Source organism: Neisseria leonii (assembly GCF_028776105.2).
GTDB classification, from domain to species: domain Bacteria; phylum Pseudomonadota; class Gammaproteobacteria; order Burkholderiales; family Neisseriaceae; genus Neisseria; species Neisseria leonii.
Window position 1 is genome coordinate 1,659,389 of sequence record NZ_CP145606.1, and the last position, 226,190, is coordinate 1,885,578.

The following is a 226,190-nucleotide window of genomic DNA, read 5'->3' on the forward strand; positions in this document are numbered from 1 at the left end:
GTATGCCCTTTGACGTTAAGCCCTTGCGGTGTAAGCGTTGGAGGGTCGCAGAGAATCGGTGGCTGCGACTGTTTATTAAAAACACAGCACTCTGCTAACACGAAAGTGGACGTATAGGGTGTGACGCCTGCCCGGTGCTGGAAGGTTAATTGAAGATGTGAGAGCATCGGATCGAAGCCCCAGTAAACGGCGGCCGTAACTATAACGGTCCTAAGGTAGCGAAATTCCTTGTCGGGTAAGTTCCGACCCGCACGAATGGCGTAACGATGGCCACACTGTCTCCTCCCGAGACTCAGCGAAGTTGAAATGGTTGTGAAGATGCAATCTCCCCGCTGCTAGACGGAAAGACCCCGTGAACCTTTACTGTAGCTTTGCATTGGACTTTGAAGTCACTTGTGTAGGATAGGTGGGAGGCTTTGAAGCAGAGACGCCAGTTTCTGTGGAGCCGTCCTTGAAATACCACCCTGGTGGCTTTGAGGTTCTAACCCAGGTCCGTGATCCGGATCGGGGACCGTGCATGGTAGGCAGTTTGACTGGGGCGGTCTCCTCCCAAAGCGTAACGGAGGAGTTCGAAGGTTACCTAGGTCCGGTCGGAAATCGGACTGATAGTGCAATGGCAAAAGGTAGCTTAACTGCGAGACCGACAAGTCGAGCAGGTGCGAAAGCAGGACATAGTGATCCGGTGGTTCTGAATGGAAGGGCCATCGCTCAACGGATAAAAGGTACTCCGGGGATAACAGGCTGATTCCGCCCAAGAGTCCATATCGACGGCGGAGTTTGGCACCTCGATGTCGGCTCATCACATCCTGGGGCTGTAGTCGGTCCCAAGGGTATGGCTGTTCGCCATTTAAAGTGGTACGTGAGCTGGGTTTAAAACGTCGTGAGACAGTTTGGTCCCTATCTGCAGTGGGCGTTGGAAGTTTGACGGGGGCTGCTCCTAGTACGAGAGGACCGGAGTGGACGAACCTCTGGTGTACCGGTTGTGACGCCAGTCGCATCGCCGGGTAGCTAAGTTCGGAAGAGATAAGCGCTGAAAGCATCTAAGCGCGAAACTCGCCTGAAGATGAGACTTCCCTGAGGGTTTAACCCTCCTGAAGGGTCGTTGTAGACCACAACGTTGATAGGTCGGGTGTGGAAGCGCGGCAACGCGTGCAGCTAACCGATACTAATTGCCCGTGAGGCTTGACTCTATCATTTGAAGCACTTTGATGCTCAAAGATTAAGCTTACTGATGAAATACTTCATCACCAGTTGATTAAACAATAAATAAACGCAACAGCGTAACGGCTTTCCGGTTTGTACAGTTTATGTCTGGCGGCCATAGCGGTTTGGTCCCACGCCTTCCCATCCCGAACAGGACCGTGAAACGAACCAGCGCCGATGATAGTGTGGATGCCCATGTGAAAGTAGGTCACCGCCAGACACCAATTCAGAACCCCTGCACAATGTGCGGGGGTTTGCTTTTATGTGCTGATTTATGGCAGCTTGGGCGGATAAGGGGGGCGGATACGGGTATCCGGCCTGCGCTGTTCAGACGGCCTGAGGTAGGTGGGTAGGGTGGGGATTAGGGTAAGGCCGGTCAGGGCTGAAACAGAAAACGACCGTAACAGCGGAGCCAGGCCTTTGCTGTTTCGCTATGCGGGGTGTGGCGGGTTACTTCCGTCCAGAACTGTGCTGTAAAAATAAAAATGAAAAGAGGGAGCAACAGAATTCAGACGGCCTACCAAGTCAGATAAAACATTGATTTGGCCAGAATAATAATGATCAATACCTGACACAATACCGCGATGCGGATAGCGCGACTAGGCGTGGGCCTATGTGCCGTTGCATATTTTACGGACGGCAGGCAAACAGGAAATGTAGGAAGACCGGTTCTGCCAGCAAGATTTTCAGCGTCAGTTACATGTTGCACGGTGCGGCAGTCGGTGCGGCGAATGCCGACAGATAGCGCATAACTGGCATGCAGATGCCCGATACAAACAGTGCGGCTACGGTAAGCGGTATGACGCGTGTGGCCTGTTTGGAGAGTACCGATTCGGTTTCACGACGGGTCGGCGAAGGCAGGCGGCTCTCAATACCAAGGCTTCAAAAATGATACCGCTTGCAAAAGCAATGGTACAGAGCAGATGGAGTATATGAATCCGGGCATAAGCAGACATGAACATACCTTTAATTTTTTTAACGGCATAGCGGGCGGTTTGCGTTTATTCTGGCTTTTCGTGCGCATTGCATCCTGTAAAGGGACAAGCGTAACGCATCCGGCTGTTTTTTTCAATGATTCAGAAAGGAAATAGATAATGAAAAACGTATTTGCAAGAACACTGACACTTTTAGCTATTGCTGCTTCACTGACTGCGTGTAACAGCATGACGACTACCCAGCGCAATGCTGCCACAGGTGCGGTTATCGGCGGCGTTGCGGGTAACCTGATCGGTGGCGACACCGGTGCCACTTTGGGTGGTGCGGCTCTGGGCGGCGTGATCGGCAGCCAAGTGAAATAAGTCCGTGCGTATGGTAAAATTTTGCGGCCTTGCAACTGGCGGCAAATAAAAAAGGCCGTCTGAAAAGGCGGCTTTTTCCATGCAGGTGCAGCTGACAAAACTGCCTGATCATTTTTTGGAGTTTTCCTATGTCTTATTCTGCCTGTCCGCAATGCTGCTCTGAACTGACTTATCACGATGGTATCCAGCTGGTCTGTCCCGAATGCGGCCATGAATGGCAGGAAGGACAAACGGCGGCCGATGAAGATGCGGTGGTGGTGAAAGATGCCAACGGTACGCCGCTGGCCGACGGCGATACAGTGGTCTTGATCAAGGATTTAAAAGTCAAAGGCTCGTCGATGGTGATTAAGCAGGGTACCAAAGTGAAAGGTATCCGCTTGCAGGAGGGTGATCACAACTTATCCTGCAAAATTGACGGCACGCCGATGAATCTGAAATCGGAATTTGTCAAAAAAGCATGATTATTGGTGGCTACTGACTGATAGGCAAAGCAGTTGGCTAGCTATTTTTGATGTATGCGTTTACGGAAAGTCTATTTGTATAGAGCTTATATCCTAAAAAACTAATTGATTAACTTGTAAATTTTCGTTAAATTTTACTTATCCATATGGCATATGGATGATTAATTCATTTAGCAGAATAAAATGCGTAAAAAGCAAAACCTGCACATTGCCTGCTGTAATGAAGCAAGGCTTTAAATAAAGAAATGGCTAGGTTCGCCTAGCCATTTTTTAAATTTGGGGAGATGACTGATGGATAAAAAAGAATTTATGGCGAAAGTGGATCATTTGGATTTTCAGTGGATTATCAGAAAAATTACTCAGAAAGATCCAAATATAGCCTGAGTGTGGAGCAAGGAGGGGGCGGAAGATGCAATCAGACAATATAAGAATTTCATGTATTTACTTTTTAAATATCATGATGAGGCGACTGTTAAGCTGGTTCCTTCGATAGAGGTGGATGAAATATGGCATCACCATATTCTCGATACGCGCGCATACTTGAATGACTGCATGAATATTTATGGATATTTTATGCATCATTTTCCTTATTTTGGTATGCGGGGTGAGGAAGGTCGCAAAGATCTGTATTAAAGCTTTTCCGAAACCCAAGATATTTATTTTGCAGAATTTGGAGAATATATGTATGAAGTTGATTTCTAATTACTGCGGAGAAACCCGTCTGTCGATCAGTTTCTTTATCGACAGAATCACGCCCGCCGCGCTGTATTTTCTGCCCATAGGTATGATGGCGGCAGGTGCGGACAAACTGCAATTGAGCCGCTATTCCTTGTTTTATTCGCTGTTTGCCTCGTTTTCCGCCCTGCCGCTGGGGTTTATGACGGCGGTCCGCTATTTTTCGGCAGGCGGCAATCCGCTGACTTTCGGTTCGGGGCTGCTGGTTACGGGGGCGGCCTCGCTTGCGGCGGTGGCGGGATATGTCTGCTATTTTGCGTTTGCGGTTTATGTCGAAGGATTGTATGAATATCAATCCTTATTTTTTTTGTTTGCCGCCGCGATCCCGATAACGGCGGTTTATTATGCGGTCAGTGCCTATAATGAAGGGCGCAGGCAGGTGGCGCTGAATAATTTTTGTGCGGCGGCGGCCGTACCGCTGTTGCTGCTGGTTTATTTTTCCGTTTCCGGCCTGTTGGGTTGGGAGGCGGCCGTTGCCTTTGCCGTGGCGTTTTTGGCCGTACGCTGTGCGATGCTCGGGGTAATTTGGTCGGGACGGCCGCCGTCGGCAGCGGCAGACAGAAAACACGCGCGCGAAATTTTCGATTACGGCCTGTATATTACAGCTTTGTTTTTTATCCAGAAATTTGTGATAACGGTTTTACTGAGCTTTTTGAAATACAGTCCTGCGCAAGTGGCGGCGTTCCAAATCATCACCGGTTATGCCATGCTGCTGTCGCTGGCGGCCAATGCGGTTTTTACCCATGCCTTTATTGCTTTGGCCGGGCAGCGTGCTGCGGAAATCGGCGGTATTTTGGCGGTTGCCTGCCTGAACGGTGCGGTTGTGCTGCTGATTGCGTTGGGGCTGCCGCTACTGGGCATGAAGGCCGGTTGGCTGGATGTTCTGGATCGCGATGTTCTGACGCTGTTGCGCGGCAATATGGGGCCGGTTCTGGTTTATACCGCGTTGGAAGCATTGATGATGGCGGGTATCACGCTGGCCAGGGGGCTGGGGGACAAATATCGGACGCAGTCGGCCTGGTGCGCGGGCGTGGTTCTGTATTTTCTGTTTGACCGCCGGGGTATCGGCATCGAATCCTGTCTGTATGCGTTTATCTGCGGCAGCGTTTTGTCTGTGGCGGTTGCGCTGCGGCAGTGTCAAAAACGCTTGGGCGGTATGGCATCAAAACATGGCCGGATTGCCGGTTAGGATTTGATGATCGGTATGCTTTTTAAACTTCCTTAAACTTCGGTTTTCTGAAATACGCGGTATTTCAGACGGCCTGATCAATGATGAAATTTCGATATGAATGATACTGCTTCCCAACCTGTCATCGCCGCCATCGCCACCGCTGCCGGGCGCGGCGGAGTGGGTGTGATCCGTCTGTCGGGCAAAAATCTGCTGCCCTTGGCGCAGCGCATCAGCGGCGGCAAAACACCCGTGCCGCGCACGGCCGTGTACACCGATTTTGTCGATGAAAACGGGCAGCCGATCGACAACGGCCTGCTGCTGTATTTTGCCGCGCCCGCCAGCTTTACAGGAGAGGACGTGATTGAGTTGCAGGGACACGGCGGGCCGGTGGTGATGCAGATGCTGCTTTCGCGCTGTCTGGAACTGGGCGCGCGGCCGGCAGAGCCGGGCGAGTTTACCAAACGCGCGTTTCTCAACAATAAATTGGATCTGGCGCAGGCCGAGAGTGTGGCCGATCTGATTGACGCGTCCAGCCGGTCGGCCGCGCGCATGGCCGTGCGCTCGCTCAAGGGCGCGTTTTCGCAGCATATTCATGCGCTGGTGGACGACCTGATTACGCTGCGTATGCTGGTGGAGGCCACGCTGGATTTTCCCGAAGAGGACATCGATTTTCTCGAAGCGGCCGATGCGCGCGGCAAGCTGGCCGGTCTGCAAGGCCGTCTGAAAACCGTATTGCAGAGTGCCGAGCAGGGCGCGTTGCTGCGCGAGGGCATGAGCGTGGTGCTGGCGGGTGCGCCGAATGTCGGCAAATCGAGCCTGCTCAATGCACTGGCGGGCGACGAAGTGGCGATTGTGACCGATATTGCGGGTACGACGCGCGATACCGTCCGTGAACAGATTACGCTTGACGGCGTGCCCGTGCATATTATCGACACCGCCGGTCTGCGCGACACCGACGATGTGGTGGAGCAAATCGGCATCGAACGCAGCCGCAGGGCGGTGCGCGAAGCCGATGTAGCCCTGATTCTGATAGATCCGTCCGACGGCCTCAACGCCAAGACTCAGGCGGTTTTGGCCGATTTGCCGCCGACGCTGAAAAAAATCGAAATCCGCAACAAAATCGATTTGACGGGCGAAACGGCCGGCGTGTTTTCAGACGGCCTCACGCCGCAAAGCGGTGCAGACTGTTTAATCAAGTTGTCCGCCAAAACCGGTTCGGGACTGGATTTGCTCAAACAGGCACTGTTGAAAGAAGTCGGCTGGCAGGGCGAGAGCGAAGGGCTGTTCCTTGCCCGCAGCCGCCACCTGGCCGCACTGAAAACGGCCGGGGCCGAGCTGGAACTGGCCGCGCTGTGCGGCAGCCGGCAAATCGAATTGCTGGCCGAGCATTTGCGGCTGGCGCAGAACGCGTGCAGCGAAATCACCGGCGAATTTACCGCCGACGATTTATTGGGCGTGATTTTTTCGCGCTTCTGCATCGGCAAATAGCCGCTTCCCGACATCGCGCACGTTGGTTGGACAAACACGTCAGGCCGTCTGAAAAGCATTTCCGCCCTTTTCAGACGGCATTTTTGCCCCTTGCACCGCGCGTTGCGCCGTTTGTTTTCCGCCTTAAAGCAGGGTAAACTTCCGCCTATTGAAAAATCCTATGGTAACGCTATGAATGCTGCATTTAAGGTTAAATCCGCCCGTTTGGACGCGCTGGCGTTTTTAGTGGAAAACGGAGATGCCGGCTGCCTGGACAGTACCTTGGCCGAATCCGCCCAGCGTTATCGGGCCATGCAGCTGCCGCTGCTGCTGGATATGCAGGCGTTTGCCCAGCCGCAGGATACCGACCTGGCCGCGCTCTTGGCAGTATTCGCGCGCCACGGCCTGACCGTGTGTGCGCTGCGCCACGAAAACGAGGCGTGGGCGCAGGCCGCAGCGGAAAACGGGCTGGCATTCAGTATCCCCAATAAAGCGGGTTACGGCGACATTCCCGAACCGGCTGAGACTGTGCCGGTGCCGACCACCGTCATCAACCGCCCCACCGTTTTCGTGTCCACATCCATCCGCACCGGCCAGCAGGTGTATGCCGAAGGTGCCGATCTGATTGTTACCGGCGTGGTCAGCGAGGGGGCGGAAATCATTGCCGACGGCAATATCCATGTTTATGCACCGATGCGCGGCCGCGCGCTGGCCGGTGCGGACGGCCGCAGGGACGCGCGCATCTTTATCCACTCCATGCAGGCCGAGCTGGTATCCGTGGCCGGCATTTACCGCAACTTCGAGCAGGATCTGCCCGGGCATCTGCACAAGAAGCCGGTGCAGGTTTATTTGCAGGATGACCGGCTGGTCATCAGTGCGATTGAAGACTGACTGTCGGAAAGGCCGTCTGAAAACTGACTGCTTTCAGGCCGCCTGGTAAAACGGAAGCGGCCGTTTGATGCCGCCGTGTCATGTAAAAACAACAGTTTGACAAGAAAAGGAGACCGTTGTGTCTAAAATTATCGTTGTAACTTCCGGCAAGGGCGGTGTGGGCAAGACCACTACTTCCGCCAGCATTGCTTCCGGGCTGGCCCTGCGCGGCCACAAAACCGCCGTTATCGATTTCGATATCGGCCTGCGCAACCTGGATCTGATTATGGGCTGCGAGCGGCGCGTGGTGTACGACCTGATCAATGTGATTCAGGGCGAAGCCACGCTGAATCAGGCATTGATTAAAGACAAACACTGCGACAATCTGTTTATCCTGCCCGCTTCGCAAACCCGCGACAAAGACGCGCTGACCCGCGAAGGCGTGGAAAAAGTGCTGGACGAATTAACCGGTGAGATGGGTTTTGAGTTTGTGATTTGCGATTCGCCCGCCGGTATCGAACAGGGCGCGCTGATGGCACTGTATTTTGCCGACGAAGCGATTGTTACCACCAACCCCGAAGTATCCAGCGTACGCGATTCCGACCGCATCGTCGGCATTTTGCAGAGCAAATCGCGCAAAGCCGAAAAAGGCGAAACCGTCAAAGAGCATCTGCTGATTACCCGCTATTCGCCCGAGCGTGTGGAAAAAGAGGAAATGCTGTCGGTGCAGGATATTCAGGATATTCTGCGTATTCCGCTCATCGGCGTGATTCCCGAATCGCAAAATGTGTTGCAGGCTTCCAATGCGGGCGAGCCGGTGATTCACCAAAACGGTGTGGCCGCCGCCGAAGCCTATAAAGACGTGATTGCGCGCCTGCTGGGCGAAAACCGTGAAATGCGTTTTCTGAGTGCCGAGAAAAAAGGCTTCTTCCAACGTTTGTTCGGAGGTTGATATGTCTTTAATCAACATGCTGTTCGGCAAGAAGCAGAAAACGGCGGGTGTGGCGCGCGACCGCCTGCAGATTATCATCGCGCAGGAGCGCGTGAAGGCGCAGGCACCCGACTATTTGCCGACGCTGCAAAAAGAACTGTTGGAAGTGCTGTCGAAATATGTGCGTGTGTCGCTCGACGACATACGGATTTCACAGGAAAAACAGGACGGTGTGGATGTGCTGGAACTGAATATCACGCTGCCGGAGCAGAAAAAGGTCTGAGCCATGACCCTGACCGAATTACGCTATATTGTGGCCGTGGCGCAAGAGCGGCATTTCGGGCGGGCGGCACTGCGGTGCAGCGTCAGCCAGCCGACGCTGTCGATTGCCATCAAAAAACTGGAAGAAGAGCTGGGTGTGCTGCTGTTCGAGCGCGGCAGCAGCGAAGTGATGATGACCGAAGCGGGCGGACGGATTGTCGCCCAGGCCCGCCGTGTATTGGAAGAGGCCGACTTAATCCGCCATCTGGCGGGCGAAGAGCAAAACGAGTTGGCGGGCGCGCTCAAACTCGGGCTGATTTTTACCGTTGCCCCTTATCTGCTGCCCAAGCTGATTTTATCGCTGCGCGGCATTGCGCCGAATATGCCGCTGATGCTGGAAGAAAATTACACGGCATCGTTGGTGGAGCAGATCAAGTGCGGCGATTTGGATGTGGTCGTTGCGGCCGAGCCGTTCAGTGAACCGGGGCTGGTCTGCGAGCCGCTGTATCGGGAGCCGTTTTTTGTGATTGTGCCGAAGGGGCATCCGTTTGAAGCGTGCGATACGGTCAGCCGCCAAGATGTGGCCCGGGAGCAGGTACTGCTGCTGACCGAAGGCAACTGTATGCGCGACAATGTTTTGGACAGTTGCAGCGAGTTGGCCGCGCGCCAGAAAATATCCGGCTTGACCAATACCTTGCAGGGCAGCTCCATCAATACGATCCGTCATATGGTGGCCAGCGGTTTGGGCATCAGCATTCTGCCGGCCACCGCGCTGACGGAAAACGACCATATGCTGTTCAGCATTATACCGTTCGACCGGCCGCCGCAGCGTACGATTGTGCTGGTGCACCGGCGCAATTTCACACGCCCGAAGGCACTTGCGGCCATCAGGCAGGCCGTGCGGACTGCGCAACTGTCCGGGGTGGAATGGATAGGGTGAGGCACACTCTGTATCGGGCTGTCTATCAAGCGGCTGCGCGGATTCTGTTTGCATAGAGAGTTTGCCGCTGTTGCCGTGCCGGTTTTGGCGTGGCGTGCAAAAGCAGTATCAAAAGATACTGTGCGGTTTTATTAGGCTCTTTTGAGTCTGAAAGATATCAGGCCGTCTGAAAACGCATTATCAAGCGTTTTCAGACGGCCTTTTTTGCCGGCATCAGGTATCAGCCGTTTCGACGTTCCGCTATATCGGCGGCGGCAGTAAACAGCACGTCGGTGGACGAATTGAGCGCGGTTTCGCACGAATCCTGAACCACGCCGATAATCAGGCCGACGGCCACCATCTGCATGGCCACATCATTGCTGATGCCGAACAGGCTGCATGCCAGCGGAATCAGCAGCAGCGATCCGCCTGCCACGCCCGATGCACCGCAGGCACTGACAGTAGCCACCAGGCTCAGCAGCAGGGCGGTAAAGAAATCGACCGGAATGCCCTGTGTATATACGGCAGCCAGCGTCAGAACGGTGATGGTAATCGCCGCACCGGCCATATTGATGGTGGCGCCCAGCGGAATCGATACCGAATATGTGTCTTCATTCAGGCCGAGTTTTTTACACAGAGCCATATTGACCGGAATATTGGCGGCGGAAGAGCGGGTAAAGAACGCCGTGATACCGCTTTCGCGCAGGCAGGTCAGCACCAGCGGATACGGATTTTGGCGGATTTTGAACCACACAATCAGCGGATTGACCACCAGAGCGATAAACAGCATACAGCCCACCAGTACGACAAGCAGTCGGAAATAGTCGCCCAACGCACCGAAGCCCGTTTCCGCGATGGTGGCGGCAACCAGACCGAAAATGCCCAGCGGCGCAAAGCGGATGACCCATTTGACAATCGATGAGACGGCCTCAGCTGCATCGGCAACCAATGCGCGGGTGCTGTCGGCTGCATGGCGCAGGGCGAAACCGAACAGCAGCGCCCAAGCCAGAATGCCGATGTAGTTGGCATTGGCCAGCGCGTTAATCGGGTTGGCCACCAGATTCATCAGCAGTTTCTTCAACACCTCGACAATGCCGGAGGGCGGGGCGAGATTGGCCGTGTTGCTGACCAGTGCCACTTGGGTGGGAAAGAGCAGTGCCGCCGCCACGGCAATGGCCGCCGCGCTGAACGTGCCGAACAGATACAGTACCAAAACCGGCTTGATTCGGGTTTGCCCCCCCCCCTTGCGGTGCTGGGTGATGGCAGCCGTTACCAACACAAACACCAAAACCGGTGCAACCGCTTTGAGTGCGCCGACAAACATATCGCCCAAAATGCCGAAGGCCAGGCCGGCTTTCGGCGAAACGGCCGCCACGAGAATGCCGAGTATCAGACCGATAATAATCTGTTGAACCAGGCTGAACCGATTGACGGCAGCCCAAAAGGGATGGCTCTGTTTCATACAGTGCTCCTGAAAAAAGAACAGGGTTAATGGAAAATTACATTTTAAGAGAAAGTTTTGCTTTTGGATAGCGGGCGGTAACGGTTCAGACGGCCTGGCCGTCTGCGGGAACAGTATGTAAAACGCGATAAAAAATGTCGGTAGTGGTAAGTAGTTGGTGCTAAAATCGCAAATTTATCCATATCTTGCGACAGAATCCCGCTTATGATGAAACACAAAGTGATGGTGTGGGTGCTGGCTGCCCTGGCCGGCTTGCCGACCGCCGCGTGGGCTCAGACGGAGCAGACGGCGGGAGATGCCGCCCCGTCCGTCCGTCCGGAAATCAGGGAGCCTAAATATCCTGTTGAAATCCAAACGGATAACGGGCAGTTGAAAAAGATGCTGGAAGAGCATCTGCCGCTGATTACCGAGCAGCGTCAGGAGGATTTGGACGAAGAGCAAATCGCCTTTTTGGCCGAGCAGGCGCCCGAACATATCAAAACCATGGTGCGTACCAAGGGGTATTTTTCTGCCGCTTCTTCCGTCGGGCGGACGGGCAACCGTTTTGCCGTCCGTCTCGACCCCGGCCCGCAAACCAAAATCGACAATGTCGGCGTGGCGATTGCCGGTGATGTGTTGCAGGACGAGAATTTGGGCGACTATTACCGTGCCGCGATGGATAACTGGGTGCTGCCCGTGGGGGAGGGGTTTGACCAGTCTCTGTGGAACAGCAGTAAAAGTGCCGTGCTGTCGGCCGTCAAACGCAAAAAATATCCGCTGGCGGTGCTCAGTCATTCCCAAGCCACCATCAATCCCAACAACCATACGGCCGATATTGCCGTCAGCGTGGACAGCCGCCAGCCGATTTATTTCGGCGAACTGGACATCAGCGGCGTGAAGCGTTATCCCGAGCGTGTGGTGCGCGGCATGGCGCGTTTCGAGCCGGGCGATCCGTATGATTTGGACAAACTGCTGGACTACCAGCAGTCGCTGGAACAGGACAGCCACTATTCCGGTGCTTCGGTGCAGGCCGATTTCGACAATCTGACGGACAACCGGGTGCCGGTGAAAGTGAACGTAACCGAGGTGATGCGCCAGCGTTTGGAGCTGGGTGTGCGCTACGATTCGGAATACGGGCCGGGCGGGCGCATCGGTTACGATTATTACGATTTGTTCGGCAAGGGCTATGTCGGCTCGGTGGTGGCCGATGCCGACCGTTACGAAACCAGCCTGTCGCTGGGTATCAGCCAGCCGCGCCGCAGCAACGGCACTTATTGGACGACCAGCCTCGGCTATAAGCGCAGTACGGTGCGCAGCCTGCAAACCGGCACCGTCAACAGCGGTATTTGGTATGTGCGCGACCGCAACGGCATCGAGTCGCGGTTGGGTGTGGAATACATTTCCGAGAATACCCGCCTGCCCGATATGAAGCTGGATTTGGGCAATTCCTATGCCACCATGCTGACCGCATCGTGGAAACGCCAGAATATAGAAACCCAGCAGCGGCCGCAAAACGGCTATTATCTGGACGGCAAAATCGGTTCGACCGTCGGATCGCTGCTGTCCTCTTCCGCCATGCAGCGGATCACCGGACGCGCAGGCTATTATTTCACGCCGGAAGACAAGCAGCTGGGGACGCTTGTAGCGCGCGGCCAATTCGGCTATGTGCGTACCGGCGACAAATACCAGATTCCGTCCACGCTGCTGTTCCGTACCGGCGGCGCTACATCGGTGCGCGGTTATGAATTGGACAGTATCGGTTTGGCCGAGCGTTTCGACGGATCGGTTTTCCCCGACCGTGCGATGGCGGTCGCCAGCATCGAATACCAATATCCGGTAACGCGCAATTTTTCGGCTGCCGTTTTTCACGACACGGGCGCGGTTTCCGGCAGTTTCAAAGATTTGACGTTCAAACACGGTACCGGTCTGGGCGTACGCTGGTTCAGCCCGGTGGCACCGTTCTCGTTCGACATCGCCTACGGGCATAACGACAAAAAAATCCGCTGGCACATCAGTTTGGGCACCCGTTTCTAAGTCTGTCCGCCGCAAGCGGCAAACCGTTAAACCGACACAGTATCTGAAAAACCGACGATGAGTACGATTGTAGAACCAAGCACTGTTTCAGACGGCCTGCCGCCGCGCAGGGAACCGCCGAAAAAGTCAGGACGGTGGTGGAAAATCCCGCTGGCCTTGGCCGTCCCGGCCGCGCTGGCCCTGACAGGTGCTGCCGTATGGCTGGCGGCCACGGAGTCCGGCCTGCGTTTCGGGCTTTACCGCCTGCCGCAAATCGCGGGCGTACAGATTCAGAGCGAAACCCTCAGCGGCACCTTGTGGGACGGTTTCGACGGGCGCAATTGGACGGTAAAAACGCCGACGGCGGATTTGGAAATCAGCCGCATCGGCCTGCAATGGCAGCCGGGCGCATTGCGTAACCGCCTGCTGCATATCAACCGTATCACGCTGGGCGACATTCATATCGCCGCCACCCGCCCGTCCCCGCCGAAAGAAACGCCGCCGTCGGTTTTGCCGCAAAGCATCGATTTGCCGCTGGCCGTGCAGATTGACAGTTTGGCTGTGGGCAAAATTACCAGCGGCAGTAAAGACAATGTGCTGGTGTCGATGGCGGAGGCCGCATACCGCTACGACCGCACCGACCACCGCCTGACTTTGGGCGCACTGCAAACGCCGTGGGGAGTCAACCGGGGCGAAATGGTATTGAACACCGTTTCCCCCTTTGCCCTGAACGGCAAAATCACCGGCGACGGCGTGTTGTCGGATACGCCGGTCAAGGGCGAAGCCGGTTTGTCGGGCAGTTTGGAACGGGCGGTGCTGGCCGCCGATTTGGCCGGCGGTAACATCAGGCTGAATGTGGCGGCCGAAGTCAGCCCGTTTGCCGAGGCGGTGGCGGATAAGGTTGCATCGGCGAAAATCACCGGCCGCAATCTCAATCCGGCCGATTTTCTGCCCGATTTGCCGCAGGCCGATTTGGATTTTGATGCCTCTCTGATGCCGTCTGAAAAGCAGGGCATGGCTCTGGAAGGCTTGATTGAGCTGGAAAACCGCGCGGCCGCACCGGCCGACCGGCAGGCGATACCCGTACGCCGCTTCAGCGGCCGCTTCGGCCTGGACGAGGCGGGTGTGCTGGCATTCCGCGATACGGAGCTGCGGCTGTTGGGCAAAGGCCGCATATCGTTGAGCGGACAAACCGATACGGCCGCCCAAACCCTGAGCCTCGATACCGGACTGTCTGATGTGTCGGCTGCGGATGTGATCGGACGACAGTTTGACGACACGCTCAACGGCAAGTTGCAGCTGCGCGGCACATACAGCGAGCCGCAGCTTTTATGGCTGCTCGACAGCCGCCGTGCCGAAATCGGCGGCGAGGCGCTGGTGGCAACGGATACGGCAAACGGCCAGCGCACGGTCAGACTGGCCAATGCGCACATCCGACCGCAAAACGGCGGCGAAATGACGCTGGCGGGCGAGTTGGAGCTCTTCAACCGCCGGGCATTGAAACTGGATATTGTCAGCAGGCAGTTCAATCCGGCCAAACTGTATCCCGATTTTCCCCTCGGCAATGTGAACGGCGAAATCGCCCTGAACGGCGAGCTGGCAGACCTGACACTCTCGGGCAAAATGAAATTTGCCGAAAGCACGCTCTCGGGCGTGCCTTTGCGCGGCAGTGCCGATGTATTGTACGAGAAACAGCATTTGGCACGCGCCGTGAGCGACATTCTGCTGGGGCGCAACCAAATCCGCACCGGCGGCAGTTTCGGCAAAAGCGGCGACAAACTCAATATCCATATCGCAGCCCCCGAATTGGACAAGTTCGGTTTCGGTTTGGGCGGTTCTCTGAATGCACAGGGCTATCTGGCGGGCGAACCCGACAAACTCGATGCCGATCTGACAGGCAGTGTGCGCAATCTGCGCGCGGGCAGTGCGGTACAGGTGCAGCAGCTGGATTTCAACCTGATCGGTTCGCCCGATTACAGCCGTCCGCTCCATATCCGCGCCGAAGGCCGTTCGATTATCCTGCCCGGCGAAGGTTCGCCCACCCGTATCGATCAGCTTGATGCCGATATCCGGGGTACGGGCTTGCGCCACACCATACGCGTGCAGGGCAATATGCAGGCCGGCGGCAAGCCGTACCGTCTCAATGCGGCGGCCGAAGGCGGGTTGGAGCGGCAGAATAATCACTGGAAAGGCACGGTGCGCACACTGGATATGGGCGGGGCGTTCAGTCTGACGCTGCAAAATCCGATGCAGTTGGAGGCCGGTGCCCGGCGTGTCGCCATGAGTGCGTCCCGATGGGCGGCTATGGGCGGCAGCCTGAATCTGGAACGTTTTGTCTGGGACGCAAAAGACGGTTTGAGCACCAAAGGTTCGGCCAATAATCTGCACATGGCGCAGCTGCACAATTTCTACGAGCCGCCGGTAAAACACGATTTGGTATTGGCGGGCGACTGGGATTTGTCGTACAGCAGCAATATGCGCGGGTATGCCAACATCCGCCGCCAAAGCGGCGACATTGTCTTTTCCGAGCGCAACCAGTCGCTCGGCTTGGCCGATTTGGCGCTGAACACACGTTTTCAGAACGGCGGCATCGAAGGCCGTCTGAACGGTACGACGCGTTACGGCAGTATCGACGGCAATGTGCTGATTCATCAGCAGTTCGGCGGCGACATCGCGCGCGCGCCGGTCAGCGGCAATATCCGCCTGAATGCGCCCGATTTGGCGGTGTTCCGCAGCTTTATGCCCATCGGCCAGACCCTGCGCGGCCGTTTGCAGGGCAGTGCCGCCATCAGCGGCCGTGTGGGCGACCCGCAGTTCAACGGCACGCTCAACGGCGATAACCTGTATTACACCAACCGCGAACTGGGGCTGATTCTGGACAACGGCAGCCTGCGCTCGCGTCTGGCCGGCCGCCGCTGGATTATCGATGCTCTGCGCTTCCAACGCGGCGGAACCGTTACGCTCAGCGGCGATGTCAATCTGGCGGGCAGCAGGCCCGATGTCAATGTCGCCGCCCTGTTCGACCGTTACGAAGCACTCGACCGGCCCGACCGGAAGCTCACGCTCAGCGGTGATGCCAAACTGATTTATACCGAGAAAACCGGTGTCGCGCTGACGGGCAGCCTGAAAGCCGACGAAGGGCGTTTCGGCTTCCAGCGTTCCGGTATGCCGGCGTTGGGCGACGATGTGGTGGTTTTGGGCGAACCGCCGAAAGAGAAAAGTGCGCCCACGCCGATCAGCCTGAATCTGATACTCGATTTGAACGACCGCTTCTATTTCAGCGGCGAAGGTTTGGACGTGACGTTGGGCGGCAAGCTGACGCTTACTGCGCGGCCGGGCGAAGATGTTCAGGGCGTGGGTACGGTCAATATTGTCAAAGGCCGCTATAAGGCTTACGGACAGGATTTGAACATTGAAAAAGGCACGATTTCCTTTGTCGGCCCGCTCAATAATCCGAACCTGAATATCCGCGCCACCCGCAACCTTTCGCCGGTGGGGGCGGGCGTAGAAGTGCTGGGCAATCTGGAAAATCCGCGCATTACGCTGGTCGCCAACGAGCCGATGAGTGAGAAAGACAAACTTTCGTGGCTGATTCTCAACCGCGCCAGCTCGGGCAGCGACGGGGACGAAGCGGCTTTGGCTGCCGCCGCCGGTGCCTGGCTGGCGGGCAGCATCAACGACCGCATCGGCCTGGTGGACAATTTCGGCTTTACCAGCCAGCGGACGCGCAATGCCCAGACAGGCGAGCTGAACCCGGCCGAACAGGTGCTGACAGTGGGCAAGCAATTGACCAACGAGCTGTATCTGGGCTACGAATACGGCATCAACAGTGCCAGCCAGTCGGTGAAGCTGATTTACCGGCTGACCCGTTCGATTCAGGCCATTGCCCGTGTCGGTTCCGAATCGTGGGGCGGCGAGCTGAAATATGTGATCCGTTTCGATTAACGGAAAAAGGCCGTCTGAAAACGTATGCTGCCGTTTCAGACGGCCTTCTGCCCATTTGACAGAGAGCGCGAAATGATACAGACCTTGTCCAACCGTTTTTATTCCCTGTTTGCTTCGGTATTTTTCCTGTTTGCCGGATTCGGCCTGTTTTTGAACTCGGCCGGTGTGAAGCTGGCGCAGATGGGGGTCAACAATATTGCCATCGGCGCGCTCAATGCCGCTTTCTTTTTCGGTGCGGCGATGAGTGCCGTATTGGCGCACCGCATTGTGTCGAATGTCGGCCATATCCGCAGTTTCAGCGTATTCGGTGCGGTCTTCGCCATGGCCGCGCTGGCGCACCTGATGACCGAATACCTGCCCGTTTGGGGCATTCTGCGCGTTTTGCTGGGCTTTTGCTATTTCAGTATGCTGATGGTGGTGGAAAGCTGGTTTGCCGAACAGAGTGCGCAGGAGAAGCGGGCGAAAGTGCTGGCGGTGTACAATTTGGTTTACTACTCGGCCTTTACCCTCGGCCTGCTGCTGCTGAGCCTGAATTTGGGCAGCGACAATATTTTTCTCTTGGGGACGCTGCTGGTGATGGGGGCGATGCTGCCGGTATCGCTCACGCGCATGAAAGCGCCCGAAATCCCGCCGCGTCAGAAAATCAATGTGCCGCGCGTTTTGGCGATTGCGCCGCTGGCTTTTGTGACCAGTTTTCTCGGCGGTATGCTGGTAAACGGCCTGTTCACGATGGCATCGGTGTTTCTGCTGCATCAGAGCTTTTCTGTACAGCAGATTTCCGCCTTTCTGACTACGGCGATGGTGGGGGGCTTTCTGGTGCAGTTGCCGCTGGCCAAACTGTCCGATAAATACGGCCGCCGGAATGCCATCTTGGGCTGCGCCCTGTTGTCGGCTGCGGCGGCTGCGGTGATGCTGGTGTTGATGGCGGCGGGGTATGCCGCGCCGGCGGTGCATTATACGGCCGCATTCGTATTCGGCTGCGGCCTGTTTACGCTGTATGCCCTGAGCATTGCCCGCGCCAACGACCGTCTGCCCAATAATATGAATACGGTCGAAGTCAGCCGCAGCCTGCTGTTCTGTTACGGTTTGGGTTCGCTGACCGCGCCGGTGGTGCTGGGCGTGGTGTTGCAGTTTGCGCCGGATTACGGTTTTTACGGCTATTATCTGCTGCTGTGCGCGCTGTTGGCCGTTTTTGCTTACAGTCAGCCCGCCGTGCCGGAAGAGGAGCGCAGCGTGTTTGTGAATATGCCGGGCACTTCCGCGGTGATGGCGGCCGAGCTGGATCCGCGCAACGAGGCTGAAAACCGCGATTTCGATGTCGCTTTGGCCGAGGAGCATGTGCGTAATCTGGCCGGGCAGGCCGGACCGCCGGAAACGGAAGAAAAATAAGCGGAGGGCAGATTCAGGCCGGACAATCGTCCGGCTTTTGTATTTCCGCCGTTTCCGAAACACGGATTTCAGACGGCCTTGCCCCTGCGGCGGCATCGGCAGTTGCTTTTTGACGGCCTGAAACATATAATAATAATTGTTATCGTTTATATCGAAATGTTAAGAGTCGGCCGTACGGTTCCGGAACGGCCGTCTGAAATGGGGAAATATCATGAAGATCAAACCTGCCGCTTATGCCGTTGCGCTGGCATTGGCCGCACCGGCCGCGCTGGCGCAAGACGCGGCTGCCGCTGCCGAGTTGGATACCGTTACCGTAACCGCCGGCCGCCATACGCAAAAACTCGATCAGGCCGCGCCGAATGTGGCGGTGGTGTCGCGCCAGACGCTGAATCAGGCTGCCGCCGCGAATCTGGACGATGTGTTTTTATACGAAGCGGGTGTGGACGTGCCTTCCGACCAAACGCGGCGCGGCCATGCGGGCGTGAACATACGCGGTATCGACGGCAACCGCATTCTGATGATGGTGGACGGTGTGCGCCTGCCCGAATCGTATGCGGGCGGCGGCAGTAACGGCGCGGTATCCGGCCGCGATCTGGTCGAGCCGGACACGCTCAAACAGGCGGATATCGTCAAAGGGCCGTATTCCGCGCTTTACGGCAGCGACGCTTTGGGCGGGGTGGTCAATCTGTCCGCCTATGCGCCGCGCGATTTTGTCGATGCCGAAAAGCCCTATCATTTCGGCCTGAAATACGGCTACCGCAGCCGCGACAACAGCCACGGCGTAACGGCTTCGGCGGCGGGCTATACGGAGCATGCCGAAGGTCTGCTGATGTTGACCCGCCGCAAAGGGCGTGAAACCGAAAATCTCGGCCGCACCGATACCCGCGACGGCACCCGTACCAAAAACAACCCGCAGGACAACCGCAGCTACAATATTCTGGCCAAAGGCAGCGCGGGCAATGAAAACCACCGCATCGAAGCCGTCTTCGAGCAGTTTTACCGCAAAAACGATACCGACCTGCTCAACACGCTGGGCAGCAGCACGGTTCAGCGCGGTCCGAGACGGATAACGACTGAGCAGACACGGGCCGAAGCCCATGACTCCGCCCGCCGCCGCCGCATCGGGCTGGGGTACCGTTACACGGGCGAAGGCCGTCTGAAAGAGGCCGAAATCGCACTGTACCGCCAGCAGCTGGATGCGCAGGACGATACGGTCAGTACCGGTTCGGAAACGGAAAACGGCCGCTCTGAGGGCAGCAAAACCCGCTATGCCGATTACGGGTTCAACCAAACCGCCGGCGGCATCAACGCCCGTGCTGTGGCGGATTTCGAGACCGGCAGCCTGAAACACACTGTGGTGGCAGGGGCGGAAGCCAGACAGGTTGCCACAGAGCGGATGCGCGACAGCCTGACGGTCAAGGCCGACGGCTCGACCGACAAAATGGATGCAGGCAGCCTGTACCCCAACAAAACCTTCCCCGACAGCAAGCGGCGCACATTCAGCATTTACATGCAGGACAGCATCACATTCGGCGGCAGCGGCTTGGTGCTGACCCCTGCGCTGCGTTACGAATCCGAAAGGCTCAAACCGAAAATCGATCAGGCCTATCTGAATGCCGAACCCGCCAGCCTGCCGCAGGATTTCCGCGACAGCGCGGTAACGCCCAGCCTGCGTTTGAGCTGGCCGATGGGGGCGGCGTTCACCGGTTTTGCCACCTATTCGCAGGGCTTCCGCACACCGCCTTTCGATTCGGCCACCATGTCGTTTTCCAACACCCGCCACGGTTACAAAATCGTACCGAACGCAGGCCTCAAATCCGAGCGTTCCAACAGCTTCGAGCTGGGGCTGAAATATAAAGGGGCAGACGGCAGGGTGCAGCTGACAGCCTTCCACAACCGTTACCGCGACTTTATCAACCGCCGCTTTATCGGCAGGGAAAACCGCCTGATGGTCTTCCGTTTCGAAAATCTGGACAAAGTGCAGACCTACGGCATCGAAGCCGCCGCTGCATACCGCTTGGGCGGCGCATGGCAGCTGAACGGCAGCATCGCGTGGATGCGCGGCAAAGACGGTGCGGGCAAGGCACTGGATACCGCCTATCCGCTCAACGGCGTGGCCGGCGTGGATTATGTGCAGGAAAAATGGGGCGCGGGAACCAAACTGCGCTGGGCGGCCAAGCAGAAACGCGTCAGCGATGCACGCAATTTCAAAACGCCGGGCTACGGCGTGTGGGATGCGGGCGCATGGTATAAACCGGCGAAAAACGTCGAACTGGGCGTGAACGTGTACAACCTCGGCAACAAAAAATACTGGCAGCACGCCGATGTGGCCGGTATGGCCGACTCGCCCGTGATGGATCTGTACAGCATGAGCGGCCGCAATGTGGCGGCGACGGTGCAGATTAAGTTTTAACGAAACCGTTTTCAGACGGCCTGTTGCGGCATAAAGCCCGTCAAGGCCGTCTGAAAAGCCGGTTGTGAAAGGAAAACGGCAATGAATCTCTGGCAGCGGTATCAGGAAAACAAGGCACACAGGCAGGGGATGTATTTCCCCCGCGAAGGAGCGGCCGACTTGGGGGTGAGCGAAGGCGCACTGATGACGGACGCGCCGGAAACGGTTTATCTCGGCGGCAAAGAGGCGGTGCGCGATATTGTGCTGCGGCTGCACACTTTGGGACGGGTGCAGTGTGTGGTGCGCAACAGCGTGTGCGTACATGAAAAGCAGGGTGTCTATGAAAATGTGAGCATTTCGCCTGCTTCGGGCATTGCCATCAATATCGGGGGTATCGACCTGCGTATTTTTGCTGCACGCTGGCATCATGTGTTGGCGGTTACGTCGCACGAAGGCGGCAGGGTCGGCCGTTCGGTGCAGTTTTACGATGAATTCGGTACCGCTATTCAGAAAGTATTTATGAAAGAAGACGGCCGCGAATCCGAATGGCAGGCATTGATTGAGGCTTTTCAGACGGCCTCCCGGCCTGAATTCCTCGGCGGAGAGCGGCCGCCTGTCGAACCTGCTGCGGTTTTGTCTCCCGATAGGGAAGCGGCCTTTCGGGAACGCTGGTCGGAATTGAAAGACGTACATCACTTCGGCGGTCTGCTGGAAACTTTCGGCCTGGACCGTCAAGCCGCCTACCGCCATGCCCCCGCAGGCAGCACCCGCCTGTTGGATCAGGGTGCTTGGCAGCAGGTGTTGGAGCAGGCGAAAGAACAAGGCCTGGAAATCATGATTTTTTCCGGCAATCGGGGCATTGTTCAGATTCAGACCGGCCGGGTACACAATATCGTGCGGGCGCGCGGTTATCTGAATGTGCTCGACGGCAGAGAAGAAGGTTTCAGCCTGCATCTGAAAGACGACGAAATCGCCGAAACCTGGGTGGTGCGCCGCCCGATACGCGACGGATTCGTCACCTGTGTGGAAGGCTTCGACCGCCGCCGCAAAACCGTGATTCAGATTTTCGGCAGACGGCAGGAGGGCGAACCTGAATCGGCCGTGTGGCGCGGCATCACCGACGGCCTGTTGCAGACGGCCTGACGGCCGTCTGTATGGGCGGCGGATTCAGACGGCTGAGGTGTCAGACAAAAAAGCAGCGGCATGTTCCGCTGCTTTTTTACGCGTGAAACTATGCCGTCTGCCCGGGATGGAGCAGGCGGTACTGCACGCGGATATAGGCATCGAGTACCGCCTGCTGGATTTCCAGACGTTTGGGCAGCGGCGATGCAAAGCGCACGACGATATGGTAAACCTTGTCGTCGTGCGGCACGCGGCTGACGCGCGGCACGGCGGCCGGTGTGATAAACATGGTCTGCACCTGAACGGCTTCGAAATATTCCGTCATCTGCGCAATATACGGATCGCAGGCGCGGTGCAGCACGTCTTCCAAAACGGGAATAATCTGATCCGAATCCAGATGGATCGGCACAGGAATATCCAAAGTGTGCACCACATACGCGCCCAAAGTATTGTCGCGCGACACCGGAGCCGAGAGCAGCAGACTGTTGGGAAACGAGATGGTTTTGCCGGACAGCTGGCCGATTAAGTCGTGCGGGCCGATCTGCATCATCAGCGTATTGAACAGATTAATATCGACCACGCGGCCGCGCATCTGATTAACCGTGATGTAGTCGCCCACCGAATATTGCCGCGTGGTAAAGCGCAGCAGGCTGCCCAGCAGGCACATAATCAGTTCTTTGGTCGCCAGCACGGTGGCGGCGGCCAAAGCGACCATCGACAGGGCGAAAGTCTGGATTTGCGCCGCCCACACGGCAAACAGGCCGAAAATAAACAGCAGCAGACCCACATTGCGGCTGCCCACCAGCACCCGCCGTTTGCCCTCGATGTCCAGATCGGGGTGGCGGCGGAAATACAGCTGCACCGCCAGCTCGCGCAGCAGCCAGATGGCGGGCAGCAACAGCAGCGAGGCAGCAATGTCGGTGCGCAGCGGCGGGTTGAGAAAAAATTGCTGGATAGTCTGCCACATCATCGGGAGGCTGCCGGAGCATCAACGGGAATGGTCGGGATAAGGGGCATTCAGACGGCATCAGGCCGTCTGAATGACGCAGAGCGGTTTTGCAGTGCCGCATCCGGCAGTATGCAGGTCTGTATGGTCATGGGGCCGTCTGAAAACGGCTTACAGCCGCTTGACGGCTTTGTCGGCAATATCGGTGCGGTACTGCATACCGTCGAAATGGATATGCGACAGGGCGGCGTAGGCGCGGGTTTTGGCTTCGGCAACGCCTTGTCCCAGCCCCACCACGCACAGCACGCGGCCGCCGGCGGTCAGAATCCGGCCGCTTTCGTCGGCGGCAGTGCCCGCGTGGAAAACTTTGCCCACACTGTCGGCCGCTTCGATACCGGTAATGACATCGCCTTTTTTCGGGCTGTCGGGATAGTTTTGCGCCGCCAGCACCACGCCCACGGCCGTTTCTTCTTTCCAGCGGGCTTCGACGCTGTCGAGCCTGCGCGCCAAAGCGGCGGCCACCAGTTCGGCCAAATCGCTGTCCAAGCGGCTCATGACCGGCTGGGTTTCAGGGTCGCCGAAGCGGCAGTTGAATTCAATCGTGCGGGGCGCGCCTGCGGCATCAATCATCAGGCCGGCGTATAAAAAGCCGGTAAATTCGTTGCCGTCGGCCTTCATGCCGCGCACCGTGGGCAGAATGATTTCGTCCATCACGCGGCGGTAAACGGCGGGGGTAACCACCGGCGCGGGGCTGTACGCACCCATGCCGCCCGTGTTGGGGCCTTGGTCGTTGTCGAGCAGGCGTTTGTGGTCCTGGCTGGTGGCCATTGGCAGTACGTTGTCGCCGTCCACCATCACGATAAAGCTGGCTTCTTCGCCTTGCAGAAAATCTTCAATCACCACGCGCGCACCGGCGTTGCCCATTTTGTTGCCCAGCAGCATATCGTCGACGGCGGCGTGCGCTTCGGCCGCCGTTTGCGCGACAATCACGCCTTTTCCTGCCGCCAGACCGTCGGCCTTAATCACAATCGGCGCGCCTTTGGCATCGATATAGGCGTGTGCGGCTTCGGCGTTGTCGAACGTTTGGTATTGTGCGGTGGGAATGCCGTGGCGTGCCATAAAGGCTTTGGCGAAATCTTTCGAGCTTTCCAATTGCGCGGCGGCGCGGGTGGGGCCGAAAACGGCCAGTCCGGCAGCGCGGAAGTCGTCCACAATACCGGCGGCCAGCGGTGCTTCGGGGCCGACGACGGTAAAGGCAATTTCTTCTCGGCGGCAGAACGCAATCAGGTCTTCATGGGCGGTGAGGGCGAGATTGTGCAGTTTGGGTTCTTGGGCGGTACCGGCATTGCCGGGGGCGACGAATACGGCGGACACTTGGGGCGACTGTGCCAGTTTCCAGGCCAGCGCGTGTTCGCGGCCGCCGCTGCCGATCAGCAGTAATTTCATGTCGTTTTCCTTTGTGAATGGTAAAACGGGCGGGTGTCGTGAGACGGTATCCGTCCCGATGCCCGTTTGGCCGGTGTCGGGGTTTTGCCGGATGAGTGGCAATCCGCCCGTATGTGCAGAACGTAGGTCGGATTGTCCAATCCGACATGGCGGCCGGGTTTGGCCGCCTGTTTTGTCCGTTGTGGCTCTGTAAATCTAACTCTGCAAACCCGCTTCGCTCGTTTTAGCTTCGCAGAAACGGTGCGGTGCACCGTTTTCAGACGGCCTGTCAGGCGGTGCGTTCGATTTTCGCGCCCACGCCGCCGAGTTTTTTTTCGATAAATTCGTAGCCGCGGTCGAGGTGGTAGATGTGTTCGACCACGGTTTCACCTTCGGCTACCAGCCCGGCCATCACCAGGCTGGCCGAAGCGCGCAGGTCGGTGGCCATCACGGTGGCACCGGAGAGTTTGGCCACGCCTTTGACAATCGCGGTGTTGCCTTCGGTGGAAATATCCGCGCCCATGCGGTTCAGTTCGGGCACGTGCATAAAGCGGTTTTCAAAAATGGTTTCCACCACGCGGCCGGTGCCTTCGGCCACGGCGTTCATCGCCATAAACTGTGCCTGCATATCGGTGGGAAAACCGGGGTGGACGACGGTGCGGATATCGACGGCTTTGGGGCGTTGCTGCATATCGATGGCAATCCAGTCGTCGCCCGCCTCGATGATGGCGCCGGCTTCGACCAGTTTGTCCAACACCACTTCCATGGTTTTCGGCGCGGCGTTGCGCAAAACGACTTTGCCGCCGGTCATCGCCACGGCGCAGAGGAAGGTGCCGGCTTCGATGCGGTCGGGAACGACCGAATGCGAACAGCCGTGCAGTTCGGCCACGCCTTCCACCGTCATGGTGGACGTGCCGATGCCGCTGATTTTCGCGCCCATTTTGACCAGACATTCGGCCAGATCGACGACTTCCGGCTCGATGGCGCAGTTTTCCAAAACAGTGGTTCCCTCGGCCAGCGTGGCGGCCATCAGCAGGTTTTCCGTACCGCCCACGGTTACCACGTCCATCACCACGCGCGCGCCTTTCAGACGGCCTTTGGCTTTCACATAGCCGTGTTCGATGGTGATTTCGGCACCCATGGTTTCCAGCCCTTTCAGATGCTGGTCGACGGGGCGCGAACCGATGGCGCAGCCGCCCGGCAGGCTGACTTGGGCTTCGCCGAAACGTGCCAGCGTGGGACCGAGTACCAGAATTGAGGCGCGCATGGTTTTGACCAGCTCGTAGGGGGCGACGGTGTTGTTGACTGTGCCGCCGTTGATTTCAAATTCGGAAATATTGTCGGTCAGCACGCGTGCGCCCATGCCCTGCAACAGTTTTTGGGTGGTTTTCACATCGGCCAGCATCGGCACGTTTTTCAGGCGCAGTGTGCCGGACGTGAGCAGGCCGGCGCACATCAGCGGCAGGGCGGCGTTTTTCGCGCCCGATATGGTGATTTCGCCGTTGAGCGGGCCGTTGGCGGAAATTTTCAGTTTGTCCATGAAAGAAACTTTCGGTAACGGGATGCGGGTCAGGCTTTGGCCGCCCATTCGGCCGGCGTGGCCGCCGTGCTGATGGAGAGGGCGTGCAGTTCGTTGGAGGCCAGTTTTTCGGCCAGTCCGTCTTTAATCAGGCGGTGGCGCGCGAGACGGGCTTTGCCTTCAAAGGCAGACGAAACAATGACGGCGAAAAAGTGGTGGCCGTCGCCTTCGACTTCGAGGTGTTCGCAGGGAACCACCGCTTCGATCAGGGCGCGGACGTGTTCGGGAGTCAGCATGGCAGTGTCCTTTGGCTCTCGGGCCGTCTGAAACGGGGCAGGGCTTCTGCGCGGCGGAAACGGGTGCGTGAAGCGGATTTTGTACCGTTCGGGGACGCGTGTTGCTGCGGAACGGGAAACGGCTGCGGTGCGTTTCAGACGGCCTTGCGGCATGGTCGGAATAAACGCGCATTATAAACGTTTTTTGTCCGTAATGGCGCGGCGGCGGTGCCGATGGGTTATAATTGTTTTTCATTGACGACCGACAGGCGCGGGTGCGCCGCAGCGAGACTTCATGATTCGTTTCGAACAAGTTTCCAAAATTTATCCCGGCGGTTTTGCCGCCGTGAAAAAACTCAGTTTCCGCATCGAAAAAGGCGAGATGATTTTTGTCGCCGGCCATTCGGGGGCGGGCAAATCCACGGTGCTCAAGCTGATTGCGGGCATGACCAAGCCCACCGAGGGCAAAGTGTGGCTGAACAGTCAGGATTTGGGGCAGTTGTCCGACAATCAGTTGGGCTATCTGCGCCAGCACATCGGGATTGTGTTTCAAGACCATAAAATCCTGTTCGACCGCAGTGTGCTGGAAAATGTACTGCTGCCGCTGCGCATTATCGGCTACGATGCCAGACAGGCCGACAGGCGGGCGCGGATTGCCATTGAGAAAGTGGGTTTGAAAGGGCGCGAAAACGCCGATCCGGTGACGCTCTCGGGCGGCGAGCAGCAGCGGCTGTGCATCGCCCGCGCGGTAGTGCACCAGCCCAGCCTGCTGATTGCCGACGAGCCTTCGGCCAATCTCGACCGCGCCTATGCGCTGGATATTATGGAATTGTTCAAAACGTTTCACGAAGCGGGGACGACGGTGATTGTGGCCGCGCACGATGAAACCCTGATGGCCGATTACGGCCACCGTATTTTACGTTTGCAGGAAGGCAGGTTTGCCGCATGAATGCTTATCTGAGATTGCATTTGGACGCGGCGAAAAATGCCGTCCGCCATTGGCTGCGCCAGCCGGTGGCCGCACTGCTGATTCTGGCGATGCTCGCGGTGGCGATGATGCTGCCGCTGGCACTGTATCTGGGGGTGCAGAGCAGTCAGGCGGTATTGGGGCGGCTCAATGAGTCGCCGCAGATGACGCTGTATATGGAAAGCAGTGCCGACGAGGTGGACGGCCGCGCCGTGGCCGCACTGTTGGAGGCGGACGGCCGCATTGCCGCGCAGCGGTTTGTCGGCAAGGCCGAGGGCTTGGCGGAATTGCAGCAGAGTATGGACGGACAGGATTGGGTATCGGTTTTGGACGATAATCCGCTGCCCGATGTGTTTGTCGTCAGCCCCAAGGATAATCTTGCGCCCGATGAAATGCAGGCGTTGCAGGTGCATCTGGCACAGCTGCCGATGGTGGAAAGTGTCAGGCTGGATACCGAATGGATGCAGACGCTGTACCAAATCAATGATTTGGTGAAAAAGATATTGTGGTTTCTCGCCCTGACTTTGAGTATGGCCTTTGTGCTGGTGGCGCACAATACGATCCGTTTGCAGATTTTGAGCCGCAAAGAAGAAATCGAAATTACCAAGCTGCTGGGTGCGCCCGCATCGTTTATCCGCCGCCCTTTTCTCTATCAGGCCGCGTGGCAGAGTCTGGCCGCGGCGGGGGTAAGCCTGCTGCTGTGCGGCTGGCTGGTGCGCGCCACACGCCCTTTGGTGGCGCAGATTTTCCAGCCCTACGGCCTCAATCTCCAATGGCGTTTTTTCACGTTCGGCGAGACGGTGCTGGTGTTGCTGGTGGTGGCCGGGCTGGGCATCGGCGGCGCATGGCTGGCCGCGCAGCAGCATTTGTTGAGTTTTAAGGCGAAGAAGTAAATCAAAGGCCGTCTGAAACGGCGCGCAAGCGTTTCAGACGGCCTGTTTGACCGGAAAGGCACAAACCTATGCAGAACCCGAACCATTTGTGCTGGCTGGATATGGAAATGACCGGCCTGAACCCCGAGACCGACCGCATCATTGAAGTGGCGGTGGTGATCACCGATGCCGATCTGAACGTTGTGGCACAGTCGGAAGTATTCGCGATTCATCAGAGCGATGCCGTGCTGGACGCGATGGATGAATGGTGCACCGCCACCCACGGGCGCACCGGCCTGACCGAACGCGTACGCCGGTCGTCCTATACCGAAGCCGAAGTCGAGCAGAAACTGCTGGATTTCCTTGCCCTCTGGCTGCCGCCGCAGGCCAGCCCGCTGTGCGGCAACAGCGTCCATCAGGACCGCCGTTTTATGGTGAAATATATGCCGCGTCTGGCCGACTATTTCCACTACCGCAATCTTGATGTGTCCACGCTGAAAGAATTGGCGCGCCGCTGGCATCCGGCTGTGGCAAAAAGCGTGGCCAAACGCGGTGCGCATCAGGCATTGGACGATATTCTCGAAAGCATCGAAGAATTGCGCCACTACCGCGAACATTTCCTGAAACTGCCTGAGCATAGCTGAACCGTCATGAACCCGGCCAAACCCGATATCCGCCGTGCCAATGCCTGCCCGCCCTGTCCTGCCGGTGCGTCGGCGGCCGACCGCTGCATTTATTGGCTGGGGGTGGGTTTAGGTTCGGGGCTGCCTGCACGTGCGCCGGGCACATGGGGCAGTTTGGGCGGACTGCTGGCCGCCCTGCCGCTGGTGCTGTGGGGGTTTTGGCCGTTGCTGGCCGCCACCGTTGCCGCCTGCGCCGTCGGCAGCTATATCTGCGGGCGCACCGCCGAGCTGATGCGCCGGCATGACGACCCGCATATCGTCTGGGACGAATGGGCCGGACAATGGATCGCCCTGTTGCCCGCCGCTTATCTGTACAGCGTCCGCGCCGAACAGACAGTGGGTTTGATACTTGCGGCCTTTGTACTTTTCCGCCTGTTCGATGTGCTCAAACCGCCGCCGATCCGCTGGGCAGACCGGCACGTCAGCGGCGGTTTCGGTATTCTGCTGGACGATATTCTGGCCGGGTTGATGAGTGTGGGCGTCATCGGGCTGTACCTGCTGTTCGGCGGATAAATATCGACAGCCGCAGGGTTACGGATCCAAGGCCGTCTGAATATTCAGACGGCCTTTTTGATTTTGATAACGGGGCTGTCGTGATTGTCGGGTCGGCAGTCAAACCGAATCCGCGGGCAGTTACGAGATGCGGAAGCCAGCGGGTTGTGCCGTCTGTGAAGCAGAGGGACAGGTGTGGTGTTTCAAAAGGTGGTTTTACTGGACAATGTGTCGATACTGTCGGCCATGCCGGTCAATCTTTTTCATCTTTATCTCTGGTTGGGTGCGGCGGATTCGGGGTGCGGTTCGCCGCATCGGCAGTGCGCCGATTCTTCGAGAATGCGCCGCCATTTCTGCCGTACAGGTTGGTCGAGCAGACAGTGTCCTTTCCGCAAAAACGGGTAGGCGTTTGCTGCCCCAATGATGTGATGTACACCGTTACCCGGTTACGGGAAAGCTTGGCGGAGCCGCATGGGCAGCAGACGGTTATCGAATTGGTTTGGCAGCGGCAGTCGTGCGCGGCGGGCAAGCTGTTATGTTTTTCTATCCGGCCGCCTGTATGATCTTCCCAAACCGCCTGCCGCGCAACATGGGGCGGGAATGGTTCTGATCAGCCGTCGCGGGTGCGTTGCAGATGTGTTTGGGCGATCAATGCTTTCAGACGGCATCAGGCATTAGACGGAAATATGCCGTTCCGCCGACAGGTTGATCGGTATGGCCGGAGGCCAAGGGCATAGTGATACGGCGAAACCGTTTGACGGCGGCCAAAGCGTGTCGGGTATGGATAACCGGCACGCTTTTTATTTTGTCAGATTGTCCCACTCTTTCATCAGCCGTTTGACCGACACGGGATAGGGTGTTTTCAATTCCTGTGCGAACAGCGACACGCGCAGTTCTTCCAGCTGCCATGAAAATGCGGCCAGGCCGTCTGAAACGGGCAGGTTTTGCCGGGTCAGGCTGTCGGTTTTTTCCGCCAGCATTGTTTCCAATGCCTGAATATCGGCTTCGCGCGCCGCGTCGCGGGCGGGGTTGCCGCTGTATTTTTCCATGCGCAGGGTCATGGCTTTGAGGTACACGCTCAGGCGCGGCCATTGCGGCCACGGGGTGCGCGCGGCGAAACCGGCCGATAACAGGTTTTGCATACGCCCGCGCAGCAGGGGGGCGAGCGGGTGGCGGCCGTTGGCGAGTTTGCCGTTCAGTTCGGTGTAGGCGGCGGCTGTTTCCTGTATATAGCGGCTGACGGCTTCTTTAACGGCGGGCAGGCGGCTGCGGGCGCGTTTGATTTGTTCTTTAAACGCTTTTTCGCTGCGCGGCAGTTCGTCGTCGCCGATAAAGGCGCGGTCGCACACGGCGGCGGTCAAGTCGTCGCGCAGGGTGTCGGCGGGAATGTGTTTGAGCAGCATGGCCGCCTGGGTGAAGCCTTGGATGCCTTTGTTTAAATCTTTCATATGCTCTTTAAGCTGCAAGGCCATCAGGGCAATCACGCCTTGGCGGTGTGCATCAGCAGCGGCCTCGGGTGTATCGAACAGGCGCAGGGCGATACTGCCGTTTTTTTCTTTTTTCAGCCCCAAAAAGCCGGTGAGCTGCTGTTTGCCGCGGGCGAATTTGATGGATTCGGGCAGCGTGCCGATGTCCCACGCGGTCAGATTGTCGCGCTCGAATTCTTGGGTGTTGTCGCGGAAGGTAACGGCCGCAGCCTGTCCCAGCTCGCGCTGCAGTTGTGCCAAGTCGCGCCCCATGCCCAGTTCCTGCCCGCCGTCGTCTGCCACGCGCAGGTTGAAATAGCAGTGTTCGGGCAGTTTGAACGCCGCCCAGCCGTCTGAGTCGATTTGTCCGAGCAGGCGCATATCGCCCGCGCTTTTGGCGATAAAGTGTGCCAGCTGCGGAATGATGGGGGCCTGGCGGTCGGGTTCGCTTTCGAGAAAACGGGTAACAAATTCGGGTACGGGCACGCACACGCGGCGGATTTGTTTGGGCAGGGCTTTAATCAGCAGCTGGATTTTTTCGCGCAGCATACCGGGTACCAGCCATTCCAGCGCGGGGGCGGACAGGCGGTTGAGTACGGTAAGCGGCACAGTGAGAGTAACGCCGTCGAGCGGGTGGTGCGGCTCGAAGCGGTAGCTCAGTTTGAACTTGCCGTCGGCGGTTTTGTAGAACGGCGGGAACTGCTCTTCGGTAATGTGCGCGGCGGCGTGCTGCATCAGGTCGTCGCGGGTCAGGAACAGCAGGCGCGGGTTGTCGCGTTCGGCGGTTTTGAGCCAGCTTTGGAAGGTGCGGATATCGGCCAGCGGTTTGGCGTTTTCAGACGGCCGTTTGGTAGTAGGTGTAGGCCGGATACTCGTATCCGACAAGGTGTTTGATGAAGCTGGTTTGTCGGATTCAAGAATCCGACCTACATTTTCAGACGGCATATAAAATTCGGGCAGACTTTGATGATAAAAATCAAACAAAGCCTCTTCGTCTACCAGCACGTCCTGCCGCCGCGATTTGTGTTCCAACTCGCCGACTTCTTGAATCAGTTTTTGATTGTGGACGAAAAAATCCGCTTTCAAATCGCATTCCTGCGCTACCAGTGCGCTGCGGATAAAGATTTCGCGCGCTTCTTCGGGCGCGATGCGGCCGTAGGCGACGGGGCGGCGCGGCAGCACGGTCAGGCCGTAAAGCGTGACCCGTTCGGCGGCCACCACTTCGCCGCGCTTCTGCTCCCAATGCGGCTCGAAGTAATGGTAGCGCACCAAATGCGGTGCTTCCTGCTCGATCCATTCGGGTTGGATTTCCGCCACATCGCGCGCGTACAGCCGCGTGGTTTCCACCAATTCCGCCGCCATCACCCATTTAGGCTTGGATTTGAACAAAGCGGAAGTCGGAAACAGATGAAAGTGCGCCCCGCGTGCGCCGGTGTAGTCGCGGCCGTCGGGCGACTTCATACCGACGTTGGCGATTAAGCCCGTGAGCAGCGCGCGGTGGATTTGTTCGTAGCCCGCTTCTTTGGCGGCGCGGATTCGGCTGCGGTGTGCTTTTTTATCCAACTGTTTCTGTTTGAGTTTGGCGGACAAATCTTGGTCGCCTTGGTTTTCAGACGGCCTTAACTGCGCCTGTTCGGGCGGCCGTCTGAATACCTGCTCTTTGCTGGTCAAACCCATTTCAATGGCGATTTCGGCCAATTGGCGGTGCAGCTCGCGCCATTCGCGCATCCGCAGGTGCGATAAGAAATATTGGTGGCACCACTGCACCAACTGTTTGTTCGACAAGCCTTTATCGCGCTCGCGCTGGAAGCTGTCCCAAATATTCAGATAGGCCAGAAAGTCGGACTGCTTGTCGGTAAACCGCTCATGCGCCTTGGCAGCCGCTTCGCGCGCTTCGAGCGGCCGCTCGCGCGGGTCTTGAATGGAGAGGGCGGAAGCAATCACCAAGATTTCCGCCATACAGTCGTGCTTTTTCGCCGCCAACAAAATGCGCGCGATTTTCGGATCAATGGGCAACCGCGCCATTTGCTCGCCGAGTTTGGTTAGGCGGTAGCGGGGTTTGACGGGTGTTTTCAGGCTGCCTGAAAGATTTTCAGACGGCATATTCGTATGGCTTTTCATGTTTTGCATAACGGATTCGTAGGTCGGGCATTTATGCTATCCTAAATTTAGCCTTGAACGTTTTCCAGCATTTGAGTTTTTTCAGCAGAGTTTCGAATTTTGATAGAGGGAGTTTGCAAGCTACTTTTTACGTGTCATTTTTTGACTTGGTATTTAGATTCAATTTCGTGCCATCGGGGGATGGAAAGAGTTTTACCATAATGTTTTTTATAAGATTCTAAAAACTGACGTTTCCATGATGCAGCATTGTGTCGAGTGGCGGGGTTCTGATACACAGTTTCTTCGATGGCGGATATAAAATCTTCTAGACAGTCAAACATAGGGATATTCCCTTTTTTGACACTGTACCAGACACCTGGTCTTATTTTATGTACGATTCCTTTCTTCACTTGCAGATTAATCGGCCAGCCGTCCATTCTACGAGTAATTTGCCACACTTTCTTTAACCATAAATCTTTAATGGTAACCGTACCGTTTTCGATATTCATATCATAACCAAATATCAGATAATCTACATCCAACATATAGGGTTTTCGGATAATTTCATCCGAATACATTTTAAAGTCGGCAATATCAAAACCAGGGCTGGCATTTCGGTTAAATGCCTTTACTTCCAATAAATTATACTTATGATCTTTTTTATTAAGGAAAAAATCAGGCGGCATTTGTGTATTGGTGGAAACATCAAACTCAATTTCTCTTGCTTCCAGCCATCCGCCAAGCCATTCTTGAATAATATTGCCAACCACATCTTTTTGTTTGACAACAATATCTACATCGCCCAAAAAGAACCTGATTTGCCCATTTAGTTTTAAAATCTGGTCGTCAGTAATCAGTTTGTTAAAGATTTGTTCCGATGTAAGACGCATATATCTATCTCCTTATTTTTAAATAACATGTAATAGTTTTTCCGATACAGCTTCAATAACGGGGACAACAACAGTATTTCCCAATAAGTCAAAACCGTCTTTTTTGGAAACATCAAATAAATAATCATCGGGATAGCCGAATAACCTCAACCCCTCCCTTATGGTAAGTGTACGCAAGCCATCGTTATCAACAACGAAAAGATGTTCCATATCCATTGCAACCAAGGTCGGGGCAATGTCTTCTGGGTCTAAAATTTTATTGATTTCAAACGATTTTTTTCCTGTGACAATATTGTATCCCTTGGGCAAGGTTTCATCTTTTACACGTAATCCACCAATTTTTTGCTTGGGATGCTCAAAAGACAGATAGCCTTTTTCGGTCAGGCTGCTTAAAAGGGTTTGCAGTTCAGGATGAGGATAAAAGGTGGCAATTTGATTTTTCGTCAAAGGCATCCCATCCATCCATTCGATACCGATTTCCCCTGCCCATTTCTTTTTCCGTCTTTCCTTTAATAGGCAGTTCAACAATGCTTTTTCGTCATCCGAAACTGGACCTTTCAATTCTATGTCCCAGCTATGGATATTGTTTGCCCCGCCGCGCTTGTCTTTTACGGATTTTCCATACAGCTTTTTTACGGGATATTTAGCCAGTATTTTCTTGATAAAAGGGCTGTTTTGAGTCGGCAGTCCCGTTTCCAAAATATTTTTCAACTTGATGTCGGACTTTCGGAAAAAGGAAAAATCAGGTTGGGTTTTCAGGCTGCCTGCTAAATAAATCCGTTTTCGATTTTGCGGAACGCCGAAGTCTTTTGCATTCAGTACTTTCCATGAAACATGGTAGCCCAGTGCATTTAAGGTTTCCAAAATCACAGAAAGAGTTCTGCCGATTGGTTGCTTCGGGTCTTGTCTGTCGTGGGTTACTAACCCTTCGACATTTTCCAAAATAAACCCTTTTGGTTTTTTCGCTTCCAAAATCCGTGCCACATCAAAAAATAGTGTGCCTCTAGTATCTTCAAAGCCAAGCCTTTTTCCAGCAAACGAAAATGCCTGACATGGGAAACCTGCCAGCAAAACGTCAAATTCGGGAATATCGTCTGCGTGGATTGCTGTAATGTCGCCGTGTTGAATTTCATCAGGGTAATTCTGTTTTAAGACGGTTAGGGCGGCAGGTTTGATTTCGGATGTGAAAACACACTCCGCAGAAAGTCCTTGTTTCAGGCAGGCGGCTTCAAAGCCTTTCCTGATTCCGCTCATTCCGGAAAATAAATCAATGAATTTAATATGTTGCATTTTCTTGTAAAATATTCGATAGACAGAAAAATTATTGCACCACTTGAAATATTTCAAATTGCAATCGGTAAATATGACGACCATTATTTTATCGTTTTCAGACGGCCTCCTCCACGGCCCCCAGTTCCAATAACACCTGAAACCCGTCGTTGATATACCGCTGGTCGGGTGCTTCGAGAAACGGGAACGCCGCCACATCGCCCAGGTTCAGCGCGGCCATGCGCAGGATGACGGCGGCGAGGTTGCTGCGGACGATTTCGGGGTCGGTAAAGGCGGGGCGTTGGTTGAAATCGTCTTCCGAATACAGCCGCACCGCCACGCCCGCCGAGACGCGGCCGCAGCGTCCCGCGCGTTGGTTGGCGGCGGCCTGCGAGATTTTTTCAACGTGCAGCTGTTCGACTTTGGCGCGGGCGGAATAGCGTTTGACCCGTGCCAGTCCTGTATCGATGACATATTTGATGCCCGGCACGGTAAGCGAGGTTTCGGCGACGTTGGTGGCCAGTACGATGCGCCGTTTGCTGCCCGATGGGTGGAAAATTTTGTGCTGTTCGGCGTTGGAGAGGCGGGCGAACAGCGGCAGAATGTCGTCGTGGCGGCGCAGCGGCGATTTGCGCAGGGCTTCGGCGGCTTCGCGGATTTCGCGTTCGCCGGGCAGGAACACGAGAATATCGCCGCTGCCCAATTGCGCCAGCTCGTCGGCGGCATCGACGATGGCATCGGCGATTTCGATTTCCGCTTCGTCTTCGTCTGCCGCGTGCAGCGGCCGGTAAAGGATTTCGACGGGATAGGTGCGCCCGCTCACTTCCAGCACGGGGGCGTTGTTGAAGTGTTTGGAAAAACGCTCGGCATCGATGGTGGCCGAGGTAATGATGATTTTTAAATCGGGGCGGCGCGGCAGCAGTTGTTTCAGGTAGCCCAGCAGAAAATCGATGTTCAGGCTGCGTTCGTGCGCTTCGTCGATGATGATGGTGTCGTAGGCGGTGAGGAAACGGTCGGTCTGCGTTTCGGCCAGCAGAATGCCGTCTGTCATCAGCTTCACATAGGCATCGCGCGAGGTGTTGTCGTTGAAGCGCACTTTGTAGCCGACCACGCTGCCGATTTCCGACTGCAATTCTTCGGCGATCCGTTCGGCAACGGAACGCGCGGCCAGACGGCGTGGCTGGGTGTGGCCGATTAAGCCCGCCGCGCCGCGCCCCAGTTCCAGACAGATTTTCGGCAGCTGCGTGGTTTTGCCCGAACCGGTTTCGCCGCAGATGATGGTTACCTGATGGTTTTGAACGGCGGTTTTGATGTCGTCCCGCCGCGCGTGTACCGGCAGCGTGCCGTCGTATTGCGGGCGGGGCAGGGCGGACAGGCGTTTGCGGTAAATATCGTGTGATTTTTGGTATTTTGCCTGCACGGCTGCCAAACCGCCGAATTTTTTGGGATGGTGAAAGGCGTTTTGCAGGAAATGGCGGTCGCGGGCGAGGGTTTGGGCAAGGTCGGGGTGCGGCATGGCGTGTCAGACATTCGATAAAGGCGGAATTATAGCAAATGGCGTTGAAATCGTTTTGTCATCTGACTGCGCTATGCTGGGGGCTTCTTGTCAAACGGATACAGGACGGATTCATGATGACGGCAAATTTGGCTTGGCGGATGGTGTTGTGGGGCGGACTGCTGTGGCCGGCGGCTGCGGCAGCTTCGGAGGCGGTACTGCCGTATGCCGAGTTGGCGCAGCGGGCGGGTGTCAGTATTTACCACGGCGGTTACGGTTCTTCGGCGGTCGGCGATCCGGCCGATCCGCAGCGTTTTTTCGCCCTGACCGACCGCGGCCCCAATGCCGACGGAGCGGAAAAAGGCAGCAAAATTTTCGCCGTACCGGATTATGCGCCGGTTATCGGCCATTTTGAAATCGGTGCGGGCGGGCGTGTGCGCCTGTTGGAAAAAATCGTTCTGAAACGCCCGGACGGCAAGCTGCTGACGGGGCTGCCGAATCCCGAAGGTTATGGTGCGACGGGTGAGCAGGCCGTCGATTTGCAGGGCCGCCGCTTACCGGAAGACCGCTACGGCCTGGACGGCGAAGGTTTGGCCGTCGCACCCGACGGTTCGTTTTGGGTATCGGACGAGTACGGGCCGCATATTGTGCATTTTTCGCGCTCGGGCGTGGAGTTGGAGCGCATCAGCCCGAAGGGTGTGCGTTCAGACGGCCGCAAACTGCCTGCCGTGCTGGCCAAGCGGCGGCCGAACAGGGGTATGGAGGGGTTGGATTTGATGCCCGACGGCAAAACGCTGGTGGGCGTGATGCAGTCCACGCTGAATAATCCGAGCCGTAAAGAAGCCGTCAATCAAACGCTGACCCGCATCGTAATCTTCGATTCGGACACCGGCCGCACCCGCCAATATCTTTACCGCCAAAACGGCAAAGGTTTTTCCAATTCGGAAGTTCGTGCCATTGACAACCACCGCCTGCTGATTAACGAGCGGGACGGGAAGTTTGCCGGAGACGGCGCGGCACAGAAGCATGTGTATCTGGTCGATTTGCGCGGCGCAACCGATGTTTCCGATGCTGCCGACGGTCCGAACGGCCTGCTGGTGAACGGCAAAACGCTGGAACAGTCGTCATGGGAAGAGCTGGCGGCGGCGGGAATCCGTCCGGTAGAGAAAAAATTGCTGGTCGATTTGGTGCAGGCAGTCGGTTATCCGCACGACAAATTCGAGGGTATGTGGCTGTTGGCGCGCAACCGTCTGGCCGTTGTCAATGACGACGATTTCGGTATCGATTCAGACGGCCGCGGAGGTATCCGCAGTAAAAAACTGCCCGACGGCCGAACCGACCGCAGTACGCTGTATGTCGTACCGCTCCGGCTGCCCGAATAGGCCGTCTGAAAACGTCCGCAGCGCAGAAAATGTGCAAAACGCTTGACAGGCAGAATCGGCAGGTGTATAGTCCGATTTCCTGACGCGGGGTGGAGCAGCATGGTAGCTCGTCGGGCTCATAACCCGAAGGTCGTAGGTTCGAATCCTGCCCCCGCAACCACATACCGAAAAGCCCTTGAAGAATTCAAGGGCTTTTCTTTTTTGTTGCGGAATCGGATCAGCGGTGCCGGTTGCCGGTATTAAACCGTTTCGGCGTATCGGTCATGATGCCGTATGCGCCGAGGGCTTCGGCTTTCCGGTAATCCGCCCAAGTATTGATACCGAATAAAATCACTTTTTGCGGCGCATGGCGGTTAAAACAGTCCATTTCGTGTGCCGACCAAGTCAGGATGGCATCGCTTGCGCCTTCGCCCAAGGTGAATTTTTCTACCACTTTCACTTTTCTGTTTAATTCAAATCCGTGCCAGTATTCCCGGTCGAAATCTTCGCTGCCGCAGTCCTCTCCCGCCAGTGCTGCCTGAGCCAGTGCGGCTCTGGTTTGACTGCGGTCGGCAAAGGTCGGGTAGTGTCCGATGCTTTGGATAAATTTAGGTTCGGTGGAATAAAAGCGCACCCTGTCTTTTGCGCCCGTCCGTTCTATCACGCCGGTCAGAGCCTGTGCAAAGACGGCCGGATCGGCATCGGGTGATTTCAGGTCGATCAGGAACGGGGTTTGCGGGTAACGTTTTAATACTTCTTCCAAAGTGGGGATGGGCAGTCGGCGGTTGCGGTAAGGATAGCGGCCGTTTGCCTGAAACCGGAAGCCCGCATTCAGTTTTGCCAGTTGTGCTGCCGTATAGTCCGAGATTCGGCCTTCGGCATCGGTGTTGGCCGACAGATTGATCGGACGGTACAGGACGGGTATGTTGTCCTTTGACAGCTGCACGGTAATCCAAATCATGTCGGCACGGTTTTTCAGAGCTTGGCCGATGGCGGAAACGGTATTTTCCGGCGCGTCTGCGGCACCCGCGCGGTGCGCGATGATTTTGGGGGCGGCGAATGCGGCGTTGGCCGCAAGTATCAGACAGATGGCGGTCAAGGGTTTCATGTTGTGTGCCCGGAGCGGGTTGGACGGGAAGATTTTATGGCAGATAGGTGGCAGATTTGTGACGGCGAGGCGTCGGAGGCCGGTGATGCAGGATAAGCTGTTTGGGACAGCCGCTTGACCGATGTTGCGGGCGGAGGGGGCGGTTTTTCGGTTGGCCAAGTATCGGCTGTCTGCCGGTGGGGCTTTGGTCGGACAGCAAGATTTGACTTACACATCTTAACGGTTTCGGTTAGAATTGAAACGGTTGCCGGATAAAGCTGCCGGCTGTGTTGGTTCGGTGTGGCCGTCTTTTTGCTTATCCGGCCAAGATTTTTCTGTAAGCGGTCGGTATATTCAGATAATGGCAGACGTTTTCCGTTTTTCTTTCAACATTGCCGCATGGCGTGCGGTGAGCGGCAGGATGGCCGGTGAAGACCAGTGGGCGCGCTGGGCGGCCGGTGCGCTTGCGGCCTCAGATGTGCCGCCTTACCGCCCGGCTGCGGAATTTTTACCGCCGCTCAAACGGCGGCGGCTGAATTTTCTGGCCAAGCTGATGTGCGAGGCAGTGTGGCCGCTGCACGGGCAGTTTGGCGGTCTGCCCATGGTTTATGCTTCTCATGACGGGGAAATCAACCGCAGTTTCGAGTTGTGGCTGTCGCTGTGGCGGGAGCAGGCGGTGTCGCCGACATCTTTCGGTTTGTCGGTACACAATGCACTGCCCGGCCAGTGGTCGATGCTGGTAGGGGATAAGGGCGAGCATACGGCCTTGGCGGTGGGCAGCGACGGTTTGGAAACCGCTTTGGCAGAGTGCTGTGCGCTGCTGAATGAGGGAAAGCCCCGTGTGCTGCTGGTTTTGGCCGATGAGCCGTTGGACGGCGCGTATGCGGTGGCGGCCGAGCGCGCGCCGTTTCCGTATGTGCTGGCCATGGTGTTGGAACGCGGCTGCGCTTATCAGCTGGCGTGCCTGCCGGATTCAGACGGCATCGATGCGCCTTATTGGGGTGCGCTGGATTGGATCCGCTTTATGCTGACCGGTGAACCGCAGTATGAACGCCGTTACCGCGGCCGTGTTTGGCGGTGGTGCAAAGGTTCGGAACATCATGGATAGAATCCGCCGTTTTTTGGGCACTTTGTTCGGTTTCGTGCTGTTCGGCGTGGCCGGCCTGCTGTTCAGGCTGATGCTGCTGCCTTATACGCGCCGGGCTGCGGTGCTGACGGTCGGGGAACATCTGGCGGCGCGGCGGCTGGTCGGGCGGGTATGGCGTTTTTTTGTGCGTTATCTGGAATGGTCGGGCGTGCTGTCCGTCCGTTTCCACGGTGCGGAACGCCTGGGGCGGCCGGGTCAGCTGGTTTTGAGCAACCATCCGTCGCTTCTGGATGTGGTACTGCTCATCAGCCGTGTGCCGCAGCTCAACTGTATCGTCAAAAAAGACTTGCTGGATAATCCGGTGATGAAGTCGCCGATTATTGCGGCCGGCTTTATTCCCAATACCGAGTCCGAGGCGATGCTCAATCAAGTGGATACGGTTTTGAAAGGCGGCGAGAGCCTGCTTGTTTTTCCCGAAGGAACGCGTACCGGCTGGGACGGTGTGGTCAGAATGCACCGGGGGGCGGTTTCGATGGGTCTGAGGAGTGCGGCGGTGATGACGCCGGTGGTGATTAAAATGACACCGCCGAACTTCAAAAAAGGCCAGCCGTGGTACCGCATACCGGCGCGGAAAATCCATTATGAAATTACTGTGGGCGAGGACATCGACCCCCGGGCGTGGCTGGCGCAAAAGCCGCTGCCGATTGCCGCCCGCAGGCTGAACGACTATTTGCAACAATACTTTACGGAGAAAACGCAATGAGCGATTTGAACCAGCGCATCAAGCAGATGATTATCGATTCACTGGGTTTGGAAGACATCGGCAGCGGCGATATTGCAGACGGTGCCCCGCTGTTCGGCGACGACGGCCTGGGTTTGGACTCGGTGGACGCGCTCGAACTGGGTTTGGCGGTGCAGAAGACATTCGGTATCCAGCTGGACGGCGAAAAAGAGCAGCTGCGCGACCATTTTGCCAGCGTGCAGACTTTGGCCGACTTTATCCGCAGCCGCCAAAACGCATAAAGGAGTAGGGCAGATGACCGAACAGGAAATCCGACAAGTTTTGACCGGCGCGCTGGTCGAACTGTTTGAAATCGACCCGCAGCGCATCAGCGGCGGCACAGACCTTTATCAGGATCTGGAAATCGACAGTATTGATGCCATCGATCTGATCGACTATATCAAGCGGGAAACCGGCCGCAAATTGAAGGCAGACGATTTCCGCAACGTGCGCACGGTTGACGACATCGTTCAGGCCGTCTTAAAAATCGATGCCGCGTAAACCGGCATACCGCCGTCCTGCCGGGAGCGGCGGTGCGTAATACCGGCACGCTGCTGCTGGCGGTAACGGGAGCGGCTTACCCGATTGTCTGGTATTTCGGGCGGGAATACGGCGTTTTCCCGTGGCTGGCCGTGCTGATGTGCGGCCTGTGGCTGCTGCGAGCCGTGCAGGCGCGGGGCGTGCAGCGTCGGGTTGCCTGCTCGGCAGCAGCTTTTTTTGCCGCTGCCGTGTTTTGGGGGCGCCCCGGTTCGATGTACTGGTATCCGGTTGCCGTCAGCCTGCTGATGTTGGCGGTGTTCGGATCCAGCCTGTTTGCCGGCCGGACCGTGATCGAACGGTTGGCACGCCTCCGGTATCCCGACCTGCCGGAAAAAGGCGTGCGCCATACGCGGCGGGTAACGCAGATTTGGTGTGTGTTTTTCGTGTTTAACGCTGCGGTTGCCGCATGGCTGGCACTCAGCGGCCGCTATGACTGGTGGGCGGCCTATACCGGTGCCGTATCTTACGGCCTGATGGGGCTGCTGTTCGGCGGGGAATGGCTGTACCGGAAGGCGGTATTGAAACTGTGAGGCCGTCTGAAACGGCTTGCCGCTGAGGCATGTTCAGACGGCCTGCCGTGATACAATCTGCACGGCATCGGTTGGCGGACAGGCGGAAAAAAGAGGGCGGACGGCGTGAAGAAAGTTTTACTGGTTTATTATTCGCAAACCGGCCAGTTGGCGGGTTTGGCGCACCGTTTTGCCGAACCGCTGCGGCAGAGCGGCAGCGTCCGTCTGGATTGTGTCGGTTTGCGGCCGCAAAAACCGTATCCGTTTCCGTGGCCGTTTTGGCGTTTTTTCGATACCTTCCCCGAAACCGTCCATTTGCGGCCGGAGGCGCTGGCAGAACCGGAGATTCCCGACGGAGATTATGATGTGGTCGTGATTGCCTACACCGTGTGGTTTCTGTCGCCTGCCCGGCCGGTCAGTGCTTTTTTGCAGCGCGCTGAAACCCGCAGGCTGCTGCACGGCAAGCCGGTCATCACGCTGATCGGCTGCCGCAATATGTGGCTGGCCGCGCAGGAAAAAATGAAAACTTTGCTGGCGCAAAACGGCGCGCACTTAATCGGCAATATCGTTAAAACCGATGCCTGCGGCCGTGCGGCCAGTTTTATTACCACACCGGCGTGGCTGCTGACGGGCGACAGGCAGTATTTCCGCAGCCTGCCCGCCGCGGGCATCGCGCCTGAAGAAATCGCGGACGGTGCGCGTTTCGGCGCGAAACTGCGCGACGTACTGGCAGCGGGGCAGCCTTTGGACGAAACCCTTTTCCGCAGCATGGGTGCGGCCAAGGTGGACGAAAAGCTGATTTTCAGCGAACAGGCGGCCGCCCGCAGTTTTTATCTGTGGGGCAGGCTGCTGATGGCGGCGGGACGGGTGTCGCCGCTGCTGCGCCGTATCCTGCTGGCGGTTTATATCGTTTTCCTGATCGGCATGATTCTGACGGTGGTGCCGGTCAGCGCGGCAGTCAAACGTCTGCTGCGGCCGTGGCTGATCGGCTGGCTGGAAAAGCAGAAACGGTATTACGGGCAGCCTTCCGGCGAATGATGCCGTCTGCAAGCAAATGAATCGGTAAAGTATGAATCCACAGCACACATTGAGCGAAGTCTATATCAACCGGGCAGCTGCCTTTCTGCCCAACCGGGCGGTGGGCAACGACGAAATGGAGGCCGTTTTGGGTTTGGCGGGCGGGCTGCCTTCGCGCGTACGCAAAATGATTCTGCGTTCCAACGCCATCGAAACGCGCCATTACGCCATCGACCCCGAAACGCGCCAAGCCACGCACAGTTGTGCCGAACTGGCGGCCGAGGCGGTCCGGCTGCTGTTTGCGCAGGGAACCGATCCGGCCGAAATCGGCAGTTTGGCCTGTGCCACGTCGTATCCCGACCAGACCATGCCCGGCCACGGCGTGATGGTGCACGGTCTGCTGCCGGAAACGGGTGCCTGCGAAGTCGTCAGTGCGGCGGGCGTGTGCGTGGCGGGTATGGCGGCGATGAAGCATGCTTATCAGGCCGTGCGCACGGGGGAACACCGGCATGCCGTGGCCGTTGCGGCCGAAGCGGCTTCCGCCGTGATGCGCGGCGAAGTGTTTCAGAGCGAAACCGACGGCCGCAAATTGGCCGGTGCCAAGCCCGAAATCGCTTTTGAAAAGGATTTCCTGCGCTGGATGCTGTCGGACGGTGCCGGTGCGGTGCATGTGAGCAGCCGCCCGAACGGTCGGGGCATCAGTCTGAAAATCCACTGGATCGAACTGTTGTCCTATGCCCACGAGATGCCTGCCTGTATGTATGCCGGTGCCGAGATTTCAGACGGCCTGCTGCGCGGCTGGAAAACCTTCGACAGCGATTATTGCCGCCGCAACAGCCTGATGGCGGTCAAGCAGGACGTGAAGCTGCTCAATGAAAACATTGTGCCGTACACGGTGGAAAAACCGCTGGCGCGGATTATGGCCAAACACAAACTGCGAGCGGAAGAGATCGACTGGTTCCTGCCGCACTATTCGTCGGGCTTTTTCCGCGACAAACTGGCTGTCGGGCTGTCCAATGCCGGCCTGCCCGTCGGGCAGGAAAAATGGTTTACCAACCTGGCCGCCAAGGGCAATACCGATTCGGCCTCGATTTATATTATTCTGGAAGAATTTATGCGCAGGTCCGACTTGCGGGCGGGGCAGAAAATCCTGTGCTACATTCCCGAAAGCGGGCGGTTTTCCACCTGTTTCATGCTTTTGGAAGCCGTAGAGGCCGTCTGAAAATGGAAGTGGACGATATTCCGCAGGACAACAGCAAATCCTACCACGGGCAGCGCAAAATCATTTATGCGACACGCGGCGGGCGTTACGAAGCGGCTGCCAGCAGCGGTTGGGACGAAGAGTCTTACGCGACAGAGATGGCGGTGGACGGGCTGGCCGAACAGGCGCGTGCAGCACGGGCGGCCGTCGCCGGCGGGGCGTATTCGCCGCTGTATTACCATATGCTGCGTTTCCGCCACGACACCGGCAGCCTGGCAGCGGCGGCCGGTGTATGGAAATGGCAGCTGCGCCGCCACCTGCGTCCCGCAGTATTTGCCCGACTGCCGGAAAAAACCTTGAAAAAATATGCAGATGCGCTGCAAATCAGTGTGGACGAACTCAAAACGTCCGATGCCGGTTTGCCCTTCGGCGGATAAGGCCGTCTGAAACGGCCGCCGCCTGCCGCCGGACGCTCCGATACCTGAAACCATATGAACGATTTTCCCCACCGGCACAGCGCCCATTGCGAAAGCGGCGTGATGTCCGCACTGCTGAACCGACACGGCCATGCCGTGAACGAAGCTCTGGTCTTCGGCCTCGCGCGCGGACTGTCTTTTGTGTATATGCCGCTGATCAAACTCGGCGGTATGCCGCTGGTGTCATACCGCACCGCGCCGCGCAGCATCATCAAAAACACCTGCAAAACACTCGGGTTGAAGCTCGATATGCAGACCTTTTCCGACGAATCGGCGGGGCAGGCGGCATTGGACCGCGCTTTGGCGCAGGGGCAGCTGGTCGGTTTGCAGACATCGGTGTTCTGGCTGCCTTATTTCCCGCCCGCCATGCGTTTCCATTTCAATGCACACAACCTGCTGGTGTACGCCAGAGAGGGCGGCGACTACCTCATCAGCGACCCGGTATTTGAAACCGTGCAGCGCTGTGCGACGGCGGATCTGCAGCGGGCGCGTTTTGCCAAAGGCGCGCTGGCGGCCAAGGGCATGATGTACACGCTGGCGGGCAACCGGCCGTCTGAAAGCGTTGCCGCCGAACTGCCTGCGCTGATCCGCACCGCCGTCCGCAAGAATGCCGCCCATATGCTCGCGCCGCTGTTTTTTGTGGGCGTGCGGGGGATGCGCACCGTGGCGGCGAAGATTGAGCAGCTGCCCCGACGGCAATCCGCCGCCTATCAGAAACAATTTCTCGGCCATCTGGTGCGTATGCAGGAAGAAATCGGTACGGGCGGGGCGGGCTTCCGCTATCTGTATGCCTATTTCCTCGAACAGGCCGCCGGATACTGCCGCGATCCGCGTTTTCAGACGGCCTCCGAAGACATGACCGCCATCGGCGACCAATGGCGGACTTTTGCCGCCATGTGCGTGAAACAGTGCAAAAAGCCGTCTGAAAACGGCTGTCAAGAGCTTGGTGCACGGTTGCGCGCCATTGCCGATCAGGAAGCCGCCCTGTGGCGGCGTTTGAAGGCCGTCTGAAACCATGATTGAAATCCAAGCTCTGAGCCACCGCTACCCCGCTGCCGCCGACGATGCGCTGCACGGCGTTTCGCTCGACATCGGCGCGGGCGAATGCTGGGGGCTGCTCGGCCCCAACGGTGCGGGCAAAACCACCCTGATGTCGCTGTTGGCCGGTTTGCAGGAAGTACAGCGCGGCCGGATTCTGTTCGACGGCTGCCCCATCGGCGGCCTGAGCCGCACGGCGCGGCAGAAAATCGGACTCGTGCCGCAGGATTTCGCGTTTTATCCGCAGCTGAGCGTGTGGGGCAACCTGCTGTTTTTCGCCGCACTGTATAAGATGCGCGACAAAGGCCGTCTGAACAGCCTGTTGGCGCAGGCCGGACTGACCGCTTACCGGCGCACCGCCGCCAAACACCTCTCCGGCGGCCTGAAACGCCGTCTGAATTTCGCCATCGGCCTGATTAATGCGCCGGAGCTGCTGTTTTTGGACGAAATCACCGTCGGCATCGATCCGCAGTCGCGCCGCTTTATTCTCGACAGCGTTCAGGCACTGACCGGGCAGGGCGTAACCGTGGTGTACACCTCGCACTACCTGCCCGAAATCGAACAGCTCTGCGGCAAAATCGCCCTGCTCAACCGGGGGCGTTTGGTTTACCGGGGCAGTTTGGACGGGCTGTTGGCCGGACAGGCGCAGCGTGTGCGCTTCATCACCGATCCCGTGCTGCCGCCCGAAGTGCTGGCGGATTTGCAGGCCGCTCCCGCAGACGGGCGCGGTATGATGGAGACCGCACGCGCGGCGGGCGAAGTGTATGCCTGTCTGCAAAACAGCGGTGCGCGTATCCGCTATTTCCAGCAGGGGCAGGCTTCGTTGGAGGCTTTCTATCTGGATTTTCTGCGCAGGGAGGCCGCATGATTGCCGCATCGCTGGTGAAGGAAATCAAACTGCTGGGGCGGGATCTGCACGGTTTGGCGGTGCTGTTTGTGATGCCCGTTGCCTTTATGCTGATTATGTCGCTGGCGTTGAGCCGCGATGCAGACCCGCAACACGGCAGCCGCATTGCGCTGGTGGGGGCGGAAGACAGTATCAATGCCGCATTTGCCGCCGCCCTGCGCCGGGAGCAGATGGAAATCAGCCTGATGCCGTCTGAACGATGGCGGGAGGCGCAGGCGGGCTTGCGCGAAAAACGTTATCAAATCGTACTGCACAATCCGAATGTACCGGACAGTGCGTTGGCCGACAGCCTGCCGCTGGCGGTGTATGTCCCGCCCGATACCGATCCCGCCTGGCTGGCGGCGGTAAAGGGCGTGCTGCGCCGCCACTATACCGAAACGCGGCTGAACGCCTATTTCGACGGCGGCAGCGGCCTGAGCATTGCCGACAGCCGTCTGCCTGCACGGGTGCGCGACGATATTCAGCAAAAAATCTATGCGGAAAATACCGCACAGTCCGAAGCCGTTGCCGCTTTTTTGCGGCAGACCGGGTTCCAGGAGCATTACCTGAGTGCGGCGGGCGGTGCGGTACCCAAACCCAATGCCGTGCAGCACAGCGTACCGGCCTGGCTGATTTTCGGCATGTTTTTCATCATGATTCCGCTGTCGAACGTGATGGCCTTGGAGCGGCAGACCAATACCATTACCCGCCTGCGGCTGGCGCGTGCCGGTGCGGCCGGGCTGGCGGCGGCCAAGCTGATACCGTATTTCCTGATTAACCAGCTCCAATTTGCCGGTATGCTGCTGATCGGCCGCTTCCTGCTGCCCGCCGTCGGCGTGCCGGCACTGGTGCTCAACGGCGGCTGGCTGCCGTATGCGGTGCTGTCTGCCGCCGTGAGTGCCGCCGCACTGGGCTACGCGCTTTTGGTCAGCGTGGCGGCGAAATCCACCGAACAGGCGGTTGTGCTGGGCGGCGGCGGCCTGATTCTGATGGCGGGCATCGGCGGGATTATGGTTCCCGCCCATGTGATGCCCGAATTCATGCAGCAGGCGGCCAGGCTCTCGCCGATGGCGTGGGGGCTGAAAGCCTTTCAGGAGCTGCTGCTCAACCGCAGCGGTTTGAGCGGTATCGTGCCTTATCTGCAATTATTGGCGGGTTTTGCCGCCGCCGCCCTGCTGCTGGCGGTGTGGCTGTACCGCAGGCAGCTGCAGACACAGGTACGGTTTTAAGCCGCAGATTCGGGGCCGTCTGAAACGGCAAAACGCAGATTCAGACGGCCTGATACAGGAAAACCCGATGTCTTATATGTTTACGCTTGCGCCGGGCGCATTGGAAGCCGAATTGAAAAAACTGATTTTGGAGACGGCGGATAAGGCCGATGAAATCGATGCGGCCGCTTGGGACGACGACGCGCCCCTGTTCGGCAGCGGCAGCCCCGTCGGCTTGGACTCGCTGGACGCACTTCAGATTGCCGTGGCCTTGCAGCAGCATTTCCGAGTGCGGCTCCACGGCGACCGCATGGTGAGACAGCACATGATGACGGTACGCGGTCTGGCCGCCTTTGTGCGCGCGGAGCACGGCGCATGACCTACCTTTGCGGCTGGGCGGCCACCAGCGCGCTCAATCCGCAGGGCGGCCGTGCGCCCGAACAGCCCGAAACCGTCGGCTTCACCTTTCTGAATCAGGCGTGTCGGGCCGGATACTACCGCGCGTTCGGCGAAACCGCCCTGAGCCGCCGCGCCGTGGCCGCGCTGGCCGTGCAGCACCTGAACCGTGCCGCCCGTGCGGCGGGGTGGCCGTCTGAAAGCTGGCATGATGCGGCGGTGTTTATCGGTTCCAGCTCTTATCTGATGTCGGCGTATGAAAACGGACAGACCGGCGGCGGGGACGGCGGGCACAGCCTGCTGCATCTGGCCCGCGACTTGCAGGCACACAGCGGCAATGCCCGCATTTTCAGCATGGCCACCGCCTGCACCTCTTCCGCCCACGCCCTGATTCAGGCGCACAACCATCTGGCCGCCGCCGCAAACCGGCGCGTCTTCGTGCTGGGTTTTGAAAACTTCAACCGCCTGACCCTGCTCCATTTTCACAGCCTGAACCTGTTGGCCGGACATTACCGGCCCTTCGGTTCAGACGGCCTGATTTTGGGCGAGGGCATGGCGGCACTGGCCCTGTCGGCCGAAAAACCGGCTGGTTCCGCCCTGCGTCTGGCAGCCTGCGCCGCCAATACCGGCAGCAGTCCGGTGCAGAGCGACAGTGGCGCGCAGGAAGCGTTGATGCGGCAGGTTTTGGCTGCCGCTGAGACCGATACCGTTTGTGCCGTCAAAACCCACGGTGTCGGTACGGCCGACAGTGATACGGCCGAGAGGCAGGCCCTGCACCGCATATTCGGCACGCTGCCGCCCCTGCTGGCGTACAAACCGCAAACCGGCCACACGCTCGGTGCGGCCGCCGCGCTGGAAACCGTCCTGCTGGCCGAAACGCTGCAACGGGGCGGAGGCAGAGACCACACGGGGCGGCACAGGCGGTTTTCAGACGGCCTGTATTTGAGCAACCATTTCGGCTTCGGCGGCAGCAACACGGCGGCGGTATGGCAATGGACACGGTAAACCGCAGCATCATCATCACTGCCGCTGCCCGTTTCGGTGCCGATTTGGCGGCGGACGGCAAAGCACTCAAACAGGCTTTGCACCGGCAAAGCGGCCTCGATGCCCGCCGCCTCAGTGGCCTGAGTCTGACAGCTGCCCTCTGCTGCCTGCAACTGCGGCAGACGGCCGGGCCTGTCGGAGACTGTGCGGTTTACGCGGCCGCACCGTTTGCGTCGCCGCCGCTGTTCGACAAAATGGCCGACAATGTATTGAACTGCGGTACGGCCATGCCGCTGGATTTTATTGCCAACCTGCACAACGCACCGGCATTTTATGCCGCACAGGTACTCGGCAGCCGCGGTGCCTCGCTGCTGCTGGCGGCCGACAACCGTCCCGAATCGTGGCCGCAAATCCTGTATCTGGCTGCCGACAGTCTGTCTGCGGAAGGCCGGATTGCGGTGGGCTGGTGTTACGAACCGCCTGCCGGCGGCGGCCGCTCCGACAGCATATGGCTGCTGCTGGAAGAGGCCGCAACGGCCGGGCAGCCGGGCTTTTCCGCCGCCTGCGGCTGTCCGGCCGCCGTACCGGATACGGGCGGCTACTGGCAGGGTGTGGCCGACTGGCTGCACGGCCTGCCGATTGCTGTACCGCGTCCTTCCCGCTGAAAAAAGGAAATACCATGACCGCCGCCCGCCGCCTGTATACGGTTTTGATGGTTTTGCTGTTGGCATTTGTGGTTTACAGCACCACGGCCGCATCAGCATGGCTGCAAACCGATTTTTCCGCCCTGCTGCCGCAGGAGGCGCGCCCCGACGTGCTGTTGCAGGCGGCAGACAATGCGGTGGCGGAACAGGCCGACGGGCAGGTCGTGCTGCTGGCGGGCAGTACCGATGCGGAACAGGCTTTTCAGACGGCCGCCGATATTGCCGGACTGTGGCGGCAAAGCAGGGTGTTTTCCGCCGTAGACAGCACGTTTGCCCCTGACTTGGCGGCAGCGGGGGAGGAAGTCCGCCGCTTGGGTCTGGCCGTATTGCCGCCGCAGCAGCGGCAGATGCTGTTCGAGGAACCGGAGCGTTATTTCCGGGAGCGCGCCGAAGCGGCGGTCAATCCGTTCGCCGCACCTTCCGCGCTGCCGCTGTCGCAGGACTGGCTGGGTTTCGGCCGTTTTGTGTCCGACCGCGCCCGGCCGCAGAGCCGTTTGCGCTGGCATACCGACAACGGAATGTTGTTCAGTGAAGACGGGGCGGGCAAAACGTGGGTTTGGCTGCGCGGACGGCTGCCGGCGGGCGGCAGTCATGCCGGCCTGCCGCCGCTGTTGCAGCAGAGCCGGGCGTTGGCCGCCCGCAGCGGCGTGGCGGTTCTGGCGGCGGGCGGCGCGGTGTTTGCCGCCGAATCGAAAGCGGCCGCCGAGCGTGAAAGCAGGCTGATGGGGACGGCGGGGCTGCTGTTTACGTTTGCGCTGCTGCTGTGGATATTCCGCAGTGCGCGGGTGTTTTGGCTGGCATTGCCGCTGACGGCGGGGCTGCTGGCCGGACTGGCGGCGGTTCTGCTGGTGTTCGGCAGCGTGCATATTCTGACGATTGTGATCGGTACCAGCCTGGCCGGTATGCTGGTCGATTTTCCGCTGCACTGGCTGGCTCCCTCTATATTCGGCACGGCCGCGCGCCGTGATGCGCATTCAGACGGCCTGAATTGGCAGCCCGTATCCGCCATGCGGCAGGTGCTGCCCGCTTTTGCCGTCAGCCTGCTGATTACGGCGGCGGGGTATGCGTTTTTATGGTTGACGCCCCTGCCGGTTTTGCGACAGACGGCGGTATTTTCGGGTTTCGCGCTGCTGGGCGCGTTTGGGGCGACGGTATGGTGGCTGCCGCCGCTGTTTGCCCGCTACCGTCCGGCCGGTGTGCCGTTTGCCCGGTGGTCGGCGCGGCTGTACGGTGCGGCCTTACGTCTGCAAAACCGTCTGGGCCGCACGGGCTGGCGGGTGGCCGACGCACTCTTTTTGCTGGGCGGGTTGTGGCGCAGCGACTGGCATGACGACATCCGCCAGTGGGTGAATCTGCCGCAGCCGCTGTTGGCGGAGGCGCAGCAGGCCGGAGCGTTGGCCGGTTTCGATTTCGGCGGCCGTTATCTGGTGGTGGAAGCCGGCAGTGAAGATGCGCTGCTGCGGAAAAATGCCGAAGTCGGCCGGGCGCTGCACATACCGGCGGTACAGCAGAAACTGGCCGGTATTCAGTCGTTGGACCAATGGCTGATGCCGGTTTCCGAACAGCAGAAACTGCAAAACCGCCTGCGCGAACTGGCCAAACTGCCGGAAAGCTGGCAGCCGCTGCGCGATCTCGGCGTACCCGGCCAGACGGTGCGTCAGGCTTTGAACAGTGCCGCCGCCGCACCGGCCGTTACGCTTTCAGACGGCCTTAAACCCGCTTTGGCCGAGGCATGGCGGCCGCTGTATCTGGGCGAGCCCGAACCCGGCCGTTTTGCTTCGGTTATCCGTCTGAACGGTGTGAGCGACGCGGCTGTCGTTCAGACGGCCGTCAAGGGGATGGACGGGGTATACTGGGCCGACAAGCGCAGCCGTTTGAACAGCCTGTTCCGCGAAACCCGCAATCAGGCAGCGTGGCTGAAACTGGCTTCTTACGGCCTGGCACTCTTGCTGCTGTGGCGGCTGTTCGGCATCAGGCGCGGCAGTATGGTGCTGGCCGTACCGCTGACCGCAGCCGTTGCGACGGTGGCCGTATTGGGGTGGGCGGGCATTCCCGTCAGCCTGTTTGCCATGTTCGGCCTGCTGCTGGTGTCAGCCGTCGGTACCGATTATGCCGTGTACGCCGCCGCATCGGGGCACAGCATTCCCGCCCGTTTCGGCGGCCTGCTGCCTGCCGCGCTGACCACCGGTTTCGCGTTCGCACTGCTCGGCCTGAGCAGCACTCCCGCTGTCGCCGCTTTCGGCATCACCGTTGCGGCGGGTACGCTGATTAACCTGTGGCTGGCCGTTTGGCTGCTGAACAGAAGCGGTTCGGCATGACACGTCCGGCGAGCATGCGGCCAAACGGATTCTGCCGCAGTAAGGCGGGCGGCGTTTGCCGGTATTGTGATTCCAACCAACCTGATGTGAAGAAATACTATGTCTTGTTTGCATTCGTTCGATGTGGCCGTTATCGGTGCGGGGCCGGCCGGTTCGGTGGCCGCCGCGCTGCTCAACCGGAAAGGTTTCCGGGTGTGCGTGCTGGAACAGCAGCATTTTCCGCGTTTCGTCATCGGCGAGAGCCTGCTGCCGCACTGTATGGAAATGATCGAAGAAGCGGGTTTTTTGGCTGCGGTACAGGCCGAACCGTCTTTCCAGCTGAAAAACGGCGCGGCGTTCACGTGGGGCAGCCGCTATACTTATTTTGATTTCACCGATAAGTTTTCAGACGGCCCCGGTACCACTTTTCAGGTACGCCGTGCCGTTTTCGACAAGATTCTGATAGACGAGGCGGCCAGACAGGGTGTCGAGGTGCGTTTCGGCCACAGCGTGACCGCGTTTGAAGACAGCGGAGACGGGGCGGTACTGGGCGTGGAAACGGACGGCGGCAGTACGTACCGCCTGCATGCCCGCTTTGTATTGGATGCCAGCGGTTACGGCCGTGTCCTGCCGCGCCTGCTGGATTTGGAAACCCCGTCCGACCTGCCGCCGCGTATCGCCCATTTCACCCATATCCGGGACAATATTACCAGCCCGAAATTCGACCGCGATAAAATCCTGATTACGACACACCCGCAGCACCGCGATGTGTGGCTGTGGACGATTCCGTTCGGCGACAACCATTGTTCCATCGGCGTGGTCGGTACGCCCGACAAACTGGCGGGCGATGCCGAAACCGTGCTGAAAAAAACCGCATCGGAATGTCCGATGCTGGCCGAGGTGCTGGCGGATGCGGTGTGGGAGAACGATATTCCGTTCCGCAGCATCGGCGGCTATTCGGCCAATGTGAAAACCCTGTACGGCCGGCATTTTGCCCTGCTGGGCAATGCTTCCGAATTTCTCGACCCGGTGTTTTCTTCGGGCGTTACCATTGCCATGCATTCGGCCAAACTGGCGGCCGGCCTGCTGGCCCGGCAGCTCAGCGGCGGCGCGGCCGACTGGCAGGCCGAGTTTGCCGTGCCGCTGATGCGGGGGGTGGATACGTTCCGCACTTATGTAACGGGCTGGTATGATACCCGTTTCCAAGATGTGATTTACGCGCCCGGCCGCAGTCCCGACATCAGCCGCATGATTTCGTCGATTCTGGCGGGTTATGCGTGGGATACGGCCAACCCGTTTGTGGAAAAACACGCGCAGCGTCTGGCCGCGCTGGCGGCTCTGGTGGGCAGGCAGCAGCCGGCCTGACCGCCGCCGTATTTCAGACGGCCTGCCAAGCCGCACAGGCCGTCTGAAAAAAAGGATGATTGATGGGAAAACAACTGTTGCCTGCCGCCCTGTGCCTGCTGGCGGCCTGTGCCGTTCTGCCGCAGAAGCGGGAAGTGCCGCCGCTGGCGCGCAGCGGCTGGTTCCAACTGACGCAGTACCGTGGGGCAGAAACGGCCGTGCAGAGCCTGTTGGCGGTGGAACCGGGTGCGGAGGGCGTGCGTTTTGTACAGACCGATGCTTTGGGCGTGCCGCAGACACGGCAGATTTTCGGGCGGCGGGGCTGGCGCAACGACGGTTTTGTGATGCCCGATGCCGGGGCGCGCCGCCTGTTTACTGCACTGCTGCCGCTGCTGGCGGCCGACGGTGCGGCCGTTTTTCCCCAGTGGCGGCGGCAGGCGGACGGTGCGGCTGCCTGCTATTACGACGGAGCCGTGCTGTTATGGTGCAGCCGGCCGGCCGACGGCGGCTGGCGGATTGATGCGGGGGACGGAGTCGGATGGCTGGTCCGCCCCTTGGAGGAATGAGGTTGGAACGTCAGAATGTTTATTTGTCCGCGCCTGCATTGGTCAGCGCATTGGGCGACGGTGCGGCGCAGCACGCGGCGGCACTGTTCGACTGCCCGCCTGCACAGAGCCCGCTGGCGGTTTCCGGTCAGTGGGTGGCGGGGAAACCGTATTTTTTCGGTGCCGTAGGCGGGGCGTTGCGGGCGTTTCCGCCGTCGCTTGACGCATCGTTCCACAGCCGGAACAACCGCCTGCTGTGGCACGCGCTGGCACAAATCGAGCCGCAGATTGAAACGGTCAGGGAGCGGTTCGGCAGCCACCGTGTCGCGGTTGTGATGGGCACTTCGACCAGCGGTGCCGATGAAAATGCCGACTTGTTCCGCCATGCTGCCGCAGGCGGCGCATGGCACGGGAAGCCGTTCCACTACCGCCAGCAGCTGATGGCCGCGCCGGCGGAGTTTGTGGCGGAGGTGTATGGTTTGAGCGGCCTGCGCTATACCGTATCCACGGCCTGCACGTCCGGTGCGCGCGCCCTGATCAGTGCCGCCCGCCTGCTGCGTGCGGGATTGTGCGATGCGGTGGTGTGCGGCGGGGCGGATACGCTGTCTTATCTGACGATTAACGGTTTTGCCGCACTCGAAGTGTTGTCGCCCGACTTGGCGCGGCCGTTTGACCGCCGCCGCAACGGCATCAATATCGGCGAAGCGGCCGCAGCGTTTGTGATGACGCGCGAGGCCCTGTTTTCAGACGGCCTGCCGCTGCTGGGGTGCGGTGCGAGCAGTGATGCCTACCATATGTCTTCGCCGCACCCGGAAGGCGAGGGGGCGGCCGCCGCATTTGAAGCGGCATTGGCCGGTGCGGGTTTGGCGGCCGGTGCTGTCGGCTGGATTAATCTGCACGGTACCGGAACGCTGCAAAACGATGCCATGGAAAGTCTGGCCGTCCACCGCGTTTTCGGCAGCGGGGTCTGCTGCACGTCCACCAAGCCGCTGACCGGACACACATTGGGCGCGGCCGGTGCATTGGAGGCTGCCTTGTTGTGGCTGGCGGTCAGCCGCCGCTTCAATCCGCAAGGCCGTCTGCCGCCGCAGTTCGGTACTGTCGATTACGATGCGGCACTGCCGCCTGTCCGGCTGACCGACGGGGACAGCCGTTGGCCGGACGGCCGCCGTATCGGTGCGAGTGCCTCGTTTGCCTTCGGCGGCAGCAATGCGGTGTTGGTCATCGGCGAAAACGCGGACGGAGGACAGTGATGACAGAGTGCAACAAGAAGCCGGTCTGCCCCATCGAAACGGTGGCACCGCTGCTGCCGCACAGCGGCCGCATGGTACTGCTGGACAGAATTACGGCTTACGGCGATGACTTTCTGGAAGCGGAGGCCGAAATCCGGCCGGACCATATCCTGTTGGAACAGGGGGTTCTGCCCTGCCTGTCGGGCGCGGAAATTATGGCGCAGGGCATTGCGGCGCTGGCGGGCTGCCGGGCCGTCAATGCGGGGGAACCCGTACGCCTGGGTTTTTTGCTGGGCAGCCGGAAACTCAATGTTTTTGCCGACGTGCTGCCGGTGGGCAGCCGTCTGAAAATCGAAGTGCGCGCTTCCACGCAGGACGGCAGCGGTTTCGGCGTGTTCGACTGCCGCCTGCTGTGCGTTTCTGTTCCGCCGTCGTGGACGGGCAGGCTGCCGCCGGACGGCGTGGTGTTGGCGGCCGCGCTGAATGTTTACAGCCCGAAGGCAGATTCAGACGGCCTGTCCGGCGGGCAGTGAGCGGACGGAAGCCGGAACAGTCAGAAAAAAGGAAAATTATGCAGAAAACGGTTTTGATTACCGGATCGAGCCGGGGCATCGGCAAGGCGGTGGCATTGGATTTGGCCGCCGCAGGCTACGATATTGCGGTTCATTGCCGCAGCCGCCGTGAAGAGGCGGAGGCCGTGGCCGCTGCCGTGCGCAGTATGGGGCGTGCCGCACGGGTGCTGCAATTCGATATTGCCGACAGGGAAGCCTGCCGCCGCGTACTGACGGCCGATATGGACGCTTACGGCGCGTATTACGGAGTGGTGCTGAATGCGGGGCTGACCCGCGACAATGCTTTCCCTGCTTTTGAAGACGACGATTGGGATCAGGTCATCCGTACCAATCTGGACGGATTTTACAATGTGCTGCACCCTGTTGTGATGCCGATGATCCGCCGCCGCCAAAGCGGGCGGATTGTGTGCATGGCATCGGTGTCCGGGCTGACCGGCAACCGCGGGCAGGTCAATTACAGCGCGTCCAAGGCCGGTGTCATCGGTGCGGCCAAAGCACTGGCGGTCGAGCTGGCCAAGCGCAAGATTACCGTCAACTGCGTCGCCCCCGGACTGATTGACACCGATATTGTCGATGAACATGTGCCGGTGGAAGAAATCCTGAAAGCCGTGCCGGTGCAGCGTATGGGGCGGCCGGAAGAAGTGGCGCATGCGGTACGCTTTCTGATGGACGAGCGGGCCGCCTACATCACGCGGCAGGTGATTGCGGTAAACGGAGGTTTGTGTTGAGACGGGTCGTCATAACGGGAGTCGGAGCCGTGAGCGCGTTCGGCCGCAGCTGGGCAGACATTCAGGCCTGCTTCCGGCGGGGGCGGAATGCCGTGCAGTATATGGATTGGGCGGATCGGTTTCCCGATCTGGAAGCGCGGCTGGGCGCGCCCGTTGCCGGTTACCGGCCGCCCGAACATTGGACGCGCAAACAGCTGCGCAGCATGGGGCGCGGCGCACAGATGACGGTCGATGCGGCCGAGCAGGCGTTGGCCGATGCCGGACTGCTGGGCGACGGGCGGATTCGGGACGGCCGCATGGGCGTGGCGGCGGGGTCATCGACCGGCAGCACCAAAGATGTCGGCACGCTGGGCGATTTGGTGCTGCACGGCAATACGCGCAATTTCAATGCCAACACCTATGTGCGCATGATGCCGCATACGGTGGCGGCCAATATCGGTATTTTTTTCGGCCTGACCGGCCGCATCATTCCGACTTCCAGTGCCTGCTCTTCCGGCAGTCAGGGCATCGGCTATGCTTATGAAGCCGTGAAATACGGTTTGATAGACAGTATGCTGGCCGGCGGCGGCGAAGAGTTCTGCCCGTCCGAAGTGTATGTGTTCGACAGTCTGTATGCGGCCAGCCGCCGCAATGCAGAACCGCAGCATACGCCCCGCCCTTACGATGTGCGGCGCGACGGCTTGGTCATCGGCGAGGGCGCGTGTATGCTGGTGCTGGAATCATTGGAACACGCACAGGCGCGAGGTGCGGACATTTATGCGGAGATTGTCGGCTACGGTGCCAACAGCGACGGCAGCCACATTACCCAGCCGCAGCAGCACACCATGCGCCGCTGTATGGAACTGGCTTTGGAAGATGCCGGACTGCGCCCCGATCAGATCGGCTATGTGAACGGACACGGTACGGCCACCGAAAAAGGCGATATTGCCGAAACGCAGGCAACAGCGGATTTGTTCGGCTTTGTACCGATGAGTTCGCAGAAAAGCTATCTGGGGCATACGCTGGGCGCCTGCGGTGCGCTGGAATCCTGGTTTTCGGTCGAAATGATGCGCAGCGGCTGGTTTGCTCCCACGCTCAATTTGGACGAACCCGATCCGCGCTGCGGCGGAGTCGATTATATCTGCGGCGAAGGCCGTCATCTGACCGCCGATTATGTGATGAACAATAATTTCGCATTCGGCGGTGTCAATACCTCTCTGATTTTCAAACGCTGGACGGGGGTATAGTTTGGACGGTGCGGCGATCGCGGGCGGCGGGGCGGAACATAAGGGCGCGGTATGCCGGCTGGCCGGTCCTGATTGGGCGGTACATTATGATGCGGCACGGTTGCGGCCGCAGGACCGTGCCAGGCTGCTGCGTGCGCCGCAGCTGGCCGGGCGTGCCGACTGGCGGGTCAGCCGTGCCTTGCTCGACGGGGCGGACAACCCCGCTTCCCTGTCGCACAGTTGCGGCTATGCCGCTGTTTTGGACGCGCCTTTTTCAGGCGGCATCGATATTGAATACCGCCGCCCGCGCGACTTTGCCGCTTTGCTCGAATGGGTAGGGAGTGAGTGGGAGCGGGATTGGTGGCGGCAGAGCCGTCGGCCCGCGCATGATTTTTACCGCTTGTGGACGGTAAAGGAAGCATTGCTCAAAGCTGTGGGCGGTGAATTTCCGGCCGATATGCCCGAGGTCGGAATCGGTACGGGGGCGGACGGGGGCATTCATTTGCGCGCGCCGTCCGGCCGGTGGCACGGGGCAACGGCCGAGATCGGGATATGCAGCGTCAGTGCTGTGTGGGCGGCAGACGGGCAGCCGCCCGTGTGGCGGCGGTTCGGCAGTCTGGCCGCCCTGCCTTGCCGTCTGACCGAATATCGGGCACCGCAGGCCGTCTGAATATCGAATACAGCGGCAAAGCAGGTTGCGTTTTAGCTCCGCAGAAATTTGCTGTGCTTGTTTGCGCCCCGCAGAAAACGCATTTTGTTCGTTTTAGTTCCGCAAAAAAACACTTTATTCGTTTAGCTCTGCGAAAACGCAGGACTTCGTTTTTGCTTTGCAGAAAACTCACAAGGTTCGTTTTTGCTTCGCAGAAACGGTGCTGCGCACCGTTTTCAGACGGCCTTTTTTGTTATAATCGCCGCTGTTTATCCCTTTTGTTCAACAAGGAATCTTCCGATGGCAGACTTCAACCAAATTCTCGATGCCGGCGATGTGGACGGCGGCATCATCAATGTCGTAATCGAAATCCCCGCCGGTTCCAACCACAAAATCGAATGGGACCGCAAACTGGGCGCCATGAAGCTCGACCGCGTCGAACCGCTGATTTTCGCCAAACCCACCAACTACGGCTTTATCCCGCAAACGCTCGATGAAGACGGCGACGAATTGGACGCGCTGGTTATCACCGATACCCCGCTGCCCACCGGCATTTACATGGAAGGCCGGGTGATCGGCGTGATGAAATTTGTCGATGACGGCGAAGTGGACGACAAAATCGTCGTCGTACCGGCCGATGACCGCAATAACGGCAATGCCTACAACAGCTTGGACGATCTGCCGCCGCAGCTCATCAAGCAGATTGAATTCCACTTCAACCACTACAAAGCCCTGAAAAAACCGGGTTCCACCAAAGTGGAACACTGGGGCGGCATTGAAGAGGCCAAAGCCGTAATCCGCGAATCGCAGGCGCGCTGGAAAGCGCAGTAATTCAAGCAGCAGACAGGCCGTTTCAGACGGCCTTTTTGCTGTGTGCCGCAATACGGCGGATCCGCTTGACGGCGGCCGAAACGGGATACTGTCGGCGGTTCAGATAATGCAGAATGCGCCTGCCGACAGACCGTTTTACCGCCGTCGGCTTCATTCGCCCGCCACTTTCCTTTACAATGCAGCCGTCAATCCACCGCATAAAAGGAATCGTCATGACCCGTATGGTTCACTGTATCAAGCTGGGCAAGGAAGCCCCCGGCATGAAATTCGCCCCGCTGCCCAATGCGTTGGGCAAACGGATTTTCGACAATGTGTCGCAGGAAGCGTGGGACGCGTGGACGCGCCACCAAACCATGCTGATCAACGAAAACCGCCTGAGCCTGGCCGATCCGCGCGCGCGCGAGTATCTGGCGCAGCAGATGGAAAACTACTTTTTCGGCGACGGTGCCGATCAGGTTCAGGGCTACACCCCCGCTTAACCGCTGCCCGCCTTGCTCCGCCGTTTGGCGCATATCCGGATATCTTCGACCGTATGCACCGAACGGCGGTTTTTTGCTGCACGGAGGCCGTCTGAATCCGATGGTGCCGCCAACCGACAGCTGCGTAGGTCGGATACTTGTATCCGACATTTCAGACATTTCAGTTGCCTATCCGTGTCGGATACAAGTATCCGACCTACGGGCTTCGTTCAAGCTCCGCAGAAACTCACTATTGTCGTTTTTGCTCCGCCGCAGCGGTGCTGCGCACCGTTTTAGCTCCGCAGAAACCCGCTTCGCTCGTTTTCAGACGGCCTCGGGTACGGTGGGCTATAATCGGCTTTTTTGTGACAACGAGCAACAGGGGGCAGACGGTGTGGCATATCGTGGTAATCGGCTATATTTTTGTTACGCTGATGTTTTCGCTGGCACAGCCGGGGTTGGCCAGAATGCTGATTTATCTGGTGTTTCTCACGGTTCTGCCGACGCTGTTTCTGTTTTGGGCGGCATTCATCCGCGCGCGCAACCGCCGGTTGAAGCGGCAGTATGACGACCGCCCGTCCGGCGGTTAGCGGCTTGCCGTTGGTACAGAATTCCTTGTGGTGGGCGGGGTTTGCCGGTATGGCCTGGCGGGGGCGGGTGGCGCAGTATCAAAATCTGCATATTGGTAAAAGGCTTATGACTGATAAAATCATTTAAAAAATGGCTGATTTTAAATTGAATCCTGAGTCCTAAACTTGTCACATTCGTGTCATTTACCCTCGCTAGACTGAGCGAATATGAATTGTCATATTGGGTAGGTGGAAGATTAGTATGAAAATACTGTCAATTCTTTTTGCTCATTTGGTTGTGCGAGTATGGCCGGTTGTTTTTCTTCTTGATGGTTTAATTACCTTTTTTGTTTGGCGATATACAAAGGAAAGTCCACTTCTTGTATCTGTTTGTATACTCATACCTATTTCGATATTTGCTTTCTCTATCCGGAGGCTATGCCGGAAAACCATCGTGCGATATGGCGAACGTGCAAATGCCATTATGGAAACAGTTTCTGAGGTTACCAATCCCCTGATCCGTGCGGAGAATGACCGAACCTTCCGTTATGTGTTTTCATTTGTTGATGCATCTGGACAAAGACATACCAAATTTTTTCTGAAGTCTGGCGATAGCCCAACGGCTGTTGAAGAGGATGGAGTGCCCACTTATCCTAAAGAAAAGTTTGTCCGTTATCCCAAACTCGGTGAAAAGTTTGAAGTCTTATACTTAAAGGGATTAGAAAAACACCCAATAATCTTAAATACAGGTAATAGTGAATTTGTTCGCCATATCCAAGAGGAACATCGGCAAAATATTATCCGGCAATTAAGCGAGCGTGTGAGTAACACGAAAATCCTTGCAGATGCGGATCCCCATAATCCGGAACGGCAAAGGCTTTATCAGCAGGCGCAACAGGATTTATACAATTACCAGCAATTTGGCACTGAGCCTATGCTTGTAGAGTCATTTTCAAGAGGGTTGGTATTTAAATCAAATCCATAGTCCTAAACCTGTCACAATCATGCCATTTACTTTCGCTAGACTGAGCCGCCAAGCTGAGCCAAGTTAAGGAGTAATTTTTTGCTGAATATAAAACTTTTTCTATTAAGAACGTATTATTTTTATTTTATATTTGCGTTGGTTTGTACATTAATGCTGGTGTTTCTGCCGCCGTTGTTTCTTCCAGAGTTATTTGTATCTAAATTTGTATCTAATCTGGTATCTTATGTCAGCATTAGTCTTGAAAAGCATAAAGCTGTCTATGATTTTTTCGGTATAAAGTCTGTCCGTGACTTTTTTAGAGCGTTTGAAATTATTCTTTTTGCACTGAATTTACTGGCAATATTCATTTCCTTTGGTCTTTATAATTTTCGGGTTCGCCGAAGTAACCAGCTGATTTACAAACGTGGTGTGCTTGGTAAAGGAAAAATTACCAAAATCCTCAAAGGTCTTAGTAGTGAGGATACCGCATCATATCAATTCCACTATGTGATTTTGCAGGCAGACGGCAAACCGTATCATTCCTTTTTTCGGGTGGTTGAAGGATATACTCTTGATACCCAAAGGGGTAATTTAACGTATCCGACCAGACAGTTTGTCCGTTATCCAAATGTTGGTGAAGAATTTGAGGTGAAATATATTCCGGCTAATCCTAAGTATTTTGTGATTTTAAATACGGGAGACAGTGAATTTGCCCGTCATATCCGAGTGGAATATCAAAGAGAATTTATTCAGCAACTGGAATCCCGCATCAGTCGTACCAAATATCTCTTAGATGCCGACCCCCACAATCCGGAACGACAAAAAATTTATCAACAAGCACAACAGGATTTAAATAATTATCAACAATTTGGTACAGAGCCTATGCTCACAGAATCCCCGACAGGAGAAATTGTATTTAAATTGAACCCATAGTCCTAAACCTGTCACAGTCATGTCATTTCCCCTCGCTAGACTTCCTGACTATGAATAGTCATATTAGGCGGATGTATGTTTATTAATAGAAAAAGTAATCACCATTGGATATTGTTGCTTGCTTTATACTTTTTTGCTTTTATTTTTCCTTTGTATTTTTACTATGGAGGAAAATGGCATAACAGTAACTTTGAGGCTATAGGGGGATTGGTACTGGGTATCTTTTTATGGTTGCTATTATTCTGTGTTGTTATTAGGCGAATGCGTAAGCACCAAAAAATACGTTTTCTGTATCAATCGCTTGCAAAACAAGGTCAAAAAGTAAATGCCAGGATTATTGGGAACCATACTCAGCAATCTTCAAAAGGTGCTGTTGTTGATTTGGTGGTGGAATTTGAGAATTTAGCCGGGACTACTGTCCAAACCACAATGAGCTGTATGGATCTCCGTCCTCAAGAGCGACGATACGAAGTAGGGAAAACGCTGATTTTATATTTAAACCGTCAAAGTGGAGAACATTGTCCATTTGCTATTGATGGTGGAGAATTGAACTATAACAAAACAGTAGATATTGTTTTTTTAATCATTGCGATAAGTTATAGCATTACGGCATTTATTATCTCTCATCACCTCTATAGCCAAGGCGATGGCATACGTTGGTTAAGCTTTTTTCATCCTTGGGTATTCTCACCGATGATTGGAATTATCATATATGCGTTTTTGGGAAAAATAGGGCAAGGTTTTTTTAGGGAGCTGAACCAAGAAGAGAAAAATCGTTTGTTGCTGTATGGGCTAAAAACACGGGGTGAAATTATACGGTTTGACATAACGGGCGAGTCCTTGAATGATCAACCTACTATGCTGATTGGATTTAAATATCAGGATAATCAAGGGCATACCCATCAGATAGAACGAAAGCAAACGGTATTTATACATGAGTTATCGGAATGGAAAAAGGGGGATGTGGTTGATTTGCTGTATTTACCGGACCGGCCGGCTATCGTGGATAGGGTGTGAAAAGAGCATTAATATGAAAACCTTATCCATTCTTTTTCCCCGCATCATCATACGAAAGTGGACGCTCGCTTTTTTTATCAATTTTTCTTGTTTATCGGTTTTTAGCCCATACATTCGTCCGGACGATATAAACAACAGAGGCCGTCTGAACGGCCGATACACCGAATCAGGAAGACGACCATGCGCAGAATCAAACAGATTTACCGTACTGACAGCCGCCATTGGGTAGGCGACGGATTTTGGGTGCAGCCCCTGTTTTCGCATATGGGCGAAGATCGCGGCACCGATCCTTTTTTGATGCTCGATTATGCCGCGCCCCATGAGTTTGCGCCGAATGAAACCCGTCCGCCGCGCGGTGTCGGCGCACATCCGCACAAAGGCTTTGAAACCGTTACCATCGCCTATCACGGCGAAGTGGCGCACCGCGATTCGGCCGGTGGCGGGGGCGTGATCCGCGAAGGCGATGTGCAGTGGATGACGGCGGGGCGCGGCATTGTCCACGAAGAATTTCATTCCGAAGCATTCAGCCGCCGCGGCGGGCTGTTTGAAATGGTGCAGTTGTGGGTCAACCTGCCTGCTGCGTCTAAACATACGCCGCCGCGTTACCAGCATTTGGCCAAAGAGCAGATTCCCACCGTGCCGCTGGCCGACGGTGCCGGACACCTGCGCCTGATTGCGGGCGAATATGGCGGCGTGAGCGGTGCGGCTGAAACTTTTACGCCGATTAATGTGTGGGATGTGCAGATCCATGCGGGACAGACGGCCGATCTGGCGGTTCCGTCCGGCCACCGGCTCTTGATGGTGGTGCTGCGCGGACAGGTGCGGTTTTCCGAAGCGGATACGGCAGAAGCGGGACAGCTGGCCGTTTTTGAAGACGGCGGCGATACCGTTTCCATTCACGCGGGCAGCGGGGATGTCAAAATCCTGCTGCTTTCCGGCGAGCCGATAAACGAAGCGGTGGCCGCTTACGGCCCGTTTGTGATGAATACGTCCGAAGAAATCCGTCAGGCACTGAACGATTTCAAACACGGGCGTTTCGGCAGCATCGATGCACATCAGGCCGTCTGAAAGCTAACCGTAGGTCGGATACCGGTATCCGACCTACGTCTACGCCAACGGCACAGTCGGATTCAGACGGCCTGAGCAACGTGGCGGGTGGCAGAGACCGCCCAATCCGGTATAGTCGGTTTGGCGGACGGTATGTCCGCCCGTTTTCCGGCATAAACGACAAAGGAGCCAAACATGACCGAAGCGGAACACGACAATGACACCGGCGTTACGCCGGCTGCCGGGATGGAAGCCGAAGAGCGCGAGCTGGTGATTGAAAATTCGGTGGACGATTTGGTAACGTATGCCGACCGGCCGCTCAGCGACCGGGAAATTGAAGCGGAACGTCTGCATCTGCACGACATCAAGCCGCAGTCCGAAGATATTTGAGGTTTCCGTAGACAGGCCGTCTGAATGGTTGAACAGCTATTTCAGACGGCCTCTGTTTTGCGCGCCGTCAGCGCATCCGCCCGCCTGCGGCCTGCGTCAGTCGGGCGGCGGGACGTGGCAGGCCGCCCGGCAGCACATGCACCGAACTGCGCGGCAGAGCAGGGGTTTTGGCGATGTCGGCACTACCGGCCGGTGTTTGTGCCGGCATATCGGGAATGCGCACGGTTTTGTCGGGCGCGGGAATGATGCTGGCCGGTTTCATCGGATTTAATTGGAACAGTAAAAGGGTTTGACAATCCAGCAGGGGTGTCCTTATATTGTTCAATATATGAATCAAATGTTTAATATATAGAAAAAGTTCTGTAAAAGGGAGGCCGCCGGACGGCCGCTTTTGCGTGATACCGCCTGCGGCAGATGCTGCGGGTACAGGCGGATTGGGAGGCCGTATGAAAACCATCGAACAACTGCTGCAACACCCCGATGTCGGATCTGCTGCATCGGCAGACAGTATCCGGGTCGGCAATCCGGCAACGGGCGAGACGCTGGCGTTTGTGAAACAGACGGGAGCGGCGGAGCTGGCGGAGCGGATTGCACGCGCCGCCGCCGCCCAGCGCGAATGGGCGGCGCAAACGGCTTTGGCGCGCGCGGATATTTTATGGCGCTGGTACGGGCTGATACGGGAAAACAAAGAAAATCTGGCGCGGCTGATGACGATGGAGCAGGGTAAAAGCCTGACCGAATCGCGCGGCGAAATCGATTATGCCGCTTCGTTTGTCCGTTGGTTTGCCGAGCAGGCACGCCGCATCGACGGCGATATTCTGACCGGCGTGAAGCCCGGCCAGAAACTGATGGTCATCCGGCAGCCCATCGGCGTTGCGGCGGCCATCACACCGTGGAATTTCCCGGCCGCCATGATTACCCGCAAGGCCGCCCCGGCACTGGCGGCCGGTTGTGCGATGCTGGTCAAGCCTGCCGCGCTGACCCCGCTTTCTGCGTATGCCCTGGCGGTTTTGGCTGATGAGGCGGGCGTGCCGCAGGATTTGTTTGCCGTCGTGAGCGGCAGTGCGGCAGAAATCGGCGGGGTGTTCGCGCAAAACGAAACCGTGCGCAAAATCAGTTTTACCGGCTCCACCGAGGTGGGTGCGAAAATTTTTGCCGACAGCGGCGCGCAAATCAAAAAACTCAGTTTGGAATTGGGCGGCAATGCGCCGTTTATTGTGTTTGACGATGCCGATTTGGATAAGGCGGTGGCCGGTTTGCTGGCGAGCAAATTCCGCAACAGCGGCCAGACCTGTGTCTGTACCAACCGCGCCTATGTGCAGTCGGGCATTTATGACGAATTTTGCCGCAGGCTGGCCGGTGCGGCGGGCGGCCTGAAACTGGGCAACGGTTTGGCAGACGGTGTCCATCAAGGGCCGCTGATTGAAGAGAATGCCGTGCGCAAAGTGGAGGAACACATTGCCGATGCCCTGTCCAAAGGCGCGGTCTGCCTGACGGGCGGCAAACGCAGCACATTGGGCGGCACGTTTTTCGAGCCGACGGTTTTGAGCGGCGTAACGGCAGAAATGCGGGTGGCGCGGGAAGAAACGTTCGGTCCGCTGTGTCCGGTGTTCCGTTTTAAAACGGAAGCGGAGGTGCTGGCGGCCGCCAACGATACGGAATTCGGCTTGGCGGCCTACTGCTTTACCGGCGATGCCGCCCGCCAGTGGCGGATGGGCGAAGCATTGGAATACGGCATGGTCGGCATCAATACCGGCCTGATCAGCAACGAAGTCGCACCGTTCGGCGGCATCAAAATGAGCGGCCTGGGGCGCGAGGGCAGTAAATACGGTATCGACGAATATCTGGAATTGAAGTATCTGTGTCTGGATTTCGGCTGAATCGGCACGTTCGGGCCGTCTGAATCCGTTCCCGTAGGTCGGATACTTGTATCCGGCACGGATCGGCAAATGAAATGCCGGATACCGGTATCCGACCTACTATTTTGGTGTTTCACGCTTCACCATCATCAAATCAAAAAGCAGGCCGTCTGAAACCGATCTTTTCAGACGGCCTTTGGGTTTTTATTGCGTTTCTGAATGCTGAATACCCGTGCGGATAACCATGTGGGGCGGCCGGTGTGCCACACCGTTTAACCGATGCGTTTGAACGGCGGCAGGCAGGCGAGCATCTGGCGGCCGTAGTTTTGGGTTTGGACGCGGTTGTCGAGTATGGTGACGCGGCCGTAGTCGCTTTCGGTGCGGATCAGGCGGCCGACGGCCTGTACCAGCTTGATGCTGGCTTCGGGTACGGTGATTTCGATAAACGGATTGCCGCCGCGCTGTTCGATCCAACGGTTTTGGGTTTTTTCGACCGGATTGTCGGGCATGGAAAACGGCAGTTTGGCGATAATGACCTGCACGCAGGCCAATCCCGGCAAGTCCAGCCCTTCGGCGAAGCTGTCCAGCCCGAAAATGATGCTGGCGCGGCCGTCTGAAACGGCTTGATGGTGTCTTTCCAGCAGTACGGCTTTGGGCAGTTCGCCCTGCACCAACAGCAGCGGCAGGTGGCTTTCGGGCAGGCGCAGGGCGACTTCCTGCATCTGTTTGCGCGAGGAAAACAGCACCAGCGTACCGACGGCTTCATCGGGCGCAATCAGCTTGGGCAGCCACTCGGCCACGGCGGCGGTGTGGGCGGCGGGGTCTTTGGGGCTGGCGGCCACGGGCGGCAGATACAGCTCGCCCTGTGCCGCAAAATCGAACGGGCTTTGCAGGGCGAGGGTGGTGGTTTCGGGCAGCCAGTGCAGGCCGGTTTGGCGCAGGATCAGATTGAAACTGCCCAGCGATTGCAGGGTGGCGGAGGTGAGCAGCGCACCGGCGGCGCGCCGCCATAATTGGTTGGCCAGATAAGACGCGCTGCTGATGGGGCTGGCGTGGAAAATATAGTCGTTTTTGTCGTCGAGACGGCGGCTGATCCATTTGGCCAGCGGTGCTTCGCCTTCGGGCGGCACGGTGGCGATCAAATCCCATGTGGCGGAAATCTGCTCGATGCGCGCGCGGAACATGCCCAGTTCGCTGCTGAGGCGGTCGATTTGCGCGCTGTTCTGGTCTTTGTCGCGCCGTGCGGCCGAGAGGGCGTCGTTCAGGCTGTTGGCGTGTTTGTAGAGGCTGCGCGCGGCAACGGCGGTATTGGAAACGGCGGTTTCCAGATGTTCGGGGATTTTGCCGTCCTGCCACAGCCAGACGGATTCGCCGTGTTCGGAAGGCCTCAATTCGGCGGCTTCGGACAGGTGGAACTGCCATTCGTGCAGGCTTTCGAGCAGGGCGGCGGCCGCTTCGTCGGCCAGATTGGCCAAATCCGCTTTGTCGGTCAGCGCGGCGATTTTGCCGGTCAGGGCGGGCAGTTTTTCCAGAATCCATGCGGCCTGATTCCACGAATGCTCGGCGGCAAAGCGGCTCAGGGCTTTTTTGGGCAGGTGGTGCGCCTCGTCGATACAGTAGAAACTGTTTTCGGGCGCGGGCAGAATCACGCCGCCGCCCATGGCGGCATCGACCAGCAGCAAATCGTGGTTGGCGACGACGACATCCACCGTTTCCAGCGTGTCGCGTGCCAGATAAAACGGGCATTCGGCACGGTTGGGGCAGGCGGCTTTCAGGCAGCCGTAGTTGTCGTTATTGACTTTCTGCCACACGGCATCGTCGATTTTTTCCGGCCAAGTGTCGCGGTCGCCGTTGAAGCGGCGGGCGGCAAACGCATCGGCGATGTCGCGCAGACTTTGCAGCTCTTCGGGCTTGGGTTTGCTGTCCCACAGCACGGCGGGGGCATCGAAACCGGCCAGCGTTTGCTGGGCGTTGTTTTGCGTCAGCTGGTAGAGTTTGTAGGGACACAGATAGCGGCCGCGCCCTTTGGCCAGAGCGAACGTGAGTTCCAGCCCGCTTTTTTCCACCACAAACGGCAGGTCGCGGTCGACCAGCTGCTCCTGCAATGCCACCGTCGCGCTGGAAACAATCAGCTTTTTGCCGCGCGTTTGTGCCATGATGCCGCCCGCCAGCAGGTAGGCCAGACTTTTGCCCACGCCGGTGGGCCCTTCCACCACGACAATGCTTTCACCTTCGCGTTTGGGTGCATCTTCGCCCTCGGTGCGGGTTTGCGTGCGCGAAAACGCGTTGGCCACGGCCGCAATCATCTCGCGCTGGGCGGCGCGCGGGCGGAACTGCGGCAGGTTTTGCGCAATGGCGCGGTAGTGGTCGCGGATGGCGTTTTTTTCTAAGTCGGTGAGCATAAAGGCCGTCTGAAAAGGAGTGCGGCGGGAAACGGGTTATTTTAGCATTGTTCGGTGTGTTGCTGTTTCGGGCAGACAGATGCAGCGTTGTATTGGGCAGTGTGGTTGGATAGGTTTGGCGGTTGCGTTTTTTTATACCGCATGGTGTCGGCGGAGCGGGCAGGGCAAAGGAGGTGTCGGATTCGGGAATCCGGCATACGGCAGATTGTTGCGGTGCTGCAACTGAAATACTGCAGGGCAGAATGAAATAATGGTTGGAAAATCATGATATTTGAACCGGCAAACAGGCCGTCTGAAACCTTTCCGCAGGTTTTCAGACGGCCTGTCGTGTTTTTTGGCTTGCTGTTGATGCTCCGTAACCGTGTTTTGCCTTCGGGCGGCTGTATATCCGAGCATCACGGAATGATGCCGGCAATACCGAATAGATAATGGCGGCGGCACCGCCGGTCAGCCCGCCGGTTTATGGCTTTTTGTGCGGGCAGGGTGTCGGATTCGGGAATCCGGCCTGCGCAGGTATCAGGCCGTCTGAATAGGCAGGCGGCGGTGTGGGTTGGAATCTGTCTCCGGTTTTGTGTTGCAAGCCCTTGGATTTGGGCAGAGAGATGGTGGTGATGTAGGCCGGATTCTCGCAGATGTAGGTCGGATACTTGTATCCGACAGTCAAAAAATCGGGTAATGGTTGGGGTGCTGCTTGGATTGGGTAAACAGAAATGTGCTCCACTCGTTTTAGCTGTGCAGAAATAGTGATCCACACTATTTTTAGCTTCGCAGAAACCACGTTTTCAGACGGCCTTGGATTGGGATTATTTCAGCAGGTTTTTCAGTGCGAGCCGCACGCCTTCGCCGACTTCGGTGCCGGGGGCGATGCCTTTGACGGCGGTGCGCGCTTCGCGTTCGTTGTAGCCCAAGGCCAGCAGGGTGCTGATGATGTCGTCGGTTTCATCGGCAGGCTGCGGGGCAGACAGGGTGTCGGATGGGGCGGCTGCGAGTTTGCCGCGCAGTTCGAGAATCATGCGCTCGGCGGTTTTTTTACCGATGCCGGGGGCGGAGGAGAGGCGTTTGATGTCTTCCTGTGCCACGGCTTGTGCCAGTTCTTCCGCGCTCATGGCCGATAAGATGCCCAGCGCGGTTTTTGCGCCGATGCCGCCTACTTTGACCAATTGGCGGAATGTGGCGCGTTCGGCCGCCGTGGCAAAGCCGAACAGCAGGTGTGCATCTTCGCGTACCACCAGTTGCGTATAGATTTTTACGGTTTCGCCCAAGGGCGGCAGTTGGTAGAAAGTCTGCATGGAAACGTCGACTTCGTAGCCTACGCCGTTGATGTCGATGACGATTTGCGGCGGCTGTTTTTCGATGAGTTTTCCGGTGAGACGGCTGATCATGGGGATTGTCCTGATAAAAAAGCGATTGTACAAAACAAAACGGCCTGTGTGTCAGGTGTTTCCCGATACACAGGCCGTCTGAAAACGGTGAGCAGCACCGTTTCTGCGCAGCTAAAACAGGCGCTCAGATGGCGGTTTGGGCTTTGGTGTCCGTATCGTTTTGACGGCCCGGCACGATTTGTTCCACGCGCACGTTGGCCGTACCCCGGTTGATGAAGCCCAGTTTCTGTGCGGCGGCTTTGGAGACATCGACCACGCGGCCGGCGTGGAAAGGGCCGCGGTCGTTGATGCGGACAATCACGCTTTTGCCGTTGGCCAGATTGGTAACACGCGCATAGCTCGGAATGGGCAGTGTGCGGTGGGCGGCGGTCATCATATTCATGTCGAATTTTTCGCCGCTGGACGTTTTTTTGCCGTGGAATCCGGGGCCGTACCAAGAGGCGCGGCCGGTTTCGCTGAAGCTTTCTACTGTTTTGCTCGGGTAGTAGCGCTTGCCCGCGACTTTATAGCTGAGATTGGCACTGCGGTGCAGCGGTTCTGCTTTGACGGAAGCGGCATCGGCTGCGCGGCCGGAGGCGTGTGCGGCAGGCGTCAGGAGCGCGGCGGAAGCGAGGGCCAGGGCGCTCAGGGCGCCGGCCAGGCGAGCAGGGTAGCAGTTGGCTTGGTTCAAAACGGGTTCCAATTCTTGAGTTAATCTTGTTGTGCCGGGTCTGTTTTTATTCTGATACGGCTGTGCTGCCTGATGCAGCAGTCGGTTGCTTGCCGGAAAACGGGTTGCGGCGTTTTTCAGACGGCCTCAACTGCCGCCGGCAAAATCGTGTTGCCGCCATGCTTCAAACAGCATCACGGCAACGGTATTGGACAAATTCATGCTGCGGCTACCCGGCTTCATCGGCAGACGCAGTTTTTGTGCCTCGGGCAGGCTGTCGAGTATTTCGGGCGGCAGGCCGCGCGTTTCGGGGCCGAACAAAAATACATCGCCTGCTTCAAAGGCGGTGCGGTCGGGGCGGCTGCGGCCTTTGGTCGTCAGGGCGAAAATGCGCCGGCCGGACAGGGCGTTCAGACAACTGTCAAAATGTTCGTGTACCGTTACGCTGGCAAATTCGTGATAGTCTAGGCCGGCGCGCTTCATTTTGGCCGAATCGAGCGGGAAGCCGAGCGGTTTGACCAGGTGCAGGTCGGCACCGGTATTGGCGCACAGGCGGATAATATTGCCCGTATTCGGCGGGATTTCCGGCTGGTACAGCACAACAGTAAACATAAAAATCAGCCACTTAAACCGCGACATGATGCGGATAAATTCGGCAGCCGTCAAGATTTTTGCATTCCGGCCTGTGCCAGTACCCAGCCGGAAATTTCGGCAGCCCCCGCCTGCCTTAGCGTCCGCGCCAGTTCGAAAATCGTGCTGCCGCTGGTGAAAACATCATCGATTATCAGGATTTTACGGTTTTTAACGTTGGGTTCGGCACGAAAGATGCCGTGCACGTTTTTCCGGCGTTCGGCGTAGGGCAGTGTGCTCTGCGGCGGGGCAGGCCGTCTGAAAACCGCTCCGTGCGGCAGCAGCGGTAGGGAAAAGCGGCGGGAAACGGCTTCGGCGAGCAGGTCGCACTGGTTAAACCCGCGTTCGATGCGCCGCGTGCGGCTCAGCGGCATGGCCAAAACCGCATCGGGCGGCGAAGCGGCTAGGTGTGCGGGCGGGCAGGCCAGCATCATGCCGCACAGTGCGGCGGCCAGATCGATTTTTCCCAAATGCTTGTATTGGTGCAAAATACCTGCCAGCGGCGGTTCGTAGAAAAACGAGGCGTGCAGGTGTGCCAGCGGCGGCGGTTTTTTCTGACAGCTGCCGCAGGGCGTGCTGCCATTGCCGCGTCCGCCGCATTGCGGGCAGAATTGCGCCGCCGGGCGCGCCAGATGGCGCAGGTCGGCCAGGCAGGCGGTGCAGACGGCGCAGCCTGCGCGGGAATCGTGGCATAATAAACAGTTTCGGGCAGCGGCAAAGCGTTGGGGGAAGGAAGCGGAAAACATGGCACACTCCGGCAAAAAACTTTATCTGATACACGGTTGGGCGGCGAACCGCCATATTTTCGACGGCTGGTCGGCGCATTTTCCCGCCGACTGGCAGATTACCGCCCTCAACCTGCCCGGCCACGGCGGTGCGCCGTTTGACGGTGTATTCGACGTGGCGGCGGCGGCCGACGGTTTGGCCGCGCAGATGGACGACGGCGCGCTGGTGTTGGGCTGGTCGCTCGGCGGTTTGGCCGCGCTGTTTCTGGCGGCGCGCCACCCGCGGAAAGTGCGCGGCCTGTGTCTGTGCGCGAGTTTCGCCAAGTTTCTCGCCGCCGAAGATTATCCCGAGGGCTTGGCACCGACATCATTGGTGAAAATGGCCGACTGCTTCGAGCAAGACTATCACAAATATATGCAGCAGTTTGTGCAGATGCAGTTTCTGTATGCCAAAGAGCGGCAGGCGGCCGTGATGGCGCAACTGTTTCCCGCCCTGACAGCCGACGGCGCGCCCGCTGCTTTGCGTGCGGCTTTGGACGGTGCGGCACACGCCGATGCGCGCGGCCTGCTGGCGGACATTTGCGTGCCGGTTCTGCTGGTGTACGGCGGCAAAGACCGGATTACCCCTGTGCGGTTGGGGGAATACCTGCAACGGCATCTGCCCGATGCGCGGCTGGAAATCATCGGGCAGGCGGCACATGCGCCGTTTCTCAGCCATGCAGACGGATTTGCCGCGCTGCTGGCCGGTTTTGCCCAGACCCGCGTGTGGCCGCAGGCCGTCTGAAAACGGGTGTAAACCGCATGGCCGCACAGTTTTGAACGGTTGCCCCCCATCCGAACCATGATTTTCAGACGGCCTGCCGTTTCCGCCACACATTTTCCCGCAATCACTCGGACAGGCTGATGATGCAGCAAGACAAATGGACCATCCACCGCTATCTGGCCGAACAGGCCGATGCGCGCCTCGACTGGCTCAAACGCGAGCCGGAACAGATTTTTCTGGCCGGTGCCGACGGCGATTGCAGCCGCCGCCTGCTGGCCGCGCGTTATCCCCATGCCCGTTTCAGCGAATTTGATGCCCGCGCCGACTATCTGGCCGAAGCGGCCGCCTCCCGGCAGGGCGGTTGGCTGGCGCGTTTGGGCGGGCGGCGCAAAACCGTGCAGTACTGTCAGGCGGCCGACACACCGCTGCCCGCCGCCGGTGCAGATATGCTGTGGTCCAACCTCGGCCTGATAACGGCGCGGGAAGCCGTGCCGGTATTCGGGTGCTGGGCCGATGCGCTGAAAACCGACGGTCTGCTGTTTTTCACCCATTTCGGTGCCGACAGCCTGAGCGGCCTGCGCACGTTTTGGGCGGAACACGGTATCCGCACCGATGCGCCGCTGTTGCGGGATATGCACGATTTGGGCGATATGCTGTTCCACAACGGTTTTTACGACCCCGTGATGGACACGGCACGGCTGGTATTGGACTACCGCGATGCCGGTGTAATGTACCGCGATATGCAGGCCGTCGGCCTGTGGCAGGCGTTGAACCTGTCGGACGGGCAGGCCGCGCTCGACCTGCTGCGCCCCCGTTTTTCAGACGGCCTGAGCATCACGCTGGAAACCGTGTTCGGCCATGCCCTCAAACGGCCGCAGCTGGCCGAGGGCGAACAGGCCGTGCAGTTTGTCCGGCAGTAAAGAAAGGTAAGGACTGATTTTATTTGTGCTTTTGTGATGTTGGGTTAAACGGCCGCGAAGGCGGCTTCCCAAGCTGCCCGGAAAGCTGAATCCGCCGCGTGCGGCCGCGGCTGCTTTGCAAATGTAAAAAAGCGTGATTGCTGTGTGGTGTAGTGCTGTGTTATTTCTGAAAAAAGCAGTAGAAACATGCAGTAAAACAACAACAACGGAAAAATATCACGAAAGGAAGTCTTCCATGGATCTGAATACCATCAAGCAAGTGCAGAGCAAACAGTCTTATCCCAGTGTTACCATTACCCTGCCGACTTACCGCACCTCGCCCGATAACGATAAAGACGTTATCCGCCTGAAAAATCTGGTCGGCGAAGCCGTCGGCCGGCTGGAAAACGAATTCGGCAAGCGCGAAACCGCCGATATTGTCGAAGCCGTCAACCGTTTGGCCGATTCGGTCGATAACGAGCAGAACTTGGACGGCCTGGTGATTTTCGCCAGTGCCGAATATGCTGAAATGTTCCGCCTGCCGTTCCGCGTACCGGAGCGCGTAACCATTGCCGACAACTTCCTCACCCGCGACTTGGTTTTCGCCCTGAACCGCAGCCCGCTGTACCTGCTGACCGTTTTGAGCGAACACGGCACGCGCCTGTTTGTCGGACAGAAGGAAAATCTGGACGAAATCGAAGCCTACGGCTTCCCGTTCAGCATTGAAAATGCGGCGGCCGATGCAGGCCCGAGCCAGGACATCAGCCATGTGCGCGACCAGATGGTTACCGACAAAATGCGCGAAGTCGGTCAGGCATTGGCCGAGGCGCAGGCACAGATTCCCGCCCCGCTGGCAGTGTTGGGCGTAGACCGCAATATCGGCCATTTCAAGGACGGTGCGGCGGCGGTGGCCGATAAGGTGATGCTGTATATTCACGGCGGCCACAACAGCGACAATGCGCACGAACTGGGTCAGACCGTTTGGCCGCAAGTTAAAGAAGCATTGGCCGCAGAGCGTTTGAAAGTGTTTGACGAGCTGGGCAATGCCAAAGGCAACCAGCTGTTTGCCGGCGGCCTGAACGAAGTGTGGCAGGCGGCGGTGGACGGGCGTACCGAGCTGCTGGTGGTGGAAGAAGACCTGCACATTGCTGCCGAAGTCAGCGGAGACGGCCGCAAGCTGACGGAAACTGCCGATGCCCAAGGCGAATGCGCTTATGACGATATTGTCGATGAAATCATCGAAAAAGTACTGGCAGCTGGCGGACGGGTGAAATTTGTCGATAACGGCAGCTTAGCCGAACACGCCGAGCGCGGGCTGGCCGCCGTAACCCGCTATTGACCGCCCGCCCCGTTGCCGGACAGTATGCAGGCCGTCTGTTTTCAGACGGCCTTTTTCCTTATAATCCCGTACGTTGGAACCATCGGATTGGAGAATGGCGATGAAACATGCTCTGACCCGCCGCGTGTCGGCGGTTTTGGCCCTGCTGGTGCTGGCTGCCTGCGGTACGGCGGGGAAAGAGCCCGCCCCGCAGGCATCTGTCCCCGCACCCAAGCCTAAGCCGCAGGCGGTTATCGGTATTGCGCTGGGCGGCGGCGCGTCCAAAGGTTTTGCCCATATCGGTATTTTGAAAGTGTTGCAGCAGAACCGTATCCCCGTGCGGGTGGTGACCGGCACGTCAGCCGGTTCGATTGTCGGCAGCCTGTATGCTTCGGGTATGTCGCCCGACCGTTTGGAGTTGGAAGCGGAAATTCTGGGGAAAACCGATTTGGTGGATTTGACGCTTTCCACCAGCGGCTTTATCCGCGGCCAAAAACTGGAAGACTACATCAACCGCAAAGTCGGTCAGCGCAGCATCCAGCAGTTTCCGCTGAAATTTGCGGCGGTGGCGACGGATTTTTCCAGCGGGAAAGCGGTGGCGTTCAACTACGGTAATGCCGGTCAGGCGGTGCGTGCGTCGGCGGCGATTCCGAATGTGTTCCAGCCGGCCGTCATCGGCGGGCGGCGCTATGTGGACGGCGGGCTGGCACAGCCTGTCCCTGTGAGTGCGGCGCGGGCGCAGGGGGCGAATTTTGTGATTGCGGTGGATATTTCCGCCCGCCCCAGCAGCAATGCGGCCGAAGGCTTTTTCTCTTATCTGGACCAGACGCTGAATATTATGAGTACGGGCGCGCTGCAAAGCGAGCTGGCCAAAGCCGATGTGGTCATCAGGCCTGCGGTGTTGGAGTTGGGCGCGGTGGGCGGTTTCGACCAGAAGCAGCGGGCGATCCGTTTGGGCGAAGAAGCCGCGCGTGCGGCTTTGCCCGAAATCCGGCGCAAATTGGCGGCCTACCGTTATTGAGAAGGCCGTCTGAATAGGGGATACGCGGGTTTCGGCTGTGCCGGACCCGCGTTGCTGTTTTAGGGTTCGGCAGCCGGATACGCGCGGCAGACGGCATACCGGATTCAGACGGCCTGCTGCTGCGGGCTGCCGTGTGCAGGGGCGGCAGGCGGAGTCAGCAGGCCGCGTTGCCCACCCGCATATGGCGGTTGTGGAATGCCCCCAATGTGCCGCGATGGCCGATGCTGACGATGATGCTGTCGGGCAGGCGGCGGATTAAGGAGTAGAGCGCGGCTTCGGTGTCTTCGTCGAGCGCGGCGGTGGCTTCGTCCAGCAGAACCATGTGCGGACGCATCAGCAGAATGCGTACAAACGCCACACGTTGCAGTTCGCCGGGCGAAAGCAGATTCTGCCAGTCTTCGTTGTCGTCCAGCCTGTCGGCCAGATGGCTCAGACGGCAGTCGCGCAGGGCGGTTTCCAGTCCGGGGTGGAAGGGGTCGATGTCGGGATAGCACACGGCTTCGCGCAGGCTGCCCTGAGGGGTGTACGGTCGTTGCGGCACAAACAGGATATGCCGCGCTTCGGGGCGGCGGATCAGGCCGCTGCTGCCGAACGGCCACAGCCCGGCCAGCGTGCGCAGCAGGGAGGTTTTGCCGCAGCCGCTGGGGCCTTGAATCAGGAGTGCGTCGCCACGGCGGGCTTGGAGGTTCAGCCCGTCCAGCAGCGGTGTGCCGTCGTGGCGGTACAGGGTAACGTTTTCCAGCGTGAGGCCGTCTGAACGGCCGTCTACCGACGGCTGCTGCCGCAGCGGGTCGGGGCGGGTGTTGGTCAAGAAACCGTCCAGGCGTTCCAGACGGGCGCGGTAGGCGGTGAACTGTTCGTAAAAATTGCGGAAAAACGATAAGGCGCGCTGCAAGCGGTTGAATGCCTGAACGGTTTGGTGCATATCGCCGATTTTAATCTGTCCGGCAAAAAAGCGCGGTGCCTGCAACATCAGCGGTAAAAGCTGCACGCCCTGTGTCAGCAGATCGTTGAAGCCGTTGAGCGCGACGCTTTGGCGGGCAATCTGCCAGCGGTTGCGGATAATGGCGGCAAAACGCTCGGACAGCTGCTGTTTTTCGCGCCATTCGCCGTTGTAAAACGCCACGCTCTCGGCATGGTCGCGCACGCGGATTAAGGAATAGCGGTAATCGCCGTTGAGCTTTTCGTTGTCGTAATGGTAGCGGATCAGCGGTTTGCCGATCCACATGGCCGCAGCGGTGGACAGCAGCACGAAAATGAACACGAAAAACACCATGCCGCGCGGAATCTCCACGCCGAACAGGTTCAAAATCCCCGACAGCCCCCACAGCACAATGGTAAATTCGACGGCCGAAATCACCGAGTTGAGCATTCCGCGCACAAATTCGATGGTCGAGGCGATAAATTCCTGCGCGTCCTGCTGGATGCGCTGGTCGATATTGTCGGGTGCGTGGCGGCGCATTTGCAGGCGGTAGTAGTTTTTGTCGGCCAGCCAGCGCTCGGTCAGCACGGCATTGAGTTTTTCCGACCATTTAATTGCCAGCGCCTGATCGAGAAAATCGTTGATGATGCCGTTGAGCGTGCGCATCAGCACCACGCCCGCATTAATCAGGGCGAAAAACCAGAACGCTTCGGCTTTCACGTCTTGCAGTGCGCTGTATAAGCCGTTGTAGAAAAACGTATTTAAGACATTTAAACGGATTTCGGTCAGCAGAAGCAGTATCATCAGCACAACGGCCGACGCAGTTTTGATGCCGCTCTTTTTGTCGAGGCAGGGGCGCAGAATATGCCAAAACTGCCGGCCGAAGCGGGTTTTCCCCGCCAAAAAAACCATCAGTACCGAGGCAGCCAGTACGCCGCCCAAGGTTTGAACCAGCCACAGCGGGCTGTCATTGAGTTCGATTTGCCATTTTTCCATAATTGATTCGATAAAATGCGCCCGAGGCCGTCTGAATGGCGGGCAGGCTGTTTTCGTTGCGCAGCCATCGTGCCGTGCACGATTTGAGCTCCGCAGAAACTCTGTTTTAGCTTCGCAGAAACTCGTTTCACTCGTTTTAGCTGCGCAGAAACGGTGCTGCGCACCGTTTTCAGACGGCCTTCGGGCGGGTTGGGCATCACATCGGTCCGGCTGTGGGCGGATAAGCCGCACCGGCCGCCGGGATTCCGAGTGTGATGGTGTAGCTAAATTACTCCGCCGGCGAAAAAATTTGTGTCTTTTCGGTAATTTTTCTTTGGTTTGTGATTATAATACGCCTGATTGATGAAATTGAAGACAATTATCAAATTAATTTTCTTTTAAGCCGATAGATAAATTGACCGAAGAGAGAAATTTTATGAAAAAGCAAAAGCATCAAATTGCACTGCTGCCCCTGCTGCTGGTTCAGGCTTGGGCTTATGCGGATACTGTTCCTGAGGCTGCCGAGCAGACGCAAATCGATACGGTGGTGGTAAAAGGCCGGGCGGCAAAGTCGTTTTCCGTGGCCAGCGACGGCGATTTGCGCGACCGTGTCAATCTGGGGCTGTTGGGCAGGGCCAATGCGTTTACCGCGCCGGTTACCGTGGTGAACTACGATGAAAAAGCCCTCAACAATACCGAAGCGCGCACGCTGGTGGATGCGGTGGCGAAAAACGATGCGTCCGTGTGGCAGTTCGGCGGGGAGAGCAATACGCTGACCGGCCTGTATTTCCGCGGCTACCAGCTGGACGCGCGCCAGTTTAGCGTAAACGGTCTGGCCGGTATGTACGGCACGCAGGGTACATCGGGCGTTCAGGTCGGATCGGCGCAGCTGATTAAAGGCGCGTCTACTGCCGTTACCGGCATGGATCCCGAAGGTGCGGTTTCCGGCGCGCTCAATATCGAAACCAAAAAAGCCGCCGATGCGGGCAACCGCAAAATCGGTGCAGCCTGGTTCAGCGACAGCCGCGTTCAGGGTACGTTCGATTTGGGACAGCGTTTCGGCGCGGACAAAGCGGTGGGCGTGCGTGTGAACGGCAAGCTGCGCAACGGCGACACGCCGCGCGGGGGTTACAGCGAAGACAGTAAGGAATTTGCGCTGAATACCGATTGGCGCGGCGAGTCGCTGCGTGTGGCTTTCGATTCCGTTTATGCCAAACGCAAAGCATCAGGCGGCCGTGCGCGTATGCAGGATATTCAAAATGCAGACGGCCGTCTGTTTGATGCACCCGACGGTAAAACCAATCTGCTGCCCGCGTGGAACCGTCAGACCACTGTCGGCCAAACCAATATGCTGACTTTTGAATGGGACGCGTTCGACAGCGCGCAGATTACGGGCGGTATCGGTTACAACAAAGCGCGCTACTACGGCACGCTGATTTCGCCGACAATCTGCCGCAATGCTTCGGCACTCTGCGCGTCGGCACAGCAGTACACAACCGGCACGGCGCGCCTGACCGACCAATATTTCCGCACGCTGAGCATGAATCTGACGGCGAGGGGCGAGGTGGAAACCGGGCCGGTCAGCCACAATTGGAGTGCCGCATTCGACCGCATCAAGCGCAAACGCACCACATGGCAGGGGGCGCGGACGGGCAGCAGCAATGTAACCGTTTACCCTGCGCAGGGCGACATTGCCGGACAGCTGGCGGCCTTTACCGACAACTACCCGCGCGAGCGTGCCGCCGCACCCAGTCTTGACGCCGCCATTACCGTCAATAGCTTGGCACTGTCGGATACCTTGGGCTTTGCCGATAACCGCTACCGTCTGACCTTGGGCGGCCGATTCCAGGCGGTGGAATATACCGACCGCAGAGAAAATGCACGCGGCAAGGCTTCCCGTTTCAGCCCGATGGCGATGGCGGCATGGGTGCCGAACCCCGGTTTTGTGGTGTACGGCAACTATATGGAAGATTTGGAACCGGCCGATATTGCGACCGACGATGCAGGCAATACCACGATGGCCAAACCGCGCGTCAGCCGCCAGTTTGAAGTGGGCGTGCGCAAAAACTGGGGCAATGTCGTTACCACGCTGAACGCCTTCCAGATCAAACGCCCCGGCTATTGGCGCGGTGCACGCAACAACAGAGGCCTGACCTACGGCAGCAATTCCGATTTTGCCCGTTCCGGCAGACAGGCGGGCGATGTGCAGGGCATGGAGCGCAACCGCGGCGTGGAGTTTAACGCTTACGCCAACCTGCTCGGCCAAACCCTGCGTCCCAACCTCGGCATCATGTATCTGCAATCGCGGGTGAAAAATTACCCCGATTCGCGCGATATGCTGGCCAACGGTGTGCAGGTGGCCAATCCGAATGTGGTGGCGAAAGCCGGTATCGAATGGGATACCCCGTTTGCCAAAGGGCTGACGCTCAGCGGCAGCGTCCGCCACTTCGGCAAGTCCTACCAGCGCACCGACAAGGCGTATGCGTTCCCGTCCTATACGCTGGTGGATGCAGGTGCGCGCTATACCGCGCGTTTGGGCGGTAAAAACGCCCTGACCGTCAGCGGCGCAGTGGAAAACCTGTTCAATAAAAACTACTGGCAGGTACAGCGCGGCCTGTACGACCGCAGCTTTGCCGTAGTCGGTATGCCGCGTACTTTCTGGCTCAAAGCCGAATTGGATTTCTAAGGGCCGGCAGTACGGATAAGGCCGTCTGAACAGCGCGGAATGTGCTTTTCAGACGGCCTTTGGCATGGCTTTTTTGTGGTGTACGGCCTGATTTCGGGTCAAAACGCCGCCTGTGCCTGCGGCGTATGCCGGAACGGGCAAAGCCGGTGCGGCTGAACCGTTTCCCGATGGGCGGCACACAGCGGCAGGGCGGCCAAAAGAGGACTGTGGGGGCAGGCATGGCGGGATGCCTTTGATGCTAACGGACGGTAAATCAAGGAGTCCGAACCGGACTGATGCCGGTAACCATGCCTGTGAATCCAGGATATTGTGCAGTTTTGCCCAGCTTCTTCGAGTCTGTAATGATCAGTCTGTATATCGTCAGGCCGTCTGAAAATAGGCCGGATAAGGTTATGGGGCAGTACGGGAAAAAGGCCGTCTGAAAGGGGACAGTGTTTTCAGACGGCCTCGGGGCGGCGAAAGGGTAGGTTATTCTTCGTCTTCTGCTTTGCTGCCGCGACGGGCGAACTGGATACCGAGCTGTTTGAGCTTGCGGTAAAGATGGGTGCGCTCCAAGCCCACTTTCTGCGCCACGCGGCTCATGTTCTGCCCTTCCTGCGCGATGTGGTATTCAAAATAACGCCGTTCCAGCTCTTCGCGCAGCTCGCGCAGCGGCATATCGAAATTGAAACCGGCGGCGGGTGCGGGCGGTGTCTGCGGCGCGAGACGGTTCAGCGCGGCCTGTACGGCCTCTTCGCCGACTTCGCTGTTTTCGGCGGTCAGCACCAGACTTTTGACCGTGTCGCGCAACTGGTCGAAATTGCCCGGCCAGCCGTACCGGCCGAGCAGGACCAGAGCCTCGGGACTGAATTTGACCACCGCGATTTTTTGCGTTTCGGCCAGATCGGCGGCAATTTTATTGACGAGAAACGCAATATCCTCAGACTGGCTGCGCAGCGGCGGAATGGTAACGGTCAGGCCGGCCGTCAGCCTGCCGTCCTGATCCGAACGGCCGGGCAATGCTTCGGGCGCGCTGCTGGCACAGATGATGCGCACGTTTTGCCGTTCGGACTGAGTCATCAGAAAGCCGATGCCCTGCCGGATGTTTTTGCTGTATTGGGCGGTGTCGCCCAGATAGAGAATGCCGCCGGACGCTTTTTGCAGCAGTTCGACCGGCGTATCGACAATGTGTTCGGTGCGGCCGGGTTCGACCCACGGTGTGCCGTTTTTGTGGAAATAGCGTGCTACCGTTTCAAAGGGCGAGCCGGTTTCTCCGACGAGCAGGACGGATCCGCTTTCTTTGACGGCGGCTTTCAGGCGGCGGTTCAGTTCCTGAATGGCGGGGCTGTTGCCCAGTTTGTCCAGCTGCAATCCGGCGGCGGCCTGCATTTCTCCGTATTTGAGCGCGCGGTCCACGGCTTTGATGAGTGTTTCGTAGCTGATGGGTTTGGCCAGAAAATCCATCGCTCCGATTTTGGTGGCCTCCATGGCCGTATTGATGTCGGCATGGCCGCTCATCATCACGACGGGCATATTCAGCTGGCCGTTTTTCGCCCACTCTTTGAGCAGGGTGATACCGTCGCAGTCGGGCATCCAGATGTCGAGCAAAACCATGGCCGGACGGGTTTGGTTGCGCAGACGGCGTGCCTCTTCCGCATTTTCGGCAACGGCAACGGTGTAGCCCTCGTCTTGGAGAATGTCGGAGATGTTTTCGCGGATGCCGATGGCATCGTCTACAATCAAGATGTCGCTGCTTCTCATGCGGGTTCCATTGATAAAGGCAGGCTGATGCGGACACAGGCACCGCCGCTGCTCTGATTGGCCAGACGGATTTTCCCGCCGTGCTCGTCGATAATTTTGCGTACCACCGGCAGCCCCAGGCCCGTACCGCCTGCTTTGTCGGTTACATACGGCTCGAAAGCGTGCAGCAGCATTTCCTTGCTGAAACTGCGGCCGTTGTTGCACACGCTGAGCAGGACTTCGCGGCCGTTTTCGGCGGTTTCCACTTCGACGGCGGGCGTTTCGGCGGCCTCGGCGGCCTCGGCGGCATTTTTCAGCAGGTTGTGCAGTACTTGGCGCATGGCACCGCCGTCGGCCGATATGAATACGGGTATATTACTGAAATTGGTGCGGAATGTACACGGACTGCCCTCGTAGAGCACCAGCACTTCGGCAATCAGTGTGTTCAGGTCGAGGGTTTCTGTTTTGTGTGCCGGTGCGCGCGCGTAATTGCGGAAAGCCTCGACCATGTCTTTCATGGCGGCCACCTGTTTGACGATGGTGTCGGTGGAGCGGGTGAGGATTTGCGCGTCTTCGGGTGCGAGCTTGTCTTTCAGTTTCCATGCCATGCGCTCGGCCGACAGCTGTATCGGCGTGAGCGGGTTGCGGATTTCGTGTGCCAGACGTTTGGCCACTTCGCCCCATGCGGCTTCTTTTTGTGCGTAAACCAGGGCGGTGATGTCGTCGAATACCACAACGGTTCCCTGACTGTCGGGCAGGAAGGTGGCTTTGCCCAGCAGGATATGCGCTTCGCCGGAGCCGGTGTAGGCCGTCTGAACGGCCTGGCCGGTTTCGGTGGAAGGCAGGACGGCGGCCAGCAGTTCGGCCACCGGCGCGTACCGGGGCGACTCATCCGGCCAGTCGCGCCAGTTGCGGCCGGCCAGGGTGTCCAAGCTCAGTCCGAGGATGTCGTCTGCGCGGTGGTTGCGGGTTTTCAGACGGCCTGCGGTGTCCAGCGTCATCACACCGGCGGTTACGCTTTCCAATACGGTTTCCAGATAGCGGCGGGCGGTTTCCTGCTGCCGGCGGTTGTCTGCTTCGGCTGCCCGGGCGATGCTCAATTGTTCGGTCATGTGGTTGAACAGTTTGGTCAGCCGGCCCAGCTCGTCGTTGCGGTAGATCGGGCGTTTCTGGCTGAAATCGCCCTGTGCCACGGCACGCGCGCCTTCGGCCAGCGATAGAATCGGTTCGATAAAGCGGCGGGCGAAATACAGCGCCACCACCAAGGCCAGCATCACGGCCAGCAGCGAAGCCACCAGCAGCGTAATGAGAAAGAAAGTTTGCAGTCCCTGCTTGGCATAACTCAGTTCGGCATATTTGCTGCGTGCCGCCTCGATAAGCTCGGCATCGCGCGCCACATTGGCGGGAATGGCCTGCCGGAAAAACAGCGCGTCCGGGCTGCCGCTGCGGGCGGGCAGAATCAGCCAGCCCTGGGCGAACAGCGTGCCGTTTACGCTTTCCACCGAGCGTACGGAACCGGACTGCTCCAATAATTGCCGCTGTTCGTTTTCCAGCGGCGGCAGGGGCAGGTTTTGCGGGTTGCGCAGGTTTTCCGCTGTCCGATCGTCTGCCAGCGGATATACCGCCAATTGTTCGAAATTGCTGCCGATGCGGCTGTTTTGTACGGTCATCCGCGCATCTTGTGCCAGCGCGCCCGCGCTGATGAGTTCCACTTGCAGTGCGGTGGCGCGGCGCACACTGTTGTCCAAAGCCAGATTCAGCGCGGATTTGCTCAAATTCAGGCTGCTGTCGAGTGCTTGGGCGGTATCGTTGCCGAACCATGAATTGATGCTGTGCGAGATAAATTGTGCGGATACGCCGAACAGAAAAACCGCAGGCAGCAGAGCCACCAGTGTAAACATCGCGGCCAGCCGCCGGGCGATTTGCGAACCGAGCATATTGTGGCGGCTGTCGCGGCGCAGCAGAACCGTATAGCGCACCACCACAATCAGCAAGATCAGCATCAACAGGCCGCAGGCGGTCACAATCCACCAGTAATACGGTGCAAACAGCCCGTCGTTGCCCGCAGCGGAAATCAGCATAAAGAAGCCGAACACGGCGGCGGCACTTAAAACGGCTAACAGGAGGCGCATGATTCAGTTCCCGCTGATGTTCAGGGCTTTCCAGCCGGAATCCAACTGCCAGTTCTGCGCTGTGATGCTGTTGATTTGGAACGGTTTGGGCAGTTGGGCCGTGCTGAGTGACAGGCGGACTTCGGCTTTGATCCGCCGTGTTTCATAGCCGGAGAGTGTGTCCGGCGGCAGGACGCGCCAGTTGGCAATCGCGCCGATGCCGCGCAGGGCGGTATCCAGGCTGTTGTAGTCGCTGGAAAAAGTGCCGACGGTCACGCGGTAGCGGTTGGTCAGCGGGTGGTAGCTCAAACGGTAGGCCACGCTGTAATCACTGCCGACCAGCTGCCCCAGGCGGAAACGGTAGGCAGGCAGGGTGGGGCGGCTGAGGCGGTAGTCCAATGTAAAGTGCAGCGGCACGCCCTGACGCAGCGCGGTTTGCAGGCTTTCGGGCAGGGCGGTTTGGAAGCGGCTGCCGACATCCATTTGGCCGGACGGGGTAACGGTGCCGGCCGCACGCACGACGGTAATGCTTTCTGCCGCCGCCATATGCGGCAGAAAGACGAGCGGCAGGACGGCCAAAACAGCCGCCGCCGTTTTAGTTTTTGCGGATAAGTGCGTAATAAAAGCCATCTTGGTTCGCATTCGGCAGCAGGGTGTGTGATTCGGTACATTCGGCATCGGCATGGCGGGCAAGGAATTTTTGCAGCTGGCCGTGGTTTTCTTCGTGGAAAATCGAGCAGGTCGCCAGCAGCATTCTGCCGCCGCTTTTCAGTACGCTCCACAGGCTGTCGAGCATGGCTTCCTGCTGGCGGGCGGTTTTGGCCGCATCGTTAGGGCGGCGCAGCCATTTGATGTCGGGATTGCGCTTGACCGTACCCGATGCGGTGCAGGGAACGTCGGCCAGTACGGCATCAAACGGTTCTCCGTCGTACCATGCCGCCGTATCCTGCGCATCGGCACAGTGCAGCTCGGCGCGGTCGGACACATTCAGCCGGTTCAGATTGTCGTGTACGCGCGCCAGCCGTGCGGCATCGATATCCAACGCAACGACATGACAATCGGCCGTTTCGAGCAGATGGCCGGTTTTGCCGCCGGGCGCGGCACAGGCATCGAGAATGCGTTCGCCGGCCTGCGGCGCGATGAGGGCGGCGGCCTGCTGCGCGCCGAAATCCTGAACTGAAACGAGGCCGTCTGAAAAACCGGGAATTTGGGCAACGGGCAGTGCCTGTTCCAGCTTCACCGCATCATCGCCGAGCTTTTCCGCCGCGATGCCGTTTTGCGCCAAGAGCGTCAGATAATCGTCGGCACTACTGCGGCGGCGGTTGATGCGCAGCGTCAGCGGCGGGCGGCCGTTGGCGGCGGCAACGATATTGTGCCAGTGTTTGGGATAGGCCTGCGCCAGATAGTCGAGCCACCATTGGGGGAAATTGTGGCGGGCGGCATCGTGGCGCAGCTGGGCATTGAGTTTGTCTTTTTCGCGCAGAAAACGGCGCAAAACGGCATTGGCAAAGGCGCGGAATTGGCCGCGCCCGATGCGGCCGGCCGCCTGTACGGCTTCGTTTACTACGGCATGCGGCGCATTGCGGGTATGGTTGAGCTGGTAGAGGGCGACCAGCAGCAGGCTTTCCAAATCACGCTGCCCGATGGGTTTGGTCAGCAGCCTGCCCAACATGGCGCGCAGACTGCCCAGATAACGCAGCGTGCCGTAGGCCAAATCCTGCAATGTGCCGTTTTCCTGCGCACTCAAATCGGGGTGGTGCGCACGGATCTGCACCAATATATCTTGCAGATTGCGGCCGTCCGATACGGCGGCAACGGCATCGGCGGCCAGCTGCTGGGCGCGGGCCATACTCATAAGCAGCTTCCTTGTGCGGGGGCGTGCCCGGCGGCAAAAGCGGCCGCACTCATTTTTTTGCTGCCGGCCGGTTGCAGTTCGGTGATGCGGACGGCACCCTGCCCGCAGGCGACGGTCAGGCCGTCTGAACCGGCGGTCAGGATTTCGCCGGGGCGGCCCCTGCCCGCCGTTTCCTGTGCGCGCCAGATTTTCAGCGGCTTGCCCTGCCACTCCGTCCACGCGCCGGGAACAGGGTTGAAGGCGCGGATTTTGCGCGCCACTGCGGCGGCGGATTCCTGCCAGTCGATGCGTGCTTCGGCTTTGCTGAGTTTTTCGGCGTATGTGATGCCGTTTTCGGGCTGGGGGGTGCTGTTCAGACGGCCTTCGGCGGCCAAACGGTGCAGATCGGCGACAATGGCGCGCGCGCCGATGGCGGCCAGCGCGTCATGCACGTCGGCGGCCGTATCGTGCGGCGCGATGGGGCAGCGGTGTTCGCTGACGATATTGCCGGTGTCCAAACCCGCGTCCATCTGCATGATGCACACGCCGGTTTCGTCATCGCCCGCTTCGATGGCGCGCTGAATCGGCGCGGCACCGCGCCAGCGCGGCAGCAGTGAGGCATGGATATTGAGGCAGCCGTGAACGGGCGCGTCCAGCACGTCCTGCGGCAGAATCAGGCCGTAGGCGGCCACCACCATCACATCGGCCTGCACACTCTGAATCAGCGCCAGTGCTTCACTGTTGCCGCGCAGTTTGGCCGGCTGCTCGACACGCAAACCCAGCTTCAAGGCCGTCTGTTTGACGGGGGACGGCTGCAACTGCATACCGCGTCCTTTGGGGCGGTCGGGCTGGGTGAGTACCAGCGGGATACGGAAACCCGCTGCCGCCAGTGCTTCGAGAGACTGGGCGGCAAATTCGGGCGTACCGGCAAAAATCAGGTTCATGGTATCTTCCGCTATCGGGCGCAGGCCGTCTGAAACCGGTATGCACGGTTTTCAGACGGCCTGCGGCTTTATGACTGCTTCTGGCGTTTTTTCAGTTTGGTTTTGATGCGGCTCTGTTTGAGCGGCGAGAGATGCTCGACAAACACCTTGCCCATCAGATGATCCAGCTCGTGCTGGATGCAGATGGCGAGCAGGCCGTCGGCTTCCAGCGTGAAGGCTTCGCCGTTTTCGTCCAACGCTTCGACGGTTACCCGCTCGGCGCGGGTAACGGTGTCGTAAATGCCCGGCACCGACAGACAGCCTTCTTCGTATGTGGTTTGGCCGTCTTTGTGTGTGATGACGGGGTTGATGAATACGCGCGGCTCGCTTTTGTCTTCGCTCAAATCCATGACCACCACGCGCTCGTGTACGTCCACCTGCGTGGCGGCCAGGCCGATGCCGCGCGCCTCGTACATGGTTTCGAACATATCGGCCACCAGTGTACGGATGCGGCTGTCGATTTCGGCCACCGGTGCGGCCACGGTGTGCAGCCGTTCGTCGGGATACTGTAAGATACTTAATAATGCCATTGTGCTATTCTCTGTGGTAAAACGGCGCGGGTGTCGCGTGTGTGCCGATGGGATTATACCGCGCTTGGGCGGGCAGGGGAATTGATGGCAGACCCGCCCCGCTTCAAGGCAGGCCGTCTGAAAAAGGAAGTGTTATGCAGCAGGAAGAACGTGATGCGTGGTTGTGTCTGGCTTTGTTGCCGCAGGTTGGGGCGGATACGTTCGCACGTCTGCTGGCACATTTCGGTTCGGCACGTTCGGCATGGCGCGCAGGGATTGGCGAAGCGGAAATCTGCCTGCCGCGCAGCGCGGCGCGCGAAGCCTGGCGCAACCGCCGCGCCGAAGCCGAAGCTGCGGCCGAAGCGGCACTGGCTTGGGTGCGCGAAACCGAAAACGCCCGCCTGCTGCTCTCTTGCGACCCCGATTTTCCGCTCATGCTCCACGAAGGCATCACCCCGCCTCCGCTGCTGTTTGTCCGCGGCAATGTAGCGATGCTGCACCGCCCCGCGCTGGCGGTAGTCGGCAGCCGCCATGCCACGCCGCAGGCTCTGCGTATCGCGCGCGACTTTTCGCAGGCTTTGTCGGCAGCGGGGATAGTAGTGGTTTCGGGCATGGCTTCCGGCATCGACACCGCCGCCCATCAGGGCGCGCTGGCGGGCGGCGGCGGAACCGCAGCCGTGTGGGGGACGGGCATCGACCGCGTTTACCCCGCCGCCAACCGCAGTCTGGCACACGATATTGCCGCATCGGGCGTGATTGTGTCGGAATTTCCGCTCGGCGCGCGGCCGCTGGCCGGGCATTTCCCGCGCCGCAACCGCATCATCGCCGCCTTGGCGCAGGCGGTACTGGTGGTGGAGGCGGCCGTCGAATCCGGTTCGCTGATTACTGCGCGGCTGGCCGCCGAAATGGGCCGAGAAGTGCTGGCCGTGCCGGGTTCCATCGACAACCCGCACAGCAAAGGCTGCCACAAGCTGATTAAAGACGGCGCAAAATTGACCGAATGTCTGGAAGATATTCTGATAGAGTGTCCGGGGCTATTGCAAACCGCCCGATCTTCGGCATATGCTATAAAAAATAACGCGCCGCCCGATGGCGGCGGGGCAGAGCGGCCGCAGGCCGTTTTTCAGACGGCCGGAAGCGGCGGCGACGGGGACGGGCTGCTGGACGCGATGGGCTTTGATTCGGTACACCCAGACAGTCTGGCCGAGCGTCTCAACCGCCCCGCAGCCGATGTTTATGCCGGATTGCTGGAATTGGAGTTGGCCGGCAGGGTGGCGGCGGCGGGCGGCGGCCGTTACCAGCGTACCGGCTGACTGTGTGACAGATGAACGGGTTGTCGCCGGTTCGGCCGTTTCCGTCCGGCCGATGCCCGCAGCACAAGGGAAAACTGTGGTATGGCAGAATTGATTGCCTTTTTAATCGAACATTTTCATGATTTTGATGCCTGCCCGCCGGAGCAGGATTTGGGCGAACTGTTGGAAGAAGAAGGGTTCGGCGAACAGGAAATCGGCCAGTTGCTGATGCTGGTGCAAGTGTTGAAAGAAGAATCGGTATGGCAGAGCGAGGCCCCCGGCGGCGGTTCGATGCGGGTTTACTGGCCGGAAGAGGCGGATTGGCTGCCCAACGACGTGCGCGGCCTGCTGCATTTTCTCCATCAGGCCGGTGCTCTGAACGATGTCCAGCGCGAGTTTGTGATTCACGCGCTGATGAATCTGCCCGCCGAAGAGTTGAGTGCGGATCTGACCAAGGTCATCACGCTTTTGGTCTTGTGGGCGCAAAAAGCCGAGCTGCCCGTTTTGGTGGGCGACGATTTAATGATGGCGCTGCACGGCAGGGCCGTCATGCAGTAAAAAACGGCAGGCCTTTTTCAGACGGCCTCTGTCGGCGGCAAAGGCCGTCTGAAAACCGTATGGTAATTGACGAATCGGATTAGGGAACGATAATGGCGAAGAATCTGTTGGTGGTGGAGTCCCCCTCCAAAGCCAAAACCCTGAAAAAATATCTGGGCGGCGATTTTGAAATCCTCGCCTCCTACGGCCATGTGCGCGACTTGGTACCCAAAAGCGGTGCCGTGGATCCCGACAACGGCTTTGCCATGAAATACCAATTGGTAACGCGCAACAGCAAACACGTCGATGCCATCGTTGCCGCCGCCAAAGAAGCGGAAAACATCTATCTGGCAACCGACCCGGACCGCGAAGGCGAAGCCATTTCGTGGCATCTTTTGGAAATCCTCAAATCCAAACGCGGCCTGAAAAACATCAATCCGCAGCGCGTGGTGTTCCACGAAATCACCAAAAACGCCGTTCTGGAAGCCGTTGCCAACCCGCGCGGCATCGAGCAGGACTTGGTCGATGCCCAACAGGCGCGCCGCGCGCTCGACTATCTGGTCGGCTTCAACCTGTCGCCGCTGCTGTGGAAAAAAATCCGCCGAGGATTGAGCGCGGGGCGCGTGCAAAGTCCCGCCCTGCGCCTGATTTGCGAACGCGAAAACGAAATCCGCGCCTTTGAAACGCAGGAATACTGGACCGTACATCTGGACAGCCACAAATCGCGCAGCAAATTCACCGCCAAACTGGTGCAGTATCGCGGCGAAAAGCTGGAACAGTTCGCCCTGCCCGACGAAGCCGCACAGGCCGAAGTTGTGGCCGCCCTGAAAGACCGCGACGCGCTGGTCGGCGGCATCGAAAAGAAAAAGCGCAGCCGCAACCCCGCCGCCCCGTTCACCACCTCCACCATGCAGCAGGACGCTGTCCGCAAACTGGGCATGACCACCGACCGCACCATGCGCACCGCCCAACAGCTCTACGAAGGCATCGATGTCGGCCAAGGCGCAGTCGGCCTGATTACCTATATGCGTACCGACAGCGTCACCCTGTCGAACGAAGCCCTGACCGAAATCCGCCACTACATCGAAAACAAAATCGGCAGAGAATACCTGCCCGCTTCGGCCAAGCAGTACAAAACCAAATCGAAAAACGCCCAAGAGGCGCACGAAGCGATACGCCCGACATCGGTTTACCGCACGCCCGACAGCGTGAAACCGTTTTTGAGTGCCGACCAGTTCAAGCTCTACCAAATGATCTGGCAGCGCACCGTGGCCTGCCAGATGGCGGCGGCCAAATTCGACCAGACCACCGTCGACATCCATGTCGGCGAAGGCGTGTTCCGCGTCAGCGGCCAAGTGCAGACGTTTGCCGGTTTTTTAAGCGTTTACGAAGAAAGCACCGATGATGCAGACGGCGATGATGAAAACAAAAAACTGCCCGAACTCAAAAGCGGCGAAAAACTGCCGGTGGACGACCTTTACGGCGAACAGCATTTCACCAGCCCGCCGCCGCGCTTCAACGAAGCCACGCTGGTTAAAGCATTGGAAGAATACGGCATCGGCCGCCCGTCCACCTACGCCAGCATTATTTCCACCCTAAAAGAGCGCGAATACGTTACCCTCGAACAAAAACGCTTTATGCCCACCGACACTGGCGAAATCGTCAATAAATTCCTGACCGAACACTTCGCCCAATATGTCGATTACCATTTCACCGCCAAACTCGAAGACCGCTTGGACGAAATTGCCGGCGGCAAACGCCGCTGGGTGCCCGTCATGGATCAATTCTGGCAGGGCTTCCATAAACAGATTGAAGAAAAAGAAGGCATCGAACGCGCCAAACTGACCACCGAATCGCTGGACGAAACCTGTCCGCAATGCGGCAGCCACCAACTGCAAATCAAATTCGGCCGCAACGGCCGCTTCATTGCCTGCGCGGGCTATCCCGAATGCGGCTATACCCGCAACACGAACGAAACCGCCGAAGAAGCCGCCGAACGGCAGGCCAAAGAAGCGGCCGAGCAGGCCGAACTGGACGGGCGCGAATGCCCCAAATGCGGCGGCCGTCTGGTATACAAACACAGCCGTACCGGCAGCAAATTCATCGGCTGCGCCAACTATCCCAAGTGCAAACACGTCGAACCGCTGGAAAAACCCAAAGACACCGGCGTCGAATGTCCCCAGTGCAGAAAAGGGCATCTGGTCGAGCGCAAATCGCGCTACGGCAAACTGTTTTACAGCTGTGCCACCTACCCCGACTGCAACTACGCCACTTGGAACCCGCCCCTGTCCGAAACCTGCCCCAAATGCCAATGGCCGGTTTTAACCGTCAAAACCACCAAACGCTGGGGTGTGGAAAAAGTCTGCCCGCAAAAAGAATGCGGCTGGAAAGAGCAGATTGAGCCGCCTGCGCCGAAGGAGTAGAGCGGATTGGAAAAGGCCGTCTGAAAACCGATATTTTGCGGTTTTCAGACGGCCTTTTCTAATATTTTCAGGTTTACCAGGCGCAAATTTTTACTTCATTGTTTGCCCAGCAGGCCCGCTGAGTTCTAGAGCGTTTAACATCGCCCCAATAGGAACTGTTTCCCCAAAGAGTGAATCCTCTGACTTCTGCGACACTCGGAGAAATGATGGAAACACTTACCATAGCCGTATCGCCGAATAAATTCCCTCTCTTATTGATGTTTTCTAATGTGAAAGAGCCATTTTTTCCTGCAGAGAAGTTACAAGTACCTTTGAATAAAATTTCGCCAGCGCTTTCAATCAGGCATTGGGCAGGTTTGGCTTGTGCCGAGAAAGAGGCGGCCAATAACAGAATTGCAAAAATAGTTTTCATAAAATACCTACTTGATTAATCAACACTTCGGAATGGATGCCGCTTTGAAAACACTGTCCCAACCGTTGCGGGTGGCGACTTGTATGCGGTTGCCGCCAAGTGCTGTGATATGGGTAACGACATCCCAGTCTTGGGCAACCAACAGAATTTTTCCTTTGCCGGAAAAATCATTGCCGATTGTTTTGTTGGCGCAGGCAACGACCAGGCGGTAACCGTCGCTGTTGGTGTTTGACATTACTTTGGTTCTTTTACCGCTGGGTGTTTCGAATGTGCTGGCGGTGAAGCGGTTGTTGCCGGCAAAAGCAGTGGCGCAAACCGCAAGGGTGGCCAAGGCGATGAGGGATTTTTTCATGGGATTTCCTTAATTTGTTTGCGTTTTGTTTAAATAGGTAAAGCGTGTAAAAATTTTAAGCAAAATAAATTTGCTTAACCAGCGAGCAAAAATTTAAAATCTATTCCCGAAGTTCAAGAAACCGGATGGAAAGTTCAATTATGGAAACTCATGAGAAAATCCGCCTGATGCGCGAATTGAATAAGTGGTCGCAAGAAGATATGGCGGAGAAGCTGGCGATGTCGGCGGGCGGGTATGCGAAAATCGAGCGTGGTGAAACGCAGTTGAGCCTGCCGCGTTTGGAGCAGTTGGCCGCGGTTTTCAAGGTGGATATGTGGGATTTGCTGAAATCGGGCAACGGCGGATTGGTTTTGCAGATTAACGAGGGCGACAGTGGTGGCGATATTGCCCTTTGTGCTTCGGGCGATATGGCGGGCAGGCTGGATTTGCTGAAACAGGAGTTGAAGCACTGCCGTGAGATGCTGGCGCAGAAGGATCGTGAAATTGATTTGCTGAGGCGCTTGCTGGAGCAGTAAGGTATTTGGATAAGGCCGTCTGAAAATCGGGAAATGCCGATTTTCAGACGGCCTTAATATATGGCAGGTGCGAAGGAGTTTAACAAATTTTGTCGGGTATTTTTGTGTGCCGGTGCACGGGATTGCCGTTAGGTGTATCAGGGGCGGTATTGCGGGGGAACGCCGTTGGGCAGCAGCTGCCACACGTAGCCGGTGTGTTTCATTTTGCCCGCCGTGCGGCCGGCTTCGTCGCCGTAGCCCCAGAAGTAGTCCACGCGTACGGCACCGCGTATGGCGGAGCCGGTGTCCTGTGCTATCATCAGTCGGTTGAGGCCGTAGCGGGTTTCGGGGTGGGTGGTGGCGACGAATATCGGCGCGCCCAAGGTGATGTAGCGGCGGTCGACGGCACCGCTGTAACCGCCGGTCAGCGGTACGCCCAAGGCGCCGATGGGACCGTCGTTGTTGTCTTCCAGGATACGGAAGAAGACGTAGCTGGGGTTTTGGCCCAGGATTTCGGCCATGCGCTGCGGGTTTTGCCGGATATAGGCTTTGATGCCCTGCATGGTGGTTTGGGCAAGGGGCAGGTAGCCTTTGTCGGCCATGTAGCGGCCGATGGAGGTGTAGGGATAGTCGTTTTTGTCGGCGTAGCCCAGGCGGATATAGCGGCCGTCGGGCGTCTGGATGCGGCCGGAGCCCTGCACCTGCATGAAGAAGAGTTCGACGGGGTCGTCGGCATAGCCCAATATCGGGGCTTTGTTGTCCAATGCGCCGCCGTTGATTTCGTTGCGGGTGTGGTAGGGAACGAAGCGGCTGCCGGCAATGCGGCCTTTGAGTGCGCTGCTGCGTTCGTTCAGCGGGAAGGAGGAGAGGTCGGCGGTCAGGTTGCCGACGGGGCTGATTTGGCCGCTGTTGGTGCCGGTCTGCTGTATGCGGACGGTGGTTTTGCTGCCGCGCAGGTGGGCGGGCAGCGGTACGCTGACGAAGTCGGCGGGTATGCCGTAAACGGGAAAGCGCGCTTGGGCGGTGGGGCGGGTGTCGCCGCGCATGACGGGTTCGTAATAGCCGGTTACCGTGCCGTCGAGGCGGTTGTTGCCGCTGACCTGCCACGGGGTAAAGTAACGCTCGAAGAATTGTCGTGCGGCGGCAGGGGTGCGCGGGGTTTGCGCGGCCTGTGTGCAGACGTTCTGCCATTCGGTCTGGTTTTTCAGGCGGCTGCAACTGTTGAGAAAGGATTTCAGGCTTTCGGCAAACTGCTGCTGCGGCCATTGCGGCAGGGCGGAGAAATCGACGCTTTTATAGCTTGCACTGCTGCCTGAGGGGGCAATCACGGTGCCTGCGGGTATGCGTTCGCCTGCGGGGAGCGGTACACCGGCGGAAACGGACGGGGTGCCGTCCGGCTGGATCGGTTTGGTTGTACAGGCGGCCAGAACGGCAGCGGCAAGGGCGGACAGTGTGTGGCGCAGGAGGGCGGTTCGGGTCATAAAGGGTTCCGTATCTGGGGGTGAGGCCGTCTGAAAGCTGCATATGGACGCAGCGGCTGCTGCGGTATCGGCAGATTTCAGACGGCCTGAATCGACATCAGGGGCGAATATAACAGAATGCGCCCGCCCTTTGCAGCGGCCTAACCTGATCTAACGTTCCCGTTTGAGCGGCACGGGCTGCCTGTTTACTCTGCTTGCGCCTTTGTGCGTTGCCGGTATCGGGCCGACTATGCGCCGCCGATGCGGCCTGTATGAATGTCTGTCGGATCCAAGAATCCGACCTGCGTCAATCTGCCGGTGCCGTCAGCCCGAATATCAGTCGGATTCGGCATCCGGGCTGCTTCAATCCGTGCAGCCGAAAGATTTCCGGCGCGGTTCCGGTTCAGACGACGTTTTGCGGCTGCCCGCGCACAAAGGCGTTGATGTTGTCGGTCAGGATTTCAAACAGCCGCTGCACGGCTTCGCGGCTGGCCCATGCGATATGCGGGGTAACAATCAGATTGGGCAGGCGGGCATTGAGCAGCGGGTTGCCGTTCACGGGCGGTTCTTCGCCGAGTACGTCAAAACCCGCGCCGCCCAGCGTGCCGTATTTGAGGGCGGCCAGCAGGGCTTTTTCGTCCACCAGTCCGCCGCGGCTGCAATTGATTAATACCGCGCCGGGTTTCATGGCCTGCAATTCGGCCTCGCCGATTAAATGGCGGGTCTCTTCATTGAGCGGACAGTGCAGCGACAGGACGTCGGCAGAAGAGACGGCTTCGGCAAACGGCACATAGCCCGTCCGCACGGCGGCAGCGTGTTTGTGTTCGGCAAAAACCACATTCATTTTGAATGCGCGCGCGTATTGCGCCAGCATCGATCCGATATTGCCGCGGCCGAAAACGGCCAGCGTTTTGCTGTTCAAATCGCGCATCGGCGCGCCGAAATGGCAGAAAAACGGCGACTGCTGCCACAAGCCCGCTGCGACATCGCGCTGGTAGGCAGGCAGGTTGCGCATTAGCGCCATCATCAGCATAAAGGCGTGTTCGGCCACTGATTCGTTGCCGTAGGCGCGCACGTTGCATACGGTGATGCCTGCCCGCGCGGCCGCTTCGGTATCGACGTTGTTGTAACCCGTGGCGGCCACCGCAATCATTTTGAGCTGCGGATTGGCGGCCATCAGTCCGGCATCTATCACGACTTTGTTGGTAATCACAATATCGGCGGTTTTCAGACGGCCTGCCGTTTCGTGCGGCTGCGTGTTGGGGTATTCGGTCAGGCGGTGGGGAAAGTCGAAGGCAAACGGGGCGCGGTGCAGCGAATCGCGGTCGAGCGCGACGATGTGGATTTCTGGATTCATGGCGGTTCTTTTCCTGATGGCGGAAAGTCGGATAAGCGGGCGCGCCGCGCGGAAAACAGGCTGCATCATAACCGATTTGCCGTTTGTGCAAAACCGGCGCAGCTGATAAAGTAAACCCGTTTTGCCATATGGAGAAATGCAATGAGTCTGAACAGCCTGCCCGTTTTGGAAACCGCGCTGAACCACCGTTCGATCCGCCGTTTCACCGAAGAACCGGTTTCGCCCGAGATGCTGGCCGCCGTTTTGGAAGCCGGACGCGCTTCATCCACTTCGAGCTATCTGCAAAACGCGAGCATTATCCGCGTGAGCGACCGCGAAATCTGCCGTGAAATCCGCGCCATCTGTGCGGGAGAAGGCGGGGCGGGTCATGCCTATGTCGAGCACTGCGCCGAATTTCTGGTGTTCTGCATGGACGCGGCGCGCCACAAAGCCCTCGCGCCCGAAGCGCAAACCGATTGGGCGGAAGTCTTGCTGATCGGCGCGGTGGACGCGGCGATTCTGGCACAAAGCGTGGTGCTGGCGGCCGAATCGCTGGGCTTGGGCGCGGTATATATCGGCAGCGTGCGCAACGACATTGCCAAGTTGGGTGCGCTGCTGGGCACGCCCGAACACGTTGTCCCGCTGTTCGGCCTGTGCTTAGGCCACCCCGACCAAGACCCGCTGCCGCGCCCTCGTCTGCCGCTGGATACGCTGGTATCGGAAAACCGCTATCAGGCCGCCGCGCCCGAAGTGCTGGAACACTATAACGAAGAAGTGAAAACCTATTACCGCGAACGCAGCGGCAAGGATTTGGATTGGGCACAGCAGGTACGCAACACCCTGTGCCGCCCCGTGCGCCCGTTTATGCTGGACTATTTGAACCGGCAGGGCTTTATCAAACGCTAAACCGCGAGCAGAAAGGAAACGAACGATATGGGCTTGATCATTGAAGATTTGGCGGAAGGCCAAGGCGCACCGGCCGAAAAAGGCAGGGAAATCACCGTGCATTACACCGGTTGGCTGGCCGACGGCACAAAATTCGATTCCAGCCGTGACCGCCGCCAGCCGCTCACCATCACTCTGGGCGTAGGGCAGGTGATTGCCGGTTGGGACAAGGGTTTCGACGGCATGAAAGAAGGCGGCAAGCGCAAGCTGACCATTCCGCCCGAAATGGGCTACGGCGCGCGCGGCGCAGGCGGCGTAATTCCGCCTGATGCCACCCTGATATTTGAAGTGGAACTGCTGAAAGTCCACGGATAAACGTATCCATTCTATTCAGAGTCCGGCCGCCGCCGGACTTTTTGCTGCGCCGCTACCGGCAAAAGATACTGTATTTTTTGTAAAGTGCAATCCGGTTAATTTTTGTAAAACGCAAATAACTCTGCATACTGACAAGCAGCAGAGTTGATAGAGTATATTTAACCGACTCAGACGGCAGGTGTAAATCTGCCGTCTGTTATTTTATGCTTGTGCCGTTCGGGGTCGAACGGTGTATTGTTCTGGATGCAGGCGCAGGCAAATTTCAAAATCCTGCACATCATCAGAACATCAATCTGTTTTGGAGGTTTTCTTTCTTTAGATTTTCTGCTCAAACCAAGGCCGTCTGAAAACGGTGTGCAGCACCGTTTCTGCGAAGCTAAAACGCAGTTTCTGCGAAGCTAAAATCGTGCACGGTACGACTTCTGCGCAGCGGAAACGGCAGGAAACGCAACATGCGGCCAAACGCACCAAACGGCTGCCGTGTTAAGATTCGCCGATGAACGGAATACGGCAAAACGGCGGCGCGGCCGAAACCGGCACATGGAGCGTTTATCTGCTGCTGTGCACCAACAGCGCACTTTACTGCGGCATCAGCAATGCGCCCGCGCGGCGGTTTGCCGCCCACTTATCCGGCAAAGGTGCGCGGTTTACCCGTATGCACAAGCCGCTGGCGATGCGTCTGGCCGCTTCGAACCTTTCCCGTTCGGCCGCCGCGCGTATGGAGGCGCACATCAAAACCTGGCCGAGAACGCGCAAAGAAACCTTGTGGCACAGCCTGCCCGATTTTCCCGTCGGCACCGGCCAGCCTGCTTCATGACCTTGGTCCGCACCGCAGGCCGTCTGAAAACGGCGCGGTGTACCGTTTCTGAGAAGCTAAAACGAGTGCAGCGGGTTTCTGCGCAGCTAAAACGAACCCTGTGCGTTTCTGCGGAGCTAACTGGAGTTTGAAGTTAACAAGACATGATGACAATAGAAGAGATTATCAAAGCCTACCAAGTCATCAACCCCGACTGCCCCAGCCAGATACAGGCTTGGCAGTTTGGCATAATGCCGGATGAACTGGCTCAATTAGTCGTAACAGGTCAAAAAACAGCAACTGCGTCAGCTTATGATGCGTATCTAATTCATGATGAACCGCTACCAAGCGTTACCAACAATCCATATAGCGTGGTTCTCAATAGTCAAAATGAGCCTGTCTGTATCATCAAGACGACCAAGGTAACCATTTTGCCCTTTAAGGAGGTATCGGCAGACCATGCCTACAAGGAGGGTGAGGGCAACCGCAGCCTGGCCTATTGGCGTCAGATTCATTGGAAGGTTTTTAGTCAGTGGTTGGCAGCAGACGGTGCGGCCTTTACCGAAGATAGTTTGGTCGTCTGTGAAGAATTTGGGGTGGTCTATTACCCAAAGAAAATCTAAGATGAAATTAGCCCTACTGGGGACACACCAAAACGAGCGCAGCGGGTTTCTGCGAAGCTAAAACGGGCACAGCGGGTTTTTCAGACACAGCGGGTTTCAGACGGCCTAAATGCTTTTCTGCTAAAATCCGCCCACGATAAAAACAGACAGCGCCCCATGAATATTTTTTACGAAGAATCCGGCCGGTTCAAAGTAGCATCGGTGGTCCAGAAAAACGATGCCACCTACCAAGTGGACACCCCGCACGGCAAACGCACCAAAGTCAAAGCCAACAATGTGTTTGCCGAGTTCGACGGCGATGCGGCCGCTTTTTTGGCCGAAGCCGAAGCCCAAGCGGCCGAAATCGACACCGATTTATTATGGGAGGTGTGCGGCGGAGACGAATTTGATGCCGCTTTCATTGCCGAAGAGTATTTCGGCCGCCCTCCGGCCAAAAACGAACTGGCCGCCGTACTCATCGCGCTGTATGCCGCGCCGATGTATTTCTACAAAAAAGGCAAAGGCATTTTCAAAGCCGCCCCCGAAGAAACGCTCAAACAGGCCCTGGCCGCACTGGCACGCAAGCAGGAGCAGGAAGCACAAATCGAAGCATGGGCCGCCGAGCTGGCAGAAGGCCGCCTGCCTGCCGAAGTGGCCGCCGATCTGAAAACCATTCTGCACGCGCCCGACAAGCAGGCCTTAACCTACAAAGCCTTTACCAAAGCGGCCGATGCCAAAAAATGCACACTCTACGATTTGGCGCGCCAAACCGGCGGCGTGGCCTCGCTGCCGCAATATCTGCAAGACGGTTTCGAGCTGAAAAATTACCCGCACGGCGCGTATCAGGCCGATATTGACCTGCCTGAACTGCCCGAGCTGCCTCTGGCCGAGGGTGTGCGCGCTTTTTCGGTGGACGACGAATCGACCAACGAAGTCGATGACGCCCTCTCCGTGCAGCACCTGCCCGACGGCACGGTGCGCGTGGGTATCCACATCGCCGTGCCTGCCTTGGCCGTTCAGGCGGGCAGCCCCGTCGAGCAGGCCGTTTCCCGCCGCCAGAGTACGGCCTACTTCCCCGGCGGCAAAATCACCATGCTGCCGGACAATTGGATTGCCGCGTTCAGTTTGGACGAAGGCGCGGCGCGCCCTGCCGCCAGTATTTATTTCAATGTCGATGCCGAATGGCGGGCGACGTTTGCCGGACAGCGCATTGAGCGCGTGATGATCGACAACAATCTGCGTATCCAGCAGATCGAGCCGCTGTTCAACCGCGAAACCGGTTTGGACGGCAGCGGCGCGGAAACCTTTCCCCACCGGCACGATATGGCGTGGCTCTACCGTTTCGCCTGCGCCCTGCAACAGCAGCGCGGCAAATACGAGCCGGAGCGTGCGCCGCAATACGATTACGGCATCGAACTGGGCGAAAACGGCGAAGTATCGGTCAGCGTGCGCGAGCGCGGTTCGCCGATCGATACCGTGGTCAGCGAAATGATGATTCTGGCCAACAGCACTTGGGCACAGATGCTGCATGAAAACGGCCTGCCCGGCCTGTTCCGCGTGCAGCCCGCCTTGGGCAAGGTGCGCATGAGCACCCAATCCGAACCGCATATCGGCATGGGCGTGCAGCATTACGGCTGGTTTACCTCGCCGCTGCGCCGTGCCGCCGACTGTATCAACCAGAAACAGTTAATCAGCCTGATGGACGAAACCGCCGCCCCGCGCTTTGAAACGGGCGATTCCATGCTGTTTGCCGCGCTGCGCGATTTCGAGGCCGCCTATGCCGCCTACAACGATTTCCAGCGCGAAATGGAAGCCTATTGGAGCTTGGTCTATATGCAGCAGCAGGATTGGAAAGAAGCCGAGGCCGTACTGCTGAAAGACGATCTGGTACGCATCAGCGGCCTGCCGCTGGTAACCCGCGCCGCCGGTATCCCGTTCGACACACTGCCGCGCACCAAAATCCTGCTGTCGGTCAGCGGTTTGGATACAGAAAAACGGTTTGTCGGCCTGAATTACCTGAAAACCCTGGCACCGCAAACGCCCGCCGTTTGACCGTACTTTCCCTGAGGCCGTCTGAAATGCCGGTACACTGTTTCTTCTCGTTTTGCAGAAGCAGCGTAGCGGCTTTTTTCTGCTTCTTCAAACCGCCTTTTCCGGCAGCTTTGTTCACCGGCAGCAGCCTGCTGCGCTTTGTTTCGGTTTCGCAAAAGCCCGCATGTAAGCGGCTTTTGCTGGCAAAAACTGCGTTTTAGCTTCACAGAAACAGCGCAGCCGTATTTCAGACGGCCTTGGTACGGCGGGCTTTCCTTACCGGTAAATCTTCGCACCCTGACGCACAAATTCTACCGCTTTTTCCTGCAATCCCTGCTGTGCTGCGGCATAGTCGCGTACTTCCTGCGTGATTTTCATCGAGCAGAATTTGGGGCCGCACATCGAGCAGAAATGGGCGGTTTTCGCTCCTTCGGCGGGCAGGGTGGCATCGTGGTAGCTTTCGGCGCGTTCGGGGTCGAGACCGAGGCGGAACTGGTCGCGCCAGCGGAACTCGAAACGCGCTTTGGACAAGGCGTTGTCGCGCAGTTGCGCGCCCGGCCAGCCTTTGGCCAAGTCGGCGGCGTGGGCGGCCAGTTTGTAGGTGATGATGCCGGTGCGCACGTCTTCTTTGTCGGGCAGACCCAAATGCTCTTTCGGGGTCACATAACAGAGCATGGCCGTGCCGTACCAGCCGATATTGGCCGCGCCGATGCCCGAAGTGATGTGGTCGTAGCCGGGTGCGATGTCGGTCACCAACGGGCCGAGGGTGTAAAACGGGGCTTCAAAACAGCGTTTCAACTCTTCGTCCATATTGGCGCGCACGCGTTGCAGCGGCACGTGGCCGGGGCCTTCAATCATCACCTGCACATCGTGCTGCCATGCTTTGGCGGTCAGCTCGCCCAAGGTGTGCAGTTCGCCGAACTGTGCTTCGTCGTTGGCATCGGCGACACAGCCCGGACGCAGCCCGTCGCCCAAACTGAACGACACATCATAGGCTTTCATGATTTCGCATATTTCGTCGAAATGTGTGTACAAGAAGTTTTCCCGATGATGCGCCAGACACCATTTGGCCATAATCGAACCGCCGCGCGACACAATGCCGGTCAGACGGCCTGCGGTGAGCGGCACATAGTGCAGCAAAACGCCCGCGTGAATCGTGAAATAGTCCACGCCCTGCTCGGCCTGTTCGATTAAGGTGTCGCGGAACAAATCCCACGTCAAATCTTCGGCAATGCCGCCCGTTTTTTCCAAAGCCTGATAAACCGGCACGGTGCCGATGGGTACGGGCGCGTTGCGGATAATCCATTCGCGCGTTTCGTGAATGTGCGCGCCGGTGGACAAATCCATCACCGTATCCGCACCCCAGCGCAGCGACCACACCATCTTTTCCACTTCTTCGGTCAGGCTGGACGTTACCGCCGAGTTGCCCAGATTGCCGTTGATTTTGACGCGGAAATTGCGCCCGATAATCATCGGCTCCAACTCGGGGTGGTTGATGTTGGCGGGGATAATCGCACGTCCGGCGGCGATTTCGCGGCGCACAAATTCGGGCGTGATGTCGTCGGGGCCGGCGGGCAGGTTTGCGCCGAAAGCCTCGCCCGCGTGCTGTTTGATGAGTTTGGCGTATTCGGGCCGTCTGAAAATCTCGTCCATCTTCATGCGCTCGCGCAGGGCGACAAATTCCATTTCGGGCGTGATGATGCCCCGGCGGGCATAGTGCATCTGGGTAACGTTGCGGCCGGTTTTGGCGCGGCGCGGCCTGGTGATTTGGTTGAAACGCAGATGGGCGGTTTTCGGGTCGTGCGCACGTTCGCGGCCGTATTCGCTCGACAGGGCGGGCAGGATTTCGCTGTCGCCGCGTTCGGCGATCCACGTCTGACGGATCGGCGGCAGGCCGCGCTTCAAGTCGATGTCGGCAGACGGGTCGCCGTATGCGCCGCTCGTGTCGTAAACGGGAATGGGCGGGTTCGGCTCGCGGCCGCGGTCGGTTATGGTGTCGTCCTGACTGATTTCGCGCAGGGGGACGCGTATATCGGGGCGGCTGCCCGTCAGATAGATTTTGCGCGAATTGGGATAAGCAAAGCGGATACCCAAATCTTGGGACAGCGCGTCCAGTTGCGCCGCTTCGCGGCCGGTGGTTTTGGCAGCCATGAAAAATGCTCCTGTTTCTCGTTTATAGGGAAAACAGGAGCGGCCGGTATATTTTCAGACGGCCTGCCAAACCGGCACAGGCCGTCTGAAAACGGTATGACGCTGAACACTCCCCACGCAGGTATTGTCCTGATCGGGTGTTGAGGGTCTTTCTCAGCCGCGCCGGTCAAAGCGCAGCACCCCTGTTTCACTGCGCCGATTAAAGCATAAAAAGGCAGAAAGTGTAAACAGGCAGCAAAAGGCCGTCTGAACGGGCTTTTCCCGTTTCAGACGGCCTGATTGCGTACAGAGGCGGACAGATACTGCGCACCGAGCCGCATTATCCGATGCGGCGCGCCAATGCTTCGGCTTTGCCCACATACAGCGCGGGGGTCAGCGCGGCCAGCTGCTGTTTGGCTTCGTCGGGAATGGCCAAATCGTTGATAAAGAGTTTCAGCACTTCGGGCGAAATGCCGTCCTTGCCGCGTGTGAGGTCTTTCAGTTTTTCATACGGGTTTTCCACACCGTAGCGGCGCATCACGGTCTGAATCGGCTCGGCCAGAAGTTCCCAAGTGGCGTCCAAATCGGCGGCCAGCGCGGCGGGGTTGGCTTCCAGTTTGTCCAGGCCGCGCAGGTGCGCCGTCCAACCCAAGACGGTATAGCCCGCAGCCACGCCCATATTGCGCAGGACGGTGCTGTCGGTCAGATCGCGCTGCCAGCGCGAAACGGGCAGTTTCTCGGCCAAAAAGGCCAATACGGCGTTGGCCATGCCCAGATTGCCTTCGGAGTTTTCAAAATCGATGGGGTTGACTTTGTGCGGCATGGTGGAACTGCCCACTTCGCCAGCTTTGACTTTCTGCTTGAAATAGCCCAGCGAAATATAGCCCCAGACATCGCGGTTGAAATCGATCAGAATGGTGTTGATGCGCGAAAGCGTTTGGAACAGCTCGGCCATATAGTCGTGCGGCTCGATCTGAATTGTGTAGGGATTGAAGGTCAGCCCCAGCGAATGTTCGACAAATTTTTGGCAGTGCGCTTCCCAATCGACATCGGGATAGGCGGCCATGTGGGCGTTGTAGTTGCCCACCGCGCCGTTGATTTTGCCCAAGAACTGCTGTGCGGCCAGTTGGCCGGTCTGGCGTTGCAGACGGTACACCACGTTGGCGATTTCCTTGCCCAGAGTGGTCGGCGTGGCCGGTTGGCCGTGGGTGCGGCTCATCATCGGCACGGCGGCCAAATCATGCGCCATGCCGGTTAATTTGGCCGAGATTTCGGCCAGCTTGGGCAGCAGCACGGTTTCGCGCGCTTCTTTGAGCATCAGGGCGTGCGACAGATTGTTGATGTCTTCGGAGGTACAGGCAAAGTGGATAAATTCGCTGACCGCCAGCACTTCGGGCACACCGGCGAAACGTTCTTTGAGCCAGTATTCGACGGCTTTCACATCGTGGTTGGTCGTCGCTTCGATGGCTTTGACTGCGGCGGCATCGTCTAAGGAAAAACCGGCAATCACTTCATCGATTTCCGCCAGCGTAAAATCGCTGAACGGCGGCACTTCGGCAATTTTCGGCTCGGCAGCCAGTGCTTTGAGCCATTCGAGTTCCACTTTTACGCGCGCCTTCATCAGGCCGTATTCGGAAAAAATCGGGCGCAATGCTTCAACGGCCCGGCCGTAGCGGCCGTCCAGCGGCGAGAGTGCGGCAATCGGATTGATCATGTTTCGGCTTCCTGTGTCGACAGTCATAAACGGCGGCCATTATACACCAAGCTGCCGTGCAGATACGCAAAGAGGCCGTCTGAAAAACGGTTTGACACGCGCTTTTCAGACGGCCTTAAACAAGCATCATGCTTATTTGCTGGCAGCGGCTTCTTCCACTTTCTGAGCCGCCTCTTTGGCCGCGTTCACTGCATCGCCGGCTGCATCTTTTGCCGCGTCGGCTGCATCTTTCGCTGCATCGGCAGCACCTTTGGCGGCATCTTCGGCACCGCTGCTGACAGAATCCACAGCAGAAGCCGCCGCTTCTTTGGCACCTTCAACCGCACCGGCAACGGCGGAAGCCGCCGCACCTGCTGCATCGGCCGCATCGGAAGCCACAGCTTGGGCAGCTTCTTTGGTTTCTTGTTTCGCTTCTTGCGAGCAGGCAGCCAAAGCCAATGCCATTGCCGCAGCAATCCAGATATTTTTCATCGTTCTTCCTTTCGGTTACAAAAAAACGGCAGCATACTGCCGAATGTGCGATTATAACGCAAAATATCCGTCTTCCGATATGCTGCATACGGCAGCGGTCGTTTTTCAACCCGAAATGCTTGACACTGCCCGAAAGCGCGTTATAATACACGCTTTCGGGTCGTTAGCTCAGCCGGTAGAGCAGCGGACTTTTAATCCGTTGGTCGAAGGTTCGAATCCTTCACGACCCACCAGCATTTTGAAAACCCCAAGCCTAGGCTTGGGGTTTTTCTTTGGCCGTCCAAACAGCGGCGGAACGCAAAGCAGGATACTCCTGCATATAAATCAAACAGATGGCGATTGCACCCGGCTGAACAAGGCCGTCCGAAAACCGTCCCCCAATGTTCAGACGGCCTCAAAACCGGATACACCGCTGCTCAGGCCGCCAGCAGCCCCTGCCCGAAAAAGCCGCCTTTTTCCACCCCCGGCAGGATAAAGAAATAACCGCCGCCGAACGGGCTGATGTATTCTTCCAGCGGCTCGAAATCCAGCAGTTTCTGCACAAAAATAAAACCGTCGGCCAAATTGGCCTGATAACAGATAAACATCAGCCCGACATCGAGCTGGCCGCTTTTGGCCAAACCGCGCGAGTAGTTGAACGGTCGTCTGAACAGCAGGTGTTTGCGCATGAATTGCGGCGAACGCGGATTGGCCATACGGATATGGCTGTCATCCGGAATGGTGCCGCTTTCGGGGTGATCGGCATAATCGGGCGTATCATGCTCTTTTTTTCTGCCTAAAGGGGCACCGCTGTATTTATTGCGCCCGAAAATGGCTTCCTGTTCCTGTAGCGGCGTTCTGTCCCAAAACTCTACAAACTGACGGATCAGGCGCACGGCCTGATAGCTGCCGTTTTTGGTCCATGCCGGTTCGTCCAGACTGTTTTCCGCCACGCCCGTCCACAAAACACGTTTGGCCGTATCGGGATCGGCAACATCGGGATTGGCAGTGCCGTCGCGGAAGCCGAACAGGTTGCGTGCGGCCGCACCCGGCGCGCTTTTGGGCAGAAAGCCCTCCATGCTCCAACGGGGAACCAGCAGGCGGGCAGTGTGTTTGATAATGTCGCGCAGGGCGTTTTGGCAGGTTTCGGGCGAGAAGGCACAGATTTGCAGGCTGATGTCGCCGTCGCACCAGGCCGCTTGCAGACGGTCGTTGGAGAAATCTGTCATTTCCTGCAAATGTCTGGGCTTTTTGCCGGACAGGCCGAAACGGCCGTCAAACAGGCTCGCACCCACGCCCAGTGTGACCGTCAGCCCGTCGGGCGGAACGGTTTTGCCCAGTATGCCGCTGCCTGCGGGCGGCAGTTTGGCATCGCCGTCGATGAGTTCGCCGCCTTGGGTGAGAAATTCGATGCGTGCGGTGATGATGCGGAACAACCGTTCCAAATCTGCGACATCGGCAGCAACGGTATCGAATGCAGTCATGATGCCGAACGGCTGGTGCGGCGTGGTGATGCCGGCCTGATGCGTGCCGTAGCAGGGATAGGATTGTGCGGAATGTTGCGCCTGCACGCCCGCCTGCACAGCTGCGCCCTGCCGCCGCCCCAAAACCCAGCCGCCTGTTGCCGATGCAGCACCGGCCGCACCGGCGGCCAGCGCGGTTTTCAACAGGGTACGCCTGGCAGGTTGCTCGGGCGCGTTTGAATCGGTCATGTCGTTTCCTTTACATCTTTCTTGCATCCGCCCGATATGTCAGATGGCCTGCCGAAAACCAGGCCGTCTGAAAACGCAGTTTCTGCGCAGCTAAAACGCAGTTTCTGCGAAGCTAAAACGCAGTTTCTGCGAAGCTAAACGGGCGGAGTGGGCTTCTGTGGAGTCCAAAACAGGCGTTCCGCGCATTTCCGTATGATAAAAACCCACTTAAAAATATGGACTTGCACCAACCAAACAGAAAATCGGTTTCCGCAGACTGAAATGCGGCCGCCCGTGCCCGTCAATTCAAACCGAGTGTGCCGCGCAGTTGTGCCAATCCTTCGGCCAGCGCGTTAATCGGCGCCTGCATGGCTTTGCGGTCGGCTTCGGACAACTGGTTGTAGGGTGCGAATCCGCCATCGGTTCGGTATTTCGCCAAGGCTTCGTTTACCTGCTTGAAGTCGGCATCAATCTGTTCGGCCAATGGCGGATTTTTGGCAACAATCTGCGGGCGGAACAGTTCGAAGATTTTCTGCGCACCCTCGACATTGGCTTGGAAGTCGCTCAAATCCACCGAACTGTAACGGTTTTCTTCGCCGCTGATTTTGCTGGCCGCCACCTCTTCAATCAACTCGGCCGCACCGCCGACCACTTTTTCCGGCGGAAAATCCAGCACATCGATTTCGCTTTGCAGTTTGTTCACGTCGGCCACCAGCTTATCAGCCGTTTCCTGCACACCCGCAGTCGATTTTTCCACCCACAGCGCGTATTCGATGCGGTGGAAGCCGGTAAACTCCGGGTCTTTCGGCCCGGCTTTATAATCGTCCTCGCGCGCATCAATGGCCAGATCCAACTCATTGAACAGTTCGGCCACCGGCTCGATGCGCTCATAATGGCTGCGGGTATCGGCATACAGGGCTTTGGCTTTTTCCACGTCGCCCGCTTTCACGGCAGCGGCAAAATCGGCTGTTTTGGCTACCAAAGCCTTTGCTTCTGCCTGCACATAAACCTTATAGTCGGAAAGCGGCTGCGCCAAATCTGCCATAGTGGCATCGGAGGCCGTCTGAACCATGCCTCCGCCGGCCTCCGATGCGGCAGACGCAGCAGGGGCAGACGGACTTTGCTCGGCAGCGGGACGGCAGGCGGCCAAGCCCAAAGCCAGCAGCAGGGATAATGCGATACGGTTGGTCGGTTTCATGGTTTTACCTCATCAATCGGTTTTAACAAACGGCAGCGGACAGACAGCGGCTGATACCGGCAGTCTGCCTCCTGCCACAATTTAAAGATAATGATAACAGTTTTTATTTAATAAATGTTAATCCCGTTTGAACCAAAATTCAACCGGTGTGCCGGATTTCTTTGATGCAGCACAAACCGCCTCGCCGCCGCAACACAGGACACCGCGCCCGACAGGCCCGAAGCGCGGCGGCTTCCCGATATCGGGCCGTCTGAAACACACGGCGTTTGTTTTGGCTGCGCCCGCTTCTGCTACGCAGCAATGTTTCTGGCGGGTCAAGGCGTATCCCGCTTTATTGCCAAATATTTCCGCCAGCCCGACGACTACCTCGGCCTGCGCACGCTTGGTCTGTCGATGGGGCAATGGCTGAGCCTGCCGATGGTGGTACCGGGGCGGCAGGATTGGTCTGCTCGGATACAAACCGGCAGCCTGATTCCTTCCTTTGCTGCCAACCGGCCATGTCGGATTCGGACAACTCGGCAAACGGCATGGCCGGATAGCGGGTATCCGGCTTGCATTCCCGTTTCAGACGGCATCACGGCATGGTTGCCGCAGTATGGCGCATATTTTCTGCTCCGCAGAAACGGCACACCGCGCCGTTTTCAGACGGCCTGCGGTGCGGACCAAGGTCATGAAGCAGGCTGGCCGGTGCCGACGGGAAAATCGGGCAGGCTGTGCCACAAGGTTTCTTTGCGCGTTCTCGGCCAGGTTTTGATATGCGCCTCCATGCGCGCGGCGGCCGAACGGGAAAGGTTCGAAGCGGCCAGACGCATCGCCAGCGGCTTGTGCATACGGGTAAACCGCGCACCTTTGCCGGATAAGTGGGCGGCAAACCGCCGCGCGGGCGCATTGCTGATGCCGCAGTAAAGTGCGCTGTTGGTGCACAGCAGCAGATAAACGCTCCATGTGCCGGTTTCGGCCGCGCCGCCGTTTTGCCGTATTCCGTCCATCGGCGAATCTTAACACGGCAGCCGTTTGGTGCGTTTGGCCGCATGTTGCGTTTCCTGCCGTCCGGGTTTATCAGAAACTGCGTTTTCAGACGGCCTAAGTGTTACAATCAGGCTGTTTTGATTTTTGAACCCTGCCGCCCGTGTTTGCCGAATCTGCTCCCGCGTCTCTGCTTGAAGGCCTGAATCCCGAACAACTCGCTGCCGTGACGTGGCCGCCGCAGTCGGCGCTGGTGTTGGCCGGTGCGGGCAGCGGCAAAACCCGCGTGCTGACCACCCGCATCGCGTGGCTGCTGCAAAGCGGACAGGCTGGCGTGCACAGCATTCTGGCCGTAACTTTTACCAATAAAGCCGCCAAAGAAATGCAGACCCGCTTGGGCGTGATGATACCCGTGAACGTGCGCGCGATGTGGCTGGGCACGTTCCACGGCCTGTGCCACCGTTTTTTACGCCTGCACCACAAAGCGGCCGGGTTGCCGTCCTCCTTTCAGATTCTCGACAGCAGCGACCAGCTTTCCTTAATCAAACGCTTGCTCAAACAGCTCAATATCGCCGAAGAAGTGATTGCGCCGCGCGCCTTGCAGGGCTTTATCAATGCGCAGAAAGAAAACGGCCTGCGCGCCGGCCAGCTGACCGCGCCCGACCCGCATACCCGCCACCTGATTGAATGTTACGCCGCTTACGACCAAACCTGTATGCGCGAAGGCGTGGTCGATTTTGCCGAGCTGATGCTCCGAAGCTATGAAATGCTGCAAGCGGATGAAACGCTGCGCCGCCATTACCAAAACCGCTTCAACCATATCTTGGTGGACGAATTTCAAGATACCAACAAACTGCAATATGCGTGGCTCAAACTAATGGCGGGCGATACGGCCGCCGTGTTTGCCGTGGGCGACGACGACCAGTCGATTTACCGCTTCCGCGGTGCGCACGTCGGCAATATGACCGCCCTGATGCGCGAATTCGGTATCGAAGCACCGATTAAACTGGAACAGAACTACCGTTCAGACGGCCATATCCTGATCGCCGCCAACGCCGTGATTGCCCACAATGCCGACCGTTTGGGCAAAAACCTGCGCACCGATGCCGACAAGGGCGACAAAATCCGTTTCTACACCGCGCCGACGGATTTCGACGAAGCGCGCTTTATTGTCGAAGAAGCGCAGATGCTGCACCGTGAAGGCCGCCCGCTCGACCAAATCGCCGTGCTGTACCGCAGCAACGCCCAATCGCGCATCATCGAGCAGGCACTGTTTGCCGCCGCCGTTCCCTATAAAATCTACGGCGGCCTGCGCTTTTACGAACGGCAGGAAATCAAACACGCGCTGGCTTATCTGCGGCTGGCCGTCAATCCCGACGACGACAACGCGCTGCTGCGCGTGATTAATGTTCCCCCGCGCGGTATCGGCACCCGCACCGTGGAAAACATTCAGGCCGCTGCCGCAGAGCAGGGCGTTTCACTGTGGCAGGCGGCCTGCGGCATGGGCGCGAAAGCCGCCAAAGTCGCCGCGTTTGTGCGCCTGATTGACGGTTTGCGCGAACAGGCACCGAATGTGCCGCTGGCGGAAATGGTGTCGGCGGCCACCCGCGACAGCGGCCTGATCGAATACTATCAAAACCAGAAAGGCGACCATCAGGACCGTCTCGACAATCTGGACGAACTCATCAATGCCGCTGTGGCGTTCAGGCCGTCTGAAAGCAATTTTGAAATTTTGCCCGAAAATGCGGCGGAACACCCGCTGTTTCCCGTTCTGGCATTTTTAAGTGCCGCCGCGCTTGAATCCGGAGAAAATCAGGCCGCGACAGGCGAAGCGGTGCAATTGATGACCGTCCACGCGGCCAAGGGATTGGAATTTGAGGCCGTTTTCCTCACCGGTATGGAAGAGGGGCTGTTTCCCAGCGAATACAGTTTGGCCGAACGCGGCGGCCTCGAAGAAGAACGCCGTCTGATGTATGTGGCCATTACCCGCGCCCGCAAACGGCTCTATATCAGTACGGCACAACAGCGGCTCTTGCACGGCCAAACCCATTTCGGCGTGGTATCGCGGTTTGTCGAAGAAATTCCCGAAGAAGTGCTGCACCGCCTGTCGCCCGCATCTCAGTTTTCCGCTAATTTTGCCGCCCCGCCCAAGGCCAAACCGCGCCCGGCGGTTACTGTTGCCGCAACACAGCAGTACGGCGGCTTCCGTATCGGACAGAACGTGCGCCATGCCAAATTCGGTACGGGTGTGATTATTGATGCGCTGGACAAAGGCGGCACGGCGCGGCTGACCATCAATTTCGGCAAACAGGGCATCAAAGATTTGGACACCCGGTTCGCCCAATTAGAGGCCGTCTGAAAACGAGCGAAGCGGGTTTCTGTGAAGCTAAAACGCGCAACGCGAGTTGCAGTAAAGCTAAAACGCGCGAAGCAGGTTTTTTGCGAAGCGGAAACGGACCGGTGGGTTTGTGCGGAACGGGAAAGACCGAAGCGGATTCCGCCGCTGCAACGGCAAACAGCGCAAACAGAATCCCGACGCTGACGGCAAGACCATTTCCAACCCGACAGGAGCAAGCCATGTCTCATATTGCCACCGTCCGCTACTGCGGCAGTCTGCACAACGATTTGACCCATTCGGCCAGCGGCAGCACCATCAGCACCGACGCGCCCGTCGATAATCAGGGCAAAGGCGAAGCCTTTTCGCCTACCGATTTATTATCCGCCTCACTGGCAGCCTGTGCGATGACGATTATGGGCATCAAGGCTGCCGGTTTGGGCGTGGAGCTGACCGGCGCGCGTGCCGAAGTAGCGAAAGAAATGGCGGCCGATCCGCGCCGCGTGGCCGCCGTGCGCATCGATTTCTTCCTGAGCCGCGATTTGGACGAACGCAGCCGCCGCATTTTGGAGGCTGCCGCCCATACCTGCCCCGTTGCCCAAAGCCTGCACCCCGATGTGGTCCAGCAGTTCCGTTTCCACTACGAATGACACCGGTATCCGCAAATGAAAAACGCCCGATTGGTCGGGCGTTTTTTGGTCCGATGCCTAAGCGGCGGTGCGCGCCAGGACTTCTTGTGCCAATGCCTGATAGGCCAGCGCGCCTTTGGATTTGGCATCGTAAACCAACGCGGGCATACCGTGGCTGGGGGCTTCGGCCAGCCGCACGTTGCGCGGAATGGCGGTATCGAATATTTGGCGGCCGAAATGCTGTTGCAGCTGGGCGTTTACTTCCAGCACCAAACGGCTGCGGCTGTCGTACATGGTGCGCACAATGCCCAGAATATCGACTTGCGGATTGATGGCCTGACGCACTTTGCGCAGCGTGGCCACCAAATCCGAAATGCCTTCAAGCGCATAATATTCGCACACCATCGGTACAATCACATGGCGCGCGGCCACCAGACCGTTGAGCGTGAGCAGGGTCAGCGTGGGCGGGCAGTCGATTAAAATGTAGTCGTAATCGCCGGCCACTTCGGCCAGCGCGTTTTTCAGGCGCATCTCGCGCGCCAGCTCCTGCACCAGCTCCACTTCCGCACCGGCCAGCGCACGGTTGGCACCCAGCACGGCATAACCGCCCTGCGGGCTGGCTACGGCCGCATCGCGCACGGCCGCATCGCCGAGCAGCACTTGATACACCCCCGACTTGATGGTGTTTTTATCGACACCGCTGCCCGTAGTGGCATTGCCCTGCGGATCCAGATCCGCCACCAGCACACGCTTGCCCGCCTGTGCCAGCGACGCAGCCAGATTGACGGCGGTCGTGGTTTTGCCGACCCCGCCTTTTTGATTGGCAACCGCGATAATGTGTGCGCTCATAATGCCTGCCGCAAGAAAATCAAAGACAGCGGATTGTACCGCCATTCACGCTGTTTGGGTATGGCGCGGGAAGAGTCAGGCCGTCTGAAAACTTTCAGACAGTCAATATGGCAGGTTTTGTTTCTCAATGAAATTGCCCAGCACATCGGGGGCATACCATTCCAATGCCCGGCAGTATGCCGCAAATTCAAAAACGTCCAAACGCCTGTCGCCGGTTTCCACTTTGCCCACAAACGAATGAATCACATTCAGCCGGTCGGCCAGAGCACGCTGCGACAAACCCAGTTCCAGCCGGCGCTGAATCAGAATTTGCCGCAGGTGCAGATGCTCGGCGGAGTGGACGGAAAGACGCAGATTGGCCATTGCACCGATTTTAGGTACAATAGCTGTTGCACCTGTTTTGGGTGCAACACCATTTTAATACTCAGGCCATGACTGCGATTCCCATCTGCCTAGAAACACCGTTCGACCGGATCCGCAACGGCATCATCGACGAATACCTCAGCAGCGTGCAAGACTACCCGTGGATTGTTACCTTTTCCGGCGGTAAAGACAGCACACTGGTGGCGCATCTGGTGTTTGAAGCCCTGCTCGAACTGCCGCCCAGCCTGAGGCGGCGGCAGCTCTATTTCGTGTCCAACGATACGCTGGTGGAAAGCCCACTGGTGGTGCGGCATATGCGCGAAGTACTGAAACAGATCGAAACGGCCGCTGCCATCCTGAAACTGCCGGTCAGCGGACACATCACCACGCCGAGGCCGTCTGAAACCTTTTGGACGCTGCTGATCGGTAAAGGCTATCCCTCGCCCAACCGCTCTATGCGCTGGTGCACCGACCGACTGAAAATCGAACCGACCAGCACATTTGTCAAAGAAACCGTCAATGCCAACGGTGCGGCCATCATCATTTTAGGCGTGCGCAAAGACGAGTCGGCCACGCGCAAAGCCAGCATCGAAAACCATCAAAATCTGGAAAACTCCAATCTCACGCCGCATACCGGCCTGCCCAACGCTTTTGTTTACCGCCCGATTGCCGATTTGACCACCGACGATGTATGGGAATTTCTTGCCGCCAACACCCCGCCGTGGGGCGGCACGCATGATGCCCTAATCCGTCTCTACCGCGAAGCGGCCGGCGGCGAATGCCCGATTGTCCTTTCTCGGGAAGAAGCACCCGGCTGCGGTACCAATTCCAGCCGCTTCGGCTGCTGGACGTGTACCGTCGTCAATAAAGATAAAAGCCTGCAAGGCTTTGTCGATGCGGGAAAAACCGAATTTCAGCCGCTGCTGGATTTCCGCGACTGGCTGGTTGAAATCCGCAACAGGCCGGAATACCGCCAAGTCGAACGGCGCAACGGCACGGTAACCATCAAAGGCGGCAGACACATTCCCGGCCCGTTTACGCTGGAAGCGCGGCAGATGATTTTGGACAGACTCCTGGCTGTTCAGACGGCCTACGGCGGCGAACTGATTTCACAGGAAGAAGTCGACATGATTAAAAAAATCTGGACGGAAGATGTCATTCAGACCTACACAAGGAAAAAGTATGAGCAAAGCAGAAGAAAAAGTAGCCGATTTATTGCTGTGGAGTGATGACGCAGCCAAACAGCTGATGACCGAAATTGCCGCCGAACACGGCGTATCCGTTGAAGCATTGGCCGAATTGGTGGCGTGGGAGCGCGACCAGCAGGAACGTGTCCGCCGGCGCGGTATGACGGAAATGTTTGACGAAATTTTTGAAAATAAAAGCTACTGGAAATAAATCATGTGGATACATTCAATCCGCCTGCGTAATTTTAAGTCTTACGACAATGCGTTTTTCAGTTTTCCGGAATCTGACGGTGAGCGCAATATCGTATTAATCAGTGCACAAAACGGCCACGGTAAAACCACGCTTTTAGAAGCTGTTTATCTGTGTCTGTATGACAAGGATGCGGTCAGCCATCTGCAACGGGCGGGTTTGAACGGCAGGGGAAAAGGTTATGCCGATTTTCTGCAATCGGCTTTGCACCATCAGGCCGAAATCAAATACGGCCGCAGTGAAATGGCTTTGGAGTTGGAAATCCGGCAACACTATCAAGGTAGGAAATACGGTTTGCGCATCAAGCGTAAATGGTATTTCGACAGTAACGGCAAATACCAGCCTGCCGACAACTCGGTCATCATTGAGTTGGCTAAAAATGACAATTACAAATTGGTTGACGAAGATATGGCGGACAAGTATCTGAACGCATATGCGCTGCCGATAGACTATGCACCGTTTTTCTTTTTCGACGGAGAAAAAATTGTGAAAACCGCTGAAGGAAGCGGCGCTGGAGTGTGGCTGAATCAGGCTCTGAAAGGCTTGTTGGGTGTGACTTTGCTGGAAAAGCTGCGCGTCAGTTTAAAAGACTACCGCACCAAAAATATTTCTCAGAACAGCAGCGATAAAATGCAGAAAGATTTGGTAGAAGCCGAACGTAAGCTGCAACAGGTGCAAGCTGCTTTGGCGGTGTCCAATGAAGAGCTGGCAGATGCCCAGGCACAATGGCAGCATTGGACGGAAAAACGCGACAGTTTGATGCAGCAGCTCGGCGGCGGCAGCGATATCCGTACTTCGCAAGATTTGATGGCTCAGCGTGAAAAGCTGGAAAAAGAAATGGAGGAGTTTCAGAGCCATATCAAAGCTGCTGTGAAAGCCATGCCGCTGGCTTTTCTCCCCAGAGGCCGTCTGAAAAATTTACAGGTGCAATTGGAGCGCGAGAAAAACCGTTTGAACCACGAAGCAGGCAAAGACCAGATTGCCGACAAAGTGGATGATTTTTGGCAGGCTTTTGTTGCCAGCGAAAAAGTCGGACAGGCATTTGGCGCCATGGCAGACACCATTTTCAACCAGCCCGTATTGAAAGAGGCGGTCAAAGACTGCTGGGAAAAGCTGTTTTACCCGCTACCTGAGAACTGTGCGGACAAAATCGAACACAATTATCTTTCAGTCAATGCCCATGCGGAGATTCAAAATGAAATCAGTAGATTAAGTGGCATTCCGCAAGGCGGAATCGGCAAATGGCTGGAGGAAAATGAAAAACGCGAATCGGAACGCAAACGGGTGATTGCCGAAATCGAGAATCTGCAAGGTACTAATAATGACGAGCTTGTCGGGCAACTGAAAGAAGCCAACCAAGAAACCGATAAATACAAAGAGCGTTCAGGCCGTTTGAAAAGCAATCTGATTCAATCCCAAAAACAGCAGGAACGTTTGAGCAATGAAGTTTCTGATTTACAGAACAGAATCAGCGACAGCAATCCTCAATTGCTTAAATCGCGCCGTGCAGGAGAGGTGGATAACGTCATCGTACGCCTGATTGAAGAATTGCTGAAACAGAAAGTTGGCGCTGTGGGAGAAGCTGCTACACGGATTAACCGTGACATCGCCCACGACAAACGTATCGACCGTATCCGTATTAAAGCTAACGGGCAAATGAGTCTGTTCGGTTATGACGGTTATGAAACCCATGTCGATACATCGGCAGGGCAAATGCAGATTTTGATTATGTCGCTGGTGTCGGCATTGGCGGAAGTGACGCACTATCAAGCCCCATTTATTATTGACACGCCTCTGGCGCGTTTGGACAAAGGCCACCGTGAGGGCTTGTTTAACCACTGGGCCGGTTTAAGGCAGCAAGTGGTTTTGTTGTCGCAGGATACGGAAATCACATCCGAAGTGTACCGCCGTTTGGAGCCGCATATCAGCCGTACCTATCTGGTGAAGGCCGAATCATTGATGAGCGGCGGTGCACGCTCGCAGGTAACTGCCGACGTATATTTTGAATAACAGGCCGTCTGAAATATACAGGAAAACATCATGTACCAATTGGAACATACCGATAAAGGTTGGGACACCGACTTTTTCCACACCCTGATGGGCGAAAAGCGGATTTTTTCCAGCAAAGCCGCCAAACAGATCCGCACCCGTCTCCATGATGCGGGCGCACTGCCCCCGTTTGACGGCCATTACGACTGGGCGATGCTGTGCATCGGCTACTGTTTGGCCAGAGGCTTTGCCGACAGCGCGGGCAGGCTGATTCCCGCGCCCGACACACAAGGGACGGAAATTGTTTCGTTCCAAACCTGTTTTCAGAGCTATTCGCGCCTGTGGCTGGTGATGTTGAGCGATACATTGTTCCGTCTCAATCCCGACAAAGCCGTCACCAAAGACGATTTATATACGCTGATTCAGAACTTATGGCACACCGGCGCGGTGGAGCTGGAAAAATCTTGGGAAGGATGTAAACGGTTTAAGCCTGACGATGAATTGGCCGCACGGCAGACTTTTTTGAATGAGCTGACCGATTTGGCGGTAAAAAATGCCGGCACCGGCACGTCTGCCTCCGTTTCAGACGGCCCCGGAAATACGGCACAAACGGAAAACCGCAAACAGTCTCTGCGCAAAGCACTCAGCCAAATGAATATTCCCGTGGCCGAGCTGGCATTCAGCCATGCCGGTGCACGTTACGATATTTACCGTTTGCGTTTGAGTGAATATAAAGATGTGAAAAAATCCCATCAGGCTTTATGTTCGGCCTTGGGCGTGAAAGCGGAATCGCTGCACATTGTGCCCAGCTACAACAACGGCAGCCATGCTTATGATGTGAGCTGCTGCGCGATGAGTCAAGCTGGCACAAACTGGGGGCGCAGAAATTCAGAGAAGCCATGCAGTCGTATCAGGACGACTTTGCCCTGCCTGTGTGCATCGGCATCGACGAATACGGCAAAGCGCATTTTCAGGACTTGGCCCGCGCGCCGCATCTGCTGATCGGCGGCAGCACCGGTTCGGGCAAATCGGTTTTGGTGCGTACGATGCTGCGCAGCCTGTTTGATTTGTGCAGAGGGCAGGACAAATTGGAAGTGGCCATTCTCGATGTCAAAAAAATCGATTATCAGATATTTGCAGACGAAGAAGACCTCTATGAAGAGCGGATTCTGGACGATTATGACGAAATGTATCAATTTTTGCGCGACAGCGTTGCTGAATCCGACCGCCGTTACAGCCTGATGCAGCAATACGGCGTACAGAAATTGCAGGAGCTGCCCGATTCGGTGCGCCCGCGCTACCGCGTGATTGTGGTGGACGAGTTGGCCAATCTGCTCAAACAGCATAACAATATGGAAAAGCCATTGATAATGTTGGCGGAAAAAGCACGCGCTTCGGGCATTCATCTGGTTTTGAGTACCCAACGCCCCGATGCCGAAACGTTTAGCGGTACACTTCGCACCAACCTGCCTGCGCGCATTGCCCTGAAGGTGCAGAAGTCCACAGAATCGAAAATCATTCTGGACGAAACCGGCGCGGAACACCTGCTCGGACAGGGCGACCATTTGGTTCGCTGGGGCAGCGGCAGCGCGTATTTTCTGCATGGCTTTGATGTGTAGGAACGGTTGAAAATCCAAGGCCGTCTGAAAATCTTTTCAGACGGCCTTGCCGCAGGCATTTGAATGTTGCACCTGATATGCGGATGTAAGATGTCCGGCTCAGCAAACCAAACTGCCCGAAAGCAAACAAATCTGCCGGAAACCGCTCATGCCGCTTGCGGGCGGTAGCGGCTTGGCGGCCACCCGAACAGTTTTTTAAAGGCTTTACTGAAACACTCGGGATTGCCGTATCCGGCCAGCGCCGCCGCTTCGCCGACGCTGTGGTTTTGCAGCAGTGCGTTGCGTGCCAGTTGCAGGCGGTATTCGCGGCGGTAGTGGGCGATGCTGATGCCGAAGGCCGTCTGAAACTCCTGCTGCAATGTGGTGGGGTTGCTGTGGCAGGCTTTGGCCAATGTGTTCAGGCAGGCATTGGCAGCCGCCGGGTCGTGCAGCAGTTTGAGCAGTTTTTGCAGCCGCGCAGACAACGGTTCGGCACAGTGGTCGGGAAACAGGGTCTGCAAAACTTCTGCGGCCAGTGCCATGCTCTGCATGGTTTGGTGCAGTGCGCGCCACGGTGCGGGGCGGCGGCAAGTCTGCATCAGGCTGCGGATTTTCTCGGCCAAAGGCCGGGTAATCTCCAGATAATGCGGTTGGAGATGGGCCCGGCGTAAGGCTTTCAGAATGTGGGGCGGACAGCCCATATTTTCCAGCCAAACATTGCTGCACAATAAAACCAGTTCGCGCTGGCAGCCGCTATGGAAGATTTTGCAGCCTTCTTCCGGTGTATTGATTGGCAGGCAGACCGCCGAGCGGCTGCTGTCTGCCTGCAGTCTGATTTCACGGCTGCCGAAGCGGAGATGGGATTGCCCTTCCAACGTAAAAATAAGGCGTAACGCCGGATAGAAACGGCCGCTTTCGCGGCAGGTGCCGTTCAGGGTGGTGAGTTCGCTGTGTTTCAAGTCGAGGCCGCCGAGCATGAAATAAGTGTTGACGGTGCCGTGTTGGTGAGAGAGGCGGACGGGGTGGGCGGTATGAATCATTTTGTTGCGGTAGGGGTATTGTTGCGGATTTTTCGGGTCGTGCGGTAACGGTTAATCATATAATAAATCTAAGAATAGTTCTCAATTCTAAGGAGTATCCGTGATGAAAACAAGCCGTTTGATTTTCCGCCTCGCGCCATTGCCCGCGCTGTTTGCCGCTGCATTCGCCTCTGCCGCCGAGCAGGCCGAATTGGAAAGGGTTGATGTGTACGGCACGCGTAATGCCGCGCGTTACGAATATGTGTCCGACTCCGCGCAAACGCGCACTGCCGCCAAAACCGACGGTTCGCTGATGGATGTTCCGCAATCCTCCAGTACGGTTACGCGCCGCCATTTGGATGAACGCGAACCGCAGGATATTGCGGAAACGCTGGCTTATACTTCGGGTGTGTCGGGCGGCTACCGCGGTGAAAATACGCATATCGAAATGTCGGTGCGCGGCATCGGCGGCAAAAGCAACGGCGGCGGCCAGCCGACGTTTTGGGACGGTTTGCGCTACGGTGCTTCGCTGGAAATCAATCCCTACATCATCGACCGCATCGATATTCTGAAAGGTCCGGCTTCCATGCTGTACGGGCAGAGCAATCCGGGCGGCATTGTCAACCTGATGACCAAACAGGCCACCGGCAGCAACGAAAGTGAAATCGTGCTGAAAACAGGAAGCGGAAACCGCGCGGAAATCGGTTTGGATATAGATAAAGAATGGAACGGACAATTGGCCTACCGTTTGGTGGCCAATGCCAAACAAGTGGACTGGCAGGCGGGCAAACAGACGCGCCAACGCAGCCTGACGCTCGCACCCTCATTGATGTGGCGGCCTACGGAACGCACCAAGTTGGTATTGAAAGGGCTTTACGAAAGGCAGCCGGAGGCAGGCGATCGCAATTTTCTGATTAGCGATGGAACGCTGTTTCCCGTCGACAGGCAACGTATTCCGCTCGACTTTTTCAGCGGCGACCCTGACTACCACAATCTGAACAATACCAAAAACCAAATCGGCTACGAACTGGAACACAAGTTTAACGACAATCTGAGCCTGCAGCAGAACCTGCGTTACGGTGCCTATAACAACTATCTGAAATCCTTGGTGGTGTGGAACTCGCTCGGCGGCAGCAATGTCCGGCGCATGGCACGCATTTTTGATGAAAACTGGCGTGAGTTTCAGGCAGATACCCGGCTGGTGTGGAAAACGGGTTCGGATGCCTTGCGCCACACGGTGCTGTTCGGCGCGGATTACCAGGACAGCCGCAGCGGTTTGAAAAGCTATTTGGGCGATGCGCCGCCGATTGACTGGCGCAAACCGGTTTACGGTGTGGCAGTCGATACTCCGGCTTTAAGCGGCGACGAAAAGAGCCGTGTCCGCCAAACCGGCCTTTATCTGCAAGACCGGATCGAATGGGGCAACTGGCGCTTCCTGCTCGGCGGCCGTTACGATATGGCCGGTACTTCGCAGGAGAATAGGTTCAGGGCAACATCCAACAGCCATTCCGACAATAAATTCACTTGGCGGGCAGGCGCGGTTTACCGTTTTTCAGACGGCCTCAGTGCCTACGCCAATTATGCGACTTCGTTTCTGCCCGAAGCGGGCATCTCGGCCGACGGCGGCAGCTTAAAACCGACTACCGCCAATCAGGTGGAAGTGGGTGTGAAATACCGGCCGACGCCGCGGGTATTGCTGACCGGCGCACTGTTCAACATCAATCAATCCAATTTGTCGGTGTACGATCCGGTAACCTGGCAGAAAACGCAGGTCGGCAAAGTCCGTACACGCGGTGCGGAAATCGAAGTACAGGGCGACATCACGCCGCAATGGGGCATCAGCGGCAGCTATACCTATTTAGACAAGAAAGTGCGCGAGGACAGCAATCCCGCCTTGGTCGGCACCACACAATGGGGCGTACCGAAACACTCCGCTTCGCTTTGGCTGGATTACCGCTTCGGCAGCCAAAACCCGCTCAAAGGCCTGAGCATCGGCACGGGTCTGCGCCATACCGGCAAAACCTGGGGCGATAACGCCAATACCTTCCGAGTGCCCGCCTATACGGTTTGGGACATGAAACTGGCCTACAAACCCGGCAGCGCCGTTCCCGCGCTGAAAGGCACGCAAGTGCAGCTGAACGTGCAGAATCTCGCCGGCAAACAATATGTAGCCTCTTGCGCCAACCGCGTCTCATGTTTCTATGGAAAAGGCCGTGTTTGGACGCTTTCCGGCGGCTATCGTTGGTAAGGGCAGGCCGAATGAAATATTTGCTTGCTTTGGTCTTAACCGCCGCGCCGCTCGCGGCCGCTGCCGATACGGTACGGCAGGCCTGTCTGAAAGGCCGTGCCGAAGATCGGATTGCCGTTGATTTAACTGAAGGCCGTTATATTGAAGGAAACATCGAATTCAGCCGTCTTGACTTTTCCCGCAGCGGCGTGTCGCTGAGCGCGGTTTCCGACACCGCACCCGAACGCAAATTGTTCGGCGACCAAACCAACCCGCAGGATTTTTTACTGTGGTATCCGTACGGCAGCCGCGTTTGGCTGAAATTGAGCGCACCGGACAACCGCCGTATGTGTTACCGGCTCACCCTGAAACAGAGTGCGGCGCATTACGATGAAACGGTGCGTGAAAACGCAGTGCCGCAAAGCCCGCGTTTGCAGCAGTTGCAGCGGGAAATTGCCCGGCAAGGCAGCCGTGCCGAAGAGCGGTTTTGGACGGAAATCCGCCGGCAGGGCGCACCTTTGGTGGAAAAAGCCGATAGCGGGCACAGCCTGCTCACTTTTCTTTACCGCAACGCCGCGCACAACGTGCGCCTGCTCGGCGGGCCGTCGAATGATCACGAATGGCTGGAGAAACTGCCCGGCAGCAGCGTGTGGTATAAAACATTTAAAGTCCGCAACGATTTGCGGCTGAGCTATCGTTTGGCACCCGATATTCCCACGCCATACGGTGCCGATGCTTACCGTCGTCGCCGTGCCCTATTATCGGTTTTGATGCCCGACCCGCTCAACCGCCGCCGTTTTGCCGAATTCTCGCTGGTCGATTTGGCTGAGCCGCACGACCAAGCAGCCGCTGCACCGCGAGGCCGTCTGAAAAATTATGCGTTCCACAGCAAAAAACTCGGCAACTCCCGCCGTATCTGGATTTACCAAACCGACCCGCAAGCTGCCGACCCTGTGGTGCTGTATTTGTTCGACGGTTGGCAGTATCTCTACGAAACCCGCCTGGTACCGATACTTGACGGCCTGCGGCGCCAAAACAGATTGCCGCCCGTAGCCGTGGTATTTATCGATAATGCCGACAGACGCGCCGAATTACCGGCCAATCCCGATTTTGCCGATATGCTCGCCGAAGAGCTGATGCCTTTTGTCGAACAACATACCGCCATCCGCCACCGGCCACAGCATACCGTTGTTTCAGGCAGCAGCTATGGCGGATTGGCCGCTGCCTATGCTGCCTACCGCAGGCCGGAAACTTTCGGCAATGCCATTCCGCTTTCCGGCTCGTTCTGGCACAAAAACAATAACGGACAGAAGCTGGCCGACCAAGTCGCCGCAAAAAAACTTCCGCCCCAACATTGGTTTATCGCTGCCGGCAGTTACGAAACCGCACGTACCGGCGAAGATCCCGCTGACGGCATTGCCGCCGGCAGCCGCCGTTTGGCCGATGTGCTGACTGCGCAAGGGCATGATGCCGTCTATCGGGAATACAGCGGCGGCCACGACTATGCCGTCTGGCAATATGCCTTAACCGACGGCTTGGTTTATTTGTTTGGCAGATCCCGTTAGCAAATTGAGCTGTGTGATTTTTGAGCAATACGCAGTTTGGGTTGCCAAACCCAACCAAACCGCAAACTTAACCCAACCCTTGCAGACGGCCTTGTCGGCTGTTTTCAGCGGTTTGAACAATCAGCCCACTTTATCGCCCGGCTGTGCACCTTCGTGTACGTCGAGCAGGCGCAGTTTGCCGTCTGCACCGGCGGCGGAGAGAATCATGCCTTCGGACATGCCGAATTTGGCCATTTTGCGCGGGGCGAAGTTGGCGACGGCGATGACCATGCGGCCGTTGAGCGCGGCGGGGTCGGGATAGCTGGCGGCGATGCCGGAGAAAATCACGCGCTGTTCAAAGCCGAAATCGAGGTCGAATTTCAGCAGTTTGGTGCTGCCCTCGACCGCTTCGCAGTTGAGTACTTTGGCCACGCGCATATCGATTTTCATAAAGTCGTCGAAACTTGCCTGTTCGGCTACGGGGGCGTAGGCCGGAGTTTCGGCGGAGGCGGTTTCGGCTGGGGTCGTACCACCGGCAGGCTGCGCACTCTGAATGCTTTGTTTGTTGGCTTCGATTAAGTTGTCCACTTGTTTTTGCTCCACGCGCTGCATTAAATGTCGGTATGGGTTGATGGTATGGTTTTCAGGCAGGGGTTCGCGGGTGTTTGTCCAGGTAATCGCGTCTAAATTCAGGAATTTGGCGGCGTTTTGCGCGGTTTGCGGCAAGACGGGCGCGAGGTAGGCGGTGAGCATGGCAAAAGCATTAATCAGCTCGCTGCATACTTCGTGCAGCCTGTCGTCCTGCCCTTCCTGTTTGGCCAGTTCCCACGGTTTGTTGGCATCGACATATTCGTTTACTGTGTCGGCCAGTGCCATGATTTCGCGCAGGGCGCGGGCGTATTCGCGGTTTTCGTAATCTTCGGCAATGTGTTCTGATTTTTCGGCCAGCTGTTTCAATAACGGGCTGCCTGAAACGTCTTTCAGACGGCCGTCAAAGCGTTTGTGGATAAAGCCGGCGGCACGGGCGGCGATGTTGACGTATTTGCCGACCAGATCGCTGTTTACGCGGGCGATGAAGTCGTTCAGGTTCAAATCGATGTCTTCGATTTTGCTGTTGAGCTTGGCGGCGATGTAGTAGCGCATCCATTCGGGGTTCAGACCCTGTTCCAGATACGAGCGGGCGGTGATGAAGGTGCCGCGCGATTTGGACATTTTTTGGCCGTCAACCGTTAAGAAGCCGTGGGCGAATACGCCTGTCGGCGCGCGGTGGCCGCTGAACTTCAGCATGGCCGGCCAAAAGAGCGCGTGAAAATAGAGAATGTCTTTACCGATAAAGTGGTACATCTCGGTTTGGCTGCCGGCTTTGAAAAACTCGTCGAAATCCACGCCGATGCGGTCGCACAGGTTTTTAAACGAAGCCATGTAGCCGACGGGCGCATCCAGCCACACATAGAAATATTTGCCCGGCGCGTCGGGGATTTCAAAGCCGAAATAAGGCGCGTCGCGCGAAATGTCCCAGTCGGATAAGCCGCCTTCGCCGTTGCCGTCAGGGTGCAGCCATTCGTTCATTTTGTTCAGGGCTTCGGGTTGCAGGTGCGGCCGGATGCGGCCGTCTGAAAGCGTGGTGCTGCCCGCTGTCCATTCTTTCAGATAGTCGGCGCATTCGCCCAGTTTGAAGAAAAAGTGTTCCGATTCGCGCAGTTCGGGCTTGGCACCGGAAACGGCGGAATAGGGGTTAATCAGTTCGGTGGGCGAGTAGGTGGTGCCGCAGCTTTCGCAGTTGTCGCCGTATTGGTCTTTGGCACGGCATTTGGGGCATTCGCCTTTGACAAAGCGGTCGGGCAGGAACATCTGTTTTTCGGGGTCGTACAGCTGGGCTATGGTGCGGCTTTCGATTTTGCCGTCTGCTTTGAGTGCGAGGTAAATCTGTTCCGACAGTTGGCGGTTTTCGGGGGAGTGGGTGGAGTAGTAGTTGTCGTAGCCGATGAGAAAGCCGGTAAAGTCGGCCAAGTGTTCGGCATGGGTTTTTTCAATTAGGGCTTCGGGCGTGATGCCCTGTTTTTGCGCGGCGAGCATGACGGGTGTGCCGTGCGTGTCGTCGGCGCAGCAGTAGTGGCATTCGTGGCCGCGCAGTTTTTGGAAGCGTACCCAGATATCGGTTTGGATATGTTCGACCATATGGCCGAGATGGATACTGCCGTTGGCATAGGGCAGGGCGGAGGTAACGAGAATTTTGCGTGGGGTCATGATGGCTCGGAACAGACGGAAAGAAAACGCAATTATAGCGCAAAGCCGCGCACAAAGGCCGTCTGAAAACGAGCGCAGCGAGTTTCTGCGAAGCTAAAACGGGCGCAGCGAGTTTCTGCGAAGCTAAAACGGGCGCAGCGGGTTTCTGCGAAGCTAAAACGGGCGCAGCGGGTTTCTGCGAAGCTAAAACGGGTAAAGCGGGTTTCTGCGAAGCTAAAACGGGTAAAGCGGGTTCTGCGGAGCGGAAACGGAGTGCGGTACGGTTTCTGTGCGGCAAAACGGACGGAATGGTTTCAGCGGAACGGAGACACAGCCCAACCCACACGGCTTGTCCGGCAGGAATCGGCCAAGTGGGTTTTGCAAACGGAATACAGCCGTTCAGACGGCCTGCCGTATGGCGGCCAGATGGGCGGCGACGGCTTCGGCGGTGCGGCGGCTGGCACCTTGGTGCTGCCGTATCCAGCCTGCCGCACGGTCGGCCATGTCCTGCCGTGCGGCCGCGTCGCAGAGCAGGCGTTCGGTTTGCGCGCGCCATCCGGCGGCATCGGCTACCTGTATGGCGGCACCGGCATTCAGGGCCGCGGCGCAGGCAGCGGCAAAGTTATAGGTGGACGGGCCGAAGAGAGTCGGCACACCGGCGGCAATCGGTTCGATGATGTTCTGGCAGCCGCTGTCCACCAGGCTGCCGCCGACAAAGGCGACATCGGCCGCCGCATAATAGGCCGCCAATTCGCCCATACTGTCGCCGATCCAGACTTGGGTGTCGGCCGCTATGGGTGTGCCGCTGCTACGCTTTTGGACGCGGAATCCCAATCTGCGCGCGGTTTCATACGCAGCACCGAAGCGTTCGGGGTGGCGCGGTACGATGACCAGCAGCGCGTTTCCCCGATAGTCCCGCCAGGCATGCAGCAGTTTTTCCGCTTCGTCTCCGCCCTGATGGTGGCGCGTACTGCCGCATACGACGGTCGGGCGCGTGCCGGTCAGGCGGCGGAACAGGGCGGCGGCCTGCTGCTGTTGCGCAGTCGGTTCGACATCGTATTTGGTGTTGCCGAACACTTCGATGCGGCGCGCGCCCAGTTTTGCCAAGCGGCGGGCATCGTCGGTGCTTTGGGCGAAACAGCCGCTCAGCCCGGCCAGTGCGGGGGCGACCAGTCCGCGGATTTTTTGGTAGCCGCGCAGGGATTTTTCCGACAGCCGCGCATTGGCCAGAAACAGCGGCACACCGTTTTTGTGGCAGGCGTGCATCAGGTTCGGCCAGATTTCGGTTTCCATCAGAATGCCTGCCAGCGGGCGGTGTTCGCGCAGAAACTGTGCGGCATATTCGGGCTTGTCGTAAGGCAGATAGCGGCATTGCGCATCGGGAAACAGGGCTTGGGCGGTGGCGCGGCCGGTGGGGGTCATTTGTGTTACCAGCAGCGGCGTGTCGGGAAAACGGCGGCGCAGTTCGGCGGCCAAGGGTTGGGCGGCACGGGTTTCGCCCACGGAAACGGCGTGTATCCACAGCACGCCCGTGCGCGCATCGGGCAGCGGTCTGCCGAAGCGTTCGTCCCAGTGGGCGGCATAGGCGGCATCGGTTTTGGCGCGGCGGTTCAGGTAATATTTTGCTGCGGCCGGTGCCATCGTCCACAGTGCGCGGTAAACGGTTTGCCACATGATTGGGAGTCCTTTAACGGCGGCGGTGCAAAAGGCCGTCTGAAAACGGCGCGGTGCGCCGTTTCTGCACAGCTAAAACGAACGAAGCAGGTTTTTGTGAAGCTAAAAGTGTTTCTGCACAGCCGAAACAATACCGGATTTTCAGACGGCCTGTGTGCTGTCTGCCGATACGGACGGCTCCGGCAGCACTTGTCGGGCAAGGCCGTCTGAAAACGGCAGGAGCGGGAAAACGGATGGGTTTCGGTACAGAAGCCAATGTTCCCGTTTCAGTGGCGCAAACCCGCATTTTGAATGGTTTTTGGCCACGCGGGAATCCGCTTGGATGATTTGCAACTGTGCAGACAGGCCGTTATTTTTCCGCTTTGCCTGATTCTATGCAGAAACAGTTCTGGGTTGCGCTGAAACGGCGCGGTGCACCGTTTCAGGCGGCCTGTGGTCAGCGGTTGCGCAGGTTCAATACGTCCTGCATATCGAACAGGCCGCGCCTCCCGCCGAGCCAGACGGCGGCACGCACGGCACCGGCGGCAAAAGTCATGCGGCTGCTGGCTTTGTGGGTGATTTCCACGCGCTCGCCGTCGGTGGCGAACAGGGCGGTGTGGTCGCCGACAATATCGCCCGCGCGCACGGTGGCAAAACCGATGGTGGACGGGTCGCGCACGCCGGTATGCCCTTCGCGGCCGTACACGGCGCATTCTTTCAAATCGCGACCGAGCGCGGCGGCCACCACTTCGCCCATACGCAAGGCCGTGCCGCTGGGGGCATCGACTTTGTGGCGGTGGTGTCCCTCGATGATTTCGATGTCGTAGCCTTCGTTCAATACGCGGGCGACGGTGTCGAGGATATGGAAAGTCAGGTTCACGCCCACGCTGAAATTGGCGGCAAACACAATGCCGGTTTTTTCGGCTGCCGCCGCAATCGCCGCTTTGCCCGCATCGTCGAAACCGGTGGTGCCGATAATCAGGTTCACGCCCGCTTCGGCGCATTTTTGCAGATGGGTCAGCGTCGGTTCGGGGCGGGTGAAATCAATCAGCACATCGCTGGCGGCCAGCACGGCATCGATGTCGCTGCTGACTCTGATGCCGGTATTTAGGCCGACGGCATAGCCTGCGTCCAAGCCCAGCGCAGGCGAGGCGGCGTGTTCCAGCGCGCCGCTCAAAACGGTGTCGGGGTGGTTGTTTACCGCTTCCACCAGCACTTTGCCCATGCGGCCGTTTGCACCCGCTATGGCGATTTTCAATTGGCTCATGTTCTGTTCCCGTCCGTTTACCGGCCGTCTGTCTGGCGGCGTTTCACTTCTGCTACCGCGTATTCGATGGCGTTGCCTTCTGCGCGTGCCAGGCGGTCGTTTTCAAACCACAAGGTCAGATAGCGTGAGGCTTCGGTTTCCACGATGCCGTTGCGGCTGATTTCGTAGGTGTAGTCCCAGCGGTCGGCATGGAAGGGATCGCGCAGCATCGGGGTGCCGAGCAGCAGCTGCACCTGATCGCGGCTCATGCCCTGTTGCAGCGACACAACGGCATAGGGATCCAGTTGGTTGCCCTGAATCACTTGGAGTTTGTAGGACGGAAAGTTGGATATGCGGTCGGCCGAACAGGCACTCAGCACCAGTGCGGCGGCCAGCAGAATGACGGTTTTGTTCACATGACACCTCATTGGCGGATTGGCGACGGCGGCAGTATGGCACAGGCACACGGCAATTGAAAACCTTTATCATCCGATAGTGGGCAAAGCCGCCAAATTTGCGTATTATATCGGCAATCATCATCTTGCGGTAGGAAAGTGCCATGAACAGTAATATTGCCCAATTGAAAGACAGCGGTTTGAAAGTAACCGGCCCGCGCCTGAAAATTCTGGATTTGTTCGAATCGCGCCCGGGCGAACATATGAGTGCGGAAGATGTCTACCGCATTTTGCTTGATGAAGGTGTAGAAATCGGCGTGGCCACCATTTACCGCGTGCTGACCCAGTTCGAGCAGGCGGGCATTCTGCTGCGCCACCATTTCGAAACCGGCAAGGCGGTGTACGAACTCAATCAGGGCGGCCACCACGACCATCTTGTCTGTGTCAAATGCAGCCATGTCACCGAGTTCCACAACGAAGAAATCGAGGCTTTGCAGGAAAAAATCGCCGAAGAAAACGGCTACCGCATCGTCGATCATGCGTTGTATATGTACGGTGTGTGCAGCAACTGCCGTAAAAAGGAAAAACGCTGATGGATGTTTTCAGACGGCCTCGAAGGCCGTCTGAAAGCGTTTTCCCGCCGCACGATGATTCCCTTTCTGCCTGAGGGCGACTACCGCTTTCCCGACCCCGCCCGCGCCTTGGCCGAACATGACGGCCTGGTCGGCGTGAGTGCCGATTTGGATTCCGGCCGCCTGCTTTCGGCCTACCGTGCGGGCATTTTTCCGTGGTATGCCGACGGACACTTTTTCTATTGGTTTGCCACCGCGCCGCGCGCCGTCATTTTCCCCGACCGGCTGCACATCGGCCGTTCTCTGGCCAAAACCCTGCGCAACCGTTCCTACCGCATCACGGTGAATTTGGATTTTTCTGCCGTGATTGCCGCCTGTGCCGCCGCGCCGCGTCCCGGTCAGGACGGCACTTGGATCGCACCCGAATTTCAGACGGCCTATACGCATCTGCACCAAATCGGCCATGCCCATTCTTTCGAGTGCCGCTATCCCGACGGTGCGGGCGGCGAATATCTGGCGGGCGGCTTCTACGGCGTGCAGATCGGCCGCGTGTTTTACGGCGAATCCATGTTTGCCGCCGCGCCCGATGCGTCGAAAACCGCTTTTGCCTGCGCCGTGCCGTATTTGGCGCGCTGCGGCATCGCGTTGATTGACTGCCAGCAGGATACACCGCATATGCGCCGCTTCGGCGCGCAGGCCATACCGTTTGCCGAATTTCAGGCGGCCTTGCGCCGCGAAAACGCCCGCCCGCCGGTATCCCCGATCGGCCGCGGTACCATTGCGCAAAACGGCTGTTGAACGCCTGCCACGTCCGTACCGTTTCGGGTTAAAATATACGCCGTTACCCGTCAGGCCGTCTGAAAACAGACAGGCCGTTTCCCCCTTTTTCTTTCAGGAACCGCATTATGTCATTGCAGAACACCATCGAAACCGCGTTTGAAAACCGCACCGACATTAACCCCGCCAACGTTGCCCCCGAAGTCAGGGAGGCCGTTTTGGAAACCCTGCGCCGTCTGGACGACGGCAGCCTGCGCGTGGCAGAGCGCGAAAGTACCGGCAAATGGAAAGTCAACGAATGGGCGAAAAAAGCCGTGCTGCTTTCGTTCCGCATTCAGGACAATGTCTTGCTGGACGACGGTGTCAACCGCTATTTCGACAAAGTGCCGACCAAATTCGCCGGCTGGCAGGCGGCCGATTTTCAGGCTGCCGGTTTCCGTGCCGTACCCGGCGCGCTGGTGCGCCACGGCAGTTTTATCGGTAAAAACGCCGTATTGATGCCGTCTTATGTCAATATCGGTGCGTATGTGGGCGAAGGGGCGATGATCGATACTTGGGCGACGGTCGGCTCGTGCGCCCAAATCGGCAAAAATGTCCACTTGTCCGGCGGTGCCGGTATCGGCGGCGTGTTGGAGCCTTTGCAGGCCGCACCCACCATTATCGAAGACAACTGCTTTATCGGTGTGCGTTCGGAAATCGTCGAAGGCGTGATTGTGGAAGAAGGCAGCGTGATTTCCATGGGCGTGTACATCGGCCAGTCTACCAAAATCTATGACCGCGAAACCGGCGAAATCCACTACGGCCGCGTACCGGCAGGCTCGGTGGTGGTGTCGGGCAGCCTGCCTGCCCAAGACGGCAGCCACAGCCTCTATTGCGCGGTTATCGTGAAAAAAGTTGATGCGCAAACCCGTGCCAAAACCAGCGTAAACGACCTGCTGCGCGGCGTATAAGCCGGCGGGCAGAGCAGAAATACCCCGTATGCGGATACGGGGTATTTTTTATCGGCAGTATTCCGGCTTAGGGTGTTTGGCGCACAGAAGATGCCGTGAAGTTTGATGAACGGCCTCCGAGCCTGCCAACAGGCCGTCTGAAAACGGCGCGGTGCGCCGTTTCTGCGGAGCTAAAATGCAGTTTCTGCGTAGCTAAAATAAACAAAATTCCTTTTGTCGGATGCAAGTATCCGACCTACATTAAGTGCACAGCACGATTTCTGCGCAGCTAAAACGGACGCTGTCCGTTTCGCGGAAAGCGGGCGCAGAGGGTTTGTGTACGGCTGAAAAGTGCATAGTAAAGTGCCGTACGGTAAAAACCCGCCGTCGGCGGGTTTCGCGGAACGAAAAACAAATCCTGCGGGTTGCGGGGGGGGGGAACGGTCAGGCCGGTGTTTCGGCCAGCGTATCGGTTTTGGCGGCCATGATAAAGTCGTTTCGGTGCAGGCCGCCGATGCTGTGCGACCACCAGGTTACGGTTACTTTGCCCCATTCGGTGAAAATGCCGGGGTGGTGGCCCGCTTCTTCGGCCAAGTCGGCCAAGCGGTTGCTGAACGCCATGGCCTGTTTGAAGTTTTTAAAACGGAATTCGCGTTTCAACTGCAACACGCCGTCGATGACGACCGGCTGCCAGTCGGGAATTTCCCGAATCAGGACGGCCAGTTCTTCATCGCTGACTTTGGGCGCGTCGGCGCGGCAGGCTTCGCATGTTTGTTGGGATAATCCGCTCATAGTTTGTCTCCTTTGTGTGGTGGAATGTGGAAAATGTCGGGCCGGATGGGTTTGGGTTGCGCAGTCAAGCCGCTTGGCCCGTTTCTGCTTCGCAGAAGTAGCTTTACACTTAATGTAGGTCGGATACTTGTATCCGACAAAAGGGATTTTGTTTATTTCAGCTGCGCAGAAACTGCGTTTTAGCTCCGCAGAAACCCGTTTTGCCTGTTTTAGCTTCGCAGAAACTCACTTCGCTCGTTTTAGCTTCGCATAAACGGCGCATCGCGCCGTTTTCAGACGGCCTGTTTGTCCAGCAGGCTGGGGTGCGGTGCGAACAAACCCTGACGCATGGCGCGGCGTACATGACCCATAATGTCGCTTTCGGCAACGGTGAACAGTTGGTCGATGTTGTCGATGACATAGTAAATCGGCTGGATGCGATCGATGCGGTAGGGCGTGCGCAGTACGTCGCCGATGTCGAAGGCACGGTATTCGGGACGGCCGCTGAGGGCGTATTCGGTTTCCGAGGGCGAGCTGAGAATGCCGCCGCCGTAGATGCGGCGGTTTTCCGGCGTGCTGCCGACCAGGCCGAATTCGATGGTAAACCAGTACAGGCGTGCCAGAAAAACGCGCTCTTCTTTGTCGGCGGCCAATCCGAGGCGGCCGTAGGTTTCGTTGAAAGCGGCAAAGGCAGGGTGGGTCAGCAGGGGGCAGTGGCCGGCGATTTCGTGGAAAATGTCCGGTTCCTGGATGTAGTCGAAATCTTCGCGGCGGCGGATAAAAGTGGCGACGGGAAAGGCTTTGTCGGCGAGCAGGCCGAAAAAGCGGCCGAAGGAAATCAGGGCGGGTACGGCGGCGGTGCGCCAGCCGGTGGCCGCCTGTAATACCGCGTCGATGTCGGGCAGCTGCGGTATGCGGTCGTGCGGCAGTTGCAGTTTGGCCAGCCCGTCGAGATATTCCTGACAGGCGCGGCCGGGCAGGTTGGCCTGTTGGCGGACAATCAGATCATGCCAGACGGCGTGTTCGGCAGGCGGGTAGTCGATGCGGCCGTTTTCGTCGGCTTCGCGGGCGAGATAATTGGGGGTGGGTTTCTCCATGGCGTACTCCTTGATTGGTATAAAATTGCTTGGTTTTTGCTGTTTTTGGATTTTCTGTTTAATAATATATTATTAAATAACAGTAATTTTGTCTTTTTTTTGAAGTTTGGCATTTTTATTCTCATTTGGCAATAGTTTTTCGTCGGTCGGCCCGGGGCGGTGCTGTTTGGGACGCTGACAGTGGGCGGGCAAAGGTTTTACAATAGCTTTCCGGCAATTTTCAGACGGCCTTTTTATGATGCAGCCCTGTTCTTTGGTATGGTTCCGGCATGATTTGCGCGTGTTTGATCATGGTGCGTTGCAGGCAGCGGTGCGGCGCGGTTTGCCGGTGGTCGGGGTGTTTGTGGCCGAAAGTCCGGCGGACGGGCAGATGGCCGATGGCGGCCGACGGGCAGAGTTTGTGCATCAGTGTGTGCGGGATTTGCGGCGCAGTTTGGCGCAGCACGGTGTGCCGCTGTTTGTATTGACGGGCAGTGCGGATAAGGTATTGCCCGAATTTGCCGTGTATTGCGGTGCGGAGGCGGTGTTTTGCAGTGAAGAGGATGAACCCGAAGCACGTGCGCGCGACGGGCGTACGGCTGCCCGTCTGACGGCACACCGTATTGCGTTTCACGCGGTGCGTGGTCAGTCGGTATTTGCCCGATCGGATTTGCTGACACCGGACGGGCGGCCGCATACGGCGTTTTCGGCGTATCGGGAGGCGTGGCTGGCACGCTTTGATGCGGAGTACGGTACATGGCGGGTGCAGGACGATTGGGCGGCATTGTATGAGCTGCAAAAGAGACTGCCCGACCGTTTGCGTTGTGCCCCGCCGCTGCCGTCGGCGGGTGGGGGCGGTTTTCTGCCGCTTGCGGGCGGGGAAGCGGCGGCGCAGACGGCCTTGGCCGGCTTTCTGCCGCATTTGGCCGGTTACGCGCAAAACCGCGATTTTCCTGCCAGAAAAGGGGCATCGCAGCTTTCCGTATATTTGCGTTACGGAACGTTGTCGGTCCGCCATACCGCCGGTTTGATCCGGCAGGCAGATGGCGGCAGCATCTGGCTGGACGGACTGATCCGGCGCGAATTTTTCCGGCAGTTTTTTTATCATGTCCCCGATAAGGCGGGCGGGTACGCCGGGGCAGGGCAGGAGCGGCATTCCGCCGGTCTGGTGCGCTGGCGAAACGGTGAAACGGGTTATCCGCTGGTGGATGCGGCCATGCGCCATCTGGTGCAGACGGGCATGATGCACCACCGTCTGCGGCAGTTGTGTGCTTCTTTTCTGGTACACGGCCTGTTGATTGACTGGCGCGCGGGTGCCGACTGGTTTGCATGCCAGCTGTTGGATTTCGACCGGGCGGCCAATACCGGAAACTGGCGGCGTGTGGCGGCGGGTCTGCCTGCTTTCCGTCCGCCCGATCCGGTGTTGCAGTCGCGGAAAATCGATCCCGATGGCCGCTTTATCCGCCGCCACCTGCCGCAATTGGCGCATCTGGACAAAAATACCGTCCACGCTCCTTGGACGGTGAAAAACGGGATTAATACATTCGGCTATCCGCCGCCGCTGATCGATTATGCCGGACAGCGCGCCAAAGCAGAGATGCGGCTGCGGGCCGCAAAGGAGGTTTCCCGATGATGAAGTGCAAATGGTTTGCCCAAGCCGCGTTTTACCGTAACTTGACGGTTTTCACCGCCGTAACCGGATCGCTGCTGATCTGGCGGCACGGCGGCGGTATCAGTTATGCGGCGTTTGCCGCCGTGCTGTTTCTGTTTGCCGGTGCATTGGTGGCGGTGGCGGCCGTTTTGCTGGCACTCAGGCAGCGCAGCCATGTGGTAGTGATACAGGGGTTGCTGCTGATGTTGTGGCAGATTGCTTTGCCGCTGGCTGTTTTGGCACGTTTGGACGGCGGATAAGTTTGCGATATTGGGTGCCGGTTATTTTTTGGGGGCGGGCTGCGGTTTTGCCGATCGCTTCGGATCGGATTTGCCGCTTTGCAGGAGCGTTGCCATACCTGCTGTGGGTTGGTTTCCCGTTCGGGTATTTTGTTCTGTAACGGCTTTGACTGTTTGGCTGTGCGGGTTTGCACTCGGGGTGTAGAAACGGTACGGTACGCTGTTTTGGCTTAGCAGAAACCCGCTTCGCCCGTTTTAGCTTTGCAGAAACGGCGTACCGCGCCGTTTTCAGACGGCCTGTCGGGGTTATGGAAGGAAAGAGATGATGAAAAAAATAGGGTATCTGTCGGCAGTTTGGCTGTTGGCGGCGTGTACGGCGGTTACGCCGCCGGTTGGGGCTGATATGCCTTTGGACGGACAGTGGCGTATACGGATGTTGGGTCAGTCTGCCGCACCGCAGGGGGCGGTGCTGGCGTTTGACCCTCAGGCGGAACGGCTGGCGGCGACGGCAGGCTGCAACCGCATCAACACGTCTTATCAGGCTTTGCCGCCCGCGCTGCGCTTCGGCCCGGCCGCTGCTACCCGTATGGCCTGCCCGCCCGAAACGCAGTCTGCCGAAACGGCGCTGCTGAATATTCTGACCCGTTCGGATCTGCACTACCGCATCAGCGGCGGCCGCCTGATATTGCAGCAGGCGGACGGTACGGTGCTGTTGCAGGCGGAAAGGCTGCCGTCAGACTGATTGGCCTGAGAGGCCGTGTGAATCTGGGCGGTATCGGGTTCTGGACTGCGGTTGCAGGCGGGGTTGGAAATCCGGTTGCTGTGCTTTGATGCGCGGGTCGGATTTCGCAGCCGCTCCGTGTGCGTCTGCCTTTTTCGGCAGCGTGGGCGGTTCTGATGAAGCTGGTGGGGCGGAAATCGGGTTCGGCAGGTGTACCATCGGGGCAAAAGGCCGTCTGAAACGCGTGTTTGCTGTTTCAGACGGCCTTATTACAGATTTTGATCGGATTTTCCGATTACAGCTGCGCTTTGCGCGCTTCCAACCAGTGTTCCAGATAGTGGATGCTGACACCGCCTTCGATAAAGCCGGGGTCGGCGAAGAGGTCGCGGTGCAGCGGGGTGTTGGTTTTGATGCCCTGAACGGCCAATTCGGCCAGTGCTACGCGCATTTTGGCCATTGCCTGTTCGCGGGTTTTGCCGTGAACACAGACTTTTCCGATCAGGCTGTCGTAGTTCGGCGGAATGCGGTAGCCCTGATAAATGTGGCTGTCCACGCGTACGCCCAAGCCGCCGGGCAGGTGGCAGGTGGTAATCTGGCCGGGGCTGGGGATAAAGTTGTACGGGTCTTCGGCGTTGATACGGCATTCAAACGCATGGCCTTCGAGAACGATGTCTTCCTGACGGTATTGCAGCGGCTCGCCCGCCGCCACGCGCAATTGTTCCTGCACGATGTCCACGCCGCTGATCAGTTCGGTAACGGGGTGTTCCACCTGAACGCGCGTGTTCATTTCGATAAAGAAAAATTCGCCGTCTTCGTACAGAAATTCAAATGTACCCGCGCCGCGGTAGCCGATGCGTTGGCAGGCGGCCACACAGGCTTCGCCGATTTGGCGGCGTTCGGCTTCGGTAATGCCCGGTGCGGGGGCTTCTTCGATGACTTTCTGGTGCCGCCGCTGCATCGAGCAGTCGCGTTCGCCCAGATAAACTGCATTGCCGTGTTCGTCGGCCAATACCTGGATTTCGACATGGCGCGGCTTTTGCAGATAACGCTCCATATACACCATCGGGTTGCCGAATGCGGCACCGGCTTCGGCTTTGGTCATTTCCACCGCACGCAGCAGGTCTTCTTTCTTTTCGACGACGCGCATACCGCGTCCGCCGCCACCACCGGAGGCTTTGATAATGACGGGGAAACCGACTTGGTCGGCAATCGCCAGTACTTCCGCATCGTTGTCGGGCAGTGCGCCTTCCGAGCCGGGAACGCAGGGAACGCCTGCCGCAATCATGGCGTGTTTGGCGGAAACTTTATCGCCCATCAGGCGGATGGTATCGGCGCGCGGGCCGATGAAGACAAAGCCCGATTCTTCCACCTGCTCGGCAAAATCGGCGTTTTCGGCCAAAAAACCGTAACCGGGATGGATACCGTCGGCACCGGTCACTTCGGCGGCGGCGATGATGGCAGGAACGTTCAGGTAGCTTTGCGGAGAAGGTGAGGGGCCGATGCACACCGATTCGTCGGCCAGTTTGACGTGCAGGCTGTCGCGGTCGGCTTCGGAGTGTACGGCCACGGTGGCAATGCCCATTTCGCGGCAGGCGCGCAGGATGCGCAGCGCGATTTCGCCCCGGTTGGCGATGAGAACTTTTTTCAGCATGGCATTCTTTCAAGATACGGCCGGAACGGTCCGGCAACAGGGAGGGCAGCGGCGTTTTCAGACGGCCGGTCAGGCAGGCCGTCTGAACAATGTGCGGCCAAGGTGTTTACTCGATAATGAACAGCGGTTCGCCGAATTCGACGGGCTGGCCGTTTTCCACCAGAATTTCTTTTACCACGCCGGATTTTTCCGCTTCGATTTCGTTCATCAGCTTCATGGCTTCGATGATGCACAAAGTATCGCCTGCTTTGACGGTTTGGCCGACTTCGACGAAAGGTGCCGCCGTCGGGCTGGGGGCGCGGTAGAACGTGCCGACCATCGGCGAGCGTTGTGCATTGCTCAAATCGGCCGCAGGTGCTGCCGCAGGAGCAGCAGGGGCGGGTGCGGCAGACGGAACGGCGGCGGGCGCAGGGGCGGCGGCCATCGGTGCAGGAGCGGCATAAACGGCAGCCTGCGGCGCGGTGGTGCGCGTGATGCGTACTTTTTCTTCGCCTTCGGTTACTTCGATTTCGGCAATGCCCGATTCTTCCACCAGGTCGATCAGTTTTTTCAGTTTGCGTAAGTCCATGGGATTTCCTTTTGCAGAACGCCCGTTGGTTCGGGCGCGGTGAACCGCACCGGCGGTACACAAAATTTTACCGGTCTGCGCGTGCCGGGCAGGCCGTCTGAAATATGAAACTGCCGGCAGAAAGCAGGCGGCAGGCGGAATCATTTTTACCAAAATGCTGCCAAATGTCCAGCAAAATATCGAAAAACGGGCAAAAAAGCGTGTTTTTGTTTATATCTTAATTTTTTGCTTCGGAGCGTCCGCTGAGGGATAGAGTGTTTATTCTATTGAATTTGATGGTGTTTTAAGCTGAATAAAACTGAAAAAAAGATACCGTGAAGTTTTGTTAAGCTTCTTCGGACTCTATATATCAGCCGTGGGGCGGATTCGGATTTCGGGTTTGTGCGGGGTGGCGGGCGGGTACGGCAAGCAGATAAGGCGGGTAAAAACAGGCCGTCTGAAAGGCGGATGCTTTCAGACGGCCCGTCTGCGGCGGGTCAGCTGCCGTATTGCTGCCACAGGGCTTCCTGCATACTGCATTCTGCGTCTTCGCCCGCTTCGGCGCGCAGATAGCTGCCGTCGGGCTGCATCAGCCACGCCTGGCGGTTGTCGGCCAGTGCCAGCGTGATGCTTTCGCGTACCACGCGCGCTTTGAGGTCGGGGTGTTCGATCGGGGTGCAGGTTTCGATACGGCGGAAAAAGTTGCGTGCCATCCAGTCGGCGCTGGAAATATAGACGTTTTCGGTACCGTCGTTATAGAAGTAGTAAACGCGCGCGTGTTCGAGCTGGCGGCCGATAATCGAGCGCACGCGGATGTTGTCCGACAGTCCCGGTACCTGCGGGCGCAGTGCGCACATGCCGCGCACAATCAGGTCGATTTCCACGCCGGCGGCCGAGGCTTCGTACAGGGCCTCGATAATGCCCGGCTCGATCAGTGAGTTCATTTTGGCGCAAATCTGCGCACGGCGGCCGGCTTGGGCGTGTTCTGTTTCGCGGGCGATGTTTTCCAGCAGCATTTTGTGCAGGGTAAACGGGCTTTGGTAGAGCTTGTTGAGACTGAGCGGCTGCCCCAGGCCGGTGATGGACAGAAATAAGGTGTTGATGTCGGCGGTCATGCCGTCATCTGCGGTCAGCAGGCCGAAGTCGGTGTAAATGCGGGAAGTGCCGGCGTGGTAGTTGCCGGTACCCAGATGGGCGTAGCGTTTGAGTACGCCGTTTTCCCGCCGGATGACCAGTGCCATTTTGGCGTGGACTTTGTAGCCGAATACGCCGTATACCACGTGTGCGCCCGCGTCTTCCAGCTGCTGTGCCCAGCTGACGTTGTTGGCTTCGTCAAAGCGCGCCATCAGTTCGACCACGACCGTTACCTGTTTGCCCGCCAGTGCGGCTTTGAGCAGGGCGGCGGCCAGTTCGGAATGGGAACCGGTACGGTAAATCGTCATTTTGATGGCGACCACATCGGGGTCGGCGGCCGCTTCGCGGATAAAGCGCACCACCGGTTCGAAGGACTGGTAGGGGTGGTGCAGCAGCACGGGCGCCCGCTGGACGGCGCGGATAACCGATTTGTTTTTTGCCAGATTTTTCGGCAGGCCGGGATTGCGCGGGGGAAATTTCAAATCGGGGCGCGCCACCATGTCGGGGACGGCCATCAGGCGCACCAGGTTGACCGGTCCGTTTACGCGGTACAGCCCGCTCTCTTCGAGTTTGAACTGATCCAGCAGGAAGCGGCTGATATGGCGGGGACAGGTTTCGGAAACTTCGAGGCGCACACCGTCGCCGTATTCGCGGTCGTGCAGCTCGCTCTGAATGGCGGTGCGCAGATTGGTCAGGTCTTCTTCGGCGACGGTCAGGTCGCTGTCGCGCGTCAGGCGGAACTGGTGGCAGCCTTTGACTTCCATGCCGGGGAACAGGTGGTGGACGTATTCGTGCAGAATGGAGGATAAAAAGACAAAGCCGTGTTCGTTGCCGCAGAGATCGGCTGGCAGTTTGACGACGCGCGGCAGAATGCGCGGTGCCTGTACGATGGCCATGCCGGAGGTGCGGCCGAAAGCGTCGGTGCCTTCCAGTTCCACTGCGAAATTGAGCGATTTGTTGGACGGGCGGGGGAAGGGGTGGGCGGATACCAGGCCGATGGGGGTCAGCACCGGCAGCAGTTCGCGGCGGAAATAGTCTTCAATCCATTCGCGCTGTGCGGCCGTCCAGTTGCGGCGGCGGTAAAAATGGATGCCTTCGCGGCCGAGGGCGGGTTGGAGCTGTTCGTTGAACAGTGTGTATTGTTCGTGAATCAGACGGCGTGCCGTTTCGCCGGCGGCGGTCAGGGTCTGCTGCGCGGTCAGACCGCTGTCGAGCAGGGCGTTCGGGTTTTGTTTGTGCCGGCGTTTCAGGTAAGCCATGCGCACTTCGAAAAATTCGTCGAGATTGGACGAGACGATGCACAAAAAGCGCAGCCGTTCCAGCAGCGGGACGCGTTCGTCCTGCGCCTGCGCCAAGACGCGGCGGTTGAATTCCAGAAGGCTTTGTTCGCGGCAGAGCAGACGGTGGGATTGGGGCATGGCCGGTTCCTTGGTGGCAGATGGAAAAAAACATTATAGCAAAGCCTTTTTGACAGAAATATGGCAGCGGGGCGGTGTTGATGCCGTCTGAAAACAAACGGTGCCGCTTTTTTTCGGGCGGCCTGCGGCGCGGTTTTGCATGCGGAGGATTGCTGTGCTAGTCTGCGGGCGCGAAAACGGGAGGGACGGGTATGACGGAAATTGCAGTCTGGCGTACCGCCGATGCGGTGCCGGTGGAAGATTACGGTTTGGCCGAAACAGACAGGCCGCCTGAAACGGGGCTGTATCTGCTGGCCGACGGCAGCGGTGTGAGTTTGTGCAAAAGCGGCGAGAAAGGGCGGGTGCGTGCCGAGTTTGCCGAAGGGGCGGCACAGCACCGGCGCACACAGGGCGGCGGCGAACTGATTGCCCGGGCGGTGAACCATACTGCCTGCCCGTCGGTGTGGGACGCGACGGGCGGTTTGGGGCGCGATGCGTTTGTGCTGGCCTCGCTGGGTTTGAATGTGAAAGTGTTCGAGCGGCATCCGGCCGTGGCTGCTCTGTTTTCAGACGGCCTCAGGCGGGCGGCGGCCGACCCCGATGCGGCAGCGGCAGCGGCGCGGATCGAACTGGTATACGCCGATGCGGCGGCATATATGGACACGGCGCAGGAACGCCCCGATGTGGTGTATCTCGATCCGATGTATCCGGTGCGCCGCAAATCGGCAGCGGTCAAAAAAGAAATGGCGTATTTTCACGAGCTGGTAGGTGCGGCGGAGGCCGGTGATGAAGCGGCATTGTTGGCGGCGGCACGCCGCTGCGCCAAAAAACGGGTGGTGGTCAAACGGCCGCGGCTGGGCGACTGTCTGGCCGGTGAGCCGCCTGCTTATCATTACGGCGGCAAATCCACACGGTTTGATGTGTATCTGCCGTTTTTTCCGCAACAGGACGATTAAGGAAGGCGTATGGAAGTGCCGCAGTTTGAGCATATTTTGAGCCGTGCGCTGCACGATGCGCTGTGGCGGCGCGTGCAGGCGGTATTTGCGTTTGATCCGGGCCGGTGGCACGAATTGCGGCTCAACGGCCGCCATTTGGGCTATCTGAACGACAAATGGCGGCGGCTTCTGCTGCGCGATTGGACAGGCCGTCTGAAAAGCAATGACAGGGCGGTGTATCTGGAAACCGACGACTGGCTGGCTATGGGCGACCGTTTGCAGAACATGGCTGCCGTATGGCGTGATACGGGCGAGTTGTCGGGCTGGCGCAACGAAGCGTTCAGCGTGAGGCTGGACGGCGAAACACTGTTTGACTTGGAACGTGCCGCGTTCCGTCCCCTAGGCCTGTACAGCCACGCCGTCCACATCAACGGTTTGAGCAGGTACGAAGGGCAGTGGCGGTTTTGGATTGCGCGGCGCAGTCCGTATAAGACAGTGGATCCGGGCAAGCTCGACAATATGGTGGGCGGCGGTGTGGCGGCGGGCGAGAGCGTGTCCGAAGCACTGTGCCGCGAAGGCTGGGAGGAGGCAGGCCTGTCCGACACGCTGCTCGCACCGCTGGTGTGCCGCTGGCGCTTAGACAGCCTGCGCACCGTTTCGCGCGGCCTGCACCGCGAGTGCCTGCACGTGTATCACGCCGTTCTGCCGGCCGGTACCACACCGGAAAACCAAGACGGCGAAGTGGCCGGATTCGAACTGTTCGATGCGGAAACGCTGGCTGGGAAAATGTGCGCGGGCGAGATGATGAACGATGCGCTTTTGGCCACGCTGGCCGCGTTTGCCGATTACGGCCTGCTCGATGAGGCACACCCTCTGGCGCAGTTTCTTGCCTGTCAGGCGTCCCCTGCCGAAGGGGCAGTGCTTGCGGCGGGCGGAAGAAACATATTATGATGCGTACAGTCTTAATAAAAAATAACAGACGGCGCACAGCGGCCGCAGGAGTCGAGAAATGGAAGTAGGCGTATCCAAACATGCTTCGATGAATATCGCACTGGTACAGGCGCGCGAAGCGTTGATGACAAATTTCCGTCCGATACTCAACGAAGCGGGTGTGACCGAGCAGCAATGGCGGATTATCCGGCTGGTGGCCGAAAACGGCACCTCGGATTTTCAGTCGTTGGCCGAAGATGCCTGTATCCTGCGCCCCAGCCTGACCGGAATTTTGGTGCGGCTGGAAAAAAACGGCTATCTGGTGCGGCTCAAACCGGCAAACGACCAGCGGCGCGTGTTTATCAAGCTCACCGACGCGGGCAAGCGGCTGTATCAGGAAATCGGCAGCAGGGTGGACGAACGTTACGATGCCATCGAGCGCGTGATGGGGAAAAGCAAGATGGAACAGCTGCGCGGCCTGCTGTCAGACCTGCACACCGCACGCCACCCGCTGCCGCCTGCCGATGCCGTCTGAAAACCGCAGCAGGCCGCTCCGCCCCTTCCGCCCGCCGCATCCGTTTCAGACGGCCTGACCGTTCCCGCCGTCTGCCCGCCGCACCATAACCGGCCGTTGCGGATATGCCGCAGCGGCCATACTGAATCCAACATTCAAAGCCATGACTGAAACCCACCCCCTGCAGGCCGCGTTCCGCGATGCCATGGCCGCCTGTGCCGCCGGCGTACATGTGATTACTACCGACGGTGCGGCAGGCCGCTACGGCATTACCATGACGGCCGTTTCCGCCGTAACCGATACCCCGCCTACCGTGATGCTGTGCATCAACCGCCAATCGGCCGTCGTGCCGGTGCTGCTGCAAAACCGCGCGCTGTGCATCAACGTGCTGTCGGCGGGGCAGCAGGACGTTGCCGAGCATTTTGCCGGTATGACCGCCCTGTCGCCCGAAGAGCGTTTCGAATACCACATCTGGCACCGGGGGCAAAGCGGCCAGTTGCAGGTGGAAGGCGCGCTGGCGCACCTGCACGGCACCCTTGCCGCGCAAAACGAAGTGGGCACGCATTGGGTGTTTCTGGTCGAAATCGACGAAATTGCCGTGCATGACGGCAAAACCACCCGCGATCCGGCACTGGTGTATTTCCGCCGCCGTTTCGGCAGTCTGGCTTGAAGCACGGAGCACGCATGGGCGTCTTGAACGAAATTCTCGATTACAACGACAAATTTGTCGCCGAAGGGCGTTACGAACGTTTTTTTACCAACAAATACCCCGAACGCGGGCTGGCGATTCTGTCGTGCATGGACGCGCGCATGGTCGAGCTGCTGCCTTCCGCCCTGGGCTTGAAAAACGGCGATGCCAAACTGATTAAAAATGCCGGTGCGTTGGTCAGCCACCCGTGGGGCTCCGTCATGCGCAGCCTGCTGGTGGCGGTGTTCGAACTGAAAGTAACGGAAATTATGGTGGTGGCGCATTACGACTGCGGTATGCGCGGCCTGAATGCCGGTTCGTTTCTGGCACACGCCGACGCATTCGGTATCCCCGAAGACCGCATCACGACGCTGCGCAATGCCGGTATCGATTTGGACGGCTGGCTGACCGGTTTCGACGATGTGGAAGACAGTGTGCGCCACACCGTCAGCCTGATCCGCCGCCACCCGCTGATGCCGGACAATGTGGCGGTACACGGGCTGGTTATCCATCCGGCCACGGGCAAACTGACGCTGGTGGCCGACGGACGCAGCGAATGTCCGCTGCCGCCGGGGAAACAGGTATGAAAATCGGCCTGTTCGGCGGGACGTTCGACCCCGTCCACAACGGGCATACGCAGATTGCCCGTGCGTTTGCCGATGAATTGGCACTCGATACGGTGATTTTCCTGCCTGCCGGCGACCCTTACCACAAAGATGCGCCGCGTACGCCCGCCGAACACCGTCTGGCCATGACGCAGCTGGCGGTACGGAACGATGCGCGTTTTGCTGTGAGCGACTGCGACATTGTGCGTTCGGGTGCCACTTATACCGTCGATACGGTACAGATTTTCCGTCAGCAGTTTCCGCAGGCGCAGCTGTGGTGGCTGATGGGCATGGACAGCCTGCTGCAACTGCACACGTGGAAAAACTGGCAGATGCTGGTGCGCCAAACCCGTATTGCCGTGGCCGCCCGAGGGGAAAGCAGTCTGTCGGCCGTCCCGCCCGAACTGCGGAACTGGCTGGGCGGTGCGCTGGAAAACGGCACCCTGCATCTGTTGCAGACACCGCTTTATCCCGTCAGTTCCAGTGAAATCCGAGGCCGTCTGAAAAGCGGCCCGGCGGCAGACGAATGGCTGGATGCCGCGGTGGCCGACTATATCCGCCGCCACGGACTCTATCGCGGATAGCCGTCCGCCGCGCTGCTGCCGCAGGCGGAATTTTTTGAACAGCATGACGGTGTGTGGCGGCCGTCTGCGGATTTCAGACGGCCCGGATTGCCGAATCGGGTATAATGGCCGGACGAATGATTTTTCAGGACAGAGCATGATTGAACAGGAATTGCCGGATATGCAGCAGATGACCGCCGTGGCGGTCAATGCGCTGGAAGACGTAAAAGCCAAAGATATTGTGGTGCTCGATACCGCCGATAAAACCCCGCTGTTTGCCAAAATGATCATCGCCAGCGGCGACAGCACCCGCCAAGTCAAAGCCTTGGCCAACAATGTGGCGGTGGACTTGAAAGCGGCCGGTTTTGAGATTTTGAGCAGCGAAGGCCAGGATTCGGGCGAATGGGCGCTGGTGGATGCGGGCGATCTGGTGGTACACATTATGCTGCCTGCCGTGCGCGATTTTTACGACATTGAAGCTTTGTGGGGCGGCGAAAAGCCGTCGTATCATGCGGGTGCGGCCAAGCCTTGGCACGCCGCAGACAACTGAAAAGGAGTACGCGACATGAAACGCAATCTCTGTTTGACGGCCGCTGCCGTTTTGGTGCTGGCTGCGTGCGGTGCGGATCAGCCGCAAACCCGCCGTCTGGATTTGGGACAGGCCGTTCAGGGTTATCCCGCCGAAACCTTCCGCTGCGAAAACGGTGCCACCGTGCGCGTTTCTCCGGCGGGCGAAGACCATGTCCGCCTGTCGCTGGGCAATGCGCATACCCGTCTGGCCGCACAGCGCGCTGCTTCCGGCAACCTGTATGCGGCACAGCAGGGCCTGTTCGGCAAGCCGACCGAGTGGCACGTCAAGGGCGGGGAAGCCGCATTTGAATACACATCTGCCGCCGGCGCGGCGGTCGTTACCGTCTGCCGTTCGGCCGACTGAATTTAGGTCGGCATGAATATTACGGTTTTGGCGGTCGGCACCAAAATGCCCGCATGGGTGGATGATGCGGTTGCCGAATATGCCAAACGCTTCGGCCGCGATATTCAGTACACCCTGAAGGAAATCAAGCCGGAAAAGCGCGGTGCGGGCGTCAATGCCGCGCAGGGCATGGCGGCCGAAGAAAAGCGGATTATGGAGGCTGTGCCGCAGGGCGCGTTTCTGGTGGTGCTGGACGAGCGCGGCCAAGCCCCCACTTCGCTGGCTCTGGCGGCACATTTGAAGCAGTGGCAGCTTGACGGCGAGCATGTCTGTTTTGTGATCGGCGGTGCCGACGGCATGACCGATGCAGTCAAGCAGAAAGCCCGGCTGACCCTGCGCCTGTCCAGCCTGACCCTGCCGCACGGTATGGTGCGCGTGCTGCTGACCGAGCAGCTCTACCGTGCGGCATCGATTCTCAACAACCATCCGTACCACCGCGAGTAGCGGCGGTTCGGCAGTTTCGGCAGACGGCTTCCGTTGCCGGAATCGGGCAGTATGCCGCCATTCCTGCCCGCGTTACCTGATTGGCCGAAAAGGCCGTCTGAAAAGCGTGTAGCGTATTTCAGACGGCCTTTTTTGTATGCCGGTCATGGGATCGGGGTAGCGTTTCGAAAGAAGTTCGGCCCTGAGAAGAGCGGGCGCAGGACGGTTCAGGCATCCGTTCCGCTTTTGCAGTCGGACAGAAAACGGTTCACGCCGTCGGCACAGCGGCGGCTTTTTTGTTCCAGCGTCTGCCGCAGCAGCGCATCGTTGTGCGGCAGGGCGGCACGCCCGGCTTCACGGTGCCACAGATGATAGGCCAAGCCGCCGAATTTGAGGTTTTTGCGCCTGATGCCGTTGTGGTAGAGGCGGGCGGCAAATTCGCTGTCTTCGCGCCCCCAGCCGACAAAGGCATTGTTGAAGCCGTTTACCGCCAAAGCATCGCGCCGGTAAAGTCCCATATTGCAGCTTTTGATGTTTTTGAGTTTACGGTGTGTTTTTGCAGCCACCAGATTTTTGAGGCAGCGGCAGCGGACGGCGGCGAGTTTTTTTTCGATACCGCTGCAGTAAAAGGGCGGGCGGTAGTCGGGCGGCAGCGGTGCACCCAGCAGGTTTCGGGTAGCGGGTTCGGTCAGCAGTACACGGCTGCCCTGAACGAGGATGCCGGGTTCGGCAACGGATAAATGGTCGCGGACAAATTCGGTGTGCAGCACCATATCGCCGTCGATAAAGATGATGTAGCTGCTGTCGGCGGCGGCCAGTGCACGGTTGCGTGATTCGGCTGCACGAAAGCCGTCGTCCGGTTGCCATGTGTGTTTGACCGGCACGGGCGACAGAGCGGCAAACCGGGCGATGAGTTTTCGGGTTTCCTCCCCCGATCCGTCGTCGGCCACAATGATTTCTGCCGGCAGCACGCTTTGGCGCAGAGCCGACTGTAAAACCAAATCCAAGGCATCGGGACGGTTGTAGGTGGTGATAATCAGCGAAACATCGGTCATCAGAGCTTTCCGTTTGATCGGTAAAGGTAATACAGGCGGACGTATTTCGTCATGGTGTAGAAATAATGATTGACGGCGAAAATCCAGCCGATTCTGCCGTCCAGAAAACCTCTGTCGAAAAGATAGACTTTGATAAAGGCCCAAAACGGCCGCAGTATGATGTCTTTGAAAAAACCGACCGGCTTGCCTGCTTCTCGGTATTTTTCGGCCGACAGTCGGGTATAGGCATTGAATTTGCCGAAATATTGATCCCAATTGTCGTAGGTGTAGTGGAACATGGGCGATTTCAGGCGGGCGTTGCGGTAGGGGTGGACGATGGCTTGATGCACCAAGCCTTCGACACGGATGCCTTTGGCTGGCAGCAGGCGGCAGACGTAATCGGGACGAAGTGTGCCGTGTGTGGCCCGGTTGTGGCGGAAACGGTTGTGCCGCCGGATCCAATAGGCAGTATCCTGAGACTGCTGTGCGGTTTGGCGGATTTCTTCGGCCAGATCGGGCGAAATCCGTTCGTCGGCATCGAGAAACAGTACCCACGGGCAGCGCGCCTGTCCGACGGCAAACATCTGCTGGCCGCCGAAATCGCCGTCCATGTGCCGCCGAATGACACGCGCACCCAGTGCTTCGGCCAGACGGGCGGTTTCGTCGGTACTGAAATCGTCAATAACGATGATTTCATCGGCGAAGGTGCAGCTTTTGATGCAGTCTTCGATATTGTGCTGTTCGTTGCGCGCCATAATCAGGACGCTGACGGTATGTTCCATGCAGGTTGCTCCGGTTGTGTACCGTCTCAGCGTTTTTGCGGCTGAATTACGACATTGACACGGCGGCCGCTTTTTTCTGCGGCAGCGGGATTGCTGTTTACGGTATAGACTTCGGTGCGGGTGTTGTAGGTGATGCGGTCGCCCTCGGCACTGTCGCCGCCGCGCGTTACGCGCGCATTGCCGCTCAATACCACCATGCCGTCGGCCGAAGTGTAATCGATCCGGTTGGCACGGCCGTTTACCGTGCCTTTGTTATTGTCGAGCATTTGGCTGAACTGCACGGGACTGCCGAGGGCTTTCATGACCTGCTCGTTGTTGGCGGTAACGACATTGACGCTGGCGGCGCGGATATTGAGTGTGCCTTGACGGATAATGACGTTGCCGCTGAATGTGGTGCTTTGGTTGCGCTGGTCGAGTTGGCCTTGGTCGGCCTCGATTTCGATCGGCCTGCTGCGGTCGCTTTCCAATGCCCAAACAGCGGGGGCGGCCAGCAGGAGGGCGGCCAGCAGGAGTTCAGGAAGGGTTTTTCGGTACATAAATAGTGGCTTTCACGCGGGCGGGCAGATTGAGCAGCCCTTGTTGGTAATCATAAGTCAGGCCCTGAGCGGTGCCGTTCGATTCGCCGTAGCGGTAGGTAACGGCGGCATCGGTTCGGGCGAGTTTGCCGACGGTATCGATAATCAGGTGTTCCGTTTTTAACTCGCCTGCCGCTTGGCCGTCTGCGGGGGCTTTGTCGAGGACGACTTGGTTTTTCAGTTCGATTTGGCGGCTTTCGGTATTGTATCGGGCAGAACGGCTGGCGGCCTGATAAATCCGGCGGCCGTTTTCATACACTTGCAGGGTCAGGGTGTCGAAGGAGACGTCGTCGCTCTCGGGCAGCTGCCACGCCGATTCGGCGCGCAGGTGTTGCGCAATCAGGCCATTGCTGTCGAACTGGCGGCCGTCTATGCCGCGCATACGGTATTGCGGTTCGTCAGGATTGAGAGCGGCTTCTTCGATGCGGATTTCGCTGATGCGGCCGAGCCACGCGCTCAGGCCGCCGAGCAGGGCGGCCAGAACCAGCGGGAACAGCCAGCCGTAACGCCATTTACCATTCATTTGACATACTCTTCAAGGGCGGCGGCCAGGTTGCCTTGGGCGTGCATAATCAAATCGCACAGTTCGCGGACGGCACCTTTCCCGGCCGGGCGGCGGGTAATGTAGGCAGCGTGGCGCAAGGTAAATTCGTGTGCTTCGGGTACGGCAGCGGGCAGGCCGCAGCGTACCATCACGGGCAAATCGACCACATCGTCGCCGATAAAGGCGCATTCTTCCTGTGCGACACCGGCGAGGCTGCGCAGCCGGTCATAGGCGGCACGTTTGTCGTGAATGCCTTTGAAGTAATGGTTGATGCCCAACTGCTGCATGCGGATGCCGACCGAAGGGGCATCGCGGCCGGTGATGACGGCGGTTTGCACACCGGTCTGACCGAGCATTTTCAGGCCGTGTCCGTCGAGGGTGTGGAACGATTTGATTTCTTCGCCGTTGTCGCGGATAAAGATGCGGCCGTCGGTCAGTACGCCGTCCACGTCCGTAATCAGCAGTTTGATGCGGCGGGCGCGTTCGATGATGTCGGGCGGAAAGGGGGGCATGTCGGTTCCTTAAACAATGCGTGCTTGAAGCAGGTCGTGCATATTGAGTGCGCCGAGCAGGCGGTTGCTGCCGTCGGTTACCAGCAGGCCGTTGATGTTGTGCTGCTGCATCTGTTTCAGGGCTTCGGCGGCCAGTTTGTCGGCAGTGATGGTTTTCGGCTCGGGGTGCATGATGTGATTGACGGTCAGGCCTGCGAAGCTGTCGCGGTGCTGGAACAGGCGGCGCAGGTCGCCGTCGGTCAGGATGCCTTTCAGACGGCCTTCGCTGTCGGTTACGGCCAGCATCCCCAAGCCTTTTTCGCTCATCACGACCACCGCTTCTTTCAGCGGCGTGCCGTCGTTTACGGCAGGCAGTGCGTCGCCGCCGTGCATGATGTGGCCGACAGTCAGCAGCAGGCGTTTTCCCAAACTGCCGGCGGGGTGGCTGCGGGCGAAGTCGTCGGTCGTGAAGCCGCGCGCGCGCAGCAGGGCAACAGCCAATGCGTCGCCCAGAGCCATGACGGCGGTGGCACTGCTGGTCGGTGCCAAACCCAGCGGGCAGGCTTCCTGTTTCACGGCGGCAGTGATGTGGATGTCGGCGTGGCGCGCCAGAGCCGATTGCGGGCGGGAGCTGATGCCGATCAGGCAGATCTGCTTGCGTTTGAGGGCGGGCATGATGGTAACCAGTTCGTCGCTTTCGCCCGAATTGGAAAGTGCAATGACGACATCGCCGTCGGTAATCATGCCCAAATCGCCGTGGGCGGCTTCGGTGGGGTGGACAAAGAAAGCGGGTGTGCCGGTGGAGGCCAGCGTGGCGGCGGTTTTGCGGCCGATGTGGCCGGATTTGCCGACACCGATCACCACTGTGCGGCCGGTGCAGCGGAGGACGGCACCGACCGCGCGCCCGAACGATTCGTCCAGTGCATGTGCAATGTCGTGCAGACCTTCGGCTTCGATGCGCAGCACATCGCGCGCCCAAACGAGATACTGTTGCGTGTTGTCCATGATGCTTCCTGTCTGCCGGGACTATCCTCAGGCGTGATTTCGCGTTAGGATAGACCGTTATTTCAACCACTCATCAGGAAAGAATAAAATGGCTATTTTATCGGACGTTAAGGCATTAGGCCAACAAATTTGGCTGGACAACCTGTCGCGCTCGCTGGTGCATGACGGTACTTTGGCGCAAATGCTGGCCGGGGGGGTGTGCGGCGTGACTTCCAATCCGGCCATTTTCCAGAAAGCCTTTGCCGGCGATGCGCTGTATGCCGACGAAGTGGCCGAACTCAAAGCGCAGGATTTAACCCCCAAACAGCGTTATGAAACGCTGGCGGTGGCCGATGTTCAGGCGGCCTGCGATGTGTGTCTGCCCCTGTATGAAGAAAGCGGCGGGCAGGCCGGGTTTGTCAGCTTGGAGGTTTCGCCCGAGCTGGCGCACGATGCCCAAGGAACGGTGGCCGAAGCCAAACGCCTGCACGCGGCGATTGACCGCCCGAATGTGATGATTAAAGTGCCGGCTACCGATGCCGGTTTGACCGCGCTGACTGAATTGGTGGCGGCCGGTTTGAGCATCAATCTGACCCTGCTGTTTTCGCGCCGTCAAACGCTCAAAGCGTATGAAGCCTATGTGGCCGGTGTGGCGGCGCGCTTGGCGGCGGGGGAGTCGGTAGAATCTGTCCGCGTGGTGGCCAGTTTCTTTATTTCGCGCATCGATGCGGCATTGGACGCTACGCTGCCCGAGCATTTGCAGGGCAAAACCGCCATCGCGCTGGCCAAGGCCGCGTATGCCGACTGGCAGGCGTTTTTCGGCGGCGAAGCCTTTGCGGGCGCGGCCGGGCAGGGCGCGAACCGTGTGCAGCTTTTGTGGGCGTCGACAGGCGTGAAAAATCCGGCCTATCCCGATACGCTGTATGTGGACAGCCTGATCGGCAAGCAGACGGTCAATACCGTGCCCGATGGCACGCTCAAAGCCTTTATCGACCACGGTACGGCGCGCGAAACGCTGACGGAAAATGTGCCGGAAGCGCAGGCGGTGTTGAGCGAGGTGGCGCGTTTGGGCATCGACTTGGAAGTTTTGGCCGCCCGTTTGCAGGAAGAGGGATTGAAGCAGTTTGAAGAGGCGTTTGAAAAACTGCTGGCACCGTTGGCCTGATTGACCGGCCGCACCGGCCTGCCAAGCCTGAAAAGGATTCGGGCCGGTTTGCGGGATAGGGCGGGAATTTTCGTGGAAAGATACTGCGAAGTTTTGTTAAATTTCTTTGGCCTGTAATATATAAGGCCGTCTGAATATGCGGGATAAGGGTATTTCAGACGGACAACGTTCCTGACTTGGTTGACATTCCCCCGCCTCAGGCGGGGGAATGTCAATCTATCTCGATTGTCAGTGAACCTTCCCTTGGTTTTCTGCTATCGGTTTGACTTTCTTAATGTTCTCTCACCTCTGCCGCTTGTTCGGTATACAGAGTTATTTGCATTTTACAAAAACCAACCAGATTGCGCTTACAAAAATACAGTATCTTTTGACGGTTTGGAAAATGTGCGGCCGGGTTAGGCCAGCAGCATTTCCTGCAACAGTTTGGCTCCCCACTCCCAGCCGTGCGGGCGGCCGTTCAGGCGGCCGTTTTCGGGGGCGGTCAGGCAGGCGGCGTGCCAGCGGGCGGCCTGGCGGCGTATATTGACGCTGTCGGGGTCATCGCGGCCGTGCAGTACGGCAGCAGGGCAGGGGCAGACGGCCCTAGCGGCATCGCCGTCAAAAGCATAACGGTCGGGTGCGGCGAGAATCAGGGTTTTCAGACGGCCGCGTGTGCGGATGTCGGCCTGATAGAGCCAGTGGAGCACGGCGGCAGCACCGGCACCGTGTGCCACGGCGGCCAAGGGCCGACTGCCCGCTGCGGCGCGGTTCAGTGCGGGCAGGAGGGCTTCGGGTGTGCCGCTGCGCGCTTCGAGCAGGACGGCGGCGGGGAAGGCGGCCGCCCAGTTGTCGATCCACATCGGGGCTTCGGCGGCATCGCGGATCAGCAGCAGGGTCAGGTCTTCGCGTTCTCGGCTGTTCATGGTGGTTCCGTTGCGCTGTGGCGGGCTGGGATTGGAAAGACGGGACTTATCTTGCCGGTGGCCGGTATGCGTTTTCAGACGGCATACCGGCGGGGCAGGCCGTCTGAAACATGTTAAAACGGATAATCGTATTCTGCTACCAGCGGGGCGTGGTCGGAAAATTTCTCGTCTTTGTAAATGTGCGCGGATACGGCTTTGGCGGCCAGTGCGGGTGTTACCATTTGATAGTCGATGCGCCAGCCCACGTCTTTGGCATAGGCTTGGCCGCGGTTGCTCCACCAAGTGTAGCCGGGGATGTCGGGATACAGGTACCGCCAGATGTCCACCCAGCCCAATGTGGCGATGACTTTGCCGATCCATTCGCGTTCTTGGGGCAGGAAGCCGGAGTTTTTTTGGTTGCCCTTCCAGTTTTTCAGGTCGATGTTCTGATGGGCGATGTTCCAGTCGCCGCACACCACAATATCGCGGTCTTCGGCTTTCATGGCGGAGAGCATGGGGTAAAACGCATCGAGGAAACGGTATTTCAGTTCCTGACGTTCGGGTGCGCTGGTGCCGCTGGGCAGATACAGCGAAATCACGCTCAATTTGCCGAAGTCGGCACGCACGAAACGGCCTTCGCGGTCGAATTCTTCGATGCCCATGCCGTATTGCACGCGGTCGGGCTGCCGTCTGCTGTACACGGCCACGCCGCTGTAACCGCGCTTTTCGGCACAGTGCCACACGCCGTGCATACCGTGCGGGGTTTTCATGTCGGCGGACAAATCGGCTTCCTGCGCTTTCAACTCCTGCACACAGACAATATCCGCGCCCGAGGCGGCGAGGTATTCGCAGAAGCCTTTTTTGTAGGCCGAACGGATACCGTTTACATTGGCAGACATAATTTTCAGCACGGCAGTGATTCCTAAATGCGTAAAAGGGCGTTATTCTAACGCAATTTCCGCTTTTCTGATGTGAAGCCGCACCATGATCAGTTTATTCGACATGTTTAAAATCGGCGTCGGCCCGTCCAGTTCGCACACGGTGGGGCCGATGAAGGCCGGTGCCGGGTTTGCCGCCGAACTGGCGCGGCGCAACCTGTTGGCGCAGACAGAGCGCGTGGCCGTGCATATTTACGGCTCGCTGTCGCTGACCGGCCGCGGCCATAATACCGACAGCGCGATTATCGCCGGTTTGGCGGGCGAGATGCCGGAGACCGCCGATACGCGCCGCCTGCCGCAACTGGTGGAAGAAATTAAAAGTAGCGGCCGTCTGCCGTTGGGCGGCAGGGTAGTGCCGTTTGATTATGAGGGCGACCTGCACTGGCACAACGAAAACCTGCCGCTGCACGAAAACGGTATGCGGCTGGAAGCGTGGGGTGGCGGTACGTGCCTGTTTGCCGAAACGTATTACTCGATCGGCGGCGGCTTTATCGTAACGGCAGACGGCCTGAATACGCCGCAGCAGCAGGGCGAAGCCGATGTGCCGTACCCTTACCGCTCGGCTGCCGATTTGCAGGCACACGCCGAGGGCGAGAGTCTGCGTATCTCCACTGTGATGCTGCGCAATGAATGTGCCTTGCGGCCGGAAGCGGAGGTGCGCGCGTATGCGGCGAAGATTTGGCAGGTGATGAGCGAGTGCATCGAAAACGGCATGAATGCCGAGGGTGTGCTGCCCGGCCGTCTGCGCCTGCCGCGCCGCGCGCCGAATCTGAAAGCGGTGATTGAAGGCACGCGCCTGTCGAACGACCCGATGCAGGTTTTGGATTGGGTGAACATGGTGGCTTTTGCCGTGAACGAGGAAAATGCCGCCGGCGGGCGGGTGGTAACCGCACCGACCAACGGTGCCTGCGGTATTGTCCCTGCGGTACTGGCCTATTACGACCGCTATATCGCGCCCACCAACGCCAGCAGCACCATGCGTTATCTGCTGGTGTGCAGCGCGGTCGGCAGTCTGTATAAAATGAACGCGTCGATTTCGGGCGCGGAAGTGGGCTGTCAGGGCGAAACGGGGGTGGCCAGCTCGATGGCGGCGGCAGGGCTGACTGAAATTCAGGGCGGCAGTCCGGCGCAGGTATTGGAGGCGGCCGAAATCGCGATGGAGCACCATCTGGGGCTGACCTGCGATCCGGTGGACGGGCAGGTGCAGGTGCCGTGCATCGAGCGCAACGCCATGAGCGCGATGAAGGCCATCAATGCTTCGCGCATGGCTTTGATGCGGCGCAGCAAGTCGGCCGTGTCGCTGGACAAAGTGATTGCCACGATGTATGAAACCGGCAAAGACATGAACCCGAAATACCGCGAAACCGCCACCGGCGGTCTGGCCATACATGTTGTGCCCTGTTGAGCGTTCAGGCCGTCTGAAAACGGGTCGGGCGGATTTTTTGCGAAGCCGAAAATGCCTGCTGCCGTTTTTCAGACGGCCTGAACTGTCGTGATGCTAATAAAATGGAACACATGAAACCGACGATGCCCGAACCGGCCGCCAAACAGAAACTGCTGGCGCAGCTGCCGCCGTTTGAACCGTTAAACTGGCTGGCCGGCGGCAACCTGCAAACCCTGTATGCCAAGTCGCTGCAATCTGCCGCACCGCCTTACCGGCGCGAGCTGCTGCCCGACCGTTTCGGCACCGGCCGCGTGGCTTACGACTTTATCGACGCGGACGATCAAGATGCGCCGCTGGTGATGCTGTTTCACGGCTTGGAAGGCAGCAGCCGCAGCCATTATGCCGTTGCCCTGATGAATGCCGTGCGCGCCAAAGGCTGGCACGGCGTGGTGGCGCATTTCCCCACCTGCGGCGGCGTACCCGCCCGGCGTATGTACCACAGCGGCGACACGCCCGAGGCGGCGCATATGCTGCAACTGATGGCGGCGCGTTATGAAACGGTGTACGCCGCCGGCGTGTCGATGGGCGGCAATATTCTGGCGAAATATCTGGGTGAGCAGGGCAGGCGGTCTCAGGCGGCCGTGCCGCGTGCGGCGGCTGTGGTATCGGCACCGCTGGATTTGCCCGCTGCGGGCGCAGCCTTGTCCCACGGTTTGCCCAAGCTGCTGTACACCCGCTATTTTCTCAACACCATGCTGCCCAAAATCGAAGCGTGGACGGGTGCGCCGCCGGTGCACAAAATCCGTTCGCTGGCCGATTTTGACCATTACTACACCGCGCCGCTCAACGGTTTTGCCGGCAAAGACGATTATTACCGACGGGCGGCTTCCAAGCCTTATTTGAAAGACATTGCCGTACCCACGCTGGTGTTGAATGCACAAAACGACCCCTTCCTGCCGGGGCGTTTTTTGCCCGGTGAGGCCGAGGTTTCGCCGCAGGTGTATCTGCTGCAGCCGGCAAACGGCGGCCATGTCGGATTTGTTTCAGGGCGCGGGAGAGGCCATCTGAACTGGCTGCCCGCCGCCTTATTGCGTTTTTTCGAGTTGGCCGCCTGATTCAGACGGCCGCTTTGTTGCCAACCGGAAGCCCGAACCGTCATTGTGCCGGTTTACGGCTTGTCAGCGTCATTGCGCCGCTGCGAAAACTGAAAGAAAGAAAATCATGAATATAGCCCCCGTCGCGCTGCGCCGCCAGAGTGCGCGCACGCCGCACCCCACCGCCCTCTATTGGCGCAAATGCCAAGTCGAAGAACTGTTTGCCCTGCCGTTTCTCGATTTGGTGTATCAGGCCGCCGAAGTCCACCGCACCCATTTCCATCCGCGCGAAATCCAATTGTCCACTCTGCTGTCGATTAAAACCGGCGGCTGCCCCGAAGACTGCGAATACTGCCCGCAGTCGGCACACTACAACACGGGTTTGGGCAAATCGCAGATGATGGACGTGGACGAAATCCTCAAAATCGCCCAAACCGCCAAAGCACGCGGGGCGAGCCGTTTCTGCATGGGGGCGGCCTGGCGCGGGCCGAAGCCGAAAGATGTGGAAACCGTGTCCGAAATCATCAAGGCTGTGAAAGGCTTGGGGCTGGAAACCTGCGGCACTTTCGGTATGCTCGAAGAGGGCATGGCGCAGGACTTGAAAAACGCCGGTTTGGATTATTACAACCATAATCTGGATACCGACCCCGACCGCTACAACGACATTATCCATACCCGCCGCCACGAAGACCGCATGGACACGCTGGGCAAAGTGCGCAGTGCGGGTCTGAAAGTGTGCTGCGGCGGGATTGTCGGCATGAACGAAACCCGTGCCGAACGTGCGGGGCTGATTGCCAGTCTGGCCAATCTCGACCCGCAGCCTGAAAGTGTGCCGATTAATCAGCTGGTCAAAGTGGAAGGCACGCCGCTGGCCGGTGCCGAAGATTTGGACTGGACGGAGTTTGTGCGCACCGTTGCCGTGGCACGGATTACCATGCCGAAAAGTTATGTTCGCCTGTCGGCCGGGCGCAGCGGCATGAGCGAGGCGGTTCAGGCGATGTGTTTTCTCGCCGGCGCCAACTCGATTTTCTACGGCGACAAACTGCTGACCACCGACAACCCTGAAACCGACGGCGACCGCCTGCTGATGGACAAGCTGGATCTGTACCCCCTGCCGTGTCGGGAAAGCGTCTGCCATGACGGCGCATAATCCCGCGCTCCAAGCGCTTTCAGACGGCCTCTCGGCGCGTATGGCGGCATGGCGGGAAACGGGTATGCTGCGCACCCTGCCGCAGATGCAGCCCTGTGGCCGTTATGTGCTGGACGGCGGGCGGAAGCTGCTGAATCTGTCGGCCAACGATTATCTCGGACTGGCCGCCGATGAAGATTTGCGGCGGCAGTTTCTGCACACCCTTTCCGAGCACGAATATGTGTTCGGCTCATCGTCTTCGCGCCTGCTCGGCGGCAACCACCCTGTTTTTGACCGTTTGGAACACCTGATTGCGGCCCGTTACGGCCGCGAAGCCTGCCTGCTCTTCAACAGCGGCTATCACGCCAACAGCGGCATTCTGCCCGCGCTGGCCGACCGGGATACGCTGATGGTTGCCGACAAGCGGGTGCATGCCAGCCTGATTGACGGTATGCGGCTGGCACGGGTACAGAACGGCGCGGCATTCTGCCGTTTCCCGCATCAGGATTACGCGCGGCTGGCGGAAATCCTGCACGGGCGGGGGCGGCATTTTGCGCGGGTACTGGTGGTTACCGAAAGTATTTTCAGCATGGACGGCGACTGTACCGACCTGCGTGCGCTGGTCGATTTGAAACGGCATTTCGACAATGTATTGTTGTATGTGGACGAGGCACACGCCGTCGGTGTGCGCGGCAGCGGCGGATTGGGGCTGGCGCAGGAACAGGACTGTATCGGCGGGATCGATTTTCTGGTCGGCACGTTCGGCAAGGCACTGGCGGCATCGGGTGCGTATCTGGTATGCGGCCGCGTCGTGAAAGACTGGCTGGTCAATACCGCCCGCCCGCTGCTGTTTTCCACCGCACTGCCGCCGGTTGCGGCCGAGTGGGCGGCATTTGTGTTTGCGCGGCTGCCGCAGTTTGAAGACAGAAGGCGGCATCTGGCCGCGCTGTCGCACCGTTTTCAGACGGCCTCGGCAGGCCTGCCGGGTACGGTGGCGGCCACGGGCAGCCATCTTGTCCCTTATGTTTTGGGCGACCCTGCCCGTGCGCAGGCGTGTGCGCACCGTTTGCGGGCGGCGGGGTTCTACTGCCTGCCGGTACGGCCGCCGACCGTGCCGCCGGGGCGTGCCGGCGTGCGTTTTTCGCTCAACGCCGCCATGACGGAGGCGGAACTGGACGTGCTGGCTGCCGCGCTCGGGAGTCTGTCCGATGCGGATTGAGTATTTGGTGTCGGCCGGCGGCGGGGAAGCCGTTCTGTATTTTTCCGGTTGGAGCTTTACGCCCGATGCGGTGCGCCATCTGGCCGCCCCCGAAGGCTGTGATGTGCTGGCCTGTTGGGCATACGGCGACAGCCTGCCCGATATGGATTTGACCGCTTACCGCCGCGTGCGGATTGTGGCGTGGTCGATGGGCTGCCTGATGGCGGAGCGGGCTGCGGCGCACTGGCGCGCACGCGGTCTGTTGTGCGGCGAAGTGGTGTCGGCTGTGGCGGTAAACGGTACACCGAAGCCGCGCGACCGGCGGTTCGGCATTGCGCCTGCGGTATTCGATGCCGTGCTGGCACGCCTGACACCGCAGCGTTATGCCGCTTTCCGCCAATCGTGCGGTGCGGCTGCGGCGCATCTGGCCGCCCGCCCGTTCGACGGTGCGGCTGCCGAGTTGGCCGCGCTGGTACGCCATACGGCGGCACCGGCGGCCGAACCGCTGCCGTGGTGCCGCGCGCTGGTCGGTCTGCGGGACCGGGTGTTTCCGCCGTCTGCCCAGCAGCGGTACTGGCAGCCGCGTTGTGCCGTCGGGACGGCGGACGCGCCGCATTATCTTTTTGACCGTTACCGCGACTGGCAGCAGTTATGGCAGGGATAGACAAACAGATGGTCGGGCGGCGTTTTGCCGCTGCGGCGGCGGGCTACGCGCAGCATACGCCCGTGCAGCGGCTGGTGTGCCGCCGCCTGCTGCACATGCTGGCCGCCCACGGCCGCCGCCGTTTCGGGCGGGTGCTGGAAATCGGCTGCGGCACCGGCGGGCTGACCCGTCTGCTGGATACGCATCTGCATGTGCGCGAATGGGTATTGAACGACTTGAATCCGCTGCTGCCGGATTTCCCGCTGCCTGCCGCGCCGTGGCGTTTTGTGCCGGGCGATGCCGAGCAGATCGCGTTCGGGACGGGCTGTGATTTGGTGGCGGCGGCTTCGGTGGTGCAGTGGTTTGTGCAGCCGCAGGCGTTTGTGCGGCGGGCGGCCGCCGCGCTGGATGCGGACGGACTGCTGCTGGTCGGCACGTTCGCACCGGGTAATCTGGGCGAAGTACGTGCGGCGGGCGGCGGCGGTTTGGACTATCCCTCTGCCGGACAGTGGCGCGGCTGGCTGGCGGCGGATTTCGAACTCTTGGCGTGGCATGAGGAGACGGTGTGCCTGCGGTTTGACAGCCCGTCTGCGGTGCTGCGGCATTTGAAGGGCGGCGGTGTGAACGGTATCCGCAGCGGTGTGTGGAGCAGAGGCCGTCTGAATGCGTTTTGCGAAGCCTACAGCCGTTTTTCGGACGGCCGTTCCGTACCGCTGACCTACCGCCCGATGCTGTTTCTGGCGCGCAGAAAACGCCATGCCGTTCAGACGGCCTGATGGCGTTGCGACAGATAAAAAGGGAAATAAAAGAGTGAAAATGAATATGCTGCCGTTGCGCGAATCGGCTTTTGCCGCCCTGCCGGAGGGGTTTTACGCCCGCGTCCGCCCCGAACCGCTGGGCGGAGTGCACTGGGTGGCGCAGAATCACGCTTTGGCCGCCGAAATCGGTTTGCCGGAAGATTTTTTCGATCGGCCCGGTGTGCTGGCGGCTTTGGGCGGCAGCGCGGCCGATTACCGCCCGCAGCCTTTGGCTTCGGTGTACAGCGGCCATCAGTTCGGCGTGTATGTGCCGCAGTTGGGCGACGGCCGCGCCGTATTGCTGGGCGCATCGGACGCGCCCGACGGGCGGGTGTGGGAATGGCAGCTCAAAGGGGCGGGCAAAACGCCGTTTTCGCGCTTTGCCGACGGCCGTGCCGTGCTGCGTTCGAGCATACGCGAATATCTGGCTTCGGAGGCGGTGCACGGCTTGGGGATTCCGACCACGCGCGCGCTGGCTCTGGTCGGCAGTCCCGACGCGGTGTACCGCGAGCGGCAGGAAACGGCGGCCGTGCTGACACGGCTGGCACCGTGTTTTATCCGTTTCGGCCATTTGGAATATTTCGCCCGCCGAGGGCGGGAAGCCCCGTTGCGCGCGCTGCTGGATTTTCTGCTGGCGCACTATTTTCCTGCCGCAGCCGCCGCGCCGCAGCCGGATTTGGCATTATTTGATGCAATGGTGCAGAACAGTGCCGAATTGGCGGCGGCATGGCAGAGTGTCGGTTTCTGCCACGGCGTGCTGAATACCGATAATCTGTCCGTTTTGGGGCTGACCATCGATTACGGCCCGTTCGGTTTTCTCGATGCCTACGACAAGCATCATGTGCCGAACCGTTCCGACCGCGAAGGACGTTATGCCTATGGCGCGCAGCCGTATATCGTGCAGTGGAATCTGTCGCGTGCCGGTGCGGCTTTTCTGCCGTTCTGCGCCGCTGATGATTTGCGCGCCGTGCTGGAAGATTTTCCGCGCCGTTTTCAGACGGCCTACGAAGCCCGTATGCGCGCCAAACTCGGTTTGCGGACCGCCGATGCGGGCGATGGGCAGCTGATTGAAGACTTATTTGCCGCCTTGCAGGGCAGGGGCGTGGACTTTACCCTGTTTTTCCGCCGCCTGAGCGCGCTGGACAGCCGTCATGGCGCGCCGCTGCCGCCCGATTTGGCCGCGCTGCTGCCCGACGAGCCGCTGCCGCGTTTGGATAACTGGTTCGGCCGCTACCGCCGCCGTCTGCGCATGGAGGGCGTGCCGCAGGCGGAAAAAACGGCACAGATGAACCGTGCCAACCCGCTGTATATTCTGCGCAATTATCTGCTGGAACAGGCCATCGCGCAGGCGCAAAACGGGGACTTCGGCGAAATCGGCCGTCTGCACCGCTGCCTGTCCGCCCCGTTTGACGAGCGCGCCGGATTTGCCGATTTGGCCGCCCCCGCTTGGGCGGCCGACATCTGCATCACCTGTTCCAGCTGAATGCCCGTTTGCCGCCTTATGGAACGGATTCCGCAATCCGGAAACCTAAATCGGCACGGCGGCAGTTGTGGTGCCGTCCGATGCGGAATGGGCGGATACGGGTATGTCAATCTGCACCGCAGAAATCCGGCAGGAACGGGGCATCCCCTTTGGTGTCTGCCTGATGCGGCCGCACCGGTTGGATAAGCTGTCCGGCAAGCGGCATCGGCTGCGGCGGCAGGCGGAATCACCGATACCCGTTTTTTCCCATGTTTTTTCTGCGGACGGATTGGAAAATCTGCCTAAAAATTGTACAATCGCGTCTTTGTTTCCGGCGGTTTGGGCGCGGCAGCGCGGCCAAGCCGCTTTTCTGCCCGCCGTGCGGCGGGTGCTTCCGAATCCTGTTTCCGGCGGGCTGTATGCAGATTGGTTCCCACCTGATTTCCCCGCCGGTTGCGTTGGCACCGATGGCGGGGATTACCGACAAACCGTTCCGCCGTCTGGCCAAACGGTTCGGCGCGGGCTATGCCGTCAGCGAAATGCTGTCGAGTGATCCGTCGCTGCGCCACACCAAAAAAAGCCTGTTCCGCAGCGATTTTGACGGCGAAACGGGCGTGCGCGCGGTGCAGATTGCGGGCAGCGACCCGAAGCAGCTGGCTGAAGCGGCGCGTTACAATGCGGACAACGGTGCCGAGATTATCGACATCAATATGGGTTGTCCGGCCAAAAAAGTGTGCAATGTGCTGGCCGGCAGCGCGCTGCTGCAAAACGAGGCGCTGGTGGGCGATATTCTGCGCGCGGTGGCGGGGGCGGTGGACGTGCCGGTTACGCTGAAAACCCGTTTGGGCTTTTGCGACACCAATAAAAATGTCCTCACGGTTGCCCGAATGGCCGAAGATGCCGGCATTGCCGCACTGGCGGTGCACGGGCGCACGCGCGAGCAGATGTACCGCGGCGATGCCACGTATGACTTAATCGGCGAGGTGAAACAGTGTGTGCGCCTGCCGCTGTGGGTGAACGGCGACATCACGTCGCCGCAGAAAGCCGCCGCCGTACTGGCGCAGACCGGAGCCGACGGCGTGATGATCGGGCGCGGCGCACAGGGCCAGCCCTGGCTGTTTGCCGATACGGCCGCGTATCTGCGCGACGGTGTGCTGCCGCCTGCCCTGCCGTTTCAGACGGCCGCCGAGGCCGTCTGCGCCCATTTGGCCGAGATGCACGCGTTTTACGGCGAAACGGCCGGTGTGCGCATCACGCGCAAACACATCGGCTGGTACACCGCGCGGCTGGCGGGCGGCGAAGATTTCCGCAAAGCGTTCAACCGCATCGAGTCGGCCGCCGGACAATCTGATGCGCTGGCGGCGTTTCTGGCCGCGCAGCCGCTTGCCGAATGGCCGACGGATTACCGTGAAGCCGTCTGAACGGCAGCGGTATTTTGAAAAAATGGAAAAATCGAGAATAATTATGTCGTCCACCCCAACCGATATTGCCCACTGTATTTCACAAAGCCTTACCCGCTATTTCAGCCTTTTGGAAGGCGAGCCTGCACGCGATGTGTATGCGATGGTGCTGTGTCAGGTGGAAAAGCCGATGCTGGAAGTGGTGATGGCCGAATGCGGCGGCAACCAGAGCAAAGCCGCCGCCGTGTTGGGGCTGAACCGCAATACCTTGCGCAAAAAACTGCTGGAACACGGCCTGTTGGCCGCAGATTGAATACGGGCCGTCTGAAAACGGGTATTGCTGCGTTTTCAGACGGCCTTTTGTGTGTTTTGCGGCACAGTATGGAACCTGACGCATACTGTCCGATCCAAACGGTGCCGAACCCCGTTCCGGTACCTGCGATAACCCGAAATCTGCCTATAAGGAATCCTGTTATGACCATTATCCGCCGTGCCTTAATCAGCCTGTCCGACAAAAACGGCGCTGTCGATTTCGCCCGTGCCCTGTCCGGGCAGGGGGTGGAAATCCTGTCTACCGGCGGTACCGCCAGGCTGCTGGCCGATGCGGGGCTGCCCGTGATCGAAGTGGCCGACTACACCGGTTTCCCCGAAATGCTCGACGGGCGCGTGAAAACGCTGCACCCGAAAATCCACGGCGGCATTCTCGGCCGCCGCGACCTGCCCGAACACACGGCCAAAATGGCCGAACACGGCATCGGCAACATCGATTTGGTGTGCGTGAACCTGTATCCGTTTGCCGCCACCATCGCCAAACCCGGCTGCACGCTGGAAGACGCGGTTGAAAACATCGACATCGGCGGGCCGACGATGGTGCGTTCGGCGGCGAAAAACTGGAAACACGTCGCCATCGTCACCGACAACGCCGATTTTGACGCGGTAGTGGCGGAGTTGGAAAGCAGCGGCGGCGCATTGAGCGACAAAACCCGTTTCAACCTGTCGCGCAAAGCCTTTGCCCACACCGCGCAATACGACGGCATGATTGCCAACTACCTGACCGCGCTGTCGGACGACAAACTGGCGGGCGAGCCGGACATCGCCGCTTTCCCCGCGCAGTTCAACCAAAGCTGGATCAAAGTTCAGGACATGCGCTACGGCGAAAACCCGCACCAGCAGGCCGCGTTCTACCGCGATGCAGATCCCGCGCCGGGCAGCTTGGCCGCCTACCGCCAGCTTCAAGGCAAAGAATTGTCGTACAACAATATTGCCGATGCCGATGCCGCCTGGGAGGCGGTTAAGGCGTTTGACGCGCCCGCCTGTGTGATTGTCAAACACGCCAACCCCTGCGGCGTGGCCGTGGCAGACACCCCGCTGAACGCCTACAAACTGGCGTTTGCCACCGACACCACCAGCGCGTTCGGCGGCATTATCGCGTTTAACCGCGAAGTGGATGCGGCAACCGTGGAAGCGGTTACCGGCCAGTTTTTGGAAGTGCTGATGGCACCGAAATTCAGCGACGAAGCCAAAGCCGTGATTGCCGCCAAGAAAAACGTGCGCGTGCTGGAAGTGCCGTTGGCGGACGGTGCGAACCGTTTTGAGTTGAAACGGGTCGGCGGCGGGCTGCTGGTGCAGACACCCGATCTCCACCGCATCCGCCGCGAAGATTTGAAAGTGGTGAGCAAACGGCAGCCGACCGAACAGGAATGGAACGATTTGCTGTTTGTGTGGAACGTGGCCAAATATGTGAAATCGAATGCCATTGTATTCGGCAAAGGCGGACAGACCTACGGCATTGGTGCCGGCCAGATGAGCCGTGTGGACTCCACCCGCATTGCCGCGCGCAAGGCGCAGGACGGCGGTTTCGATTTGAACGGCGCGTGTGCCGCATCCGATGCGTTCTTCCCGTTCCGCGACGGCGTAGATGTGATTGCGGAACAGGGCATCAAGGCGGTGATTCACCCCGGCGGTTCGGTGCGCGATGAGGAAGTGTTTGCTGCTGCCGACGAGCACGGTATGGCGATGGTGCTGACCGGGGTGCGCCATTTCCGCCATTAAGCTGTTTGGTTTATCGAACAGGCCGTCTGAAACACCGTGCCGCCTGTCGGCGGCCGGCAGGCGTTTTCAGACGGCCTTCGGACAAGGGACGGGTATGAAAACAGGCATTTTTGCCGTGTGGTGCGCGCTGGTATTGGCAGGCTGTGCCGGTACGGGTGGTTTTTTCCATGCTTCAAACGGCGGTGCGGCGGGCGGTATCAGTCAGCGCATCAGTTGGTAGGTGCGCTTTTCCCGTTTGAAGCATTTACTCGGGAAAGATTCGCAAGTATAGGGGTTTCGGGTATAATCCGCGCCATTCGCGCCGTTTCGGCGTGTGGCAACCATCAAGAGGTTTTCTATGTCAGTCGGCAATTCTTCCCGCGAAATTGTGATTCACGGCACGACCGGTGCCGGCAAGACATTCCGCCCGAGCGACTGGGCGGAACGTTTGTGCGGCATTCTGTCTTCTTTCGACAAAAGCAACCGCCTGGCCTATCACGAATGGGTGCGTCCGATTCTGATCGATAAAGTGCGCTGCGTGGCGGTGGACAAACAGCTGGAAGACATCAATCCGGCCATGTTCCGTTTCCTGATGGATTTTGCCGCCGACAACGATTTGCGCGTACTCGACGGTGCGGAGGCGGGCCGGCCTGCCGAAGCCGTTGTGCCGCAGGCAGAACCCGCCGGTGCCAAAGCGGAAGCCGAAAAGCCGTCCGGTATTTCCGCGCCCGATGTGCGTGCCGAAATCCGCGAAATCGAAGCGGCGCAGGCCGCTACGGCGTTTGCCGCACTCAGCGTGCTGCGTCCGGGCATTACCGATGTCGGACGTTTTGTCGAGCAGGTTCACGATTTGCAGAAAAATCAGGCTTACCGTCTGTTCGGTGTATTTGAAGAAGGAAAAACCAACGCGGTGGCCGTCTGCGGCTTCCGTCTGGCACACAATTTCTCTTACGGCCGCTATCTGGATTTGGAAGATATTGTTACCGTACCTCAGGCGCGCAACCGGGGTTATGCCTCCCGCCTGCTGGCGAAACTCGCCGACATCGCGCGCGAAGAGGGTGCGGTCATGATTAACGGCCACCTGCATGTCGGCAGCGACCGCGTTGCCGCCCACCGCCTCTATTACCAGCACGGTTTCGAAATCACTTCCCATTACTTCCTCTGCCGCACCGACCAATTCCGTTCTTCGGCAAAATAAGCGGGCATACGGCAGGCCGTCTGAAAACCAAGGTTTCGGTTTTCAGACGGCCTTTTTTCTGGCTGCGGTGTCTCAGCCGCGCCGGTGCCTGATTGTACGGCCGGTGTTTTCCGGCTGCCTGCCGGGGCGCTCCACCGTAAATTCCCCCTCGATAATATCCTCCTGGTTGCGGCCGGTGAATGTCCGGTTGGCGGAATCCGCCTGAAAAGCGGTACCGCCCCGAACCGCCTGCCTGCCTTTGACCGGCAGCATCAAAAACAGTGCCAGCAGTGTGGAAATAAAGCCAGGACTCATCAGCATCACGGCCGCTACGGCATAGCGGACAGGCCACAGCAGCTGGTACAGCGACAGACGGCCGCCGCTGCGCGCGCCCGCAGCGGCCAGCAGCACGCCGGACAGGCCGAAGCGGCGCAGCATCAGCAGGCCGACCAGAAAACCGGCAATCATCAGCAGCAGGGTCGGGCCGCTGCCCAGCCAGCCGGCCACCCAGACGATAGACATGATTTCCAAAAACAGCAGTACCAGAAAGCCGATGGCGAAAAAACGCATGGTTTATCCTCAATCTGTGAAACGCGCCCGTACGGCGCAAAGCGTCAGCCAACATACAGCCGCCGCCTGCATTTTCAAGCAGGGCGGACGGTAAAGCAAGGGGTAAAAAAAAGTAAAGCGCTGCCGGGTGTGCCCTCTGCAAGATGAAGCGGCAGCCGAACTTTGCTATGCTTGGCTTCATGAAAACCGCTATTGCTTTCCTGACTGCCCGCGTCTTTCCCGCAGCGGGCGTATTGTTTTTGGCCGCCTGTGCATCGTCCGTGCCGTCGGAGACGGGCGGTTCTGTTGCAGACGGATATTACCGTGTCGAGCGCGGCGACAACCTTTACCGCATCGGTCTGCGTTTCAATCAAAGTGCCGCCACGTTGGCGCGTTGGAACAATCTGGCTGATCCCGCGCAAATCGAAGTCGGCCAGCTGTTGCGGGTGCGCCCCGAAACGGCGGTGCGCGGCGCAGAGCAAACGGCGGCTTCGGCTGCACGTTTGCGCTGGCCTGCCGACGGACCGTTGCTGGCGCGTTTCGACGGGCGCGGCAATAAGGGTATCGACATCGGCGGGCAGCGCGGCGGTCCGGTTTATGCGGCCGGTGCGGGGCAGGTGCTGTATGCGGGCGACGGTGTGCGCGGTTACGGCAGGATGGTGCTGGTCAGCCACAGCAGCGGGCTGCTGACGGCGTATGCGAACAATGACCGGCTGCTGGTCGCCAAAGGTCAGCGTGTGGCGGCCGGCCAGAAAATTGCCGAAATGGGCAGCAGCGATACCGATCGGGTCAAGCTGCATTTTGAAGTGCGTTTGAGCGGCAAGGCGGTCAATCCTGAGCCGTATCTGCCGCCGCGCTGACGGTGCGGCCGGGGGCAGGCCGTCTGAAAGATACGGATTTCGGCCTTTCAGACGGCCTGTTTTTGTTTATCGGGTAAACGGACGGGACGGTTTATGGTGCAACCGCTGCGTATTTTGGGCATTGATCCGGGCAGCCGTATCACGGGTTTCGGTATCATCGATGTGGTAGGGGGGGATCACTATTATGTGGCTTCGGGCTGCATCAAAACCCTTCCCGGCGACGAATTGGCCGGGCGCATCGGTGTGATTGTCGAAAATATCGGCGGGCTGATCCGGCAATACCGTCCCCGGCAGGCGGCGGTGGAACAGGTATTCGTCAATGCCAACCCTGCCGCCACGCTGATGCTGGGGCAGGCGCGCGGTGCCGCATTGGCCGCATTGGTGGTTCAGGGGCTGCCGGTGTATGAATACACAGCCTTGCAGGTCAAGCAGGCGGTAGTCGGGCACGGTAAAGCGGCCAAAGAGCAGGTGCAGCATATGGTGGTCAGTATGCTCGGGCTGTCCGGTACGCCCCAACCTGATGCGGCCGACGGTTTGGCGGTGGCGCTGACCCATGCGCTGCGCAACCGGGGGCTGGCAGGCCGTCTGAATCCGAACGGTCTGACGGTCAAGGGCGGACGTTTCCACGAAATCTGAACGTGCGCACTCATTGCCCGGGTAAAGTCGGAAAAACGCTAACCCAAGATTTAAAAACAAAAAAATCTTGAAACTGTCGTGCGTTTTATGCTATATTTTCGTGCTTGGCATTTTATGCCAAGTATTCTTTTGTCCAATGGCCGATCAATCGTAATCGACCCCTTTATTAAAAAGGAAAATAATCATGACTTTAGGTCTGGTTGGGCGCAAAGTGGGCATGACCCGCGTGTTTACCGAACAGGGTGGTTCTATCCCGGTAACCGTGTTGGAATTGACTGCAAACCGCGTCACACAAGTCAAATCCGAAGATACTGACGGCTATGCGGCCGTACAAGTTACCTTCGGTCAGAAAAAAGCAAACCGTGTCAATAAAGCCGAAGCCGGCCACTTTGCCAAGGCGGGTGTGGAGGCAGGTCGCGGCTTGGTTGAGTTTGCTTTGACTGCTGAAAAAGCTGCCGAGCTGAAGGTTGGTGATGAAATCACTGTGTCTGTTTTTGAAGCCGGCCAGCTGGTTGATGTAACCGGTACCTCCAAGGGTAAAGGTTTTTCCGGCACCATCAAACGTCATAATTTTGATTCCCAACGTACTTCCCACGGTAACTCGCGTTCACACCGCGTTCCCGGCTCTATCGGTATGGCTCAGGATCCGGGTCGTGTGTTTCCGGGTCAGCGTATGGCCGGCCAGTACGGCAATACCAGATCGACTGTGCAGAATCTGGAAATCGTGCGTGTTGATGTCGAGCGTAATCTGCTGCTGGTTAAAGGTGCCGTTCCCGGTGCGGTAAACGGCAGTGTGATTGTCCGTCCCGCAGTGAAAGTAGGTGCGTAATGGAATTGAAAGTAATTGACGCAAAGGGCCAAGTGTCAGGCAGTCTGGCTGTCTCTGATGCGCTGTTTGCCCGTGAATACAACGAAGCGCTGGTGCACCAGCTGGTTACTGCATTTTTGGCTAACGCGCGCTCGGGTAACCGTGCCCAGCTGACGCGCGCCGAAGTGAAGCATTCCACCAAAAAACCGTGGCGTCAGAAAGGTACCGGCCGTGCGCGTTCCGGTATGACTTCTTCTCCGCTGTGGCGCAGCGGCGGCCGTGCCTTCCCGAATAAGCCGGACGAGAATTTCACGCAAAAAGTGAACCGTAAGATGTACCGTGCCGGTATGGCGGCTATTTTGTCGCAACTGGTGCGTGACGAGCGTCTGTTTGCGGTGGAAGAGTTGTCGGCTGCTACGCCGAAAACCAAAGCGTTTGCAGAGCAAGTAAAAAACATGGGCTTGGAGCAAGTGCTGTTTGTTACCAAGCAGCTGGATGAAAATGTTTATCTGTCTTCCCGCAACCTGCCCAATGTTTTGGTTCTGGAAGCTCAGCAAATCGATCCTTACAGCTTGTTGCGCTACAAAAAAGTAGTGATGACCAAAGATGCGGTTGCGCAGTTAGAGGAGCAGTGGGTATGAATCAAGAACGCCTGATGAAAGTGATTTTGGCGCCTGTTGTCTCTGAAAAGAGCAACCTGCTGGCTGAAAAACGCAATCAAATGACTTTTAAAGTGCTGCCGAATGCGACGAAAACCGAGATTAAAGCGGCTGTCGAGCTGCTGTTCGGTGTGGAGGTTGCTTCTGTGACTACCACGACTACCAAAGGCAAAACCAAGCGTTTCGGCCGTACCGTCGGTCGCCGCAGCGATGTGAAAAAAGCTTATGTGAGCTTGGCTGCCGGCCAGGAGTTGGATCTGGAAGCCGCTGCCGCAGCTGCTGATAAGGAGTAAGGATAATGGCTATTGTAAAAATGAAGCCGACCTCTGCTGGCCGCCGCGGCATGGTTCGCGTGACCACGGAAGGTTTGCATAAAGGCGCGCCTTATGCTGCGCTGGTTGAGAAGAAAAACTCAACTGCCGGCCGCAATCATAACGGCCACATTACTACCCGCCATAAAGGCGGCGGTCATAAGCACCACTACCGTATCGTTGATTTCAAGCGCAATAAAGACGGCATTCCGGCCAAAGTGGAGCGCATTGAATACGATCCGAACCGTACTGCGCATATTGCACTGCTGTGCTATGCCGACGGGGAACGCCGCTACATTATTGCGCCGCGCGGTATCAAGGCCGGTGCTGTGTTGGTCTCAGGCTCTGAAGCGGCCATCAAGGTGGGCAATACGCTGCCGATCCGCAATATTCCGGTCGGTACTACCGTTCACTGCATCGAAATGAAACCCGGTAAAGGTGCGCAGATTGCCCGTTCGGCAGGCGCTTCTGCTGTGCTGCTGGCAAAAGAGGGTGTGTATGCGCAAGTCCGCCTGCGTTCCGGCGAAGTGCGTAAAATCCATATCGACTGCCGCGCTACTGTTGGTGAAGTCGGTAACGAAGAGCAAAGCCTGAAAAAAATCGGTAAAGCCGGTGCCAACCGCTGGCGCGGTATCCGTCCGACCGTACGCGGTGTGGTGATGAACCCGGTAGATCACCCGCACGGTGGTGGTGAAGGCCGTACAGGCGAAGCGCGCGAACCGGTCAGCCCATGGGGTACGCCGGCCAAAGGTTACCGCACCCGTAACAATAAACGCACGGACAATATGATTGTTCGCCGCCGTTACTCAAATAAAGGTTAATTGATATGGCTCGTTCATTGAAAAAAGGCCCATATGTAGACCTGCATTTGCTGAAAAAAGTAGATGCGGCTCGTGCAAACAACGACAAGCGCCCGATTAAAACCTGGTCGCGCCGTTCCACCATTCTGCCCGATTTTATCGGCCTCACTATCGCTGTGCATAACGGCCGCACCCATGTGCCCGTATTTATCAGCGACAATATGGTCGGCCACAAGCTGGGCGAATTCTCATTGACCCGTACCTTTAAAGGCCACTTGGCCGATAAGAAGGCCAAGAAGAAATAAGGGATAAAACATGAGAGTATCTGCATCACATAAAAATGCCCGTATCTCTGCCCAAAAAGCTCGCTTGGTGGCAGACCTGATTCGCGGCAAGAACATTGCCCAAGCCCTGAACATCTTGGCATTCAGCCCGAAAAAAGGTGCTGAGTTGATTAAAAAGGTACTGGAATCCGCTATCGCCAATGCGGAGCACAACAACGGTGCCGATATCGACGAGTTGAAAGTTGTCACCATTTATGTTGATAAGGCCGCTTCGTTGAAGCGTTTCCAGGCTCGTGCCAAAGGTCGCGGTAACCGCATTGAAAAACAAACTTGTCATATCAATGTGACAGTGGGTAACTAAGGAAAAGCTATGGGACAAAAAATTCATCCGACTGGCTTTCGTCTGGCGGTAAACAAAGACTGGTCGTCTAAATGGTTTGCCAAAAGCAACGAATTCCCGACTGTTCTGAAACAGGATATCGATGTCCGCGAGTACTTGCGCAAACGCCTGTCTGCTGCTTCTGTCGGCCGTGTTGTGATTGAGCGTCCGGCCAAATCTGCCCGCATTACCATTCATTCGGCCCGTCCGGGTGTGGTTATCGGCAAAAAAGGCGAAGACATCGAAGTATTGAAACGCGACCTGCAAAACCTGATGGGTGTGCCGGTTCATGTCAATATCGAAGAAATCCGCAAGCCCGAGCTGGATGCGCAGATTATTGCCGACGGCATCGCCCAGCAGCTGGAAAAACGCGTCCAGTTCCGCCGTGCCATGAAACGCGCTATGCAGAATGCCATGCGTGTCGGTGCCAAAGGCATCAAAATCATGACATCAGGCCGTCTGAACGGTGCGGATATTGCGCGTAGCGAATGGTACCGCGAAGGCCGTGTGCCGCTGCACACCCTGCGTGCCAATGTGGATTATGCAACCAGCGAGGCGCACACCACTTACGGTGTGATCGGTCTGAAAGTTTGGGTTTATACCGGCGAGGGCAAAGAAGCTGCCCAAGCCCGTCCCGAACAAGAAAACAAACGCAGAAAGGGTGGTCGAAATGCTGCAGCCAACTAGAATGAAATACCGCAAACAGCACAAAGGCCGCAATACCGGTGTTGCTACACGCGGTAATGCTGTCAGCTTCGGTGATTTCGGTTTGAAAGCAGTCGGCCGAGGCCGTCTGACTGCCCGCCAAATCGAAGCTGCCCGTCGTGCCATGACCCGCCATATCAAACGCGGCGGCCGCATCTGGATCCGTGTTTTCCCCGACAAACCGATTACGGCCAAGCCGATTCAGGTGCGTATGGGTGGCGGTAAAGGTTCGGTTGAATACTATGTGGCCGAAATCCGTCCCGGCAAGGTGCTGTACGAAATGGACGGCGTTGCCGAAACCTTGGCCCGTGAAGCATTTGCTTTGGCTGCTGCCAAACTGCCGATTCCGACTGTGTTTGTAGTAAGACAGGTAGGTAAATAATGAAAGCCAATGAATTGAAAGACAAATCAGTTGAGCAACTGAATGCTGACTTGGTTGATTTGCTGAAAGCTCAATTCGGCCTGCGCATGCAACACGCCACCGGCCAGTTGGGTAAAACCAGCGAATTGAAAAAAGTGCGTCGCGACATTGCTCGTATTAAAACCGTTTTAGCTGAAAAAGGTGGTAAATAATGAGCGAAGTGAAAAATGTCCGTACCCTGCAAGGCAAAGTGATCAGCGACAAAATGGATAAAACCGTTACCGTATTGGTGGAGCGTAAAGTAAAACATCCGCTGTACGGAAAGGTGATTAGCCGCTCTACCAAAATTCACGCCCACGATGAGCAGAACCAGTACGGTATCGGCGATATCGTTGTGATTGAAGAGGGTCGCCCTTTGTCTAAAACCAAATCTTGGGTAGTAAAAGAATTGGTGGAAAAGGCGCGTGCCGTCTAAAATTTGCAACAAGACGTATGTCTGAGTAGAAACGAAGCTTGCAGCAAATGAAAAAACGCTGTAAACTTCGTTTCTTAGCTTTCAGATTCTTGAAAGTTTCTCCCTTCGGGGCCAAGACTGGTTTACTGGAACCATTTAAGGTTTCAGATGTGCTTTGAATCCTCAGCTGATTGAGAGGCCGTCTGAAAATGGTAAATTAAGTTGGATTTTTTAAAGGTAAAAACATGATTCAAATGCAGACCATCTTAGATGTGGCTGATAACTCGGGTGCGCGCCGCGTGATGTGCATCAAAGTGTTGGGCGGATCTAAGCGTCGCTACGCTAATGTTGGCGACATTATTAAAGTGGCGGTTAAGGATGCGGCACCGCGTGGTCGTGTCAAGAAGGGTGATGTGTACAATGCTGTGGTGGTTCGTACTGCCAAAGGTGTTCGCCGCCCTGATGGTGCGCTGATTAAGTTTGACAATAATGCGGCTGTGCTGCTGAACAACAAACTTGAGCCGATGGGTACCCGCATTTTTGGCCCGGTTACCCGTGAGTTGCGGACTGAGCGCTTCATGAAAATCGTTTCATTGGCACCTGAAGTATTGTAAGGAAGGATTACAATGAACAAAATCATTAAAGGCGATCAAGTTATCGTTATTGCCGGTAAGGATAAGGGTAAGCAGGGTCAGGTTGTCCGTGTATTGGGCGATAAAGTGGTCGTGGAAGGTGTCAATGTGGCGAAGCGCCACCAGAAGCCGAATCCGATGCGCGGTGTTGAGGGTGGTATTGTGGAAAAAAATATGCCTCTGGCTATTTCCAATGTTGCCATTTTTAATCCCGAGACACAAAAAGCCGACCGTGTGGGTATTAAGTTGGTAGAGGGCGAAGGCAAGGTAAAACGCGTTCGTGTATTCAAGTCCAACGGTGCGCAAATCGGTGCTTAAGGGAGTGAGTAAAATATGGCTCGTTTAAAAGATTTTTACAACAGCACTGTTGTGCCGGAGCTGATTAAGCAGTTTGGTTACAAATCTGTTATGGAAGTGCCGCGTATCGAAAAAATTACCTTGAATATGGGTGTCGGTGAGGCGGTTGCGGATAAGAAAGTGATGGAGCATGCGGTTGCGGATCTGGAAAAAATTGCCGGACAGAAACCGGTGGTAACAGTGGCCCGCAAATCGATTGCAGGTTTTAAGATTCGCGATAATTATCCGGTCGGCTGTAAAGTTACTCTGCGCCGCGAACAGATGTTTGAGTTCTTGGATCGGTTGGTATCCATTGCTTTGCCGCGTGTGCGGGATTTCCGAGGTGTAAGCGGTAAGTCTTTTGATGGTCGCGGTAACTACAATATGGGTGTCCGCGAACAGATCATTTTCCCGGAAATTGAGTACGATAAAATCGATGCGCTGCGTGGTTTGAATATCACTATTACTACCACAGCAAAAACTGATGAAGAAGCCAAAGCGCTGCTGTCGTTGTTCAAATTTCCGTTTAAAGGATAATCATGGCTAAGAAAGCACTTATTAATCGCGAAGCGAAACGTGTTGCTTTGGCTAAGAAATATGCTGCTAAACGCGCGGCAATTTTCGCAGTCATCAATGATGCCAACGCGACAGATGAAGAACGCTTCGAAGCACGTTTGAAGCTGCAGGCTATTCCGCGTAATGCTGCTCCGGTCCGCCAACGCCGCCGTTGTGCCATTACCGGCCGTCCTCGCGGCACCTTCCGCAAATTCGGCTTGGGCCGCATTAAGATCCGTGAAATCGCTATGCGTGGCGAGATTCCGGGTGTCATTAAAGCCAGCTGGTAATAGGAGAGAATTAAATGAGTATGCATGATCCTATTTCCGATATGTTGACCCGTATCCGCAATGCGCAACGCGCAAATAAAGTTGCGGTTGCTATGCCCTCTTCAAAACTCAAGCGCGCAATTGCTCAGGTTTTGAAAGAGGAAGGCTATATCGAAGACTTCGCGGTTTCTGCTGATGCGAAACCGGTATTGGAAATCCAATTGAAATACTATGCAGGTCGTCCGGTTATCGAGCAAATCAAGCGTGTATCACGTCCCGGTTTGCGCGTATATAAAGGTTCTAACGACATTCCGACAGTAATGAACGGTTTGGGTGTGGCCATTGTGAGTACTTCAAAAGGCGTGATGACTGACCGTAAAGCCCGTGCTGCCGGCATCGGTGGTGAGTTGTTGTGCATTGTTGCCTAAGGAGCGTTTAAGATGTCTCGCGTAGCGAAAAATCCAGTAACTGTTCCTGCTGGCGTAGAAGTAAAATTCGGAACAGATGCATTGACGGTCAAAGGTAAAAACGGCGAGTTGTCTTTTCCTTTGAGTAATGATGTCAAAATCGAACTGAACGATGGTCAATTGACTTTTGCGGCGGCGAACCAAAGCAAGCAGTCTGCTGCCATGTCCGGTACTGCCCGCGCTATTGTGGCCAATATGGTTAAAGGTGTGGCGGAAGGTTTTGAGAAAAAGCTCCAATTGATCGGCGTGGGTTATCGTGCCCAGGCTCAGGGTCAAACCCTGAATTTGTCTTTGGGTTTCTCTCATCCCATCGTATATGAAATGCCTGCGGGTGTTTCTGTGCAGACACCGTCACAAACAGAGATCGTCATCAGCGGTGCCGACAAGCAGGTTGTCGGTCAGGTGGCTGCGGAAATCCGCGCCTTCCGCTCGCCGGAGCCTTATAAAGGCAAGGGTGTCCGCTATGTGGGCGAAGTGGTTGTGATGAAAGAAGCTAAGAAGAAATAATTGAGGCCTCACTAATGGATAAACATGCAACTAGACTGCGTCGTGCACGTAAAACCCGTGCCCGTATTGCAGATTTGAAAGTGGTGAGACTGTGTGTATTCCGCACAAACAGCCACATTTATGCTCAAGTAATCAGCGCTGAGGGCGACAAGGTTTTGGCTTCTGCCTCGACTTTGGAAGCCGAAGTGCGCGGTAGTCTGAAATCTGGCGGCAATATTGAAGCGGCTGCCGTAGTCGGCAAGCGGATTGCGGAAAAAGCCAAGGCGGCCGGTATTGAGAAAGTCGCGTTCGACCGTTCAGGTTTTCAGTACCACGGCCGCATCAAAGCTCTGGCTGAGGCAGCACGTGAAAACGGCTTGAGCTTCTAAGTAAGGATTTTGGAGATCTGACATGGCAAAACATGAAACAGAAGAACGCGGTGACGGCCTGATTGAGAAAATGGTTGCCGTAAACCGCGTAACCAAAGTAGTCAAGGGCGGCCGTATTATGGCTTTCTCTGCTTTGACTGTTGTGGGTGATGGCGACGGCCGCATCGGTATGGGTAAAGGAAAATCCAAAGAGGTGCCGGTAGCTGTGCAAAAAGCAATGGATCAGGCACGCCGTTCGATGATGAAAGTGCCGTTGAAAAACGGTACCATCCATCACGAAGTCATCGGTAAGCATGGCGCGACCAGAGTATTTATGCAGCCTGCCAAGGAAGGTAGCGGCGTAAAGGCCGGTGGTCCGATGCGTTTGATATTTGATGCGATGGGTGTGAACAATATTTCGGCTAAGGTGCACGGTTCGACTAATCCTTACAATATTGTCCGTGCAACATTAGATGGTCTGTCCAAGCTCTATACGCCGTCTGAAATCGCTGCCAAACGCGGGTTGACTGTAGAAGATATTCTGGGAGCCAATCATGACTGAGCAAAAGAAAATTAAAGTGACTTTGGTGAAAAGCCTGATCGGTACCATTGAGTCACACCGTGCTTGTGCTCGCGGCTTGGGTTTGCGTCGTCGCGAACATACCGTAGAAGTTTTGGATACCCCGGAAAATCGCGGCATGATCAATAAGATCAGCTACCTTTTGAAAGTGGAGTCGTAATATGTTTTTAAACACTATTCAGCCTGCCGAGGGTGCTACTCATGCCCGCCGCCGCGTCGGTCGCGGTATCGGCAGCGGTTTGGGTAAAACCGGCGGCCGTGGCCACAAAGGTCAAAAAAGCCGTTCGGGCGGTTTCCATAAAGTAGGTTTTGAGGGCGGTCAAATGCCCTTGCAGCGCCGCCTGCCCAAGCGCGGTTTCAAATCACTGACGGCTGCGCAAAATGCAGAAGTACGTTTGAGTGAATTGAATTTGGTTGCCGTAGATGAGATTGATGTATTGGCGTTGAAACAGGCAGGTTTAGTTTCCGCTCATGCAAGCAACGTAAAAGTGATTGCTTCCGGTGAAATTGCCAAAGCAGTTGTACTGAAAGGCATTAAAGCTACCAAAGGCGCAAAAGCGGCAATTGAAGCTGCCGGCGGCAAGGTAGAAGAATAAGGCTGGGAAAAGTGGCTAATCGACAGTCTTCATCAGGCTTGTCTAAGTTTGGTGAATTAAAAAGCCGGATTCTGTTTTTGTTGGGTGCACTGGTGGTTTTCCGTATCGGTGCACACATTCCGGTTCCGGGTGTGGATGCGGCCGCTCTAGCTAATTTATACGAAAGCGCGAGCAGCGGTATACTGGGCATGTTGAATATGTTTTCCGGTGGGTCGTTGGAGCGCTTTAGTATTTTTGCTATCGGTATCATGCCTTATATTTCGGCTTCCATTGTGGTGCAGTTGGCCTCGGAAATCGTACCTTCTCTGAAGGCATTGAAAAAAGAGGGTGAAGCCGGGCGTAAGGTAATCACGAAATACACCCGTATGGGTACGGTGCTGTTGGCAACTTTGCAGAGCTTTGGTGTTGCAACCTTTGTCTATCAACAAGGTGTTGTGGTTGCTTCTCAGTTCGAATTCTATGTTTCTACCGTCGTGTGTCTGGTAACCGGAACCATGTTTTTGATGTGGCTGGGGGAGCAGATTACCGAACGCGGATTGGGTAACGGTATTTCGCTGATTATTACGGCAGGTATTGCTGCCGGTATTCCGGCCGGTATTGCGCAGCTGTGGACGCTGACCAGTCAGGGTTCGATGAGCCTGCTAACCGCAATCGCTGTTGTGACCGGGGCTCTTCTGCTGGTTTATGCGGTTGTATTTTTTGAGGCGGCTCAGCGTAAAATTCCGGTTCACTATGCCAAGCGTCAGTTTGGTATGGGAGGGCAGGTACAGAATACACATATGCCGTTTAAGCTGAATATGGCGGGGGTGATTCCACCTATTTTTGCTTCCAGCATCATTCTGTTCCCATCTACTTTGCTGAGTTGGTTCGGTTCGGCAAACAGTAGTAACAGTTGGTTGGGAAAGATTGCCGGCTGGCTGCAAAACGGACAGCCTGCTTATATCGTGCTGTTTTCCGCAGCAATCATTTTTTTCTGCTACTTCTATACCGCATTGGTATTTAGCCCGAAAGAGATGGCGGAAAATTTGAAGAAAAGCGGTGCTTTTGTTCCGGGTATCCGCCCGGGAGTGCAGACTTCCCGTTATCTGGAGGGAGTGGTAACCCGATTGACTCTGTTTGGGGCAATCTATATTACCGTGATTTGTCTGATTCCTGAGTTTCTGACTTCGACATTGAATGTGCCGTTTTATTTAGGGGGTACTTCTCTGTTGATTTTAGTGGTGGTTACCATGGATTTCAGCACACAACTGGCTTCGTACCGGATGTCGCACCAATATGAAGATTTGATGAAGCGATCTGAGATGAAATCTTTATCTCGTAAATAAGAATATGGCTAAAGAAGACACCATACAGATGCAGGGCGAAATTTTGGAAACTTTGCCCAATGCAACTTTTAAAGTAAAGCTGGAAAACGATCATGTCGTTTTGGGGCATATTTCCGGCAAGATGCGGATGCACTATATCCGTATTTCTCCCGGTGATAAGGTAACAGTCGAACTGACACCTTATGACTTGTCCCGAGCCCGTATCGTTTTCCGTGCCCGATAACCTGAAAGGAAGTAATTATGCGTGTACAACCTTCTGTAAAGAAAATTTGCCGCAACTGCAAAATTATCCGTCGTAATCGTGTAGTCCGCGTCATTTGTACCGATCCCCGCCACAAGCAGCGTCAAGGCTGATTTTCATAGCCGAGATTTTGTGGTATAGTGAACAACTTTTGCCCGTAAAGGAAAAAATATGGCTCGTATTGCAGGGGTAAATATCCCTAATAACGCCCATATCGTAATCGGCCTTCAAGCTATTTACGGTATTGGCGCTACTCGCGCTAAATTGATTTGCGAAGCGGCCGGCGTTGTGCCGAGCACGAAAGTAAAGGATTTGGACGAGTCTCAATTGGAAGCGCTGCGCGAACAGGTTGCTAAATATGAGGTGGAAGGCGATCTGCGTCGTGAAGTAACCATGAGCATCAAGCGTTTGATGGACATGGGTTGTTACCGCGGCTTCCGTCACCGTCGCGGCTTGCCTTGCCGTGGTCAACGCACTCGCACCAATGCCCGTACCCGCAAAGGTCCGCGCAAAGCGATTGCCGGTAAAAAATAAATTTTAAGGAATTAATTGATGGCTAAAGCAAACACAGCCTCGCGTGTACGCAAAAAAGTACGCAAAACCGTCAGTGAAGGTATCGTGCATGTTCATGCATCTTTCAACAATACCATCATTACTATCACCGACCGCCAAGGCAATGCATTATCTTGGGCTACCTCTGGCGGCGCTGGTTTTAAAGGTTCCCGTAAAAGTACACCGTTTGCTGCCCAAGTGGCGGCAGAGACAGCTGGTAAAGTTGCCCAAGAGTATGGCGTTAAAAACTTAGAAGCCCGTATCAAAGGCCCGGGTCCCGGCCGCGAATCTTCTATCCGTGCGCTCAATGCTCTTGGTTTTAAGATTACCAGCATTACCGACGTTACTCCGTTGCCGCACAACGGTTGCCGTCCGCCTAAAAAACGTCGTGTTTAAGATTGGAGTGATTGAGAATGGCACGTTATACCGGCCCTAAATGTAAATTAGCCCGCCGTGAGGGTACCGATTTGTTCTTGAAGAGTGCCCGCCGCTCTTTGGAGTCAAAATGTAAAATGGATTCCGCTCCGGGTCAGCACGGTGCGAAGAAGCCGCGTTTGTCAGATTACGGCCTGCAACTGCGCGAAAAACAGAAAATCCGCCGTATTTACGGTGTTTTGGAGCGTCAATTCCGCCGTTATTTTGCTGAAGCAGACCGCCGCAAAGGTTCAACCGGCGAGTTGTTGCTGCAATTGCTGGAATCCCGTTTGGACAATGTCGTATACCGCATGGGTTTCGGCTCTACCCGCGCAGAAGCGCGCCAGCTGGTATCGCACAAGGCGGTTACTGTAAACGGTCAGGTGGTTAACATTCCGTCTTTCCAAGTGAAAGCAGGTGATGTTGTCGCTATCCGCGAAAAAGCCAAAAAACAAGTCCGTATTCAGGAAGCACTGGGTTTGGCAACGCAAATCGGTATGCCCGGCTGGGTGGCTGTGGATACGACCAAAATGGAAGGTGTATTCAAAAATATGCCGGATCGCTCAGAATTGACTGGCGATATTAATGAACAGCTGGTGGTAGAGTTCTATTCTAAATAATACCGGCTCAGTGAGGGACAGTTAAATGCAAAACAGCACTTCCGAATTTTTGAAGCCGCGTCAAATCGATGTGGATGCCTTGTCCGCTACACGCGCCAAGGTCTCTATGCAGCCGTTTGAGCGTGGTTTCGGCCATACTTTAGGTAATGCTTTGCGCCGTATCTTACTGTCGTCCATGAATGGCTTTGCGCCGACCGAAGTGGCTATCGCGGGCGTGTTGCACGAATATTCCACCCTGGACGGTGTTCAGGAAGATGTTGTCGATATTCTCTTGAACATCAAAGGCGTGGTATTCAAGCTCCACGGCCGCGAAGAAGTACGCCTGAACCTGAAAAAGTCGGGTTCGGGTGCCGTATTGGCCGGCGATATTGATTTGCCGCACGATGTTGAGATTGTCAATCCCAATCACGTTATCTGCCATTTGGCCGATAACGGCAGCATCGAATTGGAAATCAAAGTAGAACAGGGTCGGGGCTATCAATCCGTGTCAGGCCGCCGTGCGGTACGTGACGAAAACCGGATTGGTGCCATTCAATTGGATGCGAGCTTTTCGCCCATCAGCCGTGTCAGCTTTGAAGTTGAACCTGCCCGTGTGGAACAGCGTACCGACCTTGACCGCTTGGTTTTGGATATTGAAACCGACGGTTCCTTGGATCCGGAAGAGGCTGTCCGCAGTGCAGCACGCATTTTGATCGACCAAATGTCTATTTTTGCCGACTTGCAGGGTACGCCGGTAGAGGAAGAGGAAGAAAAAGCACCGCCTATCGATCCGATCCTGCTGCGTCCGGTGGACGATTTGGAGCTGACTGTGCGTTCGGCTAACTGCCTGAAAGCTGAGGACATTTATTATATTGGTGATTTGATCCAGCGCACCGAAACGGAACTGCTGAAAACGCCGAATCTCGGCCGTAAATCTCTGAATGAGATTAAAGAAGTTCTGGCTTCCAAAGGTCTGACACTGGGTTCAAAACTCGAAGCTTGGCCGCCTGTCGGCTTGGAAAAGCCTTAAAGTTTGAATATTAAAGGATAATGACATGCGTCATCGCAATGGTAACCGTAAATTGAACCGCACCAGCAGCCACCGCGCTGCCATGCTGCGTAACATGGCCAACTCCCTGTTGACCCATGAAACCATCGTAACCACTTTGCCGAAAGCCAAAGAGCTGCGTCGTGTGGTGGAGCCGCTGATTACTCTGGGCAAAAAGCCGTCACTGGCCAACCGCCGTTTGGCGTTTAACCGCACCCGCGACCGAGATGTGGTGGTCAAGCTGTTCGGCGATTTGGGTCCGCGTTTTGCTGCCCGTAACGGCGGTTATGTCCGTATTTTGAAATACGGCTTCCGCAAAGGCGATAATGCGCCGTTGGCACTGGTTGAGCTGGTAGACAAAGCAGCCGAGACTGTTGCCGAGTAAGCAGTTCGGATTTGCCGATTAAGGCCGTCTGAAAAAGCCGTTGGCTGTTTTCAGACGGCCTTTGATGTTTTTATTGCGAGAGGGGTGGTTAAGAGGATTGTGATGCGGCATTTGGTTTCTGCCGCATCAGAGGCATCAGGGTTCCGATATGATAAGTTATGTATGGAGTGAGAGAGCAGCCAATCTGTTTGAAGTCAAAATGCCCGCTAAATATTTTCAGAATACGCGGATAAAATCAATCACTTGTTTATTGCTGACCGGCTTTTGGCTATAATCCGCCTTTCGCCTAAAAAATCAGCCCCGCGATTACGGGCAACCTGAAAGAAAGAATCCAAACCATGAAAAAAGTATTTATCCGCACTTTCGGCTGTCAGATGAATGAGTACGACAGCGAAAAGATGCTTTCCGTATTGGCGGAAGGTGATGAACTGATGCAGGTATCCGAGGCCGAAGAGGCCGATATTATTTTGTTCAACACCTGTTCCGTGCGTGAAAAGGCGCAGGAAAAAGTGTTTTCGGATTTGGGGCGTGTCAAGCCGCTGAAAGCCAAGAATCCGAATCTGATTATCGGCGTGGGCGGCTGTGTGGCTTCGCAGGAGGGTGAAGCGATTGTGAAGCGTGCGCCGTATGTTGATGTGGTGTTCGGGCCGCAAACGCTGCACCGCCTGCCGAAAATGATTATGGATAAGGAAACCACCGGTCTTTCCCAGGTGGATATTTCTTTTCCCGAAATCGAAAAATTCGACCATTTGCCGCCCGCGCGTGTCGAGGGCGGATCGGCTTTTGTGTCGATTATGGAGGGCTGTTCCAAATATTGCAGTTTCTGTGTTGTGCCTTACACCCGTGGCGAAGAGTTTTCCCGCCCGCTGAATGATGTGCTGACGGAAATTGCCAATCTGGCCCAGCAGGGCGTGAAAGAAATCAATCTGCTGGGGCAGAATGTGAATGCTTACCGAGGCGAAATGGACGACGGCGGCATTTGCGACTTCGCGACGCTGCTGCGCATCGTGCACGAAATTCCGGGTATCGAGCGGATGCGGTTTACTACCAGCCACCCGCGCGAATTTTCCGATGCGATTATCGAGTGTTACCGCGACCTGCCCAAGCTGGTTTCTCATCTGCACCTGCCGATTCAGAGCGGTTCCGACCGCGTTTTGTCGGCGATGAAACGCGGCTATACTGCGTTGGAATATAAATCGATTATCCGCAAACTGCGCGCCATCCGTCCCGACTTGTGTTTGAGTTCCGATTTTATCGTCGGCTTCCCCGGGGAGACCGAGCGCGAATTTGAGCAAACCTTGAAACTGGTGAAGGATATTGCGTTTGATTTGAGCTTTGTCTTCATTTACAGTCCGCGGCCGGGAACACCGGCAGCCAATCTGCCTGACGATACGCCGCACGAAGAAAAAGTACGCCGCTTGGAGGCTTTGAACGAAGTGATCGAAGCCGAGACCGCCCGCATCAACCAAACCATGATCGGTACGGTCCAACGCTGTCTGGTGGAGGGCATTTCGAAGAAAGACCCCGACCAATTGCAGGCGCGCACGGCGAATAACCGCGTTGTGAATTTCTACGGCACACCGGATTTAATCAATCAAATGGTGGAACTGGAAATTACCGAAGCCTATACCTTCTCACTGCGCGGCAAGTCGGTAGAGCAGGCCGTCTGAAAATAGCAATTTGTAGGTCGGATACTTGTATCCGACATTCCGAACGGCTTTCACTGCCAAACCTTTGGTAAATGTCGGATTGAAAAATCCGACCTACGATTAATCCGTTCACAGCCCTTTTGCTCTCGGCAGCTTGCCGGTGGAAAAGGGCTGTTTTTCTGTTGAGCGGTATGATGTCTTTGGGTTTTGGACAGGATGGGTTGCAGGTTTGCATTTTTCAAACTTTTCGGCCGTGCTTTCCGGCGGCAGACCGTATCGCAAGATGGCGGCATGCGGCCTAAATTTCGGCAAAAGCTGCCGATACTGTCCGTGGTCGGATACTGTACGGACTGAACGGATGGATAACTTGATGAAACAAACACCCCATGAGTAGGGGATTGGCGCGTTGAGGCCGTCTGAACATGACAATTGCCGGCCGGATGCTTGTATCCGACATCAACCAATATCCGTATCCAAAATTCCCGCCCCAAAAAAATCTCGGCAAATGTCGGATTTAAAAATCCGACCTACACGGTAAAATTTGGTTCCGGTCGGCCGGATTGCGGCTGCCAAATTCTGTGTGAGATCAGACGGCCGATACGGTCTGTCATTTAAATACAGCAGCACCTATCGGTGCAGACGGCCTGAAAGTGCAGCCGGTTTTTTATTTCATGCTACCGCCAAATTACAAAATATGTAAAAATTCGATATGGCATTGTATGAAACTGAGGCGCGGTCTGTCAGGCGTCTGTTGTGGAAAATGGAGAATTGCTATGGATACACCGGTCAATCTGTGGCCGCTGCTGGGCATTGCCGTGATTGTGGTCGGCTTTGTGCTGCGCTTTAATGCGGCTCTGGTGGTAATTGCCGCCGCTTTTGTTACCGGGCTGCTGGCCGCCATGCCGCCGGAAACGCTGCTGGCGGCTTTGGGTGAGGGCTTTATGAAAACGCGTATGCTTTCGCTGATTATCGTGCTGCCGCTGGCCGTGATCGGCCTGTTGGAGCGCAACGGGCTGAAAGAACATGCGCAAAACTGGATCGGCAAAATCCGTTCGGCCACGGCGGGACGACTGCTGATTGTTTATTTGGCGGTGCGCGAGGGTGCGGCGGCCTTGGGTTTGACCAGCTTGGGCGGCCATCCGCAGATGGTGCGTCCGCTGGTGGCGCCGATGGCCGAGGGGGCAACGCGCAACCGTTACGGCCGTCTGCCTGAAAATGTGCGGGTCAAACTGCGTGCGATGAGCGCGGCCACGGACAATGTCGGCCTGTTTTTCGGCGAGGACATTTTTGTCGCCTTCGGTGCGATTGTGCTGATGCAGACGTTTATGAAAACCAGCGCGGGCATTGAAATCGAGCCCCTGCATATTGCGCTGTGGGGGATTCCCACCGCGCTGTGTGCGTTTATGATTCACGCGTTCCGCCTGTGGCGGTTGGACGGCCAAGTGGCCAAAATGATTCAGACGGCCGGACAGGAGAAATAAGATGGACGCGTTGTTGAAACTGGAATATCTGTTTGTTTTGGCGGGAATCATTCTGCTTTTGTGTGCCGGGCTGACCATGGCAGACAAAACCAACCCCAAGCGGTTTACCAGTGGTTTTTTCTGGGGGGGCGTACGGCGTCATTTTCCTGTCGGGCGACCTGTTGCCGCCGGTGTTGGTCGGCATATTGGTGGTGGCGATGGTGCTGGTAGCGGGGGTAAACGGTGTGGCGGCAGGCCGGCCGGATATGCCCTCAGCCGAAACTTTGCAGGCGCGTGCCCTGAAACTGGGCAACAAGCTGTTTGTGCCTGCGCTGGCGATTCCGGCCGTTACCATTATCTGCGCCGTTTTGCTCAAAGATGTGCAGTTCGGCAGCCTGCGCCTGCTGCCGCAAAAGAGTGAAACACTGGCGGGCTTGGGCGCGGCCTGTATGATTGCCCTGATCATCGCCTGCGTGATGACGCGCAGCACGCCGATGCAGTCTGTGCGCGAGTCGCGCCGTCTGTTTGAAGCGATGGGCTGGGCGGTGCTGCTGCCGCAGCTGTTGGCCGTGCTCGGTATTATTTTTACCGATGCCGGCGTGGGCAAGGCCATTTCCTATTTGACCACCGAATACATGGCGGTGGACAACCGCCTGATTGCCGTGGCCGCCTACTGTATCGGTATGGCCGTGTTTACCATGATTATGGGCAATGCCTTTGCAGCCTTTCCCGTGATCACTGCCGGTATCGGTATTCCGATTCTGATCATGCAGCACGGTGCCAATCCGGCGGTATTGTGCGCCATCGGTATGTTCAGCGGTTACTGCGGTACGCTGATGACCCCGATGGCGGCCAATTTCAATATCGTACCGGCCGCGCTGTTGGAGCTGGAAGACAAAAACGCCGTTATCAAAGCACAAGTCGGCACGGCCATACCGCTGTTGGCCGCCAATATCGTTTTAATGTATTTTCTGGCGTTTTAAGCAGCTTGAAATCGTAGGTCGGATTCTCGAATCCGACTGTATTTGCCGGTGTTGTCGGATACGGAGTATCCGACCTACTGTCTTGCCAAGATGTAGGAATGACAGGCATCGTAGGTCGGATTCTTGAATCCGACAGTACTTTGCCGACATTGTCGGATAACGAGTATCCGACCTGCTGTCAGCTGCCGTTTTTCAGACGGCCTCTTACAAATGGAGCCTGTTTATGACCATGTCCACCGTTTTACTGACCGCTTTCGAGCCGTTCGGCGGCGAAAGTATCAACCCCTCCTGGCAGGCGGCCGCCCGGCTGGACGGTGCGGATATCGCCGGATACCGTGTTGCTGCCCGCTGTCTGCCCTGTACCTTTTCCGGCAGCCTGAATGCTTTGGAAACCGCCATCGCCGACACGCGTCCGACGGTGGTGATTGCGCTGGGGCAGGCGGGCGGCCGTCCCGACATCACGCCCGAACGCGTCGCCATCAACTGGAACGATGCCCGTATTCCCGACAATGCCGGCAAGCAGCCCTGCGACACCCCCGTGATTTCAGACGGCCCCAACGCCTATTTCACCACGCTGCCGATTAAAGCCGTTACCGCCGCCTTGCAGCAGAACGGCATTCCCGCCAGCATTTCCTATACTGCCGGCACCTTCGTCTGCAACCACGTTTTCTACGGCCTGCAACATATGGCCGCCCGCTACGGCATTGCCAAAAGCGGTTTTGTCCACATTCCGTACCTGCCCGAACAGGCCGCCCGCATCAAAGGCGCGCCGAGCATGGCAGAAACAACCCTGCTGACTGCCCTGAATATCATCATCGAAACCTGTATCACACAGGAACACGACTTGCGCACGGCGGGCGGGGAAACGCATTAAATTATGCTGTTTGGGCCGTCTGAAACCGGCGTGCTTTGCCGTTTGCCAGATACTGTCTGAAAAATTGCCGCCCCTGCATTCCGCTATATTTAAAACCGCACCGTTTATCGTAACCTTGGGGCAGTTCCGGCATCTGCAACACATCAGGCGCTGTACCAAGGCGGATATACCCTGAACCTCTCCTCCGCAGCGACCGCATTAACCGCCCGCGCAAACGCCGAATCCTCAGCTTCACTCAGGCTGAAATGGAAATCCAAATCCGACAGGTCGTCATACCCGCCGTCAAACGTATCGTCAGAACAGCATGTCGGATACTCCGTATCCGACATGCTGCACGCTACTCGGGCAGACGTTTCTGAGCAGTAGGTCGGATTCTTGAATCCGACACGCTACGTCCCCTGCATTTTGTCAGATTCGAGAATCCGACCTACACGATTTGGGGTTCTGTGTGGGAAACTGCGGTTTGCATCGGGATTGTGCCGATTGCCAGGTTCCAGAAATCCTGTTGTAAGTTCACCGCGTTGGGTGCAGCCGACAGCTGCTTGGCTTTATTGATTTTGTCGGCAGGGGAATATTGTTCCGCACCGCGGCTGGATATTCTCTAACAGTAGGTCGGATACTCCGCATCCGACACGCTACGTCCCTGCGTTTTGTCGGATTCAAGAATCCGACCTACATGATTTGTGTTTGTAACCTTATTGGCCGCCAGTTGCTCTGGCGGCAATATGAAGGCCGTCTGAAAACGTGCATTGCGTTTTTCAGACGGCCTGAGTGGAGAATGGTGCGTACAGTTTGCGAAAACACAGGAAAAGTTAAAGAATAACGCTATAATGTAAAGTTTTCGGTATTTCTGATTCGGAGTTATCTATGTCTTTATCCAACGGCCTGCTGGAACGCTGGTTCAAATTAAGCGAAAACGGTACGTCGGTACGCACCGAGCTGCTGGCGGGGTTCACTACGTTTTTGACCATGTGCTACATCACCATCGTCAATCCGAGCATTTTGTCGGTTGCGGGCATGGATTTCGGCGCGGTGTTTGTGGCCACGTGTATTTCGGCCGCCATCGGCTGTTTCATTATGGGCGCGCTGGCCAATTATCCGATTGCGCTGGCACCGGGCATGGGGCTGAATGCGTATTTCACGTTTTCCGTGGTGCAGGGAATGGGCGTGTCGTGGCAGGTGGCCTTGGCGGCGGTGTTTGTATCGGGCATGATTTTTGTGCTGTTCAGTTTTCTGAAAGTGCGCGAAATGCTGGTGAACGCGCTGCCGATGAGTCTGAAAATGGCGATTGCCGCCGGTATCGGCCTGTTTCTGGCACTGATTGCGTTAAAAGGCGCGGGCATTATTATTGCCAGTGATGCCACGCTGGTGAAAATGGGTGATCTGTATATTTTGGGCGAAAACGGCAGCAAACTGCCCAATTGGCCGGTGCTGTTGGCTTTGCTGGGTTTTGTGCTGGTGGTTGCTTTGGATTATTTCCGTGTGCGCGGCGCGATGATTCTGACGATTTTGCTGATTACTGTTTTGTCTGCACTGTTGGGGCTGACGGAATTCAAAGGCGTGGTGGCCGCCGTGCCGAGTCTGGCGCCTACGTTTATGCAGATGGATTTCAGCGGTTTGTTGAACGGCAGTCTGATTGCTGTGGTGTTCGTGTTTTTTCTGGTCGATTTGTTTGACAGCACCGGTACACTGGTCGGCGTATCGCACCGTGCGGGACTGTTGCAGGACGGAAAACTGCCGCGCCTGAAAAAAGCCCTGTTTGCTGATTCGACGGCGATTGTGGCCGGTGCGGCTCTGGGTACGTCTTCGACTACGGCTTATGTGGAGAGCGCGTCGGGCGTGGCGGCAGGCGGGCGTACCGGCCTGACGGCGGTAACGGTGGGCGTGCTGATGCTGGCCTGTCTGTGGTTCTCGCCGCTGGCACAGTCGGTACCGGCGTTTGCCACCGCCCCAGCACTGCTGTATATCGGTGTGCAGATGATGCGCAGCGCGCTGGAAATCGCGTGGGAAGACATCACCGAAGCCGCTCCCGCTTTTCTGACGATTGCCTTTATGCCGTTCACTTATTCGATTGCCGACGGCATTGCGATGGGCTTTATCAGCTATGCGGCGGTGAAACTGTTGTGCGGCCGTGCCAAAGACGTGCCGGTGATGGTTTGGGGCGTTGCCGTGGCGTGGTTGGCGAAATTCTGGTTTCTCGGCGTGTAGTGTGAGGCAGAGAAAACAAAGGCAGACGGTTGAGGCCGTCTGTTTTTTTTGTGGGTAGGCCGGATTCTCGAATCCGACACGGTCAATCGACAGCTGCATGTCGGATACGGAGTATCCGACCTACGTTGTGTACCGGGGCGGTTCGGCTGCGGCAGAGGCCGTCTGAATTTTCGCTGAACTGAGGTAGGTCGGATTCTCGAATCCGATACGGTCAATCGACAGCTGCATGTCGGATACGGAGTATCCGACCTACGTTGTGTACTACGTTGTGTGCTGGGGCGGTTCGGCTGCGGCAGAGACCGTCTGAATTTTCGCTGAACTGAGGTAGGTCGGATTCTTGAATCCGACACGGTTAACTGCGTCAAACGGCGGATTGGTCGGGGTATACGGCGGGCTGCATTAGGTATCGGCAGGGTTTTCAGACGGCCTCTGCTGGCGCGGGCAGCGGTGTTACTCGGGCAGCTCGGCCGAACCCATGCGGCGCAGGATAATATTGGTTTTGTTTTTCAGGCGCGGGTGTCTGGGATTGTCGGCGTAAAACAGCGGCGCGGGAACGCGGGCGGCCAGACGGGCGGCCTGTTGGCGGTTCAGTTGTGCGGCGGACTGTCTGTACAGACGCTGTGCGGCGGCTTCGGCACCGAATACGCCGTAGTCCCATTCGATGATGTTCAGATACAGGGCGAAGATGCGGTCTTTGTCGGTGGTGGCTTCCAGCATGGCGGTGATGGCGGCTTCTTCCGCTTTGCGCCAATAGCTGCGGCTTTCATTGAGAAACAGGTTTTTGGCCAGCTGCTGGCTGATGGTGGAACCGCCCGCGCGCATTTGGCCGCTTTGGCGGTTGCGCCTGACGGCGTTGCGGATGCCGTTCCAGTCAAAGCCGCTGTGGCCGGCAAAAGCGGCATCTTCCGAGGCAATCAGGGCTTTTTTCAGGTGGATGGAAATCCGGCCGTACGGCACCCAGCGGTAGTCCAGCGGCACGCTGCGGCCTTCGCCGGCAAATTGCGCCATGCGCATACGCATAAACGCGCTCTGTTCGGGCGCAATGCTGCGGTAGGTCAGAATCTGGCCGTAAACATAGGCGTTAAACAGGATAAACAGCGCAAAGGGCAGGGCAAGCAGCCATTTCAGCATTTCAGACGGCCTCCCTCAACCGGCGGATAACCGGCGCGGTATCGGGCAGAAAGCCGCGCCACAATTGATAGGCATAAGCCGCCTGCGCCACCAGCATACCCAGGCCGTCTGCCGTGCGGCGCGCGCCGTTGGCGGCGGCAAACTGCATAAACGGTGTGGCTCCGTTGCCGTAGGCCATATCGTAAGCCAGCGCGCAGCGGCCGAACAGGGCGGGGGAAACGTCGGGCAGGCTGCCGCTCAAACTGCCCGATGTGGCATTGATGATGATGTCGAAGTGCGGTGCGGGCAGCTCGGGCAGCGGGCAGGCCGTGATGCCGAAACGGCCGGCCAGCGCCTGTGCTTTGTCATGGGTGCGGTTGGCGATTGTCAGAGAAGCCGGTTTTTCGGCCAGCAGCGGCAGAACCACGCCGCGTGCCGCGCCGCCCGCGCCCAGCAGCAGAATGTGTTTTCCGTTCAGGGAAACGGCGCATTCCTGCGTGATGTCGCGCACCAGGCCGATGCCGTCGGTGTTGTCGCCGCGCAGACGGCCGTCTGCCAGCGGAATCAGTGTATTGACCGCACCGGCCGCCTGCGCGCGTTCGGACAGCTCGTCGGCCAAATCGAACGCCTCGGTTTTAAACGGCACGGTTACGTTGGCACCCGCGCCGCCTGCGGCGAAAAAGGCGCGCACTTCGGCGGCAAAACCGTCCAAAGGGGCGGTTTTTTTGGCGTATTCGATGCGGCAGCCTTCCTGCTGCGCAAATTGGCGGTGGATTTGCGGCGATTTGCTGTGGGCGACGGGGTTGCCGAAAACGGCGTAAGTCGGAACGGGCATGGTGATTCTCGCGAAAAAAACGGGCAGGCTGATTATGGCGCAAAGTGCGTTGCGGATAAAGCGGCGTTTCAGCTGCGCACCGCTTTCAGACGGCCTGCGGCGGGGCGGCCGTCTGAAACGCAGCAGGGTGTTTTAGTTATTTGGCATTTTCTTTTAACGGCGGTTTTTGCTTTGATATTTTTTTCCTGTTTTCTGTGGAATTTTGACATTTCATTTGCCATAAAATATCATTTATTGTTTTTCTTTTGCTTCTCGGCGGAAGATTCCGAATGAAATGAGTCAGAAAGGACAGTATGGAAGCAGTTACGGTCAATCCGTATTACACCCTGATTATGGCGACGCTGGTGTTGCTGATGGGGCGTGTGATGGTGAAAAAGATTGCCTTTTTGCGCAATTTCAATATTCCCGAGCCGGTGGCGGGCGGTTTGCTGGCGGCGGTCATTATCTACATACTGTATATCAGCACAGGCCGGTCGTTTGCTTTTGACTCCGGCCTGCAGACGGCATTTATGCTGGTGTTTTTCTCTTCCATCGGTTTGAGTGCCGATTTTTCGCGCTTGAAGGCGGGCGGTGTCGGCTTGGTGGTTTTTCTCCTGCTGATCAGCGTGTTTGTGCTGTTGCAGAATCTGTTGGGCGTGAGTCTGGCTTCCCTGCTCGGTTTGGAGCCGCTGATGGGGCTGATTACCGGTTCGGTTACGCTGGTCGGCGGCCACGGTACGGCGGCCGCGTGGGGCAAGGTATTGGAGGAGCAGTACCATGTGGCCGGTGCGGTGGATGTGGGTATGGCCAGTGCGACTTTCGGCCTGGTTCTGGGCGGTTTGATCGGCGGCCCGGTTGCGCGCCGTCTGGTCAATAAGATGGGACGCGCAGAGCAGGCTGCCGCGCGGGACGACGACAGCAGCGTGCAGCAGACGGACGATGCGTTCGAATACCCGCACCGGAACCGTCTGATTACTGCCGGTTCGGCGGTGGAAACCATGGCGCTGTTTGCCGCCTGTCTGGCTTTTTCCGCCCTGATGAGTACGCCCGAAGTCAAGGCGTGGTTCCCCGAAAAATTCACTCTGCCGCAGTTTGTCTGGGCGCTGTTTTTCGGCGTGCTGCTGCGCAATGTGCTGACGATGGGCTTTAAATTCGATATGTTCGACCGCGCCGTCGATGTGTTCGGCAATGCTTCGCTGAGCCTGTTCTTGGGCATTGCGCTGCTGAATTTGAAATTGTGGCAGCTGCTGGATTTGGCGTTGCCGATGCTGATTATTCTGGCGGCGCAAACCGCTTTGATGGCTGTGTTTGCGTATTTCGTTACCTACCGTGTGATGGGCCGGGATTACGATGCGGCGGTTCTGGCGGCGGGGCACTGCGGCTTCGGCATGGGGGCAACGCCCACGGCGGTGGCCAATATGCAGTCGGTAACCGAGCGTTTCGGCCCGTCGCACAAGGCGTTTTTGATTGTGCCGATGGTGGGTGCGTTCTTTATCGACTTTATCAATGCGTTTATCCTGACCGGCTTTGCCAATTTTCTCGGCAAGTAAAAAACGGTTGGCCGTCTGAAAAACCGCCCGTTGCCGCTTAACCGCAACGGGCGGTTTTGTTATGATGCCGACGGAGCGAACCGAAACGGGAGATGCAAGATGTGGAAACCGATGACGGCGGCGGCTTTGTGTGCCGCCGCGCTGGCTGCCTGCGGCGATAAGCAGCCGCCGCAGGCGGAACCGCCTTCCTGTGCCGATCCTGCGGTAGTGCAGAAGGTGCAGGAGGATGTGCGGCAGTGGGTAAACGAGCAGGCGCGCCGGTTTGCCGGTGACGATCGGCGCGGGTTTGTCGATGCCGACAAGATTGCGGCGGTGGCGGCCGATATGGCGGTGCGGGTGGATAATCCGTTGCCGGCGGCCGATAGTCCGCAGCAGTGTCAGGGGCAGTTCAGCATCGCGCTGCCGTCTGCCGCACTGGCACGGGCGCAGGAGAATGCGCCGCTGCTGTACGGCGATGTGCCGCTGCTTGCGCTTGCCGAAGAGCGTTTGGCAGGCAGTCAGTGGCAGTTGGCCGACAACGGCATGTTGAGCCGGGCGGTGCGCTATACGCCGCAGTACGGCAGCGACGGGCGGCTGGTGCTGACGTATACCGACAACAGTCTGCCGGTGGCGGCCAATGCGCTGGTATCTTTGCTGCTGCCGTACGGGGTGAAAGATATGCTGGTGGTGGACGGGCAGGTAATCGCCCGCGCTGATGCGCTGCGCCGCCTGCGTACGGGCGGGGAAGTGCCGGAGATGCCGGACCCGGCCGCCGCGCAGGAAGAAGATGTGCTGGGTGCGTTTATTGCTTCGCAGACGGCCGCAGAACCGGCACCGGAAGTGTTGCAGCCCGGCGGCAGTATGCCGCAGGAAGTGCCGGTGGACGCGGGTGATTTGGAGCGGGCGCGGACGGCCAACCGTCAGGCGCGCGACGAGATTAACGCGCAATGGGAGCGCATGGATAAAGCGGTGCAGCAGGGTTTGCTGGACGAGCAGCGTGCATGGATCGATAAGCGCGACGACAGCTGCCGTCAGGCTGCCGCGCAGGCGGGCAGTGCCGTGCAGGCCGAGTACCTGTATCTCCAATGCGGCACGCGCATGACGCGCGAGCGTATCCAGTATTTGAAAGGTTACAGCATCAACTGATGCGGCAGGTCTGCAAAAAAAGGCCGTCTGAAAACAGGGGTTGCCCGTTTTCAGACGGCCTTTCGGTTTCGGCTGTGCGTTTACCAGATATCCGATTTGATCCGGCGTTTCAGACTGGGGTGTTCCGACAGTTTGAATTCGGGTTCTTTGCCCATGCGCAGTTTGGCCTGATAGTCTTTCAGCAGCAGCAGAACCAGCGGGCTGAGTGCCAGAATGGCCATCAGGTTGATGGCGGCCATGGTGCCCATGGCCAGATCGGCCATGTCCCATACCAGCGGCACTTTCGCCACCGCGCCGAAATACACCATGCCCAGCACGGCCATGCGGAAAACGGCCAGGAACAGGCGGTTGCCGCTGATAAACTGGATATTCGATTCGGCATAGGCATAGTTGCCGATGATGGTGGAAAACGCGAACAGGAACAGGATAACGGCCAGGAAATCCGCGCCCCATGCGCCGACGTGTTCGACAATGGCCGCCTGCGTCAGCTGCACGCCGGTCAGCGGGGTGTCGGCGGACGGTACGCCGGAGAGCAGCAGCAGGAACGCGGTACACGAGCAGACGATGATGGTGTCGATAAACACGCCCAGCATTTGAATCATGCCCTGTGAGACGGGGTGTTTGACATCGGCCGCTGCCGCCGCGTTCGGTGCGGAACCCTGACCGGCTTCGTTGGAATACAGGCCGCGTTTGATGCCGTTCATCATCGCGGCAGAAATCATCGAGCCGAGCAGGCCGCCGCCTGCGGCTTGAAAATCGAAGGCGGAGGAAACAATCAGGCTGAATACGCGCGGTACTTCACCCGCATTGACCACCATCACATACAGAGCCAGCAGCAGGTAAACGCCCGCCATCAGCGGTACCACCGCTTCGGCCACGCGCGATACGCGCTTGATGCCGCCGAAGATAATCGGCGCGGCCAAAATCACCAGCGCCACACCGACGGCCTGCTTGTTCCAACCCCAAGCCGCTTCGGTGGCCGCCACAATCGAGTTGGACTGCACGGCTTCATATACGAGGCCGAAACAGAAAATCAGGCTGACGGAAAACAGCACACCCAGCCATTTCTGGCGCAGGCCTTGGGTAATGTAGTAGGCGGGGCCGCCGCGGAAAGCCCCGTTTTGGGGATCGCGGATTTTGAACAGCTGCGCCAGCGACGATTCGGCAAAGGCCGAACTCATGCCGATCAGCGCGGTAACCCACATCCAGAAGACCGCGCCGGGGCCGCCCAGCGAAACGGCAATCGCCACACCGGCGATATTGCCCACGCCCACGCGGCTGGCCAAACCGGTGGCAAAAGCCTGGAACGGGGTAATCGCATCGGGATTGCCGCTGCTGCGCCCGCCGAGCATTTCCCGGATACTGCGGCCGAGCAGGCGGAATTGGACAAAACCCGTGCTGATCGTGAAAAACAGGCCGACGCCCAGCAAAAGGTAAATCAGGCCGTCCCACAGCGGGCCGTTGATGCTGTTTACCGCTTCGTGAATGGTTTCATACATAATCTGGCTCTCAAACAGGCCGCCGGCGGCGGCAAAGGAAACAAAACAGGCCGTCTGAAAACGGCTGCTGTCGGAAAAGCTGCGTATTTTAATCGATTTCACACAAAATCGCGCTGTCTTTACGTTGTGCCGCCAAAAAAGCCGCACCGGACGCGGTGACTCAGCCGTCCGTTTCCAGAGACAGCACACTCAGGCCGGGCAGGCTGGCGAAGCCCTCGTCGCGCACAATCTGGCAGAAGTTTTCCAGATAGGTTTTGCCCGAATCTTCTTCGCGCACGGCGGCATACAGATTGCTTTGCAGACCGCCGGCGGTAATCCGGCGCGAAACCACATAGCCTTTTTCCAGATAGGGCATGACCGTCCAATAAGGCAGGGCGGCAATGCCCCGCCGGCTGGCTACCAGCTGGATAATGGCGATGGTCAGCTCGCTGTTGCGCCGCGCGGGATTGATGCCCTGCGGCAGCAGTACTTTGCGGATCAGGTCGAGCATATCGTCGGGCACGGGGTAGGTAATCAGGGTTTCACCGGCGAAATCGGCCGCTTCCCACACTGCTTTGTCCGCCAACGGGTGCTCTTCGGCACAGATGCCCACCATTTCATAAGAAAACAGCGGGCGGTAGGCAATGCCCGGCTGGGGCAGTGCTTCGGAAACAATGGCCAGATCGGCACGGTGGGTCAGCAGCAGTCCGACCGGATCGACATGAAAGCCGGACACAATGTCCAACTCCACCTGCGGCCACAGCGGGCGGAAAATACCCATGGCGGGCATCAGCCAGTCGAAGCAGGTGTGGCACTCCACCGCCAGCCGCAACTCACCCGCTTCGCCTTCGATAATCTGTGCCATATCGCGCTCGGCCGCCGCCACCTGAGGCAGCAGATCGCGCGCCAGTTGCAGCAGGCGCTCGCCCGCAGGGGTAAAGCGCAGCGGGTTGGATTTGCGTTCGAACAGCGGTGTTTCGTAATGGTTTTCCAGCAGGCGGATTTGGTGCGACAGGGCGGACTGGGTCAGGAAAACCCGTTTGGCCGCCAGGGAAACGCTGCCGGTTTCTTCCAGAGCCAGCAGGGTTTTGAGGTGGCGCAGTTCGATAATCGAATCCATGGCGGGATACTCGGCGAAAGTAAAATCAGGCAAGAATATTAAAATAATTCATGCGGAACAGGCAAACCGGTTGTGCAGGGTGTATTCCGGCATGAATAGGCCGTCTGAAACAGGGGAATGCCGTTTCAGACGGCCTTTTGGTCCGACATAATGTAAAAAATGCGCAAGTCCGGCGAAAAATCCAGATAATACGGCTTTACGTATTTTATTTTGTCAAAATAATAGAGGAGGGCGGAAATGAGTGCCGTTTTTCTGTTGATAGTCGGTTTGGTGCTGATGGCCTGCGGCTATTTTTTCTATTCGCGCTTTGTGGCGCAGAAAATCCTGCGTCTGGATCCCGATTTCAAAACCCCCGCGCACGAGTTGAACGACGGTGTGGATTTTGTGCCGACCAATAAATATGTTTTGTGGGGACACCATTTTACTTCGGTGGCCGGTGCCGCGCCGATTGTCGGACCGGCCATTGCCGTATTCTGGGGCTGGCTGCCCGCTTTTGTATGGGTGGTGCTGGGGACGGTGTTTCTGGCGGGCGTGCACGATATGTCGGCCGTGTGGGCGTCGGTACGCAATAAAGGCCAGTCCATCGGCTCGATTGCCGGTTCGGCCGTCAATGCGCGCACGCGCAGCCTGTTTATGATTGTGATTTTCCTGCTGCTGCTGATGGTGAACGCCGTTTTTGCCGTGGTGATTGCGGGTATGATGATTAAAACGCCCTCGGCGGTGCTGCCGGTGTGGGGGGCGCTGGCGGTGGCGTTTGTGGTGGGGCAGTGTATCTACCGCCTGAAAATGAATCTGCTGTGGGTGTCGATTATCGGCGTGGTGTCGCTCTATACGCTGATTTATCTGGGTCCGCTGTTCCCGATTGCCCTGCCGGAAACCGTATTCGGCCTGCCCGCCAATGCGGTGTGGATTATCCTGCTGTTTGTCTATGCCGCCGTGGCTTCTCTGCTGCCTGTTTGGATGCTGTTGCAGCCGCGCGACTATATCAACGGCCTGCAACTGTTTGTCGGCCTGTTCGTGCTGTATGCGGCGATTTTTTTGGTCAGCCCCGATGTGGTTGCGCCTGCCGTCAATGACAATGTACCGGCCGGTACGCCGCCGATTATGCCGCTGCTCTTTGTTACGATTGCCTGCGGTGCGATTTCGGGTTTTCACGGTTTGGTATCCAGCGGCACCACTTCCAAACAGGTGGACCGTGAAACCGACAGCCGTTTTGTCGGCTATTTCGGTGCGATGGGGGAAGGTATGCTGGCCTTGGCGGCCATTCTGGCCGCGACGGCGGGTTTCGCCACATTGGCCGACTGGCAGGCGGTGTACAGCAAATTCGGTGCGGGCGGTATGGGCGCATTTATCGACGGCGGTGCGGCGATTATGAACGAGGGCATCGGCCTGTCGCCCGAATTGTCGGCCACTATGCTGACGGTAATGGCCGCCCTGTTTGCCGGTACCACCATGGACACCGGCGTGCGCCTGCAACGCTATATTTTTCAGGAATGGGGTGAGATGTACGGCATCCGTTCGTTCCAAAAAGGTTCGGTGGCCACGCTTTTGGCGGTGGGTACCTGTGCGCTGCTGGCATTCGGTGCGGGCGGTTTGAAAGGCGACGGCGGTATGCTGATTTGGCCGCTGTTCGGTACCACCAACCAATTGATGGCGGGGCTGACCCTGCTGGTCGTTACCGTGATTCTGCTCAAAGCCGGGCGAAAAGTGTGGGTAACGCTGATTCCGATGGCCTTTCTGCTGCTGGTGAGCATTCTGGCACTGCTGCTACAACTGAAATCGTTCTATGCCGGGGGCAAGTGGCTGCTGGTGGTGCTGGATGCCGTCATCTTGGTATGCTCGATTCTGGTGTCGCTGGAATGTGTATCCGTACTGAAACGCGAATGGCCGAAAAAGCGTGCCTGATGATGTGGCGGAAAAAATGGCGGGCCTTTGCCGACGGGCTGCATGAGTTTTACCACGCACCTTACCGGCAGATGCTGTCCCGCGCCTACCGCGACGAGCAGGATTTGTTCATGCTGATGGTGTTTGCAGAAAGTTTGGGCGTACCCAACCCGATGACGTTCTACACCCTCGAACTGCAACCCCTGCTGATGGAAGAGTTTCACGACTGGCATATGCGTATGGGTATGCCGCATTCGCCGCTTGACCGTTTCGGGTGCTGCTGATGGATGTGCTGCTGCAAGAGGCTTCGCAAAAAAAGCTGCTGTTTGTCGGCGGTAAGGGCGGGGTGGGAAAAACCACCCATGCTGCCGCTTTGGCCTGCCGTCTGGCCGATGCCGGGCGGCAGGTTTTACTGGTTTCCACCGATCCGGCGCACAGCTTGGGCGATGTGCTGGATGTGCCTTTGTCGGGTACGGTGCGCGCGCTCGGCGGCGGGTTGTCGGCGGTGGAACTCAATCCCGCGCAGATTACCGACCGCCATTTCGAGCGCGTGGCCGAAACCGTAGCCGCCTATACCCGGCCGGAAATGGTCGGCCAAATGCGCCGTCATCTCGATGCGGCCAAGGCTTCGCCGGGCGCGGAAGAGGCCGCCCTGCTGGAAGCGGTGTGCGGCTTTGTGGTAAACCACCGCATCATGGGCTTTGATCAAGTGGTGTTCGATACCGCACCCACCGGCCACACGCTGCGCCTGTTGGAGCTGCCGCAGATGATGGCGGCATGGACGGACGGCCTGCTGGCACAGCAGGGACGGCAGAACGCGCTGCGCGAAGCCGCCCTGCCGTTCTGGCGGCGCAGCGGGCGGGAACAGACGCTGTTGAGTGAAACCAAACACAGCCGCTGGCAGAAAGCGGCAGACGTACTGGCCAGGCGGCGCGAACTGTTCGAGCGGGCGGGGCGGCTGTTGGCAGACGCGGCAAATACGTCGATTGTGCTGGTTATGGTGCCCGAAATGCTGCCCTTGGCCGAAACCCGCCGAGCTTTGGCACAGCTGGCGCATTTTGGTTTGCCGTGCCGCCATGTCATTGTGAATCAGATGATGGTGGCGCAGGCGGACGATTCGCCGTTCTGGCAGCAGCGTTACCGCCGTCAGGCCGACATCATGCGGCAGATCGGGCGCGATTTGGCCGCCGTTACCCGCCACCATTACGCTCTTCAAGCCGAAGATATCCGAGGCCGTGCGGCCTTGCAGGCGTTTTCGCAGGCGGCATATTTGGGCAGCGACCTGCCGCAGGCCGTCTGAATCGGGCGGGACCGGCAGCCGTTTTCAGACGGCCTGCGGCGGGGTACGGACGGTTGGCGGTCAGGATAATATATTGTGCGGAGCTTGCCGCATGGCGGCCGGGTCGTCTGAAAGCGATGCTTTTCAGACGGCCTGATAACTTTTTATCCCGTTTTCCCTTGCCGGACAGAATGAAAGATTCTTTGGCGGCGGCGGCGTTTTTCTCTACAATTCCCGCTTTGTTGATTCAAAAGTAAGGACTTCCCATGTTGAAACACACCCTGATGACTGCCGCCGCCGTATTTGCACTGGCTGCCTGCGGCAAAAGCGGGTCGGCCGCGCAAACCGTCCCCGCTTCCGATGCGTCTGCCCAAACCGCCGCTGCCGACGGTAACAGCCTGATTGCCCGCCTCAACAATAAAGGTGTGATTACCGTCGGTACGGAAGGTACGTACGCGCCTTTCACTTACCGCGACCAAAACGGCAAACTGACCGGTTACGATGTGGAAGTAACCCGCGCGGTGGCCGACAAACTGGGGATTACAGTGGAATTTAAAGAAACCCAGTGGGATTCCATGCTGGCCGGTTTGAAAGCCGGACGTTTCGATTTGGTGGCCAACCAAGTGGCACTCACCACCCCGGAGCGTCAGGCTGCGTTTGACAAGGCAGTGCCTTACAGTTGGAGCGGCCCGATGATGCTCGGCCGTCAGGACGAAACCCGCGTGACTGCGCTCGAAAGCATTAAAGGCCTCAAAGCCGCGCAAACCCTGAGCAGCAATTACGGCGAAATGGCCGTGGCGGCCGGTGCCGAAATCGTGCCGGTGGACGGCATGGCGCAGGCATTGACGCTGGTGCAGCAGAAGCGTGCCGATGTTACGCTGAACGATACCCTGTCGCTGCTGGACTTTTTGAAGAAAAACCCCGATTCCGGCCTGAAAACCGTCTGGCAGGCCGGTGCCGACAAGAAAGTCGGTGCGGGTCTGATTCTGAACAAAGGTCAGGACGAGGCTTTGGCGAAAATCAACGAGGCAATGGATGCGCTGCATCAGGACGGCACACTGGGCAGATTGAGCGAAGAATTTTTCGGCCAAGATGTCAGCAAACGTTAAAACGCGCCTTTTCAGACGGCCTGCCGTGATGGAGGCCGTCTGAAAACGGTATCCGCCGTTTGATAAACAAAGGTTTTTCCGCCAGACTGCCGGTGTGCCGGCGGTCTGCCGTTTTTTGTTCCAACCGATTTTTTCCAACCGAAACGAGCCGCCTGTGCATGATTTTCTCGCTTCCCTCCCGTTTATGACCGGTGCGCGCGCCGAGCTGGTGATGAGCGCGTTCTGGCCGATGGTCAAGGCCGGTGTGCTGATTTCTTTTCCGCTGGCGGCCGCGTCTTTTGCCGTCGGCATGCTGATTGCGCTGGCCGTGGCGCTGGTGCGCGTATCGCCTGCGCGCGGCTGGGTGCAGGCGGTACTGCTGAGCCTGGTCAAAGCCTATGTTTCCATGATACGCGGCACGCCGCTGCTGGTGCAGATTTCGATTGTGTTTTACGGTCTGCCCGCCATCGGTATTTTTATCGACCCGATTCCGGCCGCCATTATCGGCTTTTCGCTCAATACCGGCGCGTATGCTTCCGAAACCATACGCGCGGCGATTTTGTCCGTGCCCAAAGGGCAGTGGGAGGCCGGTTTTTCCATCGGTATGAGTTATATGCAGACCTTCCGCCGCATCATCGCGCCGCAGGCGTTCCGCGTGGCCGTGCCGCCGTTGAGCAACGATTTTATCGGCCTGTTCAAAAACACTTCGCTTGCTTCGGTGGTGACGGTAACCGAGCTGTTCCGCGTGGCGCAGCAGTATGCCAACCTGTCTTACGACTTTTTGCCGGTGTATATCGAGGCGGGTGTGATTTACTGGTGTTTCTGCGCGGTGCTGTTTATGGTTCAGGCGCGTATCGAACGCCGCTTCAACCGCCATGCGGTCAAATAAACGGAGGCAGTCATGATACGTATCCGCAATATCCACAAACAGTTCGGCGGCAGCCATATTCTGCGCGGCATCGATTTGGACGTGCGCAAAGGTGAAGTGGTGGTGGTTTTGGGGCCGTCCGGTTCGGGAAAAACCACCTTCCTGCGCTGTCTGAACGCATTGGAAATGCCCGAGCAGGGGCAGATTGATTTTGGCGGCACTGCACCGCTGAGCATCGATTTCGGTAAAAAGCCGTCCAAAAAAGATGTGTTGGCACTGCGGCGCAAATCGGGCATGGTGTTTCAGCAGTACAATCTGTTTCCGCACAAAACCGCGCTGGAAAACATCACCGAAGGGCCGGTCAATGTGCAGGGCAAAGACAAAGCGCAGGCGAGCGGCGAAGCCTTGCGGCTGCTGGAAAAAGTCGGCCTGTCGGACAAGGCGGAACTCTATCCGCACCAATTGTCCGGCGGCCAGCAGCAGCGGGTGGGCATTGCCCGCGCGCTGGCCTTGCAGCCGGATTTGATGCTGTTCGACGAACCGACTTCGGCTCTGGATCCCGAGCTGGTGCAGGACGTGCTCGATGCGATGAAACAGCTGGCCGAAGAGGGGCTGACCATGATTGTGGTAACCCACGAAATCAAATTCGCGCTGGACGTGGCCGATACTGTGGTGGTGATGGACGGCGGCGTGATTGTCGAGCAGGGCGCGCCGCAACAGCTGCTCAACCGGCCGCAGCACGAGCGTACCCGCCGCTTTTTGAGCCGCATCGAGAAATAAACCGCCCTTGCCGATTGCTGACGAAAGGCCGTCTGAAAACCCCTGTTTCAGACGGCCTTTTTTGAACCGTTTGGCGGACGGAGCATCTGTTGTTTGACAGCGGGGTTATGTCTGATTTTCGGGTCGGAAAGCAGGACGGATACTTTCAGGACTGAATCCGGCCGGGTTTTACCGCCGTGCGTACGGGTGTGCGGTTTGCATCGGGTGTACAAACCGTGCGGTATTGTGTTAGGGTAAAAAAAGAATTGCTGAAAATTTAAGCAGAAAAGGATTGCTATGCACACGCTGACCGCCTACATCAACGGCACTTATACCGCCGTCAATCCCGCCGCCGAAACCTTTGCCAACATCAATCCGGCCAACGGCGGAACGCTGTCTGTGGTGCAGCAGAGTACGCCCGCAGAGGTTGATGCGGCCGTGCTGGCCGCCGCTGCGGGGCAGAAAATCTGGGCGGCGATGACGGCGGCCGAGCGTGCCCGTGTTCTGCTGAAAGCTGTGGCTTTATTGCGCGAACGCAATGATGAGCTGGCGCGTATCGAAACGCTGGATACGGGCAAACCGCTGAGCGAAACGCGCTATGTGGACATTGTAACCGGTGCCGATGTGATTGAATATTATGCCGGTTTGGCGCAGGCCGTCGAAGGCCGCCAGATTCCGTTGCGCGAGACGGCGTTTGCCTATACGCGGCAGGAGCCCTTGGGCGTGGTGGCGGGTATCGGCGCGTGGAATTATCCGGTTCAGATTGCGATGTGGAAAGCCGCCCCCGCGCTGGCGGCGGGCAATGCCATGATTTTCAAGCCGTCTGAAATCACGCCCACGGGCGCGCTGAAACTGGCGGAAATCTTCACGGAAGCAGGCCTGCCCGACGGGGTGTTCAATGTCGTACAGGGCGATTGGCGCGTGGGCGAGGCTTTGAGCCGCCACCCCGGCATCGCCAAAGTGTCGTTCACCGGCGGCGTGCCGACCGGTAAAAAAGTGATGGTGCAGGCCGCAGAAAGCAGCCTGAAAGACATCACGATGGAGCTGGGCGGCAAATCGCCGCTGATTGTCTGCGAAGATGCCGATTTGGATTTGGCGGCGGATATTGCGCTGATGGCGAATTTTTACAGCTCGGGACAGGTATGCACCAACGGCACGCGCGTGTTTGTGCCTGCCGCAGTGAAGGCGGATTTTGAAGCCAAAGTTATCGAGCGCGTGCAGCGTATCCGTATCGGCGACCCGCTGGATGAAAATGTGAATTTCGGCCCGCTGGCGAGTTTCCCGCATATGGAAAAGGTGCTGGCCTATATCGAACGGGGCAAAGCCGAGGGCGCACGGCTGATTGCGGGCGGCGGCCGTCTGAGCGGAAACGGTTTGGACAAAGGCGCATACGTCGCGCCCACCGTATTTACCGACTGCACCGACGAAATGACGGTCTGCCGCGAAGAGATTTTCGGCCCCGTGATGAGCATTTTGGCCTACACTACCGAAGAAGAAGTGATTGTCCGTGCCAACCATACCGATTACGGCCTGGCCGCCGGTGTGGTTACACGCGACATCAAACGCGCCCACCGCATTATTGGCCGTTTGCAGGCGGGCATCTGCTGGATCAACGCATGGGGCGAGTCGCCCGCGCAAATGCCCGTCGGCGGCTACAAACAGTCGGGCATCGGCCGCGAAAACGGTATTCAGACGCTGATGCACTACACTCAGACCAAATCCGTGCTGGTGGAACTGGGCGATTATCAGTCGGTGTTTTGAGGCCGTCTGAAAACGCGGTATCCTGTCGGGGAGCCGTTGCCTGTTTTTGCGGCATACCGCCGTAACAGCAAAAGCACGCGGCCCGCTTCACTGTTTCCGCGCGTCTGCGGCAACGGCAGGCGGCACGTTTCCGTGATGCGGTGGTGCTGTCGGACGATATGGCAGGCATGGTGCGGCTGATGACGGCCGTGTGCCGTATTCCGTATAACCGTTGCCCGGTGCATCAGGCCGATAAATATTGCCGCCGCACTTTGCGCTTTTTTGGTGGCCTGCGGTTACGGGTGCACGGGGTGCGGCTATGGCTATGCAGTTATGGTTTTTGACGGCCGGTATGCCGCCTTCCGTTTTCAGACGGCCTGCCGCGATGATCAACACGACAGAAAGGAAAAACGATGTCCCTTCCCACACAAGAACGCTTGCAGGAAATCCAAGACCTCTACCGCGAATGGATGCAGCTGCTGCCCAAACTCAAAGCGGCGCGGTGCGACTGGCAGCGCGGCGAAGATTTGATGCGCCAACTGGCGGACTTTTATTTCGGCGGCGGCTACCTTGCCTGCATCGAAGCGGAAGAGCAGGGGCAGCAGTTTGATTTGGACACGCAGGGCGAATACAGCATTTTGAGCGAAGATGCGGTGTGGAATGCCGTCGGCGACCAGCAGACGCTGGCATGGCAGTGGCTGCGCGGTGCGTTGGAAACGCTCGACCGCGACGGCAACCAAAGCGGCCAGCCTTTAACACACTCCATGCATTGAAGCTGCCTGAAAGTACTGTACCGGAAACGGTGTCCGGGCTGCGGCCGGGTGTAGGAAACCGTCGGGTTGGTCGACACTTTTGATGCCGAACGGCTTTTGTTTTTGCCTGAACGACGGTTTGCAGGTTTCGGGGCATTGCCGTGCCTTTCGGCATTGCCGGCAGCACTCAAAAATCCCCCCCCCCCAATATGCCTTGCAGGCAAAGTCAAAAGGTGCCGGCAACACCCGCATTTTCTGCGCCGGGCCGTCTGAAAACGCAGTCAAACGCCGTCCGTGCGGCAGGCAGCCTGAACCGCGCGGTACGGCTGACGCGAAGTGAAATATTCCGACAAGGACAAATACATGATATTCAACACCCCCGCCCTGAAAGCCGCCTACGACTACATCATCATCGGCGCGGGCAGTGCGGGCAATGTACTGGCCGCACGGCTGACCGAAGACGAAAACGTCTCCGTGCTGCTGCTCGAAGCCGGCCTGCCCGATTTCCGTTTGGATTTCCGCACCCAAATGCCCGCCGCGCTGGCGATGCCGCTGCAAGGCACCACCTACAATTGGGGCTATAAAACCGACCCCGAGCCGTTTATGAACAACCGCATTATGGACTGCGGGCGCGGCAAAGGCTTGGGCGGTTCGTCTTTAATCAACGGTATGTGCTACATACGCGGCAACGCGCTGGACTTCGACCATTGGGCGCAAAAAGACGGCCTGTCCGACTGGACGTATCGCGACTGCCTGCCGTATTTCAAAAAAGCCGAACAGCGCGATGCGGGCGAAAACGCCTATCACGGCGGCAGCGGCCCGATACACGTTACCACCGCCAAAGCGGGTGTCAATCCCTTGTTTGAAGCCATGATAGAAGCCGGTGTGCAGGCAGGTTATCCGCGCACCGACGATTTGAACGGCTATCAACAGGAAGGCTTCGGCCCGATGGACCGTTTCGTTACCCCCGACGGCCGCCGCGCCTCCACCGCACGCGGCTATCTCGATATGGCGCGTCACCGCGAACGGCTGACCATACTCACCGGCGCACTCACCGATGTGATTTTGTTTGACGGCAAACACGCGCGCGGCGTGCGCTTCGAACACCAAGGCAGCCTGAAAACCGCCGAAGCGCGGCGCGAAGTGATTGTATCCGCCGGCGCGGTTGCCTCGCCGCAGATTCTGCAACGTTCGGGCATCGGCTCGGGCGCGTGGCTCAAAGAAGCGGGCGTGCGCGAACTGTTGGACTTGCCGGGCGTGGGCAACAACCTGCAAGACCACCTCGAACTCTATATGCAGTACGAATGCAGAGAACCCGTTTCCATCGCGCCCGCCACCCGCTGGTGGAACAAACCCGCCATCGGCGCGGAATGGCTGTTCAACGGCACGGGGCTGGGCGCGACCAACCATTTTGAAGGCGGCGGCTTTATCCGTTCGCACGAAAAATTCGCCTGGCCGAATATCCAATACCACTTCCTGCCCATCGCCGTACGCTACGACGGGCGCAACGCCAGCAAGGCGCACAGCTTCCAGGCCCACGTCGGCTCGATGCGCTCGCCCAGCCGCGGCCGCATCAAAATCAAATCGGCCAACCCGTCCGAACACCCGAGCATCCTGTTCAACTACATGAGCCATGAGCAGGATTGGGAAGAATTCCGCGCCGCCATCCGCATCACGCGCGACATCATGAACCAGCCCGCGCTCGACCGCTACCGGGGTGCAGTCATCACGCCGTCTGAAAACCTGCAAAGCGATGCCGAATTGGACGAATACGTACGCAACCACGCCGAAACCGCCTACCACCCGTCCTGCACCTGCGCAATGGGCGAAGGCAATGATGCCGTGGTGGACGGACAGGGCCGCGTACACGGCATCGACGGCTTGCGCGTGGTGGACGCGTCCATCATGCCCGACATCATCACCGGCAACCTGAATGCCACCACCATCATGCTGGCGGAAAAAATCGCCGACAAAATCCGCGGCCGCACCCCGCTGCCCAAATCCGATGCGGATTATTATGTGGCAAACGGCGCACCGGTGCGCGGCGAACCGAAACGCGGCTAAGGCTTTTCAGACGGCCTTTCCCATACAGCAGGCCGTCTGAAAATCAATGCACGGATTAATTGCAACATAACAATAAGAAAGTTCATTCCATGAATAAAAGTTCCCGCCCCGAACTCAAATACAAACCGGTCAAAATGACGTCTTCGCGCCATTTGGGTATGTTCAACACCGATCAATACTTCCGCCAAAAAACCTCGGCCAAGCCCGACACCCGCATCGATAAATTTACCTTCTTCGGTACGCTGCTGATTCTCTCGGCCGTCACCCTTCCTTTGGTGCTTTTTCCCGAGCAAGGCGCGGCTTGGGTGGATGCCGCCAAACAATTTGTGACCAACAAACTCGGCGGCGCTTATTTGGCATTCGGCGTATTGTCGGTGCTGTTTGTTATCTATATCTGCTCATCCGACATCGGCAACATCAAATTGGGCAAACCTGAAGACGACATCGAATTCAAAACCGGTTCATGGGCGGCGATGATGTTTTGCGGCGGCATCGGCGCGAGCATCATGTACTGGGGTATTTTGGAATGGGCGTATTATTATCAGGGGCCGCCGTTCGGGATTGAGCCCAAATCGCCCGAAGCCGTGCGCTGGGCAGCAACCTACGGTCTGTTTCACTGGGGGCCGGTGGCTTGGGCGATTTACTTGGTGCCGGCTGTATCGATTGCCTATTTTGCCCATGTGCGCAATTCTCCTATTCTGAAAGTCAGCCAAAGCCTGATGCCGCTTTTGGGCGAAAAATTTGCCAAGAGCAACTGGGGCAAGCTGGTGGATATTTTCTTTGTGTTCGGCATGATCGGCGGCGGCGCAACTTCTTTGGGCTTGGCCTCGCCGATGATTACCGAAGGCCTGTATGAGCTGTTCAACACACCCAAAGACATCACCATGCAATTGGCGGTGCTGCTGGTTACGACGCTGATTTTCGCCTACAGCGCCTATCAGGGTTTGCGCGGCGGCATTCAGTTTTTATCCAACATCAATTTCTACATGGCCGTTGTGTTTTTGCTGTTTGTCTTGGTGACGGGGCCGACGGTGTTTATGCTCAATACCGGTTTGGAAAGTATCGGCCGCTCGCTGACCAATATGGTTAAGATGATGACTTGGACGGAAGCGTTCGGGGAATTCTCCGGCCACGGTTTCCGAAAAACCGGTTTTCCGCAGGATTGGACGGTGTTCTACTGGGCATGGTGGCTGGTGTTCGCACCGACCATCGGCCTGTTTATCGCCAAAATTTCCAAAGGCCGCACCATACGCCAAATGGCCGTCGGCTCGATTTTCTTCGGTTCGCTCGGCTGCTCGGTATTTTTCATTATTCTGGGCAACTACGGCCTCTATCTGCAATTGAGCGGCGCTTTGGACGTGGTTTCGGTATTGAATCAACAAGGTGCAACGGCGGCCATTTTCGCCACTTTAAATACCCTGCCGATGGCCAAATTGGCGATTGCCGTCTTCACGCTGCTGGCGGTGATTTTTACGGCCACCACCTTCGACAGCATTTCCTATATTCTTGCCTCTGTCGTCCAGCATGAAGTCAACGACGAACCGCACCGCTGGAACCGCCTGTTTTGGGCGGTTACCCTCTGTTTCATGCCCGCAGTTCTGATGTTTATCGGCGATTTGTCCACGCTTCAGACGGCCTCGATTTTCGCCGGCGCGCCTTTGCTGGTGATTATGAGTTTAATCATGCTGGCGACCATCAAAGCGGCCAAATACGATTTGCACTACCAACCCGACTATTCGCTGAGCACCATCCACATCGAAACTGTGCCGGATAACGCACCGTGGGAAGACGGCGATACTTCTCAGGCTCCGGAAGGCTCGGTGTTGGCACAACAGGCCCTTTACGAAGAAATGCGCCAGCAAAACCATGAAAACAATAAACACCCTTGAATGATGTTTCAGACGGCCTGATCCTTCCATGCAGGCCGTCTGAAAGCTGTAAAATGATACGAATTGAATATTTATTCATAACGGGTATATTGAACCGGGCAAATGCAGCGTTTCAACGCCGCTTCAATAACAGTGCAATCCGACTTTCCGCTCATGACGTCAACATCTTTGCATGTCGATCCTATCGGCCAAAGTTTGCTTATCTTGGAGAAACTCCATGTCAAAACACCTTTCCGTTTTGAATGTTTCCGCTGTTTTGATTGCCCTGATTACCGCAGTCGGCCTGATGTTTCCCGAGGCCTTCGGCCGTTATGCCGATTGGATTTACCAATTTACCGCCGCCCGTTTCGGCTGGGTGTATATGCTGTCGGTGTTTGTGTTCAACGTTTTCCTGATCGGCCTGATTTTCACGCGCTACGGCAAATTGAAGCTGGGGCGTTTTGACGAAAAACCCGAATTCAGTACGGCTTCCTGGATCGGTATGCTGTTTTCGGGCGGCCTCGGCGTGGGGATTGTGTTTTGGGGCGTGGCCGAACCGATGACCCATTTTGCCAACCCGCCGCTGCCCGGTGTCGAACCCGGCTCTGTTGAAAGTGCGCGTATGGCGATGGGTTACACCTATTTCCACTGGGGTTTGTCGCAATGGTCGATTTTCGCCATTGCCGGCCTGATTATCGGCCTTTTTCAGTACCGCATCAAAAAAGACAGTCTGGTCTCCACTTCACTGGAAACCCTCTTCGGCTACCGTTATCCGACCTTCTGGCGGCGCACGGTGGATGTTTTGGCGGTGATTGCCACCGTGATGGGCATTGCCACGTCCATCGGCATGGGCGTGTTGCAGATCAGCGGCGGCCTGACTTATGTGTACGGCCTGCCGGGCAGTCCGTGGATGCACGCGGCAGTGCTGGCTGTGATTGCGGTGGTGTTTGTCGTATCGGCTTCGTCGGGGCTGAGTCGGGGCGTGAAATGGCTGTCGAACATCAATATGGCCGTTGCGCTGGGGCTGACGCTGTTTGTGATGGTGCTGGGGCCGACATCGGTCATGTTCAAATCGCTGGTAACAGGCATCGGCGATTATCTGTCTCATTTTATCGGTTACAGCCTGCGCCTCGACCCTTTCCGCCGGGAGAGCGACTGGGTGGAAAAGTGGACGGTGTTTTACTGGGCGTGGGTGATTTCGTGGAGTCCGTTTATCGGGGCTTTTATCGCCCGCATTTCGCGCGGCCGCACCATCCGTGAATTTGTGGTGGGCGTACTGATTGTGCCGCCGCTGATTTCGTTTCTGTGGATTGCCGCGTTCGGCAGTACGGCGCTTTATCAGGATCTGTATGCCGGGGCGGGGCTGGCGCAGGTGGTGGCCGATGATTACACGCTGGCGATGTTTGCTTTTTGGGAGCGGTTTCCACTGCAAACGGTTACCTCTGCCGCCACGCTGGTGCTGATTGCCACGTTTCTGATTACTTCTGCCGATTCGGCCACGCATATTTTGGCCAGCATGAGCAGCGGCGGTTCGCTCAATCCTTCGCTGCGCCTGAAAATCGTGTGGGGCGTGCTGTTGTCGGGCATCACGATGGCACTGTTGGTGGCCGGCGGCTTAAAAAGCCTGCAAGCCGGTTCGATTGTGGCAGGACTGCCTTTTACCGTGATTCTGATTTTGATGCTGTTTGCCATCATTAAGGTTTTGCGGATTGAGGCGCATCTGGTGCTGCCGGAAACTTTCCCCATCAAACGTCCGGCCGAAGAGGCGGAACGCTACCACCGGGGCGAAGAAGCGGTGCCGACCCACCGCCCCAGCGAAGAATTTCCCGATTAGCCCGCCGGGTATGGGCGGCAGGCCGTCTGAAAAGCCGGTGCGGGCCGCAGGTGTGCCGCAGGCACCGTTTTCAGACGGCCTGTCCGGCCAATAATCTGTTTTCATCATTTATGCCAATCATTCATCAGGAGAAACATTATGCGTGATACCGGAGTTCCGGGCAGGCAGGCGGTCAATACCACCGTTTTTCTGGTGTCGTCCGTGGTAACGGCGGCGCTGATTCTGTTTACCGTCGCGTTTCCCGCTGCGGGCGAGGCCGTTTTGGGCAACTTGCTGCGCTGGGTGTCCGACCGGTTCGGTTGGTACTACATGTTGGTGGTGGCCGCATACGGCGTGTTTTCACTGTTTGTCGGTGTGTCGCGTTACGGCGACATCAAATTGGGCAAGGATCAGGACAAGCCCGATTTCCCGTTTCTCACTTGGGCGGCGATGCTGTTTTCCGCCGGTATCGGCATCGATCTGCTGTTTTTCGGCGTGTCCGAACCGCTGGCGCATTATCTGACGCCGGTCATGGGCGAGGGCGGTACGCCCGAAGCGGCGCGTGCCGCGCTGTCGCAGACTTTCCTGCACTGGGGTCTGCACGGCTGGGGCATTTACGCGCTAATCGGTATGGCGCTGGCCTATTTCGCCTACCGCAAAAACATGCCGCTGGCCCTGCGCAGCGCGTTGGTACCGGTGTTCGGCCGCAAGCGTGTGGACGGCTGGCTGGGCGATACGGTGGACATTTTCGGCGTGGTGTGTACGCTTTTGGGTATTGCCACCAGCCTGGGCATCGGCGTGTTGCAGGCCAATGCGGGTTTGAGCCATGTGTTCGGTATTCCGTCCAACCAATGGATTCAGACGCTGATTATTGTGTGTGTGGTGGTGATGGCGGGTTTGTCGGCCATGTCGGGGGTGGAAAAAGGCGTACGCCGCCTGTCGGAAATCAATATGCTGGGTGCGACCTTCCTGCTGATTGCGCTGTTGGTCATGGGGCCGACCGTATTTCTGCTCAACGGACTGGTGGACAATATCGGCAGCTATTTCCAGACGCTGCCTGAAAAAACCTTCCGCGTGTATGCCTATGAAGGGGAAAAAGGCGCGGAATGGAAGTCGTGGTGGACGATTTTCTTCTGGGCATGGTGGGTGGCGTGGGCACCGTTTGTCGGCCTGTTTATCGCCCGCATCTCGCGCGGCCGCACCCTGCGCGAATTTGTCTTCGGCGTGATGTTTATCCCGCTGGGCTTTATCTTTGCCTGGTTCTCCATCTTCGGCAACAGCGCGATCGACTTGGTCAACGGCGGTGCGGCAGAGTTGGGCAAAACCGCACTGGCCGAACCGGCGATGGGTATGTTCGCCCTGTTTGAGCATTATCCGCTCTCGGGCTTGTGGTCAACGCTGGGTGTCGTCATCGGCCTGATTTTCTTCGTTACTTCTGCCGACTCGGGCGCGCTGGTGCTGGCGAATTTAAGCTCGAAAAACCTGTCGTCCGACAGCGACGCGCCGGTGTGGCTGCGCCTGTTCTGGGCGGCGGCCACAGGTTTGGTAACGCTCGGCCTGCTGTTTGCCGGCGGTTTTTCCTCACTGCAATCGGTGTCGGTGGCGGCCGGACTGCCGTTCTCGCTGATTTTGGTGGTGTATATGGTTTCCATGTGGATCTGCCTGCGGCAGGAGGGCATGAAACGCAAAGCAGGGCAGATTGATCAGGCCCTGGTACTGGACAGCGGGCAGAACTGGCGCAACCGCCTGCAACGCATGGTCAGCTATCCGACGGCTGCCGCCGCGCTGCGCTTTATGCTCAAAACCCTGTACCCGGCGATGGAGGAAGTGGCCGGAGAGCTGGAAAAACAGGGTTTGCAGACACGGTTGGTACACGATAAAGCACAGCACAGACTGACGTTTGAAGTGCAGCACGGCGAAGCGGTCGGCTTTCTGTACGAAGTGCGCCTGGTCGAAGCGGTCAAACCGATTTTCGCACTGGGTCAGGCGGGCAATCTGGCGGGGAAAGGCCACGAAAAATACTACCGCGCCGAAGTGTTCTTGTCCGAGGGCAGCCAAGACTACGACTTGGTCGGCTATACCAGAGAGCAGATTATCATCGATGTGCTGAACCAGTATGAACGGCACCGGCAGTTTCTGCATATGGACAATTGAGCCGCCTGCTTCCTGAGGCCGTCTGAAAACGAACCGCAGTGTGCGGCAAAATTTTCAGACGGCCTCTTTTAATTTTCCGCCGCCGCCCCTATTTGGGCGGCATTGCGAATGACCGACAGAAAAGACACCATGAGTAACCGAGATTTTTACGAAACCTTAGGCGTGGCACGCAGCGCGGGCGATGACGAAATCAAAAAAGCCTACCGCAAACTGGCGATGAAATACCACCCCGACCGCAATCAGGGTGACGCGGAGGCCGAAAACAAATTCAAAGAAGTGCAGAAAGCCTACGATATTTTGTCCGACAAAGAAAAACGCGCGGCCTACGACCAGTACGGCCATGCCGGTGTCGATCCGAACGCGATGGGCGGCGGGGGCTTCGGCGGTTTCGGCGGCGGCGCGCAGGGCTTCGATTTCGGCGATATTTTCAGCCAGATGTTCGGCGGTGCGGCCGGCGGCGGCCGCCAGCAGAGCTATCAGGGTGCCGATTTGCAGTATGCGGTCGAAATCACATTGGAAGAAGCGGCTGCGGGCGTGAAAAAGCGCATTACCGTGCCGACTTACGACGAATGCGATGTCTGCCACGGCAGCGGTGCAAAACCCGGCACATCGGCGTCCACCTGTTCTACCTGTCGCGGCAGCGGCACGGTTCATGTGCGTCAGGCCATTTTCCAGATGCAGCAAACCTGTCCGGCCTGCCACGGCAGCGGCAAGGAAATCAAAGAACCCTGCGTCAAATGCCGGGGGGAGGGACGGGTCAAAACCAGTAAAACCGTGGAGGTCAATATTCCGGCAGGCATCGACGACGGCCAGCGTATCCGTCTTTCGGGCGAGGGCGAACCGGGTCTGCGCGGCGCACCGGCGGGCGATCTGTATGTGGTGGTGCAGGTTAAAGCACACAGAACCTTCGAGCGCAACGGCCTGGATCTGCATTGCGAACTGCCGATCAGCTTTGCCGTGGCGGCCTTGGGTGGTGAAGTAGAAGTGCCGACGCTGAACGGCAAAGTCAAACTCAATATCCCGAAGGAAACCCAAACCGGCCGCAGAATGCGCGTGAAAGGCAAAGGCATCAAATCGCTGCGTTCCAGCGCGGTGGGCGACCTTTACTGTCATGTGGTGGTGGAAACGCCGGTTAATCTGACCGACCGCCAGAAAGAGCTGCTGGAAGAGTTCGAGCGGATTTCCACCGGTCTGGACCGTTCGCAAACGCCGCGTGCCAAATCGTTCTTCGACAAACTGCGCGACGTGTTCGATTAAACGCGCACCGCCGGAAAAGGCCGTCTGAAAACCGTGTCTCTGCCGTTTTCAGACGGCCTTTTGTGCGATAATAAGCAGGTTGCCCGTGCCGACGGGCTGTTTCGACGGGGAAGACAAATATGGCCAATCCGCTGTACCGGCAGCATCTGATTTCGGTTTCCGATTTAAGCAAAGCGCAGCTGTCGCACCTTCTGCATACGGCTTTGACATTAAAACAGCAGCCGCGCGGCGACCTGCTGGCGGGCAAACTCATCGCCTCGTGCTTTTTCGAGCCGTCCACCCGCACGCGGCTGTCGTTTGAAACGGCGGTGCAGCGTTTGGGCGGCAAAGTGATAGGCTTTGCCGACGGTGCCAATACCAGCGCGAAAAAAGGCGAAACGCTGGCCGATACCGCGCGCATCATTTCCGGTTACACCGACGCGATTATCCAACGCCACCCCAAAGACGGTGCGGCGCGCGTGCTGGCCGAATTTTCCCAGGTACCCGTTATCAATGCGGGCGACGGCACCAACCAGCACCCGAGCCAAACCCTGCTCGATCTGCTGACGATTTACGAAACCCAGGGCACGCTCGACGGACTGAAAATCGCGATGGCAGGCGACTTGAAATACGGCCGTACCGTTCATTCGTTGGCGCAGGCGCTCAAACGCTGGGGTTGTGAATTTGCCTTTATTTCGCCGCCCAGTTTGGCCATGCCCGACTACATCACGGAAGAGTTGGACGAAGCCGGATGCCGTTATCAGACCTTTGCCACGCTCGAAGCGGCGGTGGAATGGGCGGATATCCTGTATATGACCCGTGTGCAGCGCGAACGTTTCGACGAGCAGGAATTCGCCAAAATTCAGGGCAAATTCAATCTGAACGCCGCGATGCTGGCCGGTGCCAAAGCCAATCTGCGCATTCTGCACCCGCTGCCGCGCGTGGACGAAATCCACCCCGATGTCGATGAAACGCCGTATGCCTATTATTTCGAGCAGGCGGCCAACGGCGTGTATGCGCGCATGGCGATTTTGTCGCTGATTCTGAACGAAGAAGTGTAAGGAGGCGGTTGTGAACGAAAAACAGCTCAGCGTGGAAGCCATTGAAAACGGCACGGTCATCGACCATCTCCCCGCCGGTTCGGGCTTGGCGATTCTGCGCCAATTCAAACTGCTGCATCACGGCAGCGCGGTAACGGTAGGCTTTAATCTGCCGAGCAAGCGCGCGGGCAGCAAAGACATCATCAAAATCAAAGAAGTGGTGTTTACGCAGGCCGATGCCAACCGTCTGGCACTGTTTGCGCCCGATGCGACAGTAAACATTATCGAGCGGTTCAAGGTGGTGGCCAAACTGCCGCTGACCCTGCCCGAGAGCATAGGCGAAGTATTCGTTTGCCCGAACCGCAACTGTGCCGGACACGGCGAACCGGTAAAAAGCCGTTTTTATGTGCGCCGCAGCGGCGGGCAGGTCAAACTCAAATGCCATTATTGCGAGAAAACCTTCCCGCGCGAAACGCTGACCGAGGCCGTCTGAAAACGGTGTGCTGCATGAATCGGGCGGCTTTCCCCTGTGGGGAAAACACGGAATCCGTTTTCAGACGGCCTGACGGCGGCGTTTCCGTTTTTTATTTGGGTTTTGATTTTAAACTGTCAGAAAGGCGGTTTCCGACGATGATTTCCCTGACGGCTTTGGTAATAGTCGGCGTGATTCTGCTGGCTTTGCTGTTGGCGGGCATTTTTGTACCCAACCCCATCACTTGGATCATGACCCTGCTGCTGGGTGCGGTATTCTGGTTTGTCCTGCTGCCCAAATATCAGGGCGAACAGCAGGCGGTGACGCAGGGCGTGGTGGTGCGCGCGGCAGTGTCGGAAGTGAGAAGTTGGAGCCGCAAACAGGGCGACGGCGATTATCAGGATTGGTATGAAGTACTGGCGATGGCCGCCAATCCCGAAACCGGCAAACTGCAAACCTTCGTCAGCGCGCCGATGAAAGACGACCCCGCGCCGTATCTGGGTGAAACAGTGGAAGTCAAAGTAGATTGGCGCAACCCCAAAGCCTATGTGATGGATTTGTCCTTCCTGCCCAACCCGCCGAAATAGCGGAAATAAACGTGTAAACAACAGGTCGTCTGAAAACGGGAAACGGCGTTTTCAGACGGCCTTTGTCCGGCGGTGTTCAGCCGCTACGGCTGGCGTTCGTGCGGTACGGCCGGGCGGGCGGGTGCGGCCGCATTCCATACCGCCACGCCGATAATCAGTGCCACTCCCGCATACTGCCACAGCCCCAAACGCTCGCCCAGCAGCAGTGCCGCCAGCACCACGGCGGTAAACGGTTCGAATACCGTGAACACCGATGCGCGGGTGGCGGGCATTTTCTGCAAGCCTTTCATAAACAGTGCCGACGCGCCCACCGTGCCGACCAGAGCCAGTCCGAGTGCCGACAGCCAGACCGGCAGCGGCTGAACGGCTAAACGGGCAAATGCCTGATGCGTGTCGGGAGAGAGCACCAGCAGCAGTGCCGAAATGGTAATCGAGCAGAAAAACACAACGACGGGCGGGCTGCCCGTCATCGCCCGTTTGCCCAATACACCGTAAAGAGCGTAGCAGATGCCTGCGCCCAACCCGAACGCGATACCGGCCGGCTCGGCCGCTGCCCCGCCCGACATCGTCAGTGCCACGCCCAGTGCGGCCACCAGCGTCAGCAGCAGCGAACGGCGGGTAACCGGTTCGCCCAGCAGCAGGCGTGCGAACAGCAGACTCCATACGGGCGCAGTATAGAGCAGTGCCACAGCCAGCGACGCACCCACGCGCGAGACGGCGGCAAAATAGCACAGGCTCATGCCCAGCATACCGATGGCCGACTGGGCGGCCAAGACCGGCAGCCGGCGCAGTCCGATGCGGCGCAGAAACGGCCAAAACCACGGTAAGGCCGCCGACAGCAGCACACCTGCCAGCACAATGCGGAATGCTGCCACTTCGCTGCCGTCAAAGCCCGCCCGGTTGATGCGGCTGCCCAGCAGTCCCAGAGTTCCCCAGCACACCGCACCGGCGATAATCTGCCACATGCCGACGGTCTGCGGATTCACCCCTTTCCTCTTGCCTGTCATATGCTGCAACCAAGTGAGACCCAAACGGTCGATTATACAATATTTCCCGCCGTATGCTTGAAACCGCCCCAAGCAGCCCTATATTGCCGTCCATGATGAAATTGACCAATCCTTTCCGTAAAAAAGGCAGAGACATGAGCGACAACCGACCCGAAACCGAAATCGAAACCCCGACAGACGAAAACGCCGTGCAGGAAGAAACGGCACCGCCCAGTTATGAAGAACTCCAAGCAAAAGTCGAAGAGCTGGAAGGCCGTCTGAAAGACGAAGAACTGCGCGGTTTGGCCAACGAGCAGAACCTGCGCCGCCGCCATCAGGAAGAAATACTGGCCACACACAAATTTGCCGGGCAGAAATTCGCCGCCGAAATGCTGCCGGTCAAAGACTATCTGGAAATGGCTCTGTCGGATCAGAGCGGTAATTTCGAAGCCTTGAAAATGGGCGTTCAAATGACCCTGACCGAATTGCAGAAAGCCTTTGATGCTACCCAAATCAAAGAAATCAACCCGCAGCCCGGCGACAAACTCGATCCGCACCAACATCAGGCCATGCAGACCGAAGAGAGCGATCTGCCGCCGAATACTGTGGTGCGCGTTCTGAAAAAAGGCTATACCCTGAGCGAGCGCGTTTTGCGTCCGGCCATGGTCGCCGTGGCGCAGGAAGCACCCGCCGCCGAAGCGGATACAGTGGCAGAGTAGGGTATTAATCATTGATTTTATTTGAAAAGAAAACGGCGCAAAAAATTATCCACAGGCACTTGAAAAGCCTGAAACGTCCCCTATTTTGAGCGTCGAGCAAGGCGGTTATCCACAGGAAGGCCGTCTGAAAACAAACTTTCAAGGAGTGAAACACACTATGGCAAAAGTAATCGGTATTGACTTGGGTACTACCAACTCATGCGTGGCCGTTTCGGAAAACGGCCAAACCAAAGTGATTGAAAACGCCGAAGGCGCGCGCACCACACCGTCCGTCATCGCCTATCTGGACGGCGGCGAAATTCTGGTCGGCGCACCGGCCAAACGCCAGGCCGTTACCAATGCGAAAAACACGGTTTACGCAGCCAAACGCCTGATCGGCCACAAATTTGAAGACAAAGAAGTCCAGCGCGACATCGAAACCATGCCGTTTGAAATCATCAAATCCGCCAACGGCGATGCATGGGTGAAAGCGCAGGGCAAAGAACTGTCTCCGCCGCAGATTTCTGCCGAAGTGCTGCGCAAAATGAAAGAAGCCGCCGAAGCCTATCTGGGCGAAAAAGTCACCGAAGCCGTGGTTACCGTGCCGGCCTACTTCAACGACAGCCAGCGTCAGGCTACCAAAGATGCCGGCCGCATTGCCGGTCTGGACGTAAAACGCATCATCAACGAGCCGACTGCAGCCGCGCTGGCTTTCGGTATGGACAAAGTTGCCGGCGGCGACCGCAAAGTAGCGGTTTACGACTTGGGCGGCGGTACATTCGATATTTCGATTATCGAAATTGCCGATGTGGACGGCGAAAAACAGTTTGAAGTATTGGCCACCAACGGTGACACCTTCTTGGGTGGTGAAGACTTCGACCAGCGCATCATCGACTTTATCATTGCCGAATTCAAAAAAGAGCAGGGCATCGACCTCAAAGGCGATGCCATGGCGATGCAGCGCGTGAAAGAAGCCGCCGAAAAAGCCAAAATCGAACTGTCCAGCGGCCAGCAGACCGAAATCAATCTGCCGTTCATTACTATGGACGCTACCGGCCCGAAACACTTGGTGCTGAAACTGACCCGCGCCAAATTCGAAAGCCTGGTGGAAGATTTGATTGCCCGCTCCATCGAACCTTGCCGCATCGCGTTGAAAGATGCCGGTTTGAGCGCGGGCGACATCGACGATGTGATTCTGGTCGGCGGCCAAACCCGTATGCCCAAAGTGCAGGAAGCCGTGAAAGACTTCTTCGGCAAAGAACCGCGCAAAGACGTGAACCCCGATGAAGCCGTGGCCGTGGGTGCCGCGATTCAGGGCGAAGTATTGGGCGGCGGCCGCAGCGATGTGCTGCTGCTGGACGTAACCCCGCTGTCGCTGGGTATCGAAACCATGGGCGGCGTGATGACCAAGCTGATTCAGAAAAACACCACCATTCCGACCAAAGCGTCTCAGGTGTTCTCGACGGCTGAAGACAATCAGAGCGCGGTAACCATTCATGTCTTGCAGGGCGAGCGCGACCGTGCATCGGGCAACAAATCGCTGGGTCAGTTCAACTTGGGCGACATTGCGCCCGCGCCGCGCGGCGTACCGCAAATCGAGGTCACTTTCGATATTGATGCGAACGGTATTCTGCACGTTTCGGCCAAAGACAAAGGCACCGGCAAAGCCGCCAACATCACCATTCAGGGTTCTTCCGGTTTGAGCGAGGAAGAAATCGAACGCATGGTGAAAGATGCGGAAGCCAATGCCGAAGAGGATAAAAAACTGACCGAATTGGTGGCCTCGCGCAATCAGGCCGAAGCCCTGATTCATTCAGTGAAAAAATCTTTGGCAGACCACGGCGACAAACTCGATGCCGGCGAGAAAGCCAAAATCGAAGAGGCTTTGGCCGCTGCCGAAGAAGCCGTGAAAGGCGAAGACAAAGCCGACATTGATGCCAAAGCGGAAGCCTTGGGTGCAGCCAGTCAGAAGTTGGGCGAGCTGGTTTATGCGCAGGCACAGGCGGAAGCCGAAGCCGGCGGGGCAGACGGTGGTGCAGGGGCGGAGAAAGACGATGATGTCGTCGATGCCGATTTTGAAGAAGTGAAAGACGACAAGAAATAATCAGGCCGTCTGAAAAACAAAACGCGAATCTTTCGGGATTCGCGTTTTTTATTTTGGCCGATGGCCGTTATCGGCTGTTGACCGTGTGCGGGCTTAGCGGATAGTCAGGGGGGCGAAACTTTTTACCAGATCATCGACGGCTTTCACGCGGATCAGGAAATCTTCCAATTGTGCCAGCGGCAGGGCACTGGGACCGTCGCATTTGGCTTCGTCCGGGTTGGCGTGTGATTCGAGGAACAGGCCGGCCAGGCGGGCGGCCATGCCGGACAGTGCCAGATCCAGTACCTGACTGCGGCGGCCGCCCGATGCCGCCGCACCGGATTCGCGCTGTTGCAGGGAGTGGGTAACGTCGAAAATCACCGGCAGGTTGGCGCAGGTCTGTTTCATCACGCCGAAGCCGAGCATATCGACCACCAGATTGTCGTAGCCGAACTGTGTGCCGCGCTCGCACAAAATCACTTGGCCGTTACCCGCTTCGGCAAATTTTTCCACAATGTTTTTCATTTGCGGCGGGCTGAGAAACTGCGGCTTTTTGATATTGACGACTCTGCCCGTGGCGGCGATGGCGGCAACCAGATCGGTTTGGCGTGCCAGAAAGGCGGGCAGTTGGAGAATATCGCATACTTCGGCGGCGGGCGCGCATTGGTGGGGCTCGTGTACATCGGTGATGACGGGCACGCCGAAAGCCTGTTTGACGGCGGCGAAGATTTCCAGCCCTTTATCCAGCCCCACACCGCGAAACGAATGGACGGACGAGCGGTTGGCCTTGTCGAACGAGGCTTTGAATACATAGGGGATGCCGAGTTTTTCGGTTACCTTGACATAGTGTTCGCAGGCTTTGAGGGTGGAGTCGAGATCTTCCAGCACATTGATGCCGCCGAACAGGGTAAAGGGCAGGTCGTTGCCGATTTTGACGGTGTGACCGGGAAGGGCGATGTGGGTCATGCGGGTCTCCTTGGTGGCGGAAGGATAGGGGAAAACGTCTGCTCGGGGGCGGCAAAGACGGTTTGTCGGAGGTGTTTCGGGCAACAGGCCGTCTGAAAACGGTTTTTCAGACGGCCTCCGGTGCTGCGGGGTAGCCGTCGGGGTTGTTGCTGACCCAGCGCCATGAATCCTGCATCATCTGCGTCAGGCTGCGTTTGGCGCGCCAGCCGATCTGCTCGGCCGTATGGCCGGGGTCGGCATAGAAGCACGGCAAATCACCCGCACGGCGCGGTTGGATCCGATAGGGAATGTGTACGCCCGATGCGGCTTCAAAGGCGCGGATAATTTCCAGTACGGATACCGGCCGCCCCGCCCCCAGATTCAGCAGATGGACGCCGGTTTCGCCGCCTTTGGCCTGTAAGGCGGCCACATGGCCTTCTGCCAAGTCCATGACGTGAATGTAGTCGCGCATTCCCGTGCCGTCGGGCGTGGGGTAGTCGCCGCCGAAAACGGACAGGCAGTCGAGTTTGCCTGCCGCCACTTGGCAGATATAGGGCAGCAGATTGTTGGGAATGCCGTTGGGCTGCTCGCCGATCAGGCCGCTTTCGTGTGCGCCGATGGGGTTGAAATAGCGCAGCAGAATCATGCTCCAACGCGGGTCGGATTGTTGGATGTCGGTCAGTATGCGTTCCACCATGGATTTGGACGTACCGTAAGGATTGGTGGTGTCGCCGGGTTTCATGTCTTCGGTGTAGGGCACGCGGCCGGGGTCGCCGTATACGGTGGCCGACGAGCTGAAAACCAGTTTGAACACGCCGGCCGCCGCCATTTCCTGTGCCAGAATCAGACTGCCGCAAACGTTGTTGTCGTAGTAGTCCATCGGGCGGGCAACGCTTTCGCCCACGGCTTTGAGTCCGGCAAAATGGATGACCGCATCGATGGCGTGAGCGTGGAAAATCTTTTGCAGAGTTTTGCGGTCGCGGATGTCGCCCTGACAGAAAACCGGTGTTCGGCCGCTGATTCGGCTCAGGCGCGGCAGAACGGCGGCCGAAGAATTGACCAGATTGTCGATGATAACGACCGAATGGCCTGCCTGTTGCAGGGCGATGACGGTATGCGAACCGATAAAGCCGGTTCCGCCGGTAACGAGAATATTCATGGGGCAATCTTTGTGAATCGGATAAATCGGAAAACCGGCCGCATCAGGCGGGTGGGTGATGGGGCTGTTCGTTCTGCGCAGGCCGTCTGAAACGGGGCGTTCAGACGGCCTGAATGACCACCCGCAGCCGTATTTGCGTTCCCGTATCAGCGGAAACCGCCCATGCCGCCGGGGAACATGCCCTTCATGCCTTTGGCCATGCCCATCAGTTTGCGCATATTGCCGCCGCTGAACATTTTCATCATTTTTTGCGACTGCTCGAACTGGTTGAGCATTTTATTGACTTCCTGAACCGTGGTGCCGGCGCCTGCGGCGATGCGTTTTTTGCGGCTGGCTTTAATCAGCGCGGGATTGGCGCGCTCTTTCGGCGTCATCGAATTGATGATGGCTTCTACATGCCCCATCGCTTTTTCCGCCGTGCCTTCGGGAATCTGTTTCGACAGTTGCCCCAATTCGCCCGGCATTTTCGACATCAGGCTTTCCAGGCCGCCCATATTGCGCATCTGCTGGATTTGGGCTTTGAAATCGTTCAAATCGAAACCTTTGCCTTTGCGCAGCTTTTTCGCCATCTCGGCGGCGGCTTCTTCGTCTATGCCTTTCTGAACGTCTTCCACCAGACTCAGCACATCGCCCATGCCCAAAATGCGGCCGGCGATACGGTCGGGGTGGAAGGCTTCTAGGCCGTCGATTTTTTCGCCGACACCGATAAACTTAATCGGCTTGCCGGTAATCTGGCGCACGGACAGTGCCGCACCGCCGCGCGAATCGCCGTCCATTTTGGTCAGTACAACGCCGGTCAGCGGCAGGGCTTCGTTAAAGGCCTGCGCGGTATTGACGGCATCTTGGCCGAGCATGGCGTCCACCACAAACAGCGTTTCCACCGGATTGACGGCGGCGTGCAGGGCTTTGATTTCCGCCATCATGGCTTCGTCCACCGCCAGACGGCCGGCGGTATCGACCATCAGCACGTCATAGAAATGGCGTTTGGCGTGCGCCAATGCGGCCTGTGCGATTTCGACGGGCTTTTGACCGGTGTCGGCAGGGAAAAAATCCGCTTCCACCTGTTCGGACAGCAGGCGCAGCTGTTCGATGGCGGCGGGGCGGTAAACGTCGGCGGAAACGAGCAGGATTTTTTTCTTCTTGTCCTGACGGTTGAGCAGGCGCGCCAGCTTGCCCACGGTGGTGGTTTTACCCGCACCCTGCAAACCGGCCATCAGCACCACGGCGGGCGGGGCGGCCGCCAGATTCAGCGCGCTGTTTTCTTTGCCCATCAGCTCGGTCAGGGCTTCATTGACCACCGTGATAAACGTCTGTTCGGCCGTCAGGTTGTCGGCAATGGTGCGGCCGAGTGCTTTTTCTTTGACATTGGCGATAAAGTCGCGCACCACGGGCAGGGCGACATCGGCTTCCAGCAGTGCCAGCCGCACTTCGCGCAGGGCGGGCTTGATGTTTTCTTCGTTTAATTGTGCTTGGCCGCGAATGTTTTTGAACACCGAACGGAAGCGGCCGGTTAAATTATCCAGCATGGCGGTTCCCCAGAAAGCAGGCTGCCGTGTCAGGCCGTCTGAATGCGCGGGAGGCGGTTTCAGACGGCCTGAATCGTGTACACGGCAGGCAGGTTATTTGATAGAATCATTCTATTTTACACGACCGGCGCAGTTGTGAATATGCGCGACAGAAAGTTTGCAGATGCAACAGATTTTGCTTGTATTGGCACTGGCTTATGCCGCTTTGGGTGCGTGGGCCTGGCTGGGGCGCCGCAGGGCGGATAAGCCGTATTCGGTGCGGGGCGAGCAGTCGGTTTTGGCGCCGCTGCTGTTGCTGCACGGTGCTTTGGTACTGCTGCCGCCGTTCGGTGCGCGCGAGTTGGTGATGGGTTTCGGCTATGCGCTGTGCCTGGTGTGGTGGCTGATGCTGATGCTCTATTTCGGCGGCAGTTTTTTCTACCGTTTGAACGGTTTGCAGCTTTTATTATATCCCCTTGCAGCGGCATCGCTGGCGGCGGCGGCGTATTTTCCCGGCCGTCATGCCGCCTATCAATTGGCCAATCTGCCGTTTATGCTGCACCTGATTTCCGCACTTTTGGCATACAGCCTGTTTGCGGTATCCGCACTCCTGGCGGTGCTGGTGTTGTGGCTGCACCGCAATCTGCGCCGCCGCCGCCATTTGCAGCAGGTTTACTGGCTGCCGCCGCTGCTGAGTCTGGAAAAAATGATGTTGCAGGGCGTGTGGGCGGGTTTTATTCTGCTGACGCTGGCAGTGGTCAGCGGAACGGTCTTTGCGGAAGAGGTTTTCAGACGGCCGTTGCAGTGGAACCATAAAACCGTTTTCGGGATTATGTCGTGGCTGATTTATGCCCTCCTGCTGCTGCGCCGCCGAATGACGGCGTGGCGCGGCAAGCGGGTGGCGGTGTGGACGATTATCGGCTTTGTGAGCCTGATGACGGCCTACATCGGCAGTAAATTTGTGTTGGAAATCCTGCTGCCTGCCGTTTGACGGCGGGCAAGTCAAAACAAAACGGCTGTCTTCGCGACAGCCGTTTTGTTTTGCCGCCGACATACCGCCGACGATCAGGTGTTTCCCGGTTTCTCTGTATTTTCCTGCCTTTGTGCAACTTGGCTTGGTTCGAGCTTCTGCTCAATTTAATGTAGCCTAATGTAATGCTTTTACATAAAAGGGGCAAGGCAAATATCTTTTGGGATTTGAATAAGGCATATTTTCTTATTTGTCTTGGGTGGTTGGGCATAAAATTCTGTATTTTTTTGTAATTTGATATTTTGTTTCCGTTGCGGCCGTCATGGCCGCCTCGTTGTAGGCCGGTGTAGTGTCGGAGGTTTTGCGTTAGCGGATGAAAAACGGCTTAGTGATTTTGGCGCTTCGGCGTATAATGCAGCCATTTTGTGCATCTGAATTAAAGAGGGGTGTTATGGGGCAGGGTGTGAAGTACAAGCGTGTGCTGCTCAAATTGTCGGGCGAGGCGCTGATGGGGAAAGATGCGTTCGGTATCAACCGTGAAACCATTATGCAGATTGTCGGCCAAGTGAAGGAAATTGTCGATTTGGGCGTGCAGGTCGGCGTGGTGGTCGGCGGCGGCAATATTTTCCGAGGTGTATCGGCGCAGGCGGGCAGTATGGATCGGGCAACTGCCGACTATATGGGCATGATGGCGACGGTCATGAACGCGCTGGCACTGAAAGATGCGTTTGAATCGCTGGGTTTGAAGGCACGCGTGCAGTCGGCGCTCTCCATGCAGCAGATTGCCGAAACTTATGCCCGTCCCAAGGCGATTCAGTATTTGGAGGAAGGTAAAATTGTGATTTTTGCCGCCGGTACCGGCAATCCGTTCTTTACCACCGATACCGCCGCCGCCCTGCGCGGTGCGGAAATGAACTGCGATGTGATGCTCAAAGCCACTAATGTGGACGGTGTCTATACTGCCGATCCGAAGCGGGATCCGTCGGCTGTCCGCTATGAGCGCATCACGTTTGACGAGGCTTTGGGCAAAAATCTCAAAGTCATGGATGCAACCGCATTTGCCTTGTGCCGGGAGCGCAAACTGAATATTGTGGTGTTCGGTATCGCCAAAGAGGGAGCATTGAAAAATGTGATTCTGGGCGACAGCGAGGGAACGCTGGTGCACTGCTGATGCCCGTTGCGCGTGGCGCGTCGGGAAAATGAAATTGAAATGCCGTTTTCAGACGGCCTCCGTTTTTGATTTTGATGAGTGAGCTGAGAAGATGATAAACGATATCCAAAAAACCGCCGACGGTAAAATGCAGCGTTCGCTGGAAGTGTTGAAAGAAAATCTGGCCAAAGTGCGTACCGGGCGCGCCCATACCGGCCTGCTGGATCAGGTGGAAGTGGAGTACTGGGGCAGCAGTGTTCCGGTCAGCCAGGTGGCCAGCGTAACCCTGCTGGACGCGCGCACCATCGGCGTGAAGCCGTTTGAGAGCAATATGGCGGCCAAAGTGGAAAAAGCCATCCGGGATTCCAACTTGGGTCTGAATCCGGCGGCTGTCGGCGATCTGATCCGCGTGCCGATGCCCATGCTGACCGAAGAGCGCCGCAAGGATTTGATTAAAGTGGTGCGCGGCGAAGTGGAAGAGGGGCGCGTATCGATCCGCAACGTGCGCCGCGATGCGAACGATCACATCAAAAAACTGTTGAAAGACAAAGAAGTGTCGGAAGACGAGGCGCGCCGGGGAGAAGAGGCGGTGCAGAAGCTGACCGACAAATACATTGCCGAAGTAGATAAGGTGTTGGCGGCAAAAGAAGAAGATCTGATGGCGATTTGAGATTGCCGCTTCAAGAAAGCCAGTGATGAGCAGCAGTACGCAGACCGTATTGGATTACAGTGATGTGCCGCGCCATGTCGCCGTGATTATGGACGGCAACGGGCGGTGGGCAAAAAAACGCCTGCTGCCCCGCGCGGTGGGGCACAAGCGCGGATTGGAAGCCTTGGAGAAAGTGGCAGCGCAATGTGCGCGCCTGGGTGTGCGTTATCTGACTGTATTTGCTTTTTCCACCGAAAACTGGCGCAGGCCGTCTGAAGAAGTCAGTTTCCTGATGGGGCTGTTTTTACAGGCGCTGCAAAAACAGGTGGAAGTGATGCACCGCAACAATATGCGGCTGCGCATCATCGGCGACCGCAGCCGTTTTTCCGACAGCATTGTTGCCGGCATCGAGGCAGCCGAGCGGCTTACGGCGGGCAACAGCGGCCTGACGCTGGCGGTGGCGGCCGATTACGGCGGCCGCAGCGATATTCTGCAGGCGGTCAATAAACTGCTGGCGGCGGGAAAAGAAACCATAGGCGAAAGCGATTTGGCGGCCGAACTGGCTTTGGGTGATGCGCCTGAGCCGGATCTGTTTATCCGCACCGGCGGCGAGCAGCGCATCAGCAATTTTCTGCTGTGGCAGCTGGCCTATACCGAACTGTATTTTACCGATACGCTGTGGCCGGATTTTGACGAAACCCAATTCGATTTGGCGATTCAGTCGTTCCGCAGCCGCGAACGGCGTTTCGGCCGTACATCGGAACAGCTGCCGCCTGAGCAGCAACGGAGCTGAGCCATGTTGAAACAACGGATACTGACTGCATTGTGGCTGCTGCCGTTGATGCTGGTGATGCTGTTTTGGGCGGGCGATGCCGTCTGGGCACTGTTTACCGCCCTGATTGCGCTGCTGGCCTTATGGGAGTTTGCCCGGTTGGGGCGGTTTGATGCCCGTCTGATGCGCAATTATTTGACCGCCAGTGCGGTTTTGATGTTTGCCGCTTACGGCGGCGGCTGGCATTTGCCGCAGGCGGCTTGGCTGGCCGTACTGATATTTTGGTTTGCAGTCGTGCCGTGGCGGCTGCGTCGGCAGCCGCGTTTGCGCAGCACCGAAGAAACGTGGGTAACCGGCTGGCTGCTGGTACTGCCGTTCTGGTTCGGCTTGAACGAATTGCGGGCGCAGCAGGGGGCGTTGACTTTGCTGGCTGTAATGGGGTTGGTGTGGGTGGCCGATGTGTTTGCCTATTTTGTCGGCAAAGCATGGGGAAAAACCAAAATCGCCCCGCGCATCAGCCCCGGCAAAAGTTGGGAAGGTGCAATCGGCGGGGCGGTCTGCGTGCTGGTGTACATCACGCTGGTGCGCGCGGCCGGTTGGCCGGGTTTCGATACCGGCTGGCTGGCTGCCGCATTGGTCGCCTTGGTGCTGACGGCGGTCAGTGTGTGCGGCGATTTGCTGGAAAGCCTGTTTAAACGTCAGGCAGGCGTGAAAGACAGC

The 226,190-nt window shown here is 57.7% G+C and carries 222 protein-coding genes, 2 tRNA genes, 2 rRNA genes, 3 pseudogenes and 1 riboswitch (2 of these 230 running past the window's edge); of the genes and pseudogenes, 167 read left to right on the forward strand and 62 right to left on the reverse strand.

Annotation, left to right across the window (positions count from 1 at the left end; all coding sequences use genetic code 11):
• The 11 genes from ORY85_RS07945 to ORY85_RS07990 form a co-directional block, all read left to right on the forward strand.
• Positions 1-1,190, forward strand: a 23S ribosomal RNA gene (locus tag ORY85_RS07945) (it extends 1,695 nt beyond the left edge of the window).
• Between the two features lie 120 nt (positions 1,191-1,310).
• Positions 1,311-1,423 (forward strand): 5S ribosomal RNA (gene rrf, locus ORY85_RS07950).
• Positions 1,424-2,297: 874 nt separating this feature from the next.
• Positions 2,298-2,501, forward strand: a complete 204-nt coding sequence (locus tag ORY85_RS07955; RefSeq protein ID WP_274571638.1) for a glycine zipper 2TM domain-containing protein — start codon at positions 2,298-2,300, stop codon at positions 2,499-2,501.
• A 128-nt stretch (positions 2,502-2,629) separates the two neighbouring features.
• Positions 2,630-2,962, forward strand: coding sequence for a zinc ribbon domain-containing protein YjdM (locus ORY85_RS07960; protein WP_274571639.1), 333 nt, complete (start codon positions 2,630-2,632; stop codon positions 2,960-2,962).
• Between the two features lie 384 nt (positions 2,963-3,346).
• Complete coding sequence (locus ORY85_RS10600; RefSeq protein ID WP_367575885.1) at positions 3,347-3,595, forward strand: glycine-rich domain-containing protein-like; 249 nt, start codon at positions 3,347-3,349, stop codon at positions 3,593-3,595.
• Positions 3,596-3,647: 52 nt separating this feature from the next.
• Positions 3,648-4,886, forward strand: a complete 1,239-nt coding sequence (locus ORY85_RS07965; RefSeq protein ID WP_274571640.1) for a hypothetical protein — start codon at positions 3,648-3,650, stop codon at positions 4,884-4,886.
• Positions 4,887-4,982: 96 nt separating this feature from the next.
• Positions 4,983-6,356: a tRNA uridine-5-carboxymethylaminomethyl(34) synthesis GTPase MnmE gene (gene mnmE, locus ORY85_RS07970; protein ID WP_274571641.1), complete on the forward strand. Its 1,374-nt coding sequence runs from the start codon at positions 4,983-4,985 to the stop codon at positions 6,354-6,356.
• 171 nt (positions 6,357-6,527) lie between these two features.
• Positions 6,528-7,226, forward strand: coding sequence for a septum site-determining protein MinC (minC, locus tag ORY85_RS07975; RefSeq protein ID WP_274571642.1), 699 nt, complete (start codon positions 6,528-6,530; stop codon positions 7,224-7,226).
• 118 nt (positions 7,227-7,344) lie between these two features.
• Positions 7,345-8,157, forward strand: a complete 813-nt coding sequence (gene minD / locus ORY85_RS07980) for a septum site-determining protein MinD (RefSeq protein WP_274571643.1) — start codon at positions 7,345-7,347, stop codon at positions 8,155-8,157.
• 1 nt (position 8,158) lies between these two features.
• The gene (gene minE, locus ORY85_RS07985; protein WP_274571644.1) at positions 8,159-8,419 is read left to right on the forward strand and encodes a cell division topological specificity factor MinE; all 261 of its coding nucleotides are present in this window, start codon (positions 8,159-8,161) and stop codon (positions 8,417-8,419) included.
• 3 nt (positions 8,420-8,422) lie between these two features.
• Positions 8,423-9,337 (forward strand): LysR substrate-binding domain-containing protein, encoded by a 915-nt coding sequence (locus ORY85_RS07990; RefSeq protein WP_274571645.1) that lies wholly within the window; start codon positions 8,423-8,425, stop codon positions 9,335-9,337.
• A 220-nt stretch (positions 9,338-9,557) separates the two neighbouring features.
• Here ORY85_RS07990 and sstT read toward each other — a convergent pair whose 3' ends face one another.
• Complete coding sequence (gene sstT / locus ORY85_RS07995) at positions 9,558-10,778, reverse strand: serine/threonine transporter SstT (protein WP_274571646.1); 1,221 nt, start codon at positions 10,776-10,778, stop codon at positions 9,558-9,560.
• A gap of 204 nt (positions 10,779-10,982) precedes the next feature.
• On the opposite strand from sstT, the gene ORY85_RS08000 reads away from it, so the two are divergent.
• From ORY85_RS08000 to ORY85_RS08020, 5 genes are all read left to right on the forward strand, one after another.
• On the forward strand, positions 10,983-12,791 hold the full coding sequence (locus ORY85_RS08000; RefSeq protein ID WP_274571647.1) for an autotransporter assembly complex family protein: 1,809 nt from the start codon (positions 10,983-10,985) through the stop codon (positions 12,789-12,791).
• Positions 12,792-12,848: 57 nt separating this feature from the next.
• Positions 12,849-16,715, forward strand: a complete 3,867-nt coding sequence (locus ORY85_RS08005; RefSeq protein WP_274571648.1) for a translocation/assembly module TamB domain-containing protein — start codon at positions 12,849-12,851, stop codon at positions 16,713-16,715.
• A 72-nt stretch (positions 16,716-16,787) separates the two neighbouring features.
• The gene (locus ORY85_RS08010) at positions 16,788-18,104 is read left to right on the forward strand and encodes an MFS transporter (protein WP_274571649.1); all 1,317 of its coding nucleotides are present in this window, start codon (positions 16,788-16,790) and stop codon (positions 18,102-18,104) included.
• A 211-nt stretch (positions 18,105-18,315) separates the two neighbouring features.
• Positions 18,316-20,517 (forward strand): TonB-dependent hemoglobin/transferrin/lactoferrin family receptor, encoded by a 2,202-nt coding sequence (locus ORY85_RS08015; RefSeq protein WP_274571650.1) that lies wholly within the window; start codon positions 18,316-18,318, stop codon positions 20,515-20,517.
• An 81-nt stretch (positions 20,518-20,598) separates the two neighbouring features.
• Positions 20,599-21,639 carry a ChuX/HutX family heme-like substrate-binding protein gene (locus ORY85_RS08020; RefSeq protein WP_274571651.1) on the forward strand — a complete coding sequence of 347 codons (1,041 nt, stop codon included), beginning with the start codon at positions 20,599-20,601 and terminating at the stop codon, positions 21,637-21,639.
• A gap of 88 nt (positions 21,640-21,727) precedes the next feature.
• Here the strand turns inward: ORY85_RS08020 and ORY85_RS08025 are convergent, their stop codons facing one another.
• The 4 genes from ORY85_RS08025 to ORY85_RS08040 form a co-directional block, all read right to left on the reverse strand.
• The gene (locus tag ORY85_RS08025; RefSeq protein ID WP_274571752.1) at positions 21,728-22,585 is read right to left on the reverse strand and encodes a mechanosensitive ion channel domain-containing protein; all 858 of its coding nucleotides are present in this window, start codon (positions 22,583-22,585) and stop codon (positions 21,728-21,730) included.
• Positions 22,586-22,735: 150 nt separating this feature from the next.
• Positions 22,736-24,010 carry a phosphoribosylamine--glycine ligase gene (gene purD / locus ORY85_RS08030; RefSeq protein ID WP_274571652.1) on the reverse strand — a complete coding sequence of 425 codons (1,275 nt, stop codon included), beginning with the start codon at positions 24,008-24,010 and terminating at the stop codon, positions 22,736-22,738.
• Positions 24,011-24,278: 268 nt separating this feature from the next.
• Complete coding sequence (murA, locus tag ORY85_RS08035; RefSeq protein WP_274571654.1) at positions 24,279-25,529, reverse strand: UDP-N-acetylglucosamine 1-carboxyvinyltransferase; 1,251 nt, start codon at positions 25,527-25,529, stop codon at positions 24,279-24,281.
• A 29-nt stretch (positions 25,530-25,558) separates the two neighbouring features.
• Complete coding sequence (locus ORY85_RS08040; RefSeq protein ID WP_274571655.1) at positions 25,559-25,804, reverse strand: BolA family protein; 246 nt, start codon at positions 25,802-25,804, stop codon at positions 25,559-25,561.
• Between the two features lie 274 nt (positions 25,805-26,078).
• Between ORY85_RS08040 and ftsE the strand changes: the two genes are divergently transcribed.
• From ftsE to ORY85_RS08060, 4 genes are all read left to right on the forward strand, one after another.
• Positions 26,079-26,732 carry a cell division ATP-binding protein FtsE gene (ftsE, locus tag ORY85_RS08045; RefSeq protein ID WP_274571656.1) on the forward strand — a complete coding sequence of 218 codons (654 nt, stop codon included), beginning with the start codon at positions 26,079-26,081 and terminating at the stop codon, positions 26,730-26,732.
• Entirely contained in the window at positions 26,729-27,643 is a 915-nt protein-coding gene (gene ftsX / locus ORY85_RS08050) for a permease-like cell division protein FtsX (protein ID WP_274571657.1), read from the forward strand. Before ftsE ends, ftsX begins: the two co-directional genes overlap by 4 nt.
• 68 nt (positions 27,644-27,711) lie before the next feature.
• On the forward strand, positions 27,712-28,266 hold the full coding sequence (gene orn, locus ORY85_RS08055; protein WP_274571658.1) for an oligoribonuclease: 555 nt from the start codon (positions 27,712-27,714) through the stop codon (positions 28,264-28,266).
• A gap of 6 nt (positions 28,267-28,272) precedes the next feature.
• Positions 28,273-28,818, forward strand: coding sequence for a phosphatidylglycerophosphatase A (locus ORY85_RS08060; RefSeq protein WP_274571659.1), 546 nt, complete (start codon positions 28,273-28,275; stop codon positions 28,816-28,818).
• Between the two features lie 779 nt (positions 28,819-29,597).
• Here the strand turns inward: ORY85_RS08060 and ORY85_RS08065 are convergent.
• From ORY85_RS08065 to hrpA, 4 genes are all read right to left on the reverse strand, one after another.
• Entirely contained in the window at positions 29,598-32,393 is a 2,796-nt protein-coding gene (locus tag ORY85_RS08065) for a DUF3418 domain-containing protein (RefSeq protein ID WP_405030327.1), read from the reverse strand.
• 125 nt (positions 32,394-32,518) lie between these two features.
• Positions 32,519-33,253 carry an NgoBV family restriction endonuclease gene (locus tag ORY85_RS08070; protein WP_274571660.1) on the reverse strand — a complete coding sequence of 245 codons (735 nt, stop codon included), beginning with the start codon at positions 33,251-33,253 and terminating at the stop codon, positions 32,519-32,521.
• A gap of 18 nt (positions 33,254-33,271) precedes the next feature.
• Positions 33,272-34,543: a DNA cytosine methyltransferase gene (locus tag ORY85_RS08075; RefSeq protein WP_274571661.1), complete on the reverse strand. Its 1,272-nt coding sequence runs from the start codon at positions 34,541-34,543 to the stop codon at positions 33,272-33,274.
• A gap of 97 nt (positions 34,544-34,640) precedes the next feature.
• Positions 34,641-36,038, reverse strand: a complete 1,398-nt coding sequence (gene hrpA / locus ORY85_RS08080) for an ATP-dependent RNA helicase HrpA (RefSeq protein WP_274571662.1) — start codon at positions 36,036-36,038, stop codon at positions 34,641-34,643.
• Positions 36,039-36,151: 113 nt separating this feature from the next.
• On the opposite strand from hrpA, the gene ORY85_RS08085 reads away from it, so the two are divergent.
• Together ORY85_RS08085 and ORY85_RS08090 are read left to right on the forward strand one after the other, a co-directional pair.
• Positions 36,152-37,399, forward strand: a complete 1,248-nt coding sequence (locus tag ORY85_RS08085) for an esterase-like activity of phytase family protein (RefSeq protein ID WP_274571663.1) — start codon at positions 36,152-36,154, stop codon at positions 37,397-37,399.
• A gap of 83 nt (positions 37,400-37,482) precedes the next feature.
• Positions 37,483-37,559, forward strand: a tRNA-Met gene (locus tag ORY85_RS08090).
• Positions 37,560-37,616: 57 nt separating this feature from the next.
• Here ORY85_RS08090 and ORY85_RS08095 read toward each other — a convergent pair.
• Complete coding sequence (locus ORY85_RS08095; protein WP_274571664.1) at positions 37,617-38,486, reverse strand: glycerophosphodiester phosphodiesterase family protein; 870 nt, start codon at positions 38,484-38,486, stop codon at positions 37,617-37,619.
• Positions 38,487-38,823: 337 nt separating this feature from the next.
• Between ORY85_RS08095 and ORY85_RS08100 the strand changes: the two genes are divergently transcribed.
• The 30 genes from ORY85_RS08100 to ORY85_RS08245 all read left to right on the forward strand — a co-directional run bounded on the left by ORY85_RS08100 (position 38,824) and on the right by ORY85_RS08245 (position 64,073).
• On the forward strand, positions 38,824-39,573 hold the full coding sequence (locus ORY85_RS08100; RefSeq protein ID WP_274571754.1) for a beta-ketoacyl synthase chain length factor: 750 nt from the start codon (positions 38,824-38,826) through the stop codon (positions 39,571-39,573).
• Positions 39,566-40,315: a 1-acyl-sn-glycerol-3-phosphate acyltransferase gene (locus tag ORY85_RS08105; protein WP_274571665.1), complete on the forward strand. Its 750-nt coding sequence runs from the start codon at positions 39,566-39,568 to the stop codon at positions 40,313-40,315. Before ORY85_RS08100 ends, ORY85_RS08105 begins: the two co-directional genes overlap by 8 nt.
• The gene (locus ORY85_RS08110) at positions 40,312-40,575 is read left to right on the forward strand and encodes a phosphopantetheine-binding protein (protein ID WP_274571666.1); all 264 of its coding nucleotides are present in this window, start codon (positions 40,312-40,314) and stop codon (positions 40,573-40,575) included. The genes ORY85_RS08105 and ORY85_RS08110 overlap by 4 nt, the downstream gene beginning before the upstream one ends.
• Before the next feature lie 13 nt (positions 40,576-40,588).
• Positions 40,589-40,834 (forward strand): acyl carrier protein, encoded by a 246-nt coding sequence (locus ORY85_RS08115; RefSeq protein ID WP_274571667.1) that lies wholly within the window; start codon positions 40,589-40,591, stop codon positions 40,832-40,834.
• Between the two features lie 32 nt (positions 40,835-40,866).
• Positions 40,867-41,403: a hypothetical protein gene (locus ORY85_RS08120; RefSeq protein WP_274571668.1), complete on the forward strand. Its 537-nt coding sequence runs from the start codon at positions 40,867-40,869 to the stop codon at positions 41,401-41,403.
• A gap of 105 nt (positions 41,404-41,508) precedes the next feature.
• Entirely contained in the window at positions 41,509-42,420 is a 912-nt protein-coding gene (locus ORY85_RS08125) for a dialkylrecorsinol condensing enzyme (protein ID WP_274571669.1), read from the forward strand.
• A gap of 31 nt (positions 42,421-42,451) precedes the next feature.
• On the forward strand, positions 42,452-43,621 hold the full coding sequence (locus ORY85_RS08130) for a beta-ketoacyl-ACP synthase III (protein WP_274571670.1): 1,170 nt from the start codon (positions 42,452-42,454) through the stop codon (positions 43,619-43,621).
• Positions 43,622-43,623: 2 nt separating this feature from the next.
• On the forward strand, positions 43,624-44,037 hold the full coding sequence (locus ORY85_RS08135) for a hypothetical protein (protein ID WP_274571671.1): 414 nt from the start codon (positions 43,624-43,626) through the stop codon (positions 44,035-44,037).
• Positions 44,038-44,091: 54 nt separating this feature from the next.
• Positions 44,092-45,087 carry a BtrH N-terminal domain-containing protein gene (locus ORY85_RS08140; protein WP_274571672.1) on the forward strand — a complete coding sequence of 332 codons (996 nt, stop codon included), beginning with the start codon at positions 44,092-44,094 and terminating at the stop codon, positions 45,085-45,087.
• Between the two features lie 4 nt (positions 45,088-45,091).
• Entirely contained in the window at positions 45,092-45,982 is an 891-nt protein-coding gene (locus ORY85_RS08145; RefSeq protein WP_274571673.1) for an ABC transporter ATP-binding protein, read from the forward strand.
• Positions 45,979-47,229, forward strand: a complete 1,251-nt coding sequence (locus ORY85_RS08150; RefSeq protein ID WP_274571674.1) for an ABC transporter permease — start codon at positions 45,979-45,981, stop codon at positions 47,227-47,229. The genes ORY85_RS08145 and ORY85_RS08150 overlap by 4 nt, the downstream gene beginning before the upstream one ends.
• A gap of 67 nt (positions 47,230-47,296) precedes the next feature.
• A complete protein-coding gene (locus ORY85_RS08155; protein ID WP_274571675.1) occupies positions 47,297-47,587 on the forward strand; it encodes an acyl carrier protein in 291 nt (96 codons plus the stop codon).
• Positions 47,584-48,609 carry a beta-ketoacyl synthase N-terminal-like domain-containing protein gene (locus ORY85_RS08160; protein WP_274571676.1) on the forward strand — a complete coding sequence of 342 codons (1,026 nt, stop codon included), beginning with the start codon at positions 47,584-47,586 and terminating at the stop codon, positions 48,607-48,609. Before ORY85_RS08155 ends, ORY85_RS08160 begins: the two co-directional genes overlap by 4 nt.
• Positions 48,591-49,253 (forward strand): hypothetical protein, encoded by a 663-nt coding sequence (locus tag ORY85_RS08165; RefSeq protein WP_274571677.1) that lies wholly within the window; start codon positions 48,591-48,593, stop codon positions 49,251-49,253. The genes ORY85_RS08160 and ORY85_RS08165 overlap by 19 nt, the downstream gene beginning before the upstream one ends.
• A 14-nt stretch (positions 49,254-49,267) precedes the next feature.
• Positions 49,268-51,610: an MMPL family transporter gene (locus ORY85_RS08170; protein ID WP_274571678.1), complete on the forward strand. Its 2,343-nt coding sequence runs from the start codon at positions 49,268-49,270 to the stop codon at positions 51,608-51,610.
• Positions 51,611-51,709: 99 nt separating this feature from the next.
• Positions 51,710-52,954, forward strand: coding sequence for an NAD(P)/FAD-dependent oxidoreductase (locus tag ORY85_RS08175; protein ID WP_274571679.1), 1,245 nt, complete (start codon positions 51,710-51,712; stop codon positions 52,952-52,954).
• A gap of 62 nt (positions 52,955-53,016) precedes the next feature.
• Positions 53,017-53,499 (forward strand): hypothetical protein, encoded by a 483-nt coding sequence (locus tag ORY85_RS08180; protein WP_274571680.1) that lies wholly within the window; start codon positions 53,017-53,019, stop codon positions 53,497-53,499.
• Between the two features lie 2 nt (positions 53,500-53,501).
• Positions 53,502-54,731: a beta-ketoacyl-ACP synthase gene (locus tag ORY85_RS08185; protein ID WP_274571681.1), complete on the forward strand. Its 1,230-nt coding sequence runs from the start codon at positions 53,502-53,504 to the stop codon at positions 54,729-54,731.
• A complete protein-coding gene (locus ORY85_RS08190) occupies positions 54,731-55,243 on the forward strand; it encodes a thioester dehydrase (RefSeq protein WP_274571682.1) in 513 nt (170 codons plus the stop codon). Before ORY85_RS08185 ends, ORY85_RS08190 begins: the two co-directional genes overlap by 1 nt.
• Positions 55,244-55,281: 38 nt before the next feature.
• Positions 55,282-56,010 (forward strand): 3-oxoacyl-ACP reductase FabG, encoded by a 729-nt coding sequence (gene fabG / locus ORY85_RS08195; protein WP_274571683.1) that lies wholly within the window; start codon positions 55,282-55,284, stop codon positions 56,008-56,010.
• On the forward strand, positions 56,004-57,236 hold the full coding sequence (locus ORY85_RS08200) for a beta-ketoacyl-ACP synthase (RefSeq protein ID WP_274571684.1): 1,233 nt from the start codon (positions 56,004-56,006) through the stop codon (positions 57,234-57,236). The genes fabG and ORY85_RS08200 overlap by 7 nt, the downstream gene beginning before the upstream one ends.
• A gap of 1 nt (position 57,237) precedes the next feature.
• Positions 57,238-57,885 (forward strand): 4'-phosphopantetheinyl transferase superfamily protein, encoded by a 648-nt coding sequence (locus ORY85_RS08205; RefSeq protein ID WP_274571685.1) that lies wholly within the window; start codon positions 57,238-57,240, stop codon positions 57,883-57,885.
• A gap of 279 nt (positions 57,886-58,164) precedes the next feature.
• Complete coding sequence (locus tag ORY85_RS08210; protein WP_274571686.1) at positions 58,165-58,695, forward strand: inorganic diphosphatase; 531 nt, start codon at positions 58,165-58,167, stop codon at positions 58,693-58,695.
• Positions 58,696-58,907: 212 nt separating this feature from the next.
• Positions 58,908-59,174 (forward strand): oxidative damage protection protein, encoded by a 267-nt coding sequence (locus ORY85_RS08215; protein ID WP_274571687.1) that lies wholly within the window; start codon positions 58,908-58,910, stop codon positions 59,172-59,174.
• A 371-nt stretch (positions 59,175-59,545) separates the two neighbouring features.
• The gene (locus ORY85_RS08220; RefSeq protein ID WP_274571755.1) at positions 59,546-59,743 is read left to right on the forward strand and encodes a hypothetical protein; all 198 of its coding nucleotides are present in this window, start codon (positions 59,546-59,548) and stop codon (positions 59,741-59,743) included.
• Positions 59,744-59,984: 241 nt separating this feature from the next.
• Entirely contained in the window at positions 59,985-60,707 is a 723-nt protein-coding gene (locus tag ORY85_RS08225; RefSeq protein ID WP_274571688.1) for a hypothetical protein, read from the forward strand.
• A 78-nt stretch (positions 60,708-60,785) separates the two neighbouring features.
• Positions 60,786-61,619, forward strand: coding sequence for a hypothetical protein (locus tag ORY85_RS08230; RefSeq protein ID WP_274571689.1), 834 nt, complete (start codon positions 60,786-60,788; stop codon positions 61,617-61,619).
• A gap of 75 nt (positions 61,620-61,694) precedes the next feature.
• A complete protein-coding gene (locus ORY85_RS08235) occupies positions 61,695-62,636 on the forward strand; it encodes a DUF3592 domain-containing protein (protein ID WP_274571690.1) in 942 nt (313 codons plus the stop codon).
• Positions 62,637-62,816: 180 nt separating this feature from the next.
• Positions 62,817-63,704, forward strand: a complete 888-nt coding sequence (locus ORY85_RS08240; RefSeq protein ID WP_274571691.1) for a pirin family protein — start codon at positions 62,817-62,819, stop codon at positions 63,702-63,704.
• A 174-nt stretch (positions 63,705-63,878) separates the two neighbouring features.
• Positions 63,879-64,073 (forward strand): hypothetical protein, encoded by a 195-nt coding sequence (locus ORY85_RS08245; RefSeq protein ID WP_274571692.1) that lies wholly within the window; start codon positions 63,879-63,881, stop codon positions 64,071-64,073.
• A gap of 67 nt (positions 64,074-64,140) precedes the next feature.
• On the opposite strand, the gene ORY85_RS08250 is transcribed toward ORY85_RS08245, so the two are convergent.
• Positions 64,141-64,335 carry a hypothetical protein gene (locus ORY85_RS08250; protein ID WP_274571693.1) on the reverse strand — a complete coding sequence of 65 codons (195 nt, stop codon included), beginning with the start codon at positions 64,333-64,335 and terminating at the stop codon, positions 64,141-64,143.
• A gap of 184 nt (positions 64,336-64,519) precedes the next feature.
• On the opposite strand from ORY85_RS08250, the gene ORY85_RS08255 reads away from it, so the two are divergent.
• Positions 64,520-65,953, forward strand: a complete 1,434-nt coding sequence (locus ORY85_RS08255; RefSeq protein WP_274571694.1) for an NAD-dependent succinate-semialdehyde dehydrogenase — start codon at positions 64,520-64,522, stop codon at positions 65,951-65,953.
• A 251-nt stretch (positions 65,954-66,204) separates the two neighbouring features.
• On the opposite strand, the gene dinG is transcribed toward ORY85_RS08255, so the two are convergent.
• The 5 genes and pseudogenes from dinG to ORY85_RS08280 form a co-directional block, all read right to left on the reverse strand.
• Entirely contained in the window at positions 66,205-68,334 is a 2,130-nt protein-coding gene (gene dinG, locus ORY85_RS08260; RefSeq protein ID WP_274571695.1) for an ATP-dependent DNA helicase DinG, read from the reverse strand.
• 803 nt (positions 68,335-69,137) lie between these two features.
• On the reverse strand, positions 69,138-69,716 hold the full coding sequence (gene ruvA / locus ORY85_RS08265; protein WP_274571696.1) for a Holliday junction branch migration protein RuvA: 579 nt from the start codon (positions 69,714-69,716) through the stop codon (positions 69,138-69,140).
• A 163-nt stretch (positions 69,717-69,879) separates the two neighbouring features.
• Positions 69,880-70,335, reverse strand: a pseudogene (locus tag ORY85_RS08270) (septal ring lytic transglycosylase RlpA family protein); the annotation flags it as partial.
• Positions 70,336-70,512: 177 nt separating this feature from the next.
• Positions 70,513-70,977 (reverse strand): tRNA (cytidine(34)-2'-O)-methyltransferase, encoded by a 465-nt coding sequence (locus ORY85_RS08275; protein WP_274571756.1) that lies wholly within the window; start codon positions 70,975-70,977, stop codon positions 70,513-70,515.
• 50 nt (positions 70,978-71,027) lie between these two features.
• Entirely contained in the window at positions 71,028-71,741 is a 714-nt protein-coding gene (locus tag ORY85_RS08280; protein WP_274571697.1) for a ComF family protein, read from the reverse strand.
• On the opposite strand from ORY85_RS08280, the gene bioH reads away from it, so the two are divergent.
• The 4 genes from bioH to ORY85_RS08300 all read left to right on the forward strand — a co-directional run bounded on the left by bioH (position 71,740) and on the right by ORY85_RS08300 (position 75,721).
• The gene (gene bioH / locus ORY85_RS08285; RefSeq protein ID WP_274571698.1) at positions 71,740-72,504 is read left to right on the forward strand and encodes a pimeloyl-ACP methyl ester esterase BioH; all 765 of its coding nucleotides are present in this window, start codon (positions 71,740-71,742) and stop codon (positions 72,502-72,504) included. The two genes, ORY85_RS08280 and bioH, sit on opposite strands and share 2 nt — an antisense overlap.
• 119 nt (positions 72,505-72,623) lie before the next feature.
• Positions 72,624-73,403 (forward strand): methyltransferase, encoded by a 780-nt coding sequence (locus ORY85_RS08290; protein ID WP_274571699.1) that lies wholly within the window; start codon positions 72,624-72,626, stop codon positions 73,401-73,403.
• A gap of 235 nt (positions 73,404-73,638) precedes the next feature.
• Positions 73,639-74,721, forward strand: a complete 1,083-nt coding sequence (locus ORY85_RS08295) for a hypothetical protein (protein WP_274571700.1) — start codon at positions 73,639-73,641, stop codon at positions 74,719-74,721.
• 100 nt (positions 74,722-74,821) lie between these two features.
• On the forward strand, positions 74,822-75,721 hold the full coding sequence (locus tag ORY85_RS08300) for a patatin-like phospholipase family protein (protein WP_274571757.1): 900 nt from the start codon (positions 74,822-74,824) through the stop codon (positions 75,719-75,721).
• Positions 75,722-75,875: 154 nt separating this feature from the next.
• On the opposite strand, the gene ORY85_RS08305 is transcribed toward ORY85_RS08300, so the two are convergent.
• Positions 75,876-77,639 (reverse strand): ABC transporter ATP-binding protein/permease, encoded by a 1,764-nt coding sequence (locus ORY85_RS08305; RefSeq protein ID WP_274571701.1) that lies wholly within the window; start codon positions 77,637-77,639, stop codon positions 75,876-75,878.
• A gap of 604 nt (positions 77,640-78,243) precedes the next feature.
• On the opposite strand from ORY85_RS08305, the gene ORY85_RS08310 reads away from it, so the two are divergent.
• Entirely contained in the window at positions 78,244-80,304 is a 2,061-nt protein-coding gene (locus ORY85_RS08310; protein ID WP_274571758.1) for a TonB-dependent siderophore receptor, read from the forward strand.
• A 468-nt stretch (positions 80,305-80,772) separates the two neighbouring features.
• On the opposite strand, the gene ORY85_RS08315 is transcribed toward ORY85_RS08310, so the two are convergent.
• The 6 genes from ORY85_RS08315 to def form a co-directional block, all read right to left on the reverse strand.
• Entirely contained in the window at positions 80,773-82,044 is a 1,272-nt protein-coding gene (locus ORY85_RS08315) for a sigma-54 dependent transcriptional regulator (protein ID WP_274571702.1), read from the reverse strand.
• The gene (locus tag ORY85_RS08320; protein WP_274571703.1) at positions 82,041-84,155 is read right to left on the reverse strand and encodes a PAS domain-containing sensor histidine kinase; all 2,115 of its coding nucleotides are present in this window, start codon (positions 84,153-84,155) and stop codon (positions 82,041-82,043) included. Before ORY85_RS08320 ends, ORY85_RS08315 begins: the two co-directional genes overlap by 4 nt.
• A gap of 3 nt (positions 84,156-84,158) precedes the next feature.
• On the reverse strand, positions 84,159-84,764 hold the full coding sequence (locus tag ORY85_RS08325; protein ID WP_274571704.1) for a DUF4390 domain-containing protein: 606 nt from the start codon (positions 84,762-84,764) through the stop codon (positions 84,159-84,161).
• The gene (rsmB, locus tag ORY85_RS08330; RefSeq protein WP_274571705.1) at positions 84,730-85,989 is read right to left on the reverse strand and encodes a 16S rRNA (cytosine(967)-C(5))-methyltransferase RsmB; all 1,260 of its coding nucleotides are present in this window, start codon (positions 85,987-85,989) and stop codon (positions 84,730-84,732) included. The genes ORY85_RS08325 and rsmB overlap by 35 nt, the downstream gene beginning before the upstream one ends.
• The gene (gene fmt / locus ORY85_RS08335) at positions 85,986-86,912 is read right to left on the reverse strand and encodes a methionyl-tRNA formyltransferase (RefSeq protein ID WP_274571706.1); all 927 of its coding nucleotides are present in this window, start codon (positions 86,910-86,912) and stop codon (positions 85,986-85,988) included. The genes rsmB and fmt overlap by 4 nt, the downstream gene beginning before the upstream one ends.
• A 68-nt stretch (positions 86,913-86,980) precedes the next feature.
• Complete coding sequence (gene def, locus ORY85_RS08340; RefSeq protein ID WP_274571707.1) at positions 86,981-87,481, reverse strand: peptide deformylase; 501 nt, start codon at positions 87,479-87,481, stop codon at positions 86,981-86,983.
• A gap of 134 nt (positions 87,482-87,615) precedes the next feature.
• On the opposite strand from def, the gene dprA reads away from it, so the two are divergent.
• The 3 genes from dprA (at position 87,616) to topA (ending at position 91,712) form a co-directional block, all read left to right on the forward strand.
• Positions 87,616-88,773: a DNA-processing protein DprA gene (gene dprA / locus ORY85_RS08345; RefSeq protein ID WP_274571708.1), complete on the forward strand. Its 1,158-nt coding sequence runs from the start codon at positions 87,616-87,618 to the stop codon at positions 88,771-88,773.
• Between the two features lie 81 nt (positions 88,774-88,854).
• Positions 88,855-89,310: a DUF494 family protein gene (locus ORY85_RS08350; protein WP_274571709.1), complete on the forward strand. Its 456-nt coding sequence runs from the start codon at positions 88,855-88,857 to the stop codon at positions 89,308-89,310.
• A 92-nt stretch (positions 89,311-89,402) separates the two neighbouring features.
• A complete protein-coding gene (gene topA, locus ORY85_RS08355) occupies positions 89,403-91,712 on the forward strand; it encodes a type I DNA topoisomerase (RefSeq protein WP_274571710.1) in 2,310 nt (769 codons plus the stop codon).
• A 73-nt stretch (positions 91,713-91,785) separates the two neighbouring features.
• On the opposite strand, the gene ORY85_RS08360 is transcribed toward topA, so the two are convergent.
• A complete protein-coding gene (locus tag ORY85_RS08360; RefSeq protein ID WP_274571711.1) occupies positions 91,786-92,124 on the reverse strand; it encodes a hypothetical protein in 339 nt (112 codons plus the stop codon).
• 19 nt (positions 92,125-92,143) lie between these two features.
• Complete coding sequence (locus tag ORY85_RS08365) at positions 92,144-92,476, reverse strand: hypothetical protein (protein ID WP_274571712.1); 333 nt, start codon at positions 92,474-92,476, stop codon at positions 92,144-92,146.
• A gap of 140 nt (positions 92,477-92,616) precedes the next feature.
• Between ORY85_RS08365 and ORY85_RS08370 the strand changes: the two genes are divergently transcribed.
• On the forward strand, positions 92,617-92,991 hold the full coding sequence (locus tag ORY85_RS08370; protein WP_274571713.1) for a helix-turn-helix domain-containing protein: 375 nt from the start codon (positions 92,617-92,619) through the stop codon (positions 92,989-92,991).
• A 137-nt stretch (positions 92,992-93,128) separates the two neighbouring features.
• On the opposite strand, the gene ORY85_RS08375 is transcribed toward ORY85_RS08370, so the two are convergent.
• Together ORY85_RS08375 and ORY85_RS08380 are read right to left on the reverse strand one after the other, a co-directional pair.
• Positions 93,129-94,451 carry a murein transglycosylase A gene (locus ORY85_RS08375; RefSeq protein ID WP_274571714.1) on the reverse strand — a complete coding sequence of 441 codons (1,323 nt, stop codon included), beginning with the start codon at positions 94,449-94,451 and terminating at the stop codon, positions 93,129-93,131.
• A 382-nt stretch (positions 94,452-94,833) separates the two neighbouring features.
• Positions 94,834-95,787, reverse strand: coding sequence for a D-2-hydroxyacid dehydrogenase (locus ORY85_RS08380; protein ID WP_274571715.1), 954 nt, complete (start codon positions 95,785-95,787; stop codon positions 94,834-94,836).
• Between the two features lie 141 nt (positions 95,788-95,928).
• Here ORY85_RS08380 and nfsA point away from each other — a divergent pair, with 141 nt between their 5' ends.
• The 5 genes from nfsA (at position 95,929) to ORY85_RS08405 (ending at position 100,476) form a co-directional block, all read left to right on the forward strand.
• Positions 95,929-96,672 (forward strand): oxygen-insensitive NADPH nitroreductase, encoded by a 744-nt coding sequence (gene nfsA, locus ORY85_RS08385; protein ID WP_274571716.1) that lies wholly within the window; start codon positions 95,929-95,931, stop codon positions 96,670-96,672.
• 27 nt (positions 96,673-96,699) lie between these two features.
• Entirely contained in the window at positions 96,700-97,026 is a 327-nt protein-coding gene (locus ORY85_RS08390; RefSeq protein ID WP_274571717.1) for an FKBP-type peptidyl-prolyl cis-trans isomerase, read from the forward strand.
• Between the two features lie 496 nt (positions 97,027-97,522).
• Positions 97,523-97,843, forward strand: a complete 321-nt coding sequence (locus ORY85_RS08395; protein ID WP_274571718.1) for a GIY-YIG nuclease family protein — start codon at positions 97,523-97,525, stop codon at positions 97,841-97,843.
• A 143-nt stretch (positions 97,844-97,986) separates the two neighbouring features.
• A complete protein-coding gene (locus ORY85_RS08400) occupies positions 97,987-98,445 on the forward strand; it encodes an ASCH domain-containing protein (RefSeq protein WP_274571719.1) in 459 nt (152 codons plus the stop codon).
• A gap of 156 nt (positions 98,446-98,601) precedes the next feature.
• Entirely contained in the window at positions 98,602-100,476 is a 1,875-nt protein-coding gene (locus tag ORY85_RS08405) for a ribonuclease catalytic domain-containing protein (RefSeq protein WP_274571720.1), read from the forward strand.
• Positions 100,477-100,731: 255 nt separating this feature from the next.
• On the opposite strand, the gene thiC is transcribed toward ORY85_RS08405, so the two are convergent.
• The 3 genes from thiC to ORY85_RS08420 form a co-directional block, all read right to left on the reverse strand.
• The gene (gene thiC, locus ORY85_RS08410) at positions 100,732-102,606 is read right to left on the reverse strand and encodes a phosphomethylpyrimidine synthase ThiC (RefSeq protein ID WP_274571721.1); all 1,875 of its coding nucleotides are present in this window, start codon (positions 102,604-102,606) and stop codon (positions 100,732-100,734) included.
• A 93-nt stretch (positions 102,607-102,699) separates the two neighbouring features.
• Positions 102,700-102,800, reverse strand: a riboswitch (TPP riboswitch).
• Between the two features lie 125 nt (positions 102,801-102,925).
• A complete protein-coding gene (purB, locus tag ORY85_RS08415) occupies positions 102,926-104,299 on the reverse strand; it encodes an adenylosuccinate lyase (protein WP_274571722.1) in 1,374 nt (457 codons plus the stop codon).
• A gap of 132 nt (positions 104,300-104,431) precedes the next feature.
• On the reverse strand, positions 104,432-104,770 hold the full coding sequence (locus tag ORY85_RS08420) for a hypothetical protein (protein ID WP_274571723.1): 339 nt from the start codon (positions 104,768-104,770) through the stop codon (positions 104,432-104,434).
• A 157-nt stretch (positions 104,771-104,927) separates the two neighbouring features.
• On the opposite strand from ORY85_RS08420, the gene ORY85_RS08425 reads away from it, so the two are divergent.
• Positions 104,928-105,003: transfer RNA gene (locus ORY85_RS08425), tRNA-Lys, on the forward strand.
• Positions 105,004-105,186: 183 nt separating this feature from the next.
• Here ORY85_RS08425 and efeB read toward each other — a convergent pair.
• Positions 105,187-106,461: an iron uptake transporter deferrochelatase/peroxidase subunit gene (efeB, locus tag ORY85_RS08430; protein WP_274571724.1), complete on the reverse strand. Its 1,275-nt coding sequence runs from the start codon at positions 106,459-106,461 to the stop codon at positions 105,187-105,189.
• A 280-nt stretch (positions 106,462-106,741) separates the two neighbouring features.
• Positions 106,742-107,515 (reverse strand): annotated as a pseudogene (gene efeO, locus ORY85_RS08435) (iron uptake system protein EfeO); the annotation flags it as partial.
• A gap of 417 nt (positions 107,516-107,932) precedes the next feature.
• Between efeO and ORY85_RS08440 the strand changes: the two are divergent.
• Positions 107,933-108,070 (forward strand): annotated as a pseudogene (locus ORY85_RS08440) (prolipoprotein diacylglyceryl transferase family protein); the annotation flags it as partial.
• 236 nt (positions 108,071-108,306) lie between these two features.
• Here the strand turns inward: ORY85_RS08440 and ORY85_RS08445 are convergent.
• Positions 108,307-108,627: a GIY-YIG nuclease family protein gene (locus ORY85_RS08445; RefSeq protein ID WP_274571726.1), complete on the reverse strand. Its 321-nt coding sequence runs from the start codon at positions 108,625-108,627 to the stop codon at positions 108,307-108,309.
• 140 nt (positions 108,628-108,767) lie between these two features.
• On the opposite strand from ORY85_RS08445, the gene ORY85_RS08450 reads away from it, so the two are divergent.
• Both ORY85_RS08450 and ORY85_RS08455 read left to right on the forward strand, forming a co-directional pair.
• A complete protein-coding gene (locus ORY85_RS08450; RefSeq protein WP_274571727.1) occupies positions 108,768-110,963 on the forward strand; it encodes a UvrD-helicase domain-containing protein in 2,196 nt (731 codons plus the stop codon).
• Between the two features lie 218 nt (positions 110,964-111,181).
• Positions 111,182-111,589, forward strand: coding sequence for an OsmC family protein (locus ORY85_RS08455; RefSeq protein ID WP_274571728.1), 408 nt, complete (start codon positions 111,182-111,184; stop codon positions 111,587-111,589).
• A 57-nt stretch (positions 111,590-111,646) separates the two neighbouring features.
• On the opposite strand, the gene ORY85_RS08460 is transcribed toward ORY85_RS08455, so the two are convergent.
• Positions 111,647-112,417, reverse strand: a complete 771-nt coding sequence (locus ORY85_RS08460; protein WP_274571729.1) for a ParA family protein — start codon at positions 112,415-112,417, stop codon at positions 111,647-111,649.
• Positions 112,418-112,519: 102 nt separating this feature from the next.
• Positions 112,520-112,780, reverse strand: a complete 261-nt coding sequence (locus ORY85_RS08465; RefSeq protein ID WP_274571730.1) for a helix-turn-helix domain-containing protein — start codon at positions 112,778-112,780, stop codon at positions 112,520-112,522.
• A 68-nt stretch (positions 112,781-112,848) separates the two neighbouring features.
• Between ORY85_RS08465 and dndC the strand changes: the two genes are divergently transcribed.
• The 5 genes from dndC to ORY85_RS08490 are packed head-to-tail and all read left to right on the forward strand — an operon-like array spanning position 112,849 to position 117,825.
• Positions 112,849-114,009, forward strand: a complete 1,161-nt coding sequence (gene dndC, locus ORY85_RS08470; RefSeq protein WP_274571731.1) for a DNA phosphorothioation system sulfurtransferase DndC — start codon at positions 112,849-112,851, stop codon at positions 114,007-114,009.
• A complete protein-coding gene (locus ORY85_RS08475) occupies positions 113,963-114,178 on the forward strand; it encodes a DNA modification system-associated small protein (protein ID WP_274571732.1) in 216 nt (71 codons plus the stop codon). Before dndC ends, ORY85_RS08475 begins: the two co-directional genes overlap by 47 nt.
• A gap of 3 nt (positions 114,179-114,181) precedes the next feature.
• Entirely contained in the window at positions 114,182-116,227 is a 2,046-nt protein-coding gene (locus ORY85_RS08480) for an AAA family ATPase (protein WP_274571733.1), read from the forward strand.
• A 30-nt stretch (positions 116,228-116,257) separates the two neighbouring features.
• Positions 116,258-117,208: a hypothetical protein gene (locus ORY85_RS08485; RefSeq protein ID WP_274571734.1), complete on the forward strand. Its 951-nt coding sequence runs from the start codon at positions 116,258-116,260 to the stop codon at positions 117,206-117,208.
• A complete protein-coding gene (locus tag ORY85_RS08490; RefSeq protein WP_274571735.1) occupies positions 117,106-117,825 on the forward strand; it encodes an FtsK/SpoIIIE domain-containing protein in 720 nt (239 codons plus the stop codon). The genes ORY85_RS08485 and ORY85_RS08490 overlap by 103 nt, the downstream gene beginning before the upstream one ends.
• Positions 117,826-117,971: 146 nt before the next feature.
• On the opposite strand, the gene ORY85_RS08495 is transcribed toward ORY85_RS08490, so the two are convergent.
• On the reverse strand, positions 117,972-118,844 hold the full coding sequence (locus ORY85_RS08495) for an AraC family transcriptional regulator (RefSeq protein ID WP_274571736.1): 873 nt from the start codon (positions 118,842-118,844) through the stop codon (positions 117,972-117,974).
• A gap of 103 nt (positions 118,845-118,947) precedes the next feature.
• Between ORY85_RS08495 and ORY85_RS08500 the strand changes: the two genes are divergently transcribed.
• Positions 118,948-121,071, forward strand: coding sequence for a TonB-dependent siderophore receptor (locus ORY85_RS08500; RefSeq protein WP_274571759.1), 2,124 nt, complete (start codon positions 118,948-118,950; stop codon positions 121,069-121,071).
• Between the two features lie 11 nt (positions 121,072-121,082).
• Complete coding sequence (locus ORY85_RS08505) at positions 121,083-122,615, forward strand: alpha/beta hydrolase-fold protein (RefSeq protein WP_274571737.1); 1,533 nt, start codon at positions 121,083-121,085, stop codon at positions 122,613-122,615.
• A gap of 120 nt (positions 122,616-122,735) precedes the next feature.
• On the opposite strand, the gene metG is transcribed toward ORY85_RS08505, so the two are convergent.
• The 4 genes from metG to ORY85_RS08525 form a co-directional block, all read right to left on the reverse strand.
• A complete protein-coding gene (gene metG / locus ORY85_RS08510; protein ID WP_274571738.1) occupies positions 122,736-124,841 on the reverse strand; it encodes a methionine--tRNA ligase in 2,106 nt (701 codons plus the stop codon).
• Positions 124,842-125,219: 378 nt separating this feature from the next.
• The gene (waaA, locus tag ORY85_RS08515) at positions 125,220-126,494 is read right to left on the reverse strand and encodes a lipid IV(A) 3-deoxy-D-manno-octulosonic acid transferase (RefSeq protein WP_274571739.1); all 1,275 of its coding nucleotides are present in this window, start codon (positions 126,492-126,494) and stop codon (positions 125,220-125,222) included.
• A gap of 436 nt (positions 126,495-126,930) precedes the next feature.
• Positions 126,931-127,740, reverse strand: a complete 810-nt coding sequence (gene dapB, locus ORY85_RS08520) for a 4-hydroxy-tetrahydrodipicolinate reductase (RefSeq protein ID WP_274571740.1) — start codon at positions 127,738-127,740, stop codon at positions 126,931-126,933.
• Between the two features lie 17 nt (positions 127,741-127,757).
• Entirely contained in the window at positions 127,758-128,135 is a 378-nt protein-coding gene (locus tag ORY85_RS08525) for an outer membrane protein assembly factor BamE (protein WP_274571741.1), read from the reverse strand.
• 143 nt (positions 128,136-128,278) lie between these two features.
• Between ORY85_RS08525 and fur the strand changes: the two genes are divergently transcribed.
• From fur to dapD, 3 genes are all read left to right on the forward strand, one after another.
• Positions 128,279-128,707 (forward strand): ferric iron uptake transcriptional regulator, encoded by a 429-nt coding sequence (fur, locus tag ORY85_RS08530; RefSeq protein WP_274571742.1) that lies wholly within the window; start codon positions 128,279-128,281, stop codon positions 128,705-128,707.
• A gap of 3 nt (positions 128,708-128,710) precedes the next feature.
• Positions 128,711-129,484 carry a leucyl/phenylalanyl-tRNA--protein transferase gene (gene aat, locus ORY85_RS08535; RefSeq protein ID WP_405030328.1) on the forward strand — a complete coding sequence of 258 codons (774 nt, stop codon included), beginning with the start codon at positions 128,711-128,713 and terminating at the stop codon, positions 129,482-129,484.
• Positions 129,485-129,591: 107 nt separating this feature from the next.
• Positions 129,592-130,413, forward strand: a complete 822-nt coding sequence (dapD, locus tag ORY85_RS08540) for a 2,3,4,5-tetrahydropyridine-2,6-dicarboxylate N-succinyltransferase (protein ID WP_274571743.1) — start codon at positions 129,592-129,594, stop codon at positions 130,411-130,413.
• Between the two features lie 423 nt (positions 130,414-130,836).
• Here dapD and ORY85_RS08545 read toward each other — a convergent pair whose 3' ends face one another.
• Together ORY85_RS08545 and phhA are read right to left on the reverse strand one after the other, a co-directional pair.
• On the reverse strand, positions 130,837-131,184 hold the full coding sequence (locus ORY85_RS08545; protein WP_274571744.1) for a 4a-hydroxytetrahydrobiopterin dehydratase: 348 nt from the start codon (positions 131,182-131,184) through the stop codon (positions 130,837-130,839).
• Between the two features lie 272 nt (positions 131,185-131,456).
• On the reverse strand, positions 131,457-132,260 hold the full coding sequence (gene phhA, locus ORY85_RS08550) for a phenylalanine 4-monooxygenase (protein ID WP_274571745.1): 804 nt from the start codon (positions 132,258-132,260) through the stop codon (positions 131,457-131,459).
• Positions 132,261-132,495: 235 nt separating this feature from the next.
• On the opposite strand from phhA, the gene ORY85_RS08555 reads away from it, so the two are divergent.
• The 3 genes from ORY85_RS08555 to ORY85_RS08565 all read left to right on the forward strand — a co-directional run bounded on the left by ORY85_RS08555 (position 132,496) and on the right by ORY85_RS08565 (position 134,871).
• Complete coding sequence (locus ORY85_RS08555) at positions 132,496-133,872, forward strand: deoxyribodipyrimidine photo-lyase (protein ID WP_274571746.1); 1,377 nt, start codon at positions 132,496-132,498, stop codon at positions 133,870-133,872.
• Positions 133,869-134,150: a hypothetical protein gene (locus ORY85_RS08560; RefSeq protein ID WP_274571747.1), complete on the forward strand. Its 282-nt coding sequence runs from the start codon at positions 133,869-133,871 to the stop codon at positions 134,148-134,150. Before ORY85_RS08555 ends, ORY85_RS08560 begins: the two co-directional genes overlap by 4 nt.
• Positions 134,151-134,451: 301 nt before the next feature.
• Positions 134,452-134,871, forward strand: a complete 420-nt coding sequence (locus tag ORY85_RS08565; RefSeq protein ID WP_274571748.1) for an META domain-containing protein — start codon at positions 134,452-134,454, stop codon at positions 134,869-134,871.
• Between the two features lie 274 nt (positions 134,872-135,145).
• On the opposite strand, the gene accC is transcribed toward ORY85_RS08565, so the two are convergent.
• The 3 genes from accC to ppk1 form a co-directional block, all read right to left on the reverse strand.
• Positions 135,146-136,501, reverse strand: coding sequence for an acetyl-CoA carboxylase biotin carboxylase subunit (accC, locus tag ORY85_RS08570; RefSeq protein ID WP_274571749.1), 1,356 nt, complete (start codon positions 136,499-136,501; stop codon positions 135,146-135,148).
• A 106-nt stretch (positions 136,502-136,607) separates the two neighbouring features.
• Positions 136,608-137,069, reverse strand: coding sequence for an acetyl-CoA carboxylase biotin carboxyl carrier protein (gene accB / locus ORY85_RS08575; RefSeq protein ID WP_274571750.1), 462 nt, complete (start codon positions 137,067-137,069; stop codon positions 136,608-136,610).
• 476 nt (positions 137,070-137,545) lie between these two features.
• Entirely contained in the window at positions 137,546-139,600 is a 2,055-nt protein-coding gene (gene ppk1, locus ORY85_RS08580) for a polyphosphate kinase 1 (protein WP_338577982.1), read from the reverse strand.
• Positions 139,601-139,791: 191 nt separating this feature from the next.
• Here ppk1 and ORY85_RS08585 point away from each other — a divergent pair, with 191 nt between their 5' ends.
• The 9 genes from ORY85_RS08585 (at position 139,792) to rlmH (ending at position 145,231) form a co-directional block, all read left to right on the forward strand.
• A complete protein-coding gene (locus tag ORY85_RS08585) occupies positions 139,792-140,535 on the forward strand; it encodes a class I SAM-dependent methyltransferase (protein WP_274571893.1) in 744 nt (247 codons plus the stop codon).
• A gap of 9 nt (positions 140,536-140,544) precedes the next feature.
• The gene (locus tag ORY85_RS08590; RefSeq protein WP_274571892.1) at positions 140,545-141,465 is read left to right on the forward strand and encodes an NUDIX domain-containing protein; all 921 of its coding nucleotides are present in this window, start codon (positions 140,545-140,547) and stop codon (positions 141,463-141,465) included.
• A gap of 58 nt (positions 141,466-141,523) precedes the next feature.
• Positions 141,524-141,979: a homoprotocatechuate degradation operon regulator HpaR gene (gene hpaR / locus ORY85_RS08595; protein ID WP_274571891.1), complete on the forward strand. Its 456-nt coding sequence runs from the start codon at positions 141,524-141,526 to the stop codon at positions 141,977-141,979.
• Between the two features lie 142 nt (positions 141,980-142,121).
• Positions 142,122-142,628, forward strand: coding sequence for a 4-hydroxyphenylacetate 3-monooxygenase, reductase component (gene hpaC / locus ORY85_RS08600; RefSeq protein WP_274571890.1), 507 nt, complete (start codon positions 142,122-142,124; stop codon positions 142,626-142,628).
• A gap of 14 nt (positions 142,629-142,642) precedes the next feature.
• The gene (locus ORY85_RS08605; RefSeq protein WP_274571889.1) at positions 142,643-143,233 is read left to right on the forward strand and encodes a carbonic anhydrase; all 591 of its coding nucleotides are present in this window, start codon (positions 142,643-142,645) and stop codon (positions 143,231-143,233) included.
• On the forward strand, positions 143,230-143,835 hold the full coding sequence (nadD, locus tag ORY85_RS08610) for a nicotinate (nicotinamide) nucleotide adenylyltransferase (protein WP_274571900.1): 606 nt from the start codon (positions 143,230-143,232) through the stop codon (positions 143,833-143,835). The genes ORY85_RS08605 and nadD overlap by 4 nt, the downstream gene beginning before the upstream one ends.
• Before the next feature lie 136 nt (positions 143,836-143,971).
• Entirely contained in the window at positions 143,972-144,364 is a 393-nt protein-coding gene (gene rsfS / locus ORY85_RS08615) for a ribosome silencing factor (protein ID WP_274571888.1), read from the forward strand.
• 15 nt (positions 144,365-144,379) lie between these two features.
• On the forward strand, positions 144,380-144,748 hold the full coding sequence (locus ORY85_RS08620) for an MliC family protein (RefSeq protein WP_274571887.1): 369 nt from the start codon (positions 144,380-144,382) through the stop codon (positions 144,746-144,748).
• A 12-nt stretch (positions 144,749-144,760) separates the two neighbouring features.
• Complete coding sequence (rlmH, locus tag ORY85_RS08625; protein ID WP_274571886.1) at positions 144,761-145,231, forward strand: 23S rRNA (pseudouridine(1915)-N(3))-methyltransferase RlmH; 471 nt, start codon at positions 144,761-144,763, stop codon at positions 145,229-145,231.
• A 206-nt stretch (positions 145,232-145,437) separates the two neighbouring features.
• On the opposite strand, the gene ORY85_RS08630 is transcribed toward rlmH, so the two are convergent.
• Genes ORY85_RS08630 through ORY85_RS08655 form a run of 6 tightly spaced genes read right to left on the reverse strand, consistent with a single transcriptional unit; the run spans position 145,438 to position 149,641 of the window.
• On the reverse strand, positions 145,438-146,265 hold the full coding sequence (locus tag ORY85_RS08630) for a glycosyltransferase family 2 protein (RefSeq protein ID WP_274571885.1): 828 nt from the start codon (positions 146,263-146,265) through the stop codon (positions 145,438-145,440).
• Positions 146,265-147,026 carry a glycosyltransferase family 2 protein gene (locus ORY85_RS08635; protein ID WP_274571884.1) on the reverse strand — a complete coding sequence of 254 codons (762 nt, stop codon included), beginning with the start codon at positions 147,024-147,026 and terminating at the stop codon, positions 146,265-146,267. Before ORY85_RS08635 ends, ORY85_RS08630 begins: the two co-directional genes overlap by 1 nt.
• Positions 147,027-147,052: 26 nt before the next feature.
• Positions 147,053-147,562 carry a lipopolysaccharide transport periplasmic protein LptA gene (gene lptA, locus ORY85_RS08640; RefSeq protein WP_274571883.1) on the reverse strand — a complete coding sequence of 170 codons (510 nt, stop codon included), beginning with the start codon at positions 147,560-147,562 and terminating at the stop codon, positions 147,053-147,055.
• On the reverse strand, positions 147,540-148,124 hold the full coding sequence (gene lptC, locus ORY85_RS08645; RefSeq protein WP_274571882.1) for an LPS export ABC transporter periplasmic protein LptC: 585 nt from the start codon (positions 148,122-148,124) through the stop codon (positions 147,540-147,542). Before lptC ends, lptA begins: the two co-directional genes overlap by 23 nt.
• Positions 148,121-148,657 carry an HAD family hydrolase gene (locus ORY85_RS08650; protein ID WP_274571881.1) on the reverse strand — a complete coding sequence of 179 codons (537 nt, stop codon included), beginning with the start codon at positions 148,655-148,657 and terminating at the stop codon, positions 148,121-148,123. The genes lptC and ORY85_RS08650 overlap by 4 nt, the downstream gene beginning before the upstream one ends.
• A 9-nt stretch (positions 148,658-148,666) precedes the next feature.
• Complete coding sequence (locus ORY85_RS08655) at positions 148,667-149,641, reverse strand: SIS domain-containing protein (protein WP_274571880.1); 975 nt, start codon at positions 149,639-149,641, stop codon at positions 148,667-148,669.
• A gap of 88 nt (positions 149,642-149,729) precedes the next feature.
• Here ORY85_RS08655 and tal point away from each other — a divergent pair, with 88 nt between their 5' ends.
• Complete coding sequence (gene tal / locus ORY85_RS08660) at positions 149,730-150,785, forward strand: transaldolase (RefSeq protein ID WP_274571879.1); 1,056 nt, start codon at positions 149,730-149,732, stop codon at positions 150,783-150,785.
• A gap of 395 nt (positions 150,786-151,180) precedes the next feature.
• On the opposite strand, the gene ORY85_RS08665 is transcribed toward tal, so the two are convergent.
• Together ORY85_RS08665 and ORY85_RS08670 are read right to left on the reverse strand one after the other, a co-directional pair.
• Positions 151,181-151,687 carry a serine hydrolase gene (locus ORY85_RS08665; RefSeq protein ID WP_274571878.1) on the reverse strand — a complete coding sequence of 169 codons (507 nt, stop codon included), beginning with the start codon at positions 151,685-151,687 and terminating at the stop codon, positions 151,181-151,183.
• A 113-nt stretch (positions 151,688-151,800) separates the two neighbouring features.
• On the reverse strand, positions 151,801-152,577 hold the full coding sequence (locus ORY85_RS08670; protein WP_274571877.1) for an exodeoxyribonuclease III: 777 nt from the start codon (positions 152,575-152,577) through the stop codon (positions 151,801-151,803).
• A 73-nt stretch (positions 152,578-152,650) separates the two neighbouring features.
• Here ORY85_RS08670 and ORY85_RS08675 point away from each other — a divergent pair, with 73 nt between their 5' ends.
• From ORY85_RS08675 to ORY85_RS08730, 12 genes are all read left to right on the forward strand, one after another.
• On the forward strand, positions 152,651-154,009 hold the full coding sequence (locus tag ORY85_RS08675) for an L-serine ammonia-lyase (RefSeq protein WP_274571876.1): 1,359 nt from the start codon (positions 152,651-152,653) through the stop codon (positions 154,007-154,009).
• Positions 154,010-154,119: 110 nt separating this feature from the next.
• Entirely contained in the window at positions 154,120-155,103 is a 984-nt protein-coding gene (locus ORY85_RS08680) for a YheT family hydrolase (RefSeq protein ID WP_274571875.1), read from the forward strand.
• A 106-nt stretch (positions 155,104-155,209) separates the two neighbouring features.
• Entirely contained in the window at positions 155,210-156,232 is a 1,023-nt protein-coding gene (gene bioB, locus ORY85_RS08685) for a biotin synthase BioB (protein ID WP_274571874.1), read from the forward strand.
• A gap of 40 nt (positions 156,233-156,272) precedes the next feature.
• A complete protein-coding gene (locus ORY85_RS08690; RefSeq protein WP_338578486.1) occupies positions 156,273-157,430 on the forward strand; it encodes an 8-amino-7-oxononanoate synthase in 1,158 nt (385 codons plus the stop codon).
• Positions 157,420-158,073: a pimeloyl-ACP methyl esterase BioG family protein gene (locus ORY85_RS08695; protein WP_274571872.1), complete on the forward strand. Its 654-nt coding sequence runs from the start codon at positions 157,420-157,422 to the stop codon at positions 158,071-158,073. The genes ORY85_RS08690 and ORY85_RS08695 overlap by 11 nt, the downstream gene beginning before the upstream one ends.
• Complete coding sequence (locus ORY85_RS08700; RefSeq protein ID WP_274571871.1) at positions 158,061-158,828, forward strand: methyltransferase domain-containing protein; 768 nt, start codon at positions 158,061-158,063, stop codon at positions 158,826-158,828. The genes ORY85_RS08695 and ORY85_RS08700 overlap by 13 nt, the downstream gene beginning before the upstream one ends.
• 40 nt (positions 158,829-158,868) lie before the next feature.
• Positions 158,869-160,332, forward strand: a complete 1,464-nt coding sequence (locus ORY85_RS08705; RefSeq protein WP_274571870.1) for a YdiU family protein — start codon at positions 158,869-158,871, stop codon at positions 160,330-160,332.
• Positions 160,333-160,730: 398 nt separating this feature from the next.
• Complete coding sequence (dusB, locus tag ORY85_RS08710) at positions 160,731-161,732, forward strand: tRNA dihydrouridine synthase DusB (protein ID WP_274571869.1); 1,002 nt, start codon at positions 160,731-160,733, stop codon at positions 161,730-161,732.
• A gap of 43 nt (positions 161,733-161,775) precedes the next feature.
• Positions 161,776-162,024 (forward strand): helix-turn-helix domain-containing protein, encoded by a 249-nt coding sequence (locus tag ORY85_RS08715; protein ID WP_274571868.1) that lies wholly within the window; start codon positions 161,776-161,778, stop codon positions 162,022-162,024.
• Between the two features lie 161 nt (positions 162,025-162,185).
• The gene (gene purH, locus ORY85_RS08720) at positions 162,186-163,763 is read left to right on the forward strand and encodes a bifunctional phosphoribosylaminoimidazolecarboxamide formyltransferase/IMP cyclohydrolase (protein WP_274571867.1); all 1,578 of its coding nucleotides are present in this window, start codon (positions 162,186-162,188) and stop codon (positions 163,761-163,763) included.
• 94 nt (positions 163,764-163,857) lie between these two features.
• The gene (locus tag ORY85_RS08725; protein ID WP_274571866.1) at positions 163,858-163,983 is read left to right on the forward strand and encodes a hypothetical protein; all 126 of its coding nucleotides are present in this window, start codon (positions 163,858-163,860) and stop codon (positions 163,981-163,983) included.
• 117 nt (positions 163,984-164,100) lie between these two features.
• Entirely contained in the window at positions 164,101-164,940 is an 840-nt protein-coding gene (locus ORY85_RS08730) for a GNAT family N-acetyltransferase (protein WP_274571865.1), read from the forward strand.
• Positions 164,941-165,012: 72 nt separating this feature from the next.
• Here ORY85_RS08730 and ORY85_RS08735 read toward each other — a convergent pair whose 3' ends face one another.
• Positions 165,013-165,489, reverse strand: coding sequence for an FxsA family protein (locus ORY85_RS08735; RefSeq protein ID WP_274571864.1), 477 nt, complete (start codon positions 165,487-165,489; stop codon positions 165,013-165,015).
• 179 nt (positions 165,490-165,668) lie between these two features.
• Between ORY85_RS08735 and ORY85_RS08740 the strand changes: the two genes are divergently transcribed.
• The 35 genes from ORY85_RS08740 (at position 165,669) to ORY85_RS08910 (ending at position 187,752) form a co-directional block, all read left to right on the forward strand.
• Positions 165,669-166,328 (forward strand): murein hydrolase activator EnvC, encoded by a 660-nt coding sequence (locus ORY85_RS08740; protein ID WP_274571863.1) that lies wholly within the window; start codon positions 165,669-165,671, stop codon positions 166,326-166,328.
• Between the two features lie 93 nt (positions 166,329-166,421).
• Entirely contained in the window at positions 166,422-166,964 is a 543-nt protein-coding gene (ruvC, locus tag ORY85_RS08745; RefSeq protein ID WP_274571862.1) for a crossover junction endodeoxyribonuclease RuvC, read from the forward strand.
• 184 nt (positions 166,965-167,148) lie between these two features.
• On the forward strand, positions 167,149-167,793 hold the full coding sequence (gene rplC / locus ORY85_RS08750; protein ID WP_274571861.1) for a 50S ribosomal protein L3: 645 nt from the start codon (positions 167,149-167,151) through the stop codon (positions 167,791-167,793).
• Positions 167,793-168,413 carry a 50S ribosomal protein L4 gene (gene rplD / locus ORY85_RS08755; protein WP_274571860.1) on the forward strand — a complete coding sequence of 207 codons (621 nt, stop codon included), beginning with the start codon at positions 167,793-167,795 and terminating at the stop codon, positions 168,411-168,413. The genes rplC and rplD overlap by 1 nt, the downstream gene beginning before the upstream one ends.
• The gene (gene rplW / locus ORY85_RS08760; protein WP_274571859.1) at positions 168,410-168,724 is read left to right on the forward strand and encodes a 50S ribosomal protein L23; all 315 of its coding nucleotides are present in this window, start codon (positions 168,410-168,412) and stop codon (positions 168,722-168,724) included. Before rplD ends, rplW begins: the two co-directional genes overlap by 4 nt.
• A gap of 5 nt (positions 168,725-168,729) precedes the next feature.
• Positions 168,730-169,563, forward strand: coding sequence for a 50S ribosomal protein L2 (rplB, locus tag ORY85_RS08765; RefSeq protein WP_274571858.1), 834 nt, complete (start codon positions 168,730-168,732; stop codon positions 169,561-169,563).
• Between the two features lie 5 nt (positions 169,564-169,568).
• Positions 169,569-169,847 carry a 30S ribosomal protein S19 gene (gene rpsS / locus ORY85_RS08770; RefSeq protein ID WP_009119027.1) on the forward strand — a complete coding sequence of 93 codons (279 nt, stop codon included), beginning with the start codon at positions 169,569-169,571 and terminating at the stop codon, positions 169,845-169,847.
• 10 nt (positions 169,848-169,857) lie between these two features.
• A complete protein-coding gene (gene rplV / locus ORY85_RS08775) occupies positions 169,858-170,187 on the forward strand; it encodes a 50S ribosomal protein L22 (protein ID WP_274571857.1) in 330 nt (109 codons plus the stop codon).
• A 9-nt stretch (positions 170,188-170,196) separates the two neighbouring features.
• Positions 170,197-170,892, forward strand: coding sequence for a 30S ribosomal protein S3 (rpsC, locus tag ORY85_RS08780; protein WP_274571856.1), 696 nt, complete (start codon positions 170,197-170,199; stop codon positions 170,890-170,892).
• Positions 170,876-171,292 (forward strand): 50S ribosomal protein L16, encoded by a 417-nt coding sequence (gene rplP / locus ORY85_RS08785; protein WP_274571855.1) that lies wholly within the window; start codon positions 170,876-170,878, stop codon positions 171,290-171,292. Before rpsC ends, rplP begins: the two co-directional genes overlap by 17 nt.
• Positions 171,292-171,483 carry a 50S ribosomal protein L29 gene (rpmC, locus tag ORY85_RS08790; protein WP_274571854.1) on the forward strand — a complete coding sequence of 64 codons (192 nt, stop codon included), beginning with the start codon at positions 171,292-171,294 and terminating at the stop codon, positions 171,481-171,483. Before rplP ends, rpmC begins: the two co-directional genes overlap by 1 nt.
• Positions 171,483-171,746, forward strand: coding sequence for a 30S ribosomal protein S17 (gene rpsQ, locus ORY85_RS08795; RefSeq protein WP_274571853.1), 264 nt, complete (start codon positions 171,483-171,485; stop codon positions 171,744-171,746). Before rpmC ends, rpsQ begins: the two co-directional genes overlap by 1 nt.
• Positions 171,747-171,970: 224 nt before the next feature.
• Positions 171,971-172,339: a 50S ribosomal protein L14 gene (rplN, locus tag ORY85_RS08800; RefSeq protein ID WP_085415761.1), complete on the forward strand. Its 369-nt coding sequence runs from the start codon at positions 171,971-171,973 to the stop codon at positions 172,337-172,339.
• A 12-nt stretch (positions 172,340-172,351) separates the two neighbouring features.
• Positions 172,352-172,675, forward strand: coding sequence for a 50S ribosomal protein L24 (gene rplX, locus ORY85_RS08805; protein WP_274571852.1), 324 nt, complete (start codon positions 172,352-172,354; stop codon positions 172,673-172,675).
• A 15-nt stretch (positions 172,676-172,690) separates the two neighbouring features.
• Positions 172,691-173,230: a 50S ribosomal protein L5 gene (gene rplE / locus ORY85_RS08810; RefSeq protein ID WP_274571851.1), complete on the forward strand. Its 540-nt coding sequence runs from the start codon at positions 172,691-172,693 to the stop codon at positions 173,228-173,230.
• Between the two features lie 2 nt (positions 173,231-173,232).
• Entirely contained in the window at positions 173,233-173,538 is a 306-nt protein-coding gene (gene rpsN, locus ORY85_RS08815; protein ID WP_274571850.1) for a 30S ribosomal protein S14, read from the forward strand.
• A 14-nt stretch (positions 173,539-173,552) separates the two neighbouring features.
• Positions 173,553-173,945, forward strand: coding sequence for a 30S ribosomal protein S8 (gene rpsH / locus ORY85_RS08820; protein ID WP_274571849.1), 393 nt, complete (start codon positions 173,553-173,555; stop codon positions 173,943-173,945).
• A 12-nt stretch (positions 173,946-173,957) separates the two neighbouring features.
• Positions 173,958-174,491 carry a 50S ribosomal protein L6 gene (rplF, locus tag ORY85_RS08825; protein ID WP_274571848.1) on the forward strand — a complete coding sequence of 178 codons (534 nt, stop codon included), beginning with the start codon at positions 173,958-173,960 and terminating at the stop codon, positions 174,489-174,491.
• A gap of 14 nt (positions 174,492-174,505) precedes the next feature.
• A complete protein-coding gene (gene rplR, locus ORY85_RS08830; protein ID WP_274571847.1) occupies positions 174,506-174,859 on the forward strand; it encodes a 50S ribosomal protein L18 in 354 nt (117 codons plus the stop codon).
• Between the two features lie 22 nt (positions 174,860-174,881).
• Positions 174,882-175,400 carry a 30S ribosomal protein S5 gene (gene rpsE, locus ORY85_RS08835; protein WP_274571846.1) on the forward strand — a complete coding sequence of 173 codons (519 nt, stop codon included), beginning with the start codon at positions 174,882-174,884 and terminating at the stop codon, positions 175,398-175,400.
• Positions 175,393-175,578, forward strand: coding sequence for a 50S ribosomal protein L30 (gene rpmD / locus ORY85_RS08840; RefSeq protein ID WP_003684808.1), 186 nt, complete (start codon positions 175,393-175,395; stop codon positions 175,576-175,578). Before rpsE ends, rpmD begins: the two co-directional genes overlap by 8 nt.
• Position 175,579: 1 nt before the next feature.
• Entirely contained in the window at positions 175,580-176,014 is a 435-nt protein-coding gene (gene rplO / locus ORY85_RS08845; RefSeq protein WP_274571845.1) for a 50S ribosomal protein L15, read from the forward strand.
• A gap of 11 nt (positions 176,015-176,025) precedes the next feature.
• Positions 176,026-177,339, forward strand: a complete 1,314-nt coding sequence (gene secY, locus ORY85_RS08850) for a preprotein translocase subunit SecY (protein ID WP_274571844.1) — start codon at positions 176,026-176,028, stop codon at positions 177,337-177,339.
• A gap of 4 nt (positions 177,340-177,343) precedes the next feature.
• On the forward strand, positions 177,344-177,562 hold the full coding sequence (gene infA / locus ORY85_RS08855; protein ID WP_037585332.1) for a translation initiation factor IF-1: 219 nt from the start codon (positions 177,344-177,346) through the stop codon (positions 177,560-177,562).
• Between the two features lie 17 nt (positions 177,563-177,579).
• On the forward strand, positions 177,580-177,693 hold the full coding sequence (rpmJ, locus tag ORY85_RS08860; RefSeq protein ID WP_003697674.1) for a 50S ribosomal protein L36: 114 nt from the start codon (positions 177,580-177,582) through the stop codon (positions 177,691-177,693).
• A gap of 58 nt (positions 177,694-177,751) precedes the next feature.
• On the forward strand, positions 177,752-178,114 hold the full coding sequence (gene rpsM, locus ORY85_RS08865; RefSeq protein WP_274571843.1) for a 30S ribosomal protein S13: 363 nt from the start codon (positions 177,752-177,754) through the stop codon (positions 178,112-178,114).
• An 18-nt stretch (positions 178,115-178,132) separates the two neighbouring features.
• Positions 178,133-178,528: a 30S ribosomal protein S11 gene (gene rpsK, locus ORY85_RS08870; protein WP_274571842.1), complete on the forward strand. Its 396-nt coding sequence runs from the start codon at positions 178,133-178,135 to the stop codon at positions 178,526-178,528.
• A gap of 17 nt (positions 178,529-178,545) precedes the next feature.
• A complete protein-coding gene (rpsD, locus tag ORY85_RS08875) occupies positions 178,546-179,166 on the forward strand; it encodes a 30S ribosomal protein S4 (RefSeq protein WP_274571841.1) in 621 nt (206 codons plus the stop codon).
• A gap of 25 nt (positions 179,167-179,191) precedes the next feature.
• Positions 179,192-180,175 (forward strand): DNA-directed RNA polymerase subunit alpha, encoded by a 984-nt coding sequence (locus ORY85_RS08880; protein WP_274571840.1) that lies wholly within the window; start codon positions 179,192-179,194, stop codon positions 180,173-180,175.
• A 25-nt stretch (positions 180,176-180,200) separates the two neighbouring features.
• Positions 180,201-180,578, forward strand: coding sequence for a 50S ribosomal protein L17 (gene rplQ / locus ORY85_RS08885; RefSeq protein WP_274571839.1), 378 nt, complete (start codon positions 180,201-180,203; stop codon positions 180,576-180,578).
• Positions 180,579-180,916: 338 nt separating this feature from the next.
• On the forward strand, positions 180,917-182,248 hold the full coding sequence (miaB, locus tag ORY85_RS08890; RefSeq protein ID WP_274571838.1) for a tRNA (N6-isopentenyl adenosine(37)-C2)-methylthiotransferase MiaB: 1,332 nt from the start codon (positions 180,917-180,919) through the stop codon (positions 182,246-182,248).
• A 752-nt stretch (positions 182,249-183,000) separates the two neighbouring features.
• A complete protein-coding gene (locus tag ORY85_RS08895; protein WP_274571837.1) occupies positions 183,001-183,708 on the forward strand; it encodes a DUF969 domain-containing protein in 708 nt (235 codons plus the stop codon).
• Positions 183,709-183,818: 110 nt separating this feature from the next.
• Positions 183,819-184,670: a DUF979 domain-containing protein gene (locus tag ORY85_RS08900; protein WP_274571836.1), complete on the forward strand. Its 852-nt coding sequence runs from the start codon at positions 183,819-183,821 to the stop codon at positions 184,668-184,670.
• A gap of 223 nt (positions 184,671-184,893) precedes the next feature.
• Positions 184,894-185,544, forward strand: a complete 651-nt coding sequence (gene pcp, locus ORY85_RS08905; protein ID WP_274571835.1) for a pyroglutamyl-peptidase I — start codon at positions 184,894-184,896, stop codon at positions 185,542-185,544.
• A gap of 867 nt (positions 185,545-186,411) precedes the next feature.
• On the forward strand, positions 186,412-187,752 hold the full coding sequence (locus ORY85_RS08910; RefSeq protein WP_274571834.1) for an NCS2 family permease: 1,341 nt from the start codon (positions 186,412-186,414) through the stop codon (positions 187,750-187,752).
• Between the two features lie 450 nt (positions 187,753-188,202).
• Here the strand turns inward: ORY85_RS08910 and mtgA are convergent, their stop codons facing one another.
• Both mtgA and aroE read right to left on the reverse strand, forming a co-directional pair.
• Positions 188,203-188,883, reverse strand: a complete 681-nt coding sequence (gene mtgA, locus ORY85_RS08915; RefSeq protein WP_274571833.1) for a monofunctional biosynthetic peptidoglycan transglycosylase — start codon at positions 188,881-188,883, stop codon at positions 188,203-188,205.
• 1 nt (position 188,884) lies between these two features.
• Complete coding sequence (gene aroE / locus ORY85_RS08920; RefSeq protein WP_274571832.1) at positions 188,885-189,697, reverse strand: shikimate dehydrogenase; 813 nt, start codon at positions 189,695-189,697, stop codon at positions 188,885-188,887.
• Here aroE and ORY85_RS08925 point away from each other — a divergent pair.
• The 3 genes from ORY85_RS08925 to ORY85_RS08935 all read left to right on the forward strand — a co-directional run bounded on the left by ORY85_RS08925 (position 189,696) and on the right by ORY85_RS08935 (position 192,351).
• Positions 189,696-189,833, forward strand: a complete 138-nt coding sequence (locus ORY85_RS08925) for a hypothetical protein (RefSeq protein WP_274571831.1) — start codon at positions 189,696-189,698, stop codon at positions 189,831-189,833. The genes aroE and ORY85_RS08925 overlap by 2 nt on opposite strands.
• A 157-nt stretch (positions 189,834-189,990) precedes the next feature.
• Entirely contained in the window at positions 189,991-191,226 is a 1,236-nt protein-coding gene (gene gltS, locus ORY85_RS08930; RefSeq protein WP_274571830.1) for a sodium/glutamate symporter, read from the forward strand.
• Between the two features lie 99 nt (positions 191,227-191,325).
• Entirely contained in the window at positions 191,326-192,351 is a 1,026-nt protein-coding gene (locus tag ORY85_RS08935) for a lysozyme inhibitor LprI family protein (RefSeq protein ID WP_274571829.1), read from the forward strand.
• 80 nt (positions 192,352-192,431) lie between these two features.
• Here the strand turns inward: ORY85_RS08935 and ORY85_RS08940 are convergent, their stop codons facing one another.
• Positions 192,432-193,850: a sodium:alanine symporter family protein gene (locus ORY85_RS08940; protein ID WP_274571899.1), complete on the reverse strand. Its 1,419-nt coding sequence runs from the start codon at positions 193,848-193,850 to the stop codon at positions 192,432-192,434.
• Between the two features lie 160 nt (positions 193,851-194,010).
• On the reverse strand, positions 194,011-194,949 hold the full coding sequence (locus ORY85_RS08945) for a LysR family transcriptional regulator (protein ID WP_274571898.1): 939 nt from the start codon (positions 194,947-194,949) through the stop codon (positions 194,011-194,013).
• A gap of 237 nt (positions 194,950-195,186) precedes the next feature.
• Between ORY85_RS08945 and ORY85_RS08950 the strand changes: the two genes are divergently transcribed.
• The 16 genes from ORY85_RS08950 to ORY85_RS09025 all read left to right on the forward strand — a co-directional run bounded on the left by ORY85_RS08950 (position 195,187) and on the right by ORY85_RS09025 (position 214,553).
• Positions 195,187-196,854, forward strand: coding sequence for a carbon starvation protein A (locus ORY85_RS08950; RefSeq protein ID WP_274571828.1), 1,668 nt, complete (start codon positions 195,187-195,189; stop codon positions 196,852-196,854).
• The gene (locus tag ORY85_RS08955; protein ID WP_274571827.1) at positions 196,833-197,117 is read left to right on the forward strand and encodes a cory-CC-star protein; all 285 of its coding nucleotides are present in this window, start codon (positions 196,833-196,835) and stop codon (positions 197,115-197,117) included. Before ORY85_RS08950 ends, ORY85_RS08955 begins: the two co-directional genes overlap by 22 nt.
• On the forward strand, positions 197,117-198,133 hold the full coding sequence (locus ORY85_RS08960; protein ID WP_274571826.1) for an ArsA family ATPase: 1,017 nt from the start codon (positions 197,117-197,119) through the stop codon (positions 198,131-198,133). Before ORY85_RS08955 ends, ORY85_RS08960 begins: the two co-directional genes overlap by 1 nt.
• Positions 198,134-198,378: 245 nt before the next feature.
• The gene (locus tag ORY85_RS08965) at positions 198,379-199,221 is read left to right on the forward strand and encodes an amino acid ABC transporter substrate-binding protein (protein WP_274571825.1); all 843 of its coding nucleotides are present in this window, start codon (positions 198,379-198,381) and stop codon (positions 199,219-199,221) included.
• A gap of 184 nt (positions 199,222-199,405) precedes the next feature.
• Positions 199,406-200,089, forward strand: a complete 684-nt coding sequence (locus ORY85_RS08970) for an amino acid ABC transporter permease (RefSeq protein WP_274571897.1) — start codon at positions 199,406-199,408, stop codon at positions 200,087-200,089.
• A 12-nt stretch (positions 200,090-200,101) separates the two neighbouring features.
• A complete protein-coding gene (locus ORY85_RS08975; RefSeq protein WP_274571824.1) occupies positions 200,102-200,848 on the forward strand; it encodes an amino acid ABC transporter ATP-binding protein in 747 nt (248 codons plus the stop codon).
• Positions 200,849-201,124: 276 nt separating this feature from the next.
• Positions 201,125-202,588, forward strand: a complete 1,464-nt coding sequence (betB, locus tag ORY85_RS08980; protein ID WP_274571823.1) for a betaine-aldehyde dehydrogenase — start codon at positions 201,125-201,127, stop codon at positions 202,586-202,588.
• 392 nt (positions 202,589-202,980) lie between these two features.
• Complete coding sequence (locus tag ORY85_RS08985; RefSeq protein ID WP_274571822.1) at positions 202,981-203,340, forward strand: DUF4298 domain-containing protein; 360 nt, start codon at positions 202,981-202,983, stop codon at positions 203,338-203,340.
• Between the two features lie 363 nt (positions 203,341-203,703).
• Positions 203,704-205,383 (forward strand): choline dehydrogenase, encoded by a 1,680-nt coding sequence (gene betA, locus ORY85_RS08990; RefSeq protein WP_367575889.1) that lies wholly within the window; start codon positions 203,704-203,706, stop codon positions 205,381-205,383.
• Between the two features lie 89 nt (positions 205,384-205,472).
• The gene (locus ORY85_RS08995; RefSeq protein ID WP_274571820.1) at positions 205,473-207,272 is read left to right on the forward strand and encodes a BCCT family transporter; all 1,800 of its coding nucleotides are present in this window, start codon (positions 205,473-205,475) and stop codon (positions 207,270-207,272) included.
• Positions 207,273-207,489: 217 nt separating this feature from the next.
• Complete coding sequence (locus ORY85_RS09000) at positions 207,490-209,085, forward strand: BCCT family transporter (RefSeq protein ID WP_274571819.1); 1,596 nt, start codon at positions 207,490-207,492, stop codon at positions 209,083-209,085.
• 138 nt (positions 209,086-209,223) lie between these two features.
• Positions 209,224-211,218, forward strand: a complete 1,995-nt coding sequence (gene betT, locus ORY85_RS09005) for a choline BCCT transporter BetT (RefSeq protein ID WP_274571818.1) — start codon at positions 209,224-209,226, stop codon at positions 211,216-211,218.
• A 129-nt stretch (positions 211,219-211,347) separates the two neighbouring features.
• A complete protein-coding gene (dnaJ, locus tag ORY85_RS09010; RefSeq protein ID WP_274571816.1) occupies positions 211,348-212,475 on the forward strand; it encodes a molecular chaperone DnaJ in 1,128 nt (375 codons plus the stop codon).
• Between the two features lie 119 nt (positions 212,476-212,594).
• Positions 212,595-213,515 carry an aspartate carbamoyltransferase gene (gene pyrB / locus ORY85_RS09015; RefSeq protein ID WP_274571815.1) on the forward strand — a complete coding sequence of 307 codons (921 nt, stop codon included), beginning with the start codon at positions 212,595-212,597 and terminating at the stop codon, positions 213,513-213,515.
• A 10-nt stretch (positions 213,516-213,525) separates the two neighbouring features.
• Positions 213,526-213,987 carry an aspartate carbamoyltransferase regulatory subunit gene (gene pyrI / locus ORY85_RS09020; RefSeq protein ID WP_274571814.1) on the forward strand — a complete coding sequence of 154 codons (462 nt, stop codon included), beginning with the start codon at positions 213,526-213,528 and terminating at the stop codon, positions 213,985-213,987.
• A 137-nt stretch (positions 213,988-214,124) separates the two neighbouring features.
• A complete protein-coding gene (locus ORY85_RS09025; protein WP_274571813.1) occupies positions 214,125-214,553 on the forward strand; it encodes a hypothetical protein in 429 nt (142 codons plus the stop codon).
• A gap of 83 nt (positions 214,554-214,636) precedes the next feature.
• Here ORY85_RS09025 and ORY85_RS09030 read toward each other — a convergent pair whose 3' ends face one another.
• Positions 214,637-215,539, reverse strand: a complete 903-nt coding sequence (locus tag ORY85_RS09030; protein WP_274571812.1) for a DMT family transporter — start codon at positions 215,537-215,539, stop codon at positions 214,637-214,639.
• Between the two features lie 155 nt (positions 215,540-215,694).
• On the opposite strand from ORY85_RS09030, the gene grpE reads away from it, so the two are divergent.
• Together grpE and dnaK are read left to right on the forward strand one after the other, a co-directional pair.
• Complete coding sequence (grpE, locus tag ORY85_RS09035; protein WP_274571811.1) at positions 215,695-216,258, forward strand: nucleotide exchange factor GrpE; 564 nt, start codon at positions 215,695-215,697, stop codon at positions 216,256-216,258.
• 157 nt (positions 216,259-216,415) lie between these two features.
• Positions 216,416-218,341 carry a molecular chaperone DnaK gene (gene dnaK / locus ORY85_RS09040; protein ID WP_274571810.1) on the forward strand — a complete coding sequence of 642 codons (1,926 nt, stop codon included), beginning with the start codon at positions 216,416-216,418 and terminating at the stop codon, positions 218,339-218,341.
• Positions 218,342-218,434: 93 nt separating this feature from the next.
• Here dnaK and kdsA read toward each other — a convergent pair whose 3' ends face one another.
• The 3 genes from kdsA to ffh form a co-directional block, all read right to left on the reverse strand.
• Positions 218,435-219,286, reverse strand: coding sequence for a 3-deoxy-8-phosphooctulonate synthase (gene kdsA, locus ORY85_RS09045; RefSeq protein WP_274571809.1), 852 nt, complete (start codon positions 219,284-219,286; stop codon positions 218,435-218,437).
• 106 nt (positions 219,287-219,392) lie between these two features.
• Positions 219,393-220,424 (reverse strand): UDP-glucose 4-epimerase GalE, encoded by a 1,032-nt coding sequence (gene galE / locus ORY85_RS09050; protein ID WP_274571808.1) that lies wholly within the window; start codon positions 220,422-220,424, stop codon positions 219,393-219,395.
• 146 nt (positions 220,425-220,570) lie between these two features.
• A complete protein-coding gene (gene ffh, locus ORY85_RS09055) occupies positions 220,571-221,950 on the reverse strand; it encodes a signal recognition particle protein (protein WP_274571807.1) in 1,380 nt (459 codons plus the stop codon).
• A 163-nt stretch (positions 221,951-222,113) separates the two neighbouring features.
• On the opposite strand from ffh, the gene ORY85_RS09060 reads away from it, so the two are divergent.
• The 5 genes from ORY85_RS09060 to ORY85_RS09080 form a co-directional block, all read left to right on the forward strand.
• Positions 222,114-222,920 (forward strand): inner membrane protein YpjD, encoded by an 807-nt coding sequence (locus tag ORY85_RS09060; RefSeq protein WP_274571806.1) that lies wholly within the window; start codon positions 222,114-222,116, stop codon positions 222,918-222,920.
• Between the two features lie 430 nt (positions 222,921-223,350).
• Positions 223,351-224,070, forward strand: a complete 720-nt coding sequence (gene pyrH, locus ORY85_RS09065) for a UMP kinase (protein WP_274571805.1) — start codon at positions 223,351-223,353, stop codon at positions 224,068-224,070.
• Positions 224,071-224,161: 91 nt separating this feature from the next.
• Positions 224,162-224,719 (forward strand): ribosome recycling factor, encoded by a 558-nt coding sequence (frr, locus tag ORY85_RS09070; protein WP_274571804.1) that lies wholly within the window; start codon positions 224,162-224,164, stop codon positions 224,717-224,719.
• Between the two features lie 25 nt (positions 224,720-224,744).
• Positions 224,745-225,491, forward strand: coding sequence for a polyprenyl diphosphate synthase (uppS, locus tag ORY85_RS09075; RefSeq protein ID WP_274571803.1), 747 nt, complete (start codon positions 224,745-224,747; stop codon positions 225,489-225,491).
• 3 nt (positions 225,492-225,494) lie between these two features.
• Positions 225,495-226,190, forward strand: partial view of a phosphatidate cytidylyltransferase gene (locus ORY85_RS09080; protein ID WP_274571802.1) — the 5' portion only. Its footprint extends 99 nt past the window's final position; 696 of the gene's 795 nt are visible here — the first part of the coding sequence; its start codon is at positions 225,495-225,497; its stop codon lies off the right edge, out of view.

Excerpts from the sequence above, each read along its gene's own strand:
- ORY85_RS07955 (WP_274571638.1), top strand. The coding sequence starts at position 2,298 with ATGAAAAACGTATTTGCAAGAACACTGACACTTTTAGCTATTGCTGCT.
- ORY85_RS07960 (WP_274571639.1), top strand. The coding sequence starts at position 2,630 with ATGTCTTATTCTGCCTGTCCGCAATGCTGCTCTGAACTGACTTATCAC.
- ORY85_RS07965 (WP_274571640.1), top strand. The coding sequence starts at position 3,648 with ATGAAGTTGATTTCTAATTACTGCGGAGAAACCCGTCTGTCGATCAGT.
- mnmE (WP_274571641.1), top strand. The coding sequence starts at position 4,983 with ATGAATGATACTGCTTCCCAACCTGTCATCGCCGCCATCGCCACCGCT.
- minC (WP_274571642.1), top strand. The coding sequence starts at position 6,528 with ATGAATGCTGCATTTAAGGTTAAATCCGCCCGTTTGGACGCGCTGGCG.
- minE (WP_274571644.1), top strand. The coding sequence starts at position 8,159 with ATGTCTTTAATCAACATGCTGTTCGGCAAGAAGCAGAAAACGGCGGGT.
- ORY85_RS07990 (WP_274571645.1), top strand. The coding sequence starts at position 8,423 with ATGACCCTGACCGAATTACGCTATATTGTGGCCGTGGCGCAAGAGCGG.
- sstT (WP_274571646.1), bottom strand. The coding sequence starts at position 10,778 with ATGAAACAGAGCCATCCCTTTTGGGCTGCCGTCAATCGGTTCAGCCTG.
- ORY85_RS08000 (WP_274571647.1), top strand. The coding sequence starts at position 10,983 with ATGATGAAACACAAAGTGATGGTGTGGGTGCTGGCTGCCCTGGCCGGC.
- ORY85_RS08005 (WP_274571648.1), top strand. The coding sequence starts at position 12,849 with ATGAGTACGATTGTAGAACCAAGCACTGTTTCAGACGGCCTGCCGCCG.
- ORY85_RS08010 (WP_274571649.1), top strand. The coding sequence starts at position 16,788 with ATGATACAGACCTTGTCCAACCGTTTTTATTCCCTGTTTGCTTCGGTA.
- ORY85_RS08015 (WP_274571650.1), top strand. The coding sequence starts at position 18,316 with ATGAAGATCAAACCTGCCGCTTATGCCGTTGCGCTGGCATTGGCCGCA.
- ORY85_RS08020 (WP_274571651.1), top strand. The coding sequence starts at position 20,599 with ATGAATCTCTGGCAGCGGTATCAGGAAAACAAGGCACACAGGCAGGGG.
- ORY85_RS08025 (WP_274571752.1), bottom strand. The coding sequence starts at position 22,585 with ATGTGGCAGACTATCCAGCAATTTTTTCTCAACCCGCCGCTGCGCACC.
- purD (WP_274571652.1), bottom strand. The coding sequence starts at position 24,010 with ATGAAATTACTGCTGATCGGCAGCGGCGGCCGCGAACACGCGCTGGCC.
- murA (WP_274571654.1), bottom strand. The coding sequence starts at position 25,529 with ATGGACAAACTGAAAATTTCCGCCAACGGCCCGCTCAACGGCGAAATC.
- ORY85_RS08040 (WP_274571655.1), bottom strand. The coding sequence starts at position 25,804 with ATGCTGACTCCCGAACACGTCCGCGCCCTGATCGAAGCGGTGGTTCCC.
- ftsE (WP_274571656.1), top strand. The coding sequence starts at position 26,079 with ATGATTCGTTTCGAACAAGTTTCCAAAATTTATCCCGGCGGTTTTGCC.
- ftsX (WP_274571657.1), top strand. The coding sequence starts at position 26,729 with ATGAATGCTTATCTGAGATTGCATTTGGACGCGGCGAAAAATGCCGTC.
- orn (WP_274571658.1), top strand. The coding sequence starts at position 27,712 with ATGCAGAACCCGAACCATTTGTGCTGGCTGGATATGGAAATGACCGGC.
- ORY85_RS08060 (WP_274571659.1), top strand. The coding sequence starts at position 28,273 with ATGAACCCGGCCAAACCCGATATCCGCCGTGCCAATGCCTGCCCGCCC.
- ORY85_RS08065 (WP_405030327.1), bottom strand. The coding sequence starts at position 32,393 with ATGCAAAACATGAAAAGCCATACGAATATGCCGTCTGAAAATCTTTCA.
- ORY85_RS08070 (WP_274571660.1), bottom strand. The coding sequence starts at position 33,253 with ATGCGTCTTACATCGGAACAAATCTTTAACAAACTGATTACTGACGAC.
- ORY85_RS08075 (WP_274571661.1), bottom strand. The coding sequence starts at position 34,543 with ATGCAACATATTAAATTCATTGATTTATTTTCCGGAATGAGCGGAATC.
- hrpA (WP_274571662.1), bottom strand. The coding sequence starts at position 36,038 with ATGCCGCACCCCGACCTTGCCCAAACCCTCGCCCGCGACCGCCATTTC.
- ORY85_RS08085 (WP_274571663.1), top strand. The coding sequence starts at position 36,152 with ATGATGACGGCAAATTTGGCTTGGCGGATGGTGTTGTGGGGCGGACTG.
- ORY85_RS08095 (WP_274571664.1), bottom strand. The coding sequence starts at position 38,486 with ATGAAACCCTTGACCGCCATCTGTCTGATACTTGCGGCCAACGCCGCA.
- ORY85_RS08105 (WP_274571665.1), top strand. The coding sequence starts at position 39,566 with ATGGATAGAATCCGCCGTTTTTTGGGCACTTTGTTCGGTTTCGTGCTG.
- ORY85_RS08110 (WP_274571666.1), top strand. The coding sequence starts at position 40,312 with ATGAGCGATTTGAACCAGCGCATCAAGCAGATGATTATCGATTCACTG.
- ORY85_RS08115 (WP_274571667.1), top strand. The coding sequence starts at position 40,589 with ATGACCGAACAGGAAATCCGACAAGTTTTGACCGGCGCGCTGGTCGAA.
- ORY85_RS08130 (WP_274571670.1), top strand. The coding sequence starts at position 42,452 with ATGAATCCACAGCACACATTGAGCGAAGTCTATATCAACCGGGCAGCT.
- ORY85_RS08135 (WP_274571671.1), top strand. The coding sequence starts at position 43,624 with ATGGAAGTGGACGATATTCCGCAGGACAACAGCAAATCCTACCACGGG.
- ORY85_RS08140 (WP_274571672.1), top strand. The coding sequence starts at position 44,092 with ATGAACGATTTTCCCCACCGGCACAGCGCCCATTGCGAAAGCGGCGTG.
- ORY85_RS08145 (WP_274571673.1), top strand. The coding sequence starts at position 45,092 with ATGATTGAAATCCAAGCTCTGAGCCACCGCTACCCCGCTGCCGCCGAC.
- ORY85_RS08150 (WP_274571674.1), top strand. The coding sequence starts at position 45,979 with ATGATTGCCGCATCGCTGGTGAAGGAAATCAAACTGCTGGGGCGGGAT.
- ORY85_RS08155 (WP_274571675.1), top strand. The coding sequence starts at position 47,297 with ATGTCTTATATGTTTACGCTTGCGCCGGGCGCATTGGAAGCCGAATTG.
- ORY85_RS08160 (WP_274571676.1), top strand. The coding sequence starts at position 47,584 with ATGACCTACCTTTGCGGCTGGGCGGCCACCAGCGCGCTCAATCCGCAG.
- ORY85_RS08165 (WP_274571677.1), top strand. The coding sequence starts at position 48,591 with ATGGCAATGGACACGGTAAACCGCAGCATCATCATCACTGCCGCTGCC.
- ORY85_RS08170 (WP_274571678.1), top strand. The coding sequence starts at position 49,268 with ATGACCGCCGCCCGCCGCCTGTATACGGTTTTGATGGTTTTGCTGTTG.
- ORY85_RS08175 (WP_274571679.1), top strand. The coding sequence starts at position 51,710 with ATGTCTTGTTTGCATTCGTTCGATGTGGCCGTTATCGGTGCGGGGCCG.
- ORY85_RS08180 (WP_274571680.1), top strand. The coding sequence starts at position 53,017 with ATGGGAAAACAACTGTTGCCTGCCGCCCTGTGCCTGCTGGCGGCCTGT.
- ORY85_RS08190 (WP_274571682.1), top strand. The coding sequence starts at position 54,731 with ATGACAGAGTGCAACAAGAAGCCGGTCTGCCCCATCGAAACGGTGGCA.
- fabG (WP_274571683.1), top strand. The coding sequence starts at position 55,282 with ATGCAGAAAACGGTTTTGATTACCGGATCGAGCCGGGGCATCGGCAAG.
- ORY85_RS08210 (WP_274571686.1), top strand. The coding sequence starts at position 58,165 with ATGGCAGACTTCAACCAAATTCTCGATGCCGGCGATGTGGACGGCGGC.
- ORY85_RS08215 (WP_274571687.1), top strand. The coding sequence starts at position 58,908 with ATGACCCGTATGGTTCACTGTATCAAGCTGGGCAAGGAAGCCCCCGGC.
- ORY85_RS08225 (WP_274571688.1), top strand. The coding sequence starts at position 59,985 with ATGAAAATACTGTCAATTCTTTTTGCTCATTTGGTTGTGCGAGTATGG.
- ORY85_RS08235 (WP_274571690.1), top strand. The coding sequence starts at position 61,695 with ATGTTTATTAATAGAAAAAGTAATCACCATTGGATATTGTTGCTTGCT.
- ORY85_RS08240 (WP_274571691.1), top strand. The coding sequence starts at position 62,817 with ATGCGCAGAATCAAACAGATTTACCGTACTGACAGCCGCCATTGGGTA.
- ORY85_RS08245 (WP_274571692.1), top strand. The coding sequence starts at position 63,879 with ATGACCGAAGCGGAACACGACAATGACACCGGCGTTACGCCGGCTGCC.
- ORY85_RS08250 (WP_274571693.1), bottom strand. The coding sequence starts at position 64,335 with ATGAAACCGGCCAGCATCATTCCCGCGCCCGACAAAACCGTGCGCATT.
- ORY85_RS08255 (WP_274571694.1), top strand. The coding sequence starts at position 64,520 with ATGAAAACCATCGAACAACTGCTGCAACACCCCGATGTCGGATCTGCT.
- dinG (WP_274571695.1), bottom strand. The coding sequence starts at position 68,334 with ATGCTCACCGACTTAGAAAAAAACGCCATCCGCGACCACTACCGCGCC.
- ruvA (WP_274571696.1), bottom strand. The coding sequence starts at position 69,716 with ATGATCAGCCGTCTCACCGGAAAACTCATCGAAAAACAGCCGCCGCAA.
- ORY85_RS08275 (WP_274571756.1), bottom strand. The coding sequence starts at position 70,977 with ATGTTTACTGTTGTGCTGTACCAGCCGGAAATCCCGCCGAATACGGGC.
- bioH (WP_274571698.1), top strand. The coding sequence starts at position 71,740 with ATGGCACACTCCGGCAAAAAACTTTATCTGATACACGGTTGGGCGGCG.
- ORY85_RS08280 (WP_274571697.1), bottom strand. The coding sequence starts at position 71,741 with ATGTTTTCCGCTTCCTTCCCCCAACGCTTTGCCGCTGCCCGAAACTGT.
- ORY85_RS08290 (WP_274571699.1), top strand. The coding sequence starts at position 72,624 with ATGATGCAGCAAGACAAATGGACCATCCACCGCTATCTGGCCGAACAG.
- ORY85_RS08295 (WP_274571700.1), top strand. The coding sequence starts at position 73,639 with ATGGATCTGAATACCATCAAGCAAGTGCAGAGCAAACAGTCTTATCCC.
- ORY85_RS08300 (WP_274571757.1), top strand. The coding sequence starts at position 74,822 with ATGAAACATGCTCTGACCCGCCGCGTGTCGGCGGTTTTGGCCCTGCTG.
- ORY85_RS08305 (WP_274571701.1), bottom strand. The coding sequence starts at position 77,639 with ATGGAAAAATGGCAAATCGAACTCAATGACAGCCCGCTGTGGCTGGTT.
- ORY85_RS08315 (WP_274571702.1), bottom strand. The coding sequence starts at position 82,044 with ATGAGAAGCAGCGACATCTTGATTGTAGACGATGCCATCGGCATCCGC.
- ORY85_RS08320 (WP_274571703.1), bottom strand. The coding sequence starts at position 84,155 with ATGCGCCTCCTGTTAGCCGTTTTAAGTGCCGCCGCCGTGTTCGGCTTC.
- ORY85_RS08325 (WP_274571704.1), bottom strand. The coding sequence starts at position 84,764 with ATGGCTTTTATTACGCACTTATCCGCAAAAACTAAAACGGCGGCGGCT.
- rsmB (WP_274571705.1), bottom strand. The coding sequence starts at position 85,989 with ATGAGTATGGCCCGCGCCCAGCAGCTGGCCGCCGATGCCGTTGCCGCC.
- fmt (WP_274571706.1), bottom strand. The coding sequence starts at position 86,912 with ATGAACCTGATTTTTGCCGGTACGCCCGAATTTGCCGCCCAGTCTCTC.
- def (WP_274571707.1), bottom strand. The coding sequence starts at position 87,481 with ATGGCATTATTAAGTATCTTACAGTATCCCGACGAACGGCTGCACACC.
- dprA (WP_274571708.1), top strand. The coding sequence starts at position 87,616 with ATGCAGCAGGAAGAACGTGATGCGTGGTTGTGTCTGGCTTTGTTGCCG.
- ORY85_RS08350 (WP_274571709.1), top strand. The coding sequence starts at position 88,855 with ATGGCAGAATTGATTGCCTTTTTAATCGAACATTTTCATGATTTTGAT.
- topA (WP_274571710.1), top strand. The coding sequence starts at position 89,403 with ATGGCGAAGAATCTGTTGGTGGTGGAGTCCCCCTCCAAAGCCAAAACC.
- ORY85_RS08360 (WP_274571711.1), bottom strand. The coding sequence starts at position 92,124 with ATGAAAACTATTTTTGCAATTCTGTTATTGGCCGCCTCTTTCTCGGCA.
- ORY85_RS08365 (WP_274571712.1), bottom strand. The coding sequence starts at position 92,476 with ATGAAAAAATCCCTCATCGCCTTGGCCACCCTTGCGGTTTGCGCCACT.
- ORY85_RS08370 (WP_274571713.1), top strand. The coding sequence starts at position 92,617 with ATGGAAACTCATGAGAAAATCCGCCTGATGCGCGAATTGAATAAGTGG.
- ORY85_RS08375 (WP_274571714.1), bottom strand. The coding sequence starts at position 94,451 with ATGACCCGAACCGCCCTCCTGCGCCACACACTGTCCGCCCTTGCCGCT.
- ORY85_RS08380 (WP_274571715.1), bottom strand. The coding sequence starts at position 95,787 with ATGAATCCAGAAATCCACATCGTCGCGCTCGACCGCGATTCGCTGCAC.
- nfsA (WP_274571716.1), top strand. The coding sequence starts at position 95,929 with ATGAGTCTGAACAGCCTGCCCGTTTTGGAAACCGCGCTGAACCACCGT.
- ORY85_RS08390 (WP_274571717.1), top strand. The coding sequence starts at position 96,700 with ATGGGCTTGATCATTGAAGATTTGGCGGAAGGCCAAGGCGCACCGGCC.
- ORY85_RS08395 (WP_274571718.1), top strand. The coding sequence starts at position 97,523 with ATGAACGGAATACGGCAAAACGGCGGCGCGGCCGAAACCGGCACATGG.
- ORY85_RS08400 (WP_274571719.1), top strand. The coding sequence starts at position 97,987 with ATGATGACAATAGAAGAGATTATCAAAGCCTACCAAGTCATCAACCCC.
- ORY85_RS08405 (WP_274571720.1), top strand. The coding sequence starts at position 98,602 with ATGAATATTTTTTACGAAGAATCCGGCCGGTTCAAAGTAGCATCGGTG.
- thiC (WP_274571721.1), bottom strand. The coding sequence starts at position 102,606 with ATGGCTGCCAAAACCACCGGCCGCGAAGCGGCGCAACTGGACGCGCTG.
- purB (WP_274571722.1), bottom strand. The coding sequence starts at position 104,299 with ATGATCAATCCGATTGCCGCACTCTCGCCGCTGGACGGCCGCTACGGC.
- ORY85_RS08420 (WP_274571723.1), bottom strand. The coding sequence starts at position 104,770 with ATGAAAAATATCTGGATTGCTGCGGCAATGGCATTGGCTTTGGCTGCC.
- efeB (WP_274571724.1), bottom strand. The coding sequence starts at position 106,461 with ATGACCGATTCAAACGCGCCCGAGCAACCTGCCAGGCGTACCCTGTTG.
- ORY85_RS08445 (WP_274571726.1), bottom strand. The coding sequence starts at position 108,627 with ATGGACGGAATACGGCAAAACGGCGGCGCGGCCGAAACCGGCACATGG.
- ORY85_RS08455 (WP_274571728.1), top strand. The coding sequence starts at position 111,182 with ATGTCTCATATTGCCACCGTCCGCTACTGCGGCAGTCTGCACAACGAT.
- ORY85_RS08460 (WP_274571729.1), bottom strand. The coding sequence starts at position 112,417 with ATGAGCGCACACATTATCGCGGTTGCCAATCAAAAAGGCGGGGTCGGC.
- ORY85_RS08465 (WP_274571730.1), bottom strand. The coding sequence starts at position 112,780 with ATGGCCAATCTGCGTCTTTCCGTCCACTCCGCCGAGCATCTGCACCTG.
- dndC (WP_274571731.1), top strand. The coding sequence starts at position 112,849 with ATGACTGCGATTCCCATCTGCCTAGAAACACCGTTCGACCGGATCCGC.
- ORY85_RS08475 (WP_274571732.1), top strand. The coding sequence starts at position 113,963 with ATGAGCAAAGCAGAAGAAAAAGTAGCCGATTTATTGCTGTGGAGTGAT.
- ORY85_RS08480 (WP_274571733.1), top strand. The coding sequence starts at position 114,182 with ATGTGGATACATTCAATCCGCCTGCGTAATTTTAAGTCTTACGACAAT.
- ORY85_RS08485 (WP_274571734.1), top strand. The coding sequence starts at position 116,258 with ATGTACCAATTGGAACATACCGATAAAGGTTGGGACACCGACTTTTTC.
- ORY85_RS08490 (WP_274571735.1), top strand. The coding sequence starts at position 117,106 with ATGCAGTCGTATCAGGACGACTTTGCCCTGCCTGTGTGCATCGGCATC.
- ORY85_RS08495 (WP_274571736.1), bottom strand. The coding sequence starts at position 118,844 with ATGATTCATACCGCCCACCCCGTCCGCCTCTCTCACCAACACGGCACC.
- ORY85_RS08500 (WP_274571759.1), top strand. The coding sequence starts at position 118,948 with ATGAAAACAAGCCGTTTGATTTTCCGCCTCGCGCCATTGCCCGCGCTG.
- ORY85_RS08505 (WP_274571737.1), top strand. The coding sequence starts at position 121,083 with ATGAAATATTTGCTTGCTTTGGTCTTAACCGCCGCGCCGCTCGCGGCC.
- metG (WP_274571738.1), bottom strand. The coding sequence starts at position 124,841 with ATGACCCCACGCAAAATTCTCGTTACCTCCGCCCTGCCCTATGCCAAC.
- waaA (WP_274571739.1), bottom strand. The coding sequence starts at position 126,494 with ATGTGGCAAACCGTTTACCGCGCACTGTGGACGATGGCACCGGCCGCA.
- dapB (WP_274571740.1), bottom strand. The coding sequence starts at position 127,740 with ATGAGCCAATTGAAAATCGCCATAGCGGGTGCAAACGGCCGCATGGGC.
- fur (WP_274571742.1), top strand. The coding sequence starts at position 128,279 with ATGAACAGTAATATTGCCCAATTGAAAGACAGCGGTTTGAAAGTAACC.
- aat (WP_405030328.1), top strand. The coding sequence starts at position 128,711 with ATGTTTTCAGACGGCCTCGAAGGCCGTCTGAAAGCGTTTTCCCGCCGC.
- dapD (WP_274571743.1), top strand. The coding sequence starts at position 129,592 with ATGTCATTGCAGAACACCATCGAAACCGCGTTTGAAAACCGCACCGAC.
- ORY85_RS08545 (WP_274571744.1), bottom strand. The coding sequence starts at position 131,184 with ATGAGCGGATTATCCCAACAAACATGCGAAGCCTGCCGCGCCGACGCG.
- phhA (WP_274571745.1), bottom strand. The coding sequence starts at position 132,260 with ATGGAGAAACCCACCCCCAATTATCTCGCCCGCGAAGCCGACGAAAAC.
- ORY85_RS08555 (WP_274571746.1), top strand. The coding sequence starts at position 132,496 with ATGATGCAGCCCTGTTCTTTGGTATGGTTCCGGCATGATTTGCGCGTG.
- ORY85_RS08560 (WP_274571747.1), top strand. The coding sequence starts at position 133,869 with ATGATGAAGTGCAAATGGTTTGCCCAAGCCGCGTTTTACCGTAACTTG.
- ORY85_RS08565 (WP_274571748.1), top strand. The coding sequence starts at position 134,452 with ATGATGAAAAAAATAGGGTATCTGTCGGCAGTTTGGCTGTTGGCGGCG.
- accC (WP_274571749.1), bottom strand. The coding sequence starts at position 136,501 with ATGCTGAAAAAAGTTCTCATCGCCAACCGGGGCGAAATCGCGCTGCGC.
- accB (WP_274571750.1), bottom strand. The coding sequence starts at position 137,069 with ATGGACTTACGCAAACTGAAAAAACTGATCGACCTGGTGGAAGAATCG.
- ppk1 (WP_338577982.1), bottom strand. The coding sequence starts at position 139,600 with ATGCCCCAATCCCACCGTCTGCTCTGCCGCGAACAAAGCCTTCTGGAA.
- ORY85_RS08585 (WP_274571893.1), top strand. The coding sequence starts at position 139,792 with ATGACGGAAATTGCAGTCTGGCGTACCGCCGATGCGGTGCCGGTGGAA.
- ORY85_RS08590 (WP_274571892.1), top strand. The coding sequence starts at position 140,545 with ATGGAAGTGCCGCAGTTTGAGCATATTTTGAGCCGTGCGCTGCACGAT.
- hpaR (WP_274571891.1), top strand. The coding sequence starts at position 141,524 with ATGGAAGTAGGCGTATCCAAACATGCTTCGATGAATATCGCACTGGTA.
- hpaC (WP_274571890.1), top strand. The coding sequence starts at position 142,122 with ATGACTGAAACCCACCCCCTGCAGGCCGCGTTCCGCGATGCCATGGCC.
- ORY85_RS08605 (WP_274571889.1), top strand. The coding sequence starts at position 142,643 with ATGGGCGTCTTGAACGAAATTCTCGATTACAACGACAAATTTGTCGCC.
- nadD (WP_274571900.1), top strand. The coding sequence starts at position 143,230 with ATGAAAATCGGCCTGTTCGGCGGGACGTTCGACCCCGTCCACAACGGG.
- rsfS (WP_274571888.1), top strand. The coding sequence starts at position 143,972 with ATGATTGAACAGGAATTGCCGGATATGCAGCAGATGACCGCCGTGGCG.
- ORY85_RS08620 (WP_274571887.1), top strand. The coding sequence starts at position 144,380 with ATGAAACGCAATCTCTGTTTGACGGCCGCTGCCGTTTTGGTGCTGGCT.
- rlmH (WP_274571886.1), top strand. The coding sequence starts at position 144,761 with ATGAATATTACGGTTTTGGCGGTCGGCACCAAAATGCCCGCATGGGTG.
- ORY85_RS08630 (WP_274571885.1), bottom strand. The coding sequence starts at position 146,265 with ATGACCGATGTTTCGCTGATTATCACCACCTACAACCGTCCCGATGCC.
- ORY85_RS08635 (WP_274571884.1), bottom strand. The coding sequence starts at position 147,026 with ATGGAACATACCGTCAGCGTCCTGATTATGGCGCGCAACGAACAGCAC.
- lptA (WP_274571883.1), bottom strand. The coding sequence starts at position 147,562 with ATGTACCGAAAAACCCTTCCTGAACTCCTGCTGGCCGCCCTCCTGCTG.
- lptC (WP_274571882.1), bottom strand. The coding sequence starts at position 148,124 with ATGAATGGTAAATGGCGTTACGGCTGGCTGTTCCCGCTGGTTCTGGCC.
- ORY85_RS08650 (WP_274571881.1), bottom strand. The coding sequence starts at position 148,657 with ATGCCCCCCTTTCCGCCCGACATCATCGAACGCGCCCGCCGCATCAAA.
- ORY85_RS08655 (WP_274571880.1), bottom strand. The coding sequence starts at position 149,641 with ATGGACAACACGCAACAGTATCTCGTTTGGGCGCGCGATGTGCTGCGC.
- tal (WP_274571879.1), top strand. The coding sequence starts at position 149,730 with ATGGCTATTTTATCGGACGTTAAGGCATTAGGCCAACAAATTTGGCTG.
- ORY85_RS08665 (WP_274571878.1), bottom strand. The coding sequence starts at position 151,687 with ATGAACAGCCGAGAACGCGAAGACCTGACCCTGCTGCTGATCCGCGAT.
- ORY85_RS08675 (WP_274571876.1), top strand. The coding sequence starts at position 152,651 with ATGATCAGTTTATTCGACATGTTTAAAATCGGCGTCGGCCCGTCCAGT.
- ORY85_RS08680 (WP_274571875.1), top strand. The coding sequence starts at position 154,120 with ATGAAACCGACGATGCCCGAACCGGCCGCCAAACAGAAACTGCTGGCG.
- bioB (WP_274571874.1), top strand. The coding sequence starts at position 155,210 with ATGAATATAGCCCCCGTCGCGCTGCGCCGCCAGAGTGCGCGCACGCCG.
- ORY85_RS08690 (WP_338578486.1), top strand. The coding sequence starts at position 156,273 with ATGGCGGCATGGCGGGAAACGGGTATGCTGCGCACCCTGCCGCAGATG.
- ORY85_RS08695 (WP_274571872.1), top strand. The coding sequence starts at position 157,420 with ATGCGGATTGAGTATTTGGTGTCGGCCGGCGGCGGGGAAGCCGTTCTG.
- ORY85_RS08700 (WP_274571871.1), top strand. The coding sequence starts at position 158,061 with ATGGCAGGGATAGACAAACAGATGGTCGGGCGGCGTTTTGCCGCTGCG.
- ORY85_RS08705 (WP_274571870.1), top strand. The coding sequence starts at position 158,869 with ATGAATATGCTGCCGTTGCGCGAATCGGCTTTTGCCGCCCTGCCGGAG.
- dusB (WP_274571869.1), top strand. The coding sequence starts at position 160,731 with ATGCAGATTGGTTCCCACCTGATTTCCCCGCCGGTTGCGTTGGCACCG.
- ORY85_RS08715 (WP_274571868.1), top strand. The coding sequence starts at position 161,776 with ATGTCGTCCACCCCAACCGATATTGCCCACTGTATTTCACAAAGCCTT.
- purH (WP_274571867.1), top strand. The coding sequence starts at position 162,186 with ATGACCATTATCCGCCGTGCCTTAATCAGCCTGTCCGACAAAAACGGC.
- ORY85_RS08725 (WP_274571866.1), top strand. The coding sequence starts at position 163,858 with ATGAAAACAGGCATTTTTGCCGTGTGGTGCGCGCTGGTATTGGCAGGC.
- ORY85_RS08730 (WP_274571865.1), top strand. The coding sequence starts at position 164,101 with ATGTCAGTCGGCAATTCTTCCCGCGAAATTGTGATTCACGGCACGACC.
- ORY85_RS08735 (WP_274571864.1), bottom strand. The coding sequence starts at position 165,489 with ATGCGTTTTTTCGCCATCGGCTTTCTGGTACTGCTGTTTTTGGAAATC.
- ORY85_RS08740 (WP_274571863.1), top strand. The coding sequence starts at position 165,669 with ATGAAAACCGCTATTGCTTTCCTGACTGCCCGCGTCTTTCCCGCAGCG.
- ruvC (WP_274571862.1), top strand. The coding sequence starts at position 166,422 with ATGGTGCAACCGCTGCGTATTTTGGGCATTGATCCGGGCAGCCGTATC.
- rplC (WP_274571861.1), top strand. The coding sequence starts at position 167,149 with ATGACTTTAGGTCTGGTTGGGCGCAAAGTGGGCATGACCCGCGTGTTT.
- rplD (WP_274571860.1), top strand. The coding sequence starts at position 167,793 with ATGGAATTGAAAGTAATTGACGCAAAGGGCCAAGTGTCAGGCAGTCTG.
- rplW (WP_274571859.1), top strand. The coding sequence starts at position 168,410 with ATGAATCAAGAACGCCTGATGAAAGTGATTTTGGCGCCTGTTGTCTCT.
- rplB (WP_274571858.1), top strand. The coding sequence starts at position 168,730 with ATGGCTATTGTAAAAATGAAGCCGACCTCTGCTGGCCGCCGCGGCATG.
- rpsS (WP_009119027.1), top strand. The coding sequence starts at position 169,569 with ATGGCTCGTTCATTGAAAAAAGGCCCATATGTAGACCTGCATTTGCTG.
- rplV (WP_274571857.1), top strand. The coding sequence starts at position 169,858 with ATGAGAGTATCTGCATCACATAAAAATGCCCGTATCTCTGCCCAAAAA.
- rpsC (WP_274571856.1), top strand. The coding sequence starts at position 170,197 with ATGGGACAAAAAATTCATCCGACTGGCTTTCGTCTGGCGGTAAACAAA.
- rplP (WP_274571855.1), top strand. The coding sequence starts at position 170,876 with ATGCTGCAGCCAACTAGAATGAAATACCGCAAACAGCACAAAGGCCGC.
- rpmC (WP_274571854.1), top strand. The coding sequence starts at position 171,292 with ATGAAAGCCAATGAATTGAAAGACAAATCAGTTGAGCAACTGAATGCT.
- rpsQ (WP_274571853.1), top strand. The coding sequence starts at position 171,483 with ATGAGCGAAGTGAAAAATGTCCGTACCCTGCAAGGCAAAGTGATCAGC.
- rplN (WP_085415761.1), top strand. The coding sequence starts at position 171,971 with ATGATTCAAATGCAGACCATCTTAGATGTGGCTGATAACTCGGGTGCG.
- rplX (WP_274571852.1), top strand. The coding sequence starts at position 172,352 with ATGAACAAAATCATTAAAGGCGATCAAGTTATCGTTATTGCCGGTAAG.
- rplE (WP_274571851.1), top strand. The coding sequence starts at position 172,691 with ATGGCTCGTTTAAAAGATTTTTACAACAGCACTGTTGTGCCGGAGCTG.
- rpsN (WP_274571850.1), top strand. The coding sequence starts at position 173,233 with ATGGCTAAGAAAGCACTTATTAATCGCGAAGCGAAACGTGTTGCTTTG.
- rpsH (WP_274571849.1), top strand. The coding sequence starts at position 173,553 with ATGAGTATGCATGATCCTATTTCCGATATGTTGACCCGTATCCGCAAT.
- rplF (WP_274571848.1), top strand. The coding sequence starts at position 173,958 with ATGTCTCGCGTAGCGAAAAATCCAGTAACTGTTCCTGCTGGCGTAGAA.
- rplR (WP_274571847.1), top strand. The coding sequence starts at position 174,506 with ATGGATAAACATGCAACTAGACTGCGTCGTGCACGTAAAACCCGTGCC.
- rpsE (WP_274571846.1), top strand. The coding sequence starts at position 174,882 with ATGGCAAAACATGAAACAGAAGAACGCGGTGACGGCCTGATTGAGAAA.
- rpmD (WP_003684808.1), top strand. The coding sequence starts at position 175,393 with ATGACTGAGCAAAAGAAAATTAAAGTGACTTTGGTGAAAAGCCTGATC.
- rplO (WP_274571845.1), top strand. The coding sequence starts at position 175,580 with ATGTTTTTAAACACTATTCAGCCTGCCGAGGGTGCTACTCATGCCCGC.
- infA (WP_037585332.1), top strand. The coding sequence starts at position 177,344 with ATGGCTAAAGAAGACACCATACAGATGCAGGGCGAAATTTTGGAAACT.
- rpmJ (WP_003697674.1), top strand. The coding sequence starts at position 177,580 with ATGCGTGTACAACCTTCTGTAAAGAAAATTTGCCGCAACTGCAAAATT.
- rpsM (WP_274571843.1), top strand. The coding sequence starts at position 177,752 with ATGGCTCGTATTGCAGGGGTAAATATCCCTAATAACGCCCATATCGTA.
- rpsK (WP_274571842.1), top strand. The coding sequence starts at position 178,133 with ATGGCTAAAGCAAACACAGCCTCGCGTGTACGCAAAAAAGTACGCAAA.
- rpsD (WP_274571841.1), top strand. The coding sequence starts at position 178,546 with ATGGCACGTTATACCGGCCCTAAATGTAAATTAGCCCGCCGTGAGGGT.
- ORY85_RS08880 (WP_274571840.1), top strand. The coding sequence starts at position 179,192 with ATGCAAAACAGCACTTCCGAATTTTTGAAGCCGCGTCAAATCGATGTG.
- rplQ (WP_274571839.1), top strand. The coding sequence starts at position 180,201 with ATGCGTCATCGCAATGGTAACCGTAAATTGAACCGCACCAGCAGCCAC.
- miaB (WP_274571838.1), top strand. The coding sequence starts at position 180,917 with ATGAAAAAAGTATTTATCCGCACTTTCGGCTGTCAGATGAATGAGTAC.
- ORY85_RS08895 (WP_274571837.1), top strand. The coding sequence starts at position 183,001 with ATGGATACACCGGTCAATCTGTGGCCGCTGCTGGGCATTGCCGTGATT.
- pcp (WP_274571835.1), top strand. The coding sequence starts at position 184,894 with ATGACCATGTCCACCGTTTTACTGACCGCTTTCGAGCCGTTCGGCGGC.
- ORY85_RS08910 (WP_274571834.1), top strand. The coding sequence starts at position 186,412 with ATGTCTTTATCCAACGGCCTGCTGGAACGCTGGTTCAAATTAAGCGAA.
- mtgA (WP_274571833.1), bottom strand. The coding sequence starts at position 188,883 with ATGCTGAAATGGCTGCTTGCCCTGCCCTTTGCGCTGTTTATCCTGTTT.
- ORY85_RS08925 (WP_274571831.1), top strand. The coding sequence starts at position 189,696 with ATGGTGATTCTCGCGAAAAAAACGGGCAGGCTGATTATGGCGCAAAGT.
- aroE (WP_274571832.1), bottom strand. The coding sequence starts at position 189,697 with ATGCCCGTTCCGACTTACGCCGTTTTCGGCAACCCCGTCGCCCACAGC.
- gltS (WP_274571830.1), top strand. The coding sequence starts at position 189,991 with ATGGAAGCAGTTACGGTCAATCCGTATTACACCCTGATTATGGCGACG.
- ORY85_RS08935 (WP_274571829.1), top strand. The coding sequence starts at position 191,326 with ATGTGGAAACCGATGACGGCGGCGGCTTTGTGTGCCGCCGCGCTGGCT.
- ORY85_RS08940 (WP_274571899.1), bottom strand. The coding sequence starts at position 193,850 with ATGTATGAAACCATTCACGAAGCGGTAAACAGCATCAACGGCCCGCTG.
- ORY85_RS08945 (WP_274571898.1), bottom strand. The coding sequence starts at position 194,949 with ATGGATTCGATTATCGAACTGCGCCACCTCAAAACCCTGCTGGCTCTG.
- ORY85_RS08950 (WP_274571828.1), top strand. The coding sequence starts at position 195,187 with ATGAGTGCCGTTTTTCTGTTGATAGTCGGTTTGGTGCTGATGGCCTGC.
- ORY85_RS08955 (WP_274571827.1), top strand. The coding sequence starts at position 196,833 with ATGGCCGAAAAAGCGTGCCTGATGATGTGGCGGAAAAAATGGCGGGCC.
- ORY85_RS08960 (WP_274571826.1), top strand. The coding sequence starts at position 197,117 with ATGGATGTGCTGCTGCAAGAGGCTTCGCAAAAAAAGCTGCTGTTTGTC.
- ORY85_RS08965 (WP_274571825.1), top strand. The coding sequence starts at position 198,379 with ATGTTGAAACACACCCTGATGACTGCCGCCGCCGTATTTGCACTGGCT.
- ORY85_RS08970 (WP_274571897.1), top strand. The coding sequence starts at position 199,406 with ATGACCGGTGCGCGCGCCGAGCTGGTGATGAGCGCGTTCTGGCCGATG.
- ORY85_RS08975 (WP_274571824.1), top strand. The coding sequence starts at position 200,102 with ATGATACGTATCCGCAATATCCACAAACAGTTCGGCGGCAGCCATATT.
- betB (WP_274571823.1), top strand. The coding sequence starts at position 201,125 with ATGCACACGCTGACCGCCTACATCAACGGCACTTATACCGCCGTCAAT.
- ORY85_RS08985 (WP_274571822.1), top strand. The coding sequence starts at position 202,981 with ATGTCCCTTCCCACACAAGAACGCTTGCAGGAAATCCAAGACCTCTAC.
- ORY85_RS08995 (WP_274571820.1), top strand. The coding sequence starts at position 205,473 with ATGAATAAAAGTTCCCGCCCCGAACTCAAATACAAACCGGTCAAAATG.
- ORY85_RS09000 (WP_274571819.1), top strand. The coding sequence starts at position 207,490 with ATGTCAAAACACCTTTCCGTTTTGAATGTTTCCGCTGTTTTGATTGCC.
- betT (WP_274571818.1), top strand. The coding sequence starts at position 209,224 with ATGCGTGATACCGGAGTTCCGGGCAGGCAGGCGGTCAATACCACCGTT.
- dnaJ (WP_274571816.1), top strand. The coding sequence starts at position 211,348 with ATGAGTAACCGAGATTTTTACGAAACCTTAGGCGTGGCACGCAGCGCG.
- pyrB (WP_274571815.1), top strand. The coding sequence starts at position 212,595 with ATGGCCAATCCGCTGTACCGGCAGCATCTGATTTCGGTTTCCGATTTA.
- ORY85_RS09025 (WP_274571813.1), top strand. The coding sequence starts at position 214,125 with ATGATTTCCCTGACGGCTTTGGTAATAGTCGGCGTGATTCTGCTGGCT.
- grpE (WP_274571811.1), top strand. The coding sequence starts at position 215,695 with ATGAGCGACAACCGACCCGAAACCGAAATCGAAACCCCGACAGACGAA.
- dnaK (WP_274571810.1), top strand. The coding sequence starts at position 216,416 with ATGGCAAAAGTAATCGGTATTGACTTGGGTACTACCAACTCATGCGTG.
- kdsA (WP_274571809.1), bottom strand. The coding sequence starts at position 219,286 with ATGACCCACATCGCCCTTCCCGGTCACACCGTCAAAATCGGCAACGAC.
- galE (WP_274571808.1), bottom strand. The coding sequence starts at position 220,424 with ATGAATATTCTCGTTACCGGCGGAACCGGCTTTATCGGTTCGCATACC.
- ffh (WP_274571807.1), bottom strand. The coding sequence starts at position 221,950 with ATGCTGGATAATTTAACCGGCCGCTTCCGTTCGGTGTTCAAAAACATT.
- ORY85_RS09060 (WP_274571806.1), top strand. The coding sequence starts at position 222,114 with ATGCAACAGATTTTGCTTGTATTGGCACTGGCTTATGCCGCTTTGGGT.
- pyrH (WP_274571805.1), top strand. The coding sequence starts at position 223,351 with ATGGGGCAGGGTGTGAAGTACAAGCGTGTGCTGCTCAAATTGTCGGGC.
- frr (WP_274571804.1), top strand. The coding sequence starts at position 224,162 with ATGATAAACGATATCCAAAAAACCGCCGACGGTAAAATGCAGCGTTCG.
- uppS (WP_274571803.1), top strand. The coding sequence starts at position 224,745 with ATGAGCAGCAGTACGCAGACCGTATTGGATTACAGTGATGTGCCGCGC.